We start from the raw sequence: 230,686 nt of genomic DNA, 5'->3' as shown, positions 1-230,686 counted from the left end.
GGTGGATCTGACGGCGCGCGAGTTCGTGCTCCTGGAGATGTTCCTGCGCCACCCCGGCCAGGTGCTGTCGCGCGAACAGATCCTCTCCCATGTGTGGGGGTACGACTTCGATCCCGGATCCAACATCGTGGACGTCTATGTGCGCGCGCTGCGCCGGAAGCTGGGCGCGGAGCGTCTTGAGACGATCCGGGGCATGGGCTACCGCCTGCCCTGAGCCCGGCCCCGGGCACGCCCGGGGAGCGGGGTGGAAGCAGGGTGCGGGCGGGGTGGGAGCGGCTCGGCGCATTCGATGAAAAGGCCTTCATCGGCCGCTCATCGGATACTCACCCCGCCTTCGGAGTCTGTACAGCGTGCCTCTACCACTCCGGCAGACCGTCGGCCTCTGCGCCCTCCTCGGACTCTGCGCTCTCCTCGCCGTCCCCGGCGCCGCCCCCGGCCTCGGCGCCGACGGGCGGCTCTCCCTCGCCGTCTTCGCCCTGGCCACCGCCGCCTGGATCGCCACTCCGGTGGACGACGCCTACATCGCGCTCGGCGCGGGCCTGGCGCTGACGGTCACGGGAGTGATCAGCAGCGAGACCCTGTTCGCCACCCTGGGCGACGAGACGGTGTGGCTGCTGATCTGCGCCTTCGTCCTGGCGGCGGCCGTGACCCGGACCGGTCTGGCCGGCCGGGCCGCCGTCTTCCTGGTCGGCGGGGCCAGGACCGTACGCCAGCTGGTGCACCTGACGACGGCCGGCCTGGTCGTCACCGCGTTCGCCGTACCGGCCACGTCGGGGCGCGCCGCCCTTGCCCTCCCGGTGTTCCTGGCGCTGGCCGCCGCCCTGCGCGAGCGCACCCGGCTGGTCGTGATGCTGGCGCTGCTCTTCCCCACCGTCATCCTGCTGTCGGCCGTCGCGACCCTGATCGGCGCCGGGGCCCACCTGATCACCGTCGGGGTGCTCCTGGAGCAGACCGGGGAGCAGCTGAGCTTCGTGCAGTGGCTCGTCCTCGGGCTGCCGCTGGCCATCGTCTCCTCCCATCTCGCCGCCGAACTGGTGCTGCTGACGACGACCCGGCGGGCGGACCGCAAGGGTCCGGTCACCATCACGGCGGCACAGATCCAGGAGCACTCCGCGACGGCCGTCGAAGGACCGTTCACCCCCGAGGAGTCCCGGTGCCTGCTCCTGCTGGCGACGGTCGTCGTGCTGTGGTGCAGCGAGCCCCTTCACGGGGTGTCGCCCGCCGTGGTCGCGCTCATCGGCGCGCTGGTGGCGACCTCTCCTGCGCTGGGGACCGTGCGTTTCAAGGACGGTCTGCGGACGGTTCCCTGGCCGCTGCTGCTGTTCATGGCCGCCACCATGGCGATGGGCGTCGCCCTCTCCGACTCGGGCGCGGCCGACTGGCTGGTGGGCTGGATACCCCTCGGGGCGTCCACACCCCCCTGGATGTTCCTGACCGGTGTGGTCGTGGTCAGCACGGCCGCCCACCTCGCGCTCCAGTCGCGCTCCGCCCGCTCCTCCGTCCTCGTCCCGCTGGTGGTCGCGGCGGCGGTCGGGGCCGGGGTCAACCCGGTCGCGGCGGCGATGGCCTCCACGGCCGCCGCCGGGTTCTGCCACACCCTGCCCTCCTCGGCCAAGCCGGTCGCGCTCTTCGCGGACGTGCCCGGCACCCCGACCTACACCCCGCGCGACCTGCTGCGGCTGTCCGCGTTCCTCGCGCCCCTCAGCGCGGTCATCGTTCTCGCTTTCGCCCTCGCCGTCTGGCCGTCGCTCGGCGTGCCCGTCACCTTGGAGACCCGTCCATGACCCACCGCATCGCCATCGCCCCCAGCGGCTTCAAGGAGTCCCTCTCGGCCGCCCGGGTGGCCGAGGCCATCGCCGTCGGCGTACGGCGCGTGATCCCCGACGCCGAACTCGACCTCATCCCGCTGGTGGACGGCGGCGAGGGCACGGCCGAGGCGCTGGCCCTGGCGGGCGGGGGCCGGCTGGTCCCGTGCACGGCGACGGGTCCGGTGGGCGAACCGGTCGCCTCGCACTTCGCGCTGCTGGGCGGGCCGGGACCGCTGGCCGCCGTCGTGGAGATGGCCGCCGTCGCGGGCCTCGCCCTGGTGCCGCCGGGCCTGCGCCACCCGGGCGCGACCACCACGTACGGCGTCGGCGAACTGATCCGTGCGGCCCTGGACTCGGGAGCCCGGCGCATCCTCATCGGCTGCGGCGACTCCGGTACGTCGGACGGGGGAGCGGGCGCCCTCCAGGCGCTCGGGGCCCGGCTGGCCGACCGGCACGGCCGTGAACTGCGCCGGGGCGGCGGGGCGTTGCACGAGCTGGAGCGCATCGACGCTTCCGGCCTCGACCCGCGGCTGGCCCGTACGGAACTGCTCGTGGCCTGCAACCCGTACAACGTGCTGTGCGGGAAGCGCGGGGTGGCCCGGGTGTTCGGGCCGCAAAAGGGAGCGACCCCGGCGGAGGTGGAGCTGCTCTCCGCGGGCCTGGAGCGGCTGGCCGATGTCCTCACCCGGGACCTCGCCCCGGCCTTCACCCCGGCGACCGGCGCCCCGGTAGACCTGCGCACGGCTCCCGGCACGGGGGCGTCCGGCGGTCTCGGGGCCGGCCTCGCCGCGGTGGGCGCGCGGTTGCTCCCTCGGTACGACGTCCTGCTCGACGGTCTCGACCTCGACGCGCGCCTCGCCCGCGCCGACTTCGTGATCACGGCGGAGGGGGCGCTCGACAGCCAGACCGTACGCGGGAAGATCCCGGCGGAGGTCGCCCGGCGGGCCCACGCGTGCGGGGTGCCGGTCCTGGTGCTGGCGGGGACGATCGGGCCGGGCGCCCAGGACGTGCGGGCGGTGGGGGTGGATGCGTACAGCTCGATCCTGCCCGCGCCGATGACGCTGGTGGAGGCGATCGGGAGGAGCGGCGAGTTCCTGGCCGACGCCACGGAGCGCGCGATGCGGATCATGGCCCTGGGCACCCGGCTCGCACCGCTGGCCGCCTGACGCGCACGCTGTGCTGCGACGCCGGGGCGTTCACCGTGGCCCGCGTGCGCGGGCGGCGGCTGAGGGGGCTACCTTGCTCGGATGAGCCTTCTCCATGATGTGGCCGAGCGCGACGGCTGGCGCTGCTGGGTGTGCGACGAACCGGTCGACCCCGACAAGTCGGTGAACGACCCGCAGGGGCCCAGCGTCGACAGCCGTACCGCCGACCGGAAGGCCAAGGTCGCCGAGCGGCTCGCGCACCGTGGGTGCAACTCCCGCAAGGGAGCGGTCAAGGTGGTCATCGCCTGGCCGGACAGCCTGTACGTGGTCGAACCCGCGCCGCTGATCGCCGTCGCCTCCCGGCTGGAGCGCAAGGGGGGCCGTGAGATGGTGGGCCGCTGTCCGAGCAGGCAGGATGCCCAGGAGGCGGCGGACTGGCTCGTGGACCGGTTCTCCCGACTGGTGCCGGAACTGCCGGTGACCGCCGATGTCCGAGCGGGCGGCGGCCAGTTCCTCGTCACCCTCACCGCCGGCCGTCGCTGACCGGAAGTCACCGGACCGGCCGGGCGCCGGGCCGGGGCGGTTCGCGGGCACGGTGTCCTTGGTCAGCAGCGTGTCGCCGGACCAGCAGAGCCGGTAGAGGTCGACTTCGTCCAGCAGGTCGCGGCCGGAACGGTAGAACTCGCAACGGGCGCCGGGTGGCCGGGGACCGGAACGGGCGTGGTCGGACGGGTAGGGGTAGGCACGGTCCGGCAGCAGAGGGGCCAGTTCGGCGCGCGGCCGGCCGGTGACCAACTGGTCGAACTGGGACGGAGGCAGCACGCTCGTCGTCAGCTGCCAGGCCAGGTAGACGGCGGACGGTACGAAGAAGAGGGCCGCGACCACGGGTGCCACGAAGGCGACGGCGGAGCGGCGACGGGCATCGCTCCGTACGGTGGCGAGGCGCTGGGCGGACTCCGGTAGGTCGGCGCCCGGGACCAGGTCCGGGGCCGGGTGGGGAGCGGTGCCGGACGGCAGCGCGGGCCCTGGGGGACCGGTCGGCGTTGCGGGTGCCGTCACCGGTCCCGGCGCCGGTATCCCGCTACGGGCGGTTGCCTGGTGCGGGAGGACGGCGGTGACACTGAACCCGTCTTTGTACGGCCCCGTCCGCAAGGAACCACCGAGGACCGTCACGCGCTCCTGAAGTCCTGTCAGTCCCCGGCCGGCGCGGTTCGCTTGCGCCGGGCTGCCGGCCGACGGGACGGCGTTCATGACGCTCACGCGGGTACGGTCCTCCTCGTGGGTGATGCGCACGCTGATCGAGCAGTCCGGCGCGTGCTTCGTCGCGTTGGTGAGAGCCTCCTGCACCACCCGGTACATCCCGCGCTCGACCAGGGAGGACAGAGGAGGCGACACCCCGTGCCGCTCCCAGCGCACCGGCACTCCGGAGGCGACCGCCCGTGAGAGGAGGGCCTCGACGGTGTCGTCGACCGGCAGGCCCGTCCCCGTGTTCCCGCCGGGCGGGTCCCGCAGAACGGCGACGGTCTCCCGCAGTTGCTCCACGGCGTCCGCGATCGTCCCGCGCAGATCGGCGAGGTCCGCGCGGTCGCGGCCGGTGAGGTCGGGCGAGAGCTCCAGGGCCCCGGCGCGCAGGGCGACCAGGCTCAGGGCGTGGCCGAGGGAATCGTGCATGTCGGCGGCGATCTCCGCGCGTTCGGTCAGCCGCGCCCGCTCCGCGACCAGATGTTGCCGCTCCTCCAGGCCGCGGGCCAACCGCCATCCCTCCCGTACGAGTTGGCGTCGGCCACGCCAGTGCCGTCCCGCGAGCCAGGGCAGCAGCAGAGCCGCGGGCAGGACGGTCAACGCGTAGAACCACCACACCGGCTGCGCCCGCAGCGCAGCGCACACCGCGAGATCGACCGCAGCACACCCCGCGAGCACCAGGAGCGGTCGCCGTGCCTCGGCCACCCGGGCGCCGAGCAGACAGCTCATGGCGGCCAGCGACAGGACGTGGGCGTTGCCGGGGGTCGCGGTGTCGGCCAGGCCCCCTGCGCACAGCCCGTTGACCAGGACGACGGCGGCTCCCGGGCGGCGCCGGGACCACGGCACGGCCACCGCCAGGACGGCCAGCGGGAGGAGCAGGTCCAGCGTCAAGGAGGCGGTCGCCGCGTCCCGGAATCCGTAGCCGGTGGAGGCGGCGAGCACGACCCACAGGGCCGCGTCGCCGCACGCCGGCCTGGCCGAGGGAAAGAGCGTACGCAGCATGGTGGGTCGGCTCTCCTTCCGCTGGATGTCTGCCGGATGTCCGCTGGATATCCGCTGGTCGTCCTCGCCTGTCAGGGGAGATTCTGGGGGACGAGCCCGGACCCCCGCCCCCCTCAGGCGTCCCGGCGCCGCAGCACGAAGAGACCGGCCACATGGGCGGCGACCGCCCACACCAGCAGAATCAGCAGACTCACGGCGTCCGGGAACGGCGCCTTCCCGTCACCCAGCATGAGATGGCCACCCACGGTCTGCGGCAGGTAGTCGTTGACGGTCAGCAGCACCGGACCCCCCAGGCCGACCAGCATGCCGGGCAGGGCGGACACCACGAAGAAGACCACGGCCATGGCGCCGGCCGCCGTCCGCAGAGCGAACGACACCCCCACGGTCAGCACGCAGACGAGGGCGCAGTACACGCCCATGGCGACGGTCTGGTAGGCGACCTTCGACAGCTCGAAGCCGGCGTGCCCCTGGAAGGGGCCCCAGGCCAGGGCGATGCCCAGCACGGCCCACACCACCCCGGTGACGAAGCCCACCAGGGCGCTCAGCAGCGCCTTGGCCAGTTGTACGCGGGCTCTGACCGGCACCCACAGCAGCGAGGCGCGCACGCTGCTCGTGGAGTATTCGCTCGTCACCGTCGTCATCGCGAGAATCACCAGGGCGAACTGGGTGAGGATGACCGAGGAGACCGAGGCGTTGCCGACAGGCTGGACCGGCTTGTCGTTGATCCGGGCGATCGACCCGTAGTAGAAGGTGAAGACCGCCGTCACGAGGACACCGGCCAGCAGGCAGACGTACGGCGTGCGAAGGGTCCACAGCTTGGTCCACTCCGAGGTGAACGCGCCGGCGAATCCGCCCCCGTCGGGGTCGGAGTCCACGCGGCCACGGGGGCCGTCGCCCACGTCGGTCGATACGGCGCTCATGCTCATGCCTCCGCCCCCTGCTTCCGCTGATTGTCGATGCCGCCGGACACCGTGGCGCCGGACGCCGCCTCGCCCGTTCCGTACTCCACGCTCTGCGCGGTCAGTTCCATGTAGACCTGTTCCAGCGAGGCGGAGACGGCCCGCAGTTCGTGCAGCCGCACTCCCAGCCGGTGCGCCGCGTCGCCCACCTGCTCGACCGTGCGCCCCTTCACGACGAGCTCGTCGGCCGCGGGCGACTCCACGTTCACGTCGCCGTCCCTCCGGAGATGGCCGATCAGCGTGGGCAGGTCCGCCACGTCCGGCGTTCGCACGCGCACCGACGACAGGGAGCTGCCGGCCAGCAGGTCGGCCATCGGCAGGTCGGCCAGGAGCTTCCCCCGCCCGATGATGACCAACTGGTCGGCGGTCAGCTGCATCTCGCTCATCAGGTGACTCGACAGGAAGACCGTCCGCCCCTCTGCCGCCAGGGACCGCACGAGCTCACGCACCCAGCGGACCCCGTCGGGATCGAGGCCGTTGACCGGCTCGTCGAAGATGAGCACCTGCGGGTCGCCGAGCAACGCACCCGCCACGCCCAGCCGTTGGTACATGCCCAGCGAGAACGCCCCGGCGGAGCGCCGCGCCACCTTCGCCAGGCCGACCATCTCCAGCACCTCGTCCACCCGGCGCAGCGCGATGCCGTCGCTGCGCGCCTGCGCCACCAGGTGGCTGCGTGCGGAGCGGGCCGGGTGCAGGGCCTTGGCGTCCAGAAGCGCGCCGACCTCGCGGATCGGGTGGCGCATCGAGGCGTACGGCCTGCCGCCGATGAGAGCTTCGCCCGCGGAGGGATGGTCCAGGCCGAGGATCATGCGCATCGTGGTGGACTTGCCGGCGCCGTTCGGGCCGAGGAAGCCGGTCACCCGCCCCCCTTTGATGTCCAGGGTCAGACCGTCCACGGCGACGGTCTCGCCGTAGCGCTTGGTCAGTTCTCGAAGGGTGATCACAGAACTCCTCGGTGCCGGTCGCGGAACGCGGAAGTCGCCGGCGCGCCCACCGGCCGGCACAGGGTGCTCAGCTCCGGAGCGGGCCGCCGAGATTTCCGTACGGGAGCGACGCTAGAAGTCCGCGGCCCCGGCGCCCATCGGTCGAACGGCAGCGGCGTCCTGCCCTTCGTCAGGGGTGCACCCCGCCCCGGGGCTGATCCCTGAAGCCCACCCCCGGTACGGCGGTGCCCCCGGCCGTAGGCTCACCACGTGGAAGAGACGACACCGGACAGCCGACCGGTACGGGTGCTGATAGCCGACGACGAAGCGATGATCCGGGCGGGGGTACGGGCCATCCTCGCCCGGGACCCGCACGTCGACGTGGTCGCCGAGGCGGGCGACGGGCACGAGGCCATCGCCCTCAGCCGCAGGCACCGGCCGGACGTGGTCCTGCTGGACATCCAGATGCCCGGCCTGGACGGGCTGACGGCGGCGGCGCGGCTCCACCGGGAATCGGCGGCGGTGGGTGTGATCATGCTGACCACCTTCGGGCAGGACGAGTACGTCACCCGCGCCCTGGAAGAGGGCGCCGACGGCTTCCTGCTGAAGGCCGACGACCCGAGAGAACTCCTCAACGGGGTGCGGGCGGTGGGCGCCGGAGGCGCCTACCTGTCCCCGCGGGTCGCCGGCCGGGTCATCGCCGGGATGCGCGCGCACCGGGCGGCCCACCCGCACCGCTCACTGGAGCGGCTGACGGAACGGGAGCGCGAGGTGCTGGCGGGACTCGGGACGGGCCTGTCCAACGCCGAGATCGCGAGCCGCCTGCACCTCGTGGAGGGCACGGTGAAAGCGCACGTCAGCGCGGTTCTCGCGAAGCTCGGCGCACGCAACCGGGTGGAGGCGGCCATCTCCGCGTACGAGGCCGGCCTGGTCCCACGCTCCCCCCGCTGACCTCATTCCCTCCCCCGGATGGCGAGTGCTACGCCAACGTGTCGAAGGTGTAGAACTTCGTGTGATCCAGCATCTCGGCAGGCGTCACGTCGTTCCACGGGCGCATGACGTCGTTGAGGCTCACGACGTTCCGCGTCGCCCCGGCGGGCAGATAGGCGGAGCGGGGGTGGCGCGCCTGCCACTGCGCCCAGAGCCGGTCGATGAACGCGTGGTGCAGCCAGAAGACCGGGTCGTTGGGTGAGGCGCCGGTGGCCATCTGGCCGCCCACCCACACATGCACGCGGTTGTGGAGATTGACGCCGCGCCAGCCTTCGAGGTGGTTGCGGAAACCGTCCGACGACGCGCTGTTCCAGGGCGCGGTGTCGTACGTGGGCATGGCGAGGACCGAGTCGACCTCGGCGCGGGTCGGCAACTGCGCCACGCCGGACCCGAGGGCGCGGCGCAGGAAGCCGCGCCCGTCGACCGTCACCGTGACCGGCCATCTGCCGCCGCTGACGGCGAACGGCCCCTCGGTGACCTGCCCGTCCCTGCTCCGGCCGGTGCCTCCGAGGAAGCCGGGCGCCCACAGGGACGCCGAGGCGGTGCGGTCCGCCGTCCAGTCCCAGTAGGGGAGGGCGAGAGCGGGGTCGATGGCCTGGAGCGCCTGCTCGAACTGTATGAGGAATCTGCGGTGCCAGGGCAGGAAGGACGGCGACCGGTGACCCACCCGGTCACCGCTGTCGGTGTCGCTCATGATGAAGGCGTTGTGCGTGGTGACGAACGTGTCGTACTGGCCGGTGCGCTTGAGCTCCAGCAGCGCGTCGACGAAGCTGCGCTTCTCGGCGGCGGTGAGGCTCGCCTGGTTCTTGCGTACGGTCATGAGAGTGCTCCCCGGTTCAGGAAAGGGTCAGGTCGGCGGAATCGCGCGGGCGGGGGGTGGATCTAGGCCAGGGGTACGAGTTCGGAGCCCTGGAGCTCGATCACGGCCGCCCGGGCGACCGCGCGCGGGGTGGCGAACGTCTCGTAGTGGTTGATGACGCTGACCCAGGTGCTGTCCGCGTTCTGCATCACGTGCAGTTCCTCGCCGTCGATCTGCACGGCGTAGCCCCCGTGATGCCCCTCCCCGTGCGACGGCGCGCCCTCGATGCGGCGCCCCTGGAAGGTCTCGCTGAACGGCTGCGGGCCTTCGTGCCCCGCGTGTCCCGTGTGTCCGGCGTGCCCGGCGTTGTGCTTGGGGTCGGCGGTCCGAGGTTCGGACGACGCACCTGCCGTCCGGGCGAAGCCGGTCAGGACGAGGCCGGTGAGAACGGTCGCGGTAGCCCCGAGGGCGCGACGACGGGTGAGTTGAGACATGGGAAAGTCCCCCAAGTGTGGCGGTGGTGAGCGGGAATCGAAGGCAGATGCCTCCCGAATCCCCTTGAATGACGGCGCATCACCGGAAGGGCGATCGACTCGGTCAGGGTCGGCGCGTCCGGCATGCCGTTGCGGAATATGCCTACAGCCTCATGCGCGGGAGGCAGTAGTCGCGCCGGGGCGGTTGGCCGCCATACGGACAGGGTGAAGTGAGCGGTGCAGAGTTCAACCAAGTTGATCTTGCTGTTCGGGTGACGAAATGGGATCAGGGCAGAAGTTTTTGAGGATGAAGCGTCAACTTCGTGAAGATTTTCCCGTCAAACGCCGAAAGTCGTGGCCTCACTCACATCCCGAAGCTGTCCGGAAACCCCCGCGTGGTGGTCAGTAGACGTCGCGGACGTAGCGCCGGTCCGAGGCCAGGCGCCGCACATACGCGGACGCCTCATCGGCGTCCATGCCGCCGTGGGTGACGGCGATGTCCCTGAGGGCCTGGTCGACGTCCTTCGCCATCCGGGAGGCGTCACCGCAGACGTAGAAGTGGGCGCCGTCCTGGAGCCACTGCCACAAGCGGGGGCCGTGTTCGCGCATGCGGTCCTGGACTTAGACCTTGTTCCGCTGGTCCCGGGAGAACGCGAGGTCGAGCCGGTCGAGGTGGCCGGACGCCCGGTACGCCTCCAGCTCCTCGCGGTAGTAGAAGTCGGTGGCCCGGCGCTGCTCGCCGAAGAAGAGCCAGTTGGGTCCGGTATGGCCGCGGGCCCGGCGCTCCTCCAGGAAGCCGATGAAGGGCGCCACGCCGGTTCCGGGGCCGACCATGACCATGGGCGTGGCCGGATCGGCAGGCGGGCGGAAGCGCGGTGAGCGCTGTACGAAGACCTGGACCGGGCCGTCGTCGGCGTGGTCGGCCAGGTAGGCCGAGCAGACGCCCGTGCGGTCCCGGCCGAGGTCGCCCGCGTACCGGACGACGGAGACCGTCAGCCGCACCTCGCCGGGGTGGGCGAGCGGGCTGGAGGAGATGGAGTACAGGCGCGGGTGGAGGCGCTTGAGGACGCCCGCCCACTCCGCCGCCGATCCGCGGACGGGGTACGCGGCGACGACATCGGCGGCCTGGCGCCCCCAACTCCATTTCGCCAGCGCGTCCTTGTTGTCGGAGCGCAGCGGCCTCTTCAGCTCGTGGCTGCCGGTCCGCTCTGCCGTGAACCTGAGCAGGTCGGGGGAGATGCGGGCGATGTCCAGGCGGGTGCGCAGCGCCTCTTCGAGGGGGACGGCGGCGCCGTCGCCCAGGTCGACGGGCTCGTCGGGGTCGAGTCCGGTGAGGGCGAGCCATTCGGCGACGAGCGGGGCGCCGTTGGCCGGCCACACACCGAGGGCGTCTCCGGCCTCGTAGGCGAGTTCGCCGCCCCGGGTGTCGAAGGCGAACTGCCGGACCTCCTTCCGCGAACCGGGCAGGCTCAGCAGCCTGTTGCCGACGAGGAGGGTGGCGAAGGGGGATGTCCTGGTGTAGACCGCTGGTGCGCCCCCGACAGTGGGTGTGGGGGCCGACGAGGGCTCGGCGGCGTTGGTCAGGGCGGTGACCACCTGCCCGAGCCACTGCTCGGCCGGCCCCTCGAAGTCGGGCTCGCAGTCGGTACGGGGGACCAGGCGGGTGGCACCGAGGGCGTCGAGCCGTTCGTCGAGGCGTCGGCCGTGGCCGCAGAAGTCGTCGTAGCCGGAGTCGCCGAAGGCGAGGACCGCGTACCGGATCCCGTCCATTCGCCCGGCGTCCAGGGCGCTCAGCGTCTCCCAGAAGCCGGCTCCGTTGTCGGGAGCTTCGCCGTCCCCGAACGTACTGGTGACGAGGAGTACGTCGGTGTCGCCGCCGAGGTCCGCCGGGGACACGTCGGCCATGGGCAGCAGCTCAGGGGTGAGCCCCACCCGGGTGAGCCGGGCGGCGGCGCCCGCGGCGAACTCCTCGGCGGTGCCGGTCTGGGAGGCCCACAGGACGAGCAGGCGGCGGGTGGGCACGGTCGGCCCGGCTGCCTCAACGCCGTTCCGCGCGGGAGCGGGCGCGGGCACGAGGGCGGACGCCGCCCCCGGTGCCGTACGGGAGAACATGCCGGCGAGGACACCGTCCACCCACAGGGCGTGGCCCGGGTCGAAGGGTGCGTCCGGCGGCAGAACGGGCACGCGCCCGTCGGGCGGGTTCGCGGCGAGACCGGAAAGATAGCCGGAGAGGTAGCGGCGTTGCGGCTCCGCCAGCGGTGCGGGGGTGACGTCGGCGATCCCGAAGAGAGCGGCGAGCGCGTGGACGGGCGAGTCGGTGGAGGCTGCTGCGGCGGGCGGCTCCGGCGCAGGGGAGGGGGCGGGGGAGCCGGGAGCGGTCTCCGGCTGGGTGTCCGCGCGGCCGGCCGGAACCGGGGCGACCGTCCTGGCGAGGGTGACGGCGCAGACCTTGAACTCGGGTTGCGTGTTCCCATCCGCCGCTCGGTGGGCGGCCGCGTCAGCGCTCCCGGGGCTGGCTTCCCGGGCGGTCGATGTGCACGTTGGTCGACTTCACCCGGGCCGTCGCCAGGACGCCCACTTCGAGGCCGAGTTCGTCCACGGACTCGCGGCTGATCAAGGACACCAGCCGGTGCGGGCCCGACTGGATCTCCACCTGGGCCACGATGTCGTCCATGGTGACGGCGGTGACGATCCCGGCGAACGCATTCCGTACCGACGTCAGAGCCCCGCCGCCGGGCACCGGATGAAGGCCGGCGGCGCGCTCGGTGGCGAAGGCCGCCAGGCTGACGCCGTCGATCAGCCGGTTCCCCGAGCTGCCGCGGTCCATCGCGAGGTGACCGCCGTCCGCCCATCGGCGGACGGTTTCCGGGCTCACGGCCAGCAGCTCTGCGGCCTGGCCAATGCTGTACGAAGGCACCTCCGCACTCTAGGCCAACGGCGTCGGTGCCGTGGTCACGCCACGTGACGCATAGCTCACCGCCGCTGTCAACAGGGTATTTCAACAACTTGATTGACGGAGCATCAGGTTATCGATATCCGCTTTGCCCTATCGACAGCCTCGTTCCGATTAGCTTAGGCTCACCTAAGTCGGGCTGGGCTGCTCTGTCGGCGTGCCCATCTCGCGTACCTTCCCCGGCGCCTGACAGGCGGCTTTCCCGCACGATGGGAGTGACATGTCACAGGTTCATCCTGGCGACGCACCACTGATCCATGACCTCATCGGAATCGGCTTCGGCCCCTCCAACGTGGCCATGGCGATCGCGCTCAGAGAGCACAACACACGCGTCGGCGGGCAGGAGCCGGTCACCGCTCACTTCTTCGAGCAGCAGCAGAGCTTCGGCTGGCACCGCGGCATGCTGATCGACGACGCCACGATGCAAGTGTCGTTCCTCAAGGACCTGGTGACCCTCCGTAACCCGGCCAGCGAGTACAGCTTCCTCTGCTACCTCCAGAGCAAGAACCGGCTGATCGACTTCATCAACCACAAAAACCTCTTCCCGCTGCGCGTCGAGTTCCACGACTACTTCGAATGGGCGGCGGCCAAGGTCGACGACATGGTCTCCTACGGACACGAGGTCGTCTCCGTGACGCCTTTCGTCCACGACGGCACCGTGGAGTACCTGGATGTCACCGTCCGGTCCGGAGGCGGCCTCGAAGTGCACCGGGCCCGCAACCTCGTCATCGGCACCGGGCTGCGCCCGATCCTGCCGGAAGGCGTGCGGCGCGGTGACCGGGTCTGGCACAACTCGGATCTGCTGCGCAAGGTCGACGGTCTGGAGGGCACCTCGCCCTCGCGGTTCGTCGTCGTGGGAGCCGGGCAGAGCGCCGCCGAGAACGTCGCCTACCTGCACCGCCGCTTCCCCGAGGCCGAGGTCTGCGCGGTCTTCTCCCGCTACGGCTACAGCCCCGCCGACGACAGCAGCTTCGCCAACCGGATCTTCGACCCCGGGGCCGTCGACGAGTACTTCGCCGCACCCGACAGCGTCAAAAGTCAGCTGATGGCCTATCACGGGAACACCAACTACTCCGTGGTGGACATCGACCTGATCGACGACCTGTACCGGCAGATGTACCGCGAGAAGGTCCTCGGCACCGAGCGCCTCCGCTTCCTCAACGTCTCCCGGGTCACCGCCGTCGAGGAGCGGCCCGACAGCGTACGTACCACGGTGAAATCCCTCGTCACCGGCGAGGAGACACCTCTGGACGCCGATATCGTCGTCTTCGCCACCGGCTACAGCCCCGCCGACCCGCTCGGCCTCCTCGGTGAGGTCGCCGACCGCTGCCTGCTGGACGACGAGGGCCGCGTCCGGGTCGAGCGCGACTACCGCATCGCCACCGACCCCGCCCTGAACTGCGGAATCTATCTCCAGGGCGGTACGGAGCACACGCACGGCATCACGACGTCCCTGCTCTCCAACACCGCGATACGCGTCGGGGAGATCCTGGACTCGCTGCTGGACCGGAGCGTCAAATCCACCTCCGACGAGGCCCGCCCGGTCACCGACGGCACCGGCAGCGCCATCGCGTGACAGCCCTGCGGGCGCACCCGGACGCGGGTGCGCCCTCTGTGGCGTACCAGCACGTCCGGTTGATCAGTGGGGATAACGTACGTCCATATGAGCACGACTGCAGTTGAGCGCCCCGTGCCCAGGGGTGCGACAGAGGTCCGCCGCGGGCGGGTTGTGGGGTTGGGCACGCTGGTGGCGTTCCTCGCGCTCGTCGCGGCCCTGTCGCTGGCCGTGGGAGCCCGTGCGCTCAGCCCCGCCGAGGTCTGGCACGGGCTGTTCGCGGCGCCGGACTCCGACCAACGGCTCACCGAGATCCGCCTCATCGTGCAGACCGTCCGGGTGCCCCGGACGGTCCTCGCGTTGGTGGCGGGCATCGCCCTGGGCGTCGGCGGTGCGCTGATCCAGGGGTACACACGTAACCCCATCGCCGACACGGGCCTGTTGGGCGTGAACAGCGGTGCCTCGTTCGCGGTGGTGTCGGCGATCGCCGTGTTCGGCCTCACCAACCCGTTCCACTACGTCTGGTTCGCCTTCGTGGGAGCGGCCGTCGCCGGCGTCGTCGTCTTCGGTCTGGCGAGCATCGGCAGGGGAGCGGGCAACCCGCTGACGCTCGCCCTGGCCGGGCAGGGGATCACGGTCTTCCTCATGGCGATGACCACCGCGGTCGCGCTGACCGACCAGAAATCCCTGAACGCGCTCCGGTTCTGGAACGCGGGCTCCGTGGCCGGGGTGGGATTCGACGTCATCTGGCCGGTGACCGGGTTCATCGGCGTCGGGCTCCTCCTGGCCCTGAGCACCCTGCCCTCCCTCAACCTGCTCAACCTGGGCGACGACGTGGCGCGCGGGCTGGGCGTGAACATCGTGCTGAGCCGGGCCGTCGGCATCGTCGCCATCACCCTGCTGGCGGGCGCGGCCACGGCGGCGTGCGGCCCCATCGCCTTCCTCGGGCTCATGGTCGCCCATGTGGCCCGGTATCTGACGGGGCCCGACTACCGCTGGCTGGTCCCGTACGCGGGCCTGCTCGGGGCCGTCATCCTGCTGGCCTGCGACATCGTGGGGCGCCTGGTGGTGCGGCCCGGTGAGCTGGAGCCGGGCGTCGTGGTCGCCCTCATCGGCGCGCCGTTCTTCGCGGTCCTGGTGTGGCGAGGGAAGTTCAAGAGCGCATGAGGAAAACAGAGATGAACCCTACGGACGCCAAGTCGGCAAGAGTGACGCCGCCCCTGTCGCCGGGTGTGCGGTTCGGTCAGGTGTCGTTCGTCTGGCGGCCCTGGCTCGTCCTGGTCACGCTGGTGCTGGCCGCCTCCGCCTTCCTGGTGTTCTGCCTCTCCATCGCCGTCGGGGACTTCCCCATCGGCCTGTCGCGGGTGATCGCGACGCTGCTGGGCCAGGGCGAACAGGTCGACGAGTTCGTCGTGATGGACCTGCGGATGCCGCGCGCCCTGGCCGGTCTCGTCGTGGGCATCGCCCTGGGGGTGTCCGGGGCGATCACCCAGTCCGTCGCCCGTAATCCGCTCGCCAGCCCCGACATCCTCGGGATCACCAGCGGGGCCAGCGCGGTCGCGGTCTTCCTGGTGACGGTGTCGGGCGGGGCCGCCGCGGCGGTCGTCGGCTCGGTGGGGCTGTCGGCGGCGGCGCTCCTGGGCGGCCTCGGTACGGGGCTGCTGGTCTACTTCCTGGCGTGGCGGCGCGGGATCGACGGCTTCCGGCTCATCCTCATCGGTATCTCGGTGAGCGCCGTGATGCAGGCGCTCACGACCTGGCTGCTGGTGTCCGCCGACATCAGGGACGTGGCCCGGGCCCAGGCGTGGCTGGTCGGCTCGCTGGACGGCCGGTCGTGGGACGAGGTCCACATCGCGTTCTGGGGGGCGCTGGTCCTGCTCGTCGTGGTGGCCGCCGCCGCGTTCTCGTTCAAGGCGATGCACCTCGGTGACGACGTGGCCGCCGGCCTGGGTGTCCGGTACACCAGGGTGCGGGCCGTCCTCCTGCTGTGCGCGGTGCTGCTGGCCGCCGTCGCGGTGAGCGCGGCGGGCCCCGTCCCGTTCGTCGCGCTGGTGGCGCCCCAGGTGGCGATGAGGCTGGCGAGGTTCCCGACGCCGCCGATGGTGGCCTCCGGCCTGCTGGGGGCGCTGCTGCTGACCGGTTCGGACCTCATCGCGCGGACAGCGCTGCCGGTCACCCTGCCGGTCGGCGTGGTCACCGCCGCGATCGGCGGCCCGTTCCTCGTCTACCTGCTGGTACGGGCGAATCTCCGCCGGACCGGACCGTGACGCCCTGAGGCGAACTCCCGCCGTACGTAATAAGGTTAGGCGAGCCTAAACTCAAGGGGTGCTTGTGGTCGCGCAGTTCATCACCGAGACCCGGTCCGAGGCCGAGGCCGAGGACGTCCCACGGCTGGCGGCGAGGGGCGTCACGGTCGGCTACGGCGGCCGGGCGGTCATCGACGACCTGGACGTGGTGATCCCCTCGGGGGTGGTCACCACGATCATCGGCCCCAACGGCTGTGGGAAGTCGACGCTGTTGCGCACCCTGACCCGTCTGCTGAAACCGGCCAGCGGGACGGTGGTGCTGGACGGCGAGGACATCGACAGGCTCAGGACCCGGGACGTGGCGAAGAAGCTCGGCCTGCTGCCGCAGGCGCCCGTTGCGCCCGAGGGCCTGACCGTGGGGGACCTGGTCGCCCGGGGGCGCCATCCGCACCAGAGCTGGCTGCGGCAGTGGTCCTCGGACGACGCCGAGGTCGTGGAGCGCGCCCTGGCCATGACCGGGGTGGCCGACCTGGCCGACCGTCCCGTCGACTCGCTCTCCGGCGGTCAGCGTCAGCGTGTCTGGATCTCGATGACCCTGGCCCAGGGCACCGACCTGCTGCTCCTGGACGAGCCGACCACCTATCTCGACCTCGCGCACGCGATCGACGTGCTCGACCTGGTGGACGACCTGCACGAGTCGGGGTGCACCGTGGTCATGGTGCTGCACGATCTCAACCTCGCCACGCGCTACAGCGACAACCTCATCGTGATGCGGGCGGGCTCGATCCTGGCGCAGGGGCACCCGCGTGACGTGATCACCGCCGAGCTGCTGCACGAGGCCTTCGGGCTGCAGGCCAAGGTGATCGACGATCCGGTGGGCGACCGTCCGCTCATCGTCCCGATCGGACGCACGCACGTCCGGCTCGAACCCGCGAGCGACGTCCGGGTGAAGTGAGCGTCGTCCAGCGGCACTTGGCGGATGTCCCACCGCGATCCGAAACGTGATCCGAACGTGGGAAAGTTCCAAGTAAGGCTAGGCTCGCCTCACTTGGGCGGGATAAGGTTTGCTCGCCCTCATTCACGGGCGCAGTGGACAGCGCGAAAGCAAGGGATTCCGGATGCTTCTCCATCGAACGACGCTTGTGAAGCCGTGGCGGCGGCTGGCCGCGGCACTTTCCGTCGCGACCCTCGGCGTCGGCCTCCTCGCGGGATGCGGTTCCGACACGGAGGCGAAGAAGAACGACGACGCCCCGGCCGCCGAAGCCGGCGCGTTCCCGGTCACGGTGGAGCACGCGTTCGGATCCACGAAGGTCGAGAAGGCCCCGAAGCGGGTCGTCTCCGTGGGCTACACGGACGACCAGGCCATCCTGGCCTTCGGCATCAAGCCGGTCGGCATGGTCGACCAGTACCCGAACCCGGTCGGCCAGACCCCCGACATCAACACCCAGTGGCCCTGGGTGAAGGACCAGTGGGGCGACACCCGTCCCGAGGTCATCATGAACAACGGTGACGCGGGCCCCAACTACGAGAAGATCGCCTCCCTGCGGCCGGACCTGATCATCGCGGTCTACTCCGAGGTCGACCAGGCCGCCTACGACAAGCTCTCCAAGATTGCCCCCACCGTCGGCCGCACCAAGGCCGAAAAGGAGCCCTTCAGCGCTCCATGGCAGGACAACGCGGTCCACATCGCCAAGGCGCTCGGCAAGGAGTCCGAGGGCAAGGAGCTGGTGAAGGGCATCCAGGACAAGCTCGACGCGGCCAAGAAGGACAACCCGGCCTTCGCCGAGCAGAAGGCCGTCGCGCTCTCCTGGTACAAGGGTGCGGTGTACCCCTTCACCTCCACCGATGTGCGCGGGCAGCTGGTCACCGGTTCCGGCTTCGGCTACCAGACCGAGATCGACAAGATCGCCGACGGCAAGTTCTCCACCGAGCTGTCGCCCGAGCGCATCGACCTGATCGACGTCGACCGCATCTTCGTCATCAACGACAAGGCGGACACGGAGGCGCTCAAGAAGTTCAAGCTCTTCGCCAACCTGCCCGCCGTCAAGGACGGCAAGGTCTCCTACCTGCTGGACAGCGAGGGCCCGGCGATCGGTGCCGCCATGTCCCAGGGCACGCTGCTCTCCCTGCCGTACGCGATCGACGAGCTGGTCAAGGCGGCCAAGTAGCGATGACGGCCGAACCGCCCTCCCCCCACCGAGAACTGGCGATTGCGTGACTGTCACCGACACCCCCCCGGCCCCGACGAAGCTGCGTACGGCGACGGGGAGGGAGGCCACCGGGTGGGTGGCGGCACACTGCCGCCGAGCCCCGTGGCTGACCTTCTCCACCGTGCTCACCACCGTGGCCGGAGCGGCCCTCCAAGTGGTCCCCGTGCTCCTGCTGGGCCGGGTGGTCGACGGGGTGGTCGGTGGCGAATCGCGCTCGGTGCTCGTCACGGTCGGGGTGCTGATGGTGGCCGCCGCGCTGTTCGGCGCGGCGGCCACCGCGGCCTCCACGTACCTGATCGGGCGGCTGGGGGCGGAACTGCTGGCGCAGCTGCGCGAGAGCGCCGTACGGGCCGTGCTGGGCATGCCGAGCGCGCGCGTCGAGCAGGTCGGCCGGGGCGATGTGCTCTCCCGCGTCGGTGACGACGTGGCCGTCCTCTCCAAGGGCATCCGGCAGGCCATCCCCACGGTGTTCTCCGCCGGGGTGCTGGTGGCCATCGCCACGCTCGGCATGTTCGGCCTGGACTGGCGCCTCGGCCTGGCCGGTGCCTGCGCCCTGCCGGCGTACGCGCTCGCGCTGCGCTGGTACCTGCCCCGGTCCGCCCCCCTCTACCGCAAGCAGCGCATCGCCCAGGCCGACCGCGCGCAGGCGCTGATCAGCGGCCTCAACGGGATCGACACCGTACGGGCGTACCGCCTGGAGGGCGACGTCCGCGAGAAGGTCACCGCCGAGTCGTGGCGGGTACGGAATCTCGGCGTCGAGGTCTTCCGGTTCTTCGGCCGGTTCGTCGGCCGGGAGAACCGGGCCGAGTTCATCGGCCTCGTCCTGATCCTGGTGGTGGGATACGCCCTGCTGGAGGCCGACGCCGCCACGCTGGGCGAGGTGTCGGCCGCCCCGCTGATGTTCCACCGGCTGTTCACCCCGCTGGGCGCCATCATGTTCACCTTCGACGAGGCGCAGAAGTCCGGCGCCAGCCTGACCCGTCTGGTCGGGGTGCTGGGGGAGCCGGCCGAGGAGCGGCTGGTGGGCGACGCGTCCGTCGCCCGCGCCGAGGCCGTGCCGTACGCGGTGACCGTGGAGGAGCTGACGTTCAGCTACCCGGACACCGAGGAACCTGTCCTGCAGAACGTGAACCTGGCCATCCCGGCCGGCGGCTCGCTGGCGCTGGTGGGCGCGACCGGTGCCGGGAAGTCGACCCTGGCCGCGCTGATCGCCGGCATAGGGACCCCGCAGTCCGGGACCGTACGCATCGGTTCCTGGGACCTCGCCGGGCTCGACGAGGCCGCGGCGCGGTCCCTGGTGAGCATCCTGACCCAGGAGACGCACGTGTTCTCCGGGCCGCTCGCCGACGATCTGCGCCTCGCCGCACCCGAGGCGAGCGACGAGGAGCTGATGGACGCGCTGCGGACCGTCGGCGCCGACGGGTGGGTCGAGCTGCTGCCCGGCGGACTCCACGCCCCGGTCGGCGAGGGCGGTGAGCGCCTGGATGTGACAAAGGTCGCTCAAGTGGCCCTGGCCCGACTGGTGTTGAGCCGCTCCCCGGTGGTGGTCCTCGATGAGTCCACCGCTGAGGCGGGCAGTGAGGGCGCCGCCGAGCTGGAGCGTGCCGTACTGGCCGCCTGCGCGGGCCGCACCACGCTCTTCGTGGCCCACCGGCTGACCCAGGCGATGGCGGCGGACCGGATCGCCGTGCTCGACGCGGGACGCGTGGTGGAGGAGGGGACACACGAGGAACTCGTGGCCCTGGGGGGCATGTACGCACGCCTGTGGCGCGCTTGGCGCGAGGGCAGTTAGGGCAACCTCGGTAAGGTTAGGCTAACTTGATCGCCTTGGAAGGGTGCTGAGTCCTCGATGACGGAACCGACCGCTCCTCATGTACTGCTCTCTCCCGCCCACTTCACCGATGTACGCCGGCGCGTCGGCGACTACGGCGACCGGACCATCGCCGAGGCGTCCGCCATCGGGCTGGCGTACTGGGCGACCGGCGCCGGCCCCGACGGCATCGATCTCACCCCCGGCACCTCCTTCGCCGACGTCCTCGGCTGGGTCGACAACGGCGGTGGCGGAAGCCCGGGCTGGGAGGTCGGCGCGGACGGCCTGAGCATCACGCTCCCCGACGGCGTCCGGCCGGACGAAGCGCAGCTCGCCCTGGACGACCTGGCCGGCTTCCCGGACCGGCCCGTCGGCACCATCGGCCCCTCCAGCGTCGCGGCACGGATCGAGACCCTGGCCCGCTGGAACGACAACCGGGCCGACCGGGTCCGCCCGACCCTCATGGAGCTGTTCCGCGAGCAGGCCCGCGCCCGGCCGGACGCCGTCGCGATCGTCGACGAGCACCGCACCCTGACCTATCGTCAGGCGGCCGCGCGATCGGCCCAGTTGGCCCACCACCTGACCGAGCGCGGCCTCGGTGCCGAGCAGGTCGTCGGGATCTCCCTCGGCCGCTCCGCCGAGATGGTCATCGGCCTTCTCGCCGTACTCCAGGCCGGGTGCGCGTTCGTACCGCTCGATCCGCAGTGGCCCGCCGCCCGCAGGGCCGTCGTCATCGAGGACGCGGGGGTCGTGCTCCAGCTCAACAGCTCGGGCGGGTCCGACGCCGCCGAGCCGGACGCCGTCGCCGTCGACCTCGGCGCCTGGGGGTTCGGTTCCTACCCGGCCGAGCCGCCCGAGGCGGACGTCCACGCCACCTCCCTGGCGTACGTCATCTTCACCTCCGGTTCGACCGGCCGGCCCAAGGGCGCCATGATCCGCCACGAGGCGATCAGCGAGCGCCTGCTGTGGCAGCGGGAGGAGATCCTGCGGTTCGGCCACGACGACGCGTCGCTCTTCAAGGCGCCGCTCTCCTTCGACATCTCCATCAACGAGATCTTCCTGCCGCTGGTCTCCGGCGGCCGGCTGGTGATCCTGCGGCCCGGCGGCGAACGCGACCCGCACCACCTGCTCAGCGTCATCGCCGAGCAGCGCGTCACCTTCACCTACCTGGTCTCCTCCATGCTCGACGTCCTCCTGGAGATCGAGGCCGGCTCCGGCCGGCTCGACAGCCTGCGCCACGTCTGGTGCGGCGGCGAGGTGCTGACCCCGGAGCTGTACGAGCGGTTCCGCACCCGGCTCGACATCCCCATGTACCACGGCTACGGCCCGGCCGAGACGACCATCGGTGTCTCCCACGTCATCTACCGGGGCGAGGCCGAGCGCCTGTCGACCTCGATCGGCCGGGCCAACCCCAACACCCAGCTCTACGTGCTGGACGACGAACTGCGCCCGGTCCCGGTCGGCGTCGGCGGCGAACTGTACGTGGGCGGGCTCCTCCTGGGGCGCGGATACGTCGGGGCCCCCGGCCTCACCGCCTCCCGGTTCGTCGCCAACCCCTTCGCCTCCGACGGCTCCCGGCTGTACCGGACCGGCGACCTGGCCCGTTACGCCCCGGACGGGTCGCTGGACTTCCTCGGCCGGGCGGACAACCAGATCAAGATCCGCGGGATGCGGCTGGAGATCGAGGACGTCGAGGCCTCCCTCGCCGAGCACCCCCGCGTACGGCACAGCTGTGTCGTCGCCCGGAAGAACAGCGCGGGCGGCACCTACCTGGTGGGGTACGTCATCCCCTCGGGCGGCTGCGAAGAGCTGACGGCCGACGAGGTCACGGCCTGGGCCACCGCCCACATGGTCGAGTACATGGTCCCCGCCCACCTCGTCGTCCTGACGGAGTTCCCGCTCACCGCCAACGGCAAGATCGACCGCGCCGCCCTGCCCGAACCCGCCCGGCCCACCGGCGGCCTCGTGGCACCCGCCACCGAGAACGAGCGCCTGGTGTGCGCTGCGGTCGCGGCGGTGCTGCGGCTGGACGAGGTCGGCGTCGACCAGGACTTCTTCCAGCTCGGAGGCGACAGCATCCTGGCGATCTCCCTGCTCAGCGCCCTGCGGGACGCGGGCCTCCATGTGACGGCGCGCCAGATCTTCACCCACAGCACCGTCGGGGCACTGGCGGCGGTGGCGAGCCGCGACGACGTCTCCACCGTGGACCACGCCGACACCCCGACCGGCTCCGTCGTGGGGTCGCCCATCGTGCAGTGGCTCGGCGAGACCACCGACGCGATCGACGGCTTCGTCCAGTCGGTCGTCCTCAACACCCCTCCGGAGCTGACGCCCGACGCGCTCGACACCGTCCTCGCCGCCCTGCTCGACCGCCACGACATGCTCCGCGCCCGGCTGGTGCGCGGCGAGCGCTGGAGCTTCGACATCCCGCCGGCCGGGCAGGCCGTCGTGGGGTGGCAGGAGAGCGACGGGCCGCTGGAGGAGTGCGTCGAACGCGCCACCGAAGGGCTCGACCCGGACAACGGCGTGATGCTCCACGCCGTCTGGCGCCGCGCCGCACACCAACTCGTCCTGGTCGCCCACCATGTGGTGATCGACGGCGTGTCCTGGCGGATCCTCATGGACGACCTGGCCACGGCCTGGCGGCAGCACGCCACCGGAGCCCCTGTCGAACTCCCGCCCGTCGGTACGTCGTTCAGGCGCTGGACGCAGCTGCTCGGGCGCGCTCCCTTCGCCGCGGACCGTACGTACTTCCAGCGCGCCCTGCCCGGCGAGGACGCACCGATCGGCAGGCGCGCCCTCACCGAGGCCGACACCGTGGCCCGGGAGCGGACCCGGACCTTCTCCGCCGGCCCCGAGGAGACGGCCGCCCTGCTCGGGGAGATCCCCGCCAAGTTCCACGCGGGCGTCAACGACGTCCTGCTCACCGCCCTGGCCGTCGCCCTCGCCCGGTGGCGCCGCGACCGGGGTCAGGGGCAGACCTTCGCCCACATCGAGCTGGAAGGGCACGGCCGCGAGGGGCGGTTCGTGGCCGACGCGGCCGGGTTCGAACCCGAACTGTCGCGTACGGTCGGCTGGTTCACCACCCTCTTCCCGGTGACGGTCGACCCCGGCGCCGCCCCCGACCTCACCGATCCCGGCTACCTCGCCGCCGCCCTCAAGGCGGTCAAGGAGGACCTCGCCCGGGTCCCGGGCAACGGCCTGTCCTACGGCGCTCTGCGCTATCTCGGCGACACCGAACTCACCGCGCCCGCACCCCAGGTGCTCTTCAACTACCTGGGCCGCTTCGACGCCGGGGCCGCCGGGCACTGGCAGCTCGCGGGTGCCACCGGGCAGTTGGGTGAGAAGCGCGACCCCAGGATGCGCCTGCCGCGCGCCCTGGAGTTCAACGCGATCGCCGAACCGGGCGCCGACGGCGCGTACGAGCTGGTCACCACCCTCTCCTGGCCCGAGGGCGTGTTCACCGACGAGGACATCGCCACCCTCGGCGCGTACTACGGCTCGGCCCTGTCCGCCCTCGCCGCCCTGGAGGAGGGCGGCCATACCCCCAGCGACTTCCCGCTGGTGCCGCTCACCCAGGCCGACGTCGACGACCTGGACGGCACGGAGCTGCGGGACATCCTGCCGCTGACGCCGTTGCAGGAGGGCCTCTACTTCCACTCGGTCTTCGACGACGACGCCACGGGCAGCTATGTGGAGCAGCAACTGCTCACGCTGGAGGGCGCGGTGGACGCCGCCCGGCTCGCGGCGGCCGCCACCCGGCTGCTCACGCTCTACCCCAACCTGGCCGCCCGCTTCACGGCCCTCGCCGACGGCCGGGTCGTCTCCGTCATCGAGAGCGGCACCCGGGCGCCCTTCACCGCACTGGACCGCCCCGGCATCACCGACGACGAGATCCGCGACCTCGCCGAACGGGACCGCCGCACCGGGTTCGACCTCGCCACCGGCCCCCTGATGCGCTACACCCTCATCCGCGCCGGAGCCGGCCGCACCGTCCTGGTGCAGACCGTGCACCACATCATCGCCGACGGCTGGTCCGTCCCGCCGATGCTCCGCGCCCTGCTGGCCGAGTACCACGCACCGGGCTCCGTCCACCCGCTCGGCGGCTACCGCGACTACGTCCGATGGCTGGCCGAACAGGACCAGGACGAGAGCGACCGGGTGTGGCGCGACGAGCTCGCTGAGCTGCCCGGCCCCTCCCTGGTCGCCGAAGGCCACACCCCCTCCGAGCACTTCGCCGACATCGCGGCCGAGCCCGCCGACGACATCGACATCGCCGCACGGTCGGCCGGCGTCCCCGTGAGCGTGGCCGTGCACAGCGCGTGGGCGGTGACCCTGGGCTCCATCCTGCACGGCCGGGACGTCGTCTTCGGCTCCACCGTCTCCGGGCGCGACGCCGAGGTCCCCGGCATCCGGGACATGGTGGGCCTGTTCATCAACACCATTCCCGTACGGGCCCGCTGGGCCGCCACCGACACCGCGTACGACCTGCTCACAGCGGTGAAGGAGCACCAGAGCGCGGTGCTGGCCCACCAGCACGTCTCGCTGGCCAGGATCGGCCGGCAGGCCGGCGCGGGCTCGCTCTTCGACACCCTGGTGGTGTTCGACGTCGCGACCGACGTGAACGCCCTGCGCGGCCCGGACGACACCCTCGCCATCACCGGCATCGTCAACGAGGGTGCCCCGCACTACCCGTTGACGCTGGTCGTCGAGCGGGCCGACGACGGCCGCCCGCGCTTCAACCTGATCTACGACGGGGAGCTGCTGCGCCAGGAGAGCGCCGAGGCGGTCCTGCACACGTTCACCCGGACCCTCACCGAGCTGCTGAGCCGCCCGGACGCCCGGGTCGACGAGCTGGCCCGTGAAGCGGACCGGGTCCAGGAGCGGGTCGCGCCGACGACCCTGGGCGAGCTGTTCGACGCCGCCGCGCGCCGCGACCCGGCGGCCAGGGCCGTGACCCAGTGCGCCCTGGACAGCGCCGAGCGGTCCCTGACGTACGGCGAACTGGCCGCCGCCAAGGAGGCGTCGGCCGCCGTCCTGCGCGCGGCCGGAGTGCGCCCCGGGCAGCGGGTCGCCGTCGCCGTCCCGCGCTCCCTGGAGCAGGTCGTCGCCCTGGTCGCCGTCGTCACCGCCGGAGGCGCGTACGTACCGCTCGACCTCGCCTACCCGGACGAACGGCTGGAGTACATTCTCGCCGACTCCGCCCCCCAGGTCGTCCTCGTCGACCGGGACCAGCGCGACCGCTTCACCCGGCTGCTGGAGAAGGCGGGCGTGGCGGCGCGGGTCCTCGTCCAGGGGGAGGAGGACCCGCCCGCCGCCGACACCGCCGCACCCGTGGTGAGCCCGCAGGACCCGGCGTACGTCATCTACACCTCCGGCTCCACCGGCCGGCCCAAGGGCGTCGTCGTCCCGCACTCCGCGGTCGCGACGCTCCTCGCCAACACCCGGCCGGACATGTGCTTCGGGCCGCACGACGTCTGGGCCCAGTTCCACTCCTTCTCCTTCGACTTCGCCGTCTGGGAGCTGTGGGGCGCCCTCGCGCACGGCGCCGAACTGCTCGTCCCCGACTACGCGTTGACCCGCTCACCCGTCGACTTCCACCGGCTGGTCCGCGAGCGCGGGGTCACCGTGCTCAACCAGACCCCTTCCGCCTTCCACCAGTTCATCGAGGCCGACCTGCACGCCGGTGAACCGCTCCCGGCGCTGCGCCGCGTCATCTTCGGCGGTGAGGCCCTGGACCTCGGGCGGCTGCGCGGCTGGGTCGAGCGGCACGGCACCGGCTCGCCCGAGCTGGTCAACATGTACGGCATCACCGAGACCACCGTCCATGTCACCCACCGGGTGCTGAGGGATGAGGACTTCGCCCGCTCCACCGACATCAGTCCGATAGGTGGCCCGATTCCCGGTCTGGCCACCTATCTGCTCGACGACCGGCTCCGGCCGGTGCCGCCGGGCCGGGTGGGTGCCATCTATGTCGCGGGCGATCAGGTGTCGCTCGGCTACCTGGGGCGCCCCGGGCTCACCGCGAGCCGCTTCGTGGCGAACCCGTTCGCTGCCGACGGCTCCCGGATGTACCACACGGGGGACCTCGCCCGCCGGACGCTCGACGGCGAGCTGGAGTTCGCGGGCCGCGCCGACGACCAGGTGCAGCTGAAGGGATTTCGGGTCGAGCTCGGCGAAGTCGAGGGAGCCATCGGAGGGTTGGCCGGCGTCGTCGATGTGGCCGTCACCGTGGCGGACAGCGGCGACCACCTCGTCGCGCACATCGTGGGCGAGGTGCCCGCCGACCTCACCGCCCTGCTCTCCGCCAAGCTGCCCGTCCACATGGTCCCGGGCCGCTTCCTGCCGCTCGACGCACTGCCGCTGACGGTCAACGGCAAGCTGGACCGCAAGGCCCTCACCGAGCGCGCGGCCGCCGCCACGCGAGAGGACGGACCGACCGTCCCGAGCGGCTGCCAACTCGCGTCACTGATCGGCATCTTCGCCGAGACGCTGCCCGGCGCCGCCGTGGACGCCGACACCGACTTCTTCGGCGCCGGAGGCGACAGCATCGTCGCCATCACCCTGATCAACCGGGCCCGCGCCCTCGGCCTGCCGATCGCGCCCCGGGACGTCTTCCTGCTCAAGACCCCGCGCGCCCTCGCCGGCCACCTGGCCACCCGCACCCCCCGGACCGCGCCGACCCCGCCCACCCGGCGCGAGGACGGCCCGCTGCCGCTCACGCCGATCATCCTGCGCCAGCGGGAGCTGGGCGGCTCGCTGACCCGGTTCGCCCAGGCCAGGACGCTGGTGGTGGCCGAGGGGACCGGCCTCGCCGACATCCGGCGGGCCGCGAACGCCGTCGTGGCCGCCCACCCGGCCCTCCGGCTGCGGCTGCGCGTCGAGCACGGCGTCTGGGCCCTGCGCACCGAACCCGCCCGCGAGGCCACCGTGGTCACCCCGGACACCGCCGACCCGACGGCCGCCGCGAACGAGGCGGCCGGGCGGCTCGACCCCGAGGCCGGAGACCTCATCGCCTTCTCCTGGCCGGCGGCGAGCCGCACCCTGGTCGTCACCGTGCACCACCTCGCCGTCGACGCGGTGTCCTGGCTGATCCTCCTGGACGACCTGACCACTGCCCTGAGCGGATCCGCCCTCCCGCCGCCGACCACGCCGTACGCCGAGTACGCCGAAGCCCTCGCCGTACGGTCGGCGGAGTCGGCCGACGGTCTCGGACACTGGATCACCACCCTCCAGGCCCCGCCCCTGGTCCCCGCGCCCACGGACACGACCGAGCCCACCACCCTGCGTGAGACCACCGTCGTCCTCCCGCCCGATGTCAGCGACCTCGTGACGCGCACCGCCCCCGCCGCCCTCGGCGTCGGCCTCACCGAGCTGCTCTGCGGCGCCCTGCGCACCGCGCTGACCCACATCCAGCCCACCCCCACCGACCTGGCGATCGACCTGGAGCGCCACGGCCGGGCCCCGGCCCAGGAGCACCACGACTACACCCGCACCGTCGGCTGGTTCACCTCCATCGCCCCCGTACGGCTCACCCCGCACACCGACCCGGTGGCGGCGGCCCGCGAGATCGCCGACCGCCAGCCGGACGAGGAAGGGCACGTCGCGTACGGCAGGCTCCGCTACCTCAACCCGCAGACGGCCCCCCTCCTCACCGCCCGCCCCCAGGTCCTCTTCAACTACCTCGGCCGGGGCGGCGAGTCGCAGGCCCTCCAGGTCACCGGCGGCGAGCAGAGCAGCCCGTACGCCGTCGAGGTCAACGCCTGGACCGACGACGCCACCGGCAGCCTGCACGCCGCCTTCACCCTCGCCGCGGGCATCCCCGACACGCTCACCGATCACTGGCTCGCCGCCCTGACGCAGATCGGGAACGCCTCCGCGACCGCCGAACGCACCGCACCGGTCACCCCCCTCCAGCGCGGCCTCTTCTTCCAGGCCCAGCTGGCGGGCGCGGCCGGACACTACGTCGCGCAGAGCTACTTCACCTTCGACCGGCGCCTGGACCCCGACGCCCTGGCCGAGGCGATGGCGCACGTCATCGGCCGCCACCCGGTCGTCGGCGCGGGCTTCACCACCGACGACGACGGCAACCCGGTCCAGCTCCTCAAGGCGGGCCGCCGGGTCGGCGTCCACACGGTCGAGCTGACCACGGACGCCGAGGTGGACGACCTGTGCACCCGGGACCGCGAGCGCGGCTTCGACCCCGGGGAGCCGCCGCTCATCCGGGTGACCGTCGTGCGCCTGCCGGACGGCCGGGACGGGCTGCTGCTCAGCTACCACCTGCTGCTCTGGGACGGCTGGTCCCGCGAGATCGTGCTGCGCGACCTGTTCGACGCGTACGAGGCCGTCGTCACCGGCGAGCCGCGGGACGCGGCTCCGGCCGTGCCGGGCTTCGAGGAGTACGCCCGGGCGCTCGCCGCCAAGGACCCCGCCGTATCGGAACGCTTCTGGGCGGACCACCTGACCGGTCTGTCCGGGCCGACGCTGCTCGCCGGACCCGCCCCGGACCTCAGCGAGGAGCTGCCCGAGCCGCTCGTGCAGACGCTCTCCGCCGAGCTGACGGAGCTGCTGCGGGAAGCCGCCCGCGTCCACGGCGTCACCCTGAACTCGGTGCTGACCGGCGCCTTCGGCCTCCTCCTCGGCGCCCGCACCGGCCGCGCCGACGCCGTCTTCGGCGTCACCGTCTCGGGCCGGGAGGGCGAAGGGCACGGCGACATCGTCGGCGTCCTGCTGAACACCGTGCCGATGTGGACCCGGGCCCGGCCCGAGGAGACGGTCGGCGCGTACCTGTCGGCCGTGCAGGCGGCCCGGGTGGCGGCGATGGACCACGAGCACCTCGGGCTCGGCGAGATCCAGCGGGCCAGCGGGCACGACACCCTGTTCGACAACCTCTTCGTGCTCCAGAACTTCCTGGACCTGGACGCCTTCGCCGCGATGAACGCCCGCCACGGCATCACCTCCGTCCGGGCGGACGACTCCACGCACTACCCGTACACCTGGGTCGTCACCCCCGGCGACCGGCTCACCGTCAAGCTGGAACACCGCCACGGCGACCCCGACTCCGCCCGCCGTCTGCTGGACGACTACCTGCGGGTGCTGGAGGACGTGGCGCGCTCGACGACGGGGCGGATGGGCGCTCTGCGCGGACTGGGGCCCGACCCCGAACCCGCCGAACGTACGGACATCGGTACGGACACCGTCGTCGACCGCTTCGATCTCGCGGCCGACCGCCACCCCGAGCGGATCGCCCTCGTCGCCGACGGTGCGACCCTGACCTTCGCCCAACTGCGCGACCGCAGCCGGGCCGTGGCGGGCGTGCTCGCCCGGCGGGGCATCGGCCCGGAGACGACCGTGGGGCTGGCGATCCCGCGCTCGCCCGACTGGATCGCGGCACTCTTCGCCGTCCTGCGGGTCGGTGCCGCGTACGTCCCGCTGGAGCTGGACCACCCGGACGAGCGGATCGCGACCATCGTCGAGGACGCGCGGCCCGAGGTGATCCTCACCGTGAGCAGTGTGTCGCCCCGGCTGACCGGCGAGCTGATCGAGCTGGACCGCCCGCTGCCGGCCGCCGAGCCGTACGTGACGTTCGCCCCCGACGATCCGGACCGGCTGCGCCACCCCGCGTACACGATCTACACCTCCGGATCGACCGGGAAGCCGAAGGGCGTGGTGACCGAGTACGCCGGTCTCACCAACATGCTGATCAACCATCAGCGCCGCATCTTCGAGCCGGTCCTCGCCGAGCACGGCCACCGGACCTTCCGGATCGCGCACACCGTGTCGTTCGCCTTCGACATGTCGTGGGAGGAGCTGCTCTGGCTCGCCGACGGCCACGAAGTCCACATCTGCGACGAGGAGTTGCGCCGCGACGCACCCCGGCTCGTCGAATACTGCGGCGAGCACGCGATCGACGTGATCAACGTGACCCCGACCTACGCGCAGCAGCTCATCGCCGAAGGGCTGCTGGACAACCCGCACCAGCGGCCCCCGCTCGTGCTGCTGGGCGGTGAGGCCGTCACCCCGACGCTCTGGCAGCGGCTCGCCGAGACCGAGGGCACGGTCGGCTACAACCTGTACGGTCCCACCGAGTACACCATCAACACTCTCGGCGTCGGCACCTTCGAATGCCTCGACCCGGTGGTGGGCGTGGCCATCGACAACACCGAGGTGTACGTCCTCGACCCCTGGCTGCGGCCGCTGCCCGACGGGGCCCCCGGCGAGCTGTACGTGGCGGGTGTCGGTATCGCCCGCGGCTATCTGGGCCAGAGCGCCCAGACCGCGCACCGCTTCGTCGCCTGCCCGTTCGGCGCACCCGGCGAGCGCATGTACCGGACCGGGGACCTGGTGATCCGCCGGCCCGACGGGAACATCGTCTACCTCGGCCGTACCGACCAGCAGGTCAAGATCCGCGGCCACCGGGTCGAACTGGGAGAGGTGGAGGCCGTGTTCGCCGCTCACCCGGCGGTGCGGTTCGTCGCCGCCGTCGCCCAGCCCGACCCGCAGGTCGACGGCGCCTACCGGCTGGCCGCCTATCTGGTGCTGGAGGGATCCGAGTTGGCGGACGTGGCCGGTGAAGTCAGCGCGGGGCTGCCGGACTTCCTGCGCCCGACCCACTTCGCCCAGGTCGACAGCATCCCGCTGACCGTGAACGGGAAGGCTGACACCAAGGCGCTGCCCGAGGCGCGGCCGCTCGGCGCGCTGACCACGGCGGGGGAGCGCGGACCTTCGAGCGAGACCGAGACCGTGGTCTGCGAGTTCTTCGCCGAGGCACTGGACCTGGACGACGACGAGGTGAGCGCGGTGAGCGACTTCGTGTCCCTCGGAGGGCACTCCATGCTGGCGGTGCGGCTGATCGGGCTGCTCCGCCGCGAGTACGGTCCAGTGATCACGATCCGTGATCTGTTCACCCTGCGAACTCCGGAAGCGATCGCCCGCCATCTTGATGAAACCGACACACCTGATGAAACCGACACACCTGATGAAAACCGACACACCTGATGAGAACTGGCACGCCTGATGGCAACTGACACGCAGCGGCCCCGCCCGGGAGCCGCCATCCTGCGGACCGCTCTGCGTCGCAACATCGGCGCCATGATCGCGGGTACGGTCCTCATGGGCCTGTACCAGGCGGCGGAGACCGCGTTCCCCATCGCGCTCGGGCTGATCGTCGAGCACACGATGCAGGACCGCAGCCTCGGCTCGCTCGGGGTGTCGATCGGCTCGCTCGCCGTGATCATCACGACGGTGTCGCTGTCGTGGCGGTTCGGCATGCGGGTGCTCCAGAAGGCCAACACGACCGAGGCGCACCGCTGGCGGGTCCAGGTGGCCGCCTGCGGGCTCCAGCCGGTGGCCCGGGATGTGGACGGGCTGAAGTCCGGCGAGATCCTCACCATCGCCACCGAGGACGCCGACCAGACCGCCGACATCATCGAGGTGGTGCCGCTGCTGGTCAGCTCCCTGGTCGCGGTGGTCGTCGCCGCGGTCGCGCTGAGCCTGGCCGACATACGGCTCGGCCTGCTGGTGATCGTGGGGACCGTCGGCATCCTGTCGATCCTCGCGGTGATGTCCAAGCGGATCGGCTCCAGCACCCAGGAGCAGCAGGCCAAGGTGGCGCGGGCCGGGGCCAAGGTCGCCGACCTCATCATCGGCCTGCGCCCGCTCCACGGCTTCGGAGGCAACCACGCGGCGTTCGGCTCCTACCGCAGGGTCAGCACCGACGCCAAGCGCCAGGCGATCACCGTCGCCCGCGTGAACGGCGCGTACGCGGGCACCGCGCTGGCCCTCAACGCCGTCCTCGCCGCCGCCGTCTCGCTGACGGCGGGCTGGCTGGCGTTCGAAGGGCGGATCTCCATCGGTGAACTGGTCATGGCCGTGGGCCTCGCGCAGTTCATCATGGAACCGCTGAAGATGTTCTCGGAGATGCCCAAGTACGTGATGATCGCCCGCGCCTCCGCCGAGCGCATGGCGCTGGTGCTCTCCGCCCCGCCCGTGACGGTTCCGGGTCCCGAACGACCGGCCCCGGGAGGCGACCTGGAGGTCGACGGCGTCCGCCACGGCACCCTGCGCGGGGTCAAGTTCACCGTCGCCGCCGGGGAGTTCGTGGCGATCGCCCCCTACCAGCCGCGCGCGGCGGCCGACCTCGTCGCCGTGCTCGCCGTGAACGCCGCCCCACCCGCGTACGAGGGAGTGGTCCGGCTCGGCGGGCAGGAGCTCGCGGACCTGTCGGTCGAGGCGGTCCGCGAGCACATGCTGGTCAACCCGTACGACGCGGAGATCTTCGGCGGCACCCTCCGGACGAACATCGACCCGTCAGGCAGCAGCCGTACGCTCTCCGAGGCCGTCGAGGCGTCCATGCTGACCGATGTCGTCGCCCTCCACTGCGACGGGCTCGACTACGCGGTCCGCGACCGCGGGGCGAACCTGTCCGGCGGGCAGCGCCAACGGCTCTCCCTGGCCCGTGCGCTGGCCGCCGACACCGACGTACTGGTCCTGCACAACCCGACCACCGCCGTCGACGCGGTCACCGAGCAGCTCATCGCCCGCAACATCGCGAAGCTGCGGCGAGGCCGCACCACGGTCGTGATCACCAGCAGCCCGGCGCTCCTGGACGCGGCGGACCGGGTGCTCGTCCTCGACGAGGGCGTCATCACCGCCGAGGACACCCACCGCAACCTGCTCGCGGGCGATGAGGAGTACTGCCTGGCCGTGGCCCGGTGAGCCACCGGCGGGGGCGGATCGCCGCCCCCGCCGGTGCTCAGCCCAGCGCCCAGGCGACATCCCTCAGGAGGGCCTGCCGCCAGCCCGCCCGGTCGTGGTCCGATGCGGACCGCGAGACCCGCACGGTCGCCCCGGCCCGCTCGGTGAGCGACTCGGCCAGCTCGCAGTGGGGCAGCATCCGTGTCTCGTGCTCCCCCACGTCGAACGCGCACCGCAGGGAGGACAAGTCGGGCCCCCGGCGCAGGAGTTCGGCGACGGTCCCGCCGACAGGACCGCCCAGCGGGTCCGCCGCCCCCTCGGCGCCGGGCGCCCACCAGAACGACCCCGACTGGCAGGCGATACGGGAGACGAGCTCCGGGAACTCCAGCGCCGCGTAGAGCGCGCTCAGCCCGCCCAGGCTCTGCCCGGCGACCACCAGCCGGTCCAGGCCGGCCCGTACACCGGATCCGGCCACCAGGGGCAGCAGTTCGTCCCGGACCGCCTCCCACAGCTCGGGGCGGCAGGCGAACTCGGCCTCCCGGTCCTTGGCCGGGAGGAAGACCAGCGTGACGGGTTCCAGCTCGCCGGCGGCCACGGCGGACTCGAACGCGGACATCGCCGGGTGGAGGTACAGCCAGTCGTCCCCGTCGAGCAGCAGGACCACCGGTCCGCCGCCCGCGACCGGGTGGACGCGCACGGTCCGCCGCCCGCCGAGCCGCTCGCTGCTCCAGCGCAGCCGGGTGTCGGGGAGGGACAGGATGGCGTCCGGGCCGAGGGCGGGCCAGTGCGGCTGGGGCGGGGCGTCCGGGGTCGAGGCGATGGAGCGGTCACCGCCCGCCCCGGCCGGGTTGAGGGGATCGGCGTGGCCCTCGCCGTCCACGAGGAACCGGTAGGTCACCCGCAGCCGCGCGGGCATGGGGACCTCGGCGTACCAGCAGTCGGTTGCGGCCCACCGCCGCAGGGGCAGGGGCCCCGACCAGCTCTCGAAGTCGAGGTCGGCCGGAGACCCGCGCCACAGGAACAGCGTCAGCCAGCCGTCGCCGGCGGGGACCGCCAGGGGCGTCCGCGCCGCGGCCCAGAACGCGTCGGTGCCGGGCTTGCCGGGAAGGCCGAAGGCGGCGAAGGGGCTCTCCGCGTCGGCCGCTTCAGCTGCTTCAGCTGCTTCGGCCGCGGGGCCGGGTCCGGGGGCGGTCATGGCTGACCAGGGAGCCGGATGAGCAGGCGCATGAACGTCTCCTGGGGAGAAGGGAGGGGGTTCGCTCTGAGTAAGGCGAGCCTAACCCGGAGATCCTCTCCACTCCAGGGACTCTCCGTTCCTGGGGCGTTCCGCGCTGCGAGCCGCACGGGCTCTCGCTAGCGTGGCCGTGCGGAGCCCCGCCCCCACGAGCAGAAGGGCCTCACGATGGACCGACCACCGCACACGGCGAGAGGCGACATCGGCCGACGTGTCGCGGCGCGTCGCCTCCAGCTCGACCTGTCCCGGCAGGACGTGGCCCTGAGGGCGGGTGCCGCACCCGGCTACATCCAGTACGTGGAGGAGCAGTCCGCGACCCCCGGGATCGGCTTCCTGCTCCGGCTCGCCGACGCCCTGGAGACGACGGTCCAGGAGCTCACCGGCGGGACCGTGGACCTGCCGGGCGGGCTCGGCCGGGCGGCCCGGGGGGCCCGGATGGCCGAACTCGACGAGACCGAATGCCGGGCCCTGCTCGGTGACCACGGGGTGGGGCGGGTGGCGCTGAACGACGGCGACGGGCCGGTCGTCCTGCCGGTGAACTACCAGGTGGTCGACGGCGAGGTCATGTTCAGCACGGGGGAGAGCTCCCCGCTCGCCGGAGCGGCCGGAACGCAGATCGCGTTCGAGACCGACCACATCGACGACGCCTTCAGCAAGGGCTGGAGCGTTCTGCTCGTGGGAACCGTCCGCGTCGTGGAGGACGAGGACGAGGCGCGCCGGCTCAGGGAGACGGCGTACTCGGCCCCCTGGGCGGGGGAGGGGCGTGAGCACGTCATGGTCCTCGTGCCCCGCCGGATCACCGGGCGCAGGATCGTCGTGGACGACGCTCCGGGGGACGCGGGCTGACCCGGGGACACCGGGCGGGGCGGCTGCGGCGGATGGGACGGCGGGCGCGGGTCACTCGAAGGGGACGACGGCGACCGGGGCCGGGCTGTGATGGATCGCGGCGTGCGCGACATGGCCGAGGTGCGGGCCCACCGGGGAGCGCCGGCTGCGCCGCCCCACGACCAGCAGACCGGCGCTCCGGGACGCGTCGACGAGCGCGGCCGCCGCGGGCCCGACCACCGCCTGCTCCGTCACCCGGACGGCCGGGAACTTGGACCGCCAGGGCCGCACCATCTCGGCCAGCCCCTCGGTGGCCTTCCGGCCGAGCCCGCTGCCGACGCCCGGGTCCAGGATGGCGGTGTACCCGTAGGCCGGGGACGGGGACCAGCTGTGGACGATCCGCAGCTCCTCGTCCCTGCGCGCGGCCTCACCGAAGGCGAAGGCGAGCAGCGGGTCGCACGGCTGCTCGATGTCGACGCCCAGGACGATGCCGGAGCCGGCGTCGCCGGAGCCCGCCCCGGACGAGGCCGAACCCGACCGTACGAGCACCACCGGCCGCCGCGCCCGGCCGACGACGGCGAGCGACACCGAGCCGATCAGGAAGCCGACGACACCGCCGAGCCCGCGCGACCCCAGCACGGTCACCTCGGCCTCGTTCGCGGCGGCGGTCAGTTCGGCGGGCGCACGGCCGCGGGCCATCTCGGTGGTCACATCGAGGCCGGGCCGGTCGTCCCTGACCCGGTCGGCCGTGGCGCGCAGCAGGGTCTCGTACCGCTCGACCAGTGATTCGGCGGAGAGCACCGGCACCTCCGCGGTGACGGGCCACTCCTCCACATGGATGAGGTGGAGCGGGACGTCGAGCAGGGAGGCCTCCTCAGCGGCCCACAGCGCGGCCGCCAGGCTCTCGGGGGACTCGTCCATTCCGACGGTGACGTGGGGGGTCATGGCCAGGGCCTCCTCGGTGCGCGGGGCTCCGGGTGCGGAACCCTGCGTCCAGCCTCCCCGCGGCGGCGCCCGCCGGGCGAGGGGCCGAGAGGGCCGGATCGGGGCCGAAGGGCCCATGCACGGGGGCGGCGCTGCGGTGCGACGGTGGAGGAGTAGTCCCGGGCGAACCTGAGCCCTCAGGCCACCCGGAGCGCCCGGCCATCCCGAGCCCCGGGCCACCCCTGAGGAGGAGCCATGACCAGCGACCTTCCCGACCCCGCGGAACTCGGCGCCGTCGTCGTCGGAGTCGACGCGTCCCCGCCGGCCCGGGCAGCCGCCCTCTGGGCCGCCGCCGAGGCGGACCTCCGTGGGCAGCCGCTCACCGTCGTCCACGCCGCCGACATCGAGGGGCGTTCCGTCCTCACGTCGGCCGAGACTCTCCAGGCCCTCTGGGACGCGGCGGGCGACGTGCTGGCCGAGACCGTCGACGCCGTACGGGAGAAGTACCCGGACCTGACCGTGACGAAGGAGCTCAGCCGTGGCGACGCGGTGGCGTCACTGCACGCGGCGGCCGACGACCGGGGCACGATCGTGGTGGGCAGCAGGGGGCTCGGCGGCTTCGCCTCACTGACGCTCGGCTCCGTCGGACTGGGGGTGGCCGCACGCACCGAGGTGCCGGTGATCGTCGTACGGGGCGAGCCCGACCGCGCGGCCACCGGGGTGGTCACGGCGGCCGTGCACGGCACGTCCGACCTCGACTGGCTGCTGATCGCCGCCGCCGAGGCGCACGTCCGCAACGCGTCGCTGCGGCTGCTGAGCGTCAGCAACGTGCTGACGTATGTCGGCCGGTTCACCACCATGCTCGACAGCGTCGGGGAGATCACCGAGGAGAAGGTGCACGAGACGGCCGCCATGGCCGACCGGATACGCAAGAGCTATCCCGGCCTCACCGTCACCCACGACGTCGAGACCGGGACCAGTGTGCCCGGCATCCTGGTCGAGGCCACATCCATCACGGACCTGCTGGTCATGGGCGCCCGGCACCGGGTGATCGGAGGCGGTTCCGCGCTGGGCCGGGTGACCCACGCGCTGCTGCACCACGGGCACTGCCCCGTCCAGATCGTCCCGCCCGGCTACGCGGCGACGGACGACGACGGCAGCTGAACGAAACGCGACCAAGGGCGTCGGTGAGGCCTCATCGACGCCCTCGGTCGGCGCCCTCGGTCGGCGCCCTTGGTCGCATCTCACTCCACGCTCAGCACCTCACCGACCGGCCGTCGCGGCGTGGCCACTCCCCGGGGGCCGTAGCCGAACCGGAACACCATGTGGACGAAGCCGGTCAGGGAGCCGGGCTCGCGGGTCAGCGCGCGGAGCTCGGGCCATTCGAGGGGCTGCGACATCAGCGAGGTCGACAGCCCGTCGAGGGTGGCCTGCAGGAGTACGCGCTCCATGGCCTGCCCCGCCCGCAGCCAGTCGGCCGGGGAGTCGTCCATCGTGCCCAGGAGCGCGATCTGCGGCCGCGTCTCGAAGGAGGCGACGGCCCGGCCGGGCAGGTCGCGCGGTGCGTCGAAGTCCCGGGCGGGGGCGCTCACCCCGTACTGCCGGGGGCCGAGGGCGTACGACGGTATGCCCTCGGTGGCCGGCCCCTCCCCGGGCCTGCCCGTATGGGTCCAGGAGGCGATCTCCTCGCGCAGCGCCGCGTCGGCCGACTCGAAGAGAGCGGCGTCGCGCACCAGGTCCAGGACGGCGTCCGAGTGCCAGGACCCCGGCACGATCAGCCGGCACCCCTCCAGGAGGGAGGCACCGCGGAGCCCGTCGATGATCTCCCCCGGGATCCGCTCGTCGGAGAAGGGGAAGCGGCTGGTGTGCCGCTGCCGCACGGCGGGGTAGAGGTCCGCCGGTCCTGGTCCCGGTTCCGCCGGACCGCGCTCCTGGAGCACGACATCGGCCAGGTGCCAGGGGTCGCGCGGATCGGGGAGCAGCTCGATCGCGGCGTCCCACCCGTGGTGGGCGGCGGACACCCGCAGATTGAACAGGGCGGCCCCGCATCCCAGGTGCAGCCCGCGCCCGTCCGGGTCACCGGCCGGCAGCGCGCGCGACGGGTCGCCGTACAGGGCGATGATCCGGGTGCCCGCCCGATGGACGAACCTCCAGGGCTGGGCGTTGTGCATGGACGGTGCGGTGACGGCGTCCTCGACCAGCGAGGTCACGGTCTCCACGAGATGGTCGGTGGTAGGCATGGCTTCCTCTCCGGTGCTCCCTCGGCTCCAGCTTCCCGCCCGGCACGCCCGGCGCAGCAGGGGCCGAACGGCCCTGCCCACCGTCCGAACGGGGCCCTCTCCGTCCCCGCTCGCTGTGACCACGCGCGGCTCGACATGAGGCGGCGCGGTGCGGCGGCTACGTTGGGAGGACGCGGACGCGAGCGGTCCGCCCCCTCGACGCCGTCGGAGGTATCCATGGGCGGGGAAGGCCGCGAGGCCCCACGGGCCAGGCTCCCGCGCTTGAGACTCGACGAGCTGCTCGATGAGCTCCAGGGCCGTATCGACGAGGCCCGGGGCACCCGCGACCGGCTCAACGGCCTGCTGGAGGCCGTCATGTCCGTGGGCCGGGAACTGGCCCTGCCCCAGGTGCTCCGGGGGATCATCGAGGCGGCGGTCGTGCTCGTCGACGCCGAGTACGGGGCGCTGGGTGTGATCGGCGACGACCAGAAGCTCGCCGAGTTCCTCCCCATCGGCATCAGCGACGAGGTACGGGAACAGATCGGCGGCCTCCCCTCCGGCCACGGGCTCCTCGGCGAGCTGATCCGGCACCCGGAGCCCCTGCGGCTGGCCGAGCTCTCGGCCCACCCGACCTCGTACGGCTTCCCGCCCCACCACCCGCCGATGCACACCTTCCTCGGCGTGCCCATCAGGGTCCGCGAGGAGGTGTTCGGCAACCTCTACCTCACCGAGAAGCGAGGCGGGGCCGACTTCGACGCGGAGGACGAGGCCGTCGTCTCCACCCTGGCGGTCGCGGCGGGCATCGCCATCGAGAACGCCCGCCTCTACGAGGAGGGGCGGCAGCGGGAGCGGTGGCTCGCCGCGAGCTCCGACTTCACCAGCGCGCTGCTCTCCGGCTCGGCGGAGTCGGAGGTCCTGGAGGGCATGCTGGCCCGGGCCGTGGACATCGCCGGCGCCGACCTGGGCGTCTTCCACCTGGTGGAGCCGGACGGCGAACTGAGCGGTTCGATCGCCCACGGGGAGAGGGCCGGGGCCCACCGCGGCCTGGTGCTGCCGACCACCCGGGGCACCCTCGCCGGAGCCACGCTCGCCGCCGACGCGCTCATCACCGTCCCCGATGTGGGGAACGATCCCCGGAGCACCGTACGGCCGGAGCGCTGGGACGGATTCGGTCCCGCGGTGGCCGTCGTCGTGGGGACCAAGGAGAAACTGAGCGGGGTCCTCATCCTCGCCCGGCTCCAGGGCGGTCCGCCGTTCGCCGGACCGGAGATCGCCTCGCTGCCGGGCTTCGCCGGACAGGCCGCGCTGGCGCTCGAACTGGCCGAGCGCCGCCGCGCCGCCGAGCAGGTGAGCCTTCTGGAGGACCGGGACCGGATCGCCCGTGACCTCCACGACCTCGCGATCCAGCGGCTGTTCGCCACCGGGATGACCCTGCAGAGCGCCCGCCCCTTCGTCGAGCACCCGGAAGCGGCCGAGCGGCTCGGCCGTGCCATCGACGACCTCGACACCACTATCAAGATCATCCGCTCCACCATCTTCGGGCTCCGCGAGCACGGGCCGACCGGAGACGCCCCTAAGCTCCGGACCCGGGTCGTCCAGGCGGTGGACAGCGCGGCGCCCGCCCTCGGGTTCACTCCCGCGCTGCGGATGGAGGGGCTGATCGACACCGACGTGCCCCAGGACGTGGCGGACCAGGTGATCGCGGTGATCGTGGAGGCCCTGAGCAACATCGCCCGGCACGCGGGGGCGCGGGCGGCGGAGGTGTCGGTCGTCGCCGAGGGCGGTGCGCTGACGGTGACCGCGACCGACGACGGCACCGGCGTCCCGGAGGGTGCCCGCGGCAGCGGCCTGCGGAACCTGACCGAACGGGCCGAGAGGCTGGGCGGCACCCTGTCCGTCGAGCGGGGCCCGGCCCCGCGCGGCGGCACCGTACTGGAATGGCGGGTCCCGCTGCCGACGGGGCGCGGGGGAGGGGGCGGAGCGTCCCGTACGGCACCGTGACCGCGCCCCCTGCCTCGCCCCCCCGGGGCTCACCCCTCCTGCTGCCCGTGCTCCCGTACCTCCGTCGCGATGACGGCCGCCTGCACCCGCCGCTCCACCCCGAGCTTCCCGAGCAGCCGGGAGATGTGGTTCTTCACGGTCTTCTCGGAGAGGTAGAGCCGCCCGGCGATCTGCCGGTTGGTCAGCCCCTCGCCGATGAGGTCGAGCACGGACCGCTCCCGCTCGGACAGGACCGACAGCCGCTCGTCCTCCACGGGACCGGACGGCTCGGGGGCGCGCAGGGTGCGCATGAGCCGGGCCGTGGTCGCCGGGTCCAGCATCGACTGGCCGGTCGCCACGGTCCGTACGGCCGACACCAGGTCCGACCCGTTGATCTGCTTGAGTACGTAGCCGGCCGCCCCGGCCATGATCGCGTCCAGCAGGGCGTCCTCGTCGTCGAAGGACGTCAGCATCAGGCAGGCCAGCTCCGGCATCCGCGAGCGCAGCTCCCGGCAGACCGTGATGCCGTCCCCGTCGGGCAACCGGACGTCGAGCACCGCCACATCGGGCCGCAGCGCGGGGCCGCGGGCCAGCGCCTGGGCGGCCGTGGACGCCTCCCCGACGACCTCCAGACCCGGCTCGGCCCCCAGCAGGTCGTGCAGCCCCCGGCGTACCACTTCGTGGTCGTCCAGCAGGAAGACCCGGATCGGGGCTCCGGCTGCGGCGGTCGGTGTGCCGGACATGTGCGGCCCCCGGTGGTCGGTCGGCTCTCAGGGCGTTCGGCCAGGGCCCTCGTCGAGGTCGGGCCCCGGTCCCTCGTCCTACCCGCATTGTCCCAGGGGCGGCGCCGAAGGGCCCCCTGGATCCGTTCTCCGCTGGTCAATGCGGGTGGCGGAAGGCGTTGGCGTAGGCTTGCCAGCCTGACTGGACAAGACCTGCCCACCCGTGCGCGCGCCGTTGCGGTGGGGTGACTACGGAGGTTCGCGTACATGCCGAGCAGCAGTCGTACGGCACTGGTCGAGGACCTGATGGGGCGTTTCCCCGAGGTACCCCGGGAAGCCGTCATCAAGGAGGACCTGCTGCGCGGCGGCATGGCCTTCGACGAGTCCGCGCTCAGCGGCTCCATCGGCGGCGCCACCGGTGATGTGAAGCCGAAGTCGTACTTCATCTTCTCCTTCGACCACCGCACGCTGCCCGAGCTCGGCGCCGCCGCGCTCAACCGTCCGCCGGAGGAGGTCGTGCTCACCGGCGGCCCCTACGGCCTGCGCCGCACGGTGGTGTCGGTGCGCGTAAACCCCGACTCCCCGTACGTCGTGCGCGGCGGCGAGGACGGCACGCTCGGCCTCTACCTCGACGGGGCGCGGATCGCGGACGTCGGGCTGCCGCCGATGCCGGAGTACTACCGCCACCAGCTCTCCAACGGCAAGTCCGTCATGGAGGTCGCGCCGACCATCCAGTGGGGCTACCTCATCTACCTGACGGTCTTCCGGGTGTGCCAGTACTTCGGCGCCAAGGAGGAGTGCCAGTTCTGCGACATCAACCACAACTGGCGCCAGCACAAGGCGGCCGGCCGCCCGTACACCGGGGTCAAGCCGGTCGAGGAGGTGCTGGAGGCTCTGGAGATCATCGACCGGTACGACACCGCCGGCGTCTCCCGCGCCTACACCCTCACCGGCGGCTCGATCACCTCCCAGGTCGCCGGCCGCGACGAGGCCGACTTCTACGGGCACTACGCCAAGGCCATCGAGGAGCGCTTCCCCGGCCGCTGGACCGGCAAGGTGGTGGCCCAGGCGCTGCCCCGCGAGGACGTGCAGCGCTTCCACGACTACGGCATCCGCATCTACCACCCCAACTTCGAGGTGTGGGACCGCCGCCTCTTCCAGCTGCACTGCCCCGGCAAGGAGCGGTACGTCGGCCGTGACGAGTGGCACCGCCGGATCCTGGAGTCCGCCGAGGTGTTCGGGCCGCGCAACGTCATCCCCAACTTCGTCGCGGGCATCGAGATGGCCGAGCCCTTCGGCTTCACGAAGGTGAGCGAGGCCATCGACTCGACCACCGAGGGGCTGCGGTTCTTCATGTCGAACGGGGTCGTGCCGCGCTTCACCACGTGGTGCCCCGAGCCGACCACCCCGCTCGGCAAGGCCAACCCGCTGGGCGCGCCGCTGGAGTACCACATCCGCCTGCTCCAGGCCTACCGGGCGACGCTGGAGGAGTTCGGCCTCAACTCCCCGCCCGGCTACGGCCCCGCCGGACCCGGCCGCGCGGTGTTCTCGGTCAGCTCCTTCATGGACAGCCTCGAAGGCCTGGAGGAGGAGCCCGTCTCCTGACGCTCCCCGGGAGAACGGGCACCGTTCCGCGAGATCGGGCACGGATCGGGCGCGTCACCCGGCGGAGCGGACCCCGGGAGCGCCCGGAACGCCCGGTGGTACGGGTGTGACCAGCGGCGGTCCACCGGGGGAAACGGGCAGGAACGGGCAGAGGGAACCCCGCGAAGAGCCTGGTCCGCCGGGGACCCTGCTTGTAAAAACGTCACATGGGCCCGAACGGACCGGGTCGCCGCCTGAACAGCGCCACCGCAAGAGCCAGGGATGTGTGTCGTGGACACCGACGAACGCCGCAGAGGAATTCTCGACACCGCCCGACGGGACGGATCGGTCGAGGTGAACGCCCTGGCGGTGGTGTTCAAGGTGGCCAAGGAGACCGTCCGCCGCGATCTGCACGTACTGGAGGAGCACGGTCTCCTCCGCCGGACCCACGGCGGCGCCTACCCCGTGGAGTCGGCGGGCTACGAGACCACGCTCGCGGTCCGCACCACCCGTAACGTCCCGCAGAAGTCGCGGATCGCGGCCGCCGCCGCCGATCTGCTCGGGGACGCCGAGACCGTCTTCGTCGACGAGGGCTTCACCCCCCAGCTCGTCGCCGAGGCGTTCCCCCGGGACCGTCCGCTGACCGTGGTCACGGCGTCCCTGGCCGTCGCCACCGTCCTCGCGGACGCCGAGAAGATCTCCGTCCTGCTGCTCGGCGGCCGGGTGCGCGGCTCCACGATGGCCACCGTCGACCACTGGGCCTCCAAGATGCTGGCCGGCTTCGTCATCGACCTGGCGTACGTCGGTGCCAACGGCATCTCCCGCGAGTACGGCCTCACCACCCCCGACCCGGCCGTCAGCGAGGTCAAGGCCCAGGCCATGCGCAGCTCCCGGCGCCGGATCTTCGCCGGGATCCACTCCAAGTTCGGCGCGGTGAGCTTCTGCCGGTTCGCCGGTGTCGGCGACTTCGAGGCGATCGTCACCGACGCGGGACTCTCCTCGGCCGAGGCCCAGCGCTACTCCCTCATGGGCCCCCAGGTCATCCGCGTCTGACGCCGCGCGCCCGGTCCCGTCCACCGGCCGCGCCACCCCCGTACCACCGCGCCCCGCCCCCCGTCGGGGCGCGGTCCGCCCTGCTCGCACGACCCGCACCCCCCTCGTACGACCCGACTCGCACGACCCGATCACCGAGCCGCTACGACTGATCAGGAGTCCCCATGCGCCATCACCCCCGCCGACGACACGGACCACGCCGCCGCCTGCCGCGCACGGCAGCCACAGCCGCGGCACTCGCCCTCCTCGCCACCGGCTGCGCCGGGGCCGGCGGGACCTCCTTCGGGGGAGGTGACGCCCTCAACGTCCTGATGGTGAACAACCCGCAGATGGTCGAACTCCAGAAGCTGACCAAGGAGCACTTCACCAAGGAGACCGGCATCACCGTCCACTTCACGGTGCTGCCGGAGAACGACGTCCGCGACAAGATCAGCCAGGACTACTCCAACCAGGCCGGCCAGTACGACATCGCCACCATCTCCAACTTCGAGCTCCCCTTCTTCGCCGAGAACGGCTGGCTGCGCCCGCTGGACGAATACGTCGACGCCGACCCGGACTTCGACCAGCAGGACATCCTCCCGCCGCTGCGCGAGTCGCTGACCCACAAGGACGGCAAGCTCTACGCCCAGCCCTTCTACGGCGAGTCCTCCTTCCTGATGTACCGCAAGGACGTCTTCGAGAAGGAAGGGCTCACCATGCCCGCCAAGCCGACCTGGAAGGAGGTCGCCGAACTCGCCGCGAAGACCGACGGATCGCAGCGCGGGATGAAGGGCATCTGCCTGCGCGGCCTGCCCGGCTGGGGCGAGGTCATCGCCCCGCTCACCACCGTCGTCAACACCATGGGCGGCACCTGGTTCACCGAGGACTGGAAACCCCAGCTCACCTCACCGGAGTTCAAGAAGGCCACCAAGTTCTACGTCGACCTCGTGCGCAAACACGGAGAGCTCGGCGCCCCGCAGTCCGGGTACGCCGAATGCCTCAACAACATGACCCAGGGCAAGACCGCCATGTGGTACGACGCCACCGCCGGCGCCGGTTCGCTGGAGGCCAAGGGCTCCCCGGTGAAGGGCAGGATCGGCTACGTACCGGCCCCCGTCGAGCAGACCAAGAGCTCCGGCTGGCTCTACACCTGGGCCTGGGGGATGCAGAACGCCTCCAAGAAGGCCGACGACGCCTGGAAGTTCATCTCCTGGGCCTCCGGCAAGGAGTACGAGGAACTCGTCGGCGCCACCAGCGGCTGGTCCAACGTCCCCGCCGGGAAACGCGCTTCGACCTACGCCCACCCCGACTACCGCAAGGAAGCAGGGGCGTTCGCCGACGTCACCCAGCAGGCCATCTCCGAGGCCGACCCCAACAACCCCGGCACCCAGCCGCGCCCCACGGCAGGCATCCAGTTCGTCGGCGTACCGGAGTTCACCGACCTGGGCACCAAGGTCGCGCAGGAGATCAGCGCCGCCATCGCGGGCCGCCAGTCGGTGGACGCCGCACTCGCCACCTCCCAGAAGCTGGCCGAGAAGGTAGCGGAGGAGTACCGATGACCACGACCACCGCCGTACGGCCGACCCCACCCCGGCCGGCCCCGCCCGGCAAGCGCCCCACCGGCAGCAGAGCCCGCGCCTGGGCGACCCGGGCGCCCCTGCTACCCGCCCTCGTCTTCCTGATCGTGGTCACCCAACTGCCCTTCGTGGCAACCCTGGTGATCTCCTTCTTCGACTGGAACTCGCTCAAGCCGGACCAGCGCCACTTCACCGGATTCGCCAACTACGGCTCCGTCTTCACCGACCCCGCCCTGCGCGAATCGGTCCTCACCACCGTCCTGCTCACCGCGACGGTCGTGATCGTCAGCGTCGTCCTCGGCCTCGCCTTCGCCCTGCTGCTCGACCGCACCTTCTTCGGCCGGGGCTTCGTCCGCACCCTGCTCATCACCCCGTTCCTGATCGTGCCGGTCTCGGCGGCGCTGCTGTGGAAGCACGCGCTCTACAACCCCGAGTACGGGCTCTTCAACGGTGTGCTGACCTGGTTCGGCAACCTCTTCGGCATCGAGTCCATCGCGCAGCCGGAGTGGACCTCCGAGATGCCGCTGATGGCCGTCGCCGCGGCCCTCGTCTGGCAGTGGACCCCCTTCATGATGCTGATCCTGCTGGCCGGGCTGCAGAGCCGCCCCGCCGAGATGATGGAGGCCGCCCGTCTCGACGGCGCCGGGCCATGGCAGATGTTCCGCTTCCTGACCCTGCCCCACCTGCGCCGCTACCTCGAACTCGGCGTCCTGCTGGGCTCGGTGTACATCGTGCAGAACTTCGACGCCGTGTTCACCATCACCGCGGGCGGCCTCGGCACCGCCAACCTCCCGTACACCGTCTACGAGACCTTCTACCGGGCCCATGAGTACGGACTGGCGTCCGCCGTGGGCGTGGTCGTGGTGATCGGCACCGTGATCATCGCGACCTTCGCGCTCCGGGTGGTCTCCTCCCTCTTCCGTGAGGAGGCGAGCCGCGCATGAGCGCCTCGACCGCAGCACCGAACCGCACCCGCGCCACATCGAAGGCCCCCGCGCCGACGGCCCGCGCCCGCAGGCGCACCACGGTCCTCGGCCTGACCGCCTGGGCCGTCGGCATCGTCTTCTGCCTGCCCGCCCTGTGGATGGTGCTGACCTCCTTCCACTCGGAGGCCGACGCGGCGACCAACCCGCCCTCCCTGGCGGCCTCGCTGACGCTCGACGGCTACCGCACCTTCTTCGGCGGCGGAGGCGGCCCGACCCCCTGGCCCCCACTGGTCAACTCCCTCACCGCGTCGCTGTTCTCCACCCTCCTGGTGCTCCTGCTGGCGCTGCCCGCCGCGTACGCGCTCTCCATCCGGCGGGTGAGCAAGTGGACCGACGTGATGTTCTTCTTCCTCTCCACCAAGATGCTGCCGGTGGTCGCCGGTCTGCTGCCCATCTACCTGTTCGCCAAGAACACCGGGCTCCTGGACAACATCTGGCTGCTCGTCCTGCTCTACACCTCGATGAACCTGCCGATCGCGGTGTGGATGATGCAGTCCTTCCTCGCCGACGTCCCCGTCTCCATCATCGAGGCGGCCCAGGTCGACGGGGCGAAGCTGCCCACCGTGCTGGGCCGGGTCGTCGCCCCCGTGGCCGCCCCCGGCATCGCCGCCACGGCCCTGATCTGCTTCATCTTCAGCTGGAACGAGCTGTTGTTCGCCCGGGTGCTGACCGGCGTGGTCGCCGGGACGGCGCCCGTCCACCTGACTACCTTCGTCACCAGCCAGGGGCTCTTCCTCGCCCAGCTGTGCGCGGCGTCCGTGGTCGTGTCCCTGCCGGTGCTCATCGCCGGCTACGCCGCCCAGGACAAACTCGTCCAGGGCCTTTCACTGGGAGCAGTCAAATGAGGGCAGCCATCGTCGAGGCCCCCGGCAAAGTGTCCGTCACCACGGTCGACGACCCCACGCCCGGCCGGCGTGACGTGGTCGTGAAGGTGGCGTCCTGCGGGCTCTGCGGCACCGATCTGCACATTCTCCAGGGGGAGTTCGCCCCCACCCTGCCGATCGTCCCGGGCCACGAGTTCGCCGGCGAGATCGTCGCCGTCGGCACCGACGTCACCGAACTGGCCGTCGGCGACAAGGTGGCCGTCGACCCCTCGCTGCACTGCCACGAGTGCCGCTACTGCCGCTCCGGCCGCGGCAACCTCTGCGACAACTGGGCCGCGATCGGCGTCACCGTCCCCGGTGGAGCGGCCGAGTTCGCCGTCGCCCCGGTCGCCAACTGCGTGAAACTCCCCGAACACGTCGACGTCACCGACGCGGCCCTGATCGAACCGCTCTCCTGCGCGGTCCGCGGGTACGACGTCCTGAAGGGCAACCTCGGGGCCGAGGTCCTCATCTACGGCTCCGGGACGATGGGCCTGATGATGCTGGAGCTGGCCAAGCGCACCGGCGCCGCCTCGGTGGAAGTCCTGGACATCAACGCGCAGCGCCTGGAGACCGCGAAACTCCTCGGCTGCACGGGAGCGGCCGCCCGCGCCGAGGAGCTCGACCGGCCCGGCGGCTGGGACGTCGTCATCGACGCCACCGGCAACGCGGGAGCCATCCAGGACGGCCTCGGCCGGGTCGCCAAGGGGGGCACCTTCCTCCAGTTCGGCGTGGCCGACTACGCCACCACGGCGGTCATCGAGCCGTACCGGATCTACAACCAGGAGATCACCATCACCGGCTCGATGGCGGTCCTGCACAGCTACGAGCGGGCCGCCGCGCTCTTCGCGAGCGGGGTGCTGGACCCGGCCGTCTTCATCAGCGACCGGCTGCCGCTGGAGCAGTACCCGCAGGCGATCGACCAGTTCAGGGCGGGGGTGGGGCGCAAGATCGTGGTGCAGCCGTAGCCGTAGCCGTAGCCGTAGCTCTAGCCATAGCCGAAGTGCGGCCGCGCGCCTCTGACCTGCGAGAACTTGAGTGGAATCTGAGATTCACATAAGGGGGGTTTCAGTCATTCCGGTTTCGGCGGGCGTCGACACGGGTGGGCTATTGGTGCACCTATGTGCCCCGTTGCGTCTCGCCGGCATTCCGCAACCTCCCCTATGCCCGTTTCGGGCATAGGGGGGTTATCGGCCGAGTGCCGAAAGAGCGCTGGTCCCAGCTTCGAACGCCGGATTACTGTCCGGCTACTCGCGGTCGAGACGCCCGCGGCCCGCGGGTGAGTGGTGACTTGCCCCTATCGATCGGAGAATCCCATGAGACTTCCTCGGACCACCGCCCTGGCCGGTGCCACGTGCCTCCTGCTCGGCACCGTCGGCCTCGCCGGCGCCGGTACCGCCGCCGCCGCGGAGACCCGGGCGGCCACCTGTACCGCGACCGCCGTGCACACGGGCGTCACCGGCACCCTGAAGAAGTGCACCGAGAGCGACGGCCGTGTCAGAGTCACCGGCACCCTGCGGGACAGCGCGCTGAGCAACGGCGCCACCGTTCTGACCGTGCGCATCGGCACCTACAACCGGCAGTGGACCATCTGCGGCACCGACGAGCCGATCGACACCGGCTACCGGCCCGCCGGTGCGGTGGCCCTGGCGTGGGGGTCCGTCAGCGCGGACCGCTGCTGAACCAGCTCCTGACCTCCGACTGACCTACGCCTGACTTCCGAAGGTGAGCCGGTCCGGGCCGCCGGACACCGGACCGGCTCACCGTTCGTACATCGGCGGGATCAGGGGAAGTTGACGACCGTCGAAGGGATCGTCGACGTTCCCGAGGTCGGGGAGCCGATGTTGTTGATCACGTGCTGGTACTGCCCGTTGCCGCCGAGGGAGACGACCAGCAGGTTGTGGAACTTCACGCCCGGCTTGACCGGTGCCTTGAAGCCGTGTTCCTGGATGATCGTCGGATCGACGTTGTAGTAGCAGTAGCTCGTGTTCGACGAACAGCCCGGTCGCCAGCACGTCGTCACCGTTGACGCGGACGCCGTAGTCGGCCCGGTTGGTCTCCCAGCCCCAGCCCTCGCCGTGGTCGGCCCGCCAGATCCAGGTGTGGTCGATGATCACGTCGTCGCTGTTGACCACCAGGCTGGTGGTCGCCTTGCCGGGGCCCGCGCCACCGATGCGGATGAACACGTCCTGCACGGTGGTGGGGTTGACCGAGTGGTCGGCGGAGGCGCCCTGCGGGCCGACCTCCAGCAGCGTGGGCGAGTTGACCGGACCGGCGTCGATGAGGAAGCCGGCCAGCTTCACGCCGTCGACATCGGCGACCTTCATCGCGGTGATGCCGTTGTCCGGGATGATCGTGGCGAGGCCGAGCCCCAGCACGACGGTGTTGGCCCGGTTCACGTCGATGGTCTGGTCGATGTGGTAGACGCCGGGCGTGAACAGCAGGTTGAGGCCCTGGGCGAGCGCCGCGTTGATGGTCGCCGCGGTGGCGCCCTGCTTGACGACGTAGAAGCGGTTCAGCGGGATGGACTCACCCTGCTGGTTCCCGCCCTCCCAGGAGACGCCGCGCGCGTTGACCCGCTTTGCCGGGACGAACACCTTGTACTCGTTGCCGTCGAGGTAGAGGAACGGCTTCTCGCGCGAGATCGGCGTCGTGTCCAGCGTGGTGTACGGCGGGTTCGGGTAGCTGGACGCGGGCGCGCCCTGGACACCGGAGAAGGTCATGTTCCAGACGGCGTTGGTCCAGCCGCCGACCGAGCTGTCGCGGGTGTACCACTGCTGCTGGGAGTACGGGCCCACGGTGCCGTCGATCTTGCTGTCCGCGATGTAGCCGCCGCTGGCCCAGCCGTATCCGTCGGGCGCCAGGTTGAGTCCGCCCTTGACGTGCATCCGGCGGAAGGGCGCGGCCTGGGAGACGGCCCAGCGGTTGGTGCCGTTCACCGGGTTGAGGGTGAGGTTCTCCGCCGAACGCCAGAAGTTCTGGGTGGCGTTCCCGTTGAACCAGCCCGCGTCCACCGTGACATCGCCGTTGAATGTGGTGGAGTTGGGGTTGAGGCCGAGACCGGCGATCTGGGTGTAGAACCCGATCTGCGCGTTGATGTTGTTGTACGTGCCGGGCTTGAAGAGCAGCGCGTGCCGGCCGGAGCCGAACTGCGCGGACTCCTGCTGCCGGAAGATCTCGTCGACCTTGCCCTGGATGTTCGGCGTGGACGGGTCGAAGACATGGACGTTCGGGCCGAGGTCACCGCCGCCGGGAATCTGCGGGCCGCCGCCGCCGTCCCGCGTACCGAAGACCTTGAACTCCCAGAGGGAGTAGCCGTATCCGGTGGCGCGCTGGGTGCCGGTGAGGCGTACGTAACGGGCCTCGCCCGAGACGGTGAGCGTCTCGTTGCCGCCCTGGCCGGTGGTGGTGCTGTACGCGCTGGTCCAGGTGGTGCCGTTGGTGGAGAGCTCGATCCGGTAGCTCTTCGCGTACGCGGCCTCCCAGGCGAGCTCGACCCGGCTGAGGGCGGCCGGGGAGCCGAGGTCGATCCGTATCCACTGCGGGTCGGAGAAAGCACTGGACCAGCGGGTCCCGGAGTTGCCGTCGACCGCGTTGGAGGCGGCGAAGGGGCCTTCGGTGCTGGAGGCGGTCGTCGGGCTGCCCTGGGAGAGCAGGACGGGCGCCGCCTGCGCCGGAGCGGCCTGCACCACTCCGAGCAGGGCCGCGACCAGGGCGGTCACCAGCGCGAAGCCGAGCGCGCGCCATCGGTGGAGTGCGGCCATCGGGGGCCGCGAGGGTCTGACGAGGGCAACAGACATGTCCTGAGCTCCTGAGTGTCATGTGCGCGGGGGTGGAGGCGGGGGGCGGGCGCAGGCTCCCTCAGAGGAGAGAGCGCTCTCTCGGTACGCGAATGATTCTCCCGCGTTTCGGCCACGTCAAGAGTTGTGCACAGGATCGCCGGGATCGGCCTCCCGGGGCGTCTGATGTTTCATCTCCTGAAAGCAGAAGGGCAGTTGGTGGGGGAGTGGGGTGACACGTCCGGCGGGGTTCTGTCGGTGATCGCGTCAACTGCCCCGCGGCCTCTTGACGGTTGGCGTCGCTGCCGCCACGCTCCCCACTGCGGGGGGAGCGCTCTCTCGGCCCGAACCCGCTACAGAGCAAGGAGTTCACATGAATGCCCGTGGAACACCACGGCTTCGAGGCGCCCTGGCCGTCATGGCCGCGGTGGCCCTCCTGTTCACCCTCTCGGTGGCCCTCGCCCCCGAACGGGCCGTCGCCGCGGCCGTCCTCGTCTCCCAGGGGAAACCGGCCACCGCCTCCAGCGCCGAGGGGCCGTTCACCGCTCCCAACGCCGTGGACGGCAACCGCGGTACCCGCTGGTCCAGCGAGTTCACCGACGACCAGTGGATCCGTATCGACCTCGGTACGAACACAGCGGTCGGCCAGGTCGTACTCGACTGGGAGGCCGCGTACGCCAAGGGCTACCGGATCCAGCTCTCCGCCGACGGCCAGCAGTGGACGACGATCCACTCCACCACCACCGGCACCGGAGGCGTCGAGACCCTCACCGTCTCGGGCACCGGCCGCTACATCCGGCTGCTCGGCACCCAGCGCGCCACCCCGTGGGGCTACTCCCTCCACGAGTTCCAGGTCTACTCCACCACCGGCGGCAACGAACCCGGCGGCGACGTCCTGCTCTCCTACGGCAAGCCCGGCTCCGCCTCCACCTCCCAGCACGACGGCACCTGCTGGGAGTGCGGCCCGGACAAGGCCTTCGACCGCGACCCCGCGAGCCGCTGGGCCACCAGCCCCGAGGGAGGCTGGACCGACCCCGGCTGGATCGCGGTCGACCTCGGCGCCCGCGCCGAGATCCACCGGGTGGTCCTCCAGTGGGACCCGGCCTATGCCCGCGCCTACCGCATCGAGGTCTCCGACAACGGAACTGACTGGCGGACGATCCACCAGACCACCACCGGCACCGGCTTCAAGGAGACCCTGAACGTCACCGGCACCGGCCGGCACGTCCGCCTGTACGCCACCCAGCGCAGCGGTGAATACGGCTACTCGCTCTGGGAGTTCCAGGTCTGGGGCACCGGCGGAGCACCGATCCCCGCACCGCCGCTGCCCGCCGACCCCACGTACGACCGGCTGGTCTTCAGCGACGAGTTCAACGGCCCGGCCGGCGCCACCCCCGACCCCGCCAAGTGGGTCCCGGAGACGGGCACCGGCCCCAACAACGAGCTGGAGTACTACACGAACAACAAGAACGCCGCCCAGGACGGCAACGGCAACCTCGTCCTGGAGGCCCGCCGTGAGCCGACCCCCGGCTCGTCCTGCCCGCGCGACCCGCTGAGCGGCAGCACCACCTGCCAGTACACCTCCGCGCGGCTCAACACCTACGGGAAGTTCCAGTTCACCTACGGCCGGGTCGAGGCACGCATCAAGGTCTCCGGCACGCAGGGGCTCTGGCCCGCGTTCTGGATGCTGGGCGCGGACTACTTCGACAAGGGGCGTCCGTGGCCCTACACCGGTGAGATCGACATCATGGAGCACGTCGGCAAGGAGCCGAAGACCGCCTACTCCACCCTGCACGCACCCGCCTACAACGGCGCGGCGGGCTACGGAGGCCCCCACTCCCTGCCCGGGGGCGCGAACTACGCCGACGACTTCCACACCTTCGCCGTGGACTGGAACAGCAAGGGCATGACGTTCCGGGTCGACGGCCAGGTGTCGTTCCGGGTCGACCGGGAGGAACTGGAGCGCACCCGTGGTCCCTGGGTGTTCGACCATGACTTCTTCCTGATCCTCAACAACGCGGTCGGCGGTGACTGGCCGGGCCCGCCGGACAGCACCACCCGCTTCCCGCAGAAGCTGAGCGTCGACTACATCAAGGTCTGGCAGTAGCCCCCACTCCGACGGGGGACGGCCCGTTCCGTCCTCCGTCGGAGTCTCAGCGAGCGTCGTACACGATCCAGAGCGGCCCCTCGGCCAGGTCGATCCGCTCGCCGTCCGGTGTGCTGAACCGGGTGTCGGCGTCCGCGGCGGTCCGCGTCCACCGTGCCTCGTACGCCCTGCCGTCGCGCAGGACGTGCGCGGTGCCCGAGCCCACGGTCTCGGTGAACGGGGTGTTGTTGCCGGACCGGTCGCCGAAGGCCGACGGCCGCACGGTCACGTCCTGCACGATCACCGTGGCGGCCCCCAGCGGCTCCCCCTCGCTCGTCCGGGCGGGGGAGCCGTCCATGGAGACCAGCCACCGCCCGCGCTCGGCGGACCAGGTGAACGTGGTCCGCGCGGACGGGAAGCGGACCGTACGGGTGTCCTCGGCGCTCCCGCCGGGCGGCGCCGGACCGAACCTCAGCCCCAGCGCCTCCACGGCCTCGGTCCCGGAAGCGGTGTACGGGATCCGCTCCGGCCGCAGATAGAGATTGTGCGGGGCCGGCCGCTCCGCACCCCGGAAGTACGCCCGGGGCGTGGCCGACGGCGGTACGGCGTCGAGCGGCGCCCGTTCGATGGCCGGCAGGAGCCTGCTCTGCGCCCCCGAGAAGGCGAGCACCGGCCGGTCGAACTGGCGCAGCAGCTCCAGATCGGTCTCCCGGGCGCTGCGGACCGGGCCGACGACCGGCGGAACGTCGGAGGAGTAGACCGCGAGGAGCCGGCTGAGCCCGGCCTCCACCTGCTCCACGTACACGATGTCCGCCCGCTCCAGCCCGGTCTGCGGCCGGGCCGGCGCCACGTTGTCGATCTTCACGGCGAGCACTTTCGCGTCGGTCGCCGTCCCCGACGGGCTGCTGCTCCGGCTCTCGGGCCCCGAGCCGTCCCCGCCCGTGCATCCGGCCGCGAGGAGAACGAGGAGGAGCGCGGTGAGCAGCGCGACGACGGATGTCTTCGAGCGGGCTGATGCCTTCGATCGGGCTACGGACATGGCGACCGCCCTTCCGGGGCACCGTCCGGGCGGAGCGCCGCCGCGTCGCTGCCCCTTACCCATCATCACGCGTCCGGCCGGTTCGCGGTTGCGTCAGGCGCCGGGGCGGTCGGCGTGTCCCGGCGCGGACGGACCCATTGACGGAGCGAACGGTCACCCCATGTGTGCACGGCGTGACGCGCAGCGGTGACGCGCACGTCGTGACGCGACCCGGCCTCGGCCGACATGGCTGGAACTGCACCGCGCCGCGCCCCCGATTCCGCTTCCGATGGGAGTGTTCGCTCTCTACGGTTGCACCAGTGGCGGGTTACGTGCCCGTTCGGTGACGGGTGAGACAGAGGGGGGCCGATGGAAGCCGAGTTGACGGCACTGGCGGCATCGGGCGCGACGACGTTCGTGGGGCTGATGGCGACCGAGGCCTGGTCTCAGGTGCGCGGGCGGCTGGCCCGGTTCCTGGGGCGGGGCGAGGACAGCGAGGCGATCCACGCCGAGCTGGAGGAGTCCCGCGAGGAACTGGTCGCGGCGCGTCGCAGCGGCGACGAGGGCAGCGCCGAGGACATCGCGGCGGCATGGCGGGTCAGGCTCCGCAGGGCCCTGCGCGACAACCCGGAGGCCGCCGGGGAGCTGAGGGAACTGCTGGACGAGCTGGCCCCGCACCAGGCGCCCGGCCCCACCGTCACGGTCAACAACAGCACCAACGGGGGCACCTATTACGGCCAGGTGATCCAGGGGCACGACATCTCCGGGCTGACCTTCCACAGCGGAGGTACGGCAGCGCCCCGGCCGGAACCGGGCACCGCGTGACCACCCCGGGCGCCGACGGCCACCGGCCCGGGCAGATCGACGCGCGGAACGACCCGTGCCGGGGACGGCCTCGCTCCCGTAGGCCCCCAGCAGGACCGGTTTGCCGAGCGCCGCACCGTACAGGGTCACCGACCCGTGGTCGCCCACGACCACATCCGCCGCGACCAGGGCCGACCGCCACGCGTGGATATGGAGGACGAGCATCAGCCCGGCGTCCAGCGCGGGCGCCAGAAGATCGCGGATCTGCCAGGAACCGTGCTCCGACCAGACATTGGGATGGACGATCGCCGCGACCCGGAACTCGTCGTACGGCAGCGCGGCGAGCACCCGGGCCGCCAGCCCCGGGCCCTGACCGATCAGCGACGTCGGCCCCCACGTCGAGCTGAGCACCACCAGCCGGTGCCGGCCGGGCACGCCGAGCGCCCGGCGGTAGGAGGCCACCCGGTCCGCGCTGCCCAGCAGTTCGTCGTAGCACGGGTCGCCCACCAGCAGGGTGCGCCCGGCCGCCTTCGGATGGGAGGAGAGCAGCTGCTCCTCCTGCCCCGGGTGCGAGATGGCCAGTCAGGCCCTGCCGGATTCCAGCAGGCTGTCCGGCACGACCCCCGACAGCCGGTCACCGGACGCACGGGAGTCCGGCACCTGCTTCTGGAAGCCGATGCCGTGGGGCAGCACGAGGACGGGGCAGTGGCCTTCGGGTACGTCGATGTTCTCGCTGGCGGTGAGGATCAGGTCGGGCTCGGCGTGGCCCACCTGCTCCCAGGGGATGACCCGGCAGCCCGCGTCGTGCAGGAGGTCCAGCACCCCGTCGTTGAACGCGGAGGTGGGGTCATGGGCGAAGACGACGGTGACCCGGCCGTCCCCGCGGAGGAGGGCGGGCAGGCATTCGAGGACCCGGACGGTCGAGGTCACCGTACGGGCCGCTACGACCAGGGTCTTCTCACCGTGAAAGGTGCTCCACCGCCCGGCGCCGGTCCCGACGGGAAGGCGGAGAGGCTGGCTAGCGTGCATGGCCACCCCGAAAGGCTACGGGCACACCGCCCGCTCGCGGCTATTGTCGGCTTATCGCATCTCAAGCTGCGCTGCAACCGTTTCAGGGTCGGGCGGAAAAGTGGCGGTCATATTGTACGGTCATCGTCGCTCACGCCCCCACCGTCAGCTCATCCCGGCAGATCGGGCAGCGGTCCTTGCCGTCCCAGTCGTCCCACCCGAAGGACGCGGGCGAGAACGTCCGGTCCTGCAACTCCTCGCGCACCGCGACCCGGTAAGCCCAGACCCGGTCCAGGTAGGGGTGGTAGGCATCGTGGAAGGCGGCGGACGTGTGCCCGGAGCCCGTGCCCACCACACGCTGGACCGCACGCAGTTGCGCGAACATCGCCTGGCCCGCACCGGCCACGTCGGCCGACGCGTCGATGAAGAACCGCTCCCGCACCTCATGGACGGCCGTCTCGCTCAGGGCCGCACGGGCGGCCCGGTCCGGGTCGGTGGCGGTGTCCTGGTCCTGGGCGATCTGGCGCAGCCGGGAGTGGCAGTCCCCGACGGCCGAGATGAACTCGATGTACACCGCGCGCCGTCGTTCCGCCGCCTCGCGGTCGTTCTCGTGGCGCCGACGCAGATGGTCGGCCAGTACGGTCCCCGAGATGGCGATGAAGCCACCGCTGACCGTCGCGACGAGCGTTCCCCAGTCCACGACTTCCCCCAAAGAAGTGATCCCCGTTCCTGCGGTGTCCCCGAATCTACCGTGGGCCCTCCGCCTTCGGCCCCGCGAACCGCACCGGGACCCGGAAGCGGGCCTTGCGGGCGGCCCGGCGGAACGTGGTGAGGACGGCGGGGCCGGCCAGGGTGATGCAGATGAAGTTCGTGACGGCCCGTCCGGTGTCCCAGCCGAGGGAGGTCGCCACGTCAAAGGCGAGGTAGCGCTGCCACTGTTCGGTGAAGGGCAGGCCGGGGAGATAGGCGATGGAGCTGTTCGGGTCTACCGAGAACGGCCAGAAGGACAGGTTCAGCAGAAAGCCGAAGAGATAGCCGGAGAGCGATCCGTAGACCGCGAGCATCATCACCTCGCGGCGGCCCGTGGCGCGGGGCAGCAGGCCCGCGAGCATGCCGACGAACGCGCAGCCGAACATCTGGTACGGCATCCACGGGCCGACCCCGCCGGTGATCAGGGCCGAGGCGAAGAGGGACGTGCAGCCCAGGGTGAAGCCGAAGCCGGGACCGTAGACACGGCCTGCCAGGACCAGGACGAAGAACACCGTCTCGATGCCCGCCGTACCCGCCCCGAGCGGCCGCAGCGCCGCGTTGACGGCGGAGAGCACCCCGAGCATCGCCAGGGCCTTGGAGTTGATGCCGCCCTCGGCGATCTCGGAGATCACCACACACAGCACGAGGACCAGCAGGACGCCGAAGATCAGGGGCGGGGCGTAGTTGGCCCCCAGGCGCCCCGGGGCGACCAGGAACGGCCAGAAGAAGGCGACCAGGCCGAGGAAGGCGGCCAGGGCGATGACGATTGCGGCGCGCGGGCCGATGCGGATGGCACCGGCCGAGCGGTCGGTGAGGCGGGGAAGTTCTGTCACGCGCCCGCCTCCTCGGCCGGGAGCACGGAGACGACTTGATCGACCGTCAGGTACGGGAGAGGCGAGAGGATCTTCGCCACCTGGGGGGCGAAGACGGGGGAGGCGACGATCACTTCGGTGGTCGGGCCGTCCGCGACGATGTCGCCCTCGGCCATCACGACCACCCGGTCCGCCGCCCGGGCCGCGAACTCGACGTCGTGAGTCGAGATCACCACCGACCGCCCCTCGGCGGCCAGTTCGTCGACCATGGCGATGAGCTGGGTCTTCGCCCGGTAGTCGAGCCCCCGGGTGGGCTCGTCCAGCAGCAGCACCCGGGGCGCCGCCGCCAGCTGGATGGCGAGGACCAGCGCCAGCTTCTGGCCCTCGGACAGGTCGCGCGGGTGTGTGGCGCCGTCGACGCCGGGTGCCAGCCGCTCCAGGATCGCGCGGGCGGAGGACCCGGGGCCCTCCCGTACGGCCGACTCGGTGTCGGCCTGGTCGAGTTCCTGCTCGACACTCTCCAGGTAGAGCAGGTCGGTCGGGGTCTGGGGGACCAGGCCGACGAGTCGTCTCGCCTCGGCTGCGGAGAGGGACTTGGGGTCGCTGTCCTTCGCCGGAGTGCGCGAGCCCTCCGTGGGGCCCCGATCGACGCGTACCGTACCGGACTTGCGCGGCCCCGAGCCCTGGAGCGCCCACAGCAGCGACGACTTGCCCGAGCCGTTGCGGCCCATCAGTGCGGTGATCTCGCCGCCCCGCAGGTCGAGGTCCACCTCGCGGACCGCCGCGACACCCCGGTACGCCACCGTGACCCCGCGCGCCGTGAGCAGGGCGGGGCCCGGCTCCTCCGGCACCGGGCGGACCGGCGGGGGCGGGGTGGCCGCCAGGGCGGTGCGCAGCGGGGCGGCGGCCCGGCGGGCGTCGCGGACCGACAGCGGCAGCGGCGACCAGCGCGCGGCGCGGCCCAGCTCCACGATGGGCGGCGCGATCGACGACGTGGCGAAGATGACGTGCGGCCGCGTTCGCCGGCATAGGCGAGGAAGACGCCCACCTGGCAATTCTCTGTCCGTCCCGCCGTTCCCGAGTATTGGCGCTGGACCCCGGCCGAGCGGACCCCCTTCTTCAGGAAGCCCGTGTCGTCCACGATCAGCACCGCACCGGGGTCACCCAGTTGCTCGACCACATAGTCACGCACGTCGTCCAGGACCTCATCAGCGTCCCAGTCACACCGGTTCAGCAGCCGGTGCATCCGGTCAGGGCTGCCATGCCCAGCCTCCTCCGCGAGCGTCCAGCCGTTCTTCCGCTCCAACGGCGCTATGAGCCCCCGCATATACGCCAGCGCCGACTCCCGCGGCTCCGACCGGGCAAACCGGTGCACGAACCGCTCATGCACCTCACCCAGACCCGCCGCCCACACCCTCACATCACCAAGCACCCCACCCATAACCAGCCCAACGACCAACCTGGCCACCAGTCACGCCAAACGCCGTTGCAGTACTAGCAGCCCCCACCGGGCGCGGGGGCTCCACCGCCCCCGCGCCCGGGGTCCGCCCCCCCCGCCCACGCCCCGCTGAGGAGACCCGCATGACCACCCTTGTCACGACCGGCCGCGTCCAGGTCCTCGGCGTACCGGGCGACCGGCACGAGGAGGTCCTCACCCCCGAGGCCCTCGACTTCATCGCCCGGCTCGACGCGGCCTTCGCTACCCGCCGCTTCGACCTGCTGACCGAGCGCCGCCGCCGCTCCGCCCTGCTGCGCGGCGGCACCCCGCTGGACTTCTCCCGCGCCACCAAGCCGATCCGTAAGGACCCCGACTGGCGCGTCGCCCGCCCCGCACCGGGCCTCACCGACCGGCGGGTGGAGATCACCGGGCCGCCCCAGCGCTCCATGGCGGTCAACGCCCTCAACTCCGGCGCCCAGGTGTGGATGGCGGACTTCGAGGACGCCACCTCGCCCACCTGGGAGAACATCGTCCAGGGCCAGCTGACCCTGATCGACGCCATCGACCGCCGCATCGACTTCACCACCACGAGCGGCAAGGAGTACCGGCTCACCGACCGGCCCGCCACCATCATGGTCCGGCCGCGCGGCTGGCACCTCACCGAGAAGCACCTCGTCATCGACGAGCGGCCCGTGCCCGCCGCCCTGGTCGACTTCGGCCTCTACTTCTTCCACTGCGCCCGGCGGCAGATCGACGCGGGCAGCGGACCGTACTTCTACCTCCCGAAGCTGGAGAACCGGTACGAGGCCCGCCTCTGGAACGACGTCTTCCTCCTGGCCCAGGACCTGCTGGACATCCCCCGGGGCACGATCCGCGCCACCGTCCTCATCGAGACGATCACCGCCGCGTTCGAGATGGAGGAGATCCTCTACGAGCTGCGCGAACACAGCGCCGGCCTCAACGCGGGCCGCTGGGACTACCTCTTCAGCCTGATCAAGAACTTCGCGCACCGCCCCGACTTCGTCCTCCCCGACCGGTCGACCGTCACCATGACCGCCCCCTTCCTGCGCGCCTACACCGAACTCCTCGTCCGCACCTGCCACAAGCGCGGCGCCCACGCCATCGGCGGCATGGCCGCCCAGATCCCCGGAGGCTCCCCGGAGGCCGTGGAAGCGGCGCTGGCCAAGGTCCGGCTCGACAAGGAACGCGAGGCCGAGGACGGCTTCGACGGCTCCTGGGTCGCCCACCCGGGTCTGGTCCCGGTCTGCCGGACCGTCTTCGACGACGTGCTCGGCGACCGGTCGCACCAGCTGGTACGCACCCGCGACGACATCCACGTCACCGCCGAGGAGCTGGTCGCCGTACGACGCACCGCAGGGCGTCCGACCCAGGAGGGCGTACGCGACAACATCGCCGTCACCCTCCGCTACTACGACGCCTGGCTGAACGGCCAGGGAGCCGTCGCCCTCAACGGCCTCATGGAGGACGCGGCGACCGCCGAGATCGCCCGGGTCCAGATCTGGCAGTGGCTCAAGCACCGTACGGTCGACCGCGAAACGGTGGAGCGGCTCTTCGAGGAGGAGCTGGCCACGCTCGGCGCCACCTACCCCTGGGCCCGGCTCGACCAGGTCCGCGACCTCTTCGAACGCACCGCCCTCGCCAAGGAGCTGCCCGCCTTCTTCACGACGGAGGCGTACGCACGCCACCTCGTCGGCCGCCCGGCGGTGCAGGCATGAGCGCGCGCATCACGAAGGTGGGTGTGGTCGGCGGCGGCCAGATGGGCGCCGGGATCGCCGAGGTCTGCGCCCGGGCCGGCGTGCACACCCATCGTCTGCGAGGCGGACGCCACCGCCGCCGACCGGGCCCGCGAACGGGTCGCGGTCTCCCTGGAACGGGCCGTCCAGCGCGGCAAGCTGGACCGCCTCACCGCCGAGGACGCGCTCGGCAGGCTGGTCTTCACCGGCGGCCTCGACGCCCTGGCCGACCGTCAGCTCGTGGTCGAGGCCGTCGTCGAGAACGCCGAGGCCAAGACGGAGGTCTTCACCGCCCTCGACAAGATCGTCGAGGACCCGGGGGCCATTCTGGCCACCAACACCTCCGCCATCCCCGTGATGCGCCTCGGCATGGCCACCCACCGCGCCGACCACGTCCTCGGCCTGCACTTCTTCAACCCGGTGCCCGTGCTGCCGCTGGTGGAGGTCGTCCCCTCCCTGCACACGGCGCCCGCCACGGTCACGGCGGCCGAGGAGTTCGTGACCGACGTGCTCGGCAAGACCGTCGTCCGCTCCCAGGACCGGTCCGGCTTCGTCGTCAACGCGCTGCTCATCCCGTACCTGCTCTCCGCGATCCGGATGGCCGAGTCCGGCTTCGCGACCGCCGCCGACGTCGACGCCGGCATGGAGCTGGGCTGCGCCCACCCGATGGGCCCGCTGAAGCTCGCCGACCTGATCGGCCTGGACACGGTGGCCTCCATCGCCGTTTCGCTCTACGAGGAGTTCAAGGAACCGCTCTACGCCCCGCCGCCGCTGCTCCAGCGCATGGTGGAGGCGGGGCTGCTCGGCCGGAAGGCCGGCCGAGGGTTCCACGCGTACGACCGGGGCTGAGGGGCCCGGGTTGGGGCCGCGGTTGAGGGACCGCGGCCGGTGCCGAGCGGGGTGCGGAGCAGCTGACTGTGCTGCTTCCCACCCCGCCGCGGTGTTTCCGCCACTCCTGCCGACCCTCCGGTGGCTGGTCCAGACCTCTTGACCGAAGGTCTGGACCATTCTACGGTTTTGGCAGGGTCACGACACTGGGCGGGTCGGGGCGAACCCTTCGCACCGTCGGCGGTCGACCCGGGCAGGAAGGACCTACGGACCATGGGCTGTACCTCACGACTGCTGGGCCTCGGCCTGGCAGCGGCGCTCGCCGTACCGATGCTGATCGGAGTCGTACCGCCGAAGGCGGCCGATTCCCTCAGGACCACCGCGGCCGAGACCTGCGCGGTCAAGTCCAAGCCCACCGGCAAGGTGCTCCAGGGCTACTGGGAGAACTGGGACGGCGCCGCCAACGGCGTGCACCCGCCGCTCGGCTGGATCCCGATCACGGACTCCCGTATCACCCAGCACGGCTATAACGTCGTCAACGCCGCCTTCCCCGTCATCCGTTCCGACGGCACCGTGCTGTGGGAGGACGGCATGGACAACACCGTCAAGGTCGCCACCCCGGCGGAGATGTGTCAGGCCAAGGCCTCCGGGCTCACCCTCCTCATGTCCATCGGCGGAGCGACCGCCGGGATCGACCTCAGCTCCAGCACGGTCGCCGACCGGTTCGTCGCGACCGTGGTTCCGATCCTGAAGAAGTACAACTTCGACGGCATCGACATCGACATCGAGACCGGCCTCGTCGGCACCGGCACCATCAGCCAGCTCTCCCCGTCGCAGGCCAACCTCATCCGCATCATCGACGGCGTCCTCGCCGCCATGCCGCCGAACTTCGGCCTCACCATGGCGCCCGAGACGGCGTACGTCACCGGGGGCAGCGTGGTCTACGGCTCGATCTGGGGCGCGTACCTGCCCGTGATCAAGAAGTACGCGGACAACGGCCGGCTCTGGTGGCTGAACATGCAGTACTACAACGGCAGCATGTACGGCTGCTCCGGAGACTCCTACTCCGCCGGTACGGTCGCGGGCTTCACCGCCCAGACGGACTGCCTGAACCGAGGACTCGTCATCCAGGGCACCACCATCAAGGTCCCCTACGACAAGCAGGTCCCGGGCCTGCCCGCCCAGCCCGGCGCGGGCGGCGGCCATATGTCACCCTCGCTCGTCTCGCAGGCCTGGAACCACTACAACGGCTCCCTGAAGGGGCTGATGACCTGGTCCCTGAACTGGGACGGCTCCAAGGGCTGGACCTTCGGCGACAACGTGAAGCGCCTCCAGGGCCGCTGACCTCGGAAGCCCTCGGCCCCCGGACCCACCGCGCCCCCGGTCCCGCCCCGGACCGGGGGCGCGGTGCCGTCCCGGCCGGGCGGGCGGCGCTGCGAGGACGGCGTGAACCCATCACCCACCGATGCGAGGCAAGGGGACAGAATCGGGTACGGATCGGGGTGATCGTCCGCCCCGGGACGGCGGCCCGTTCCCCCGGGCCGGTGATGACGAAGAGGCAAGAGGAGACCCGATGGTGCACGCACGGGCCGGGCAGCCGGCGCAGTCAGCGGACCTGGTCGACGTGGCACGGCTGGTGACGGCCTATTACGCCCTCCACCCCGATCCGGCCGAGCCCGCTCAGCGGGTGGCTTTCGGCACCTCGGGCCACCGCGGCTCCGCCCTCGCGGCCGCGTTCAACGACGACCACATCGCCGCCACCACCCAGGCGATCTGCGACTACCGGGCCCGCCAGGGCACCGACGGGCCGCTCTTCCTGGGCGCCGACACCCACGCCCTCTCCGAACCCGCCCGCGTCACCGCCCTGGAGGTGCTGGCCGCCAACGGCGTCACCGCCCTCATCGACAGCGACGACGGCTACACCCCGACGCCCGCCGTCTCGCACGCCATCCTCACGTACAACCACGGGCGCACCGAGCACCTGGCCGACGGCATCGTGGTCACCCCGTCGCACAACCCGCCCGCCGACGGCGGCTTCAAGTACAACCCGCCCAACGGCGGACCGGCCGCATCCGACGCCACGTCCTGGATCCAAGACCGCGCCAACGCCCTGATCGAGGCGGGTCTCGACGGGGTCCGCCGCATCCCGTACGCCCGCGCGCTGGCCGCCGACACCACGGGCCGGTACGACTTCCTGACCGCGTACGTCGACGACCTGCCCTCCGTCCTGAACCTGGACGCCGTACGGGACGCGGGCATGCGGATCGGCGCCGACCCGCTCGGCGGCGCCTCCGTCGCGTACTGGGGGCGCATCGCGGAACGGCACCGGATCGACCTCACGGTGGTCAACCCGCTCGCCGACCCCACCTGGCGGTTCATGACGCTGGACTGGGACGGCAAGATCCGCATGGACTGCTCGTCCCCGCACGCCATGGCCTCGCTGATCGAACAGCGCGACGCGTACGCCATCGCCACCGGCAACGACGCCGACGCCGACCGGCACGGCATCGTCACCCCCGACGGCGGCCTGATGAACCCCAACCACTACCTGGCCACCGCCATCGACTACCTCTACACCCACCGCGAGGGCTGGCCCGCCGGAACGGGCATCGGCAAGACACTGGTCTCCTCCTCGATGATCGACCGGGTCGCCCAGGACCTCGGCCGCACGCTGGTGGAGGTCCCGGTCGGCTTCAAGTGGTTCGTCGACGGGCTGTACGACGGCAGCCTCGGCTTCGGCGGCGAGGAGTCGGCCGGCGCCTCGTTCCTGCGGCGCGACGGCCGGGTCTGGACCACGGACAAGGACGGCATCCTGCTGGCCCTGCTCGCCTCCGAGATCACCGCCGTCACCGGCTCCACCCCCTCCCAGCGGTACGCCCAGCTCACCGCCCGCTTCGGCGACCCGGCGTACGCCCGCGTGGACGCGCCCGCCACCCGCGAGGAGAAGGCGGTCCTGGCCAGGCTCTCCCCGCAGCAGGTCAAGGCCGACACCCTGGCCGGGGAGCCCATCACCGCCGTCCTCACCGAGGCGCCCGGCAACGGGGCGGCGATCGGCGGCCTCAAGGTCTGCACCGACAGCGCCTGGTTCGCCGCCCGCCCCTCGGGCACGGAGGACGTCTACAAGGTGTACGCGGAGAGCTTCCAGGGGCCCGAACACCTCGGCCAGGTCCAGGAGGAGGCGCGCGCCCTGGTCTCGGAGGCGCTGGGCAGCGCCTGAGACGGCGCCGGAGGTCCGGGGGAGAGGCTGCGGGCCGGGTGACAGCCCTGCCCCCCCGGGCGGCCTGCTCCGCGCGACGCTGGTGCCGCCCTGCCGGGGTGGCACCGGCCCGCCCCGGCCAGGACCTCAGCCCTCGTGGCCCGTTACCCAGGGGATCTCCGTGGAGGGCAGATACGCGAGGCCGCGCTGCTCCCAGAGCCTGCCGTGGTGGGCCAGCCGGGCCCGGTGGCCGGTCCAGTCGGGGGCGCGCCCGGACCAGGCCGCCGCCGCGACGGAGGCCAGGCGGGGCAGCAGCAGGGTCGTCACATCGTCGAGCGACTCCACCGACTCGGCGAAGACCGTCGCCTCCACCCCGGCCACCCGGTCCTCCGGAATCCCGTGGGACGCCGGGTCCCAGGCCGCCGTGTGCTCGATGCCGAGCGGGCGATAGGTCGGGAATCCGAGGCGGGCGGCATCCCCCTCGCGACCGGCCGGGACGATCTCCGGTGCGTAGGCGCGGTCCAGATAGAGATGTGACTGCGGGGAGAGCAGGACACGTCCGCCGGCGTCGAGGATGCGGGCCAGATCCTGATCGGTCGGTGCGAAGAACGACTTCAGGGCCTGGACGAACTCCAGCGTTGTTCCCGCGGCGACGAGTTCGGGGCGGGCGGCGATCTCGTCGGCGGTGTCGGGCAGGTCCATCATCGGGACGTCGACCCAGAACTGGAGGATGTCGTCGGGGTCGACCCCCGCCCGCGACGACTCCTGCCAGCCGAGCGGCCGCTTGCCCGACTTCCTCACCAGCGCCCTGAGTTCGCGGACGGAGTGGGCGAAGCTCTCGTCGGTGGCGCCCACCGCCTCGTCGCCGCCGACATGCACGAAGGGTCCGTCCGTCAGCCGGCACACGTCGGCGAGGATCGCGGCGACGGCCTCCTGGGTCGCCCGGTCGGTGAGGTCCAGCGGTGCGACGAACGGGAAACGGCCCGCCAGCCACTCGGGCACGGGGGCGTCGGGCAGGCCGGGCAGCGCCTCGCGCAGGGTGGCGCAGTGGCCGGGCAGGTCGATCTCGGGCACCACGGTGACGAACCGCTCCGCCGCGTACGCCTGGAGCTCGCGGTAGTCGGAGGTGGTGTAGAAGGCGCGCGGTGTGCCGTCGGGCGCGGGAGCGGTCAGCTCGGGGATGCCGGGGATCTCCAGCCGCCAGCCCTCGTTGTCCGTGAGGTGCAGGTGGAGCACGTTCAGCTTGTAGAGCGCGGCGAGGTCGATCACCTGCCGGACCTCGTCGGGGGTGAGATAGCCGCGCGCCGGGTCCAGGAGCAGGCCGCGCCAGGCGTGGCGGGGGGCGTCGGTCAGCTCCTGGCGGGGGACGCGGTCGCCGGAGGTGGCGAGCAGTTGGAGTGCCGTGGTCGCGGCACGGAACACCCCGGCGGGTGTGGCGGCGCGGCAGAGGATGCCGTCGGCCTCGACCGTCAGGCGGTAGGACTCGTCCACCGGCCGGGCCGCCCCGTCCGGTGCGACGCCGATGGGCGCGGTGGAGCCGTCGGCTCCGTCGCCGAGGGCGAGCGTGAGCGTCGGCACGTCCGGGCGTTGGACGGTGCCCAGCGGCAGCAGGCGGCTCCCGAGGTGGGGCTCCAGCAGGGCCTGGACCGTGGCGGCGACGCCGGTCAGGCCCGGGTCGGCAGGGTGGACGCGCCAGGGCCCGGCGATGCGCGGGCCCGGGTCCTGGCCGGTGGCGGGGGCGGCGGTCCGGGGCTCGGGAATGACGGCGTTCATGGGTCTCCTCCACTGGCAGGGCCGGAACGGGGCCGGGTGTCCGGCTGTGCGCCGGGCCGGTCGGGGGGATGGGGCGGACCGGGAGGCCGGGCATCCGCGTCAGGTCGGGCCGGGCCTCCCGGCGCAGGTGGCTCCCGGTGACCGGGATGGGCTGCGGCTCTTCCTGCCGGGCCGGGTGCGCCTGTACGCTAACACGAAAACCGATCAATGAACGCTTTTCGCGGACGGTGCCGACGCCCCCTCGTCGGCGCGTACTTCGCGATGGAAGGAGCCGCCTCATGGCGCTGCCGAACACCCCCGGACCTGCCCTGCCGGAGGGCTTCCTCATGGGGGCGTCCACCGCCGCCCACCAGGTCGAGGGCAACAACGTGTCCAGCGACTGGTGGGCCGTCGAGAACCGCCCGGGCACCTTCGTCGCGGAACGCAGCGGTGACGCGGTCGACAGCTTCCACCGCTGGCCGGAAGACATGGACCTGCTCAGCGGACTCGGCTTCAACGCCTACCGCTTCTCCATCGAGTGGGCCCGGATCGAACCCGAGCGCGGACACATCTCCCGGGCGGCGATCGCCCACTACCGGGCCATGGTCCTGGGCGCGCTGGAGCGCGGTCTCACCCCGGTGGTGACCCTCCACCACTTCACCTCGCCGCACTGGTTCAGCGCGCTGGGCGGCTGGAGCGCCCCGGAGTCCACCGGCCTCTTCGCCGCCTACGCCGAGACCGCCACGGAGATCCTCGCCGCCGGCGTGCGCCATGTGGCGACCGTCAACGAACCGAACATGGTCGCGCTGATGCACACGATCGTCCGCCGCATGGGGCTCGGACAGGAGGGAGCCCCGGCGCCCGAGGGAACGGAGCGATCCGGTGCGGCCGCCTTCGACCCGGCCACGGTCGACCCCGATGCCGAGGTCACCCAGGCCCTCATCCGCGCCCACCGGGCGGCCCGCGGTGTCCTCAAGGCGGCCGACCCCGGGCTCCAGGTCGGCTGGACGGTCGCCAACCAGGTCTACCAGGCCGAACCCGGAGCGGCCGAGGTCGCCGCCGCGTACGCCTGGCCCCGCGAGGACGTCTTCCTCCACGCCTCCCGCGAGGACGACTGGGTGGGGGTGCAGGCCTACACCCGCCACCGGATCGGCCCGGACGGTCCGCTGCCGGTGGAACCGGGCGTGGAGACGACGCTGACCGGCTGGGAGTTCTACCCCGAGGCCCTCGGCGAGGCGATCCGCCACACCGCCGAGGTGGTCGGCCCGCACGTTCCGGTCCTGGTCACCGAGAACGGCATCGCCACCGACGACGACGAGCGCCGCGTCGCCTACACCACCCGGGCGCTGACCGGGGTGGCGGAGGCGCTGCGGGACGGGATCGACGTACGCGGCTATCTGCACTGGACCGCCCTGGACAACTACGAATGGGGCTCCTACCGGCCCACCTTCGGGCTCATCGCGGTCGACCGGGAGACCTTCGCCCGGACCCCGAAGCCGTCCGCCCACTGGCTCGGCGCCCTGGCCCGCGCCGGACGCCTCCCGGGCCCCGAGCCGGAGCCCGGCCCGGAGCCGGAGCCCGCGGCCGTGCCCGCCGGCGGCCGGCACGCCGGTTAGGCTTCCGGTCATGGCGAAACGGGGCCCGTACGAAAAGGGCGAGGCGAAGCGCACGGAGATCCTGCACGCGGCACTGGAGATCTTCGCCGCCGAGGGCTACCGGGGCACCTCGCTGCGGAAGGTGGCCGCCAGGTGCAACCTCAGCCTGCCCGGACTGATGCACTACTTCAGCTCGAAGGAGGACCTGCTCACCCAGGTCCTGAGGATGCGTGACGAGACCGCCAGGGTGCGCCAGACCGAGCGCCCCGGGGAACCGAGCTACCGCGACATCATCCGCGAGGGGGCGCAGACCCCCGGTCTGGTGGAGCTGTTCGTCTCCATGGCCGCCGCCGCCAGCGACCCGGAGCACCCGGCGCACGCGCACTTCGCCGAGCGCTATCCGGTGCTGCGCGAGCGGGTGGCGGGGTATGTGCGGCAGCGGATGGACGAGGGGCGGCTGACCACCGAGATTCCGCCGGAACGGCTGGCTGTGCTGCTGCTCGCCCTGGCGGACGGCATCCAGTTGCAGTGGCTCATCGACCGTTCGACCGACATGGAGCAGCCGATCGACGACGTCTTCCGGCTGCTGGCCGTGGACCGGGAAGGCGGCCGCGAGGCCTCGGAGGGCGACCGGGAGTGAGAACACGGCGGCGGGCGGGGGACGGCTTCTCGGCCTCCCCGCCCGCCGCCGCGTCTCCGCCGGACGCTGGGGGAGACGCTCCCGGCGGTCCGGGCGTCAGCCGCCGCCGAGCCCCGCCGCCTTCCGTACCGCCTCGGTCCACGGCATCCACCGGGGATCGGGTCCCGCCGACGGCTCCCACGCCATCGCGGTGCACACGTAGCCGACCGCGAGCCCGCTCTCCGGGCGGGCCGTCCCCAGCCTGCCACCCGCGCCCGCATGCCCGAACGACCCCTCGCCCAGCAACGGCGTACCGGGCCGCGGGAGTTCGAAGCCCAGCCCGAAACGTGAGCGGTCGGGCCCGTCCAGCCGGTGCAGAACTGCGGGCTGCGGCAGATGATCGGTGCAGGGGGTCCTCGCCCGGTCCACCGTGGCCGCCGACAGCAGCCGCACGCCGTCCACGGGGCCGACGAGTGCCGCGTACAGCCGGGCGAGGGAACGGGCGTCGCCGATCCCTCCCGCCGCCGGGAACTCCGCCGCCCGGCCCCGGCGGGTGCCGAAGGAGGCGGTGGCGCGGCCGAGTTCGGCGGACGAGGCCCGCAGCGAGGTGGCGAGCCGGTCGCCGGGGGCGAGGCCTGTCCGCTCCACCGCCTGCGCCACCTGCCCGGGCGTCGGGTCGGGGCGCACCGCCCGCTGAGGTACGAAGCGGTGCTCCTCCCGTTCCGGCAGGCCGATCCACAGGTCCAGCCCCAGGGGCCCGGCGACCTCGCGGGCGAAGAACCGCCCGACGCTCTCGCCGGACGCCCGGCGGACGACCTCGCCGACCAGGTCGCCGTAGGTGAGCGCGTGGTAGAGGAACGCCTTCCCCGGGTCCCACACCGGAGACATCGCCGCCAAGGCCCGCACCCGCGCCACCGGGTCCAGCAGAAGTGCCTCCGGGAGGCCCGCCGGGTCGTCGGTGTACGCAGGGAGCCCGGCACGGTGGGCCAGCAGGCCCGCGACCGTGGTCTCCGCCTTCCCGGCGGCGGCGAACTCCGGCCAGTGGCGGGCGACGGGGTCGTCCGGATCCAGGACGCCCCGGTCGATCAGCAGGTGCGCGCAGACGGCCACCAGGGCCTTGGAGACCGACATGAGGACACCCACGGAATCGGCCCGGAACGCCTCGCCTCCGGTCACCCCGGCTCCGTCCGCCCCGCCCGCGCCGTACGCACTGCCCGCGCCGTCCGCCACGTCCGGCGCAGCGCCGTACCCGAACCGGCCCGTGCCCGGCGTCCAGAGGTCCACGACCGTCCGGCCCCCGTGGCGGACGGCCAGTTGCGCGCCACCCGGGTCCTCCGCCTGGCCGCGCGCGAAGGCGTCCCGGACACCTTCCCAGCCCGGCCGCACGGTTCCCGTGACCAGCGGGGCCGGACGGCGTCCGCTCATGCCCGCGGCTCGTCCGCGCCGGGTGCGCCGGGCGTGTCTGCCGCGCCGGGCGAGGCCGCGGCCGCCACCAGAGCGGCCACGCCCTCGGGGCCCACCGGACTCTGCGGGAAGTCGGCGATCACCTCCAGCGGCATCCCGGCGAGGAACCGCCACAGCACCGGGTTCTCCAGCGCGCTCGGCCCCGCCTCGGCCCCTGCTGCGGCCCGGCCCTCGGCGAACCCCTTCATCAGCAGCGGGCCGCCGACGGGGTGCTCCAGCCACTCGGCGAGGGAGTTGCGGCCGGTGAGCACGAGCCGCGAGGGGTCTCCCACCACGGTGACCTCGGCGCTGAGCCGGAGGTCGCGCGAGGACGCGCCCGCCGCGATGACGTAGTCACCGCCCTCGACCCGCCATCCGCCTTCCCGCTCGCTGTAGTACGCGAGGTCCTCGCGGGAGACGCGGACGACCACCTCGCGGCTCTCGCCCGGAGCGAGCGTCACCGAGGCGAAGCCGCGCAGCTCCCTCGGCGGGCGAGCCACGGACGACCCGGCGGGGCCGCCGCTGTACACCTGGACGGTCTCACGCCCGGTGCGCGGCCCGGTGTTGGCGACGGTGACCGCGACCGCGAAACGGCTGCCGTCCCCCTCCGGCGCGACCCGCAGCCCGCTGTACGTGAACGTCGTGTACGACAGCCCGTGGCCGAAGGGGAAGGCCACCTCGCGGTCGGCCGCGTCGTACCCCCGGTAGCCGACGAAGACGCCCTCGCCGTACCGGACATGCCCCTCCTCACCGGGGAAGGAGAGGTGGCTCGGTGCGTGCTCCAGCCGCAGCGGTACGGTCTCCGCCAGCTTGCCGGACGGGTTGACGTCGCCGAACAGGACCCGGGCCAGCGCCCCGCCTCCCGCCTGGCCGAGCAGCCAGCCCTCGACGAGTGCGGGGACCGTGCGGTGCCAGGGGTCGGTGCGGACCACTCCGCCGTTGGAGAGGACGACGACGGTACGCGGGTTGGCGGCCACGACGGCTTCCAGGAGGCGCAGTTGGTCCTCCGGCAGGTCGATGTGGTCCCGGTCGAACCCCTCGGACTCGTCCTGCGCGGAGAGGCCGAGGAACAGCAGAACGGTGTCGGACCCGGCGGCGAGCCGGACCGCCTCCTCCGTGAGCGCGTTCTCGTCGGCCGGGTTCTGTACGGTGCCGGTGCCCGCGAGGGCGTACCCGGGGGCGAACGCGACCCGCGCCCCCTCGGCGCGGTCGCGCAGGGCGTCGAGGGGGACGTCCAGCCGGGTGGGGGTGACCTGGGAGCTGCCGGCCCCCTGGTAGCGGGGGGTGCGGGCCTGCTCACCGATGACGGCGACGCTTCCCGCGTCCGGGCTCAGCGGCAGCAGCCCGTCCTCGTTCTTGAGCAGGACCACGCACCGCTCCGCCGCCTCCCCGGCGAGGCGGTGGTGGTCGTCCACGGTCATCTGCGGCGCGGGGCGCCTGTCGCCGGCCGTGGCGCGCCGGGCGAAGCGGACCAGCCGCACCACGGCGGTGTCCAGCACCGACTCATCCAGGGAGCCGTCCCGCACGGCGGCCACGACCTCGGCGTCGGTGCGCCCCCGGGTGCCGGGCATCTGGAGGTCCAGACCCGCGCGGAGGGCGGCCACCCGGTCGCGTACGGCTCCCCAGTCGGACATGACGATGCCGTCGAACCCCCACTCGGTGCGCAGGATGTCGGTCAGCAGCCGGGTGTTCTCCGAGAGGGTCACCCCGTTGACGCCGTTGTAGGCGGACATCACGGACCAGGGGCGGTCGCGGCGGACGATGCGTTCGAAGGCGCGGAGGTAGATCTCGCGCAGCGGGCGCTCGTCGATGTCGGCGCTGACCCGCATCCGGTCGGTCTCCTGGTTGTTGGCCGCGTAGTGCTTGAGTGCCGCGCCCACACCGGACTCCTGGAGCCCGCGCACCATGGCCCCGCCCAGCTCGGCGGTGAGCAGCGGGTCCTCGGAGAAGTACTCGAAGTTGCGCCCGCAGAGCGGCGAGCGCTTGATGTTGATGCCCGGACCCAGCAGCACCCGGACGCCGTGCGCGGTCGCCTCGTCCGCGAGCGCTCCGGCGACGCGATGGGCGAGCTCCGGGTCCCAGCTGCTGCCGAGTGCCACGGCGGGCGGGTAGCAGGTGGCGGGGGCGGCGCTGTGCAGGTCGAGTTGGCCTCCGTCGCCCGCCTCCTTCGGCAGACGCAGTCCGTGCGGCCCGTCGGAAAGGGTGATGGCCGGGACACCGGCCCGGTCCACGGCCGAGGTGACGAAGTCCCCGCCGCCGCTGGTCAGGGATGCCTTCTCGGCCAGGGTCAGCGGCGTGGCCGAGGTGTCTGCCGCCGGGGTCGAAGCGGTCTGGTCGGTCGTCATACGGCGCACCTGTCGGTTCGAGTGGGGGAGTGGATTGTGGGTTCGGGCGGCGGGGGAGCGGCCGGTTGCCGGCGTCAGGGCCCGCCTCGGGCGGCTCCGGGAGGGGGGCACAAGGTCGCCATCATGCAAAAACCGTAAATTGATCGGTTTTGGGTGTCAAGGGTCCGCGCCGCCCGCTCCCGCGCCCCGCCTCCGGGGGTGCCGACGACGGTGGACCGGTGTCGCGCGCGCCCTTGACGGCCAGAAACCGTTCATCGTACGGTTTTCGCTCTCCGGTCCGTCCGGTCTCCGAGTGACCCTCGTCCGACCCCGCGTCAGCCGGTGCCCACCGCCCCGCACCAGCGTCCGCCTCCGCTTCCACCTTCCGACGGTGCCTCCGCGCCGAAGAGACGAGGAATGGCCATGCACCCTGCCGACAGGCACCCCGCCCCCGCCGCTCACCGCCGCCGCACCGCTGCCACCACCCTGGCCGTCACCGCCGCCACGGCCCTCCTGGCCACGGCCGGTGCCCCGGCCACCGCCGCCCCGGCTGCGCGGACGTCCGATCGCGCCGCACAGGACGCCCCGGTCCACTACGTGGCGCTCGGCGACTCCTTCAGCTCGGGGCCCGGCATCCCCGAGCAGACGGACGCCGCCTGCGGCCGCTCCTCACGCAACTACCCGGCCCTGCTGGCCGCCGGCCTCCCGGTGGCGTCGTTCGCCGATGTCACCTGCGCGGGCGCCGACACCCGTCACATGACCGCCGCGCAGGGATCGGCGCCGCCCCAGCTGGACGCCCTGCGGCCCGACACGACCCTGGTCACCCTCGGCATCGGCGGCAACGACCTCGATCTCCCCGGCGTCCTCACCCGCTGCGTCCTGCTCGGCAAGCTCGCCCCGCTGGGCGCACCGTGCAAGCGGAGCTACACGCTGCTCGGCACCGACGAGATCGGCGCCCGGATCGGCGCCACCGCGCCGAAGGTGGCCGCGGTCCTCGCGGCGATCCAGGCCCGCTCGCCGCAGGCCCGCGTCCTGGTGGTGGGGTATCCGGCGATCGTCCCGGACGACGGCACCTCCTGCCGACCGGTCGTTCCCTTCGCCGACGGGGACTTCGCCTGGTTCCGGGACAAGCAGAAGCAGCTCAACACGATGCTCGCGCAGCAGGCGGCCGGACGGGGCGGGGCCTATGTCGACGCCTACGCGCCCTCGGTCGGACACGACGCGTGCAAGCCGCAGGGCGTGCGCTGGATCGAGCCCGAGGAGACCGCGGAGGCGACCGGGTTCCACCCCAACGCCGCCGGACACCGGAGCACGGCCGATGCGGCCCTCGCGACCCTCAACGGCTGACGCCGCCGGCCTCCGCGCCGTCTCCGGTCTCCGTGCCCGCGCCGTCTCCGGCCTCCAGGCCGTCCGTGGCCTCCGCGCCGTCTGCGGGCAGCAGTCCCAGGCGGTCCAGGAAGTCCCGTACGAGCGCCTCCATCGGTACGGCCTCCGGCTCCAGCAGCCACTGTGTCTGCAAGCCGTCCATCAGGGCCAGCAGCTGACCGGCCACCACGCCCGGGTCCACGGCGTCGCCCGCGCCGGCCGCCCGCTGGAGATCGGCCACGATGCCGGTCAGCTCGGTGCGCAGATACCGGTAGCGCCGGGCGAAGTAGGCGTGCGCGGGGTGGTCCGGATCGGTCGCCTCGGCCGACACCTTCGCGTAGAGGGCGACCAGGCCCGGCGTCCGGCTGTTGCGCGCCACCAGCTCCAGCAGCAGCCGCAGCCGGCGGGCCGGTTCCGGCGCGGGCGAACCCGGCCGCAGCAGGCCGGGGAAGAGTTCGCGGGCGTCGATCAGGTCGCGCCGCTCAAGGACCTCCAGGAGCAGACGGCCCTTGCCCGGGAAGTGGTGCAGCAGCCCGGCATGGGTCAGTCCCGCGTGGGCGGCGATGTCGCGCAGCGAGACCGCGTTGAAGCCGGAACGGGAGAACAGCGCGGCCGCCGCGTCGAGGATGCGGGCGCGGGTGCGTTCCCCCTTCGACGGCCGGGCCCCCTCGGCCGGCGGCCCGTACGGGGCGCGCCCGGTCCCTGTGCTCATCGTGGCGGCCCCCTGTGCTCGTCGGACACGGCGCCGCCGCCCGCTACCCCTGACTTCACCCCACGGAACTTACCAGCTGGTTAATTTCCCGCTCAAAAACCTACCAAGTGGTTAATTCCGCAGGTAGGCTCACCGCCACTCCACCCCGGGACCTCTTTCCCGGGCTCTCCAGACGGAGCGAACCCATGAGCAGAACCACCCGAAACGCGGCCCTGGCCGGTTGCCTGGCGGCCGTCCTCACGCTCACCGGCTGCGCGGGCGGCGGCCCGCAGGGCAGCGCCGGAGCGCAGCTGAACCTCGCCACGCTGACCTCCCCGCAGAGCCTCGACCCCTCCCAGGCGGTCGGCAGCGCTCTGCCGTTCTTCCAGGCCGTCTACGACACCCTGGTCAAGCGCGAGGCCGACGGCGAATTCAGTCCGATGCTCGCCACCGAGTGGACGTACGACGACACCAGGACCGCCCTCACCCTCACCCTGCGCGATGACGTGAAGTTCGCCGACGGCAGCGCCTTCGACGGCGCCGCCGTCAAGGCCAACCTGGAGCGCTTCAAGAAGGGCGGCGGCGCGGCGGCCAAGTGGCTGAAGGACCTCACGTCCGTCGAGGTCACCGACGCCACGCACGTCACCCTGAAGCTCGCCCAGCCCGACCCCGCGATGCTCTTCTACCTCAGCGACGCAGCCGGGCTGATGGCCAACCCCGCGGCCTTCGCCAAGGGCGACGCCCTCAAGACGACCCCCGACGGCACCGGCCCGTACCGCCTGGCAAAGGCGAAGACGACCATCGGCACCAAGTGGGTCTACGAGCGCAACGCCGACTACTGGGGCGAGGAACTCCCCTACAAGGAGCTGGCGATCAGCTTCTTCGACAACGAGACGGCGATCGTCAACGGCCTGCGGACCGGCCAGGTGAACGCGGCCCTGCTCCAGAACGCCGACCAGCAGATCAGCATCGAGTCCGACCCCCGGGTGAAGACCACGGAGCAGGAGTTCGACTTCCAGGGCCTGCTGCTCTTCGACCGGGGCGGCGCCATCACTCCGGCGCTCAAGGACGCCCGCGTGCGCCAGGCGCTCAACCACGCGGTCGACCGGAAGACCATGCTGGCCACCATCCGGCAGAACCGCGGCGCCGCCACCGGCCAGGTCTTCGGCCCGGACACCGCGGGCTACGACAAGGCGCTGGACACGTACTACGCGCACGACCCGGCCAAGGCCAAGTCCCTGCTGAAGTCCGCCGGATACGCCAAGGGGTTCACGCTCAAGCTCCCCCGGATGAGCGCGATCGTCAACGACGCCCTCGCCTCCTCCCTGACCACCGACCTCAAGGCCGTCGGCATCACGCTGAAGTGGGAGGAGCTCGACGGCTCCACCGCACTCCGCAAGATCTTCACCGACCGCGCCTACCCCGGCATGGTCATGAACATGGGCCAGGCCGCCGACGACTGGATCGTCGTCAACGAACTGGTCACCCCGGGCACGTTCAACATGTTCGGCTCCACCGACGCGACGGTCGGCAAGCTCCTGCCGCAGATCCAGAGCGGCGGCGAGAAGCAGAAGGAAGCCGCCCGGCAGCTGAACCGGCACCTGGTCGAGGAGGGCTGGTTCGTGCCCTTCTACCGGATGACGTACCTGCACGTCTCCGACGGCACGGTGAAGATCACCCCGCAGTCCGGCATGGCCGTCCCGTCGATCTACAACTACGCCCCCGCCGGCTGAGACCACGACGGCCTCTCCTGAAGCGCCCGACAGATACCGAGTGCCATGCTGAACTTCATCGCCCGCAGGATCGCGGCGGGAGCCCTGCTCCTCCTCGTCATCTCCTTCCTCTCCTACCTGCTGCTGTCCGTCCCGGACACCGACGTCGGCCGTACGCTGCTCGGCCAGGGCGCCGACCAGGCCGCCGTCGACGCGAAGAACGCCGCGCTCGGTCTCGACCGGCCGGTCCTCACGCAGTACGCCGACTGGCTCACCCACGCGGTCCGCGGTGACCTCGGCACCTCCTGGTTCACCAGCGAGGACGTCACCACCGCGGTCACCGCCCGGCTCCCGGTCACCGCGAGCCTCATGGTAGGGGTGACCCTGGTCGCGACCCTCGTGTCGTTCCTGCTCGGCGTCTGGGCCGGGGTGCGGCGCGGGGCCGCCGACCGCTTCGTCCAGGTGCTGGGCGTGATCGGGTACGCGCTCCCCGGCTTCCTGGTGACCCTGGTGATCGTGCTGGTCTTCGCGGTCAACCTCAACTGGTTCCCGGCGATCGGCTACACGGCGTTCTCCGTGTCGCCGTCGGGCTGGCTCTCCACCATCACGCTGCCCGTCCTCGCGCTGTCGGTCGCCTCCGTGGCCGGCGTCTCCCAGCAGGTGCGGGGCGCGGTCATCGACGTCCTGCGCCAGGACTACATCCGTACGCTGCGCGCCCGCGGGCTGCCCACCTCGCGGATCGTCCTCCGGCACGTCCTGCGCAACGCCTCCGCGCCCGCTCTGTCGGTGCTCGGCATGCAGTTCGTCGGACTGCTGGGCGGCGCGGTCATCGTGGAGCAGATCTTCGGGCTCCCCGGCATCGGCAGCATGACCGTCACCTACACCACCCGCGGCGACATCCCCGTGATCATGGCCCTGGTCATGCTCACGGTCATCGGAGTCGTCCTGATCAACCTCCTGGTCGATGTCATGATCGGCTGGCTCAACCCGAAGGCGAGGGTCGCATGAGCGACAACCTGCCGGCCGACCCGGCGCCCCCGCCCCGCCCGGCACCCGACTCCGCGCCCGCCGCCGACACCCGGGCCGCCGTGCCCGGCGGACTGCTCCGGCGCCTCCTGCGCAACCCGCTCGGCGCCGCCTCCGCCGGAGTCCTGCTGCTCCTGGTCGTCGCGGTGCTCCTGGCGCCGCTCATCGCCCCGCAGGCCCCCGACGCCTCCGCGCTGGGCGCCGCGTTCGAGGGGCCGAGCGCCGCGCACCCGCTCGGTATGGACTCGGCGGGCCGCGACATCCTCTCCCGCCTCCTGTACGGCGGCCGCAACACGCTCGGCGGCGCGCTGATCGCCCTGGGAGTCGCCCTCGCCCTCGGCGTACCCACCGGGCTGTACGCCGGGTACCGCGCCGGCTGGTTCGACTCGGCGGCCAACTGGGCCGTCAACCTCGTCATGGCCCTCCCCGCCATGGTGGTCCTGCTCGCCTCCCGCGCCATCCTCGGCCCCGACGTCTGGGTCCTGATGATCGTGCTCGGCGTGCTCGCCGCCCCCAGCTTCTTCCGCCTGGTGCGCGGCATCGTCGCCAACGTCCGCAAGGAGCTGTACGTGGACGCCGCCAAGGTGTCCGGACTCTCCGACGCCCGCATCGTCGGACGCCACATCCTCATCGTCGTACGCGGCCCCGTCATCATCCAGGTCGCCCTGGTCGCCGGGATCGCCATCGGCCTCCAGGCCGGACTGGAGTTCCTCGGCGTCGGCAGCGGCTCCTCGGCCACCTGGGGCGCGATGCTCAACGAGGCGTTCCAGAACATCCAGCGGGCCCCGCTCCTCATGCTCTGGCCCGGACTCGCCCTCGGCATCACCAACGGCGCCCTGGTCCTCCTCGCCGCCGCCCTGCGCGACGCGCTGGAGGAGCGCGGCGGACCGCCGGACGGCGGGCGCTCCCCGCGACGGGCACGCCCCGCACCGGCCTTCGAGGCCCCGGCGGAGGCAGGACCGCGCAGCCCGCTGCTCTCGGTGCGCGGCCTCACCGTGGTCTACGACCGGCCCGACGGCCCGCCCAAACAGGTCGTGCACGGCGTGGACCTCGATGTCGCACCCGGCGAGATCGTGGGCCTGGTCGGCGAGTCGGGGTCCGGCAAGTCGCAGACGGCGTTCTCGGTCCTCGGCATCCTGCCGGAGGGTGGCAGGATCGGGTCGGGCAGCGTCACCGTCAACGGGCGGGAGACCGTCGGCCTGCCGGAGCGCGAGCACCGCACCCTGCGGGGCGGAACGGTCGCGTACGTCCCCCAGGAGCCGATGAGCAATCTCGACCCGGCCTTCACCATCGGCAGCCAGCTCATGGAGCCGATGCGCCATGTCCTCGGCATCACCCGCAAGGAGGCCGAGACCCGCGCGCTGGACCTGCTGCGGCTGGTGGAGATCCCGTCGCCCGAGCGGACGATGCGGCTGTACCCGCACGAGATCTCCGGCGGCATGGCCCAACGCGTCCTGATCGCCGGGGCGATGTCCTGCGATCCGGAACTCCTCATCGCGGACGAGCCCACCACCGCACTCGACGTCGTGGTCCAGGCGGAGGTCCTGGAGCTGCTGCGCCGCCTCCAGCGGGACCGTGGACTCGGGGTCCTCCTGGTCACCCACAACCTCGGTGTCGTCGCGGACCTCTGCGACCGGGTGGCGGTGATGAGCGCCGGCCGGATCGTGGAGACCGGCACCGCCGAACAGGTCGTCCACGCGCCGCGCGACCTCTACACCCGGTCCCTGCTCGAAGCGGTCCTGGACGACGCGCCGCCACGGGAGCCGTGGCAGCCACGAGAGGCGAGGAGCACCACCGTATGACCAGCGATGCCACCGGCGGGCCCGGCGGGGAGTTCCCGGACGCCCTGCTCTCCCTCCGCGACCTGCGGGTCTCCTACCCCGGCAAGGGCCGCCGCGCACCGCGCGCCCGGATCCTCAAGGGGGTGAGCCTCGGCATCCGGCCCGGGGAGACCCTCGGCCTGGTCGGCGAGTCCGGCTCGGGCAAGACGACGATCGGCCGGGCGGTCCTCGGTCTCGCCCCCGTGGAGTCGGGCACCATCACCTTCGCGGGCAGCCGCATCGAGCGGGCAGGACGGGCGCGCCGACGGGCCCTGGCCCGCGACCTCCAGGTCGTGTTCCAGGACCCGTACACCTCGCTCAACCCCTCCCGTACGGTCGGCGACACCCTCGGCGAGCCCCTGCTCGGCCAGGGCACCGGGACCAAGGAGGCACGGGCCCGGATCGCGGAACTGCTGGAGCGGGTACGCCTGCCCGCCGACGCCGCCGACCGGCTGCCCCGGGAGTTCTCCGGCGGTCAGCGCCAACGGGTCGCCATCGCCCGGGCCCTGGCCCTGCGGCCCCGGCTGGTCATCTGCGACGAACCGGTCTCCGCACTGGACCTGACCACCCAGCGGACGGTCCTCGAACTCCTCCTGGAGATCCAGGAGGAGACCCGGGTCGCCTACCTGTTCGTCACCCACGACCTGGGGGTCGTCCGGTTCATGAGCCACCGGGTGGCGGTCATCCAGGCCGGCGAACTCGTCGAGACCGGTGACGCGGTCCAGGTCACCTCGGAACCCCGCCACCCCTACACCCGGGCACTGATGCTCGCCGCACCGGTCGCCGACGTACGGGAGCAGCGGCGGCGCAGGGAGGCGGCAGCGCTGTCGGCACGGAGCTGAGCGGCATCCTCAGGCGCCCGGCACGGTGGGCTGCACCTGGCGGAGGAACGTGGCGTTGTCCGGGGTGCGGCGGACCTTGTCCAGCAGCGCCTCCAGGGCGCCCTGACCGTCCCGGGCGTGCAGGGCGCGGCGCAGCGCCCGTACGGTGGCCAGCTCGGCGGGGTCCGTCAGCAGCTCCTCGCGGCGGGTGCCGGACCGGGCGATGTCGACGGCCGGGAAGACCCGCCGGTCCGCGAGCGAGCGGTCCAGGCGCAGCTCCATGTTGCCGGTCCCCTTCAGCTCCTCGAAGAAGAACTCGTCGGCGCGGGAGCCCGTCTCGACGAGGGCCGTCGCCAGGATGGTGAGCGAGCCGCCCTCCTCGGCGGAGCGGGCCGCCCCGAACAGCTTCTTGGGGCCGGCCAGGGCCGCCGCGTCGACACCGCCGCTCAGGGTGCGGCCGCCCGATCCGGCCGCGTTGTTGTGGGCGCGGCACAGCCGGGTGAGGGAGTCCAGCAGGATCACCACGTCCTGCCCCTGCTCGACGAGGCGCTTGGCGCGCTCGACGGTCAGGTCGGCGAGGGCGATGTGCTCCTTGGCGGGCCGGTCGAAGGTGGAGGCGTACACCTCGCCGCGCACCGAGCGGCGCATGTCGGTGACCTCCTCGGGGCGTTCGTCCAGGAGGACCACCATCAAGTGGCACTCGGGGTGGTTGGTGGCGACGGCGGCGGCGAACTGCTGGAGCAGGACCGTCTTGCCGGTCCGGGGCGGTGCGACGAGCAGGCCGCGCTGGCCCTTGCCGACGGGGGAGACCAGATCGACGATCCGGGGCGCCGGGCCGCCCTTCTCCGTCTCCAGCCGCAGCCGCTCGGTGGGGTGGACCGGGGTGAGGTTGCGGAAGTGGGCGCGGCCGGCCAGGGACTGCGGCGGGAGGCCGTTGACCCGGTCGACGGTGGCGAGGACGCGCGGCCGCTCGCAGCTCCCCTCGACGGCGTCGCCCTTGCGCAGGCCGTAGCGGCGGATCAGTGCGGGCGACACCTGGATGTCGCCGGGGGAGGGGTGGCCGCCCTGGACACGGAGCAGTCCGTGGCCGCCCGAGACGGTGTCGAGGAGCCCGGCGGCCCGGACGGGGCGCGGCTCACGGATGGCGGGGCGTTCGAGTGTGGTGGTCATGGGAGGGGTCCTTTCGCAGACATGGCGAATGAGGGACCGGCGTACGGAGGGGCGGCATCGTCACACCCGCACCGGGGCACGGAAGCCCGGCAGCCGGAAGGAGAGACAGCGAGAGAGAAACGCTGGGGAAGAATCTGGATCGCCGGTCTACGAGGACGGGCGCAACAGCGATGGAGAGAGAAGCTCAGCACCGGTGCCCGACGAAGGGGCATCCACGGGTGCTCATCGCACTGTAGCACGGTCATCGGGAAAACGGGTCGAGGGTGGTGCGGACCCGGTACTGCCGGGTCCGCACCACCCTCGGAAGGACTGTTCGCCGCCGCCTTCGTCAGCCGGTCACCCCGAGCAGCGGCGCCCAGGCCTCCAGCGCCGGCTTCTCGGCCAGGTCGGCGAAGGCCACCTCGATCCCGTGGTCACGGCGCCAGGCCGCCGCCAGGGACATCAGACGGACGGAGTCGAGTCCGTAGTCCACGAGGTTCTCGTCGAGCGGGATCTCCTCCGGCTCCTCGCCGAGGATGTCGGCGACATCGGCACGCAGCTGCTCCAGCGTCAGGGCCACAGCGGTCACTTCCCTTCGAAGACGGCTCGGGCGGTGGTGACGACGGCACACTTGCCGGCCGCCCAACGCAGCGCCATCGCGTGGTCGTCGGCCGAGAAGTCCGCCACCGCGTCGGCCACCACGAACGCCTGGATGTCCTGCATCCACGCGTCGCACGCCGTCATCAGGACGCCGATGTGGGCGTAGACGCCGGTGAGGACGATCTGGTCGCGGCCCTGCTCACGCAGCCGCTCCAGCAGATCGGTGCGGACGAAACCGCTGTACTTCCACTTGGTGATGACGGTGTCGCCGTCGCCGGGCGCGACCTCCTCCGCGATGGCCGCCGCGTGCTCGTCGGCCGGCAGGCCGGGGCCCCAGAAGTCCTGCTGGAGCCCGCGCTCCTCGGCGCTCTGGCCGCCGGGCTGCGCGGTGTAGAGGACGGGCACGCCCAGACGCGCCGCCTCCTTCTTCAACTCGGCCACATGCGCGAGGAGTTCGGGCACGGGCGCGGCCTGCCGGTCGTACGCCGACAGGAAGTAGTTCTGCAGGTCGTGCACGAGCAGCACGGCGCGCGCCGGGTCGACGGTCCAGTCGACCCGATTGGCGGGCAGCTCGTCGGCGGCCGGCATGGGATAGGGGGTGATGGCGGGCAGAGCCATGGTGGAGAGGGTTCCGTTCGAAAGGTGCGGGGACGTGTGCGGCGGAAACGTCAGAGGGCGGGAGCGGGAGCAGGGGCGGGGTCGGCGGTGCGGGCGGCCGCGTTGCGCAGGTCTTTCTTGGAGACCTTGCCGACCCCGGTCTGCGGGAACGCGTCCACGAACTCGACCCGGTCGGGCACCTTGTAGGCGGCCAGACCCCGTTCCCGTACGAACCGTTTGATGGCCACCGCCTTCAGCGGACCGGCACCCGAGCGCAGGATCACGTACGCGCAGACGCGCTCACCCAGATACGGGTCCGGCTCCGCCACCACGTTGGCGTCGTGCACGGCCGGGTGGGCGAGGATGTGGTTCTCCACCTCCTCGGCGGCGACCTTCTCACCGCCCCGGTTGATCTGGTCCTTGGCGCGCCCCTCCACGACGATGTGCCCGCTCTCCGTGACCCGGACGACATCGCCGGTGCGGTAGAAGCCGTCCTCGGTGAAGGAACGGGCGTTGTGCTCGGGGGCGTTCCAGTAGCCGCGGATCGTGTACGGGCCCCGGGTCAGCAGGTGTCCTGTCCCGCCGGGCGCCACCTCGCGGTCCTCGTCGTCGACGACCAGGATCTCGTCGTCGGGGGAGATGGGGCGGCCCTGGGTGGTGACGATGGTCTCCACCGGGTCGTCCAGGCGCGTGTAGTTGACCAGCCCTTCCGCCATCCCGAACACCTGCTGGAGCGTGCAGCCGAGCGCGGGACGCACCCTGCGGGCCGCCTCCTCGCTGAACTTGGCGCCGCCCACCAGCAGTACGTCAAGGCTGCTGAGGTCATGGGCGCTGCCGGGCGCGGCCTCGGTCCACAGCAGGGCCAGCGGCGGCACCAGGCCGGTGATGGTCACGCCCTCGCGCTCGATCAGCGGGAAGGCCACCTCGGGCGAGGGCTGCGGGCACAGCACCACGCGCCCTCCGGCGTACAGCACACCGAGCGAACCGGGGGAGGAGAGCGGGAAGTTGTGGGCGGCGGGCAGCGCGACCAGGTAGACGCTGTTCTCGTCGACCCCGCAGATCTCGTTGGAGCCCCACAGTGAGTAGATGTAGTCGTCGTGGGTGCGCGGGATCAGTTTCGGTACGCCGGTGCTGCCGCCGGAGAGCTGGAGGAAGGCCAGGTCGTCGGGGCGCGGACCGCCGTAGCCGACCGGCTCCTCGGCCACCTCGGCCAGCGCCTCGAAGTCACCCGGGTCCCCCTGGGCGACGAACACGTGCTTCAGCGTGGGTACTTGAGCGCGGGTCTTCGCCGCAAGCTCTCGGTAGTCGTAGCCGCCGCTCTCGGCCGCGATGACGTAGGCGACGGCCTCGGTGAACTCGCAGAAGTAGGCGATCTCAGTCTCGCGGTGGGCGGGCAGCGCGAAGACGGGCAGCGCGCCGATCCGGAACAGGGCGAAGATCACCTCGAAGAACTCGGCGATGTTGGGGAGTTGGACCACCACCTTGTCGTCCTTGGCGATACCGCGGGCGAGGAAGCCCGCCGCCAGCCGGTCGGCGCGCCGGTCGAGATCGGCGTAGCTCCACCGGCTCCCGGCCACCGGGTCGACGATCGCGATCCGGTCCGGGTGCTCCTCCGCGCGCTGCCGCAGCATCTCTCCGAAGGTCTCCCCGCGCCACCAGCCGGCCGCCCGGTACCTCTCGGCGAACTCGGCGGGCCAGGTGGGAGCGGCTTGCGTACTCACAGCTCGGCTCCCACGGCGCTCAGGAAGGTGCGGAACTTGGCGCCGGTCTCGGCGGTCTCCGCCTCGGGCTCGGAGGCGGAGACGATGCCCGCGCCCGCGTAGAGGCGCAGCGTGCGCTCCTCGGCCTCGGCGCAGCGGATCGTGACGACCCATTCGCCGTCGCCGTCGGCGTTCCCCCAGCCGACGACACCGGTGAAGAAGCCGCGGTCGAACGGCTCGGTCTCCGCGATGACCTGACGGGCCGTCTGCGTCGGCGTCCCGCACACGGCGGGCGTCGGGTGCAGCGCCATCGCCAGGTCCAGCGCCGAGGTGGAGGCGGAGGACAGGGTGCCGGTGACCGTGGTCGACAGGTGCCACATGGTGGCCGTGCGGATCAGCGTCGGCCGGGCCGGGACGGTCATCCCGGTGCAGTGCGGGGCGAGCGCCTGGTGGACGGCGTCCACGACGACGGCGTGCTCGTGGAGGTCCTTGACCGACTCCAGCAGCGTCGCGGCGCGGCGGACGTCCTCGGCGAGGTCGTCGCTGCGCGGGGTGGACCCGGCGAGCGGGTTGGCGACGACATGGTCGCCGTGGCGGGAGACGAGCAGCTCGGGGCTGGCGCCGATCAGGGTGCGGGCGGGGCCGGTCGGCAGGGCGAAGGTGTAGCCGGAGGGGTCGCGGCGGGCCAGCCGCTGGAGCATTGCGGGCAGGTCCAGCGGGGCGCCGGAGGTGAGTTCCAGCGTGCGGGCCAGCACCACCTTGCTGAACTCGCCGCGCCACATACGGGCCACGGCGGCGGCGACGCCCTCGCCGTAGACCTCGGGCACGGGCACCGGGCGGATCTGCCAGTCGGTGGTGGCGGAGGGGCCGACGGGCAGGGCGATCATCGGATCGGAGGCGAGCGGCGGGGCGGTGCGCACCGACGCCGGCACGTGGAGCGCGGCCGGTGCCGTGTGGTCGAACGGGATGGCGCCGATCACCACGGGTGATGCCTGTCCGGCGGCGACTGCCTCGGCCAGGGTGGCGTCCACCCGGTCGGTCAAGGGTCTCTCGTCGTGCGGGACTTCGCGCCCCGGTCCGCGTGCGAGCAGGGTGCGTCCGGGCGTGGCGAGGAAGTGGTCGCCCGGTGTGTAGGCGTCCAGGAGCGACGTGGCCGCTCCTACGGAGGGGTGGGCCGGATCGGCCGGGGGGACGTGCGTGGCGACCTGGGATGCCGTCGACACGGGGACTCCATTCTCGATGGTCCCGTCAGCGGGTGCGGGGGGCTGGTGGGAGGTGAAGTGGTACGGAGGGTCGTGCGGGGGGCCGCCGGTCAGCGCAGGGTCGCGCCGCCGTCGACGTACAGCTCCTGGAGCGTGATGTGGCGGGCGCGGTCCGAGGCGAGGAACGCCACCGCGTCGGCGATGTCGGCGGGTTCGGCGATCCGGCCGAGCGGAATGCCGGTGCGGTACGTCGACGGGTCCCCGTCGATCACCCGCGCCTCGGCGCCCGGGTCGGTCCACAGCGCACGCTGCATGGCGGTGTCGGTGGATCCGGGGGCGACGACGTTGCAGCGCACGCCGCTGCGGGCGAGTTCGAGGCCCAGACACCTGGTGAACATGGCGGCGGCCGCCTTGGAAGCGGCGTAGGCGGCCATACCGGTGCGCGGGATCCCGGCGGCGTTGGAGCCGACGGTGACGATGCAGCCGGACTTCCGGGCCGCCATCAGGGGGGCGACGCTCTGCGAGACATGGAAGACGCCCGTGGTGTTCACCGCGAAGGTGTCCGCCCAGTCCTGCGCCGAGAGCGTGGTCGCCGGGCCGGTGCGCAGGATGCCCGCGACGTTCACCAGGATGTCCACCGGGCCGAGTTCGTCCTCGACGCGGGCCACGGTGTTCTCCACCGCGACCCGGTCCGTGACGTCCATCACATGTGGTTCCAGGCAGCCCGCCGACCGTTCGCCCGCCGGCAGTTTCTCCTGCCGCCGGGGCCAGTCGGCGGCCAGCGCCTCGATGGTGTGCCCGGCCCGGTCGGTGGCCGCCACCTGGGCGCCGAGGTCGGCGAGCAGTTCGGCGACTGCGGCTCCGATGCCCTGTCCGGCGCCGGTCACCAGGGCCGTACGGCCCTCGAACTCGCCACTTCTGCCCGGTATGTGCTCAGGCATGAAACAACCTCCCCCTGGGTGTTAGGTAAGGGTAACCTAAATTGATTCGACCGCCCAGAAGGGTGTCGAGCCGTCGATATATGGTTAGGTTAGCCTCACCTTATGCAAACGCCGCGCACGGGGGCCACGGCCTCGGCCCCCGAACATGACTCCTCGACCGCCCAGTTGGACGGAGGGGAGAGCGAACGGAGGGCCACGACACCGCCCGCCGGAGCGGAGGAACCCGCTCCGCAACCCGGCTCCAGACCCGGTCCCGTACCCGGTACGGAGATATCCCCGGGTACGGAGGCGGCCTCGCGCGTGCCTTCGGCCGGCGGCCGCGCCGTGGCGCTCGCCGTCGCCGGTCTCACGGTGGCCGTCCTGCTGCTCAGCGGCCTCTCCCTCTCCATCGGCGCGGGCGAGGTGGGCGTCGGAGGGGTGCTCGACTATCTGCTGAACCGGGACGGGGCCCGAGACAACGCCCGCCTCTCCCTTGTCGTCGGCGACCTGCGCCTCCCGCGCACCCTCACCGCGCTGCTCGTCGGCGCGGCCCTCGGTGTGGCCGGATGCCTCCTCCAGGCGGTCACCCGTAACCCGCTCGCCGAGACCGGACTGCTCGGCGTCAACGCGGGCGCGTCGCTCGGTGTCGTCGCGGGCATCGCGCTCCTCGGCTTCGATTCCGGTTACGCCTACCTGGTCTGCGCGTTCGTCGGCGCGGTGGTCGCCAGCGGCCTGGTCCTCCTCATCTCCGGACGGCGCGGCGGCGGCTCTCCCATGCGCCTCGTCCTCGCCGGAGCGGCGCTCGGCGCCACCTTCGGCGGACTCACCAGCGTCATCGTCGTCAACTCCGCCGAGACCTACGACCGATTCCGCTTCTGGGTCCTCGGCTCCCTCGCCGGGGTCGAGGGCTTCGGCGAACTCGGCCGCCTGGCCCCGGTCCTCGCCATCGGATTCCTCGTCGCGCTGCTCGTCGCCCGCCCGCTCTCCGCCCTGGCGCTCGGCGACGACCTGGCCCGCAGCCTCGGCCACCGGCCGCCCGTCATCCGCACGGTCGTCGCCGTCGGTGTCACCCTCCTCACCGCCTCCGCCGTCGCGCTGGCCGGGCCCATCTCCTTCCTCGGCCTGCTCGCCGGGTTCCTCGCCCGCGCCATCGCCGGCACCCGGCTGGCCGCCCGCCTGCTGCTCGCCGGACTCATCGGCGCCTGCGTGCTGGCCGTCTCGGATGTCGCCGCCCGTGTGGTCTCCCGGCCCTTCGAGGCCCCCGTCTCCGTGATCGTCGCCCTCATCGGCGCCCCGGTCCTCATCGCCATCGTCCGCTCCAAGCAGCTGGCCTCGATGGGGATGACGGAACCGGCCACCGAGGAGCGCGCCCCGGACCGCCCGCGCCGCTTCAAGCTCGCCCTGCCCCACCCGAAGGGCCGTACGCCCAAGGCCGTTCGCGTGCGCCCGCCGGACACCCTCGTCGTCCGCCGCGGCCCTCTCTCCCTGCTGGTCACCCGGCGCGCGGCCCTCGCCGCCATCGCGCTCGCCGCGGCCCTCCTGCTCGCCGTCGTCCTCTCCGCCTACGCGGGCCAGAGCGACATGGGCGTCGCCCGCACCTTCCGTGCCGTCTTCGGCCAGGGCGACCGCTTCGACGTCCTGCTCGTCCAGAACTTCCGCCTCGGCCGCATCGTCGCCGGACTCACCGCGGGCGCCGCCCTCGGCCTCGCGGGCTGCCTCACCCAGACCCTGGCCCGCAACCGCCTGGCCACCCCCGAACTCCTCGGCGTCAACGACGGGGCCACCGCCGCCGTCCTGCTCTCCGTCACCCTCAGCGCCACCGGAACGTTCGGCGCCTGGTGGGCCGGGCCGATCGGCGCCCTGGTCGCCGTCATCGTCGTCACCACGGTCTCCGGCGGCCTCGGCCAGCGCGGCTACCGCGTCCTCGTCGTCGGCCTCGCCATGTCCGCCCTGGCCTCCGCCATCACCCAGGTCGTCCTCTCCCGCCGGTCCCTCAGCTCCGCCGGCTCGCTGTACGTGTGGACCTCCGGCAGCCTCAACGGGCGCAGCTACTCCGTCGCCGTCCCCGTCCTCATCGGCCTCGCGGTCCTCGTCCCCATCAGCCTCGCCGTCGCCCGCCACCTGGGCGTCCTGCGCTTCGACGACGCCACCGCCTCCTCCCTCGGCTCCGCCCCCGGCCGGGTCCGCGCCCTCGCCCTGCTGCTCGCCGTCGGCCTCGCGGGCCTCGCGGTCGGCATCTGCGGACCGGTCGGCTTCGTGGCCCTCGCCTCACCCGTCATCGCCTCCCGGCTCGCCGGCCCCCTGCGGGTCCCGCTGGTCGGCTCGATGCTCACCGGGGCCGTCCTCGTCGTCGCCGCCGACACCCTCGGCCGGATCGTCTTCGACGGCGTCGAACTCCCCGTCGGCATCGTCACCACCGTCCTCGGCGGCCCGTTCCTGCTCTGGGTCCTCCTCGGCCGCTCCGCCGCCACCCGCGTCTGAAAGGCGGCCCGCACATGACCTACCCACCGCGCCGCAACCCGCCCGCCCCGCCCGTGTCCGCGGGACCGAACCGATCCGAGGTACCCACCGTGCGAAGCCCGCTGCTGCGTACGCTTTTTGAGGACGTACGCGAGGGCAAGCCCGACGCCGAGGAGGCGTTCTGGCGGTACGTCTCCGAGACCGGCGCCCCCCTCGTCGAACCCGACCCCGAGGGCGAGGCCGACCACCGGCTGGTCACCTTCGTCCGCCGCGAGGACCCCGCCCGCCCCGCCACCCACGTCCTGGCCCTGGTCCACACGGTCACCGACAAGGACCGGCACGCCGGCGACCTCGCCCCGCACCTGATGGAACGGGCCGAGGGCACCGGGGTCTGGGCCATCAGTTACCGGCTGCGCACCGACCACCGCGCCTCGTACCAGTTCCACGCCACCTGCGGCACCCGCGAGGACGCCCTGCGCGCCGACCGCCCTTCCTGGCGCCGGGTCCTCGACCAGGCGGAGCCCGACCCGCTCAACACCGGGGCCCCGCTGCCCTCCCGCGACGGCCGTAACCCCGCTTCCGTACTCGAACTCCCCGAAGCGCCCGACCAGTTGCGCGTCCGGCGCCGCGAGGACGTGGACCGGGGCGAGAGCCTCGACACCGAGGTGGACGGCCGCCGGATCACGGTCCACCTCCCGCCCGGACACCGCCCGGACGCAGGCCCCTACGCGCTCGCCGTGCTCCTGGACGGCGAGATGTGGGGGCCGGTGCTCGGCGTCGGCGACATCTTCGACAACCTGCACGCGGACGGTGAAATCCCGTCCACCGTCGCGGTGTTGATCGACACCATGGGCCGCCGCATGGAGGACCTCGCGTGCAGCGCCCCGTTCGTCGACTGGCTCGCGGACACCCTGCTGCCCTGGGTGGAGCAGGAGTACGGGGCCGGGGCGGACGCGGCGCGCACGGTCGTCGCCGGCCAGAGCGCGGGCGGCCTCACCGCCGCCTTCGCCGCGTTCCAGCGGCCCGACCGCTTCGGCCTCGCGCTCTCCCAGTCCGGCTCCTTCTGGTGGCCCGACGACGACCGTGAGGGCGAATGGCTCACCGGCCAGTACGCCTGGGCGGAGCGCAGGCCCGTCACCCTCCATCTGGAGGTCGGCCGCCAGGAGTGGATGCTGCTGGAGGAGAACCGCCGCTTCCGCAACATCCTGCGGGCCCGCGGATACGACGTGCGGTACCGGGAGTTCAACGGCGGCCACGACTACGCGTGCTGGCGCGGCGGCCTCGCGGACGGCCTGGCGGGGCTGCTCGGCCGCCCGTAACCCCTCCCCACCCTCCGCCCGGAACGCCGAAAGGGGCGGGGCGGCATCCCCCTCCGGATGCCGCCCCGCCCCTTCGCCGTACCCGCTCAGGCCCTGAGGGCCTCGCGCTCTCAGCCCTTCACGGCCGGTGCCTCGTCCGCCGCCAGGCCTTCACCCGGCGGCGGTGCGTCCTCGTCGTCGAAGGGCGGTGGCTGCGGGGCCTCGCGCGGTAGCCGCAGCGCGATGAGTGCCCCGACGGCGACGAGCCCCGCCGTCACCCACACCGCCGTACGGTACGGGCCCGGGCCGGCGGCGGCCTCCGTCACATGGCCGCCGCCGATCACCGCCGCACAGGCGGCGATGCCCAACGCACCGCCGAGCGTGCGGACGATCTGGAACAGGCCCATGGCCTGGCCCATGTCGGCGGGCCCGATCGACTCGAACCCGGAGATCTGCACGGTGAGCACCGCCGTCCCGAGCACCAGACCGATCAGGAACATCAGCCCGCGCACGCTCCACGCGTTCTCCGCCACGCCCGGGATCGCGAGCGTCGCGAAGACCGCCGCGGCGACCAGCAGTGCCGGTACGGTCAGCAGCCGGGGGCCGAGCTTCGGCAGCAGCCGGTCCACCACCTGCGAGGCCAGCATCAGCCCCACCGCCTCCGGGAACACGCTCAGCCCCGCATCGAGCGCCGAGGCGCCCAGGCTCGCCTGGTAGAGCAGCGGGAAGACGAACAGCACGCCCATCAGCCCGGCCGCCGTGACCCCGGCCAGCGCCGAGGCCGACCCGTAGACCCGGTCGGCGAGGAGCCGCAGCTTCAACAACGGTGTCTTCGCCCGCACTTGATGCAGGACGGCGGCCACCAGCAGGACGGAGCCCAGCGCCGCGCTGACGGCGACGGCGGGCCGGGTCCAGCCCTGGGACGGGCCGAAGCCGAGCGCGTACGTCAGCAGCCCCAGCGCCGGAGTGGCCAGCCAGAAGCCGACCGTGTCGAACTTCCCCTCCGGTCCCTCGACATGCTCGCGCAGACCGAAGAAGCCCAGCAGCACCGCCGCCGCCCCGATCGGCACGTTCACGAAGAACAGCCAGTGCCAGGAGAGGTGTTCGGTCAGCAGACCACCCAGCGGCGGGCCGAGCGCGGGCATCAGGGCCGTCGGCACGATCAGCACCTTGGCCAGCTTCATCCGCTCGTGCGGCGGGAACGCCCGGAACAGCAGCGTCATCCCGACCGGCGTCAACAGCCCACCGGCCAGGCCCTGTACGGCCCGGGCGACGACGAGCGTGTTGAGGTCGGGCGCCAGACCGCAGACGGCCGAGGCGATCGTGAACGCGGTCAGCGCACCGAGGAACACCCGCTTCGTCCCGAACCGGTCACCCAGCCAACCCGCCACCGGCAGCCCCACCGCGAGCGCGACCAGGAAGGCCGTCTCGACGGTGTTGGCCGCGGACAGGGGGCGGCCGAAGTCGCCCGCGATCGTGTAGAGAGCCGGGTTCACGATCGTCGAGTCCAGGCCGTTCATGCACATCGCGGCCGTGTAGACGAGGACGACGGCGACCCGGGGGCGTATCCGGGGCCGGATCAGCAGCCCGCTCACCGGGCGGTGACGGCGACGGGGCCGGACCAGTGCGCGCTGATCCAGTCCAGCGCCTCCTGGCGGGCGCACGGACCGTGAGCCGTCGACCAGCCGGCGGGCACCGCCGCGAACAGCGGCCACAGCGAGTGCTGGCTCTCTTCGTTGGTCAGGACGAGAAACTCCCCGTCCGCGTCGAAGGGGTTGGCGGATGCGTCACTCATCGGTGTCACTTCTCCAGCTCGGTGAGTCGGTCGGCGACCACGCGGGCGATGTGCGCGATCGGTTCGGGCAGGGTCATGTCCTTGTGCGAGCAGGCGACGTTCGTGTTGTCGATGCGCCCGCTCACGTACGGGGTCCAGGTCTCCGGCGTCAGGGTGTCGTCGATGGTGTCGACCGTGGCCCGGAAGAACAGCACATCGCCCCGGAACACCCGGTGGTCGTAGGCGCGTACGAGGTCGTTGGTGTTGAGGTACACCTCGCCGAGCGCCTCGATCTTCGCGGCGGAGAGCGCGGCCAGCGGGGAGCCCTCGCGGCGCAGCACCTCCACCACGTTCGCCGTCGTCAGCTTCTTGTCGCCGAGGCTCTCGGGGCCGTAACCGCCCATGGTGAGCAGCGATTCGAGCGCCTCGGCCTGGTCGGGCACCGGCAGGCCGCGGAAGCCCTCGGCGGGGTACGCGTCCAGGATCGCCAGCAACTCGACCTCGTGACCCGCCTCTTGGAGCACCGCCGCGATCGCGTGGGCGATGATCCCGCCGGTCGACCAGCCGAGCAGCCGGTAGGGCCCCTCCGGCTGGACCTCGCGGATACGGGACGCGTAGTGGGCGGCCAACTCCTCCAGCGTGGTGGGCAGAGGTTCGTCCGCCGTCGCCTCACCGACGCCCTGGGCCTGGAGCCCGTAGATCGGCACATCGGCCGGGAGATGGCGGATCAGACCTGCGTAGCACCAGCTCAGACCACCCGCCGGGTGCACACAGTGGACGGGGGAGCGGTCGCCGGGACGGGCCGGCCGCAGCGGCAGCAGAACGTCCAGCGGGTCCTCCTCACGCGAGACGTCCAGCGCCGAATCCAGCGCGGCGGGCGTCGGCGCCTGGAAGACCGTGCCGATCGACACCTCGATGCCGAACGCCGACTTGATCCGCCCCGCCAGACGCACCGCGAGCAGCGAATGGCCGCCCAGGTCGAAGAAGTTGTCCTCCACCCCGGCCGACGGCAGCCCCAGCACCTCCGCGAAGGTCGAGCAGAGCTGCTCCTCGCGCACGGTGCGCGGCGCCCGGCCCCCGCCGCTCACCGGCACACCCGGCGCGGGCAGCGCCTTGCGGTCCAGCTTGCCGTTGCCGGTCAGCGGCAGCCGTTCCAGCACCACCACGGCCGAGGGCACCATGTGCACCGGCAGCGTGGCCGCCGCGTGCTCGCGCAGCTCACCCGGGACCGGATCGGTGCCGGGCGTGGGAACCACGTAACCGACGAGCCGCTTGTCGCCCGGCACGTCCTCGCGTACGACGACCGCCACATCGGCGACCTCCGGGTGGGCGGCCAACACGGCCTCGATCTCCCCCAGTTCGATGCGGAACCCGCGGATCTTCACCTGCTGGTCGCCGCGCCCGAAGTATTCGAGAGCTCCGTCGGTACGCCGCCGGGCGAGGTCGCCCGAGCGGTACATCCGGGTCCCGCTCTCCCCGAAGAGATGCGCGAACGGGTCCGCGACGAAACGCCCCGCCGTCAGGTCGGGCCGTCCCAGATAGCCGAGAGCCACACCCTGACCGGCGACGTACATCTCACCGGTGACCCCGGGCGGGACCGGCTGGAGCCGGTCGTCCAGCACATAGACGCGCAGGTCCGGGATGTTGACCCCGATGGTGCTGGAGACGGCGGAGGCGGCCGTCTCCCGGTCGAGCGCCAGGTAGGAGACATGGACCGTGGTCTCGGTGATGCCGTACATGTTGACCAGCGTCGGCGCGTTCTCCTGGTGGCGCGTGTACCAGTCCGCGAGCCGCCCGAGCTCCAGCGCCTCGCCGCCGAACACCACATACCGCAGCGCCAGGTTGTGCCCCGGGGCCTCCCGGTCGGCGGCGGCCAGCTGGTAGAACGCGGACGGCGTCTGGTTGAGAACCGTCACCTGCTCATCGGCCAACAGCCTGAGGAACGCCTGCGGGTCACGGCTCGTCAGATGCGGTACGACGACGACCCGGCCGCCGTAGAGCAGCGCACCCCACAGCTCCCACACCGAGAAGTCGAAGGCGTAGGAGTGGAACAGCGTCCACACGTCGTCCGGACCGAACGCGAACCAGTGCTCGGTCGCCGTCATCAGCCGCGTCACATTGTGCTGCGTGACCACAACTCCCTTGGGGCGCCCGGTGGATCCCGAGGTGTAGATGACGTACGCCGGGTCCTGCGGGCTCAGCGGCCGCGTCCGGTCCGACTGGCTCAGCGGCCCGTCGGGGAAGCCCGCCGCCTCGTCCACCGTGATCAGCGGCAGCTCGTGCGCGGGCAGCCGGTCCGCCGTCGCCGCGTCCGTGATCAGCGCGGCCGGACGGGCGTCCTCCAGCATGTACGCCAGCCGGTCTGCCGGGTAGTCCGGGTCCATCGGCAGATATGCGGCGCCCGACAGCGACACCGCGAGCAGCCCGGCCACCAGGTCCAGCGAGCGCGGCAGCGCGAGGGCCACAATCGAGCCGGGGCCGATGGAGCGGGCCGCGAGCAGCCGCGCCAACGACTGGGCACGGGAGGAGAGTTGCGCGTACGTGAGCGACTCGCCCGCGCAGCTCACGGCCACCCGGTCCGGGTGACGGCGCGCCGCCACCTCGTAGACCTCGGCGAGCGTCAGCGGCACCGGCCGGTCGGCGGGCACGCCGTTGGCCTCGACCAGAGCGCGGTGCACCTCGTCCGCACCGAGCACGGGCAGCAGCCCGACCGGCGTTTCAGGCTCCGTGGCCGCGGCGGTCAGCAGCCGGGCCAGCCGGTCTGCGAGAGCCTGGGCGGTCGTCCGGTCGAAGAGGTCCGTGCGGAACTCCAGGAACCCGGCGATCCCGCCGTCGGCCAGCTCGCCCGCGTTGAGGGTCAGGTCGAACTTGGCGGTGCCCGACGGTACGGCGGCGAGCCGCGCGGTGGCGTCCGGTCCGAAGGCGGCGGGCCCGTCCGCGATCGACTGCCAGGCCAGCATCACCTGGAACAGCGGGTGCCGGGCCAGCGAGCGCGGCGGGTTCAGCGCCTCCACCAGGTGGTCGAAGGGCAGCGCGTCGTGCTCGTACGCGGCGAGCGTCGTCGCCCGCACCCGGTCCAGCAGGGCGCCGAAGCCGGGATCGCCGGAGGTGTCGGTGCGCAGGACCACGGTGTTGGTGAAGAAGCCGACGAGCCCGGCCGTGGTGTCGTCGTCGCGGCCCGCCACGGGGGTGCCGAGCGGGATGTCGGTGCCGCAGCCGTGCCGGGTGAGGAGGGCGGCGAGGCCCGCCTGCACGGTCATGAAGACCGTCGCGCCGTGCGCCCTGGCCAGCCGGCGCAGCGCCTCGTGCGTGGCCGCGTCGAGGGCGAAGGGCACGGTGTCACCGGCCGAGGTGGCGACGGGCGGGCGGGGCCGGTCGGTGGGCAGCTCCAGCTGGTCCGGCAGCCCGGCCAGCGCCTCGCGCCAGTGGGCGAGCTGGGTCTCGGCGAGCGGGGTCGGGTCGGCTGGGGTGCCCAGGAGTTGCTGTAGTCGGGCGGCGTGGTCGACGTACTGGCCGGTCAGCGGCGTGAACTCCGGGGCGGTGCCTGCGACCCGTGCGGTGTAGGCCGTGGCGAGGTCGCGGGCCAGGGGAGTGGTGGACGCGCCGTCGCCCGCGATGTGGTGGAGCAGCAGGAGCAGGGTGTGGTGGTCCGGGGAGTCGCTGAACAGCACCGTGCGCAGGGGTGGCTCGGCGGCCAGGTCGAAGCAGTACCGCACCGCCTCGGTGAGGTCGCTGCCGGGCTCCGCGAGGCGCAGCACAGGACGGGCCGCCTCATGACCCGGCGGAAGAATGACCTGGTGGGGGGCGTCGTCGCCGTCTGCTCCGGGGGCGTTGTCAGTGGGCGGATATACCGTTCTCAGTGTCTCGTGACGGTCCACCAGATCGTGCAGGGCGAGCTGGAGTGCGTCCCGGTCGAGGGGGCCGTGGACGCTGAGGACGAGCGGGATGTTGTAGGTCGGGCTGGGGCCTTCGAGGCGGTGGAGGAACCAGAGCCGCTGCTGGGCCGGAGAGAGAGGGAGGGGACCGGTGCGGGGGAGCGGGGAGAGCGGTACGGAGGCGGTGGCCGCGCCGCTGCGGGTGCGGATCTGGGCGGCGAGGGCGGCCGCGGTGGAGTGGCGGAAGACATCGGCGATGGAGAACGGGACGCCGAAGCGCTCGCGGACGCGGGCGGCCAGCCGGGCGGCGAGCAGGGAGTGCCCGCCTAGGTCGAGGAAGCCCGCCTCGGCGGCCGGGGGCTCCGCGATACCGAGCACGTCGGCGTAAAGCCCCCGCACGATCTCGGTGTGCGGGCCGCTCTCGCCGACGACCTCGGCCCCGATGGCGGGGGCGAGCGGTTCGGGGTCGGGCAGGGCGCGGTGGTCCAGCTTGTCGTTGGCCGTACGGGGGAGGGCGTCCAGCAGCGTCACGGTGGTGGGGACCATGTGCTCGGGCAGGGCGGCGGCCAGGTGGTCGCGGAGAGCGTTCGGGGTGGGGGCCGTCCCGACCTTCTCCGCGACCGCGTAGGCGAGGAGGCGCTTGCCGTGCCCGGTCTCCCGGGCGATGACGGCGGCCGCCGCGACCTGCGGGTGGGTTGCCAGCCGGGCCTGGATCTCGCCGAGTTCGATGCGGAAGCCGCGGATCTTCACCTGGTCGTCGCTGCGGCCCAGGAACTCCAGGGTGTGGTCCTTGCGGCGGCGCACCAGGTCCCCGGTGCGGTACATCCGGCCGCCGGGGGTGCCGTGGAGCGCGCCGAACGGGTCGGCGACGAACCGCTCGGAGGTCAGGTCGGGACGGCCCAGGTAGCCGAGGGCCAGGCAGGGCCCGGCGACGTACAGCTCACCGGTCACCCCGGCGGGCACGGGACGCAGGGAGGAGTCCAGGACATAGACCCGCGATCCCCGCACGGGTCTGCCCTCGGGCCGGTCCGCTGAGGCCCCGGGGAGCCAGTAGTAGGCGTCGACGGTCGTCTCGGTCGGCCCGTAGAGGTTGACCGGGTGCACGGCGTCGGCGGCGGTCAGCCGCTCCCAGAGGGCCGGGGGCACGGCCTCACCGCCGACGACCAGGTGGGCCGGGTGGTGGCGGCCTTCGTCCAGCAGGCCTTCGGCGATGAGCGCTTCGGCGTAGGAAGGGGTGACATCGAGATAGTCGACGCCGTGGGCGGCGACGTACGCGGTGAGGACCGCGGGGTCCCGGTAGGCGGCGTCGTCCAGCAGGTGGAGCTCATGGCCGTGGACCATCCACAGCAGCGGGTCCCAGGATGCGTCGAAGGCGAACGAGGCGCTGTGACCGACCCGGAGCCGCTCCCGGCCGGTGCGGGCGACGGCCGGGGCGATGTGGTCGGTGAGGTGGCCCGCGCCGAGATTGGCCAGCGAGGCGTGGCTGACGAGGACGCCCTTGGGGCGCCCTGTGGAACCGGAGGTGTGGATGAGATAGGCGGGATCACCGAGGGCCGGCCCGGTGGGGAGCGGCCCGGCTGGACAGCCGGCGAGGGCGTCGGCCGTGGCGGGCTCGTCGAGTGCGACGGTGGCGAGGCCGTGCGGCGGGAGCGCGGCCAGCGTCGCGGTGGTGCCGATGACGGCGACAGGCCGGGCGTCCTCCAGGACGGCCAGGGTCCGGGCGGCGGGGTGGCCGAGGTCGAGCGGCTGGCAGACCAGGCCCGCCTTGAGCACGGCGAGCAGGGCCACCACCATGTCGGCGGTCCGGGGCAGGGCCAGCGCCACCGTGGCACCTGCCTGACCCGAGGCCCCGGACCCGGTCTCGGTCCCGCTCCCGGTCCCGGCCAGGAGGTGGGCCAGCCGGTCGGAGGCGGCGTCCAGCTCGGCGAAGGTGAGGGTGGCACCGGCGTCGGCACGCGCACCGGCTGCGCTCTCCGCTGCCTCGGCCCCAGCAGCGCCCTCCGTCCCCCCGGCCCCCCGGAACGTTCCCGCGAGGGTGGAGCGTACGGCTACGGCCTCAGGCGTCAGCGCGGCCTGGGCCGTGAACGCCTGGGGGACGGTCAGGGCGACGGCCGGTTCGGTGCGGCCTGCCGTGGCCTCGCGCACCTGGTCGTCGGTGAGCAGGTCCAGCGCGGCGACGGGCCGGTCCGGGGCGGTGAGCAACAGCTCGGTCAGGCCGTCGAGATAGCGCAGCCAGGTCTCCTCGTGGGCGGCGAGCCCCGCCTCCCCGTACGTGGCGGGGTGGGCGTCCAGCGTGAGCCGCAGGCCGCCGTCGGGCCCCGGCGCCGCGCCGACCGCGAGGCTCTCCACGGGACCGGCGGCGAGGTTGCGCACGGTGCCGGGGAGACCGGCGAAGTCCAGGGCGCTGTCGAAGGCCTTGATGTTGACCATCGGGCCGGTCAGCGGCGCGTCGGCCGACTCCAGGGCCAGATCGCGGCGGAGGTCGGCCTGCGGGTAGCGCTGGTGGCGGCGGACCGCGCGGATCTCCAGCACCACCCGGCGCAGCAGCTCCGCCCCGGTGTCCTGCGGGCGTACGGCGATGCGCAGCGGCAGCACGTTCACCGTCATGGCGGGGGTGCGCAGGGCGGCCGGGCCGCGCCGGTTGGTCAGCGGCAGGCCCAGCACCACGTCCTCGGTGCCGGTGAGCCGGTGCAGATGACCGGCGGTCGCGGCGACCACGAGCTCGGCCCAGGTCGCCTTGGCGGCGCGCGCCGCCCGGGAGAGCCGGTCCAGGCTGCTGGCGGGGAGATCGGTGATCCGGTGCAGGAGGTCGCCACCGGCAGAGGTGTCGGGCATGGCGGGTGCGGCCTCGGGGGCGTACCCGGCCATCCGCTCCGCCCAAAAGGCGCGGTCCTCGGCATACTCCGCACCGGCCAGATACGCCGCCTCGTCATCGGTCAGCTCGCTCAGCGGGGCGAACCGGCCCTCGGGCGCGGGCTCTTCGGCGACGGCGGCCGAGTAGAGCTCCGCGACCCGGCGTCCGATCAGCGAGAGCGCGTAGGCGTCGACGGCTATGTGGTGGATGCGCTGGTACCACCAGTGCCGGACCTCACCGACGCGGATCAGCGCCTGCGTCATCAGCCCGTCGGCGGAGGCGAGGTCCACCGGCCGGGCCAGGTCCTCCCGCATCCACGCCTCGGCCTGCTCCGGCGTCAGTTCCAGCCGTTGGACGGCGAGTTCGGTGTGCGTGACGTGCTGCACCGGTGTGCCGTCGGTCTCGGAGACCCGTACGGCCAGGGTGTCCGCCTCGCCCACGGCTCGCCCGAGCGCTTCGGCGAACAGGTCCCCGTCGAGCGGCCCGTCGATCTCCACACAGTCGGCCGTGTTCAGCTCCGTGCCGGAGGGGGCCAGCTGGTGCGCGTAGTAGATGCCCGACTGGGCGGTCAGGAGGGGCAGCGCTCGGGAAGGAGGGCCGCCGGGGTGCGCTGCCGAAGAGCTGGTCGGGCGGTTCGGACGCTCATGCATGTGTGTGACGACTCCCCTGAAGGACAACGGACACCGGGCCACCAGGCTCCCCGGCACGCACTTAGGTAAGGCTAAGTTAACCTATTTCCGACAGTGCAGGCGACCGTCCCCGGGCGGTCCCGGAACGCCAGGAGAGACCCATGACCGTCCCCGGAACCGAACACGCCGCTGCACAGGACGGCGCGGTGGTCGACGAGCGGCTCGGCGCTCTCAAGGCCGCCGTCCGGAACACGGTCACGATCCACGCGGAAGCCCTGCTCGACCTCAGCCGGCGCATCCACGCCGACCCCGAGACCGCCTTCGAGGAGCACCGCTCCGCCGCCCTCTGCGCCGAACTCCTGGCCGCACACGGCTTTGACGTCACCGCCCCCGCCCACGGCCTGGAGACGGCGTTCCGGGCCACGATCGGCTCGGGACCCGTCACCGTGGCCATCGCCTGCGAGTACGACGCGCTGCCCGGCCTCGGCCACGCCTGCGGCCACAACCTGATCGCCGCCGCCGGGGTCGGCTCGGCGCTCGGCCTCGCCCCGTACGCCGACGAACTCGGCCTGACCGTACGAGTGATCGGCACACCCGCCGAGGAGCGCGGTGCGGGCAAGGCGCTCCTCCTGGAAGCCGGGGCGTTCGACGGGGTGGACGCCGCGATGATGGTCCACCCCTGCCCCTTCGAGCTGGCCGACTTCCGCTCGTTCGCCCTCGGCACCCTCGACGTCACCTACACCGGCCGCTCCGCCCACCCCAGCCTCAACCCGCACGAGGGCCGCAACGCCGCCGACGCGCTCACGGTCGCCCAGGTCGCCCTGGGCCTCCTGCGCCAGCAACTGCCGCCCCAGTGGCGGGTGCACGGCATCACCACGGCGGCCGGGACCTCGCCCAACGCGATACCCGACCGGGCCACCGCCACGTACGAGATCCGCGCGCTCGCCGCCGAGGACCTGCGGGAGCTGCGGCAGCGCGTCGAGGACTGCTTCCGGGCCGGTGCACTCGCCACGGGATGCGAAGTGACCCTGGACCAGCCCGAACCCGACTACCTCGACTTCCGGGGCGACGCGGAGCTGCTCCGGCTCTGGACCGCCAACGCCCGCACGCTCGGCCGCGCCGAGTCGGTGGAGCGCCCGCCCTTCGCCTGTACGGACATGGGCAACGTCTCGCATGTGGTGCCGTCGATCCACCCGGTGCTGGACATCAGCGGGGGTGCCTGCGGCCCGCACGAGCCGGAGTTCGTGGCCGCCGCGGTCTCCCCGGCGGCCGAACAGGCCCTGCTGGACGGTGCGGTGGGCATGGCGTGGACGGCGGCGGACTTCGCGGCGGCTCGTAAGGCAACCGCAGAATCCGCCTGACCCGGCGGAAACCGCTCCGCGGCCCGGCCCGGAGTCTCCGGGCCGGGCCGAACGGCGTTCCGGCGTGCGACTGCGCGACTGCGATGACTACTTGGCGGAGAGCGCCTTGACGTAGTCCTCCATCACGACATCGGCCGCCAGCGGCCCGCCGCGGGTCGACCACACCGAGCCGTCGACCGTCACGACCTGCTTGTTCTTGACGGCGCCGAGCTCCTTGTAGGCCGGCTTGCCCTGGACGTCCTTGAGCGCCTTGGCGCCGTCCGAGGTCAGAGTCGACAGGAACAGCCAGTCGCCGTCGATCTCGTTGATCTTCTCCAGGCTCAGCGACGGCGTGTGCGCGTTGCCGTCCTTGTTCTGGGACTTGGGCCGCTTCAGCCCCATCTCCAGCGCGACACCACTGGCGAACTGCTTGTTCTCCATCCAGCTCGGCCCGTCCGGGTTCCAGCGGACGATGGAGACCTCGGCCCCCTTGTTCTTCCCGAGCTTCTCACCGGCGGCCTTCGCAGCGGCCTCGTGGTCGGTGATGAACTTGTTGGCCGCGTCCAGCTTGTTGACGGCGTTGCCGACACCCCGGAAGAACAGCTTCCAGTCGTCGGTCGGCGCCATCGTCACCAGCGTGGCCGGGGTGATCTCGCGGAGCTGCTTGAGGACCTGCTCGTCCTGCATGTCACCGGCGAGGATCAGGTCGGGCTTGGCGGCGACGACCTTGTCCATGACCGGCTGGAGCAGGTTTCCGACGATGTTGATGCCCTCGACCTTGTCCGCCAGATAGGCCGGCGGCTTGTCCAGGCCCTGCCCGTTGGTGATGCCGACCGGCTTGATGTCCAGCGCGAGGACCGCGTCCAGGTCCTCCTGGGTGAGCGTCACGATGCGCTTCGGCTCGGCGGGTATCTCCACGGCCGTCCCCGTGGCGTCCTTGACGGTCCGCGTCTTGGACGAGGCGGAGTCCGCCTTGGCGGACTTCTCGCCGGACGGCTTGCTCTCGGCCGAGTCGGAGCCCCCTCCGCAGGCCGTCAGGAGCAGGACCGCGGCCCCGAGCGTGGCGACGGCCTGGGCCGCTCTTCGGGAGGCGGTGCGGACGGGGCGGTGGTGCAGGGTCATCAAGGGCTCCGGAATCAACGGGACATGAAGCGACGAGGATCTTTCGGCAGCACGGAGGCTACCGACGCCCTCTCAGCGGGCTAAGGTTAGCCTTACTTTAGTGGTGTCAGGCAAGATGATGCCCTATTTCTTCGGAAAGGCCGGTCCTCGTGGACATCCGTGTTGAACAGCTCACCGCTGGATACGCCGGTCATACCGCCGTGGACCGTGTCGACCTGACCGTCGAATCGGGACAAGTGGTGGCGATCGTCGGCCCCAACGGCTGCGGCAAGTCGACCCTGCTGCGCTGCGTCGCCCGCCTCCACCAGCCGCGCTCGGGCAAGGTGTTCGCCGGCGACGCCGATGTCTGGCAGCTGCGCCAGCGGGACGCCGCCCACCGCATCGCCCTGCTGCCCCAGGCCCCGCAGGCCCCCGAGGCGGTGACCGTCGCCGGACTCGTACGGTACGGACGCCACCCGCACCAGGGGCTGTTCCGCCAGTGGTCGCACGAGGACGAGGAGGCGGTCACCCGCGCCCTGGAGGCGACCGGCACGACGGACCTCGCCGACCGCCGGCTCGACCAGCTCTCCGGCGGTCAGCGCCAGCGGTGCTGGCTCGCCATGGCCCTCGCGCAGGAGACCCCGATCGTCCTGCTCGACGAGCCCACCAGCGCACTCGACATCGGCCACGCGGTGGAGGTCCTGGACCTGGTGCGCGAGGTCGCCGCCCAGGGCCGGACCATCGTCATGGTCGTCCACGACCTGGCCGGGGCCGCCCGGTACGCCGACACCCTGGTCGCCATGCGCGCGGGGCGGATCGTCGCCTCCGGACCGCCGCGCGAGATCGTCGACGCCGACCTGGTACGAGAGTTGTACGGCATCGAGGCCGAGATCCTCACCGCGACCTCCGACGGCGCCCCCGTCGTCGTACCGACCGTGAGCGCGCCACCGGTAGCCGCCTGAGCCTTCATCCGGACGGCAACCCCCTGAAACGCCGATGGGCCCCTCCGTCCAGGGGCCCATCGGTCTGCTCGGATCGAGGTACTGCTCAGGCGGGCTCGTCCCCCCGGAACACGCCGAGGATTTCCTCGGCGGCCAGCGTCGCCGTCAACGTCCCCTCGCGGACCCGCTGTTCGAGCTCCGGCGCCAGCTTCCGTACGGCAGGGTGGTTGCGCAGACTGTCCAGCAGCTCGTCCCGGACCATCGTCCAGGTCCAGTCCACCTGCTGGTCACGCCGCTTGGCCGCCAGCCGCCCGGTGGACTCCAGGACCGTACGGTGCTGCTCCAGCCGCTCCCACAGCGTGTCGAGCCCGGTCGACTCCCGGGCGCTGCACGTGAGGACCGGCGGGGTCCAGGCCGCGTCCACCGGGTGCATCAGCCGCAGTGCGCCCGCCAGTTCGCGTGCCGCCGAGCGGGCGTCGCGCTCGTGCGGGCCGTCGGCCTTGTTCACCGCGATGGCGTCCGCCAGCTCCAGGACACCCTTCTTGATGCCCTGCAACTGGTCACCGGTCCGGGCCAGGGTCAGCAGCAGGAACGTGTCCACCATGTTGGCGACCGCCGTCTCCGACTGCCCGACCCCCACCGTCTCCACGAGCACCACGTCGTACCCGGCCGCCTCCATCACCACGATGGACTCCCGGGTCGCCTTCGCCACCCCGCCCAGCGTGCCCGCCGTGGGGGAGGGGCGCACGAACGCCGCCGGGTCCACCGCGAGCCGCTCCATCCGGGTCTTGTCACCCAGGATGGAACCGCCCGTACGGCTGGACGACGGGTCGACGGCCAGCACCGCCACCCGGTGCCCGAGCCCGGTGAGCATCGTGCCGAGCGCGTCGATGAAGGTGGACTTGCCCACCCCCGGCACCCCGCTGATCCCGATCCGCCGGGCCTTCCCGGCGTGCGGCAGCAACCGGCTCAGCAACTCCTGCGCCAGCACCCGGTGTTCGGCCCGCGTCGACTCGACGAGCGTGATGGCGCGCGCCACGAACGCCCGCTTGCCGTCGAGCACTCCCTGCACATAACTGTCGATGTCGATCTTGGCAGCCATCCGGTCAGCGGCTCACAGCTCGTGGCCGAGCGCGGCTCCGAGCCGCGTCACCAGATCGTGGGCCGCGTCCGGGATCACCGTCCCCGGCGGGAAGACCGAGGCCGCGCCCGCCTCGTGCAGGGCCTCGATGTCCTGCGGCGGAATCACCCCGCCCACCACGATCATGATGTCCTCCCGGCCCTCGGCGGCCAGCTCCTCGCGCAGCGCCGGCACCAGGGTGAGGTGCCCGGCCGCCAGCGAGGAGACGCCCACGATGTGCACGTCGGCCTCCACCGCCTGCCGCGCCACCTCGCCCGGCGTCTGGAACAGCGGGCCGACGTCCACGTCGAAGCCCAGGTCGGCGAAGGCCGTGGCGATCACCTTCTGGCCCCGGTCGTGGCCGTCCTGGCCCATCTTGGCGACCAGGATGCGCGGACGGCGCCCCTCCGCCTCCTCGAACGCGTCGACCAGCGCGCGGGTGCGGTCCACCGAAGGGGAGTCCCCTGCCTCTTTGCGGTACACACCGGAGATCGTACGGATCTGACCGGCGTGCCGCCCATACACCTTCTCCAACGCGTCCGAGATCTCCCCGACCGTGGCCATCGCCCGCGCCGCGTCGACCGCCAGCGCCAGCAGATTGCCTTCAAGGCCGGGGCCCGGCGCACGCTCGGCGGCCGCCGTCAGCGCCCGCAGCGCCTCCTGGCACGCCACCTCGTCGCGCTCCTCACGCAGCCGGCGCAGCTTCTCGATCTGCTGGGTGCGCACCGAGGAGTTGTCGACCTTGAGCACGTCGATCTTCTCGTCGGTCTCCACCCGGTACTTGTTCACCCCGATCACCGGCTGCCGCCCGGAGTCGATCCGCGCCTGCGTACGGGCGGCCGCCTCCTCCACCCGGAGCTTGGGGATGCCCGCGTCGATGGCCTTCGCCATCCCGCCGGCCGCCTCGACCTCCTCGATGTGCTGCCAGGCCCGGTCCGCCAGGTCGCGGGTCAGCTTCTCCACGTACGCGCTGCCGCCCCACGGGTCGATGACCCGGCAGGTCCCGGACTCCTGCTGGAGCAGGAGCTGCGTGTTACGGGCGATTCGCGCCGAGAAGTCGGTGGGCAGCGCCAGCGCCTCGTCCAGCGCGTTGGTGTGCAGCGACTGGGTGTGCCCCTGCGTCGCGGCCATCGCCTCCACACACGTACGCGTCACATTGTTGAAGACGTCCTGCGCGGTCAGCGACCAGCCCGAGGTCTGCGAATGGGTGCGCAGCGAAAGGGACTTGGCGTTCTTCGGGCCGAACTGCTTGACCAGGCGCGCCCAGAGCAGCCGGGCCGCCCGCAGTTTGGCGACCTCCATGAAGAAGTTCATCCCGATCGCCCAGAAGAACGACAGCCGGGGCGCGAACGCGTCGACGTCCAGGCCGGCTTCCTGCCCGGCGCGCAGATACTCCACGCCGTCGGCCAGCGTGTACGCCAGCTCCAGATCGGCCGTCGCCCCGGCCTCCTGGATGTGATACCCGGAGATCGAGATGGAGTTGTAACGCGGCATCTTCTGCGAGGTGAACGCGAAGATGTCGGAGATGATCCGCATCGACGGGGTCGGCGGATAGATGTAGGTGTTACGGACCATGAATTCCTTCAGAATGTCGTTCTGAATGGTCCCGGCCAGCTTCTCGGGCGGTACGCCCTGCTCCTCGGCGGCCACGATGTACAGCGCCAGCACGGGGAGCACCGCGCCGTTCATCGTCATCGACACCGACATCCGGTCCAGCGGAATGCCGTCGAACAGCTGGCGCATGTCGTAGATCGAGTCGATCGCCACCCCGGCCATACCGACATCGCCGGTCACCCGGGGGTGGTCGCTGTCGTACCCCCGGTGGGTCGGCAGGTCGAAGGCGACCGACAGACCCTTCTGCCCGGCCGCGAGGTTGCGCCGGTAGAAGGCGTTGGACTCCTCGGCCGTGGAGAAACCGGCGTACTGACGGATCGTCCAGGGCTGGTTGACGTACATCGTCGGGTAAGGCCCGCGCAGATACGGGGCGATGCCCGGGTAGCTGTGCAGCGCGTCCAGGCCCTCCAGGTCCTCGCCCGTGTAGAGCGGCTTGACCGTGATGCCCTCCGGGGTCTCCCAGAGCGGTGCCTCGGAGCCGTCGGCCTCCTTGGCCACGGCCGCCTGCCACTCCTCGGCGGAGGCGGCCGGGGGAGCGGGGGACTCCAGCGCGACCTCGGAGAAGTCGGGAACGGAGGATTTCCCGGTGGAGTCCCCGGAGGATTTCTGTTCCGTGGGCGATGTCTGCATCACGCCACTCCCATGCGGTCGAGTACGGAGGTGAGAACGGCGACCGTGTCGCAGCCCGCGAAGACGTAGGAGTCGACATCGGCGTACTCGCCGGGGCGCCCCGCGAGGAACACCTGGGCCGCGCCCGCCGACTTCAGCGCCCCGGCCACCTCGGCCGCCTGCTCGGCGTACAGGGCATCCGAGGAACAGAGACAGGCCACGCTCGCACCGGATGCGGTCAGAGCCTCGCCCGCCGTCGCCACGTCCACCGACACCGGCCGGTGCACCGCCTCGATCCCGCCCGCCCCGAAGAGGTTGACGGCGAAGGAGACCCGCGCGGTGTGCGCGGCGGCCGGTCCCAGCGCGGCGATGAACACCTTGGGCCGCTCGCCGGTCGCCGCGAGGTGCGCGTCCGACCGGGCCCGCAGCGCCTCGAACGCCTCGTCGCGCCGGACCCGGGGCAGCCCGCCCGGGCCACCCGCGTACGGATCGGGCGCGGGTTCGCGCTCCACCGGCCGCTCGGAGGGCATCGGGAACTCACTGACCCCGGTGATCGGCTCCTTGCGGCGGGCCAGCTTCGCGCTGCGCGCCGCCCAGGTGGCGGCGAGCCGCTCCGCGACCATCCCCGAGCGCAGGGCCGCGGGCAGTCCGCCCGCCCGCTCGGTCTCCTGGAAGAACGCCCAGGCGGCCGCCGCGAGTTCGTCGGTGAGCCGCTCCACGTACCAGGAGCCGCCCGCCGGGTCGATGACCCGGGCCAGATGCGACTCCTCCATCAGGATCGTGGAGGTGTTACGGGCGATGCGCCGGGCGAACGCGTCGGGCAGCCCCAGCGCGTGATCGAACGGCAGGACGGTGACGGAGTCGGCGCCGCCGACCCCCGCGCCCAGCGTGGCGAGGGTGGTGCGCAGCATGTTCACCCACGGGTCGCGGCGCGTCATCATCACCGGCGACGTCACGGCGTGCTGGCGCTGGCCGCCCGCCCCGGGCGCCCCCGACACCTCGGCGACCCGCGCCCACAGCCGGCGCGCGGCCCGCAGCTTCGCGATCGTCAGGAACTGGTCGGCGGTGGCCGCGTAACGGAACTCCAGCTGCGCGCAGGCCTCCTCCACACCGAGACCGGCCGCCGTCAGCGCCCGCAGATAGGCGACACCGGTCGCCAGGGAGAGCCCCAGCTCCTCGGCGGCCGAACCGCCGGCCTCGTGGTACGGGAGCGCGTCCACGACGATCGCCCGCAGCCCCGGGTACTCCGCGCCGCAGACCTTCGCCCAGTGGACGGCGGCGGTGAGGTCCGCCTCGATGCCGGCCCGGGCCTCGTGGCCGAGGGGATCGGCGCCCAGGGTGCCGCGCGCCTCGCTCTTGGCGACGCTCCGCTCCTCGTACAGCCGCAGCAGCGCGGTGGCGGCGGCGTCCAGGTCGGCCGGGGCGTCGAGGACGATGGGCGCCAGGTCGAGGTAGACGCCGTCCAGCGAGCGGGCCAGCGACTCCACGGGGACGCCCGCGGGGCCGCCCACGGTGAGCCAGAGCGAGGTGACCCCGTTCTCCAGATCACCGAGCACCGCCTCGTTGAGCCGGGCGGGGTCGCTCAGGGCGTGGCGTTGGCGCACGTCCCAGCCGCCCGCCGCGTTCCCCTCGGCCCTGCTGCCCCGGGTGAAGGGCGCGAAGCCGGGGAAACCGGTGTCCGGCGAGGTGTCGTGCGCGGTGTAGAGGGGCCGGGTGGTGAGCCCGTCCTCCAATGTGGTGGACAGCGCTTCCTCGGCGGCCGAGCCCGAGACTTCCTTGCCCGACTTGCGCAGAACGCCTTCGACGAGGCTCTGCCACTGGTCATGGGAGGGGTCGGGGAACGCGGCGGCCGGAGAGAGCCCGTCAGCAGGCTGGACCGTCATGCTCAGATGCTAGGCCAGCGCGGGGAACGAGCAGCAGGGGCACGTGCTGTGACCTTGCCCTCTCCGGTCCGCACTTGATCCTTTACATACCGTCGCGTTACCGGCACCACGGCTCCGGGCAGCGGGGGAGCCGGAACGGGACGGGCGCAACACGGCCATGCTCGACAAAGGGGGGAATGGGATGGTTGATGCATATTATGTGCGAAGTTTTCCGGTTTCTTCTGGTTTCTTATGTCATCCCTTGCATGCCCGTATCCACCCCGGAGCCCTCGCGGCCGCCGGGATGCGGAGAGGACGCGACCGTGGCCGTCGGACCTGTGGAACACCTCGTCATCGCCTTCCCCGGCAGCGGCTTCACCGGGGCCGTCGTGCCCGTCCTCGCCGATGCCGTGGCGTCCGGTGCCGTGCGCGCCGGAGATCTGGCCTTCGTCCGTCGCGCCGAAGGCGGTGCGCTGACCCCGGTGGAGCTGGCGGAGCTCGACCCGGAGGGGACGGTTCCGGCCGACGGGGAGGAGAGAGGGGCGGCCGTGGCGCTGAGCGCCGGGAACGTGGAGGTGCTGGAGCGGAGTGTGCCGGAAGGCGAGACGGTCGCCCTCGTCGTCCGGGAGGACCTGTGGACCTCGCAGCTCGCCCGCACCTTCCGGGAGGCGGGCGGCGCGTTCGTCGCCCATGAGCGCTTCGGTGCGACCGGGTCGGACGCCGACGCGGAGGAAGCGGCGGAGGGGGACGACATCATCACCCGGCTGGAGCGGCTCGCCGAGCTGTGGGGGCGGGACGTGCTCACGGACGCCGAGTTCGCGGAGCAGAAGGCCGATCTGCTGGCGGACTGAGTTCCGGCCGGTGGGCCGGTGGGTCGTTGGGCCGATGGAGCCCCATGCGTTCTCATCAGGGAAAGAGGCAGTTCATCGTGCAGACCGCCCGGACCGTTCCGGCCGCCACCGTTGTCAATCTGCGCGACCTGGGGGGCATCGCCCTGGGCCGTGACCGCCGGGTGCGGCAAGGTGTCCTGTTCCGCTCGGGACAGCTGAGCGACCTGGATCCGGGCCGCGACCGGGCGGTGGCCGCTCTCGGCATCCGTACGGTCGTCGACCTGCGCACCGCCGACGAACGGCAGTGGTCCCCGGACCGCCTCCCGGACCGGGCCCGGCTCTTCGTCGCCGACGTCCTCGGCGACCACCCGGGCGTGGCGCCGGCCCGGCTCAAGGCGCTGCTCACCGACCCGGCCGAGGCGGAACGCGCGCTGGGCGGCGGCCGGGCCGAGGAGCTGTTCGCCGAGACCTACCGCAAGATGGTGCTCTCGCCCGGCGCGGCGGCCGCCTACCGGGCCTTCCTGGAGACCGCCGCGGATCCCGCCGCACGGCCGGTGCTCTTCCACTGCACGGCCGGCAAGGACCGCACCGGCTGGGCGGCGGCCGTCCTGCTGATGATCCTGGGGGCCTCCCGGGAGACCGTGCGGCAGGACTTCCTGGCGGTGAACCCCGCCGTACGGGCCGCGTTCGCTCCGTACGTCCAGAAGTTCCTGGACGGCGGCGGCGATCCGGCCGTCGCGGCGGCGATCGTCGAGGTGCGCCCCCGCTATCTGGAGACGGCGCTCGACGCGATGGACGAGCGGTGGGGCGGTCTCGGCGGGTACGTACGCACCGGCCTGCGCATCCCCGAACCGGTGCTGGAGCGGCTGCGCGAGGGGCTGGTGATCGCCGGCTGAGCTCCGGTGCGGACGGGTCCTCGGCGTGACAGTGATACCCCTAGGGGGTATGTTGGCGCTGTCGGAAAACGTCGTCGTCCGCTGGGGGACAGCCATGAACACCGGACTGAGGATCGCGGCCTTCGTCGCCGCGGTCGCCGCCGTCTTCGCCATCGCCTTCGGTGTCGGCAGGGTCGCGGGGCCGGACCAGGAGCCCACTCCCGGGCCCTCCTCCCATCAGCCCGCCACCCATCAGCCCTCTGTCCATCAGGAGGAGAGCCACGGAGAGGGAGCGCCGTGAGAGCGGGGCAGCACGACGCGAGGGCCGGTCCCCCCGAAACAGATCGGGTGGGACCGGCCCTCGCGTGGTGGTGACGCCGTACGGCCGCCGCTCAGAGGCGGACGAGGCGTTCCGTCAGGTCGCGGTACTGCTGGAGGGCGATACGCAGATCCTCCGTACCGGCCTCGGACCGCTCGCCGTCGCGGTCGGTGCGCAGCAGCCGGGACCGCTCGGCCAAGGCCTGCGTGAGCTCGGTGACGACCTCGTCGAAGGCCGCGTCGGCCTCCTGCACCGCCTGACGCGGGTTCTCCACGAAGCCGGCCACGGCCTGATGGATACGGGCGTCGAACTTCTCCCGCGTCTCGGCCGCGAACAGCGGGCGGCCGTTGTCCTTCGCCGTGTCCGTGCCGTGGGAGCGGGAGTGGCCTTCGGGGGAAGCCGTCGTCCGGCCGGTCTCCCGGGCCTTGTCCGTACGGGCGGAGTCGGCGTGCGTCTTGTCGGCGTGCGTCCGGTCGGTGGCCGGGGCGGACGTACTGTCCGTGCGGGTGGCCGTGGGCGGGGAACCGGAGGGTTTGGCGGCCGCCGGCGGCACGGGCGTACCGAGCGCGTTGCCGGGAGGTGTGACCGGCGGGACGCGCTCGGCCCCGGTTGACGGAGTGGGCCTGTCGGGCGTGTTGCCGGTGTTGCCGGTCTCGTTCGGGGTCTGCGTCATGAGGTGCCTCGTTCCTTCGTGAGCTGTCGGTTGCTGTGGTCGCGGTTCGCCGGGCCGTCCTCGATGAGGGCGTCGAAAAGGCCGCGGGCCTCGACGAACGCCTCGCGCATCTCCTCGGTGCCGGTGCCGTCGTTGCGCGCGGCGTGCACCCTGCGGTAGCCGTCGACATGGTGGGCGTGGTGGACGGAGAGCGCGGCTGTGCGGTCCTCGAAGCTCTCACCGGCCGGGAAGCCCCGGTCGCGGGAGAGGTCGGCCAGCAGCGCGTCGGCCTCGTTGAGGGCCTGCTGCGGCGACTCGACGAACTGCTCCTGGGTGCGGGCCCAGCGGGCGGTGTAGTCCGCGCGGGCCGCCTCGGTCAGCGGCCGCTTCTCCAGGTCGCCGTGGAGCTTCACCCGCTCACCGAGCTCCTGCTCGGCCGCCTTGGTGTCGCCGCCGTGCCGGGCGACCACCCGGTCGTACTCGGGGCCGAACCGGCTGCGCAGGCTCCGGCCTCCGCCGACGGAACCTCCGCGTACCAGGAAGAAGTAGACGGCGGCGGCCACCACGAGGGCCACGGCGATGATGATGATCACTGTTGTCACGGTTACCGCCCCCACCGCTCATCGGCCGGTACGCAGCGTCGTTGTCGCACAGTGGTCAACCCCTTTCGGTCCGGGCCCGGCGGAGCAACCACCGGGCGGCGTGCAGGAGTCCGTGTACCCACGAACGGCCGTTCATGCGTTCGAGGCCTGCCGGAGTGCTCGGTGTGTGGTGCACGTATCGGCGTACGTAATACTCGACGCATGAGATCAGGAGTTACGCACTCCGGGCGAGGTCCGCACCGCCCGGACCCCGTGATCCGCCGGGCCACGGCGCGGGACGCCCGCCGGCTCACCCGGCTGGTCCGGACGTCACGCGCCTACGAGGGCCCGTACGCCCCGATGGTCGCCGGATACCGCGTGGGACCGGACTACATCGAGGCGCACCGGGTCTTCGTCGCCGCCGACCGCGCCGACGACCGGGTCCTCGGCTTCTACGCGCTGCTCCTCCAGCCGCCCGAGCTCGACCTGATGTTCGTCGCCGACGAGGCGCAGGGGCTCGGCATCGGGCGGCTGCTCATCGGCCATCTGCGCGAGGAGGCACGGCGGGCGGGCCTCACCGGAGTCCGGATCGTGTCCCACCCGCCCGCCGAGGGCTTCTACTGCGGTGTGGGCGCCGAGCGCGTCGGCACCGTCCGGGCGAACCCGCCCGCGGTGATGTGGGACCGCCCCGAACTCCTGCTCCCCGTGGGGCGCTGAAGGCCCGCGCTCAGCCGCCGTAGGGGCGGGTGATGAGCTCCAGGCCGTGACCGCTCGGATCGGGGAAGTAGACACCCCGGCCGCCGTCGTTGTGGTTGATCTCGCCCGGGAACCTCAGATGCGGATCGGCGTAGTACGCGATCCCCAGCTCCTGGATCCGGCCGAACGCCGCGTCGAACTCCGCCTCCGAGATGAGGAAGGCGTAGTGCTGCGGGGTGATGGACGCCTCGGGGATCGTCGCGAAATCCAGGGTGACGCCGTTTGCGAGGACGACGGGGACGAACGGGCCCCATTCCTCTCCGACTTCCAGGCCCAGCAGATCCGCCAGGAATGCGGCGGACTCGCGGTTGTCGCGGGAATGAATGATGGTGTGGTTCAACTCGACCGACACGGTGGAATGCCTCCAACGGGCATCTCACGGGCTACCTCCACGCCTCACCCGGACGGTGACCGACGCGCGATGCCGTGGCAGAGATCTTAAGGGGATGGCGCGACCGGGTCGAGTGGGAATCGGGCGCCGATCCCGGTGGATTGGTTCTGTGCGGCCGGGGCACCTGTAGTCCCGGATCGAACGGGTGTGTCAGCACCCGGTCATGTCGAACAGAGGGGGTCCCTGTGTCGGAGGCCAATGGCAGAGGCCGCGAGGAGACCGAGGACGAGAGAGCGGACCGGCAGTGGTCCGAACTGCTCCAGGAACTGCGTGTCGCCCAGACCGGGGTGCAGATCCTCTTCGGTTTTCTCCTCGCCGTGGTGTTCCAGCCGAGGTTCGGCGACCTCTCGGAGCTGGACCGCGACATCTACGTCGTCACGGTGGTGCTCGGCTCGGCGACCGTCGCCGCGCTCATCGGCCCCGTCACCTACCACCGGCTGCTCACCGGCCGCCGGATGAAGCCGGAGACGGTCATCTGGGCGTCACGCATGACCGTCCTCGGTCTCGTGCTGCTCTTCTTCACGATGTGCTCGACCCTGCTGCTGATCATGCGGGTCGCGCTTCACAACACTTTCGCGCTCTGGCTGGTCGGCGGGATAGCGCTGTGGTTCCTGGCCTGCTGGTTCATCTTCCCCGTCTGGGCCCTGGCCCGCGGCCGCTCCGGACCGCGCGAGGACGAGCCGTTCACCAAGGGCTCGTCCGCCGGCAAGAAGGACTGAACCGCTCAGCTCTCCGGACCCACCGGACCACGCAGGTCGGTGACCGTGAACAGCGCGCCGTCAGGGTCCCGCAGGGTGGCCTCCCTGCCGCCGAGGGCAGACCGCTCCTCGACCAGGGAGCCGCCCTGCCGTTCGGCCGCCGCGACCGTCACGGGCACGTCGGCCACCGGGAACTGCACCAGCCAGTGCGGGCGCACCAGCGGATCGACGGCGGCCTCCACCGCCCCGGAGCTGATCCGGGCCAGCGGCCGCCCCTCGCACCGCACGATGACCTCGTCACCCTCGTACGCGACGTCGCAGCATCCGGGACGCCCGCTCGCCCAGTCGAGTACCTCGCCGTAGAAGATCGCCGCGTCGAAGGCGTTGCGGGTCCGCAGCCGCAGCCAGGCGTGCGCGTGGCCGTCGGGGGCCGGCGGGGAGGCGGAGGGCTCGGTGCGCTCCCAGAGGCCGAACGCGGCACCGTCCCGGTCCGAGGCCAGGACGCCGCGCCCCTTGCCGAGAGTCAGCGGCCCCACCGCCACCGTGCCGCTGCGCTCCCGGACCCGGGCGGCGGCCACATCGGCGTCCGCCACCGCGAAGTACGGCGTCCACGCCACCGCGACCTGGTACGCGGTCGACACGGCGAAGATGCCCGCCACCGGGATGTCGCCGCGCCGGGCCACGGAGAACTCCGCGCCGAGCTGCCCCGGGCGGAACGACCAGCCCAGCACTTCGGCGTAGAACCGCTGGGCGGATGGAAGGTCCCGCGTCATCAGGGTGACCCAGCACGGCGCGGCGGGGCCCGTCAGGGGCGCTGCCGAGGGGGCCGTACGGGGGTCGCTTCCGGTCATGGTCCACTGCCTTCTCACGGGTGTGCGGCGCGGGGGCGGCCGCTTGCGGTCCAGCACCCACCCTCGGACGGCCGGTGCGGCGGCGCAACGCGGGCCGCGCTCAGAGCCCGATGCGCGGCGGGGCGTTCGTGATGTCCAGGAAGACCTGGTCCGCCTGCGGCCACCGCTCGCCCATCGCGTGCCGGATGCGCATCGAGACCTCCTCCACCCGCTCGCTGTCGATGCCGGGGGCCAGGTCGATGCGGGCCGCCACCAGGACGGAGTGCATGCCCAGGCGCATGGTGAGAAGCTCGGCCACGGACTCGCCGATCAGCTGGTCCCGGGCGTTCCGGCCGAGCCGGAAGGCGACGTCGACGAGGAGCAGTCCGATGCCCAGGGAGGCCGCCGCCTCCCAGACCACGCTTCCGGTGGCCAGGTGCAGGGACATCCCGGCGATGGCCAGGCTGACGCCGAGCACCGCCGTGCTGTCCTCCGCGATGACGGTCCGCAGCGCCGGGTCGATGGCCGCGCCCTTCTTGCCGCGCGCCTGGTGCAGGGCGCGGGTCAGGGAGGTGCTCTCGGCGACGAAGGCGACGCCGAGCACGATCAGCCCGGCGGTGTAGCCGGTGGGGGACTCGTCGTCGTCGCGCCGCAGGGCGTGGAGCCCCTGGTAGAACGAGAAACAGCCGCCCATCACGAAGATGCCGACCGCGGCGAGGAGCGCCCAGAAGTAGCGTTCCTTGCCGTAGCCGAACGGGTGATGGGCGCCGGCGGGGCGGCGACTGCGCCGGAGGGCGGCGAGCAGGAAGATCTCGTTGAGGCTGTCGGCGACCGAGTGAGCCGCCTCGGACAGCAGCGTGGGCGAGCCGGAAACCAGCCCGCCCACGGTTTTGGCTGCCGCGATCACCAGGTTGGCCGCGAGCGCGACCAGAACGGTGAGGCGGGTCTGTCGGTCGGCGGCCGACCGGCTCATCACCACCTCCGGTGACGAGGGGGCCGACGGACCCGCCCCCTGCGGGGGGACGGGTCAGCTGCGCGGAGGATCCGTATCGGTGCGCGGGTCGTCCTGGTGGGGCGGGAGCGGCGCGTTGCCGTGGTCGTCGAGCTGGTGCGGGTTGAGGGCGCTGCCGTCGGCGGGGAAGCGGTCGGAGGCGTGCGGGTCGTGCGCGTCGATGTGCGTGCGCCCCTCCGGCTTCACGGGCTGCTCGTGGGGGAGCGGCGGCGGCAGTTCGGTGTCCTTCTTCCGCTTGCCGAGCAGGAAACCGCCGATCAGCAGACCCACCACGGCGAGCGCGGCGATGGGGAAGAGGACGGCCGCCAGCGCGCCCGTCCCGTCGGCGAGTGTGGCGGCCAGTGACTGCGTGGCTCCGTTCGATACGTCCATGGTTGCCGCATACCCCGGGAGGAGGGTGTCAGTCGGCCGTTCACATCAATTCATGTTTTATGAGTATCTCAGGGGAAAAGCGTTTCGCATGGTGCGAATCGGCTACACGATGATGACGGAACAGACCGGACCCCGAGAGCTCGTACGGGACGTGGTGGCCGCGGAGAAGGCCGGATTCGACTTCTCCGTCACCTCCGACCACTACTTCCCCTGGCTCCAGGAACAGGGCCACGCCCCGTACGCGTGGGCGGTCCTCGGCGCGGCCGCGCAGGCCACCGAGCGCATCGGCCTGATGACGTACGTGACCTGTCCGACCACCCGCTACCACCCGGCCGTCGTCGCCCAGAAGGCCGCGACGCTGCAGATCCTCGCCGAGGGCCGCTTCCGGCTGGGCCTCGGCTCCGGCGAGAACCTCAACGAACACGTCGTCGGCGGGGGATGGCCCGCCGCCCATGTGCGGCTGGAGATGCTCGAAGAGGCCGTGGAGATCATCGGCACTCTCTTCGACGGCGGGAACGTCAACCACCACGGCACCCACTTCGACGTGGAGAACGCTCAGCTGTGGGACCTGCCCGAGGCCCGGGTGCCGATCGGCGTCGCGGTCTCCGGCCCGGCCTCCTGCGCCCTCGCGGGCCGCAGCGCCGACCTGGTGATCGCGACCGAGGCGAAGAGCGGCCTGCTGGACGATTTCGACCGGCACGGAGGCACCGGGAAGCCCCGGGTGGGCCAGCTGCCCGTCTGCTACGACCCCGACCGCGACGCCGCCGTCGCCCGCGCTCACGAACAGTTCCGCTGGTCGGTCGGCGGCTGGAAGGTCAACTCCGAACTCCCCGGACCGGCGAGTTTCGCCCAGGCGACCGAACTCGTCCGCAAGGAGGACATCGCGTCCGCCATCCCGTGCGGACCGGACGTCGACACGTTCGTCGACGCGGTGCGCGCCTACAGCGACGCGGGATTCACCGAGATCGCACTGGTCCAGGTGGGCGGGGAACACCAGCAGTCCTTCATCTCGTGGGCGGAGAAGTCCCTCCTGCCCGCTCTGCGGGAGCTGTAGCCCTCTTCGGCCCTCCCGTGTCGCCGTCGGCCCGGCGCGGGGTGAGCCTGGAGTGGACCCGAGGCCGGCACCCGATGGAAGGAACCTTCGTGAACAGCACCCCCGAACGAAGCGGCGACGACTCCACGGCCGGTCAGGAGGTGCTGGTGTCGCTGAGCCGGTGCGACCTCGCGGACGCGCGGAGCGTGTTCGGCGTGCTTGGCAGCGCCTTCGACTCCGACCGGGACGCGGGCGACGAACCCGAGGCGACGAGCGGCCCTTGCCCGACCGTCTGGGTCACCACCGTCGACGTGTCCGAGCCGAAGGCCGCCGCCCACCCCGTGACGCTGACCGCCCCGGTCACGGTGGACGCCCAGGGCGGCTACCGGGCCGTCGACCGGCTCCGCGAGCACCTCACCGGCGCGTTCGCGGTACGCGTCGTCGGTACGGCGGCGGGGGACCAGGAGCAGGAGGTACGGCTGCGCCTGGAGAACCGCTGACGCGCCCGCGTCGCCCCGACAGCAGCCCGAAGTGAAAGGTGTTCGAGCATGGATTCCCTCGCCCTGGAAGCGGTCACCGCACCGGAGCCGGTCACCGTCGAACGGTCCACCGTGACCCTGTACATCAACGGGGAGGAGACCGAGGTGACACTCGACCACCGCACCACGGTCCTGGACCTGCTGCGGGAACAGCTCGGCCTGACCGGCGCCAAGAAGGGCTGCGACCACGGCCAGTGCGGAGCCTGCACGGTCCTCGTGGACGGCCGCCGCGCCAACAGCTGCCTGCTGCTCGCCGTCGCCCAGGACGGTGCGGCGATCACCACGGTGGAGGGTCTCGCCGACGGCGACACCCTCCACCCCTTGCAGCAGGCGTTCGTCGAGCGCGACGCCCTCCAGTGCGGCTACTGCACCCCCGGGCAGATCTGTTCGGCCGTCGGCATGCTCCAGGAGGCCGCCGACGGCCACCCGTCGCACGCGACCCCGCCGGACGCCCTGACCGCCGACCCCGCCCCTCTCGACGCGGAGGAGATCCGCGAGCGGATGAGCGGCAACCTGTGCCGGTGCGGGGCCTACCCCCGGATCGTCGAAGCCATCGAGGACGTGACCCCGTGAAACCGTTCGGCTACCAGCGACCCACCACCACCGCCGAGGCCGTACGGCTCTGCGCGGAAGGGACCGGAGCCCGGTTCCTGGGCGGCGGCACCAACCTCGTCGACCTGATGAAACTCGGGGTCGAGGAACCCGGCCTCCTCATCGACGTCACCAAGCTCCCGCTGGACCGGGTGGCCCCGGCCCCCGACGGCGGCCTGCGGATCGGCGCCACCGTCCGCAACAGCGACCTCGCCGCCCACCCCGACGTACGCCGCGACTACCCGGTGCTCACCCAGGCGCTGCTCGCCGGGGCCTCGGGGCAGCTCCGCAACACCGCCACCACCGGCGGCAACCTCCTCCAGCGCACCCGCTGCTCGTACTTCCAGGACGTCTCCAAGCCCTGCAACAAGCGGCTCCCCGGCTCCGGCTGTCCCGCCCGCGAAGGATCCCACCGCGACCTCGCGATCCTCGGGCACTCGGCCGAGTGCGTGGCCACCAACCCCTCCGACATGGCCGTGGCCCTCGCCGCGCTCGACGCGACCGTGGTGCTGCTGGGTCCCGAGGGCGAACGGACCGTCCCCGTCACCGAGTTCCACCGGCTGCCGGGGGAGAACCCCGACCAGGACACCGTGATCAGGCCCGGCGAGCTGATCACCGAGGTGGTCCTCCCGCCGCCCGCCCCCGGCACGGTCTCCCGCTACCGCAAGGCCCGCGACCGGGCGTCGTACGCCTTCGCACTGGTCTCCGTTGCAGCCACCCTCCAGGTGGCGGGCGGCCGCGTCGAACGGGCCACGCTCGCGTTCGGCGGTGTCGCCCACCGCCCGTGGCGCGCCCGCCGGGCCGAGGCCGAACTGCTCGGCGCCCCCGCCACCCCCGCAGCCTTCCAGCACGCCCTGATCGCCGAACTGGCCGAGGCGCAGCCCTTGCGCGACAACGCCTTCAAGGTGGACCTCGTCCGCCGCGTCGCCCAGGACGTCCTCGGCGAACTCAGCGACCCGCACGGTCCCGAGGCCGGCCCGACCATCTGACACCCCACCGACCGGAGGCCCCGCCGCCATGTCCCACGCCCCGCAGCTCACCGGTGCGCCCGTCGTCCGCAGGGAGGCCCGGGACAAGGTCACCGGCACCGCCCGGTACGCGGCCGAGCACACCCCGCCCGGCACCCTGTACGCCTGGCCGGTCCCGGCCACCATCGCCGCCGGCCGGGTCACCGCCGTACGGGCGGTCGACGCGCTCGCCGTCCCCGGCGTCCACACCGTCCTCACCCACGACAACGCGCCGTCCCTCGCCGAACCCGACGACCCGATCCTCGCCGTCCTCCAGAGCGACCGGGTCCCGCACCACGGCTGGCCGATCGCCCTCGTCGTCGCGGACTCCCCGGAAGCCGCCCGGACGGGCGCGGGGCGGCTGCTCGTCGAGTACGAGAGCGACGAGCACGACGTGACCCTCACCGAGGACCACCCGGGCCTCTACACGCCCGAGGAGGCCAACGGCGGCTTCCCCGCCGTCCGCAGGCGCGGCGACTTCGAGCGGTCCTTCGCCGCCGCCCCCGTCCAGGTCGACGCCACCTACCGCCTCCTCTCGCTGCACAACCACCCCATGGAGCCGCACGCCGCCACCGCGTGGTGGGAGGACGGGCACCTCACCGTCCACGACTCCAGCCAGGGCTCCAACGCCGTACGCAAGAGCCTCGCCCGGGTCTTCGACCTGGATCCCGCACACATCACCGTCGTCTCCGAGCACGTCGGCGGCGGCTTCGGCTCCAAGGGCACCACCCGCCCGCAGGCGATCCTCGCCGCCATGGCCGCCCGGCACACCGGCCACCCGGTGAAGCTGGTCTTCCCCCGCGCCCAGCTCGCGGAGGTCGTGGGCCACCGGGCCCCCACGATCCAGCGGGTGCGCCTCGGCGCCGATCTCGACGGCGCCCTCCAGGCCCTCTCCCAGGAGGTCGTCACCCAGACCTCCACCATCAAGGAGTTCGTGGAGCAGGCCGCCGTGCCCGCCCGCACGATGTACGGATCCCCGGACAGCACGACCACCCACCGGGTGACCGCCCTCGACGTCCCCAGCCCCTCCTGGATGCGCGCCCCCGGCGAAGCCTCGGGGATGTACGCGCTGGAGTCGGCCATGGACGAACTGGCCTCGGCGCTCGGCATGGACCCGGTCGAGCTGCGGCTGCGCAACGACCCGGCCACCGAACCGGACAGCGACCGCCCCTTCAGCAGCCGGGGCCTGGCCGCCTGCCTGCGCGAGGGCGCCCAGCGGTTCGGCTGGCACGGCCGCGACCCGCGCCCCGCCGCCCGCCAGGAGGGCCGCTGGCTGCTCGGTACGGGCGTGGCCTCGGCGACCTACCCCGTCCTCGTCTCCCGGTCCTCCGCACGCGCCCACGCGGCGGCCGACGGCACCTTCCGGATCGAGGTCAACGCCACCGACATCGGCACCGGCGCCCGGACCGTCCTCGCCCAGATCGCCGCGTCGGCCCTCGCCACCGACGTGGAGAGCGTCGACGTGCGGATCGGCTCCACCGACCTGCCCACCGCCCCGCTCGCCGGCGGCTCCTCCGGCACCGCCTCCTGGGGGTGGGCCGTGCACAAGGCAGCCACCGCCCTGGCCGGCCACCTCGCCGACCACCGGGGCCTGCTGCCCGCCGAGGGGTTCACCGCCACCGGCGACACCGAGGAGGAGACCGCCGCCGAATCCCCGTACGCCCGGCACGCCTTCGGCGCCCACTTCGCCGAGACGGCCGTCGACTCCGTCACCGGCGAGGTCCGGGTCCGCCGGCTCCTCGGCGTGTATGCCGCCGGGAAGATCCTCAACGACCGCACCGCACGCTCCCAGTTCATCGGCGGCATGGTCATGGGCATCGGCATGGCGCTGACCGAGGGCTCCGCCATCGACCCGGTCTTCGGCGACTTCACGGCCAAGGACCTCGCCGCCTACCACGTGCCCGTCCACGCCGACGCCCTCGACATCCAGGCGCACTGGATCGACGAGGACGACCGCCACCTCAACCCCATGGGCTCCAAGGGCATCGGTGAGATCGGCATCGTCGGCACCGCCGCCGCCATCGGGAACGCCGTCCGCCACGCCACCGGTGCCCGGCTGCGCGAACTGCCGCTCACCCCGGACCGGCTGCTGCCGTACCTGGTCTAGCGACCGGCCGGACGCCCCTTACCAGGGCCGACAGCTCATCTGTTGCGGGGACGGCACACCCGAGTCACCCTGTTGAGTGACCCAGAAGTGATTGGTGCTCACGCTTCGTGTTCGGGGGTCGTCGGTACGACGGGGTGAAGCATGTGGGCCTCGCGGTGAGGAGCCTCGACGATGACCGTTCCACTCGACCGGCACTATTCGGTCGAACTGCAGGTGTCGGCAGAGCGCGTTTCCCAGGTGCGGCGCATCGTCGCCGCGCACCTTCGTCACTGGAGTCTCGAACTCCAGGTCCGGCCGGTGTGCCGGGCCATGGACGAACTCCTGACCAATGTCCACCGGCATGTCGGCGACGCCAACACGTGCGTCCTCGAACTCCGCTGGACCGGCCGGCACGTCACCGTGTCGGTCGCCGACAACAGTGCCCGGATGCCACGGCTGCTGCCGTCCGGCGGCGGACTGAGCCGGGTGATGGCCCTCAGCGACAGCTGGGGCACCTGCCGGACCACGGACGGCAAAGTGGTCTGGTTCACCCGCTACGCCCAGGCGCCGCAGGCCGCGCGACTGCTGCCGTCCCCGCCGCTGCCCGGCGCGGGCGAGTCGCGCCGAGCCCCGCTCGCGGCACTCGTGTAGATCTCCGACAGCTCGCACACCCCGGCCGACGCGGAACGTGCCCCACCCGGCACGCATGATCCGCGTCGGCCGGGTACGTGCGGAAGGGGCCGCGTTGCGCCCGACCACGTGGCGCGGCACCGTCGAAGTACCGATGCAAGGAGGCCACTGCCATGCCCATCGCGACGGTCAACCCCGCGAACGGCGAACTGATCAGGTCCTACGACGCCCTCGGCGAGGAGGAGACCGAGCGCAGGATCGCCGCCGCCCACACCACCTTCCAGCAGTACCGCACCACCCCCTTCGAGCAGCGCGCCGCCTGGCTGAACCGGGCCGCCGACCTGCTGGACGAGGACCGCGACGCCATCGCCCGCACGATGACCCTCGAAATGGGCAAGCCGGTCACGGCGGCCCGCGCCGAGGCGGCCAAGTGCGCCAAGGCGATGCGCTGGTACGCGGCCAACGCCGGGCGCCTGCTCGCCGACGAGCACCCGGACCCCGCCGACGTGACGGACTCCGGTGCCTCGCGCGCCCTGGTCCGCTACCGGCCGCTGGGTGTCGTCCTCGCCGTGATGCCGTGGAACTTCCCCCTCTGGCAGGTGATCCGCTTCGCCGCTCCCGCGTTGATGGCGGGCAACGTCGGCCTCCTCAAGCACGCCTCGAACGTGCCGCAGACCGCGCTGTACCTGGAGGACCTCTTCCACCGGGCCGGATTCCCGGCGGGCTGCTTCCGTACGCTGCTGATCGGCTCGGGCGCCGTCGACGCCGTCCTGCGTGACCCCCGGGTCGCGGCGGCCACCCTCACCGGCAGCGAACCGGCGGGCCGCGCCGTCGCCTCCACCGCCGGTGACGAGGTCAAGAAGACCGTGCTGGAGCTGGGCGGCAGCGACCCGTTTGTCGTGCTGCCCTCGGCCGACGTCGAGAAGGCCGCGGCCACGGCGGTGACGGCGCGCGTCCAGAACAACGGCCAGTCCTGTATCGCGGCCAAGCGGTTCATCGTCCACGCCGATGTGTACGACACGTTCGCCGAGCACTTCACCGCGGGGATGCGGGCCCTCACCGTCGGCGACCCGCTGGAGGAGTCCACCGACATCGGGCCCCTCTCCAGCGAACAGGGCCGCACGGACCTGGAGGAGCTGGTCGACGACGCCGTGGAGCGCGGCGCCACCGTCCTGTGCGGCGGCGGCCGGCCCGACAAGCTCGGCGGCGGCCTGGAGAACGGCTGGTTCTACAGCCCGACCGTGCTCGCCGGGATCACCCCCGCCATGCGCATCCACCGCGAGGAGACCTTCGGCCCGGTCGCCACCCTCTACCGGGTCGCCGACCTCGACGAGGCCGTCCACCTGGCCAACGACACGCCGTTCGGGCTGAGTTCCAACGTGTGGACGCGGGATGCGGGGGAGCAGGAGCGGTGCGCCCGCGACCTGGAGGCGGGCGGGGTCTTCTTCAACGGGATGACCGCCTCGCACCCGGCCCTCCCCTTCGGCGGGATCAAGCGCTCCGGTTACGGGCGGGAGCTGGCCGGGCACGGCATCCGCGAGTTCTGCAACGCGACCACGCTCTGGTACGGCCCCGAGAAGTCCTGACGCGGCCCCTCCCTGTTTCTCCCACTCCACGAGGAGACCCGCTCCGTGAGCGACACCCACACTCCGTCCGCACTCTCCGACGAGGAACTTGCCGCGCTCGACGCGCACTGGCGCGCCGCCAACTACCTCGCCGTCGGCCAGATCTACCTGATGGCCAACCCCCTCCTCACCCGGCCGCTCACCCCCGAGGACATCAAGCCGCGGCTGCTCGGCCACTGGGGCACCTCACCAGGGCTCAACCTCGTCCACACCCACCTCAACCGCGTCGTCAAGGACCGGGGTATCGAGGCGCTCTGCGTCTGGGGCCCCGGCCACGGCGGTCCGGCCGTCCTCGCCAACGCCTGGCTGGAGGGGAGCTACTCCGAGACCTATCCCGACGTGCCCCGCACCACCGAGGGCATGGGCCGGCTCTTCAAGCAGTTCTCCTTCCCCGGCGGGGTGCCGAGCCACGTCGCGCCGGAGACGCCCGGCTCCATCCACGAGGGCGGCGAACTGGGCTACGCCCTCACCCACGCCTACGGGGCCGCGTTCGACCACCCGAATCTGCTGGTCACCTGCGTGATCGGCGACGGCGAGGCGGAGACCGGACCGCTCGCCGCCTCCTGGCACGCCAACAAGTTCCTCGACCCGGTCCACGACGGGGCCGTCCTGCCGGTCCTCCACCTCAACGGCTACAAGATCGCCAACCCCACCGTCCTGGCCCGGCTCCCCGAGGACGAGCTCGACCAGCTCCTGCGCGGCTACGGCCACGACCCGCTGTACGTCACCGGCGACGACCCGGCCACCGTCCACCGGGCGATGGCCGCCGCGATGGACACCGCCGTGGAGCGGATCGCCGCTCACCAGCGCGCGGCCCGCGAGGAGGGGGCGGCCGAGCGCCCCCTCTGGCCCATGATCGTGCTGCGCACCCCCAAGGGCTGGACCGGGCCGAAGGAGGTCGACGGCCTGCCCGTCGAGAACACCTGGCGCTCCCACCAGGTCCCGCTCTCCGGAGTCCGGGACAACCCGGAGCACCTGCGGCAGCTGGAGGCCTGGCTGCGCTCCTACCGCCCCGAGGAACTGTTCGACGCCGACGGCCGCCCCACCGAGCAGGTCCTCGCCTGCGTCCCCGAGGGGACGGCTCGGCTCGGCTCGACCCCGTACGCCAACGGCGGCCTGCTCCTGCGTGACCTGCCGGTCCCCGCCCTGGAGGACCACGCCGTACGCGTCGACAAGCCGGGCTCCGCCGCCCACTCGCCGACCCAGGTGCTCGGCGGACTCCTGGCCGACATCATGGCCGCGACGGCCGAGCGCCGGGACTTCCGGGTGGTCGGCCCCGACGAGACCGCCTCCAACCGGCTCCAGGACCTCTACCGCTCCACCGGCAAGGCCTGGCAGGCGCGGACCCTGCCCACCGACGAGCACCTCGCCCGCGACGGCCGGGTGATGGAGGTGCTCTCCGAGCACCTCTGCCAGGGCTGGCTGGAGGGGTACCTCCTCACCGGCCGGCACGGGCTCTTCTCCAGCTACGAGGCGTTCGCCCACATCGTCGACTCGATGGTCAACCAGCACATCAAGTGGCTGCGCACCTCGCGCCGGCTGCCCTGGCGGCGCCCCATCGCCTCCCTCAACTACCTGCTCACCTCGCACGTCTGGCGCCAGGACCACAACGGCTTCTCGCACCAGGACCCCGGGTTCGTCGACCACATCCTGAACAAGAGCCCCGAGGTCGTCCGGGTCTATCTGCCGCCGGACGCCAACACCCTGCTCTCCGTGGCCGACCACGCGCTGCGCAGCCGGGACTACGTCAACGTCATCGTGGCGGGCAAGCAGCCGACGTTCGACTGGCTCACGATGGAGGAGGCCCGCGCCCACTGCGCCCGCGGGGCCGGGGCGTGGGAGTGGGCCGGGACCGAGGACGGCAGTCGCGAGCCGGACGTGGTGCTCGGCTGCGCGGGGGACGTCCCCACCCAGGAGGTGCTGGCCGCTGCCGACCTGCTCCGCCGCCATCTGCCGGAGCTGGCCGTACGGGTGGTCAACGTCGTCGACATCGCCCGCATGCTGCCGCACGGGGAGCATCCGCACGGGATGACGGACGCCGAGTACGATGCCCTGTTCACCCGCGACAAGCCGGTGATCTTCGCGTACCACGGCTATCCCTGGCTGATCCACCGGCTCGCCTACCGCCGGACCGGCCACGCCAACCTGCATGTGCGCGGCTACAAGGAGGAGGGCACCACGACCACGCCGTTCGACATGGTGGTCCGCAACGACCTGGACCGCTACCGGCTGGTCATGGACGTCATCGACCGGGTGCCGGGGCTCGGCGTCCGCGCGGTCGCCGTACGCCAGGCGATGGCCGATGTCCGCACCCGCCACCACGCCTGGATCCGCGAGCACGGCGTCGACCTGCCCGAGGTGGAGGAGTGGAGCTGGGGCGGCTGAGGCGGTCGAGGCAGTCGGGGTGATCATGGGGGTGTCCGCCTGACCCCGTCCCGCCGGAGACCCCCATGAAGCTGCGTTGCGCCGTGATCGAGGACTTCCAGTCCGCCGCCACCACCGTCGCCGACTGGTCGTCCGTCACCGCCGACGTGGACGTCGTCACCTTCACCGAACACCTGGGCAGTACAGAGGAAGTCGCCGCCGCCCTAGCGGAGTTCGACATCGTCGTCACCCTGCGGGAACGGGTCCCGTTCCCGGCGGAGGTGTTCGCGCGCCTGCCCCAGCTCCGGCTGCTGATCGCCTCCGGCATGCGCAACTCCGTGATCGACTTCGCCGCCGCCGAGCAGCACGGCGTCATCGTCTGCGGCACCGCCAGCTCCTCCACCCCGCCGGTCGAACTCACCTGGGCCCTGCTGCTGGGCCTGGCCCGCTCCATCGTCCCCGAGGCCAACGGCCTCCGCGCGGAAGGGCCTTGGCAGTCCACCCTGGGAGCCGACCTGCACGGCCGGACGCTCGGCCTGCTGGGCCTGGGCAAGATCGGCAGCCGGGTCGCCCAGGTGGGCCGGGCCTTCGGCATGGAGGTGGTGGCCTGGAGCCAGAACCTCACGGAGGACCGGACGAAGGAGGTCGGCACCGCGCTCGCCGCGTCCAGGGAAGAGCTGCTGGAGGCCGCCGACTTCGTCTCCGTACACCTGGCGTTGAGCGAGCGCACCCGGGGGCTCATCGGCGCCGCCGAGCTGGCCCGGATGCGCCCCACCGCCTACCTGGTCAACACCAGCCGGGCCGCCATCGTCGACCAGGACGCCCTGCTCGCCGCCCTGCACGCCGGGACCATCGCGGGCGCCGGGATCGACGTGTTCGACACCGAACCCCTCCCGGCCGGCCACCCGATGCGCACCGCCCCGCGGCTGCTGGCCACCCCGCACCTGGGGTACGTCTCGCGTGCCAACTACGCGACGTACTACGGCCAGGCGGTCGAGAACATCCGGGCGTTCCTCGACGGGGAGCCGGTCCGCCGCATCGGGTGAGGGGCCCGCTGAGGTGGCTCCGGCCGGCCGCCCTCGCCCGCGCACAGAGACTCAGAACCGCAGCGCCGCCGCGATCCGCCCGTGCCCGGCCAGCGAGTCGTCCTCGACGAACACCACATCGGCCCCGCCGTCCAGCGCCGCCTCGATCAGCTCGTCCACGATGTCCTCGCGGACCTCCGGGTCGTCCGACTGCGTGGTCCCCTCGGGGACCGGCTCCAAGTGCCCGTCGGTCACCCGGACGGTGGTCTGGAAGTGCTCCTCCACCGCGACCAGCCCCACCCGGCCCTCCCGGACGGCGGCCCACACCTCGTCGAGCCCGGCGGCGAACGCGTGGGCGCTGCGCGCGTTGTCGAGGCGCCGCTCCACGTCGGCCGTGGCCTGCCGGGCCCCTTCCTCCAGCGCGGGCCGCAGCTCCTTGAGGACCTCGGCGGGCGGCAGGTCGGCCGGCGCGCCCTTGGCGACGCGTCCGACGGCCGCCTTCGATCCCTCACCGACCTCGTCCAGCAGGGAGAGGGCGGGCGGCAGCCCCATCACGTACAGCGGACGCGGGTCGGTGGCCAGCACGGCGCGCAGCTTCTGGTCGACGGTACGGAAGAAGTTCCGCGTGTCCTCGTAGGCGAACGTGCTCGGGGTGTCCCCGATCCGCTCCTCACGCTGCGGGTTGGGCGCCTCCTTCGGCGCGGTCAGGGGGAACCCGCCGGTCTCCCGCACCTCGATGCCGCCGTCCGTGCCGTTCCACAGGGTGGCGTGGTCGGCGGCGACGGTGAGCGCCCAGTACGGACGGGCCTGGGCCTTAGCGGCGACCAGGTTGCGGGTGAGGTAGCTGTCGCTGAGCACCACCCGTTCGGGTGCGGTGCGCGGTAGCTGCCAGATCTGGTGCTCGTCCGCCGTGGCCAGGACGACCAGCGAGTCCAGGGCCCGGCGCGGGTCCACCTCGTCGGCCGCCCGCTCCAGTTCGGCCCTGATGGCGGCGGCCGTCTCCCGGCTCACCCGCGGATCGGCGTCCAGGCGGTTGCCCGCCTCCGCCACCAGGTTGCGCAGCCGCACAGGGTCCTGGTTGTTGTCCGGGGCCGTCCGGTGGGTCGGCATGGTCAGGGACAGGGCCGGATAGGGCCGGGTCGCCCGCAGCTCCCGCAACAGGCCGGCGGTCAGGGCGTCCGTGTCCATCGTTCCCTCCCAGGGCTCGAACCCGCTCCCGTATGAAGCGGATGCTTCGACGAGTCAATTCATACCGTTTGATTCTAATATGGGCGAGTTGGTGATCATTCTTCTCGTGGTCTTCGTCTTCTTGCCTCCCGATTGGACGGAATGTCCGTGAAAGCGCATCCCTTCCCGCGCGGAGCCCGCGTTCTGGTCCCCGCCGTGGCCGCCGCCCTCCTGCTCGCCACCACCGCGGCCTGCGACTCCGACACCACGAGCGAGGGCACCTCAAGCAGCGTGCGGACGCTCACGCCGGACCATTCCGAGCACGAGGAATCGCCGTCCCAGGAGCAGAGCCCAGGCACCCAGCAGAGCCCGGACGCCCAGCAGAGTCCGCGCACCCAGCAGAGCTTCGCCGCCTCCGTCTCCGCCGAGACCGAACGCCTCCGGCAGGAGGCCGCCAAGCGGCTCGAAGGCGTCGAGGGCCGGGGCGACGCGGTCGCCGAAGTCTCGGTGAGCGGGCTGCCCGTCGCCGCGTCGGAGGAGGTCCGCAGCGCGCGCGTCCGGGTCACCAACCCCACGGACGAACCCGCCTTCTACGCGGTGAAGGTGGAGTTCGTCGACGCGGAGGACAAGGTCCTCGACACGGTGGTCGTCGGGGTGGAGGACGCCCCGCCGGGCCGTACGGTCGACGCCCAGGCCAACAGCCGCAAGGCCGCCGGGGTGAAGACCTTCCCCCGGGTCGCCCAGGCCGAGCGCGGCTGAGGGGCGCGGCGATGAGTGCTTCCGACGCGGTGACCGACTCGCTCAAGAGGATGCGCGCCGAATTCGGCGACCTGCCCGGCGGCCGGCCGGCCGACTACATCCCGCAGCTGGGCCTCGCCGACCCGGACGCCTTCGGGCTGGCCCTGGTCAGCATGGACGGGCACCGCTACAGCGCGGGCGAGGCCGAGGTCCCCTTCACCCTCCAGTCCGTCTCCAAACCGTTCATCTACGCCCTCGCGCTCTCCCTCCTCGGCCTCGACGAGGTGAGCCGGTGGGTGGGCGCCGAGCCGAGCGGCGACGCGTTCAACGCCATCAGCCTGGAACCCGACACCGGGCGGCCCGCCAACGCCATGGTCAACGCCGGTGCCATCGTCACCACCGCCCTGATCCCCGACACCCCCGGCGAACCCGCCTTCGAACGCATCCTGCACTGCCTCGGCCGCTTCGCCGGGCGTGAGCTGGACGTGGACGAGGAGGTGTTCGCCTCGGAGTCCATGACCGGTGACCGCAACCGGGCGCTCGCGTACCTGATCCGCTCCACCGGCACCCTGCCCGTCGACCCGGTCCTGGCGGTCGACCGGTACTTCCGCCAGTGCGCGGTACGCGTCACCGCCGTCGACCTCGCGACGATGGCCGCGACACTCGCGTACGGCGGGGTCAACCCGGTCACCCGCGACCAGGTCGTCTCCGCGGAGGTCGCCGCGCGCGTGCTCGCCGTCATGGCCACCTGCGGGATGTACGACGGCTCGGGGGAGTGGCTGCTGCGGATCGGGCTGCCCGCCAAGAGCGGGGTCTCCGGCGGGCTCATCGCGGTCGGCCCCGCCCGCTTCGGCGTCGCCACCTACAGCCCGCCGCTGGACACCACCGGTACGTCGGTACGCGGCCACGCCGCACTCGGCGCGCTCTCGGAGCGGTACGGACTCCACCTGATGCTCAACCCCGCGCTCCCCGGCTCCACCGTCAGCCTCGTCACCACCGCCGACGACCTGCCGACAGCCCCTTCGGCCGACCACGAGAGAGCCCTTCACGAGAAGGTCGGCGTGGTCGTGGCGCAGGGGGCCATCGACTTCACGGCGGCCGAACGCGTGCTGTACGCGCTGGACGAGTCGGGGCCCGAGCAGAGCGGCTCCGTCGTCCTGGACCTGCACGACGTGACCGCCATCGACTCGGTCGCCCTGTCGATGCTGCACACCGGTCTCGCCCGGCTCTCCACCGACGGCAGGCGCGCGGCGGTCGTCGACCCGCGCGACCTGCTGGGCCCGCCGGACGTCGTACGGGAGGGCATCGGCCAGGACCTGCCGCGCTACGCGACCCGCGAGGCCGCGGTGGAGGGCACGGCGAAGGCCCTGGCCGGGGAGGGCTGATCTCTTCCGGGCCCGGGACTACCAGATCGCCCCGACCCACTCGGGGTGGTCGATGAACGGGTTCCGGTTGTGCTGGAACTGCTCGAATATCACGTCGTTACGGCGCTTCTCGAAGGCGTCCGGCGGGTCCTCCTGGCTCCACTGCTTCAGCACGGACAGCTTGCCCATCTTCGGGGCGGAGCCGTTGTTCACCTGGTCGTTGGGTTCGAGGTCGGCGAAGGAGTCGTTGCCCTCGTAGCGCACGGCCATGTAGAGGATCATGCGGGCGACGTCGCCCTTGACCGCGTCGCGCGGTTCGAAGGAGTCGCCGTCGGTGTAGTTGCCGGGCGCCTCGCCCAGTTGGCTGCCGCCGTTGTCGAAGTCCTTGTTGCCGCGGGCGGAGTTGACCGAGACGTCCTCGGGGCGCAGATGGTGGATGTCGGTGCCCGGGCCCGTGGCCGTACCGAAGTCGCCGTGCGACTTGGCCCAGACGTGCTCGCGGTTCCACTGGTCGGCGTTGCCGCCGTTGTCGTTCTTGGACTGGGAGCGCCCGGTGTAGAGGAGGATCACGTTGGAGGAGTTGGCGGGGTCCTCGTCGGTGGCCTTGAGCGCGTCCCACACCTGGCTGTAGGAGAGCTTGGTCTGGTCGCTGATGATCGTGTGCAGCGCGGCCTTGAGCTCGGTGCCGGTCTTGCCGAGGGCGTCCTGGTAGTACGTGTCGTCGAGCGCCGCGGCGAGGGTGGCGGGACGGTCGGGCGGGGTGTCGGCGGGCGCGGCTGCCGCGGTGCCCGCGAGGACGGCGACGGCGGCCGCGGTGGCCAGCAGCGGACGCGCGTAGAACTGATGACGACGGGACATGTGGGGTGTCCTCTCGGAACGCGGGCACCACGACTCCGGCCCTGGGTGGGGGCGCTTGCCGTAGCGGCCGTGCGATGTGTGGTACGCGGGAGCCTTCCACACGCACCGTGGCCCGCGTGTGAACGCTGTGTACCTATCATGTGCAGGTCAAGATTGAGCCTGGTCGGGCCCCTGGAGCGGGAACGCTCCGGGAGCCCGGAAGGCTGTTACCCGGCGGCGGCCCAGTCGCGCAGGGCCCGGACCGAGTCGAAGTCGGCGACGTTCTTGTCCAGGGGGTCGTCGGTGTACTGATGGATCCGCCAGGACGCCTCGATCCTGGGCTTGCCGGCGGAGACGTAGTCGGCGATCCACAGCCCGTCGCCCGCGTAGTCGCTGGTGTCGTGGGTGCGCCAGAAGGCCCGGTTGCAGTAGAGCAGCACCCGGTGGCCGGGCCGCTCCCGCTTCACCTCACGGATGAAGCGGTCCTTCTCCGCGCTGCTCGCGCGCGTCCCGCCGCCGGTCTGCTCCCAGTCGACGGCGAGCAGATCGCCCTCCTTCTCCGGTGTCTTGCTCAGGAAGTACGCCACCTGGTCCTTGATGTCCCCCGGCCAGAGGAAGTGGTAGAAGCCGACGACGCACTCGGCGTCCCGGGCCCGCTTCACCTGGGCGTCGAGACGTGGATTGACATAGGTGCGGCCCTCGGTGGATTTGATGAAGACGAAATCGAGGCCGTCCGTGTCGTAGGAGGGCTGGTAGGCGCTGACGTCGACGCCGTGGAGCATGGGCACCGCCTCAAGAGGTGAGAACCGACATTCCGGTTCTGCCCACTCCTCGTACGGCCCAATGACCGGTTCACTCTCCCGGGTGGCCCACCGGGCCTGGCCCTCTCGGATGCGGCCCGGCCCGCGCGGCGCGAGAATTGCCGCAAGGACGAGGAGGAGGCGGCATGAGCGAAGACCCCGAATCCGTATCCGCGGCCGTGCCCGAGGCGTCGGGTGTCACCCCCGACCGGCTTCTGCACACGGGCGCGAGCGACACGCCGAGCGCGGAGGACGTGGTGCTCGCCTCCGGGCGGGACCTGACCCCCGAAACCCTGGAGTGGGCGCGGCGCAAGCTGGCCGACGAGGGGCGCTCCGCCCTCGACAGACAGCTGCCCTGACGGAGCCCCCGGCTGCGCCCGCAGGCCGGGCGGGGCCGCCCGGTGGGCCGGGCGGCCAGGGCGATACGACCGAGGGGCCGGGGAGCGTGTGGGGCGCCCCCGGTTCCTCGGTTAGCCTGAGTGACATATGAACCGTTTGACGACCTCACAGGGCACTTTCGAGCTTGCCCGCTTCCCCGAGCACCCCAGCGACCCCCTCCGGGCCTGGGACGCCGCCGACGAATACCTGCTCCGCCAGCTGACGGATCCCGAGACGGGCCCTGTCGACCTCTCGGGCACGGTCGCCGTCGTGGGGGACCGGTGGGGTGCCCTGGCCACCGCGCTGGCCGCCCACCGGCCCGTCCAGATCAGCGACTCCTACCTGGCCCGGCGTGCCACCCAGGCCAATCTGGACCGCAACGGCCTGGACCCGGACGCCGTGACGCTGCTGTCCTCGCGCGACACCCCGCCGGGCCGCATCGATGTGCTGCTGGTCCGGGTGCCGAAGTCCCTGGCGTTCCTGGAGGACCAGCTGCACCGGATCGCCCCGGCCCTGCACGCGGGCACGGTGGTCATCGGCACCGGCATGGTCAAGGAGATCCACACCTCGACCCTCAAGCTCTTCGAGCGGATCGTCGGCCCGACCCGCACCTCCCTCGCGGTGCGCAAGGCGCGGCTCATCTTCAGCACCCCGGACCCCGAGCTCACCCGCACGCCGAGCCCGTGGCCGTACCGCTACGAACTGTCCGGCGATGTCGGCCCCGTCTCCGGCCGTACCGCCGTCAACCACGCCGGGATCTTCTGCGCCGAGCGCCTGGACGTCGGCACCCGCTTCTTCCTGAAGCACCTGCCCACCCGCGGCGGATCCGTCAAGATCGCCGACCTGGGCTGCGGCAACGGTGTCCTCGGCCTCTCCGCGGCGCTCGCCAACCCCGACGCGCACGTCACGTTCGTCGACGAGTCGTACGGGGCGGTTGCCTCCGCCGAAGAGACGTTCCGCCTGGGTGCGCCGGAGGGCGCGAAGGCGGACTTCCTGGTGGGCGACGGCCTCACGGACCTCGCCCCCGGCAGCCTGGACCTGGTGCTCAACAACCCGCCGTTCCACTCCCACACGGCGACCACCGACGCCACCGCCCGCACGATGTTCGTCGGCGCGCGCACCGCGCTGCGACAGGGCGGCGAACTCTGGGTGGTGGGCAACCGGCACCTCTCGTACCACACGCACCTGCGCCGGATCTTCGGCAACTGCACCACGGTGGCGGGCGACCCGAAGTTCGTGGTCCTGCGCGCCGTCAAGCGCTGACGGCGGAGATCAGGGTCCCCGGCCCTTCCAGATTCTTGCAACACGTTCTACTGTGTGCGCCGCCGCACACGGGCGACGCAGACGCGAGACTCTGGAGGGGCCGTGCACCTCGAATACACGCCTGAGCAAGAGCAGTTGCGCACCGAACTCCGTACCTACTTCGCCGCCCTGGTCCCCGACAACGCCTACGCCCGCTACGCGGAACCCGCCGCCCAGAAGCGCTTCTACCGCGAGACGGTCCGCCGGCTCGGCGCCGACGGCTGGCTGGGCGTGGGCTGGCCGAAGGAGTACGGCGGCCGGGGGCTCACCCCGATCGAGCAGTTCATCTTCTTCGACGAGGCGGCCCAGGCGGGCGTGCCGCTGCCGCTGATGGCGCTGAACACCGTCGGGCCCACGATCATGCAGTTCGGCTCCGACGAGCAGAAGACGTACTTCCTGCCGAAGATCCTCGCCGGGGAGATCGACTTCGCGATCGGCTACAGCGAGCCGGACGCCGGCACGGACCTCGCCGCCCTCAAGACCCGCGCGGTCCGCGACGGGGACGCGTACATCGTGAACGGCCAGAAGATCTGGACCACCAATGGCGACACCGCCGACTGGGTCTGGCTCGCCGTCCGCACCGACCCCGAGGCCCCGCCGCACAAGGGCATCACCATGCTCCTGGTCCCCACGAGCGATCCCGGCTACTCCTGCACCCTGATCAACACGCTCGCCTCGCACGACACCACGGCCAGCTACTACGAGAACGTGCGCGTCCCCCTCACCCACCGCGTGGGCGAGGAGAACAAGGGCTGGCGGCTCATCACCAACCAGCTCAACCACGAACGTGTCACCCTCGCCGCCCACGGCACCATGGCGGTCCGCGCCCTGCACAACGTCCAGCGCTGGGCCGCCGACACCAAGCTCACCGACGGCCGCCGCGTCATCGACCTCCCCTGGGTCCGCACCCGCCTCGCCCGCACCCACACCCGCCTGGACGCCATGAAACTGCTCAACTGGCAGATGGTCTCCGCCCTCCAGAACGCCACCCTCACCCCCCAGGACGCCTCAGCGGTCAAGGTCTACGGCTCCGAGGCCCGCCGCGACGCCTACGCCTGGCTGATGGAGATCGTCGGCTCGTCGGGCCCCCTGAAGGAGGGCTCCGCCGGCGCGGTCCTCCACGGCGAACTGGAACGCGGCTACCGGTCGGCGGTCATCTTCACCTTCGGCGGCGGCAACAACGAGATCCAGCGCGAGATCATCTCCTGGATCGGGCTGGGGATGCCTCGGGTGCGGCGGTGAGGCGCTGGCTCGCGGTGGCGCGACGCGTCACGTATTCCACGCCGGCCGAAACGTAGGAGTGATGTACCCCACAGCAGAACAAACGTGTGAACACGCAACGGTCCGCGGGCCATACTGATTGTCATGACACCGACTGGGGCCGCGTGTTCGCCCGGATCCGCGCCCGCCCCGACTCGTGTCCTCACTGCGGCACCCCGGTGTGCCCCGCCGATGTCGGGTCGGTCCGCAATTGCGCCTGTACCCGCCACGGTCGGTCCTACGACCTGGCCGACGCGCTGGTGAGCGCGGCGAAGCGGTCGGACCATCCCGAATCGTTCGGTGGCGTGGCAGGAAGGGGTCCGTCATGAGCCTTCGCGCGCTCGCCCGCATGTATGCGGACGGCGAGGTGTCGACGACGGGGGTACTGGCCGAGCTCGGCCGACGCGTGGACACTCCACTGTCCGAGGGGCAGCGCGGCCTGTGGGCACTGGCCAAGATGGAGCCGGAGACGTACGCCTACAACGTTCCCCTGTGCTTTTCGTGCGCGGACCCGGATACCGCGGCGCTTCAGGCCGCATTCCGCGACACGCTGTCACGGCATCCGCTTCTCTCGGCCACGGTGCGCGAGACGGGTGACGGGCCGCGTCTGTCCCACGGAGACGCGGACGGTTTCTCCGTCGAGGACGTGGACATCTCCGATGTGCCGTCCGGCCGGGTGCTGGACCTTTTGAAGGAAAGGGCCAGGCGGCCGTTCGACCTGGCCGGTGGTCCCTTGGCCAGGCTGGCCGTCCTGCGTCGCTCCGCGTCCGAGGCGTACGTGCTGCTGGTCGTTCATCACCTCGTGATCGACGGGGTGTCGGGGCGTCTCGTCATCGACACGCTGTTCAGCTCGTACCGGGCGCGGGTCGAGGGGCGGGACGTGCCGATCGAGGTGGGCTCCGCCTCATTCGGTGAGTTCGTCGCGTGGGAGCGGGACGCACTCGCAGACGAACGTGCCGAGGAGGACCGCGAGTTCTGGGTGCGGGAGCTCGCCGGCGCGGACATCCTCACAGGGTTGCCCTCGCAGACGGCTCTGCCGCCGGACGCTCCTCATGTGGGCGAGGTGCACACCAGCCGGTTACCGGAAGAGCGGGCCGCCGCCATCGCGGCTTTCACCGCTTCCCATGAGATCAGCCCGGGGATCTTCTTCCTGGCGGCCTTCCTGACACTGCTGCACCGGTACACCGGAAACGAGGACCTCGTCATCGGGATGCCGGTGGCCGGGCGCCCGACGGAACACTTCGACCCGATCGTCGGCTGCTTCGTCAACACGCTGCCCGTCCGGAGCAGGCCGGACGCCTCCGAGGAGTTCACGTCGTTCGCCCGGCGCGTGCGGTCCACGGTGCTCGACGTACTCGAGCACGGGACCTACCCGTTCCACCGGATCGTGGGCGATCTCGGTGCCCGGGGCGTGAATCCGCGGTTGCCTCTGTACCAGATCGTGTACAACTACCAGGATTCCGCTCTCTCCGGATACCTGGGCGAGCGGGCCCGCACCACCGGTGAGAGCGACTTCGAGCTCGTGGACGGGCTGTACCAGCTGGGTGAGTACGACCTCACGGTGGACGTGGCTCCCGGTGACGGGTTCCTGGTGAACTGGAAGTACCATCCCGACGCCTTCTCGGCCCACGCCGTCGCGGCCATGGCAGGACACTTCGCCACCCTCGTGGACAGCATCCTCGAATCGGACGGGCAGTCGCCGACAGGCAGGCTGAACCTGCTCGACGACGAGGAACGGCGCCTCGTCATCGAGGCATGGAACCGCACTGAGACCGACTTCCCCGCGCACCGGACGTGCTGGGACCTCTTCGCGGAGCAGGCGGAGACGCACCCGGACGCCCCGGCGGTCTCCTGCGGGGAGCGGACCCTCTCCTATCGTGAACTCGCGGACCGCAGCTCGGCACTGGCACAGGCGCTGACGCGCCAAGGCGTCGGCCCCGGGGACGTCGTCGGGGTCTGCTACGAACGGTCGCCCGACCTTGTCGTGGCCCTCCTCGCCGTCATGAGGCTCGGCGCGGTGTACCTGCCCCTGGACAGCCGGCTGCCGGCCGAACGCCTCTCCTACATGGTCGAGGACAGCGGCGCGCAGCTCGTCATCTGCCATGAGGCGGTGATGGACAGGCTGGCCGCCGTGGGGACACCGAGGACGAGGCTGTACGTGACCGACCGCCAGGACGATCAGGCCGCCGAGGCAAGGGCAGCGGCGGCGGGGGAGAGGACCGCCGATGTGCCGGACCCGGGAGCTACGACACCTCCTGCCGCCTACATCATCTACACCTCGGGCAGCACGGGGCAGCCCAAGGGCGTCGTCGTCCCGCACACGGCGCTGACCAATTTCCTGCTGGCCATGGCCGACACGCTGCACGTGACGTCCGACGACCGGCTGTTGGCCCTCACCACACACAGCTTCGACATCGCCGCCCTGGAGCTCTACCTCCCGCTGATCACCGGCGGGCAGGTCCATATCGCCGATTCGGCCACGGCCGCAGATGCCACGTTGCTGGCCGAGAAGGTCGCCGACTGGCGGCCCACCATCATGCAGGCCACGCCGGCGACCTGGGCCATGCTGATGCGCGTCGGGTGGCAGAACACCGAGGGCGTCAAGGTGTTGTGCGGCGGCGAGGCGTTACCCGACGGCCTGAAGGACCAACTCGTGGCGCGCGGCGAGGCCTGGAACCTGTACGGGCCCACGGAGACGACCATCTGGTCGGCGGCCAAGCGGCTGCGCCGTGAGGAGCCGGTGACCATCGGCAGCCCCATCGCCAACACCCAGCTGTACGTCCTCGACCAGCACTTGAGCCCCCTGCCGGTCGGCGTGACCGGCGAGCTGCACATCGCGGGCGACGGGGTCGCCCTGGGCTACCACCGGAAGCCGGAGCTGACGGCCGAGCGCTTCCTGGACAACCCGTTCGCGCCCGGACGGCTGTACCGGACCGGTGACCGCGCGCGCCGGCTGCCGAACGGCGAGATCGTCGTCCTGGGCCGGATGGACAACCAGGTCAAACTGCGCGGCCACCGCATCGAACCCGGTGAGATCGAGGTGGTGCTCGATGCCCACCCGGAGATCGGCCGGAGCGTCGTCCTGCTCGAACAGGGCGGCCTGTCCGACCGGCTCACGGCCTACTACACCGGGAACGGGGACGCGCCGGTCGACGCCGCGCTGCTGCGCGCGGAACTCGCCAAGACCCTCCCCGCCTACATGCTCCCCGCCGCATTCGTGGCCCTGGACGCCTTCCCGCTCACGGCGCACGGCAAGGTCGACCGGGCGAAGCTCACCGAGGCCGCCCGGACGGTGCCGCTCCGGGCCGCCGGTAGTCCGGTGGCCGACAGCCCGGCCGACGGCAGCCCGGTGGCCGCGCTCGACATCGAGCGGACCGTGCGCGGGATCTTCGAAGAGGTGCTCGGCTCGCGTGACATCGACCGTGGCGCGGGCTTCTTCGACATCGGCGGAGACTCGTTCGCGGCCATCGAAGCGGTGGAGCGGATCAACCGCGATTTCGGCTGCTCGTTGCGGCCCACCAGCGTTTTCGCGCACCCGTCCGTCGCGGCGATGACCCGGCACCTGACGGGGCTGCTGCCTGCCGGGGAGGCACCTGCCGGGCAGGCATCTGCGGCGCAGCCGGTCGAGGCCGGGCCCGAGCGGCAACCTGATCCGCGCCCGGCCGCTCCGGCGGCCGACGCCGCCGCACCCGATGACGCGATCGCGGTGATCGGCATCTCCTGCCGGTTCCCCGGAGCCATGGACCACCGCGCCTTCTGGTCCGCGCTCGTGGAAGGACGCAGCGGCTCCACGTCCTGGTCGGCCGAGGAACTGCGCGCGCTCGGAGTGCCGGAGGAGCTGATCACCCGGCCCGGATACGTGCCGCAGCGGTCGGTCGTGGACGGCAGGGCGGAGTTCGACGCGGCGTTCTTCGACATCTCCCCCCGCGACGCCGAGTTCATGGACCCGCAGGCGCGCCTGCTGCTGCAGCACGCGTGGCAGGCGCTGGAGGACGCCGGTTACCGCCCGGAGGATGTCCCCGGGACCAGCGTCACCACGTCCACGAGCACCAACTTCTACCAGGCCCTGCTCCCGGCCCTGATGGCGAACGCGTCGGGCCCACGGGTGCTGGCGAGCTCCGAGACGTACGCCGCATGGCTGTTCGCCCAAGGCGGCACGGTGCCCACCATGATCTCCACAAAGCTGGGCCTGCGTGGCCCCAGCATGGCGGTGAACACCAACTGCTCCTCCGCTCTGAGCGCGGTGCACGTCGCCTGTCAGGGACTCCTGGCCGGTGACGTGGACCAGGCGATCGTCGGCGCGGCCAGCCTGTTCTCCGCCGGGGAACTGGGATATGTGCACCAGCCGGGCCTGAACTTCTCGAGCGACGGGCGCAGCCGCGCGTTCGCCGACGGCGCCGACGGCATGTCCGGCGGTGAAGGTGTCGGCGTGGTCGTCCTCAAGCGCGCCGGTGAGGCGATCGCCGCCGGCGATCACATCTACTGCCTGATCCGCGGCATCGCGGTGAACAACGACGGCGGCGACAAAGCGGGGTTCTACGCGCCAAGTGTGCGCGGTCAGGCGGAGGTGATCCGCAAGGCGCTGGACAAGGCGGGCACGGACCCGTCGACGATCAGCTACGTCGAAGCGCACGGCACGGGCACGAGGCTCGGCGATCCCATCGAAGTCGCGGCGCTGACCGAGGCGTACCGCCACTCCACGGCACGCAGCCAGTACTGCGGCATCGGCTCGGTCAAGAGCAACATCGGCCACCTGGACGCGGCCGCGGGCATCGCCGGCCTCATCAAGGTGGCCCTGTCCTTGCAGCACGGAGAGGTGCCGCGGACCCTGCACAGCGACGTGCCGAGCCCGGAGATCGACTGGGACGAGTCACCGTTCTTCGTGGCCGACCGGAATCTGCCGCTGGACGGCGACGGGCCCGCGCGGGCGGGACTGAGCTCCTTCGGGATCGGCGGCACCAATGTGCACGCGGTACTGGAACAGGCACCGGCCGGTGCGCGGGCCGCCGTACGCCCCGGCCCCCAGGCGGTGGTCCTCTCGGCCCGCGACGGGGAGCGGCTCGGCGTCCTCGCGCGGCAGCTTCTGGAGTTCCTGCCGGGATACCGGGACGCGCACGGCGACCTGGCGTCGCTCGCGTACACGCTCCAGGTCGGACGGCGGGCGATGGCCGAACGCGTGCTCTTCGTCGTCAACGACGTCGACGGGCTGATCGCCACCCTTCAGGACTACGTCGGGCGCGGGACGCGCGGAACGGTGTTCGAAGGGACGGCCCGACGGCCTGAGGACCAGCTGCTCGGCCTCTTCGACCGCCCCGGCGAGCTCCGGGACCTGGTCGCCGGGTGGCTCGAACGCGGGGAGTGGGAGAAGATCGCGCCCCTGTGGGTCAACGGCATCGACGTCGACTGGCACGCCTGCCACGGCGGGCGTCCGCCGGTGCGGGTGAGCCTGCCGGCGTATCCGTTCGCCGCGAAACGGTACTGGCCGGCTGCCGAGGCGGTGCCGGTGCCTCGGGCCACCGACCCGCTCGACGCGGAAGCGTTGCTCGTGGCGGCGGCCCGGCCTGCGAGCGTCGAGACGTTCCTGTCCGGTCGCATGTCCGCCACGGACGAGCTGGACAGCCTCTCGCGCCCGCTCGTGCTCGCACAGCTCGTGGCGGCGGGACTCTTCGACGCGCCCGTCCGTCGCGACCTGATCGGGCAGCGGATCACGCCGTCCTTCGCCCAGTGGCTCGACCATACGGTGACCGTGCTGCTGAGCCACGGGGAGCTCGTGCGTGAGGGTGCCTTCGTGGCGCCCAGGAAAGGTGCGCCGGGCCTCGAACAGGCGTGGCGCGCCTGGCGTGCGTGGAAGGGCCCCCGTGCCGGAGATCCGGAGCTGGCGGCCAAGACCGGCCTGACCGAGCGCATGATCGAGGCCTTGCCCGCGATCCTTGCCGGGCGGACGAAGGCCACGGCGGTCATGTTCCCGGGCGGCTCGTTCGAGCTGGTCGAACCGGCGTACCGGGGGAACGCGACGGCCGACTACTTCAACGACGTGACGGCCGGCGCGGTGCGCGCGGAGGTGGACGCCCGCCGCGACGGGGTCCGGCTGCTGGAGATCGGAGCGGGCACCGGCAGCACCAGCGAGCGCGTTTTCGCCCGGCTGACGGGCCGCGACCTCGCCGAGTACCGCTATACGGACATCTCGAAGGCGTTCCTGATCGACGCGGAGCGGCGGTTCGCCGGCCACGTGCCGTACGTGTCCTTCTCGACCTTCGACGTGGAGCGGGAGCCCGGCGCACAGGGACTCGTCCCGGGACACTACGACATCGTCATCGCCAACAACGTCCTGCACGCCACCCAGGACATCGTGCGGGCGGTACGTCATGCCCGAGCCCTGCTGCGGCCCGGCGGAGTCCTCGTACTCAACGAGCTGGCCCGGAACGACTGGTGGTCGCACCTCACCTTCGGGCTCCTCGAAGGGTGGTGGCGGTTCACGGACGGAAGGCGTATGGAGGGTGGACCGGCGCTGTCCTCGGACGCGTGGCGCGACGTGCTGCGGGAGTGCGGGTTCGACACGGTCGAGCTCCTGGCGGAGCCCGCCCGGGACCTGGGCCAGCAGATACTGCTGGCGCGCGCCGGCTCGCCCGTCCCGCGCCGGGATCCGCGGCCTGCCGCGACCGGATCGCTCGGTTCGCCCGGTTCGATCGAGGAGCACGTCCGCGCGACCGTCGAGCGGATCCTCGCCGAAACGCTGAAGCTGACCGCGGATGAGCTCGCGGCCGACAAGCCCTTCGCCGACTACGGACTGGACTCGCTCACCGGCGTCTCCCTGGTGCAGCGGCTCAACGAGTCGCTGAGCACCGACCTCGATCCGAGCGTGCTGTTCGAGAACCCGTCGATCAGGCGGCTGACGCGTTTCATCGTCGACGAGGAAGGCGCCGCCATCACGGTCGCCGTACCCGGGCCGTTCGAGGTGCTCGAGGCGTCCGCCGTAACCGTGCCGTCAGCGGTACGCGAGGTGTCTGCTGTAACCGTGCCGTCAGCGGTACGTGAGGTATCTGCCGTATCCGAGGCGTCCGCCGTACCTGAGCCGTCCGGCGTGACCAGGCCGTCCGCCGTACCCGGGCCGTCGGGCGGTGGGCGGGAGCCCGTCGCGATCGTCGGGATGAGCGGCCGGTTCCCGGGCGCCCGGGACACCGACGAGTTCTGGGACCTGCTGGCCTCCGGCCGGGACGCCGTCTCGAAGGTGGACCGCTGGGACCTCGCGTCGCTGGGCAGCGCCTGCCTGGACGGCGGTCTCCTGGACGGCGTCGACGAGTTCGACCCGCTCTTCTTCGGGATCTCCGGTGCGGAGGCCCTCTACATGGAGCCGCAGCAGCGGCTGTTCCTCCAGGAAGCGTGGCGGGCGCTCGAGGACGCGGGCCACGCGGGCGAGTCGCTCGACCGCGACCGGTGCGGCATCTACGTGGGCTGCGCCGCGGGCGACTACCTGGATCTGACAAGGCCGTCCGACTACCCGGGCCAGGCGCTGTGGGGCAACATGAACTCGCTCGTGCCGTCCCGGATCGCGTACTACCTGGACCTGCACGGGCCGGCGATCGCGGTCGACACCGCCTGCTCCAGCTCGTTGGTCTCCCTCTACCTGGCGTGTCAGGCGCTCTGGGCGGGCGAGGTCACCACGGCGATCGCGGGCGGGGTCTACGTCCAGAACTCGCCGCGGCTGTATCTGGCGGCGTCGCGGGCCGGGATGCTCTCCCCGACGGGCCGGTGCCGTGCGTTCGACCAGGCGGCCGACGGTTTCGTGCCCGCCGAGGGGGTCGGTGCGCTGATCCTCAAACGGCTCTCGGACGCCGAGGCGGACGGCGACCACATCCACGGCGTGATCCGTGGAATCGGGATCAACCACAACGGCACGACGAACGGGATCGCCGCGCCGAACGGGACCTCGCAGGAACGGCTGATCCGCCAGATCTACCAGGACTTCGCCATCGACCCCGCGGGGATCGGGCTGGTCGAGGCACACGGCACCGGGACCAAGCTCGGTGATCCGGTGGAATTCCGGGCACTCGATCGCGCGTTCCGCGGCTTCACGGACGCCGAGGGGTTCTGCTCGCTCGGCTCGACCAAGGCCTCCATCGGTCACGCGCAGGCCGCGGCCGGCGTGATCGGCGTCATCAAGACACTGCTGGCGATGAGGCACGAGGTGATCCCCGGTCTGCCCCACCACACCACGACGAACTCCAGTGTCACGCTGGCCGGCAGCCCGTTCTTCGTCCACACGGAGCCGAGGCGGTGGGCCGTGCCCGAAGGCGGCAAGCGGCGCGCCGCGGTCACGTCGCTCGGCGCGAGCGGAACCAACGCCCACGCTGTCATCGAGCAGCCGTCCAAGCCGCCCACGCCGCCGCGGAGCGGGCAGGACGGGGCGGCCCGGTTGATCGCGCTGTCGGCGGCGACGGAGCACGCCCTGCGTGAACAGGTGGCCCGGCTCGCGCGCCACTGCCGCGAGCACCCGGCCCTCGATGCCGGCGACGTGAGCCACACCCTTCTGCTCGGCCGCAGACACCTGCGGCACCGATGGGCGACGGTGGTCCGGGACATCGCGGAACTGGAGAGCCGGTGCGCCACCTGGCTCTCCGGGCAGGACATTCCGCAGCGGAGCGCGGACTCCAGGTCGCAGGCACTCGCCCAGCAGTTCCTCGATGGTGAGGCACCGGATTTCACCGAGCTGTTCCGCGACAGCCGCTACCGCCGTGTTCCGCTGCCCGGCTACCCCTTCGAGGGGGAGCGCTATGCGCTGCCGGTCCGCCCGGCGGCGGACGACGGCCCGCGGCGCGATGGGGGAGTCCTCACCGGCGACGAGTTCTACCTGCGGGAACATCAGGTGCAGGGCGCCGGGATCGTCCCGGGGGCCATGTATCTGCAGTGGGCCGCGGCAGCGGCGAGGCGGACCGCGAGCGACGCGGTCCGCCTGCACGACATCGTCTTCCTGCGGCCCCTGTCGGTGTCGGGGGCGCCGCGCGCACTGCGGGTGGATCTCCGCGCGGACGGCGACCTCACCCGGTTCACGGTGTCCTCCACGGAGTCCGCCGGAGCCGAGCCCGTACTCCACTGCCAAGGCGAGGTCTCCGCCACGGAGCCGACGGCCGCGCGGGCGCTCGATCTGCCCGCGCTGCTCCGGGATTTCCGGCCCACCGCGTTCGATCCCCAGCGGTTCTACGCCGAGTGGCGGGATCGCGGCATCGCCTACGGCCCCACGTTCCAGGGGGTCGTGGCGGTGCATCGTAGCGACGACGCGGTACTCGCCGAACTGCGGCTGCCCGGCACGGCGTCGGGAACCATGGACGGGCCCGCCCCGCACCCGGCGCTGGTGGACTCCGCGATGCAGTGCATGCGACTGCTCGACGGCGACGGCGACGATCGGGTCGGGCTGGTGTTCAGCATCAAGTCGGCCGAAGTCCTCGCCCCCGGCGCGACCGCCATGTGGGCCCTTGTACGCCGCGTCGAAGACGCGCGCGGCGCGGACCGGATTGACATCGACCTCGCGACCGACGACGGCACGGTGTGCCTGCGGCTGCGAGGCATCGCGGGCCGTCGGACCGAGCGGACGCCGGACCCGACGGACGGCGTCGCCACGCTGGTGCCGGTGTGGGATCCCCTTCAGCAGATGGACTCCGCTCAGCATTCGGAATCCGCTCAGCGGACGGAATCCGCGACGTGGCCGCAGACTTCCGCATCCGTGGGCATCATCGCGCCCCCAGGGCAGGCGCGGGACGTTCTCACCGCGCGCTTTCCCGGTGCGCACGTGGTCGCGGACCCGTCGCGGAGTACGTACGACGACCTGGAGGCGTCCCTCCGGTCGGTCCCGGAGCTCGACCATCTGGTCTGGGTGGCGCCCAGCGCTGTGGACGACGAGTCAGGTGCGAGCGTCGTCGAGGGCCAGGCCGGCGGTTCGCTGCACGCCTTCCGTACGGTGAAAGCCCTTCTGGCCGCAGGGTACGGCGCTCGTTCCTTGGGCCTGACCCTGATCACCGAGCGGGCGCACGCCGTCCATGAGGCCGAGGTCGTCGACCCGGCGCACGCCGGTGTCGCCGGTCTGGCGGGGTCGGCTGCGAAGGAGTACCCGAACTGGCGGGTGCGGGTGGCGGACGTCGAGGACTACGACGCGCCTTCCCTCGCCGCGGTGCTCGATCTGGCTGCCGACCCGGACGGCGACCTGCGTATCCACCGCGACGGCCGGTGGCACGGGCAGCGGCTGATGACGGTTCAGCCGGCCTCGCCGGCGTCGTCCCGGCTGCGGCAGGGCGGAACGTACGTCATCATCGGCGGGGCCGGCGCCCTCGGCACGGTCATCAGCGAGTACCTGATCCGCCGGTACCACGCCCAGGTGGTGTGGCTCGGACGCAGGCGGCAGGACGCGCGAGTCGAATCCGCCATCGCTCAGGCGACCGGCGCGGACGGGCCCGCGCCGCTGTACCTGCGGTGCGACGCCACCGACCTGGCGTCCCTGCGCGCGGCGAAGGACGAGATCGTACGACGGTTCGGCGCGGTGCACGGTGTCATCCACTCGGGCCTCGTGTTCTCGGGGGCGAGCCTGGACCGGATGAGCGAGGCACAGTTCGAGGACGTGCTGCGCTCCAAGGTCGACGCGAGCGTGCGGTGCATGCAGGTGTTCGGCGGTGACTCGCTCGATTTCGCCCTGTTCCTGTCCTCGATCAACTCCTACCTCAAGGCCATCAAGCAGGCGAACTACGCGGCCGCCTGCACGTTCCTCGACTCGTTCGCACTGACGGTGCAACGCCGGTACGGCGCTGCCGGCAAGGTCCTGAACCTGGGCTACTGCTTCAACAACGCACCCGCCGAGGGAGAGCGGGGCGCGGTGGTCGGAGCGCAGGCGCCGCTCATCCAGCCGGACGAGCTGACGGCGGCGATCGAACGGCTGTGCGCAGCGCCGGTCAGCAGGCTGACGCTGATGAAGTTCAGTCCCGCGCTCAACAACCGGGGCATCGTTCTGGGCGACGACGACGTCATCCTCCCCACGGCCGTGGAGCCGGAGGCTGTGCACGCCGAGGTCCAGGAACCGCCGACGGCGCCGGGCGGCGAACTGGAGCGGCTACGCGTCCGCATCGCCGAGCTGACCGCGCTCGCGATCTGATCGCGGCCTTCGAAGGGACGGAACATGAAACAGCTGCTGCTCGACTTCCTCTGGTCCCATCTGCGCACGCTCGGCGCGTTCCGTGAATCCGGGCAGACCCCGGAGGCCGCACGGGAGTCGGCAGGCCTCGCGCCGGGGTACGGCGCCTGGTTCGGCGAGTGCCTGCGCGTCTTGGAGGGGGCCGGCCACATCGAGCGGCGGGACGGCAGGATCCTGCTCGACGATGCGAGGACGCACCGGCCGATCGAGCAGCTGTGGCGCGAGTGGGAGACGGCAGAGCCCGCGTGGCAGGAGAACCCCGATCTCGCGGCCACCCACCTCCTGGTGGAGACCACCTTGCGTGCCTTCCCCGACATTCTCACCGGACGGCGACCGGCCACCGAGGTCATGTTTCCCGGCGGATCGCTGGAGCTGGTGCAGAACGCCTACGCGACCAACCCGGCGTCGGCGTTCTTCAACCAGGTGCTGGCCGCCGACCTGGTGGCGCGGTTGCGACGGCGGGCACGGGACCGTACGGCGGATGCGGCGCGGATCCTGGAGATCGGCGCCGGTACGGGTGCCACGAGCGCCGTCGTCCTGGAGGCGCTGCGGTCCGCGCGGCTGGACGTGCGCGAGTACTGCTACACCGACGTATCGAGGGCCTTCCTCCATCACGCGGAGCGTTCGTTCGGTGCGGAGAACCCGTCGTTGACCTGTGGAATCCTGGACATCGAGCGTCCGGTGGCGGATCAGGGCCTCACCCTCGGCGGGTACGACGCCGTGGTCGCCGCCAACGTCCTGCACGCCACCCGGGACATCCGCCACACCCTGCGCAACGCCAAGGCGCTTCTCCGGCCCGGCGGACTGCTGGTCCTGAACGAGCTGACCGCGAACAACCTGCTCAGCCAGTTCTCGTTCGGCCTCCTCGACGGATGGTGGCGCTACGAGGACCCGCACCTGCGCATCCAGGGCAGCCCGCTGCTCTCCGCGGCCAACTGGCGGCACGTCCTGACGCAGGAGGGGTTCCGCGCGATCGCGCTGCCCGCCCAGGACGCCGAGGACCTGGGACAGCAGATCATCGTGGCCGAGAGCGACGGCGTCATACGACAGGCGACGGCCGTACCACGCCCGTCCGCGCCGCGCGTGGCGCCGGTGCCCGAGAGCCCGGCGCGGGCCGTGGCCGGTCCCAGCGCCGGGAGCGAGCCCGGAGACCGGCTGCGGGCCCGCATCGAGGCCGTCGCGCTCGATGTGCTGGCGGAGGCGCTGGACATCCCGCGGACGAGGATCGGGCGGGACGAGCCCTTCTCGAACTACGGGCTCGATTCGATCTTCGCGGTGAACGTGGCCCGGACCCTCGGCGGGACGCTCGGTATCGACCTCGACATCACGGTGCTGTTCGAGCACAACACCCTGGCCGAGCTGGGCGAGTTCATCGTCGCCGAATACGCCGATGAGCTGCGGGAGGTGCCTCCGCCGGAGCCCGCACCGCCGGACCGGGCGCCCGACCCGGTGCAGCCTCAACCTCAACCTCAACCTCGACCTCAGCCTGAGCCTGAGTTCGACGAGGCCGCGCTCGACGGCATGGCGATCGTCGGCATGTCCGCGCGCTTCCCCGGGGCCGACGACATCGACGCGTTCTGGCGGATCGTCGAGCAGGGCGGGCGGTGCATCACCGCACCGCCGGAGAAGCGTGCGGACTGGGCGGGCTACGGCGAGGAGGCAGCCGCGCTGCGGGGCGGATTCCTCGACGGGGTGCATGAATTCGACCCACTCTTCTTCCGTATGTCGATGACCGAGGCGCGCCAGGTGACGCCGGAGCTGCGCCTGCTGCTGATGACGTCGTGGAACGCCGTCGAGGACGCGGGTTATCGGCCGGCCGAGCTGCGCAACCGGCCCACGGGCCTGTTCGTCGCCACGACGCAGAGCGAATACCGGCCCGCGGCCACGGACCTGATGAGCCTGCCGTCGCCCGCGATGGTGCCCAACCGGATCTCGTACCTGCTCGACCTCAACGGCCCCAGCGAGCAGTGCGACACGACGTGTTCGTCCTCGTTCGTGGCTCTGCACCGGGCGATCCGGTCCATCCGCGACGGCGAGTGCGAGCAGGCGCTGGTCGGCGGGGTGAACCTGGTGATGTCGCCCGCGGGTTTCGGCGGGATGCGGGCCGCGGGCATGCTCAGCCCGAGCGGCGACGTCCGGCCGTTCCAGGAGGGCGCCGACGGTACGGCGCGCAGCGAGGGCGTCGCCGCCGTACTGATCAAACCACTGCGCCGGGCCATGGAGGACGGGGACTTCGTCCACTGCGTCGTACGCGGCACCGGCGTGGCCCACGGCGGCAGGGGGGTGTCCTTCACGGCACCGAACATCAGGGGCATGAAGACGGCCGTCGCGCACGCCTACGCCGACGCCGCGATCGATCCGGCCGCCGTGGACTACATCGAGACCCACGGCATGAGCTCGATACTGGCGGACAGCGCGGAGCTGGCGGCGCTCGGCGCCGGAATCCGCGGCGAGGACGACAGCGATGACGTGACGTATCTGGGCAATGTGAAGCCCTGCATCGGCCACACGGAGGTGGTCTCCGGCCTGGCCGCGCTGGTGAAGACCGCGCAGGCGATGCGGCACGGCGTGATCCCGGCGCTCCCGGGCTTCGGGCGGCTGCACCGCGACCTCTCCCTCAAGGGGACGCGACTGCGCATCGCCGAGCGGAACCTGCCCTGGCCGGAGCGCACCGACGACGCCGGCCGGCCGCTGCCGCGCCGCGCGGGCCTGCACAGCTTCGGGATCGGCGGTGTGAACGCGCATGTCGTCCTGGAGCAGCACACCGCCTCCGAGAACCTCGTCTCCGAGAACCTCGTCTCCGAGAACCTCGTCTCCGAGAACCTCGTCTCCGAGAACCTCGCCTCCGCGGACCTGGACGACGACCCGGGTGCGCAGGTCCTGGTGCTCTCTGCGCGGAGCGTCGACGCTCTGCGCGAGCGGGCGCGCCGGCTGATCCATCGGCTCGCCGAAGTGGACCCGCGCTCCTGGGCGGACATCGCGTACACGTTGCAGGTCGGCCGGGAAGCGATGAGCTGCCGGCTGGCGTTCGTGGCGCGGAGCACCGGTGAGGCCGCTCGCCTGCTGGGCGGTTGGCTGGACGGCGACCCGGACACGCTCGCCCGCGTGGTGTTCGCCGACGGTGTCGATCCCGCTGCCGGCGCCGCGTACGACGGGATGCCGGCGCAGCTCGACCATCTGGCGGAACAGTGGGTCGCGGGCACGGTCGTGGAGTGGGAGCTGATGCATCGCGGCGTCCGACGTCGGCGGATCGCCCTGCCCGGGTACCCCTTCGCACGGCTGACGTGTTTCGCCGAGCAGGCGCCGCGGCCGGATCAGGCCTCGTACACAGGCCCTCCGGACGGCGAGGGCGGCGAGGGCCGCGAAGCCTTCGTCGCCGACCTCGTCGCCTCGGTGCTGGGCCTGCCGCGCCACGAGATCGACCCCACGAGGTCGCTCGCCGACTACGGTCTCAACTCCCTGCTCCTGGTTGGGATGCTGGGCCGGATCAGCCACGCCTTCCCGGGTTTCCGGCCTGAATGGTGGCAGCCGCACGACACGTTGAACGACGTGGTCGCGAGACTGTCCGAGGCGCAGGCCGGCTCCCCGCGCGCATCCGCCCCGGAGCTGGTGCGCCTCAACGGCGCGACCGAGGGCAGGCCGGTCTTCTGGATCCACGGGGCCCTCGCCGGCGTCGAGTCCTACCGGACGATCGCCGAGCGGATCGACCGCCCGTTCTACGGCATCCAGGCCCGTGGCCTGCTGACCGAGGACGAGCCGATCGAGGGCATCACGGCCATGGCCGAGTACTACACCGAGGTCATCCGCTCGGTGCAGCCCGAGGGGCCGTACGATGTCGGCGGATTCTGCCTCGGCGGCATCGTCGCCTACGAGGTCACCCGGCGGCTGCAGGCGCAGGGCCAGGACGTGGCCTCGCTGACGATGGTGGACTCGCCGGACGAGACCGGCCTGGCGAAGTCGAACGCGAACGGGTTCCAGTCGGCGCGGAGCGCGGCTCTCCAGGTCGTCAACTCCCTGCTCTGGCCTGCAGGGGAGAAGGACCCGGCGGCCTTACGCGCCCGTCTCGTGCACCGGGACGAGATCGCGGACGACCTGGACGAGGACGCGTTCGTTCTGCGGCTCGCGGAGCTGGCGGCCGAGCGCGGGCTCGCCATGAGACCTGACCGGACCGCGCGGTTCGTCAGACGCAACATGGCGATCCAGCTCGCCTACCGGCTCGGCGAACACACCATCAGGCCTCTGCCGCGGCCGGAAGCCGTGGTGTGCACCTACTTCCGCAACCGGCGCGGGCTCTTCCTGGGCGAGGTCGAACCCTACTTCCAGGTCACCGGCGAGACCTTCTCCCTCGACCACGTGAACTACCGGCAGGACTGGGGGCGCGAGATGCCCGGCCTTCGCCTGGTGGAGATCGACGCCGCGAACCACATGACCATCCTGAACGACGCGGAGCCGCTCGCCGCGATCGAGGAGACCTGCCTGGCGCTCTACGCGCCCGACGAGATCGGGGCTACCCGTGTCTGACCTGACCGCCGCGCGGACGTACGGCCGCCACGAGCCGGTGGCGATCGTCGGCATCGGCTGCCGACTGCCGGCACGGATCGAGGACCCGGCCGCACTCTGGCAGGCGCTGCTCGACGGTGTCGACGCGGTGCGCCAGGTGCCGGACGACCGGTGGAACGCCGCCGCGTGGGCCGCCGCGGAGGCCTCCGGCGGGGCGGCGAACCGCCGCGGCGGATTCCTCGACGACGTCACGGGATTCGACGCGGAGCACTTCTCCATCCCACCGGCCGAGGCACGGCAGATGGACCCGCAGCAGCGGATCGCCCTGGAGGTGGCGTGCGCCGCCGTCGAGGACGCGCGGCGTTCCCCGGCGAGCCTCACGGGCACCCGCACCGGCGTCTTCATGGGCGCGATGTGGCAGGAGTACCCGCTGTTCACGCAGGGCGCCGCCGAGGCCATCCACGCCCACTCCGCCATCGGCTGGGACAACTCGGTGATCCCGTCCCGCATCGCCTACGCGCTGGGGCTGCGCGGCCCCGCGATGGGCGTGGCGACCGCCTCCAGCTCCTCCCTGGTCGCGGTGCACCTCGCCGTGCAGAGCCTGCGCTCCGGCGAGTCGGACTTCGCACTCGCCGGCGGGGTCAACCTGATGCTGCACCCGAACACCTCGGTGGCCCTGACGAGACTCGGCACGCAGAGCCCGGCCGGACTGTCCCGGGCCTTCGACGGCGACGGCGACGGCTATGCCCGGGGCGAGGGCTGTGCGGTGGTCGTGCTGCGTCGGCTCTCCGACGCGCTTGCCGACGGCGACCGCGTCTACGCCCTGGTCCACGGCAGCGCCGTCAACAACGACGGCGCGACGGACGGACTGACCGCCCCCGGCCACGAGGCGCAGACGGAGGTGCTGCGGTCGGCGTGGGAGAACGCCGGCGTCGCGCCGAGCGCGGTGTCCTACGTCGAGGCGCACGGCACGGGCACGCCCCTGGGCGACGTGACGGAGGCGGGCGCGCTCGGCACCGTGTTCGGGCCCGACCGGCCCGCACCGCTGCGCATCGGCTCGGCGAAGACGAACTTCGGCCACCTCGAACCGGCGGCCGGCGTGCTCGGGCTCGTCAAGGCCGCGCTGGCGGTGCACCACGGCGTCATCCCGCCCAGCCTGCACTTCCGCACACCGAACCCGCGTATCGACTTCTCCGCCGAACGTCTGGACGTGGTCACCGAGGCAGCCGCGTGGCCGGCCGGGCCGCGGTTCGCGGGGGTGAGCAGCTTCGGATACGGCGGCACCAACGCGCACATCGCCCTCGGCGAGGCACCTGAGGGCGCCCCCGTACAGGCCGCACCGGATGCGGGCGGCCCGGTCTGCCTGGCGGTGTCCGGCACGAGCCCGCACGCGCTCGCCCGTAACGCCGCACGGCTGGCGGACCACCTCGGCCGGTCGCCCGGTACGAGGCTGTCCGACGTCGCCTACTCGCTGGCGACCACCCGCACGCACCACCCCACGCGTGGCGTGGTGATCGCCGGCACGACGGACGATGCGGCGGCCGGTCTGCGGGCGCTCGCCGCGGACGAGAGCCACGACACGGTGGTAACGGGCGCGGCTGCCGAGCGCGGGCGCGTCGCGTTCGTCTTCCCCGGCCAGGGCGCCCAGTGGTGGGGGATGGGCCGGGCGCTGTGGGAGCAGAACGAGGCGTTCCGCGAGGCCGTGACGGCCTGCGACGAGGCCCTCGCCCCGTACACCGGGTTCTCGGTCGCCGCGATCGTGCGCGGGCAGGACGGTGTCGCGCCGCCCTTCACACGCACGGACGTGGTGCAGCCGGCGTTGTTCGCGATGTACGTCGGCCTCGCCGCGATGTGGCGCGCCTGGGGCGTAGAGCCCTCGGCGGTCGTCGGCCACAGCCAGGGCGAGGTGGCCGCGGCGGTCGTCAGCGGGGCGTTGAGCCTGGCGGACGGCGCTCGCATCGTGGCGTTGCGCGCTCGGGCCGTGCACGACCATGCGCCGGCCGGGGCGATGGGACTCGTGGAGCGCCCGGTGGGCGAAGTCGTCGAGCAGCTGGCGGACTTCGGCGATGCGCTGTCCGTCGCGGTGGTGAACACCGCGCGGTCGACCGTCGTGGCCGGAGACGCCGAGGCGCTGGACCGCTTCCTCGCACAGATGGAGGCCACCGGCGCGTACTGCCAGCGCGTGGACGTGGACTACGCGTCGCACAGCCCGCACATGGATGTGCTGCTGCCCGCCCTGCGCGAGCAGCTCACCGGCCTCACCCCAGCGGAGGCGGGGATCGCCTTCTATTCGAGCGTGACGGGGGAGCGGGCAGCCGGGCCGGAGCTCGACGCGGACTACTGGTGCCGCAACCTGCGCGAGCCCGTGCGCTTCGATCGCGCGCTGGAACGCCTGCGAGCGGACGGGGTCGGGGTCTTCGTCGAGGTGAGTCCGCATCCGGTGCTCCAGATAGCCCTGGCGCAGGGAACCGAAGCCGACGGGACGGCCGTCGTGGTGGGCAGCCTGCGCCGCGAGCACGGCGGGATCGAACAGGCGCTGCGGGGGCTGGCGGAGCTGCACACCCAAGGGGTCCCGATCCCATGGCAGCGGGTGTTCCCGGCCTCGGGCACGCGCAGGGCGGACCTTCCGACGTACGCGTTCCAACGCCGCAGCTACTGGCTGGACGAACACGACGACGCGATCCCGGTCGCCGCCAGTGCTTCGTGGCGCGAGGACGTGATGGCACTGCCCGAACCCGAGCGTCCGGGATCAGTGGTCGCACTCGTCACGGAGGAGGCCGCGGCCCTGCTCGGCCGGCCCGCGGACGGCGTGCGCCCCGGCATGACGCTGCGCGAACAGGGTTTCGACTCCCTCATGGTGGTCGAGCTGCGCAACCGGCTCAGCGCACGGACACGGATCCCGCTGCCCACCGTGCTCGCCTTCGACTACCCCACACCGCAAGCGATCGCGACACTGCTGCTGACGCACGCCGGTGCAGAGCACACGCAGCACACGCAGCACACGCAGCACACGCAGCACACGCAGGACACGCAGGACGACGCCCCGGAAGCCTCGCCCGCCGTCGCCGCGGCGCCCCTGCGGCCCGACGATGACGACCCCGTCGTGATCGTGTCCATGGCCTGCCGACTTCCGGACGGAATCGACACGCCCGAAGGGTTCTGGGACCTGCTCGCCGACGGCCGCGAAGCCTCCTCCCCGTTCCCGCAGCGCTGGGACGGGTGGGATCTCGGCACGATCGAGGAGGCGGAGCGCGCCGCCACCGGCAGGCGCTTCGAGCGCAAGGGCGGCTTCGTACGCGACGTCGAGGACTTCGACGCGGCGTTCTTCGGACTCAGCCCGCGTGAGGCGCTCTCCCTGGACCCGCAGCAGCGGCTTGTCCTGGAAGTCGTATGGGAGGCACTCGAGCGGGCCAATCTGCGCACCGCGTCCCTCGAAGGCAGCAACACGGGCGTCTACCTCGGCGCGATGAGTTCGGACTACGACATCGCCCGGCGCTGGGACGTCGGGAGCAGCGACGGCTACAAGATCACGGGCAACGGGTCGAGCTTGATCTCCGGGCGGGTGGCCTACACACTCGGCCTGTCCGGGCCGGCCCTCACGATCGACACCGCGTGCAGCTCGTCGCTCGTGGCCCTGCGCCTGGCGTGCGAGGCGCTGCGCAGCGGCCAATGCGACCTGGCGCTCGCCGGCGGAGTGACCGTGATGAGCACCCCGCAGATCTTCGTCGAGTTCAGCCGCCTCAACGGGCTCGCGGCCGACGGCCGCTGCAAGAGCTTCGCCGACGACGCCGACGGGACGAGCTGGGCGGAGGGCTGCGGCGTCCTGGTGCTCAAGCGGCTCTCGGACGCGAGGCGCGACGGTGACCGGGTGCTGGCCGTCGTACGGGGCACCGCCATGAACCAGGACGGCCGAAGCCAGGGACTCACCGCGCCGAACGGCCTCGCGCAGCAGCGCCTGCTCCGCAGTGCCCTGGCCGACGGGGGACTGACCCCGTCCGACATCGACGCCGTCGAAGCGCACGCCACGGGCACCGTGCTGGGCGACCCCATCGAGGCCGGCGCCCTTGCCGCGGTGTTCTCGGGTCGCGTACGACCGGTGCACCTGGGATCGGCCAAGTCCAACATCGGCCACGCCCAGGCGGCGTCCGGCGTCATCGGCGTCATCAAGATGGTGCTGGCGCTCCAGCACGAGTGGCTGCCCAGCACGCTCCACGCGGAGAAGCCGAACACCCGGATCGACTGGACCGGCGGCGAACTGGAGCTCCTGCGGCAGCCGAGGAAGTGGCCGCGGACCCGGCGGGTGCGTCGCGCCGGCATCAGCTCCTTCGGTATCAGCGGCACGAACACGCACGTCATCATCGAAGAAGCACCAGAGACCGTCGTCGCGGACCGGCCCGGCGACGACGGTCTCGTCCACCCGCTGGTGGTATCGGGCACCGACGCGGCCGCCCTGCGTGCGCAGGCCCGGCACTGGGCCGAGTGGCTCGACGCGCGGCCCGCCGCGTCGATGCGGGACATCGCCTACACCTCCGCCGTCGGCCGTACGCACTTCGACGCGCGCGCCGTGGTCTTCGCGGGGAACGCCGTCGCTGCCGCCGAAGCCCTGCGGGCGGTCGAGCCCGGCTCCTCCGGCACGGCGCCGGGGGAGATCGCCTTCGTATTCGGCGGCCAGGACGTGCAGTTGCCGGGGATGAACAGTCAACTGCTCGAGCAGAGTGCGGTGTTCCGCGACACCGTGGCGGAGTGTGACGCGGTCCTCACGCCGTTGACCGGCTGGTCCGTGCTGAAGGTGCTGCGCGGCGAGGAGGACGTGAACGGTCCGGATGTGCTGCCGTGCACGCTGTTCGCGACCTACCTCGGATGTGCGGCGCTGTGGCGCAGTTGGGGTGTGGAGCCGGCGGCGGTGGTGGGCGACGCGCAGGGCGAGGTCGCCGCCGCCGTGGTGAGCGGGGCGTTGAGTTTGGAGGACGGTGCCCGGGTCGTCGCCCTTCGGGCTCGCGCGCGCTCGGGGGACGCGGTCGGCGGTGCGCTTCCAGGGATCGTCCCTGCCCGCACTTCCCTCCCCTTCCGTTCGTGCCTGACGGGCGAGGTCGTGCCGGGCCCGGAGCTCGGCGGCGATCACTGGTTCCGCGACCTGCCGGAGCCGGAGCCCGCTGGACTCGACCGCGCGTTGGAGCGGTTGCGTGGCGAGGGCTTCGGAGTGTTCCTGGAGGTCGGCCCGCCCTCCGAAGGCGGATCGGGCGGTGTGGACCAGCTCTGGCGAACGGCCGCCACGTTGTTCGAGCGGGGCTTCCCCCTGGACTGGGAGCGCGTCCTCGGGTCCCGCGGAGCGGGCAAGGTCGACATCCCGACGTACGCGTTCCAGCGCCAGCGCTTCTGGCTCGGCGATCCTCCGGCCGGGCCCGCCGCGGTGACGGCCGGTCGGTCCGCGGACGGCCACCCGTGGTTCGAGGCGATCACGGCGCTCGCCGGCGGCGGCGGTCACCTGTTCACCGGCCGGCTGTCGCTCGACGACGGCCCGTGGCTGGCCGATCACACCGTCGGCGGGCAGGTCTACGTGCCGGGCGCGGGCTTGATCGACGCCACGCTGTCCGCCGCCCGGACCGCGGGCGCCGACGCCGTGGCGGACCTGACGCTGCTGGAGCCGGTCGTCCTCCTTCCGGGCCGCGTGCTGCGGATCCAGGCCACCGTCGGTGACCCGGACGCACACGGACGACGCCCCTTCGCGTTCCACAGCCAGCCCGAGGACACGGATGAGCCGCTGATCTGGCAGCAGCACGTGACCGGAGAGTGCGTGACCCGCGCGCACGTCGGCGGCGCGTTGCCGCCGGATATCGACCCGGATATCGACGACTGGCCGGGACCCGATGCCCGGGTTCTCGACATCGAAGCCTTCTACGGACGCGCCCTCGCCAACGGGCTCGACTACGGCCCGGCTTTCCGGGGACTGCGCCAACTCGCCTGCCGTGACGGCATCTACTACGCGCGGGTGTCCCTGCCGGACGCGCTGGATCCGGATGGCCACGGCCTGCATCCGGCGCTGTTCGACGCGGCACTGCAGGTCGTCGTCGCCGGTCTGATGGAGGCGGGTGCGGCTCCCGGGCCACTCGTCCCGTTCATCTGGTCGGACGTCGAGTTGTTCCGTGCCGCAGGCAGAGAGCTGACCGTGCGCGTGTCGTACGAGTCCGGCGGAGACGAGGGCCTCGCACCGGCCACCGTGTGGCTGGCCGACCCGGCCGGCCACCTGGTGGCTCGGATCGGCAGGCTGAAGTTCCAGCGCGGCCGACGTCGCGGACACCCGTTCGCCGAGCACCTCTACCGCGTCGGCTTCGAACGCGTACACCCCCAGGCCGAAACCCCCGACCCCGCCGGCACCCTCGTGGTCGGTGATGCGGAGCTGGGCGCCGGGCTCGGCGCCGATGCCGTACCCGACCTGGACGCCCTCGTGCAGCGGCTCGATGTCCGGGCGGAGGCGCCGCGGCGACTGCTGTTCGCGCTGCCTGACCGTGCGTCCGCTCAGGGGGACGACGCGGAACGGAGCGCCGCCGAAGCGCTGCGGGCGCTTCAGGTGTGCTTCGGCGATGCCCGGCTCCAGAGCACGGAGCTTGTCTGGATCACGCGTGACGCGGTGTCGTCGAGCCCTGACGACCAGGCGGGGAACTGGGCCCATGCCGCGGTGTGGGGCATGGTGCGCACGGCCCGTACGGAACAACCTGAGCGCGTCCTGCGCCTGGTCGACCTCGATCCCGGCACCCCGGACTTCTCGCTGCTGGCGCGCGTGATCGGGACCGGCGGCGAGCCGGAGTACGTGCTGCGCGGCGGGAGAGCCCACGTGCCGCGAGCAAGGCCGACCGTCGAGAAGGTCGACGCGCTCGTCCTGCCGGACGAAGGCGGCTGGCACGTGCACCGGCGGGAAGACGACCAGCTGGACGTCATCGCCGCCCCGCACGACGAGGGTGCGTCGGACCCGCTCGCGCCGTCGGAGGTCCGCGTCGAGGTACGGGCCGCCGGGATGAGCCCGGAGCACACACGGGGCCTGGAGTTCGCGGGGATCGTCATGGAGGTCGGCAGCGACGTCACCTCCGTACACGCCGGTGACCGGGTCGTGGGCGGTGCGGCAGCCGCGCTCGGCGACCAGCTCCGCGTGGACGGCGCCGCCCTCAGGCCGATGCCCGCGAACCTCACCTTCGCGCGGGCGGCCGCTGACCTGTCCGTCCCCGACGCGAGGCAGGACAAGGGGTCGTTCACCGCCTTCGACGTACGCGACGCGCCGTACGCACTGCGCCACGCGCGGCAGAACGCCGAGCACAGGACCGTACTGACCCTGCCACGCGCCCTCGACCCGGACGGCACCGTGCTGATCACCGGCGGTCTCGGCGAGCTCGGCAGCGCGCTCGCCGCACACCTGGTCCGCGCGCACGGAGCGCGGCGGCTCGTGCTGCTGTCGCGGCGCGGTGGCAACGCCCCCGAAGCCGGCTCGTTCGTACGGGAGCTCGAAGCCGCGGGCGCCGAGCGGGTGGACCTGGTCGCCGGCGACGTCGCGGACCGGGACGCGGTGGCCGCGGTACTGGAAGGGATCCACCCGGGCCATCCCCTCACGGCCGTGTTCCACCTCGCCGGCGTGCTCGACGACGGCCTGGTGGAGGGCTTCACCGCGGAGCGGCTGCACCGGGTGATGGCACCCAAGGTCCAGGGCGCGCGCCTGCTGGACGAGTTGACCGAGCGGCTGGACCTGGCCGCGTTCGTCCTCTTCTCCTCGGCGGCCGGAACGCTGGGCACGGCAGGACAGAGCGGGTACGCCGCGGCGAACGCGACGCTGGACGCCCTGGCGGCGAACCGGCGCAAGCGGGGCCTGGCAGGGCTCAGCCTCGCCTTCGGGCTCTGGGAGCAGGCCGGAGTGGGCATGACCGCCCACCTCGGCAAGGCCGAGCTGGGACGCCTGCGACGCCAGGGGATCGGTGCCCTGACCTTGACCGAGGGCCTGAACGCCCTGGACGTCGCACTTGCGCGGCCCGAGACCCAGCTGATGCCCGTACGCCTGGAACTGGCATCGTTGCGACACGCGCTGGGTGATGCGGAAGCGCCTCCCTTGCTGCGCGACCTGCTGCGGCGCACAACGGAAGGGCGCGGGGCCGAAGCCTCCGAGCCCGCGCAGTCGCTCGACACACGGCTGGCGGACGCCTCCGAAGCCGAACGGCCGGCGGTGCTGCTGGACCTCGTCCGCAGCGAGGTCGCCGACGTGCTCGGCCTGCCCGGACCCGACAGCGTGCCGGCCGACAGGGCACTGCGGTCCCTCGGGATCGACTCGCTCACCATGGTCCAGCTGCGCAAGCGCCTCGCCAAGCGGCTGAACACCACGCTGCCCGCCACGCTGGTGTTCGACTACCCGACCGCCGAGGCCATCGCCGGGCTCCTGCTCCACGACGCCACCACCCTGAGAGGGAACGAGAAGTGAAGACAGAGGCCCTGTTCATCGCGGGTACCGCGACCTACCTGCCCCCGGCGACCAAGGTCGAACAAGCCGTCGCCGACGGCCGGTTCGACGCCCAGGACGCCGAGGACACGCAGCTCGAGTCGGTCTGCGAGGCCACGGACGAGGCTCCGCCCGAGATGGCGGTGGCCGCTGCCAGAGACGCCCTGGAGAGGTCGGGTCACCAGGCCGAGGACATCGCGCTGCTGCTGCACGCCTGCGTGTACTTCCAAGGGCTCGAGCTCTACCCGATCGCTTCCTACATCCACCGCGAAGTGCTCGGGGACCACTCGGCGCTCGCCTTCGAGGTCAAGAACGCCTCCAACGGCTGCATGACCGCGCTGGACATCGCCGCGCGTTCCCTCGCGGCCACCGACGACGAGGCGGCGCTGGTGACCACCGCCGACAAGGTCAGCCGGCCGGCGATCGACCGCTGGAACAGCGACATCGGCATCGTCCCCGGCGACGGCGCCTCGGCGATGGTGCTCAGCAAGAGGTCCGGCTTCGCCCAGGTGCTGAGCACCTCCACGGTGTCGGATCCCACCCTGGAGCGCCTGCACCGGGGCGACGCGCCCTTCACGCCTCACCACGACCCCACGCTCCCCATCGACCTGCGTCTGCGCAAACTGCAGTACCTGGGAGACGTGGAACTCGACGAGTTCACCCGCCGGTTCCGGGCCGGCCTCGGCGACTGCGTCGACCGGGCCCTGCGCGACGCGGACATCGGTCTGGGCGACGTCGCGCGGTTCGTCGTTCCGCACTTCGGGCGCACTGTGCTGCAGCGCGAGGTCCTCGCCGCACTCGACATCGACCTCGATCGCACGACCTGGTTCTGGGGCCGCACCGTCGGCCACCTCGGCGCGGGCGACCAGATCGCCGGACTCGACCACCTCGTGCGGGAGCGCGCCGTGGACGTCGGCGACCTCTGCATGCTGCTCGGCGTCGGGGCCGGCTTCACCTGGACGTGCGCCGTGGTCCGGATCACCGAGCTTCCCCAGTGGCCGACGGCGCCGGCCGGATCCGGCCTCGGGGGCGGGCGGCTCTGATGCGCTGCTACGTGTTCCCGGGACAGGGCACCCAGAAGAAGGGGATGGGACGAAGCCTGTTCGGAAGGTTCCCCGACCTCCGTCGCCGCGCCGACCGGGTGCTCGGCTACCCCATCGAAGAGCTCTGTCTGGAGAACCCGCAACGACGGCTGTCCGAGACCGTGTACGCGCAGCCCGCGATCTACGTCGTCAACGCGCTGCACTGGTCAGCGGCGCAGGAGGACCTGCCACCCGCGGATTTCCTCGCGGGCCACAGCCTCGGCGAGTACAGCGCACTGCTCGCGGCCGGCGCCTTCGACTTCGAAACCGGCCTGACGCTGGTGCGACGCCGCGCGGAACTGATGGGCCAGGTCAGCGGCGGTGCGATGGCCGCAGTCGTCGGTGTCTCCGAGCAGATCGTCGAGGAGACCCTGAAGCAGCACGATGCCACCGGCGTCGTCATCGCCAACTACAACGCGCCCGAGCAGTTCGTGCTCTCCGGCAGCCACGAGGAACTGGCCCGGATCAAACCGGTCTTCGAGAAGGTGGAGGGCGTCCGGGCCTTCGTCCCGGTCCGCGTCAGCGGCCCCTTCCACGCGCCGGCGATGGCCCCGGCCGCCGAGCGCTTCCGCTCCGTGCTGGCCTCGGTCGACGTGGGCGGACTGCGGACACCGGTCATCTCCAACGTGACCGGCCGGCCGTTCGGCCCCGATGCGCAGGAAGTCCGCGCACTGCTCGCCGAGCAGATCGCCCGGCCCGTCCGCTGGACCGACGGCATCCGGTATCTGCGGGACGCGGGCGTGTCGGTCTTCACGGAACTGGGCGAATCGAAGGTGCTCACCTCACTCATCGACCGGATCACCACCGCGCAAGAGCCCGCGCCCGCGCAGGAGCCCGCGCCCGACCCACGCCGGGACCTGATCGAGCGCATCAGGCGCGAGATCCTCCAGCCGGAGATCGGCGACGAGGCGCTCGGCTTCGACGAGGACGCGTCGTTCCGGCAGCTCGGCCTGAACTCCATCATCTACGTGCGCCTGGCCCGCCGGGCCGGGACGGTCCTCGGCATTCCGGTCAAGCCGGACGTCATTTTCCAGCACCGTTCCTGCGCGGCCCTGGCGGACTACCTCCTGACCCGCGACGACATCGCTCCGGCCACCGCCTCAGCTACCGCTCCAGCCATTGCCCCGGCCACCGCCCCAGCCCTTGCCCCCGCCGCAGCGCCCGAGGCACCACCCGCGCCTCTCCGTGATCACCAGGACGAACGGGTGACGGCCCTGCTGCACGACTGCGCGAACGGGACCCTCAGCGTGGACCGCACCATCGAGGCGATCCGCGCCCTGGCCTGACGAGTGCCGAATGCGCCGTCACGTCGTTCTGCCGTACGGGGAGCGCACGCGCACCGGGCCGCCGCCCTCCTGATCCACCCGTGGGACAATGACCCCGTGACGCTGGAGGACCTCGTCCGGCTGCGCCGGGCCCGTGACCGGATGGACCGTGACTACGCGGAGCCGCTGGACGTGCCGGCGCTGGCGCGCGGCGCGCTCATGTCGCCGGGGCATTTCTCCCGCAGCTTCCGTGCCGCGTACGGCGAGACCCCGTACAGCTACCTCATGACGCGCCGGATCGAGCGGGCCAAGGCGCTGCTGCGCCGTGGGGACCTGTCGGTGACGGAGGTCTGCTTCGCCGTCGGGTGTACGTCGCTGGGGTCGTTCAGCTCCCGCTTCACCGAGCTGGTCGGCGAGAGCCCCAGCGTCTACCGGGCCCGCCCCCATGAGGAGGGTGCCGCCATTCCGGCGTGTGTCGCCAAGATCCACACGCGACCGGTCAGGAATGGAGAAGCGAAAGCCCCGCCCCGTCCGTAGCGTGAACCACATGGAAATCAAGCTCGCACAGACCTTCATCGCCGTCGACGACCACGACAAGGCGCTCACCTTCTACCGGGACGTTCTCGGTCTTGAGGTACGCAACGACGTCGGGTTCGAGGGGATGCGCTGGGTGACGGTCGGCTCCCCGGCACAGCCGGACGTGGAGATCGTCCTCGAACCGCCGCTCGCCGACCCCAACGCCCCCGCCGCCGACAAGCAGGCCATGGCCGAGCTGCTCGCCAAGGGCCTGCTGCGCGGCGTCATCTTCTCCACCGACGACGTCGACGCCACCTTCGAACGCATCCGCGCCGCGGGCGGCGAGGTGCTCCAGGAGCCGATCGACCAGCCGTACGGTGTCCGCGACTGCGCCTTCCGCGACCCGGCCGGCAACATGCTGCGCTTCAACCAGCCGCGCAAGGGCTGAAGCCGGCCGATGTACCGGTTCCGCTGCCGTGCGGAGCCGGAGCGGCAAGAATAGAACGCGCTGTTCGAATATGGTGAGACCGGGCCGGGGCCGCAGCAGGCGTGTGCGGAGCGGCGGCCCCGCGCAACAGATGGAGAGACGATGAGCAAGGCCGAGAGAACCGGATCGCGGTCGCCCGCGCAGCCGGTCGCCGACAGCCACGAAGTGATCCGTGTGCACGGGGCACGCGAGAACAACCTCAAGGATGTCGACATCGAGATCCCGAAGCGCCGGCTGACGGTGTTCACCGGGGTCTCCGGCTCCGGCAAGAGTTCTCTGGTGTTCAACACGATCGCCGCGGAGTCGCAGCGGCTGATCAACGAGACCTACAGCGCCTTCGTCCAGGGCTTCATGCCGACGCAGGCGCGGCCCGAGGTCGACGTACTCGAAGGGCTGACCACGGCGATCATCGTCGACCAGCAGCGGCTGGGCGCCGACCCCCGCTCCACCGTCGGCACCGCCACCGACGCCAACGCGATGCTGCGCATCCTCTTCAGCCGGCTCGGCAAGCCCCACATCGGCTCACCCAACGCGTTCTCCTTCAACGTCGCCTCGGTCACGGCCCGCGGCGCGATCACCGTCGAGCGGGGCGCCGCCACGAAGACGGAGAAGCAGACCTACACCCGTACCGGCGGCATGTGCGTCCGCTGCGAGGGCCGGGGCACGGTCACCGACATCGACCTCACCCAGCTGTACGACGACACCAAGTCGATCGCCGAGGGCGCCTTCACCATCCCCGGCTGGAAGTCGGACAGCTGGTGGACCGTGCGGACCTACGCCGAGTCGGGCTTCCTCGACCCGGACAAGCCGATCCGCAGGTACACCAAGAAGGAGATGCAGGACTTCCTCTACCGGGAGCCGACCAAGGTGAAGGTCGAGGGCGTCAACCTCACCTTCGAAGGGCTGATCCCCAAGATCCAGAAGTCCTTCCTCTCCAAGGACAAGGAGGCGATGCAGCCGCACATCCGCGCCTTCGTGGAACGCGCGGTCACCTTCACCACCTGTCCGGAGTGCGAGGGCTCCCGGCTCAGCGAGAGCGCCCGGTCCTCGAAGATCAAGAAGATCTCCATCGCCGACGCCTGCGCGATGCAGATCAGCGACCTGGCCGACTGGGTGCGCAAGCTGGACGAGCCGTCGGTGGCGCCGCTGCTCACCGCACTGCTGGGGACCCTCGAATCGTTCGTGGAGATCGGCCTCGGCTACCTCTCGCTCGACCGGCCCTCGGGCACCCTGTCGGGCGGTGAGGCGCAGCGCGTCAAGATGATCCGCCACCTCGGGTCCAGCCTGACGGATGTGACGTACGTCTTCGACGAGCCGACCATCGGGCTGCACCCGCACGACATCCAGCGGATGAACGACCTGCTGCTGCGGCTGCGGGACAAGGGCAACACCGTGCTCGTCGTGGAGCACAAGCCGGAGGCCATCGCCATCGCCGACCATGTCGTCGACCTCGGCCCCGGGGCCGGCAGCGCGGGCGGGACCGTCTGCTTCGAGGGCACCGTGGAAGGGCTGCGGGCCGGCGGGACCCTCACCGGCCGCCACCTGGACGACCGGGCCGTCCTGAAGGAGCAGGTCCGCACGCCCTCCGGCACGCTGGAGATCCGCGGCGCCTCCGCGCACAACCTGAGGGACGTCGATGTCGACATCCCGCTCGGTGTGCTCTGCGTGGTCACCGGGGTCGCCGGCTCCGGCAAGAGCTCCCTCATCCACGGGTCGATCCCGGCCGGGGAGGACGTGGTCTCGATCGACCAGACCGCGATCCGCGGTTCGCGCCGCAGCAACCCGGCCACGTACACCGGACTGCTCGACCCGATCCGCAAGGCCTTCGCCAAGGCGAACGGGGTGAAACCCGCCCTGTTCAGCGCCAACTCCGAGGGTGCCTGCCCCACCTGCAAGGGTGCCGGTGTCATCTACACCGACCTGGCGATGATGGCGGGCATCGCCACCGTCTGCGAGGAGTGCGAGGGCAAGCGGTTCGAGGCCTCGGTGCTCGACCACCACCTCGGCGGCCGCGACATCAGCGAGGTGCTCGCGATGTCGGTGGACGAGGCGGAGACGTTCTTCGCCGAGGGGGACGCCCGCACCCCCGCCGCGCACAAGATCCTCGCCCGGCTCTCGGACGTCGGGCTCGGCTACCTCAGCCTCGGCCAGCCGCTCACCACGCTCTCCGGCGGCGAGCGTCAGCGGCTGAAGCTCGCCACCCACATGGGCGAGAAGGTCGGTGTGTACGTCCTCGACGAGCCGACCACCGGTCTGCACCTGGCCGATGTGGAGCAGCTGCTCGGGCTGCTGGACCGGCTGGTGGAGTCGGGCAAGTCGGTGATCGTCATCGAGCACCACCAGGCGGTCATGGCACACGCCGACTGGATCATCGACCTGGGCCCCGGCGCCGGGCACGACGGCGGCCGGATCGTCTTCGAGGGCACCCCGGCCGATCTGGTCGCCGACCGCTCCACCCTCACGGGCGAGCACCTCGCGGCGTACGTGGGGGGCTGACGGGGAGCGTCTCGTACGGCGTACGGCATGCGTCGTACGTCGGTCGTTACGGGGCCGGGGGAGCGGGGTTCCCCCGGCCCCGGCCCCGTGGCGTCACATCACCGTCCCGGGGTGCCGGGTCACCCCCGCGCCAGCACCCCCGCCAGCAGCACCTGCAGCATCTCGCGCAGCGTGGCGGTGAAGTCCAGCCGCAGCGCCGCCAGTTCCGGGTCGGCCTCATAGGCGGCCAGCATCGCCGCCGACGGCTGTGCATGGGTCCAGATCGCCCCCGTCACCAGCAGGGTTCCTGCAGCCACCCGGCCCGCGTGGTGGGTGTCCAGCTCGGGTACGCGCTCCTCGATGAGGCGCCCCAGCTCCATCACGTTCGCGATGGCCGCGCGCTTGTACTGGGCCGCGACCTCCGCCGACACGTTCCGCTCCAGCACCGCGGCCTGGGCGCTGATGAGGTCGCAGAGCACTGGCCGGGCGGCGAGCGAGCCGGCCAGGACGGCGGCCACCCGGTCCGCGCGCTCGGCGACCGTAGCCCCGTCGTCCACCTCGGCCGCGAACTCCTCCTCCAGGCCCGCCAGCCAGTCGCGCTGCGCACTGCCCAGCAGCTCCAGCAGGACGGCCTCGCGCGATTCGAAGTAACGCAGCACGTTCGACTTCGCCAGCCCCACGCGGCGGCTCAGTTCGTTCAGGCTCACCTGCGCCACGGGCAGCTCGGTGAGCATCGTCGCCGCGGTGTCGAGGATCGCCTGCCGGCGTACGGCGCGCTGCTCCTCGCTGCGGGCGCGCCGGAAGGGCGTCTCTGTCATGGCACCACCCTACAGACCCTCGGTCTGTTGTTATCGGACCGGTGGTCTGCTAGCTTCGGAGGAGCAAGAGACCGCCGGTCCTTTACGAGTGGTCCGGCCTGCCGTCGAAGGAGCCCGCCATGTACACCGTGCCCGATCTGACCGGGAAGTTCGCCGTTGTCACCGGCGCCAACAGCGGCACCGGCAAGGAGGCCGCCCGCCGCCTCGCCGGGGCCGGCGCCCACGTCGTCCTGGCCGTCCGCACCCCCGCCAAGGGCGAGCAGGCGCGCACCGAGATCCTGGCCGACCACCCCGGCGCCCGCGTCGAGGTCCGCCGCGTCGACCTCGCGGACCTGGCCTCCGTCGAGGCGTTCGCGGACGGGCTCATCACCGACGGCACCCCGCTCGACCTGCTGCTCAACAACGCCGGAGTGATGGCCCCGCCCACCCGGATGGCCACCGCCGACGGCTTCGAGCTCCAGTTCGGCAGCAACTTCCTCGGGCCGTTCGCCCTCACCGTCCGCCTGCTCCCGCTGCTCCTGGCCGCCCCCGCGCCCCGGGTCGCCACCATGAGCAGCGGCACCGCGAACTACGGCCGGATCCACTTCGACGACCTCCAGTGGGAGCACCGCCGCTACAGCCCCAACCTCAGCTACGCCCAGTCCAAGCTGGCCGACCTCATGCTGACCCGGCAGCTGGCGGACATCGCCGCCGAGCGCGGCTGGAACCTGCTCAGCACCGGCGCCCACCCCGGCTACACCCGCACCAATCTCCAGACGGCGGGCGCGAGTCTGGGGCGCGACAAGCCCAAGCGCTCCCTGCTCAACTCGTTCACCGTGCTGCCCTCCCAGCTCCCCGAGCAGGGCGCGGAACCGCTGCTGTACGCGGCGGCCGACCCGGGGGCCGTCCCCGGCGGCTACTACGGACCGGGCGGCCGTTTCGGACTCGTCGGCCCGACCGCTCCGGCCCGCATCACCCGCCGTGCCCTCGACCCCGCCGCGAACGCCCGGCTCTGGGCCACCGCCGAACGGCTGACGGGGGTCTCCCTGCCCGCCACCGTGTCCTGACCGGCGTCGCGGAACCCGCTCAGGACGGCGGCCGGTCCCGGTTGAGCCACGACGGGACCTCGGGAACATCCGCGTCCCACGCCCGCTCCGGCTCGGGCTCCGGCCGAGGCCGCACAGGGCGGCGCCGCACGGGAGGAGACGGCTGCACCGGTTCCGGTTCCGGCTCGGGGGCGGTCTGCGGTTCGGGCTCGGGCTCGGGCTCCGGCGCGGCGCTGTCGTAGAGCTCCTCCATCACCGTGAACCGGCAGTGGAAGCTCTGCCACGCCCCGTCCAGGACCAGCACGAACCCGTCGCGCTCCCGGTAGAGCCTCCGGCGCTTCGGACTGGCCGGATGCAGCGGCTTGTACACCTCGGCCCGCTGCCGCAGCGCTTCCAGCGCCTCCTCGCGCGTACCGTCCACATGGTCCATGACGCCGGCCGACCAGACGCGGCGCTGGCCGCCGAGGCCGAGGTTCTGCTCCACCAGCAGCCCCCATCTGGGCATGAGTTCCCCCGTTCGTCGATCGCCTCACCGTGCCGCGACAGCCCCCTGCCACGGAAGGGCCCCGCGTCGCAGCATTGTTCCTGATCTTGTTACGCCGCCCGTACGCCGCCCGTACGCCGCCCGTACGCCCCCGCCTTGTCAAGCGGTGCCGTCGAGCCGCGTGCCGACTCCGCCGGGAGGCCGCCATACTGGACGGGCCGGGGAGGGCGCAGCGGTAGCGGCGGGGAACGACGGGGGCGGGAAACGGCAGATGGCGGACACCAGGCTGATCCAGAGCCGGTACCGGCTGCTCGATCTGATCGGGCGCGGCGGCATGGGCGAGGTGTGGCGGGCGCGCGACGAGTCGCTGGGCCGCCTGGTCGCCGTCAAATGCCTCAAGCCCATGGTCCCCCAGCACGACCAGGCATCCACCCGCATCCTGCGCGAACGCTTCCGCCGCGAGGCCCGGGTCGCCGCCTCACTCCAGCACCGGGGCGTCACCGTCGTCCACGACTTCGGCGAACACGAAGGCGTCCTCTACCTCGTCATGGAGCTGCTGGAGGGGCACAACCTGAGCCAGCTCCTGGAGGAGAACCAGCAACGCCCGCTCCCCGTCGACCATGTCGTCGACATCGCCGAACAGGTCGCCGACGCGCTCGGCTACACCCACCGGCAGGGCATCGTCCACCGTGACCTGAAGCCCGCCAACATCATGCGGCTGACCGACGGCACGGTGAAGATCTGCGACTTCGGCATAGCGCGCCTCGGCCACGACATCAACGTCACCTCCCGCCTCACCACCACCGGCATCGCCATGGGCACCCCGCACTACATGTCGCCCGAGCAGATCGGCGGGAAGGAGGTCGACCACCGCAGCGACCTCTACTCGCTGGGCTGTGTGCTGTACGAGATCGCCACCGGCGTACCGCCGTTCGACCTGGACGACGCCTGGGCCGTACTCGTCGGGCACCGCGACACCCAGCCCGAACCGCTGCGCACCCACCGCGCCGAACTCCCCGGCTTCTTCGACCGCGTCGTCCTCGACCTGCTGGCCAAGGCCCCCGACGAGCGGCCCGCCGACGCGAGCGACCTGCGCCGCCGCATCACGCTCGGCCGCAGCGGCGAGCACGAGACGCTGGGGCCCGCCCCGTCGCCGCCGGCCCTCTCCGGCACGTACCGGACACCGGAACCCGCCGTCCGCCGCCCGGCCCCCGAACTGCCCGCCTGGACGCGGAACATGACGCCCGGGCACCCCGCCGCCGGCTCCCTGAAGAGGGGGCCCGCCCTCCCCGACCCCGCCGCGGGGCTCACCGGCCGGTGGACCACCGCGCGTGCCACCACCCCCACGCCCCCCGGCACCTACAGCTCCACCACCGCCACGCCCCCCGGCACCGACAGGTCCACCGGTGTGCCGCCCGCCCGCCCCGCCCCCACGCCCGAGCTGCTCGCCGCGCTCGCCGGCCGCCACAGCTCGGGCATCGACCTGGGCCGCCTGGGCCGCTGGGAGGAGGCGGGCGACGTGCACCGCGCGGTCGCCGCCCAGCGCGAGAGCGTCCTCGGCCCGGACCACCCGGACACCCTCGCCAGCCGTCACGAGATCGGCCTCACCCTCAGCCGCACCGGCCGGGCCGCCGACGCGCTGCGCGAGTTCGGCCAGGTCGCCGCGGGCCGCGAACGCGCCCTGGGCCCCGACCACCCGCAGACCCTCGCCGCCCGGCAGGAGACCGCCCACGTGCTCGGGCAGCTCGGCCGCCACTTCGAGAGCCATCAGGTGTACGCGGCGGTCCTCGCCGCCCGTGAGCGGTCCATGGGCCCCGACCACCCGGAGACCCTGCGCTGCCGCCACCACCTCGCCCTCAACCTCGGCCGCCTCGGCCGGCCCGAGGAGTCGTGGCAGCTGGCCCGCCAGGTGGCCGACGACCGGGCCCGGCTGCTCGGCGCGACCCACCCCGACACGCTCGCCACCCGGTACGAGGTCGCCTACACCCTTGGCCGGCTGGGGCGCTGGGCGGAGGCCCTGGAGAGCTACCAGGACGTCGCCCGGGCCCGCGCCGCCACCCTCGGCCCCGACCACCCCGGCACCCTCGCCGCCCGCTACGAGGCGGGCATCAGCCTCGGCCGGCTCGGCCGCAGCGCGGAGGCCCTGGAGCTCTTCCGGGCCCTGGTCGCCGACCGTACGCGGGTGGGCGGCCCGTCCGACGCCGAGACGCTGCGCGCCCGCCACGGTCTGGGCGTCAACCTGGGCCGGCTGGGCCACTGGGAGGAGGCGGTCACCGAGGCGCGCGAGGTGTGCGCGATCCGCGAGAGCACCCTCGGCCCCGACCACCCCGACACCGTGCTCAGCCGCCGCGAGGTCGCCGTCGCCCTGGGCTGGCTCGGCCGGTGGGCCGAGGCCCTCGTGGCGTACCGGGAGGTCGCCGAGGCGCGCGGCCGGGGCCTCGGCCCCGACCACCCGGAGACCCTGGCCGCCCGCCACGACGAGGCGCACTGCCTGGACCGGCTCGGGCGGAAGAAGGAGTCCGCCGAGCTGTTCCGCACCCTCGCCGCCCACCGGGCCCAGAACGCGCTGCCGCCGGCCTGACCACGGCCCCGACCAGCCTGACCACGGCCCCGACCTGCCTGCCTGACCACGGCCCCGGCCTGCGGCGACGGGCCCGGGACCCCGGCCGGGCGCGGCCGTGCGGTCCCTCTGGCCGGGACGCGGCTCCCCGTGTTACGAAGATGCATGCCCGCACCTGAGCCGTCCTCCGTACCTCAGCCGTCCGCCCACCACCAGCCGTCCGCGCCCGCCCGGGACCGCTACGACGCCGTGATCGTGGGCGGCGGCCACAACGGTCTGGTCGCCGCCGCCTACCTCGCCCGCGCCGGACAGTCCGTCCTCGTCCTGGAACGTCTGGACACCACCGGGGGAGCGGCCGTCTCGACCCGGCCCTTCGCGGGTGTCGACGCCCGCCTCTCGCGCTACTCCTACCTGGTGTCGCTGCTGCCGCAGAAGATCGCCCGCGATCTCGGCCTCGACTTCGCCGTACGCAAGCGGACCGTGTCCTCGTACACCCCGGCGGTGCGCGACGGCCGCCCCACCGGACTCCTCGTCGGCGGCGACCGGACGCGGGAGTCGTTCGCCGCGCTGACCGGGGGAGAGCGGGAGTACGAGGCGTGGCAGCGCTTCTACGCCATGACGCAGCGCGTCGCCGAACGGGTCTTCCCCACCCTCACCGAACCGCTGCCCGCACGGGAAGCGCTGCGGGCCCGGATCGACGACGCCGAGGCCTGGCGCACCCTGTTCGAGGAGCCCATCGGGGTGGCCGTCGAGCGGAACTTCACCGACGACCTGGTACGCGGCGTGGTGCTGACCGACGCCCTGATCGGCACCTTCGCGGACGCCCACGACCCCTCACTGATCCAGAACCGGTGCTTCCTCTACCACGTGATCGGCGGGGGAACCGGCGACTGGGACGTCCCCGTCGGCGGCATGGGCGCCCTCACCGACGCCCTCGCCCGTGCCGCCCGTGCGGCGGGCGCCGAGATCCGCGTACGGCACGAGGCGACCCGGATCGAGACCGACGGCACCCACGCCGAGGTCACCGTCCACACCCCCGACGGCGAACAGGTGATCGCCGCCCGCCGGGTTCTGGTCAACGCCTCCCCGCAGGCGCTCGCCGCCCTCCTCGGACAGACCCCGCCGGAGCCCGCCGAGGGCGCCCAGCTCAAGGTGAACATGCTGCTCACCCGGCTCCCTCGCCTCCGCGACCGGTCAGTGGACCCCCGGCAGGCCTTCGCCGGTACGTTCCATATCGCCGAGGGGTACGGGCAGTTGGCCGACGCCTACCGGGACGCGGCGGCCGGACGGCTGCCCGCCGCACCGCCGTCCGAGATCTACTGCCACTCGCTGACCGACCCCTCGATCCTCGGCCCCGACCTCGCCGCGCGCGGCTACCAGACCCTCACCCTCTTCGGCCTGCACGCCCCGGCCCGGCTCTTCGCCGCCGACAACGACGCCGCCCGCGCCGCCCTGCTGAAGGCCACCCTCGCCGAGCTGGACGCCCACCTGGAGGAGCCGATCACCGACTGCCTGGCCCTCGACGGGAACGGGGAACCCTGTATCGAGGCCAAGACCCCTCTCGACCTCGAACGCGATCTGCGGCTGCCCGGCGGCCACATCTTCCACCGCGACCTCTCCTTCCCGTACGAGAGCGGGACCACCGGGCGGTGGGGCGTGGAGACGGCCCACGCCAACGTCCTGCTCTGCGGGGCGGGCGCGGTGCGCGGCGGCGGGGTCAGCGGGGTTCCCGGCCACAACGCGGCGATGGCGGCGCTGAGTTAGCCCTTACCGCAGGTGCCGGCGTTCGACGGCGGCGGCGATGGCCGTGTGCCCCGCGGGCCCGGGGTGCAGGCCGTCGCCGCTGTCGTACGCCGACAGCAGCCGGGAGGGACGGTCCGGGTCGCGGAGCGCGGCGTCGACGTCGACGACGGCGTCGAAGATCCGCCCGGTGCGCACGGCCTCGTTGACCTGCCGGCGTACCGCGTCCTGCTCCGGCGTCCAGCGCGTCCACCCCTCGAACGGGGCGATGGTGGCGCCCACCACCCGCAGCCCGGCGGACCGGGCGCGCAGGGCCAGTTGGCGGTAGGCGGCCACCAGCCGCGACGGGTCGCGCTCGGCGGGCACATGGAAGAGGTCGTTGACGCCCAGGTGGACCAGGACCGTCCGCAAGCCCGGCAGCGACAGCACGTCCCGGTCGAAGCGGGCCTGGCCGCCGGGCCCGTACTGGTCGCTGTCGAGCAGCAGCCGGTTGCCGCTGATCCCGAGGTTGGCTACGGCGGAGCCGGGCAGCCTGCGGGCCAGCTGGTCGGGCCAGCGGAGGTCCGCGTCGTCGGGTGTGCCGGAGCCCTCCGCGATGGAGTCGCCCAGCACGGCGAGGACCGGGCCGCGCGCCCCGGTCGTCTCGACCCCGGTCAGGAGGAGGACGGACCGGGTCCGGATGCCGTCGACGCTGTGCCAGGCGTGGGTGTTGCGGTGGAAGGAGAGAGGGCCGGTGGGGCCGGGGAGCCGCGTCTCGACGGTCAGCAGGGAGCCGTCCTCCACCCGGAGGCCTTCCACCCGGTCGCTGGTGAGGGTCGCACCGGCCGCCAGCCACCCTTGCGGCCGCCCGCCGAAGGTGACCGGCCGGCCGTCGGCGGTCACCGGGCCCACCAGCACCGGCGCGGTCCCGAAGGCGTGTGCGTACCGCAGCCGGACCTGCCCGCCTGCCGAGAGCCGCAGCCGCGCGGTGCAGAGCCCGTCGGTGAGACCGGCGGCCGGGAGCGGGTCGGCCGCCGTGGGCGCGGTCTGCGCGGTGGCCCAGGAGGTGGTCCACGGGGTGGCCGAGGGGGCGCGGCCGGGGGTGGCCGCCCGGGCGTCCGGGGCGGTGAGGGCCGTGGTGACCCCGGCCGCCGCCGCGTACAGCAGACCCCGTCGCGCCGGTACGGGAACCCGGCCGTTCACCGGGAGGCCGGCCGGGGAGCGGGGGCGGTGCCCGCCGGAATGCTGCTCATGGGGTGTGCCTCCTGAGGTCGGCCCTGGGGGGCGCGCGCGTCGGGCGGCATTTGGGCCGCGCTCCGGACGGGGCCCGGCGACGTCCAACAACCCCTGGGCGGAACGGTGCTGCCATTCTGTCGGCAGCCGGCGGCGCGCAACAGCCCACCACGCGCACCGCCGCCCCGCCCGCCGCTCAGTCGGCCGACAGCACCCAGCCCGCCGCCGCGATCCGCCCCGCGTCCCGGGGCCGGCCGGAGTCGAAGACCGTGGCGGAGCCGTCCCGCACCCGCAGGGAGTCCACATACGCGCCGCGCCCCACGTACAGCTGGTCCGTGGTGTACCGCCACCGCAGCTGGACGCCCTTGCCGCGCCAGGCCGACAGATCCGCCTCCAGCTTGTGCCACGCCCGCCCCGACCAGCCGGAGACCCAGCCCTCCGGGTGCGGGCGCGGGTCCGGGCGGTGGTGGCCGGGGCCCGGGCCCACGGTGGTGAACGGCACCGGCTGCCACTGCCCGCCCGCCGACACCTCCAGCACCAGCCGGTCGGCGCCGGGTTCGGTGTCCCACCACAGGGCGCACTCCAGCCGGGAGCGTGCGGAGGCCAGGCGCAGGACCGGCAGGGTGAGCGTGGCGGTCGACGCGCTCGCCATCCCGGAGAACCAGGCGGTCCGCCCCCGCTCCGGCCGGACCGGGACGGCCCGGGCCAGCTGGTTGGCGGTCGCCACCCGGGGCGCGCTGCCCGAGCGCCAGCTCCGTACCGGATGGACCGAGTTGCCCAGCACGATCAGGAACGTGTCGGTCGACGGGTCGAGCACCAGGCTGGTCCCGGTGAACCCGGTGTGGCCCGCCGAGCGCGGGGTGGCCATCGCGCCCATGTACCAGTGCTGGTAGAGCTCGAAGCCGAGGCCGTGCTCGTCGCCGGGGAACGCGGTGTTGAAGTCGGTGAAGAGGAGGTCGACGGAGTCCTCGGAGAGGATGCGGGAGCGGCCGTAGACCCCGCCGTTGAGCAGCGTGCGGGCGAGGACCGCCAGGTCCCAGGTGCAGGAGAACACCCCGGCGTGACCGGCCACCCCGTCGAAGCTGTAGGCGTTCTCGTCGTGCACCTCGCCCCAGACCAGGCCGCGTTCCAGGCCGGACCACGGCAGCCGGGCGTCCTCGGTGGCCGCGATCTTCGGCTTCCAGGAGGCGGGCGGGTTGTAGCGCGTGCGGTGCATCCCGAGTGGAGCGGTGATCTCGTCGCGGAGCAGGGCATCCAGAGTGCGGCCGGTGATCTCCTCCAGGATCAGTTGCAGCGAGATCAGATTGAGGTCGGAGTAGAGGTAGGCGCTGCCGGGGGCGGACGCCGGGACCTCGTTCCAGAGCATCCGGAGCTTCCCCTCCCGGGTCGGCTCCTGGTAGAGCGGGATCCAGGACCGGAAACCCGAGGTGTGGGTGAGCAGCTGACGGACCGTGACGGCCTGCTTGCCGCCGCCCGCGAAGTCCGGGAGGTACGAGGCCACGGTGGCCTCCAGCTCCAGCGCGCCGCGCTCGATCTGCTGCACCGCCAGGATCGAGGTGAACAGCTTGGAGATCGAGGCCAGGTCGAAGACGGTGTCCTCGGCCATCGCGATCTGCTGCTCCGCCGGGAACTCCACCCCGGTGTCCGTGCTCTCGTCGTACGCCGCGTAGCGCACCGCCTGGCCGATCGGCCGGTGCAGCGCCACCGTGCCGCCCCGCCCGGCGAGCAGCACCGCCCCCGCGTACCAGGGGTGCTTGGGGGAGTCGGCGAGGTACGCCTCCGCCTCCCGGACCAGCTGGTCCAGCGGCCCCTGGAGCAGCCCCGCGCGGGCGGCGGTGCCCCGCCGCAACGTGGGCCGCCGCTCGGGCCGCGCCCTTGATCCCATGCTCGCTCCCGCGTCCGCCGTCACCGGGCCGCTGCCCGGCGCGCCCCGTTCGGCCGCCCCGGCCAGGGGGATCGGCGCCAGGGCGAGTGCGCCGCCCAGCGCCAGTATCCCGCCGCCGAGGCGCCGGCGGCCGATGCCGCTCCCGGTGCCCTGCGGGAGCCCGCCTGCCGCCTTGTCCCCGTTCTCCGCCGCGTACCCGGTCATCCGCAACCCCTTCCCGTGCCCGGAGCCGCCCCGAGGGCTGAGCCCGCGAGCGCCCCGGCGCGAAAGTAACTTCCGAAATCTCGCCGAGCAGTGAAAGTTCCTGCCGCCGCAGAGATTACTGTCGCCCCCGCCGTCCCGTACGCCTCCGGGCCCGCAAAGAATCTGACACTGCATCAGAAAATCTCTTCCCTCGTCCGTCCGGCTGCGGCATCCTGCCGCCCATGGAGACGGAGCTGAGCAGAGAACTGGGCATCGAGCACGCCATCTTCGGCTTCACGCCGTTCCCCGCCGTCGCGGCCGCCATCAGCAGAGCCGGCGGCTTCGGCGTGCTCGGCGCGGTCCGTTACACCGACCCGCAAGAGCTGGCCCGGGACCTGGACCGGCTGGACAAGCTCGCCGACGGCAAGCCGTACGGCCTCGATGTCGTCATGCCGGCCAAGAAGGTGGAAGGCGTCACCGAGGCCGACGTCGAGGGGATGATCCCGGACACGCACCGGGGGTTCGTCCAGGAAGTCCTCACCCGCTACGGCGTGCCCGAACTCGCCGAGGGGGAGGCGTCCGGCTGGCGCATCACCGGCTGGATGGAGGAGGTCGCCCGCAACCAGTTGGACGTGGCCTTCGACTATCCGATCAAGCTCCTCGCCAACGCTCTCGGCTCCCCGCCCGCCGACGTCATCGAGCGCGCCCACGCCCACGGGGTCCCCGTCGCCGCCCTCGCCGGAAGCGCCGAACACGCCCGCCGACACGCGGCGGCAGGCATCGACGTCGTCGTCGCCCAGGGGTACGAGGCGGGCGGCCACACCGGCGAGATCGGCTCCATGGTGCTCGTCCCCGAAGTCGTGGAGGCCGTCGCCCCGCTGCCCGTGCTGGCCGCCGGAGGCATCGGCAGCGGCGAACAGGCCGCCGCCGGGCTCGCCCTCGGTGCCCAGGGCGTCTGGCTCGGCTCCCTCTGGCTCACCACCGAGGAGGCCGAACTCCACTCGGCCGCCCTCACCCGCAAACTCCTCGCCGCCGGATCCGGCGACACCGTCCGCTCCCGCGCCCTGACGGGCAAGCCCGCACGCCAGCTCCGTACCGCATGGACCGACGCCTGGGACGACCCGGCCGGACCCGGCACCCTGCCCATGCCGCTCCAGGGGCTGCTGGTCGCGGAAGCCGTCTCCCGGATCCAGAAGTACGAGGTCGGGGAGCTGCTCGGCACCCCCGTCGGGCAGATCGTCGGCCGGATGACCAGTGAACGCAGCGTCCAGGCGGTCGTCGAGGACCTGACGCGCGGCTTCGAACGGGCCGTCACCCGCATCAACCGCATCGCCGGAAGGAGCGCCACGTGAACCAGCCGCCCAACGGCTTCTGGGCCCAGGCCGCCGCCGACCCCCACCGGACCGTGCTCGTCGCGCCCGGCGGCGAGGAGTGGAGCGCGGGGAGGCTGCACGCCGACGTCAACCGCATGGTCCACGGGCTGCGCGCGGCCGGGATGAGCGAAGGGGACGCGTTCGCCGTCGTCCTGCCCAACGGCACCGAGCTGCTCACCGCCCACCTCGCCGCCTCCCAGGCCGGCTTCTACCTGGTGCCGGTCAACCACCACCTCGTCGGCCCCGAGATCGCCTGGATCGTCGCCGACTCGGGCGCCCGCGTCCTCATCACCCACGAACGCTTCGCCGCCGCCGCGACGGCAGCCGCCGACGAGGCAGGGCTCCCGGAGAGCCACCGCTACACCGTGGGCACCGTCCCCGGCTGCCGCCCGTACGCCGACCTGCTCGACGGCCACCCCGCCACCCCGCCCGAGGACCGCACCCTCGGCTGGGTCATGAACTACACCTCGGGCACCACCGGCCGCCCGCGCGGCATCCGGCGCCCCCTGCCCGGCAAGCTCCCGGAGGAGACGTACCTCGGCGGCTTCCTCGGCATCTTCGGCATCCGGCCGTTCGACGACAACGTCCACCTGGTCTGCTCGCCGCTCTACCACACGGCAGTGCTCCAATTCGCGAGCGCCGCCCTCCACATAGGACACCCGCTCGTCCTGATGGACGGCTGGTCGCCCGACGAGATGCTCCGCCTCATCGACACCCACCGCTGCACCCACACGCACATGGTCCCGACCCAGTTCCACCGGCTGCTCGCGCTGCCCGACGAGGTGAAGGCCCGTTACGACGTCTCCTCCATGCGCCATGCGATCCACGGGGCCGCGCCCTGCCCCGACCACGTGAAACGCGCCATGATCGACTGGTGGGGGAGCTGCGTCGAGGAGTACTACGCGGCCAGCGAGGGCGGCGGCGCCTTCGCCACCGCCGAGGAGTGGCTGAAGAAGCCCGGCACCGTGGGCAAGGCCTGGCCGATCAGCGAACTCGCCGTCTTCGACGACGACGGAAACCGGCTGCCGGCGGGTCAACTCGGCACGGTCTACATGAAGATGAGCACCGGTGGCTTCAGCTACCACAAGGACGAGACCAAGACCCGCACGAACCGCATCGGCGACTTCTTCACCGTTGGCGACCTCGGTGTCCTGGACGCGGACGGCTATCTCTTTCTCCGCGACCGCAAGATCGACATGATCATCGCGGGTGGCGTGAACATCTACCCCGCCGAGATCGAGTCCGCTCTCCTCACCCACCCCGCCGTCGCGGACGCCGCCGCCTTCGGCATCCCGCACGCCGACCGGGGCGAGGAGGTCAAGGCCGTCGTCGAACCGGCCGAGGGGTACGAGGCCGGGGACGCGCTCGCCGCCGAGATCCTCGCCCACTGCGAGGAGCGGCTCGCCGGCTACAAACGCCCCCGCAGTATCGACTTCATCGCCGCGATGCCCCGCGATCCCAACGGCAAGCTCTACAAACGGCGGCTGCGCGAACCGTACTGGGAGGGGCACTCACGCCCCCTGTAGAGCGCCGCCGCTCCACGTCAAACATCTTGATCGTCTTCCGGGCGGCGCCTAGGCTCCCATGCCCATGGACACGGGGGAGCCGGACCGCGGTCGCAGACCGTGGCGCGACCGGCCGGCCAGGCATCACGCGCTCGCGGCCCTGCTCGCCGGCACAGCGGCGGCGGCCGTCCTCGGCGCGGTGCTCGTCGCCCTGCCGGGCGTGGTGGTCGACCACGACCTCGCCGGGGCGAGCGTCGCCGCGCAGGACCGGCTGAAGGCGGTGAACGACGTCCGCACGACCCTGCTTCAGGCCGTGGGCGGCATGGTCGTGCTGTTCGGCGCGTACGCCACCTGGAGGCAACTGCGGGTCAGCCAGGACGGCTTGCGCGCCACCCAGGAGGGCTACGTCACCGACCGGTTCAGCAGGGCCGTCGATCAGCTCGGCAGCGACAAGCTGGAAACACGCATCGGCGGTCTCCACGCGCTGTGGCGCATCGCGGAGCACTCCGCCCGGGACCGCGAGGCCGTCATCTCCATCCAGGCCGCCTACCTGCGTACGCACCTGCCCTGGCCGCCCGCCGGACGGCAAGCCCCGGCGAGGGACGCGCCCATCAACGACGTCGTCCCGCTGGAGGTCCGTGCCGCCGACGCCCAGGTGGCGCTGACCGGGCTGGGCGTGCTGTTGCAGCAACCCCGCAAGCAGTCCTGGGTGAACCTCGGTGTCACGGACCTGCGCCGGGCCGACTGCGACGGGCTGTGGCTGCTGGAGGTCAACCTCGACGGGTCCTGCATGGAGGCGGCGGGCCTGTACCACGCCAACCTGACACAGGCGTCCCTCGTCTCGGTCAACCTGCGCCACGCCGACCTCAAGACGGCGATCCTGCGCCGGGCACGCTGCGTCCTGGCCGACCTGCGGGGCGCGCGGCTGGTCGAAACCGACCTGCGTGACGCGGACTTCACCGAGGCCGACCTCCGCGAGGCGAACCTGCGCAAGGCCGACGCGGGCGGCGCCGTCCTCCGCCGCGCCGACCTGCGCCTGGCCGATCTGCGGGGCTCCGACCTGAGCACGGCCGACCTTCGCCAGGCACGGCTGACCGGCGCGGTGGCCAGCGAGCACACGCACTGGCCGTCCGGCTTCGACCACGCGGCCGCCGGTGTCGTGATCGCCGAGGATCCCGGCCCCGAACCTCCGCCACTGCTCCAGCCCTCAGGGATGACGACGCGGCACCCGCCTCTGCGGTCCATGCCGTGACCGGGGCATCCGGCACCGGGTCCGCGAGCGACACCCCCTCGCGGACCCGGCTCCCACCGTCACCTACCGCCGCTCGTGCACCCGCACCACCCGCAGCTGCGGCGAACGGGCGATGTCCTTCTCGCAGAACCGGGACGTCACCCAGCGCTCACCCGAGAACAGCCGCGTCTGGTCGCTGTAGTGCGGCGACTTGGGGTTCGACGACTGGGAGTACGTGAGCAGCGTCCGGGCCACCGGGCACCGGCTGCTGTCCCAGCCGACCGCCTGGATGTAGCTGGAGCCGGCCGACACCTCGGTGTAGCCGCCCGCCGCCGGGTTCCACACCGGCTCGATCTTGTTCCAGATGCCGAGCGACTCGGTTCCTCCGCCGACCGGGATGCGCTTCCCGTTCCGTACGACGAACTGGTGCTCACCCAAAGGCGCGTCGAGCGCGATGCCCGCCGCCTTCAGCTCCGTCACCGTGTCGGCCAGCGCCCTGCCCACACCGGGCGCGGCGGTGTTCAGGCCGCGCGGGGTGCGTACCGGATCGGCCGCGTCGAACGGCACCTTCCAGAGCTCGGCCGCGGGCACTGCCGCCGCCTTGCGCCAGAACCGGTCGAAGAGCAGCGCGCCCCGGCTGTCGCTGTCCACGCTCCGGTCCCACCGGCGCACCACCGGGCAGGCCTCCGAGACGTCGACCGCCGAACCGTTGCTGCCCACGGCGGTCCCGCCGGGCAGGGCGGCGCACCACTTCGCCACGTCGACCGCGACCAGATCCCCGGTCGGCGCCCGGTTGGCGAGCTGCTGGCGCTCCAGGTCCGTGACGCGCAGCCGCCCGCGCTCCGCCATCGCCGCGACATCCTCGATCGCGCCCCGGGTCCGGATGGACCGCTGGGTGGCGATGGTGCCGAAGACCCGCTCGTAACCGGTCAGCGGCTGCTCGGCGTTGGTCAGCCAGGCGCTGTCGTTGGAGTTCTCGACGTACGGGGTGTTCTTCAGCGTCGGCATCCGGCCCGGCCCGAAGATCCCCGGCTGCACCGCGTCCCGGTCGCTGCCGAGCGCGCACGCCTGCTTCGACCCGTCCAGCACCGCGAGCCCGGCCGACGGGTAGGTGGCCCGGCCCAGCGGGGTCGAGCAGCGTGCCGCCAGCTCGTCCGTGATCCTCGGGAGAACCTGCGACTGGGAGAAGAAGGAGTTCCCCGACCGGTCGGCGGCGATCGTGTTCACCCAGGGCAGCCCTTGGGAACGGTGGAGCGCCCGCTCGATCCCGGCGGTGGAGCGCGCCTTGCTGAAGCCGAGCGAGGTGTCGGCGCTGCGCAGGTTCACCGCGTTCGGGTCGTTGAGCGCGTACGCGGTGCTCGCCGTCCAGGGCAGCGGCAGCGCCGCCCCCAGCGAGGTGACCACCGGGCCGTACCGGGTCCACCACTGGGTCCGGGCCACCGGGGCGGCGTCCTTCACCGGCACGGTGACCGTGCGCTGCGTCATCCGCTGCGGCTTCCCGTCCACCAGGTAGACCGTGGGGTCGGCCGGATCCAGGGTCAGCTGGTGCAGATTCAGCGTGACGCCGGTCGCCACCGTGTGGCTCCACGCCACGTCCGCGTTGTGCCCGATCGAGACCGTCGTCGAGCCGAGCAGGGATCCGCCCGCCACGTTCAGCTCGCCCGGGATCGTCTGCTGCGACTGCCAGAAGCGGCGGCCGCCGTCCCACGGATAGTGCGGGTTGCCGAGGAGCAGCCCGCGCCCGTTCGCCGTGGTGGACCCCCGGAAGGCGACCGCGTTGGAGCCCATGTCGGCGTGTCGAGTCGAGAGGAGCCGCTGGGCCGCCGCTGCCGCCTCCTTCGGGGTGACCCCGGCGGCGGGCGGTGCGGCCGTCGGGGGCTGGGCGGCGGTGATGCCGTCGATGCCGCGCCCCTGGCCGCCGAGCACGGCCAGGGCGAAGCCCCGTACCGCCACGTCCAGCGCGGTGACCGGCCGCACCCAGGAGGCGCCCCGGCAGGCGGGGTCGGTGATGCGGTCGCGGTTCTGCCTGAGCCAGGCGTTGTACCCGGCGGCGAATCCGCGCATCGACTCCTTGGCGTCCCGGCTCGGACCCGCAGGGGCCGGGACCTTCAGCAGCTTCTCCACCGTGCCGCTGTCCCGGACGCCCCGGAAGTACAGATCGCTGGAGAGGTTCTTCGCCGCCGAGGAGAGGGAGAAGTCCGGAGCCGCGTCCGGGCCGAAGAACTTCGACCGCTCGCCGCGTACCGTGACGAACCCGTCCGCCAGCGTGCACACCTGGTCGGCGGCCTGCGCCCAGCCGGTGCCGAAGCCCAGATTCGCGTAGTCCTTCGCCACGATGTGCGGAATGCCGAACTCCGTGTACCGGACGGTGGCGGAGAGGCCGCCGCCCGACGGATGCCGGGCCTCCGGCGCTCCGGAGGCGGCGGCCGGCGGCAGCGACGCCGACACGGTGAACAGGGCGAGACCGGAGACCGCGAACAGTCTGAGGCGGTTACGGAAGGTCAAGGGTGTTCCTCCCAACAAGGCGGGTGACGAAGGAGGTTGCCCGAAACCCGCCGGGCAGCCACGCGCCACTCAGCCAGGGCGCCGCGCCCCGTGTCAACCGTCTGGTCGGTATCCAGCCGCGACCCGACACCCCCGGCACGCCCCGACACCCCCCACCGGCCCCTTGACCCGCCGGGCCCGGCCGCACAGGATCACGCCATGACCGGTGTACGCAGCAGCACAGTCGACGGCGTCCTCACCCGCAGCGCCCGCCGCACCCCGGAACGGACCGCCGTGCGGTACGGCGACCGGGCCTGGACCTACGGTTCGCTCGACGCGGCGGTCTCCACCGCGGCGGCCGTGCTGACCGGTGAACACGCGCTGCACCCCGGCGACCGGGTGGCCTCGTACGCCCACAACTCCGACGTCTACCTGATCGCCTTCCTCGCCTGCGCCCGGGCCGGGCTCGTCCACGTCCCCGTCAACCAGAACCTGACCGGCGACGACCTGGCGTACCTCCTGGACCAGTCCGGTTCCGCCCTCGTCCTCACCGACCCGGACCTCGCGGACCGCATCCCCGCGGGCCGTCCCGTACGCGCCCTGCGCGACGCGCCGGGCTCGCTCCTCGACGCCCTGGACACCGAGCGGCCCTTCACCCCGGAGCGCGCCCCCGGCTCCGGCGACCTGGTGCAGCTCCTCTACACCTCCGGCACCACGGCCCTTCCCAAGGCGGCGATGATGACGCACGGGGCCCTGGTCCACGAGTACGTCAGCGCGATCACCGCCCTCGGCCTGGCGGCCGGCGACCGGCCCGTGCACTCGCTGCCGCTCTACCACTCCGCCCAGATGCATGTGTTCCTGCTGCCGTATCTGGCGGTCGGCGCGGAGAACATCATCCTGGACGGGCCGGACGCCGACCGGATCTTCGACCTGGTCGAAGCGGGCCTGGCCGACAGCCTGTTCGCCCCGCCCACGGTCTGGATCGGTCTCGCCAACCACCCGGATTTCCCTTCCCGCGACCTCTCCGCCCTCCGCAAGGCGTACTACGGGGCGTCGATCATGCCGGTACCCGTCCTGGAACGGCTGCGCGCCCGCCTGCCGCGCCTGGCCTTCTACAACTGCTTCGGCCAGAGCGAGATCGGCCCGCTCGCCACCGTCCTCGGCCCCGACGAGCACGAGGGCCGGATGGAGTCCTGCGGCCGGCCCGTCCTCTTCGTGGAGGCCCGCGTCGTCGACGAGGAGGGCCGCGAGGTCCCGGACGGCACCCCGGGCGAGGTGGTCTACCGCTCGCCCCAACTCTGCACCGGCTACTGGGACAAGCCCGAGGAGACGGCGGACGCCTTCCGCGACGGCTGGTTCCGCTCCGGCGACCTCGCGGTCCGCGACACCGAGGGCTACTTCACCGTCGTCGACCGGGTGAAGGACGTCATCAATTCCGGCGGTGTCCTGGTCGCCTCCCGCCAGGTGGAGGACGCCCTCTACACCCACCCCGCCGTCGCCGAGACCGCGGTCATCGGGCTGCCCGACGAGCGCTGGATCGAGGCCGTCACCGCCGTCGTGGTCCTGCGCGGCGAGGCGAGCGACACCGAACTGATCGGCCACGCCCGCGAGAAGCTGGCCCACTTCAAGGCGCCCAAGCGGGTCGTCTTCGTGGACGAACTCCCGCGCAACGCCAGCGGGAAGATCCTCAAGCGGCAGCTGCGGGACCGGCTGGCCTGACGGGCCGCTTGACCGGACGCGCTCACCCGGTCCTCGGAACAGACGTCGAGCCCGCCCTCCCCGCGTACGGGGGAGGGCGGGCTCAGTGTCGTACCGGTGCCTACTTGAGACCGTTGCTGATCGCGCTCACGAGTTCACCGTTGGCGGTGTCGCCGTTGAACTCCCAGAAGAAGGCGCCGCCCAGGCCCTGGCTCTTCGCCCAGGCCATCTTGGTGCCGACGGTCGCCGGGGTGTCGTAGCTCCACCAGTCGTTGCCGCAGTGGGCGTACGCCGTGCCCCCGACCGTGCCGGTGGCCGGGCAGGTGGTCTTCAGGACCTTGTAGTACTGGTTACCCGGCTCGACGCCGGCCGCCGGGCCGGTGGCGGTGCCGCCGGGGGCGGACTGGGTGACGCCGGTCCAGCCGCGGCCGTAGAAGCCGATGCCGAGGAGCAGCTTGGAGGCCGGGACGCCCTTGGCCTTCAGCTTGGCGATCGCGTCCGCCGAGTTGAAGCCCTGGGCGGGGATGCCGGGGTACGAGGTCAGCGGGGAGTGCGGGGCCGTCGGACCCTGCGCGGACCAGCTGCCGAAGTAGTCGTACGTCATCACGTCGTACCAGTCGATGTACTGCGCGGCGCCGCCGTAGTCGGCCGCGTCGAGCTTGCCGCCGTTGGAGCCGTCCGCGGTGATGGCCGCGGTGAGCAGGTTGTTCGGGCCGAACTTGGCCCGCATGGCCTGCATCATGTTCTTGATCGACGCCGGACCGCTGCTGTCACAGGTCAGACCGCAGGCGTTGGGGTACTCCCAGTCCAGGTCGATGCCGTCGAAGACATCGGCCCAGCGCGGGTCCTCGACCAGGTCGTAGCAGGACTGCGCGAACGCGGTCGGGTTCTGGACGGCCTGGCCGAAGCCGCCGGACCAGGTCCAGCCGCCGAAGGACCAGAGGATCTTGATGTGCGGGTACTGGGCCTTCAGCTTGCGGAGCTGGTTGAAGTGACCGCGCAGCGGCTGGTCCCAGACGTCGGCCTTGCCGTCGACGGAGTTGGCGGCGGTGTAGGACTTCTCGTAGTCCTCGTACGCATCGCCGATGGTGCACTTGCCGTTCTGCACGTTGCCGAAGGCGTAGTTGATGTGCGTGATCTTCTCGGCGGAGCCGGAGGTCACGAGGTTCTTCACCGTGTAGGAGCCCCAGTTGGTGAAGTAGCCCAGGTTGATCTTGCCGCCGCCGGGGTTCTCGCCGCCACCGCCGCCGGTGGTGCGGACCGTGGTGGCGGGGGAGGCCGGACCGGTCTGGTCGGCGGTGTCACGGGCGACCACGGTGTAGCTGTAGTCGGTGCCGGCGGTCAGACCGGTGTTGGTGTACGTGGTGCCGGTGACCGTGGCGACGGTGGCGCCGTCGCGCTTGACGTCGTAGTTCTTGATGCCCTTGTCGTCCGTGGCGGCCGCCCAGGAAAGCTTCACCGAGGTGTTGGTGATGTCGCTCGCGGTGGGCTTGCCCGGGGCGGAGGGGGCGTTGTCACCGGGGACGGTGGGGCCGCCGTCACAGGGGTTGCCGTTGAGCTTGCAGCCGGTGGGTGCGCCGGTGCCGGAGCCGTTGAAGCCGAAGGAGGCGGAGGCGCCGGGGGCCAGGGTGCCGTTCCAGCCGAGGTTCTTCGCGGTCCAGTGGTTCGCGGAGTTGGTGACGGTCGCGTCCCAGGCGGAGGTGACCTTGGTGTTCGCGGGGAAGTCCCACTCGACGGTCCAGGAGGTGAGCGTGGTGGTGCCGGTGTTCTTCACCGTCCACCTGCCCTCGAAGCCGGAGCCCCAGTCGGAGGCCTTCGTGTAGGTGGCGGTGGCGGAGGCCGCGGCCTCGGCGGGGCTGGCGAGTCCGACCATGGCGGCCAGCGGGAGGAGCAGGGCGGTGGCGCCGGCGAGGACCTTGGACCGCTTGTTCGGGGTGATGCTCCGCGTCGATCTGGTGCGGTGCCATCGTGGTTCAGTGCGCAAGGGGGCTCCTCGGGGGGACGTCCGGAGGGCAGGGGTGGGTCCCTGGCCTGACAAGAAAACCCTGCGCGGCCTTGAGCACGTGGTGTCTCTCCTGGGGGCTCCCGCAGTGTCACCGCGACACTAAGAAGGCCTAGACCAATCGTCAAGAGGTCTGGACCAAAAGATCGTTGAGGGGATCCCGCCCTTCTCGTCCGGCACGGGCCCCGGCCCGGCAGCGAACAGAGACTGGAGAGAGCGACATGACGGACCCGGTCGATCAGGCGCCCGGCAGCGGTCACCCCACGGACGAACCGTCCGGGACCGAACTGGCCGGCGGCGGCACGACCGTCGTCGTCCGAATCGGCGACACCGTCCGGCGTCCGGTCCGTTCCTGGAGCGCGAGCGTCCACATCCTCCTGGACAGGGTGCGGACCGCCGGATTCACCGGCGCACCTCGCTTCCTGGGCTTCGACGGGAGGGGCCGGGAGATCCTGGACCACCTGGACGGTCGTGTCGGCAACTACCCGCTCAGCGACGATGTGCGCAGTGAGCACGCCCTGTCGTCGGCGGGCCGTCTCCTGCGCGCCTATCACGACGCGACCACCGAGCTGGCGGCCGAGAACCTGCCGGGCTGGCAGTTCGCTGCCCTGGACCCGGTGGAGGTCATCTGCCACGGCGACTTCGCGCCCTACAACTGCGTGTTCACCGGTGGGACCGCCACCGGAATCATCGACTTCGACGGTGCACGGCCCGGGCCGCGGGCCTGGGACCTCGCCTACGCCCTCTACCGGTTCGCGCCGCTCACCCACCCGGCCAACACCGACGGCTTCGGAAAAGCGGAGGAACAGGCACGCCGCGCACGCCTGTTCCTCGACGCCTACGGCTGCACCCGGAACCAGCGCATCGCCGCCATGGACACCGTCGCCGTCCGCCTGCAGTCCTTGGTCGCATTCATGCGCCGGTCCGCCGCCGACGGCGACGCGAACTCCGCCCGTCACATCGCCGACGGCCACGCCGACCTCTACCTCCGCGACATCGACCACATCAAGGCCGACACCGCCACCTGGCGGAAGTACATCGCCAACCACTGACCCTTTGAGGGTGGGGGTGGTGGTTCGACCGGGTCCGTCCAACGACCTTTCACCGCCTGCGCGTCGGCCCCTGCGGGGAGACCCGATGTCAGGTCGGCCGTCAGGTGGTGCGGGCGGTCTCCAGGGTCGGGTAGATCCGCAGGTAGGTGTCGACACCCGCGAGGTCGAACAGCCGGGCCACCCGCCTGGAGGGGGCCGCGATGCGCAGATCGGTGCGCTGGTGGGTGCTGAGGATCATCCGCAGGAAGGAGGAGTCGGCGAACGTGATGCTGCTGGCGTCCAGCACCACTCCGCCGTGGACGGCGGCCATCGTCTCGATCTCCGCTCCGAGCGAGGTGGTGTTGTCCATGTCGAACTCTCCGCGCGGGGAGATCACGGGCAGCGGCGAGGGTCTGGAGCCCTCCGGGTCTGGAATCGTCACCGGGTGATGCTATCGCCAGGCGTCCGGCGTACCGAGGGCGTGGTGCCCGCCACCGGGCGCAGTGCTCCTCACAGCCGCCCCGCCTCCACGATCCGCCGCAGGAACCTCTGCGTACGCTCCTCCCTGGGCGCACCGAACACCTCTGCCGGTGTGCCGCGTTCCAGCACCACCCCGTCCAGGAAGCAGACCTGGTCGGCGACCTCGCGGGCGAAGGCCATCTCGTGGGTCGCGATCACCATCGTCATGCCCTCGTCCTTCACCTCGCGGACCAGGCCGAGCACCTCGCCCACCAGCTCCGGGTCCAGGGCGGCGGTGATCTCGTCCAGGAGCAGCAGCCGGGGCCGTACCGCCAGCGCCCGGACGATCGCCGTACGCTGCTGCTGGCCGCCGCTGAGCCGGTCCGGGTACTCGTCCGCCTTCGCGCCGAGCCCGAGCCGCTCCAGCAGCTCGCGGGCCTGTCCCTCGGCCTCGGCACGGGAGAGGCCGTGGACGCGCTGCGGGGCGAGGGTGATGTTCTGGAGGACGGTGAGGTGCGGGAAGAGGTTGTACGCCTGGAAGACCACCCCGATCCGTCGGCGCACCGCGTCCGCGTCGGTCCGGGGGTCGGTGATCTCCTCGCCCTCCAGCCAGATCGCCCCGTCGTCGATCTCCTCCAGGAGGTTGGCGCACCGCAGGAGCGTCGATTTCCCGGACCCCGAGGCGCCGATCAGCGCGGTCACGGTGTGCGGGGCGACCTCCAGGTCCACGTCCCGCAGCACCAGCGACGTACCGAACGACTTGCGGACCGCCTCCATCCGCAGCACGGGCGCTGTGCTCATACCAGTCCTCCCTGGGCCCGTCGCCGGTCCATCCGGGCCGTCACCCAGTCGGTGAGCCGGGTCATCGGGATGGTCAGCGCGACGAAGACCAGGCCCGCCACGACGTACGGTGTGTAGTTGAAGTCCTTGCTGGCGATGATCTGCGCCGCGTACACGGCGTCGACCGCCCCGGCGATCGAGACGAGCCCGGTGTCCTTCTGGAGGGAGACCAGGTCGTTGAGGAGCGGCGGCACCACCCGGCGTACCGCCTGGGGCAGGACGACGAAGCGCAGCGTCTTGCCGCTGCTGAGCCCCAGCGACCGGGCGGCGGCCCGCTGCGAGGGGTGCACGGACTCGATGCCCGCCCGGAAGACCTCCGCGACGTACGCCGAGTACGTCAGCACCAGGGCGGCGCCGCCCAGCAGGACCGGATCGTTGGTCACGCCCTCCAGGCGCAGCGCCGGCACCCCGAAGACCACCATCAACAGGCAGATGATCAGCGGCAGTCCGCGGAAGAAGTCCGTGTACGCGGTGGCCAGCGCCCGGATCGGGAAGAACACCGGCCCGCGCAGCGTACGCGCCACCGCCAGCAGCAGGCCGAACGTCAGCACGGCGCTGCCGCACACCGCCAGCAGCCGCAGGTTCAGCCACAGGCCCTCCAGGACCTGGGGCAGCGCGATGCGCGCGTAGTGCGGGCTGAAGAACGTCTCCTGTGTACGGTCCCAGCCGGGCGAGCCCGTGATCAGCAGGAACAGCACCACACCCACCACCAGCGTGCTGGTCGCGGCGATCGCCGTCGCCCGCCGGGTCCGGGCCCGCCGGTGGCGTTCGCGGGCGATCCGGCGCTCGGAGGGGACGTAGGTGTCCTCCCCGGGCAGCGTCTTGTGCAGCGTCACTTGAGCACCGGCGCGTCGACGGCGTCGGAGAGCCACTCCTTCTCCAGGGCGGCGAGCGTGCCGTCCTTCCGCAGGGCGTCCACGGCACCGCTCACGCAGGAGGTGAGCGTGGACTCCTTGTCGAGAACCAGACCGAACTGCTCCGGCTTGTCGGTGGAGTTGGGGAACTGGCCGACGACCTTCGCCTCCGGCACCTCGGCCCCGGTGATGTAGAAGGCGGTGGGAAGGTCCACCACGATGGCGTCCACCTGGCCGGTCTTCAGCGCCGACTTGGCGAAGTCGTTGCGCTGGTAGACGGCGGGCTTCGTGTCCGGCTTCACCAGGTCGTTGATGAACTCCAGGCTGGTGGTGCCCACTTGGGCGCCCAGCTTGACGTCCTTCAGATCGGCCACACTCCTCGCCCCGGCCGCCTTGGACGACTTGAGCGCGACGACCGCCTGGCGTACGTCGTAGTAACCGGAGGAGAACGCCACGGCCTTCTTCCGGGACTCGCTGATGGAGACCTGATTGATGTCGAAGTCGAACTTCTTGGCGCCGGGCGCGAACGCGCTGTTGAACGGCACGTGCTGCCAGAGGACCGCATCGCGGCCGTAACCGAGCTGCTTCGCCACTGCGTACGCCACCGCCGACTCGAACCCCTTGCCGTTGGACGGCTCGTCGTCGGAGAACCAGGGGGCGTACGCGGGCTTGTCCGTGCCGACGGTCAGCTTGCCCTCGACCTCGGTGGCGAGCCCGCCCGGCGCGCACGCTCCGGTCGTCGCGCCGGCCTGGCCCGAGGCGCCCGAGGCCTTCGGCTTCTCCTCCGCTTGCGGGGCGCAGCCGGTCAGGGCGGCGCAGAGGACGACGGCGGAGCAGACGGCGGTGACCGTGGTGACCAGGGAACGGTTGGCGAGATGCATAGCGGGAGACTGGCAGTGCCCAGGCCTCTCTGTCGAGATTTTCGAGCAGGTGTCCGCATAGTGGGAACGGGTGTTGCGGTGGTGTGAACGTGCCGGTCACGCGTGCTGTTCGCACCACCGGGACCACCCGGTCACCGGGGCTGTTCACCCCGTGCCGGACTCCCGCAGATCCACGATCCGCCGGATCTTGCCCACCGAGCGCTCCAGCGACTCCGGGTCCACGATCTCGACCCCCACCGACACCCCGACCCCCTCCTTCACCGCAGCCGCGATCGCGGCCGCCGCCTTCTCCCGGTCCGCCACCGTCGCGTCCGCCCGCGCCTCCGCCCGTACCGTCAGCGCGTCCAATCGGCCCTGCCGGGTCAGGAGGAGCTGGAAGTGCGGGGCGACGGCGGGCGTACGCAGCACGATCTCCTCGATCTGCGTCGGGAACAGGTTCACCCCGCGCAGGATCACCATGTCGTCGCTGCGCCCGGTCACCTTCTCCATCCGTCGGAAGTTCCGGGCCGTCCCCGGCAGCAGCCGCGTCAGGTCCCGGGTGCGGTAGCGGATCACCGGCATCGCCTCCTTGGTGAGCGAGGTGAAGACCAGCTCGCCCTCCTCCCCGTCCGGCAGCACCTCACCGGTGAACGGATCCACGACCTCCGGATAGAAGTGGTCCTCCCAGATGTGCAGCCCGTCCTTCGTCTCCACGCACTCCTGCGCCACCCCGGGGCCCATGACCTCGGAGAGCCCGTATATGTCGACGGCGTCGATGGCGAACCGGTCCTCGATCTCCCGGCGCATCGCCTCGGTCCACGGCTCCGCGCCGAAGATTCCCACCTTGAGGGAGGTCGTGCGCGGGTCGACGCCCTGCCGCTCGAACTCGTCCAGCAGCGTCAGCATGTAGGAGGGCGTGATCATGATGATCTCGGGCCGGAAGTCCTGGATCAGCTGCACCTGGCGCGCCGTCATCCCGCCCGACGCCGGGATCACCGTGCAGCCGAGCCGCTCGGCCCCGTAGTGCGCGCCGAGCCCGCCGGTGAACAGCCCGTACCCGTACGCCACATGGACCTTGTGGCCGGGCCGGCCGCCCGCCGCGCGGATCGACCGGGCGACCACGTCCGCCCAGGTGTCCAGGTCCCGTTCGGTGTAGCCGACGACGGTCGGGCGGCCGGTCGTGCCGCTGGAGGCGTGGATGCGCCGGACGTCCGCCTCCGGCACGGCGAACATCCCGAAGGGGTAGTTGTCGCGCAGGTCGGCCTTGGCGGTGAACGGGAAGCGGGCGAGGTCGGCGAGCGTACGGCAGTCCTCGGGCCGCAGCCCGGCCGCGTCGAACGCCGCCCGGTAGAACGGCACGTTCTCGTAGGCGTGGCGCAGGGTCGTGCGGAGCCGTTCGAGCTGGAGGGCTTCCAGATCGGCGCGGCTCAGCTGTTCCGCCGCGTCCAGCATGGCTGTCATCAGGGCCCTTCCTCTACCGAACCGGGCGACCGATCATTCGGTCGATCTTCCTGGGAGCAGTAATTCAGGAGGCCGGGGGCGCTGGCAAGAGGGGCGCACGGACCCGTTCCCGATCGGCGCGCAGCGCATTCCGGATCGGCTCGCAGCGCAGCCCCGATCGGCTTGGAGCGAAGCCCGGTGCGTTCGTCCACGTGTTCCTGTTTGGATGGACGGCATGCCGACCTTCTCCGCGTACGACACCACCCCGCTCGCCTACCACCTGGTGGGGGAGGGCGAGCCGCTGATCTGCCTGCCCGGCGGACCGATGCGGGCGAGCGCGTACCTCGGCGACCTCGGCGGGCTCTCCGCCGTACGGCAGCTGGTCCTGCTCGACCTGCGCGGAACGGGGGAGTCCGCCGCACCCGAGGACCCCTCGACCTACCGCTGCGACCGGCTCGTGGCCGACGTGGAGGCGCTGCGCGAGCACCTCGGCCTGGACCGGATCGACCTGCTGGCCCACTCGGCGGGCGCGAACCTGGCCCTGCTGTACGCCGCCCGGCACCCGGAGCGGCTGCGCAGCCTGACCCTCATCACCCCTTCCACCCGGGCCGCCGGCATCGAGGTGACCGACCAGGATGTGCGCGAGGCCGCCGAGCTGCGCAGCGGCGAATCCTGGTACGCCGAGGCCCGGGCCGCGCAGGAGGCGCTGCTCGCCGGCGGGCCCTTCGCCGCGCTGTGGCCCGCCGTCCGCCCGCTCACCTACGGCCGCTGGGACGACACGGCCCGGGCCCACGCGGCCGCCTCCGCCGGCCAGACCAACCCCGAGGCGCGCGGCCGCTACGACGAGGGCGCGTACGACCCCGCCGCCCTGCTCCCCGCCCTGCGCGAGCTGGCCGTGCCGGTGCTCGTCCTGGCCGGTGAGTACGACGGCCACCCGAGCCCGGACCGGGCGACGGAGCTGGCCGCGCTCTTCCCGTACGGCGAGTTCACCGTCCAGCGGGGCGCGGGGCACTTCCCGTGGCTCGACGACCCGGGCGGCTTCTCCCGTACGGTGGCGGCCTTCCTCGCTCCGGAGGTCCTCACCGTGCACGCGGGCGGCGTCCGGCTGGCGTACCGGGTATGGGGCGAACCCTCCGCACCGCCCGTCGTCCTCCTCCACGGCCGGGCCGGCTCCTCCCTCACCTGGACCCGCGTCGCCGGGGAGCTCGCCGCCGGACACCGCGTGTACGCCCCCGACTTCCGGGGCCACGGGCTGAGCGACTGGCCCGGCCGCTACTCCTTCGAGCTCTTCCGCGACGACCTGCACGCCTTCCTGGAGGCCCGCAACCTGGCCGGTGCCACCGTGATCGGCCACTCCATGGGCGGCGTGGCCGCCTACCTCCTGGCCCAGCGCGAGCCCGGGCTGATCGGGCGACTGGTCATCGAGGACGCCCCGCCGCTCCTCCCTCTCGACCCGCCCCGGCCGCAGGCCGAACGTCCGGAAGTCGAGCTGGACTTCGACTGGTCCGTCGTCCCGGACATCGACGCCCAGCTGAACGACCCCGACCCGACGAGCCGCGAACGGCTGGCGGAGATCACCGCTCCTACCCTGATCATCGGCGGTGGCGCGACGAGCCACATCGACCAGGAGCAGCTGGCCGGCATGGCGAGGATCATCCCCGGCGCCGTGTTCGCCACCATCGAGGCGGGCCACCTCGTCCACACCACCCGGCCGGAGGAGTTCCTCGCGGCGCTCAGGTCGTTCGGCCTGGTGTGACCGGTGAGCCTCACATCCCGGTGCCGGCGGCCGCCGCCACGGCCTTCGCCCACCGGTAGTCCGCCTTGCCGCTCGGCGAGCGCTGGATCCGGTCGGTGAGGACCAGGGCGCGCGGGATCTTGTACCCGGCGAGCCGGGTCCGGCAGTGGGCCTGCACCGCGTCGAGGTCCAACGCCGGTGCTCCCTCGCGCAGTTCGAGGACGGCTGCGACCCTGCTGCCCCAGCGCTCGTCGGGGACGCCCGCGACGAGCGCGTCGTACACGTCCGGGTGCGACTTGAGCGCCTGCTCCACCTCTTCCGGATAGACCTTCTCCCCACCGGTGTTGATGCACTGCGAGCCCCGGCCGAGCACGGTGACGATGCCCTCCGCGTCGACGGTCGCCATGTCACCCAGCAGCACCCACCGCTCATCGCCCTTGCGGAAGAAGGTGTCGGCGGTCTTGGCCGGGTCGTTGTAGTAGCCGAGCGGCACATGGCCGCGCTGGGCGATGCGGCCCACCTCGCCGGGGGCCACCGGCTCGTACGTCGCCGGATCGACCACGGCCGTACGGGCGTTGACCTGGACCCGGAAGCCGCGCTCGGGACCCGAATCGGCGGTGGCCGTGCCGTTGAAGCCGGACTCGGAGGAGCCGAAGTTGTTGAGCAGCATCACGGTCGGTACGAGCGCCTGGAACTCCGCCCGCACCGAATCCGACATGATCGCCCCGGAGCTGGAGACGGAGAACAGCGACGAACAGTCCGTCCCGCGCAGCGGCCCGTTGAGGGCGTCGATCAGCGGGCGCAGCATCGCGTCACCCACCAGCGACACGCTGGTGACCTTCTCCTTCTCGATCGTCCGCAGCACCTCCTCAGGGGCGAACTTGCGGTGCACGACGACCCGTTGACCGAAGTTGAACCCGATGAACGCGGTCAGCGTGGAGGTGCCGTGCATCAGTGGGGGAGTGGGGAAGAAGGTGATGCCGTCTCCGCCTGCCGCCACCCGCTCCGCAAGCTCCTGCGGGCTCTTCACCGGCTCACCGGTCGGGGCGCCGCCGCCGAGACCGGAGAAGAACAGGTCCTCCTGACGCCACATCACCCCCTTCGGCATGCCGGTGGTGCCGCCGGTGTAGATGATGAACTGGTCGTCGGCGGAACGTGGTTCGAAGCCGCGCGAGGAAGAGCCGGACGCCTCGGCCTCGGTGAAGGGGACGGCCTCCAGGCCCGGGGGTGCGGGTGCGGACCCCACCCGGACCAGGTGGCGCAGCGCCGGAGCCTGTGCGGAGGCCGCCGCGACCCGCTCGTCGAACTCGCCGTCGAAGACCAGCGCCGCCAGATCCGCGTCCCGGTAGAGGTAGACCAGCTCCTCTTCGACATAGCGGTAGTTGACGTTCACCGGGACCAGGCGCGCCTTCAGCGCTCCCAGGACCGTCTGGAGGTACTCGATGCCGTTGTAGAGATGCAGCCCCAGGTGTTCGCCCGGGCGGAGCCCCGCACCGATGAGGTGGTGGGCCATCCGGTTGGCGGCGGCGTCCAGCTCGGCGTAGGTGAGGCGCCGCTCGGCACCCGTACCGGGATGGTCCACGTACAGGAGCGCCTCACGGTCGGGGACCACGTCCACGACCGACTCGAACAGGTCGGCAAGGTTGTACTCCACCGTTCCTCCTGACCCCGGGTGACTGGCGACTCGGCCGTCATTAGAGCGCCGGGCGGCACAAGTGGGAAGGGGTGGCGTCGAAAGAATCTGACGAGCTGTCAGAAAACTATTGAACTGCGCCCCCGCCTACTGCAACCTGTTCCAGGTCTGCAGACGGGAGTTCGTCATGGGCGGTACGGAAGACCTCGGTACGGAACACCTCACCGTGGAGCGCCAGGGCGCCACGCTGGTGCTCACCTTGAACAGACCACAGGCCAGGAACGCGCTGTCGCTGCCGATGCTCGTCGGCCTGTACGACGGATGGCTCGCGGCCGACGCCGACGACGAGGTGCGCTCGGTCGTCCTGACCGGGGCGGGCGGCGCGTTCTGCTCCGGCATGGACCTCAAGGCGCTCGCGGGCGGCGGGATGGAGGGCGAGGAGTACCGGGAGCGGATGACCGCCGACCCGGACCTCCACTGGAAGGCGATGCTGCGCCACCACCGCCCGCGCAAACCGGTCATCGCCGCCGTGGAAGGGCCCTGTGTCGCCGGCGGCACCGAGATCCTCCAGGGGACGGACATCCGCATCGCCGGGGCGGGCGCCACCTTCGGGCTCTTCGAGGTCCGGCGTGGCCTGTTCCCGATCGGCGGCTCCACCGTCCGGCTGCCCCGCCAGATCCCCCGTACCCACGCCCTCGAAATGCTCCTCACCGGCCGCCCCTACACCGCCGACGAGGCTGCCGCCATCGGGCTCATCGGCCGCGTCGTGCCGGACGGAACCGCCCTGGAGGAGGCCCTCGCCGTCGCCGAGCGGATCAACGCCTGCGGGCCGCTCGCCGTCGAGGCGGTCAAGGCCTCGGTCTACGAGGGCGCCGAGCTGACCGAGAGCGAGGCACTGGCCGCCGAACTCAAGCGCGGCTGGCCTGTGTTCGCCACCGAGGACGCCAAGGAGGGCGCCCGTGCCTTCGCCGAGAAGCGCCCGCCCGCCTACCGGCGCGCCTGAGCCTGGGCCCCCGGAGCCCCGAGTCCTGAGCCTTTGGAGAGTGCCATGACCGACGTCCTCAGCGCCCCGCTGGTGGTCGAATTCCCCTTCACCCGATCTCTCGGCCCCGTCCAGAGCGCCTTCCTCACCGGCCTGCGCGAACGCACCGTCCTGGGCGTCCGCGCCGACGACGGCACGGTCCTCGTGCCGCCCGTCGAGTACGACCCCGTCACCGCGAACGAGCTCCGCGAACTCGTGGAGGTCGCCACCACCGGCACCGTCACCACCTGGGCCTGGAACCCGTTCCCGCGCCGCGACCAGCCGCTGGGAACCCCGTTCGCCTGGGTTCTCGTCCGCCTCGACGGCGCCGCCACCGCGCTCCTGCACGCCCTGGACGCCCCCGGACCCGACGCCGTACACACCGGCATGCGGGTCCGGATCCGCTGGGCGGCCACCCGCACCGGCGCCATCACCGACATCGCCTGCTTCGAGCCGTACGAGGGTGAGGCAGGGCCCGACGAACCCACGCACCACGACGGGGAGTTCACCGACCCCGTCACCGGCATCGTCGCCCCGGCCCGCCTCGACTACGTCCACACCGCGGGCCGCGCCCAGAGCGCCTACCTCAAGGCGCTCGCAGGCCACCGCACCGTCGGCGAACGCTGCCCCGCCTGTCGCAAGGTCTACGTACCGCCGCGCGGAGCCTGCCCCACCTGCGGCATCGCCACCGCCGAACAGGTGGAGGTCGGCCCGCGCGGGACCGTCACCACCTTCTGCATCGTCAACATCAAAGCGAAGAACCTGGACATCGAAGTCCCGTACGTCTACGCCCACATCGCCCTCGACGGCGCCGACCTCGCCCTCCACGGCCGCATCGCCGGCATCCCGTACGACCAGGTCCGCATGGGCCTGCGCGTCGAGCCCGTCTGGGCCGAGGGCGCCGCGCACCCCGACCACTACCGGCCCACCGGGGAGCCCGACGCCGACTACGACACGTACAAGGAGCTGGTGTAGATGCGAGACGTGGCGATCGTCGCCTTCGCCCAGACCGCGCACCGGCGGCGTACCGACGAACTCTCCGAGGTCGACCTGCTGATGCCCGTCCTCCACGAGGTCCTCGGGGCGACGGGGCTGAAGGCGAACGAGATCGGGTTCACCTGCTCCGGCTCCGCCGACTACCTCGCCGGACGCGCCTTCTCCTTCACCATGGCCCTCGACGGCGTCGGCGCCCACCCGCCCATCTCCGAGTCGCATGTCGAGATGGACGGCGCCTGGGCGCTGTACGAGGCCTGGGTGAAGATCATGACCGGCGAGGCGGACACCGCGCTCGTCTACTCCTACGGCAAGTCCTCGCCCGGCGAGGTCCGCGACGTCCTCACCCGCCAGCTGGATCCGTACTATCTGGCACCCCTCTGGCCGGACTCCGTCTCCCTCGCCGCCCTCCAGGCCCAGGCCCTCATCGACGCGGGCGACACCGACGAGGCGGCCCTCGCCTCCATCGCCGCCCGCAGCCGCACCGACGCCACCACCAACCCGTACGCCCAGCTCACCGGCGACGTCCCCGCGGGCGACCACCTCGTGCACCCGCTGCGCACCGGCGACTGCCCGCCCATCGGCGACGGCGCCGCAGCCGTGGTCCTCGCCGCCGGAGACACCGCCCGCGCCCTGTGCGCACGGCCCGCCTGGATCCGGGGCATCGACCACCGCATCGAGGCCCACAGCCTCGGCGTCCGCGACCTCACCGACTCACCCTCCACCCGGCTCGCCGCCCAGCACGCCGGAGCCTTCGAACGGCCCGTGGACACCGCCGAGTTGCACGCCCCGTTCACCTCGCAGGAGGTCGTCCTGCGCAAGGCCCTCGGGCTCGGCGGCGACACCCGGATCAACCCGTCCGGAGGCGCGCTCGCCGCCAACCCGATCATGGCGGCGGGCCTCATCCGGCTCGGCGAGGCCGCAGCCCGCATCCACCGCGGCGAGTCCGACCGGGCCCTCGCCCACGCCACCTCCGGGCCCTGCCTCCAGCAGAACCTGGTCGCCGTCCTGGAAGGGGAGAGCGCTCATGCCTAAGGAGCCCGTCGCCGTCGTCGGCATCGGCCAGACCAAACACGTCGCCGCCCGGCACGACGTCTCCATCGCCGGACTGGTCCGCGAGGCGGCGGTCCGCGCCCTGGAGGATGCCGGACTGACCTGGAGCGACATCGACGCCGTCGTCATCGGCAAAGCCCCCGACTTCTTCGAGGGCGTCATGATGCCGGAGCTGTATCTCGCCGACGCGCTCGGAGCCGTCGGCAAGCCGATGCTCCGCGTCCACACGGCGGGCTCGGTCGGCGGATCGACCGCGCTCGTCGCCGCGGGCCTCGTCGCCGCCCGTGTCCACCGGACCGTCCTGACCCTCGCCTTCGAGAAACAGTCCGAGTCCAACGCCATGTGGGGCCTCTCCCTGCCCGTTCCCTTCCAGCAACCCCTGCTGGCCGGGGCCGGCGGCTTCTTCGCCCCGCACGTGCGCGCGTACATGCGCCGTACGGGAGCCCCCGACACCGTCGGCTCCCTCGTCGCGTACAAGGACCGCCGCAACGCGCTCAAGAACCCCTACGCGCACATCCACGACGCTGACATCACCCTGGAGAAGGTCCAGGCGTCGCCCATGCTCTGGGACCCGATCCGCTACTCCGAGACCTGCCCCTCGTCCGACGGGGCCTGCGCGATGATCCTCACCGACCGCGAGGGCGCGAGCAGGGCCCCCCACCCGCCCGCCTGGGTGCACGGCGGCGCCATGCGCAGCGAACCGACGCTCTTCGCCGGCAAGGACTTCGTCTCCCCGCAGGCCGGCAAGGACTGTGCCGCCGACGTCTACCGGCAGGCTCGGATCACTGACCCGCGCCGGGAGATCGACGCCGTCGAGATGTACGTCCCGTTCTCCTGGTACGAGCCGATGTGGCTGGAGAACCTCGGCTTCGCCGGTGAGGGCGAGGGCTGGAAGCTCACCGAGGCGGGCGTCACCGAACTCGACGGCGACCTCCCGGTCAACCCCTCGGGCGGAGTGCTCTCGACCAACCCCATCGGCGCGTCCGGCATGATCCGCTTCGCCGAGGCCGCCCTCCAGGTACGAGGGCGGGCCGGGGAGCACCAGATCGACGGGGCCACCAGGGCGGTCGGCCACGCCTACGGAGGCGGGGCGCAGTTCTTCGCCATGTGGCTCGTCGGATCCCAGCCCCCGCCGGGCTGACACACCTGAGAGGGTGTGTCCTCAGGGCAGCGGGCAGCTGACCTGAAGCACCCGCTCGGCCAGCCGGCCCGTGAGGCGGCCGTCGGTGACGGCGGCCTCCTCCAGCCAGTCCGCCACCGTCAACTGCTCCACCAGCGACTCCAGCTCGTCGGGCTCGACGGCGCACCAGGAGGTGAGGACCTCCACGTCGACGCCCTCGCCCTCGGGCCCCAGCCGGCCGTCGGTCGTGGTCCGGACGGCCAGGGCCAGGGCGAGGAGCCGGGTGGCGGCGCCGGTCTTCTTCTTGCGGAGCTTCTTGTCCCCGACGACCCGCTGCGCCCATCCACTCAGCTTGGGACGCGTCTTGCGGCCGAAGTCGAACGGGCCCTGTCCGTCGTCGTCGGGCATCAGGGACGGGATGGTGATCGGCGTGGGGCTCTCCGGGCGGGAGGCGAGCAGATCCTCGGCCGTGCCGGGGATGGACAGCCAGCCGGAGTCCACGAGCCGCCCGATCAGCTCCTCGGGCTCGGTCAGGGGCAAGCCCCTGACGTCCTGCCCCACCAGGTTGCCGGTGCCGGTGAGCGCCGAGCGCAGGGTCAGCATCACCGCCATCAGACGGGCCTCCGGACCGGGCAGCGGGGTGTGCTCGGCGACGTGGGCGAGGACCGTCCGCGCGTGCTCCCACTGCGTGAGACCGGGCAGCAGGCGGTTGGTGACCTCTCCCTCGCCGACCGGGCTCTGGCCGGTGCGCTGCTGGTGCTGGAGGAGGGCGGCGGCGGCCGCCTGCTCGGCGCGTTCCGCGTCCAGCCGCAGCTCGGTCTCCCCGGTGACCTCCGCCCAGGTGCGGAAGGCCTTCGCCTTGCGGGAGTGGAGTTCGGCGAGCTGCTCCAGGTCCGGTTCAGGGCGCTCCTGATAGGCGCGGAAGAGGTTGCCCAGCTCGATCAGCTCGTCGCGCAGGGCGATCGGGTGCAGGTCGTGCGGCACGAACCGCTGGGCGATCTTCCCGGTGCGGCGGTTGCGCCGGGGCTTCGTGCGAGGGGCGTGCGCAGCCCGGGGGACGGGCACGGGCACAGGGGCGGGGGACGAGGCGGCGTGGGAGAAGTGCGGACCGACCGGGGCGGGCGGCGGGCCCGCGGCTCCACGCGCTCCTGCCGCGGGGGCCGGTCCGGCGGCCCGGGCGGGGGCGGCCGGGGCGGTGGCGACGATCTTCGCCGAGGGGTGGGCGGCCGCACAGCGTGCGCAGCACTCCAGCGCCTGCCACCAGCGGCCCTGCCGGTCGTTGATGACCGCGAGGACGACCGGACCTCCGCAGCGCAGGGCCGGGGCGCGGTCGCGTGGGCCGTCGGCCCGGACGTGCGTGTGGCACTCCTCGGCCCGGCAGGCGCAGGACGCCTCGGGCCGGGGCCCCGGGGCAGCCCGCAGATGCGTCGCGAGGTGCGCGACGGCGGCCGTGCGGCCGACGGCGGCGGAGGGCAGAACCTGGGGGGCGCAGGCCGGACGGCCGCACGAGACGCGTACCGCCGCACCTCCCCGGTCGGCCGGGTCCAGGCGCACCATCCACGCGCGCCCCACCACCCGCTCTTCCAGCCCGCTCACTGTGCCCTCCACCGTCATCCTGTCCTCTCTCCCGGCGTATCGCCGTACCCGTGCTGTCCGGCGTATCGCCGTTCCCGTACGCGCCGCTGCCGCGACGGACGGGGCACGGCGGTGATCCAACGGTATGCGGCATGGGGCCTCGTCGCGGGCGAACTTGCTCCGATTCCACGCGGAAGAGTCTGCGCCGGGGTGCCGCTCGTGCTTCCCGCCGGCGGGCGGAGGGCCGATGCGGCGGGGCGGTGTTCCGTCCCGGGCCCGGCTCCGCAACGTGAGCCGGGCCACGTAACATGGCAGCATGTCCTTCCTCCGCCGCCGTAGCGCCGCAACACCCGCGGGCCCGGACTTCGATGTCCTGGCCATGGACCCGGGGGACTGGCCCGGCAACCTCGGCGCCGGTCTGCTCCCCGCCCCCGACGGCAGCTGTCAGGGCGTCTTCCTCCGGTACGACCTGTACGGCGGCCGTGGCCCGGCCATGATCATCGGTAATCTCCCGGCCGGTTCGCCCGCCCGCGAGACCGAGGACGGCCAGGTTCCCTTCGAGGTCGCGCAGCTGCTGCTGGCCCTGGAGAACGACGAGCCGATCGAGGTCGTCAGCAGCGAGGACGTCCCCGTGATGCAGGGCGACAACCTGCTGATCGTCCGCCGGGTGAAGCTCTCGGAGAGCCGGATCTCCTGCGTCCAGTTCGACCGCAGCGACGGAGTGCTCGTGACCATCGCCAGCTGGGACCGGCCCATCACCGACGACCTGTACACCCTCCTCAAGCCCCTTCCGGCAGAGCTGTTCCAGCAGGGCTGAAACGTCACTGCATAGGCCTCCCGCATATGCGGGAGGCCTATCGTGTGCATCCGGCCCGGGCCCCTGTGCATCCGGCCTCAGCGCATCCGGCCCCGGCCCGTCGTGAGGTTCACGCGACGGGCCGGGGCCGGATGCTGCGGCGGCGGGGCTACACCTTGCTGCCCGCCAGCTCGGCCATCAGCCGTGTCACCTGCGCCGCCGAGGTGCCGAGCCCCGTAGGACCGCCGAGGTGCCAGGGAGCGCCGTGCCCGCGCCGCAGGTCCTCCTCGCGGTACCGGCGGCAGCCCCGGTGCCAGATCAGGATGCCCGCGATCCAGTGCTTGAGCTCCAGCACATAGCCCGCCAGCACCTCCCGCGCCTCGGCGTCCAGGCCGAAGTCGTCGTACAGCACAGGAAGTTCGACCTCCGCCACATGCAGGAACTGCCGCAGTCGCGACTTCATCAGGTCGTGCACGATCGCCACGCCCGTCGGATAGTCGACCCCGAAGAAGTTCTGCACGACCAGGACGCCGTTGTGCACCTCCCCCTCGTACTCGATCTCCTTCTGGTACGAGAACAGGTCGTTCAGCAGGCACGCGTAGTCCGCCGCGGCGTTCTCCAGCGACTGCATCGGGCCGCTGCGGTAGACCGCCTCCGGCACCGTCCTGCCGTGCCCGAGCCGGCACAAGCTCATCGTCAGGTTCGAGCCGAAGGTGTCCCTGCGCATCTCGACGTAGTCGACCGGATCAGGGATACGGTTCTGCGCCTGGTTGGCCAGCTCCCACAGCCAGCTCTCGGTCATCGACTCGATCGCGGTCCGGAAGGTGCGCCGTGCGCTCAGGTCCATGGGTTCCGCGGTCCTGCGCCACAGGTCGCCCAGCGACCGCTCCAGCGCGTTCACCGGCTCCGGGACGGCCTCACCGTCCAGCGGCATGAAGAGCGAGAGCCGCTCATTGGCCAGCCGCGCCCCCGCCAGGTCCCTGGACCGCCCGTGCACCACGGGGAACCAGTCGTCACCGTACGTACCCCAGGCCAGCCATGCCGAGGAGATGTCCAGCTCCTCCGGTGAGGCGTCCGGATGGATGCCCGCCGCGCACAGGGGAAGGTCGATCGCGATGATCCGTTCCTCGTCCCAGATGTGCGAGCCCGGAACCCCCGGCTGCGCCTCCAGGATGCCCATCCGGCGCGCCCAGTCGACGAGCCGTACCCGGGCACCCTCCAGGTGCGGGCTCAGCGTCGTCCCGAACGGCAGCTTCAGCTCGGGGATCAGGGAGGGGCCCACGTGCTGGTACGGCAGATGGCTGTGGCTGCGGGCCCGCGCCGTCTCCGAACGCAGCGTGAACTTGATCGAGGCGGCGGACATGCCGAAGCCCGCCACCGCCTCGCCGGCCCCGCCCCCGTTCATGTACCGGCTGGAGCGCATGTGCCACTCGTGGCCGCCGGACTGCCAGTCCTGGAGCCCCTTGACGTACGCGAGGACGGACGCGGTCTGCGCCGGGTCGAGGCCCTTCTCCGCGCAGAGCGGGCCCAGTTCGGTGAGGACGGTGTTCTCGAACTGCTGGAGCCGTGAGGTCAGCAGGTCGTTGACGGCCTCGGCGGCCTCCTGTGTGGAGCAGCCGAGGAACTTCTCCAGGACGAGGACCCCGTTGCTGTTCTCGCCCTCGTCCTCGACCTCGCGCTGGTACGAGAAGAGGTCGTTGCGCAGGTGCACCCCGTCGGAGAAGGCGTCGCGCAGGACGCGCAGGGGCCGTGCGTCGGCTACCTGGGCGGGCACCTCCGCGCCGGCCGCGTACTCCACCAGCCCGGCCGACCAGGGGGCGCCGCCGACCTTGCGGCGCATCTCGATGTACTCGACGGGGTTGGCGATGCGGCCCTCGTTGATGTTGGAGAGTTCCCACATCGACTCGTTGAGCAGGTTCTCCGTCGACTCAGCGAACCGGGCCCGCCAGGCGTCCGACATCGCGGGGACCGTACGCGTCCACAGATCGGCGAGGCCCGCCTCGACGGGGTTCTCCGGCTCGGGGGTCGCGGCCCCGCGCTCCATCGGCATGAAGGCGGGCAGCCGGTCCAGATACCGCTTGGCGCCCTCACGGTCGGGGGTGCGCTTGAACAGCTCCAGGAAGTGGTCGTCGAAGAAGAAGACCCAGACATACCAGTCGGTGACCAGGGACAGTGCCTCGGCCGAGCAGTCGGGGTGGGTGTAGGCGCAGAGCAGGGCGTAGTCGTGCGCCTCCAGGTCCTTCTCCTCCCAGATGCCGGATCCCTCCAGCATCCCCATGGAGCGCGCCCACTGACGCGTGTGCGTCCGTGCCGCCTCGACATGAGGGTTGAGCCGCGCCGGATACGGAACATAGAAGTCCGGCAGTGAGAAGGGCTGTGCCATGTGCGTCAGGCCTTTCCGAAGCCTCCGCGCGGCGAGCGCGCGGACCAGTAGTGGTGTCCGCGCCAGCTCTACCCTTCGGCCAACCGGGGCACGCACCAGGGCGATTAGTCGGATAATCGCGGTCTGATCTGTGCCCGCTCGGTGGCGGTCCGCTCGGTCGGCGGACTCGACTCGGTACGCCGGGCCTCAGCGCGGCGCCTCAGTACGCCAGGTCTCCGTACGCCAGGTCTCAGTACGCGGAGTCGACGTTGTCGATCGAGCCGTACTTGTCCGCGGCGTAGTTGGCGGCGGCGGTGATGTTGGCGACCGGGTCGGTGAGCTTCTTCGGGGTGCCGTTGACGTGGTAGGCGTCGAAGGTCGGCTGGATCACCTGGAGCAGGCCCTTGGAGGGAATGCCGTTCTGCGCGTTGACGTCCCAGTCGTTGATGGCGTTCGGGTTGCCGCTGGACTCACGCATGATGTTGCGGTGCAGCCCCTCGTAGGAGCCGGGGATGTTCTTCTTCTTCATGATGTCGAGCGACTCGCGTATCCAGCCGTCGAGGTTGTTCTTGTACTGCTTGGGTGCGGCGACGGCCTTGCGCTCGGTGGAGCGGTTGGCCGCCTGCTTCTCGGAGCGCGCCTTCTCGGCGGACTTCTTCGCCTCGGCCTTACGGTCGGCCACAGCCTTCTCCGCGGTGGCCTTGCGCTCCGCCACGGCCTTCTTCGCGGCGGCCGCGTCGGCGGCGGCCTTCTTCGCGGCGGTCTCCTGGGCGGCCTTCTTGGCCACGGCTTCCTTCGCCGTGGAGACACCGGCGACCTTCTCCGCGGCGATGGAGGTCCTGGCCGCGGCGGGCTGTGCGTCGCTCTGCCCGCCGGTCGCGGCGATGGCCGTGACGGAACCGGCCGCGACGAGCACGGCGGTGGCGAGCTTGTGGGAGCGGGTGATGCGGATGGTGCGGGGCATGCGTGAGCTCTTCCTTTTGGGGACGGGGTCTGCGGCCGGTGGCCGCGTGAGCAGAGACCGAGGGGGATCGGCTGCCGACCGCCGGGGGCGCTCGTCGCAGGCTCGGTCTCGGTGCTTGCCGGGATCCATGGTTAACGGCCACCTGGACAGGAGGCAATGACCCTATTTACTACCCCTCGTAGTAGAATGAGGGGAATACCCGTTTCAGGTGTTTCGCGACGCCGTGGGGGAGGGCTCGCACCCACTATCGCGGTTCGTAGGTGACGTGGGTCTCGTGGCGCGCCTCACCCGGGGCGGGCATCGAGATGCCGCAGAGTCAGTGCCCTGTCACGCAGGGCGGAACGCGGAAAAGCGCGCTGCGGGACCGGTGTGTCGGCACCGGTCGCGCAGCGCGCTCCCTTTACACAGTGGTTTCTTCGTCGTGGGTCTTCGGGGGAAGGCGGCCCACCCGCCTTCCCCCGAAGACCCACGCGGCCGCGTCGGCAGCGCTGATCACGCGTGCGCGATCAGCGCGTCCCGACCGCCGCCCGCACCGCCCGCCGCGCCATCGCGCAGTCGTCGTGCAGCCTGCGCAGCAGCAGCCGCTGCTCCTCGCCCGAGGAGAGCGCCCCCGGCCGGTCCTGGCCCGCGCCCGCGGGGGGCGCCTCGCGCATGGTGCGCTGCACGGCCGTCTCGTAGTTACGGATCTCCCGGGTCAGGACGAGCATCAGGTTCACCAGGAACGCGTCCCGCGCGGCCGGCCCCCTGGCCTGCGCCAGCTGGCTGATCTGGCGTCGCGCCACCGGGGCGTCACCGAGCACCGCCCACAGGGTCGCCAGGTCGTAGCCCGGCAGATACCAGCCCGCGTGCTCCCAGTCGACCAGCACCGGCCCGGTCGGGGACAGCAGGATGTTGGAGAGCAGCGCGTCCCCGTGGCAGAACTGGCCCATGCCCTGGCGGCCGCCCGCCTGGGCCAGACCGTGCAGCAGCTTCTGCAGGTCACCCAGGTCACGGTCGGTGAACAGGCCGAGCTCGTGGTAGCGGGAGATGCGCGAGGCGTAGTCCAGCGGCGCCTCGAACAGCCCGGGCGGCGGCCGCCAGGCGTTCACCCGGGCGATCGCACCGAGCGCCGCACGGATGTCGGCCCGCGGCGGCGCCTCCGCCGGGTGTCGGGTCAACGCGGCCACCCGGCCGGGCATCCGCTCGATCACCAGCGTGCAGTTCTCCGGGTCCGCCGCGATCAGCCGGGGCACCCGAACCGGGGGCCGGTGCCGGACGAACGCGCGGTACGCCGCTATTTCGTGCTGGAACCGCTCGGTCCAGGCGGGGGAGTGGTCCAGTAAACACTTCGCCACGGCGGTGGCCCGCCCGGTGGTGCCCACGATCAGGACCGAACGGCCGCTGCGCCGCAGCACCTGGACCGGGTTGAACTCGGGGCAGATGCGCTGCACGGAGGCGATGGCCATCCGCACCTGCGCGCCCTGCGGCCCGGAGAGGTCGATGCGTCCGCTGAGAGGTCCGGCACCCGGTCCCGCCGCCCGCCGGGTCCGGCCCAGACCCTGCGCCGGCGCACCGGCGTGGGGGGCGAGATACGGCCCGCCGCCCGTCCCCATGGGACGGAGCGGCCGGGGCGGGGCGGACACGGAGGACGATGCTGTGTACATGGGCGAGACAGATCCCTTCGTGCGCCGACAAGTTACGTGCGCCAACCCGGCCGACGGCCGTTCGGCACCCTGGGGAGTACCTGGGCTGCCGGGCGGGGTGGCGCTTTCCTACCTGACACCGGGTCACGGGTGGCAGACCATCTGGCGGACCCTGGCGAACCCTGGCGAATAGTCACAGCGCATCTGACAGGGGGTTAGTGTCAAGTCAGCCGAGAACCTGGGGGCTTGACGTGACCGGAGAACCCAACACCCGCCTTTCTGACCTGTTCGGCCTGGCCGGCTGGTCCAAGGGCGAACTCGCGAGAATGGTGAACCGGCAGGCGGCGGCCATGGGCCACCCGCAGCTGGCCACCGACACCTCGCGGGTCAGGCGCTGGATCGACATGGGGGAGTCCCCCCGTGATCCCGTGCCCGAAGTGCTGGCAGCCCTGTTCACCGAGCGGCTCGGCCGTGTCGTGACCATCGAGGACCTCGGGTTCGGCCGGCGCGGGCGTGTGGGGAAACGGCGTGACGCGGGGAAGGAACACGACCCCGATCAACTGCCGTGGGCGCCCGAACGGACGGCAGCGGTCCTCACCGAATTCACGGGAATGGACCTCATGCTCAACCGACGCGGCATGGTGGGCGCGGGCGCCGCGCTCGCCGCCGGCTCAACCATCGCCGGCCCCATGTACGACTGGCTGCGCAGCAGCCCCGCTTCCGCGGCCGACGCGCCACGCGCCAACGATCCCCAGCACGCCGACCCCGCCGGTTTCGACCGGTACGAGGCCGCGCCCGTGGGCTCCGAGGAGATCGAGGCCCTGGAGCACTCGGTCGAGGTGTTCCGCGCCTGGGACGCCTCCCGTGGCGGCGGCCTCCAGCGCAAGGCCGTCGTGGGCCAGCTCAACGAGGTGGGCGGCATGCTCGCCTACCGCCACCCCGACCATCTCCAGCGCCGCCTGTGGGGCGTCGCCGCCAACCTCGCCGTACTCGCGGGGTGGATGTCCCACGACGTCGGCCTCGAACCCACCGCCCAGAAGTACTTCGTCATCGCCGCCCACGCGGCCAGGGAGAGCGGCGACCGGCCGCGCGCCGGTGAGGCGCTCTCCCGCGCCGCACGCCAGATGGTCCACCTGGGCCGCCCCGACGACGCCCTCGACCTGATGAAGCTGGCGAAATCCGGCTCGGGCGACGAGACCCTGCCCCGTACGCAGGCGATGCTGCGCACCATCGAGGCCTGGGCACAGGCGGCGATGGGCAAGGGTCAGGCCATGCGGCGCACCCTCGGCGAGGCGGAGGAGCTCTTCGTCTCGGACAAGGGCGACGTACCGGCGCCGAGCTGGATGCAGATGTTCGACGAGGCCGACCTGCACGGCATGCAGGCCCTGGCGTTCCGCACCCTGGCCGAGCACGACCCGGCCGCCGCGTCGATCGCCCAGCGCCACGCCAAACAGGCCCTGGATCTGCGGGTCAACGGGCGGCAGCGCTCGAAGATCTTCGACTACATCTCGCTCGCCTCGGCCCTCTTCATCGCCAACGATCCCGAACAGGCCGACCGGTACGCCCGGCTCGCCCTGGTGTCGATGGGGGAGACTTCCTCGCACCGCACCTGGGACCGGCTGCGCGAAATGTACCGCCTCACCGGTCAGTTCGCGGGATACGCCAAGATCCAGGACCTCCGCGAGCAGATCGAGCTCTCGTTGCCGCAGAGCCCGGTCGCCCACAAGTCCAGGGGTACGCAGGCCTGATCCCCGTACGTGCCCGCCGGCGGAGGCCGTAACCGCCGCGCGCGCCCACCGTCATGACGCCCCGGCAGTCCTGAACACCGGTCCCGCGCTCCCTCACGCCCCGATCCGGGCGACCAGCACACACGCGTCGTCCAGGCGCTCGGTCCCGCCGAACTCCTCGACCATGCCCCGCACGCACTCCTGTGCGTCACGGGCCTGGGCGAACCGGGGGGCGAGGGCGAGCAGCCGCTCCGGGCCCGCACCCCGGTCGCTGCGCCGCGTCAGGCCGTCCGTGTGCAGCACGAGTACGTCGCCGGGGAGCAGACGCACCTCGTCCTGCTCGTAGGCGATCCGGGATGCGGCACCGAGCAACGCCCCCTCGGGGGGCGGCAGTCGGCGCCCCGTTCCGCCGCGGAAGAGCAGGGGCGCGGGGTGTCCCGCCTGTGCCCAGGAGAGGAGGCCGGTCGCCGGGTCGAAGCGGCAGCACAGCGCGCTGCCCAGGGCGGGCCGCACCGATGTTTCGAGGAGGTGGTCGAGGTGGCCCATCAGGGCGCCCGGCTCGATACCGGCGACGGCCATGCCGCGCAGCGCGCCGAGCATCATGGCCAGGGCCGAGGTGGCGGGAAGGCCGTGCCCGGACAGGTCGCCGACGCTCAGCAGGGTCCGGCCGTCCGGCAGCTCCATCGCGTCGTACCAGTCGCCGCCGATGAGGCCGCCGGCTGCGGAGGGGAGGTGGTGGGCGGCGATGTCGAGGGCGCCGGGCCCCCCGGCCGGAAGGAGGAGCGAACCGCGCCACGGGGGCAGCACGGTCTCCTGGACATCCACGGCCGTCCGGTGCCGCGGGCGCTCGACGGGCTCGTCGCGCCGGGCCGAGTCCTGGTTCCGGCTGACGGTCTCCTCGCCGCGGCGCAGCTCGCCGATGTCCCGGAGCACGGCCCACATGGAGGCGGTGCAGCCCTCGGAGTCGAGGACCGGTTCGCCCGTCATGTGCAGCGTGCGCACCTGGCCGTCGGGGCGCACGATCCGGAACTCCCCGTCCATCGGCTGCCCGTCCACCAGGCAGCCCGTCACCATGGAGGTCAGCTTCGGCTGGTCGTCGGGGAACAGCACGGACGGCAGGTCGTCCAGGGAGAGGGGAGGTGAACCGGGAGGCCGGCCGAAGATCTCGTACAACTCCTCCGACCAGCTGACCTCGTCGGTGAGGAGGTTCCATTCGGCGCTGCCCACCCGGTTCGCCGAGGAGCCCGCCGATGCGCCGTCCGCGCTCACGCTGTCGTCCTGGTCCGCCGAACGCCGGCCCGGCGGGCCTGCCTTGAGCTGACCCAGATGCTGGTCGAGGTTGTCGAGATGCTGGACGGCCAGGTCGCACAGGGCGCGCTGCCAGCGTGCCTGGGGGTCGTCCTCGTCGCTCACCGCCGTGTTCCGCCCCACGGCTTCCACATCTCCGCGCAGTCGGCGCGCACGGTGGATCAAGGCGTCGACGGCATCATGCGCGGGGGGCTGTGGTGCGGGGCGGTCCGCGAACAGATGGGACGGCATCTCGTACTCCGATACAGGCGCGGTGCGGCCGGGTCTCAGGGGGCGGCCGCTCTCGACTGTCGCACAGGCTGCGGCGGCCCGTAAGGGATTCGACCACACTCGATGCGTTGTTGCTTCTGGCATATGCCACCGGCTGCACGGGGCGGGCGAGCCTCCGAACGGGCGTACGGTTGAGGGGTGTTGGCCCTTCCCCGTGGCATAGGCGGACGCGGTGAACGGGCTGAGGGGGAATGCGCGTGCGCGCGGCCGGGCCGCCCGGCAGGATGCCTCGCATGCCCGAGCAGCCGAGTGCCATCCTTCCCCCGCGGTCCGTCCTCGACGCCTTCGGTGTGCGCGGCATCCCCGAGCCGCTGACCGGCGGGCAGGGGCGCAGCGTGCGGGTCGGCGGGGCCGTCCTGAAACCCGCGGAGGGAACCGAGGGTGAGTCGGAGTGGGCCGCGTCCGTCTTCGAGCGGCTGCCCCGGGGTGCCGGCTTCCGTGTGCCGCGGCCGCTGCGGTCGGCCGGAGGGGACGCCGTGGTCGAGGGCTGGACGGCCGCCGAGTTCACCGACGGCCGCCCCGGCCCCAGCAGGCGGTGGCCCGGGGTCGTCGCCACCGGCCGTGCCTTCCACGCCGCCCTGCGCGAGCTGCCCCGCCCCGCCTTCCTCGACCGCCGGACCCACCCGTGGGCGGTGGCCGACCGGGTCGCCTGGGGTGAGGAGGAAGCCGTCGTGGTCCCGGAGCTCGCCGGGCCCTTCGCGCGCCTGCTGTCCCTGCGGCGGCCCGTGGAGGCGACGGCGCAGATCGTCCACGGCGATCTCACCGGCAATGTGCTCTTCGCGCCGGGTCAGGACCCCGTCGTCATCGACTTCTCCCCCTACTGGCGGCCACCCCTCTACGCGGAGGCCGTGATCATCGGCGACGGCCTGCTCTGGTACGAGCCCGCCCCCGGCCTCCTCGTCGGCGGGGGAGGCGACCCCCGCTGGCGCCAGATGCTGATCCGAGCCCTGATCTTCCGGCTCGTCGCACGGAGCGGGCTGGTCGGCCCGTCCTGGCGCGCCGGGGAGAAGGAGGCGGCTCGCTTCCTTGCGGCCACGGAGGCCGTGGAGCACGGAGCGTACAAGGGCCCGGCGCGGCCCTGAGGACTGCTGGAAACAGGGCGATCCGGCCCGGGAATGCCGACGGGGTGGGCTGCGTTACCCCATCAGAACGAAAACGAATCCCATTCCCGTTACGGGAGTGGAGTCGTCGAGCACCACGGGAGGCGCCCATGGCACGCAACGACCTCAGGCCCGTCGTGACCCTCCGGTCCACCGCCGGAACGGGGAGCAGCTACGTGACCCGCAAGAACCGCCGCAACACCCCCGACCGGCTGGAACTGCGCAAGTTCGACGCCGCCGCCGGGCAGCACGTCCTCTTCCGCGAAGCCCGCTGACCGGATCGCGCGGAGGAGACCCGTACGCCACCGCCACCGCCACCGCACCTGTCACCGCCACCGCACCTGTCACAGCCGACACCATCGGCGAGCAAGGAACGCATCCATGAAGTCCCGCATCCACCCCGTCTCCCGCCCCGTGGTCTTCCGCGACCGTGCGGCGGACGTCGCCTTCCTGACCCGCTCGACCGCCGACTCCGGCGCGCGCGTGACCTGGGAGGACGGCAACACCTACCCCGTCATCGACGTGGAGACCTCGTCCGCGAGCCATCCGTTCTACACCGGGGGCCGTCAGGTGCTCGACACGGCCGGCCGCGTGGAGCGGTTCCAGCGCCGTTACGGCACCGACGAGGCGTCCCGGAGCTGACCGTCGCCGGCCCCGGCCGACGACGGAACCGGGGATTCCGTGCCGTGGATCACATCCACGGGGGCGGGTTCCCGGGAACAGTCCGAGATGGTTTATCGTTCATCTATACGTGGGTGTGAGGGGGACAGTGTCCCCGGGCCTCACCACAGCCCATGGGGGAAGTTCGCACAGCCGAAGCCCCCTGGAGCCCCTCGCCGAGAGGCGACCGCCCTTCACGCCCGCACTCAAGCCGCCCCGGCTGGATTCCCCCGATCCGGCCGGGGCTTCCCCGTGTTCCGGCCCCCGCGCCACCCGGTCTCGAGAACCGCCGCCCCCGCCACCAGGACCGCCGCCCCCACCGCGGCCCCGGGGCTCCACCACCGCTCCGTCAGCGCCGCGAGGGCCGCCCCGGCCACCACCGCCCCCAGCCGGCCCAGCACCCAGCCGTCCCCCGGCTCCAGCCGGCGCGCCGCCGCACGGCCGGCGAGCGAGGTGAGGGTCCCGGTGAAATAGTTCGTCGGCGTCACCCGGACCCGCCCCTGGACGCCCATCGCCAGCGACACGAGGGCCAGCAGTCCGAGCCGGTCACCGTACGACGCGACCAGCCCGAACCCCCACAGCGCGGCCGCCACCCCGAGCAGGACCGACTCGGCCAGCAGCGTCAGACCCAGGGGGAGCCCGGCCATCAGCGTCCCGGCCGCCACCCCGCACGCGTACGCAGCCAATGCGGTGACCACTCGCAGCGCCACACCGTCCTCGCCCGCCCCGGCCGCCGAACCACCCAGCAGGACCAGATTCCCGGTCATCACCCCCGCGAAGACCTGGCCCACGCAGAGGAAGGCGAACGCGTCCGCCGCCCCGGAGGCCGCGGACAGGAGCAGCAGCGCCCACGCGCCGCGCCGGGAGGGGACGTCGGCCCATGACGCGAGGGAAGAGGGGGACGGGGGCGGGGGAGGGGAGTGCACGCGAGCATTCTCGGTACGCACGCGCTCCGGTGCCGCGCGCCGCGCTGGACGCGGCGCGCCGTTGCCCGGCGCCTGCCCCCGGTGCTCCGGTTGGGGTGGGCCGGAGCACCGGTCACATCGTCTCGTGGAGGTCCTTGGCGTAGTGCTCGATGGCCGGCCGGTACTGCTGGACGTGCCGGTCCTCACTGGTCGACGCCACCACCCGCAGCAGCAGTTGCATCGCCTCGTGGTGCTCCTCCGTGTTGAACAGCGCCATCGCCAGGAACGTCTGGAGCGCCCCGTCGTCCGGGAACTCCTCGACGCCCCGGCGCAGCGTCTCCACGGCCTGCCCGTACCGCCCCAGCACCCGATAGGTACTGCCGAGGCCCAGCAGCGCCCCCCGCCGGTCCTCCGCGCCGAGCCCCGTTCCCGCCACGCTGCGCTCGTAGTACGCCACCGCCTCGGTCTCCAGGCCCAGGACGTCGTGGACCCACGCGGTCCGGTAGGCCACCTCCGCGTCGTCGGGGAACTCGGCGGTCAGGGCGAGCAGCCGCTCGCGCGCCTCCCCGGCCCGGCCCTCCTCACGCAGCCGGTCGGTCTCGGCCAGCAGGTCCTTCTTCTCACGTGCGCTCATGAGGTCCATCGTCGCAGGCGGCACCGGGCGGCCGGGCGATTTTCAGGCCCGGACGCCCACCCGGGTGTTTTCCGCCCCGGCGGGGGCATCTGTCCGCCATGACTGCAGAGACGAAACCCCGTACGCGACAGGGGACATGGGCACGCGTGCTGCTGAGGGTGACCGTCCTGACCGTGGTGCTGCTGGGGCTGGTGGCGTTCTCCATCCTCCTGGCAAAGGTGACACTCACCCCCTCGCCGGCCTCCGAGGACATCGTCACGTCGAATCTCCGGCCGGGCCGATCGCTGCGCCAGTACGCCGAGGACTACACGTTCCTCGCCGCGTGCAAGCAGGCCGGCGGCAATGTGCTGCTCGGTGTGCCCTTCGGACTGCTGCTCCCGTTCCTCGTGCCGCGCCGCCTGCGGATGATCAGCATGACGCTGCTGACCGCCGCCGTCATGGTCCTCGTGGAACTGGTCCAGGGTGCCCTGGTCACCGGCCGCGCCTTCGACATCGACGACGTCATCCTCAACACGTCGGGCGCCCTGCTCGGCTACTTCCTGCTGGGCCGCCGGATCAGCCACAGCTACCACGCGCACGCGCACACTCCGCGGGCCGAGGCGGTCGAGCCGGAGGCGGAGCCGAAGGCCGCGGAGAGGAAGACGCCCTACCGGACCAAGACGAAGACGGGGACGACGAAGACCGGCACGACGAAGGCCGGGACGCCTGCCCGGGGCACGACCAAGGCGAAGGAGCCGGTCGAGACCGGGGCGCGGACCGGCTCCACGCGCCTGCCGAAGGCCAGGGGTTCGAGCGGCCGTCCCACCGCCGGCGTCGGACAGCCCGGCTCCGGCCGCGCCCTGCTGGACCGCCTCCGCAGGCGCTGACCGTAGCGGGGCACAGGCACAGGCAGAGGGGTACAGGTAGGGCACGGGCATGGGCTGCCTGTGCCCCTGCCCGCTCCACCCGTTCGGGCCGCGGCCGTTTGCGGGCCGTCCCGCGCGGCCGCAGCGTGGGGGCATGTCCTGCGCGCGGCTGCCGCACGGACCCCCTGCCGAGGAGGAGCGACATGGCCGACGGCCGGTGGAGCCCGGGCCGCAAGGAGACCGACGCCGACGAGTTCCGGCCCGTCCTCGACATCATCGAGCCCGGCCGCCAGCGCCGGCTGACCGTCTTCTTCCGGCTGCTGCTCCTGATTCCCCATTTCATCGTGCTGTTCTTCCTGCACATCGCGGCCTTCTTCACCGTCATCGTGGGCTGGTTCGCCGCTCTGGTGCTGGGACGGCTGCCCGATCCCGTCTTCCGCTTCCTCGCCCGGTTCCTCGGGTACGACATGCGCGTGTCGGCCAGTCAGATGCTGCTGATCGACCGCTACCCGCCCTTTGCCCTGACCCCGCCGCCGGACTATCCGGTCCAGATCGACGTACGGCCCACCACCCTCAACCGGCTCGCCGTCCTTTTCCGGATCTTCCTGATGATCCCGGCGGCGATCGTGCAGAGCCTCGCCGTCTACGGCTGGTGGGCCCTGTGCTTCGTCTGGTGGGTCATCACGCTGGTCCTCGGACGGATGCCGCGCCCCCTGTTCGAGGCGACCGCGGCCACCCTGCGCTACCGGATGCGGTTCTCCGCGTACGCCATGATGCTCACCCCGGCCTACCCCAAGGGCCTCTTCGGCGACGACGACCTCGCCGTGGCAGCGGAACACTCCCGCTCCGCCACCCGGCCGCTGGTCATGAGCAGCGCCGGGAAGTGGCTCGTGGTGCTCTTCCTGGTGCTTGGCCTCGCCGGCAATGTCACCACATCGGTGACCACCACGACGACCTCCGACGACACCACGGAGCTGACCGGCCGCCCCTAGGGGATCAAGGCCTGAGGTCCGTCGTCTGCATCCGTCTACCCGAACTGGCTGATTCCGCACGGGAGATGGGTTGAAAACGCGCCTGGGGGTCACATGCAGTCCATGACGTCCAGCGACGCAACCACGGATACCGCCCCGCAGAGCGGGAAGACGCCCACGCCCCGTCCCGGGCGGGGCCTGCTGAAGGCCGTCGGCGTCTGCGCCGCCGTCCTGGCCCTGATCTTCGCCGCCGGCAAGCTCAGCCTGCTGCCGGGCCTCGACAGCCTCTTCGGCGAGGAGACCCACGACCGGTCCGGCCCCGCGGTCCTCAAGTCGATCCAGGACATGAGCGCGTACGAGGCGGCCTCGGGCAACTTCCAGGTCGTCGTCGACCTGGAGAAGGACGCCAAGTTCCTGCCCGACGCGGTACGCGGCACCCGCACCCTGTTCGTCGGCGCGGGCACCGTCGGCGCCTCCGTCGACCTCGGGAAGGTCACCGAGGACGGGGTCGTCATCAACGAGGACCGCACCACCGCCGAGATCCGGCTGCCGCACGCGGTGCTGGGCAAGCCGGCCCTGGACCCGGACCGCTCCTACGCCGTCTCCAAGCAGCGCGGAATCCTGGACCGGCTCGGCGACCTCTTCTCCGACAACCCGAGCAGCGAGCAGGCGGTCAACCAGCTGGCCGTCCGGCACATCGGGGAGGCGGCGAAGGAGAGCGGACTGACCGCCCGCGCCGAGAAGAACACAGCGGACATGCTGAAGGGGCTGCTCGGCTCCCTCGGCTTCGAGCGCGTCACCGTCCGCTACGGCGACGACCAGGGCTGATGCGCTCCGGCGACCCGACGCGGTGACCGACCGTCACGGCCCGCGCCCGGTCGCCGTCCCACCCGCCCCTTGTACAGCCACTCGTACCGCTCCCTTGACGCGTCCGCGACGGTGAGTATGGTCTAGGCCAAGTGCAAGGCCTTTCCGGCACCGGTCATCAGGCCTGTCCGGCAAGGGACTTGCAGCCCTTCGCGCCTCGTAGGCCCCACACTCGCGAGGCCTCGCCGCCGAAGCCGGGCCCCCCACGGCCCGCCACCGCGCGGTGCGGTCTCAAGTGAAGGAGAACCATGCACACGAAGAGGAAGACCGCACTCGCCGTCGGCGCCGTTCTCGCCCCGGTCCTCGCCCTGAGCCTCCCGGCGAGCTCCGCCAACGCCCACGGCTACATCTCCAACCCGCCCAGCAGGCAGGCCCAGTGCGCCGCCGGTACGGTCAGCTGCGGCTCGATCAGCTACGAACCGCAGAGCGTCGAGGGCCCCAAGGGCCTCACCAGCTGCAGCGGCGGCAACAGCGGATTCGCCGAGCTCGACGACGACTCCAAGGGCTGGGCGGTCACCCCGGTGAACCGCTCGCAGCAGTTCGAGTGGAAGCTCACCGCCCGCCACTCGACCAGCACCTGGCAGTACTTCGTCGGCGGCGAGAAGATCGCCGAGTTCGACGACGGCGGCGCGCAGCCCGGCGCCACCGTCACCCATCAGGTCGACTTCGGCAACAAGACCGGTCAGCAGAAGGTGCTCGCGGTCTGGAACATCGCGGACACCGTCAACGCCTTCTACGCCTGCATCGACGTCAACGTCAGCTAGCGGCAGGCCCTGTCCCCCCCCACGCGCCCCGGCCGGGCTCCAGCTCCACCCGGCCGGGGCGCGGCGCTGTCCCCGCAAGGACCGGCAGCACGGTCCGTCCTGGCCGGAAAGCGGCATGGCGCCGATGCTCCAGGTAGCCGAGCGGTTACCCTTCGTCAGCTGTCTGATTGATCATCAGTGCTCGAGGGGACCCCTGAATGAACCGCATGCGTACCGTACTTGCCGCGCTCGGCATCACCGCCGGACTGATCACCGCCCCCGCCGCCAACGCAGCCCCGCAGCCGGACGCCCCGGCCGCCGCCGAGCGGCACGAACCCTGCACCGGCGAATACCGCGGCGACGCCCGGCTCGGCCCGAAGTGGCTGCCGAACAACCGCCTCGCCCCGGTCGGCCCGCTGCTGAAGGGCTACCAGCGCACCGGCGACCTCTCCCCGCAGGCCTTCCTCAAGAAGTACTGGGAGGGGCCCGCGGACACCGGAAGCTGGAAGTACCCGCCCAACGACGGCTTCGGCGAGGTCAACGGCGAGATCGACAAGGAGCCCGCCAAGCTCCGCCCCGGCCAGCGCCTGGACCGCTTCGGCTCGGAGTACGGCGGCTACCTGGCCCCGGCCGGTGACGCCTACGCCGAGCGCGCCCTGCCCCCGCAGAACCTCAACACCCGGGAGGCGGCGACCCCCTGCGACTACCGCGTCTACAAGGTGGCCAAGCCCTTCTGGGTCTGGCAGGGCAGCATCGCCCCGTGGTTCGAGCAGCCCGGCGGCGGCCAGCAGATCAAGCTCGACCCGGTCTTCCTGAACCCGGGCGAGGGGCAGCGGCTCAACGTGAAGTGGCTGCTGGACCACGGCTACCTCACCTCGGCCGCGTAACACCTCATGAACCGCCAGGCGTTGCACGCCGCACTCATGGAGGCCTCGATCCCCGGCGGCTACTACCGGATCGAAGGCGTCCACGAGCCGGTCCCCACCCCGCCCGACTTCCTCTTCGTCCGACGGGCGGCGGACGGCGGCTGGGAGACCGGAGCGTACGAACGCGGCCGGGACGAGATCCTCGCCCGCCACCCGGACGAGGCCACCGCCTGCGCGCACCTGCTGCGGCTGCTCGTCTGACCGCGCCTCGCGCCCCCTTTGCCGTTACGGCAAAGATCCTTGTGCGGGCGGCGGACGCCCCCGAATGATCGTGACCGGGCGGCCGGACTCCGGCCCGGCCGCCCGACCGCCCTGTCACGACCGCCCCGCACCCCCGGGGCGCCCGAGGAGGAACCGTGCCGCAGCCCCCGACGGACCCCGCCACCCCGCCCGGCGCGGTCCACCGCCTGGTGGACACCCCCGGCGGCCGCATCCACCTGGTCGAGCAGGGCACCGGCCCCCTCGTCCTCCTCGTCCACGGCTTCCCCGAGTCCTGGTACTCCTGGCGCCACCAGCTCCCCGCGCTCGCCGCCGCCGGATACCGGGCCGCCGCCATCGACGTACGCGGGTACGGGCGTTCCGCCAAGCCCGCCGCCACCGACGCGTACCGGATGCTCGCCCACGTCGCCGACAACACCGCCGTCGTCCACGCCCTCGGCGAGGAGACCGCCACCGTCATCGGCCACGACTGGGGCTCGCCCATCGCGGCGAACAGCGCCCTGCTGCGGCCGGACGTCTTCACCGCCGTGGGCCTGCTCAGCGTCCCCTACGCGCCCCGCGGTGGGAACCGTCCCACCGACGGCTTCGCCCGGATCGGCGGGGACGAGGAGTTCTACGTCAGCTACTTCCAGACCCCCGGCCGGGCCGAGGCGGAGATCGAACGGGATGTACGCGGCTGGCTCACCGGCTTCTACACCGGGCTGACCGGCGGAGCCCTCACCCCCGAGGAGCACGGCAAGCTCTTCTTCGTACCCCCGGGAGCGCACCTCGCCGACCGGTTCCCCACCGGCCCGCTGCCCGCCTGGCTCACCGAGGCCGACCTCGACGTCTACAGCGGGGAGTTCGAACGCTCAGGCCTCACCGGCGCCCTCAACCGCTACCGCAACGTCGGCCGGGACTGGGAGGACCTCGCCGCCTGGCACGGAGCGCCCATCACCCAGCCCTCCCTCTTCATCGGCGGCGCCCTCGACGCCTCCACCACGTGGATGGCCGACGCCATCGACGCCTACCCGGCAACCCTCCCCGGCCTGTCCGTCGCGCACATCCTCGAAGGCTGCGGCCACTGGATCCAGCAGGAGCGCCCCGATGAGGTCAACCGGCTGCTGACGCAATGGCTGGACGGGCTGCGGTAGGGCGTACTCAGCAGGCGGGGCCGGGGGTCGCCGCCGTCGCCCGCAGCAGATCCCGTACGAGTGTGAAGTCGATCTTCTCCGGCGTACGGAAGCGGAGGCACCCCTTGCCCATGTCGTGGCCGGCCAGCCGGTCCGCGAACGCTTCCCGGACATCGGTGCGCAGGAGATAGACCGAGACGTACTGCTTCTGGCTGGCGAAGGCGACCTCGCCGGTCCCGTCCCGCTGGTAGACGGGCATGCCGTACGCCATCACCTCCCGGAACCCCGTCAGCTCCGCGCGGCACAGCGCACGCAGCTCGGTGAGCGCGCCCCGGCGGGCCTCCGGGAGCTCGGCGAGGTACTGGTCGACGTCTTCCGCGCTGCTCTGCACCATGAGCCGATCCTAAGCGGGCGGCGGGCGTGTGTCGGAGCGTGGTTCGCGCGGGCCAGGAGGCGAAGGTGAACGGATGAACAGTGCGAACATGCTGGCCGAGGCGTTCGACCGGGTCGCGGAAGCGGTCCACGCGGCGGCCGAAGGGCTCTCGGCCGACGACCTCAATGCCAGGATCGACGACGGAGCCAACTCGATCTCCTGGCTGATCTGGCACCTCACCCGGGTCCAGGACGACCACATCGCCGACGCCGCGGGCACCGGCCAGGTCTGGCTCACCAAGGGCTGGGCCGAGCGCTTCGGGCTCCCCTTCGACGAGGAGGCCACCGGATACGGGCACAGCAGCGACGAGGTCGCCGCGGTCCGCGTCGACTCCGCCGACCTGCTCCTCGGCTACTACGACGCCGTCCACGAACAGACCCTCGGGTTCGTCCGCGGACTGGACGGCCGCGCCCTCGACCGCATCGTCGACGAGGCCTGGTCACCCCCGGTCACCCTGGGCGTCCGGCTGATCAGCGTCATCGCCGAGGACCTCCAGCACGCGGGCCAGGCCGCATTCGTCCGGGGCGTACGGGAACGCACGTGAGACGGGGTTGCGGAGGAAGCACCTCCGCAACCCGTGCACCCTCCAGGCAGCGGTGCCATACTCGAAAAGCAGTCCGCCGCAGAGGCTTGTCATCGTCCGAAAGGCGACATGTCATGAGCTGGGCATCGTGGACGACCAGCGGTGTCTTCGCGGGAACAGGCGGAGTCCGCACCGAAGAAGCCGGCATCCTGAGCGGAGACCTCACGGTGCACACGACGTGGTCCGACGGCCAGGCGTCGGTGGCCGTGCAGTACAGCGGCTCGTCCGACTGGTTCACCCTGACGGGCAGCCCCGTGCCGTGCGCCTCCGAGGAGGAGAGCCGGGCCTTCCACCAGAGCGTCGTCGAAGCCGTGCGCGCCGGTGACGGGGCCACGGTCCCGCCGGACGGCACCGCCCCCGCCGCACCGCCCGCCCCCGCCTCCTAACGTTCCGCCCCCGCCTCCCGGCCCCGGGCCCGGAGGCGCGACCCGCCGCGTCCGCCACGCCCCATAGAGTGACCCGACAAGATCCGTTCCCCACCGGGGCGGGTGAGCGGGACACGGGGCGAGGAGCGGCGTAATGGTGCGTGCGGGTGCACGGCGGGCGGGGACGAGACGAAACCGGCCGTTCTGGGTGGAGCTCCCGCTCCTCGTCGGGATCGCCCTGATCCTGGCCCTGCTCATCAAGACCTTCCTCGTCCAGGCCTTCTCCATCCCGTCGGAGTCCATGCAGAACACCCTGCAGAAGGGCGACCGGGTCCTCGTCGACAAGCTGACCCCGTGGTTCGGATCCGAGCCGGAACGGGGCGAGGTGGTCGTCTTCCACGACCCGGACGGCTGGCTCGACGACGTGGCCGTCGACCCGCCCAACAGCGTGCAGAAGGTGCTGAGTTTCATCGGCGTGATGCCGTCCGCCGAGGAGAAGGACCTCATCAAGCGGGTGATCGGCGTCGCCGGTGACACCGTGGAGTGTGTGGGCGACGGACCGGTGAAGGTCAACGGCAAGGCCCTGGACGAGCCCTATGTGTTCCCCGGGAACACCCCGTGCAGCAACGACGACAAGGGCACCTTCAAGGTCACCGTCCCGCCGGGCAAGCTCTGGGTGATGGGTGACCACCGCCAGGCGTCGGCGGACTCCCGCTACCACAGCGACGACCGCAACAAGGGCATGGTCCCGGTCGACGAGGTCGTCGGCCGGGCCGTCGTCGTCGCCTGGCCGGCCGGCCGCTGGGACACCTTGCCCGTCCCCGCCACCTTCTCCACGGACTGACGGCGGGGACCTGTCCGGGGCTACCCGGGCCGGCCGAACCTGCGTACGTAGCGCCGCTGCCACGGGGTCTCCACCGCGCGCGCGTGATACCCGCGGCGGACGAACGCCACCGCCTCAGCGGCGGGGACCCCGTCCAGCACGGCCAGGCAGGCCAGCGCCGTCCCGGTCCGCCCCATCCCGCCCCCGCAGGCGACCTCCACCCGCTCGCCGGGGGCCCGCCGCCACACCTCCTCCAGCAGCTCCCGGGCCTGGTGCGGGTCGGCCGGAAGCCGGAAGTCCGGCCACCGCAGCCACCGCGACTCCCAGCCGGCCTCGGGAGGCGTACGCCCCAGCAGATATACGGCGAACTCCGGCTCGGGCCCGTCGGGCAGGGGGTTGCGCAGCCCACGGCCGCGTATCAGGCGCCCGGAGGGCAGTGTCAGTACGGCCCGGTCGGCCGCGTCCCAGCTGTCGGTCATGCCGTCGAATCTAGCGGCGGGAAGCGGGCCGGGAGCATGGAATGTGGCACAAGATCAGAGATCTTGTGCCACATTCCATGAGCGCGACGGGTCAGGCGGTCGCACCCACCCGGGCGTCGGCGGCCGTGGCCCCCGCCTCGTCGGCGAGCACCGGGACCGTCCGGCGGGCGCCCTTGAGCAGGACGACCAGCGCGGTCGCCACGAGGGTTCCGGCGGCGATCGCCAGCAGGTACAGGAACGGTTCACCGATCAGCGGGACGACGAAGATCCCGCCGTGCGGAGCGCGCAGGGTGCACCCGAAGGCCATCGACAGCGCACCGGTGACCGCGCCGCCCGCCATCACCGACGGGATCACCCGCAGCGGGTCGGCGGCGGCGAACGGGATCGCGCCCTCGGTGATGAACGAGGCGCCCAGCACCCAGGCCGCCCGCCCGTTCTCCCGCTCGGTCTTCGTGAACAGCTTCTTCCGTACGGTGGTGGCGAGCGCCATCGCCAGCGGCGGGACCATACCGGCCGCCATGACCGCCGCCATCACCTTGAGGCTGCCGTCGGTCGGATCGGCGAGACCGCCGACCGCGAACGCGTACGCGACCTTGTTCAGCGGGCCGCCCATGTCGAAGCACATCATCAGGCCGAGGACGACACCGAGGATGACGGCGTTGGAGCCGGACAGGCCGTTGAGCCAGTCCGTGAGGGCGCTCTGCAGCGCGGCGATCGGCTTGCCGACCACGATGAACATCAGGAACCCGACGACCGCCGACGCGATCAGCGGGATCACCAGTACCGGCATGATCCCGCGCAGCGTGGCATGGACCGGGACCCGCTGGATGGCCATCACCACCGCACCGGCCAGCAGACCCGCGACCAGACCGCCGAGGAACCCGGCGTCGACGGTGAGCGCGATCGCCCCGCCGACGAAGCCGGGCACCAGCGCGGGCCGGTCGGCCATCCCGTACGCGATGTACCCGGCGAGCACCGGCACCAGGAAGCCGAAGGCGGCGGAGCCGATCTGGTTGAGCAGCGCGGCCCAGCTGTCCGCCTGGCCCCAGACGAAGTGGTCGGCGACCGACTTGGCGTCCGCGATCTCGTAGCCGCCGATGGCGAACGACAGGGCGATCAGCAGACCGCCCGCCGCGACGAACGGCACCATGTAGCTCACGCCGGACATCAGATACGTACGCAGCCGGACCCCGAAGTGGGCACTGTCCGCACCCGATCCGCCGTCCGCACCGTCCGCCGGCCCGTCCCCGCCCTGCGGTACGGCGGCGATCTCACCGCTCTCCGCCTTGCGGCGGGCCTCCGCGATCAGCTCGGCGGGCCGGTTGATGCCCGCCTTCACCCCGACGTCCACGAGCGGCTTGCCCCGGAAGCGGGCCTTCTCCCGCACCTCGACGTCATGCGCCCAGATGACCGCGTCGGCCCGGGCGATGACGGCGGGGTCCAGCTTGCTGAAGCCGGCCGACCCCTGGGTCTCCACCGTCACCTCGACGCCCTCGGCGAGCCCGGCCGCCGTCAGGGACTCGGCGGCCATGTAGGTGTGGGCGATGCCGGTGGGGCAGGAGGTGACGGCGACGATCCGGAAGGGGGCGTCGTCCTCGGCGGGAGCGGCCTCTTCGGCCGACGCTATCGGCGTCGTGGCTTCGGGCTCGGGCGCCGGCTCCTCGCCCCGGATCAGTGCCGCGACGGCGGCCGGGTCGTCCCCGGCGCGCAGGGCGGCGGTGAACTCCGGGTCCATCAGCCTGCGGGCAAGACCCGACAGGATCGTCAGATGGTCGTCGTCCGCCCCGGCCGGAGCGGCGATGAGGAAGACGAGGTCCGCCGGGCCGTCGGCCGCGCCGAAGTCGATGCCCCGGGCGCTGCGCCCGAAGGCCAGCGTCGGGGCGCTCACATGCTCGCTCCGGCAGTGCGGGATGCCGATCCCGCCGTCGAGGCCCGTCGGCATCTGCGCCTCGCGGGCGGCGACATCGGCGAGGAAGCCCTCGAGGTCGGTGACGCGGTGCGCGGCCACCATCCGCTCGGCGAGCGACCTCGCGGCGGCGTCCTTCGTCATGGCGGACAGATCGAGGTCGACCAGTTCCGCGGTGATCAGCTCACTCATCGCGGTGCTCCTTGCTCGGGGACCGCCGGGCGGCGGCTCGGGGGGATGGAAGGCGTCGGGCTCGTACGGGGGAGTGCGGGGGTCATGGGGCGGGCTCCGTCAGCGGGCGGTCCACGGGGACGTCGGTGCTCAGCGCGACCGCCGAGGGGTCGAGGTCGGCCGGGGTGGGCATGAGGCTCCCGGCCAGCTGCACCGCCGCCGCCCCATGGGCGACGGCCGAGACGAGGGCCCCGGGCCCCTGGCCGCCCGCCGTCAGGAAGCCGGCGAGGGAGGCGTCCCCGGCGCCGACGTTGCTGCGTACGGTCGCCACGCGGGCCGTCGCGAAGTACGCCCCCGACGCCTCGGCCAGCAGCTGCCCGTCGGCCCCCAGACTGGCCAGCACCGCCCCGGCCCCCCGCTCACGCAGTTCCTCGGCCGCCTTGAGCGCGTCGCCCACCGTGGCGAGCGGACGGCCGACGGCCTCGGCGAGCTCCTGGGCGTTGGGCTTGATCACGTCGGGCCCCTCCCGCAGCGCGGCGGTCAGCGCCGCACCGGAGGTGTCCAGCGCGATCCGCGCCCCGGCCCGGTGGCTCCGCGCGACCAGCTCCGCGTACCACTGCGGCGGCAGTCCGCGCGGCAGGCTTCCGCAGCAGGCGATCCAGTCGGCGGACGCGGAACGCGCGCGGACCGCCTCCAGGACGTCCTCCGCCTCGGCGGCGCTGAGCTCGGGCCCGGTGGCGTTGATCTTGGTGAGGGTGCCGTCGGGTTCGACGAGCGTGACGTTGATCCGGGTGGAGCCGGTGACCGGGACCCCGGCGGCCTCGATGCCGTGCTTGCCGAGCAGCCGGGCGAGCAGCGCGCCCTCCGGCCCGCCCATCGGGGCGACGGCGACGGTGCGGTGGCCGGCCGCCGCGACCGCGCGGGAGACGTTGACGCCCTTGCCGCCCGGGTCGACGCGGTCGGCCGTGGCCCGCAGGACGGTGCCGCGGACCAGGTCCGGCAGCTCGTAGGTCCGGTCCAGGCTGGGGTTGGGGGTGACGGTGAGGATCATGCGCGTACTACTTCCGTGCCCCGGCTCTCGATGGAGCGGGCGTCGTCGGGGCTGAGGCCCGTGTCGGTGATGAGGAGGTCCACGTCGGTGAGGTCACCGAAGCGGGCGAAGTGCCGCTGCCCGAACTTGCCCGAGTCGGCGAGCAGGACGACCCGGCGGGCGGCCTTGACCACCGCGCGCTTCACGGCGGCCTCGGCGAGGTCGGGGGTGGTGAGGCCGCTGTCGGGCGAGAAGCCGTTGGTGGCGAGGAAGACGACATCGGCGCTGATCTCGGCGTACGCGCCGAGCGCCCAGGCGTCGACCGCCGCCCGCGTCCGGTGCCGGACCCGCCCGCCGACCAGGTGCAGCGCGATGCCCGGGTGGTCGGCGAGGCGGGCGGCGACCGGCAGGGCGTGCGTCACCACGGTCAGTGCGGCGTCGACGGGGACGGCCGCGGCGAGCCGGGCCGTCGTGGTCCCGGCGTCGATGATCACGTTGCCGTCCGCCGGCAGCTCGGCGAGCGCCGCCTGCGCGATGCGGTCCTTCTCGTCGGCGGCCACGGCATCGCGCTCGGCGAGGTCGGGCTCGAAGTCGAGCCGCCCGACCGGGATGGCACCGCCGTGCACCCGGCGCAGCAGTCCCGCCCGGTCCAGCGCCTTGAGATCCCGCCGGACGGTCTCGGCGGTCACCTGGAACTCCTCGGCCAGGGAGAGCACGTCGACCCGGCCGCTCTCCTGGGCGAGGCGGAGGATCTCCTGCTGACGCTCCGGTGCGTACATGTGGTTTCGTATCCGTTTCATGCCCGAGTCTGTGGTTTCGCGCTCAGGTTACGTCCGAGGTTCGGGAAAGTAAACACATTCGGGCGAGAAGTGGGCATGGGTGGGCGCGAGGTGCGCACCGACGGACGCACAGCTCGGCGGGGCGCACCGCTTCACCGGTACGCCCCGCCTGTGATCTGCGATCCGTCTGCTCAGCGCCTCCCGGGAACCCCTTCGACGAGTGGCCGCGCGAGCAGCGGGGTGCCGGGGACCTGGTGTCCTCCGCTGGCGAGCATCCGCACCTCGCCCCGGTCGCTGATCTCGGCACGGACGATCCCGGTCTCGTCCTCGTACACGGGAGATCCGCCCGCTCCGGTCCGGTCGGTGAGCCGGACGGTGACCACGTCGTCCTCGGCGCCGGACATCTGGAAGATGAGTTCGTAACGCTCCGTGTGCTCCATGACGGCCTCCCGGCGGGGCCATGACGACAGCCGGCCCCGCCCCCCATTGTTTCGCACCCGGGTGCGTCCCGCCCGGGGAGCGGCGCGCGGCTACGCGACGGCCAACGGGCGGAGGTGTCCGGTCGATCGGGTGACTCCGACCGGCAGGACAACATGACTGATCGCAGGGAGGGCTAGGCATGCGTACATGAGACTTGAGCCCCGACGAAACAACCGTCTTTCCCTACGCTCCCGCAACCTCAGGGCGACCGGTGCCGCCGCCTGCCTGGCGGCCGCCGCTCTCCTGCTGACGTCATGCGGTCAGAGCTCGGACAGTGCGACGTCCGCGGCCACCGAAGCCGCGAAGGTCCTCCCGCAGAGGACGACGGCGTCCCCGTCGGCCACCGCCGACCTGACCGAGGACCAGCAGGAACGCAAGAGCGTGCTGGACGCCACCAAGGTCACCTTCGACGACGCGGCGACGACCGCGGTCGGTGAAGTGGCGGGCGGCAAGCTCGTCGACCTCGACCTGGAAGGTGTGGACGACGACGACCGCGACGAGAGCCCCAGCCCGACCGGTAGTCCGACCGGCAGCCCCACGGGCAGCCCCAGCCCCACCGGTAGCCCGAGCCCGACCGGCAGTCCCACCGCCACCGGTTCGCCGAGCGCGAGCCCGGGTGCCGACGGCCCCGTCTGGGTCGCGGAGGTCGCCGAGAAGGACGGCACGGTCCACACCGTGCGGATCAACGCGGTCGACGGCAAGGTGATCGAGGCCCGCGTCGACGCGGACCAGGACGCCGAGGACAAGAAGCAGACGGCCGACCGGCTCGCCCAGGCCACGCAGACGCCCGAGCAGGCGGCCAAGGTCGCCACGGAGAAGAAGAAGGGCACCGTCACCTCCGTCAGCCTGGACGAGGCCGACGGCAACGACGGCAACAGCGTCGTCTGGTCGGTCGACGTGGTCGGGTCCGACTGGAAGAAGACCACGTTCGACGTGGACGCCAAGAACGACACCATCGTCCGCGAGGAGACCGACAACGACTGACCGTCCCCCGACGGGTCACCGATACGTGAGGAAGGGGTACGCCGGACACCCGGCGTACCCCTTCTCCTATGCCCCGTGCGGCGTGCGCCGCTCCAGCAGCCGGCAGACGAAGTCCTCCTGGAGGGTGCGGAGGGTGGCCAGCAGCCGCGGGTTCGTCACGCTGTTGACCTGCGAGGTGAGCGAGACGGTCAGCGACCGCTTGCCGTCCTTGGTGGCCGCCGCCAGCTGGGTGTAGCCGGGGAAGTTGCCGGTGTGGCCGTACACCGTGCCGCACTTCGTCCGGTACGCGAAGAGCGCGAGCCCGGCCTCGTTGCGCCCGGGGCCCGCCGGTTCGGAAGCACCCGCGACGAACGTGAGCTGCTTACGGCGGATCTGCGGGCTCAGGTCCCGGCCGCCGGCCCAGGCGCGGATGAAGGTGCCGAGGTTCTCGGGCGTGGAGACGATGCCGCCGGACGCCCACACCCCGGAGGCGCTGATCGCCGTGGAGAGGTCCTCCGGCGGGTTCGGCGGGTCCACGTCGTACCCGTGCAGATACGGCTTCGGCAGCCGGTACCCCTGGGGGAGCGAGGTGGCGCGCAGCCCCAGCGGCCGGTAGACGATCTCGGCCAGCAGCTGCTCGTAGCGGGTGCCCGTCGCGGCCTCGGCGATCAGGGCCACGGCGATGTTGTCGGAATTGGAGTAGCGGTACGCCGAGCCCGGCCGGAACCGCAGCGGTTCCCCGGCGACGTACCGCAGCAGCTTGCGCGAGTCGAAGTGGCGGCGCGGATCGGCCGCGAACTCGGCGATGAACGTGGGGGCCTCGGTGTAGTCCGGCAGCCCACTGGTGTGGTTCAGGAGCTGGGCGACCGTCACCCGGTGCCAGGCGGCGGGGAGACGGGGCAGCCACCGGCCGAGGGTGTCGTCGAGCGAGAGGCGCCCCCGGTCCGCCAGGTGCAGCGCGACCGAGCCGCTGAAGGCCTTCGCCACACTGGCGATCCGCATGTGGTCGGAGGGCTGCGGCGGGCGGCCGGTGCCCACCTCCGACGTACCGGCCCGGTACACCTCGCTGCGGCCGCCGGCCGTCAGCACGGCGATGGCGCCGGGCGGTCCGCCCGGGGTGTCGACGAGCGCCTGGAGCCTGCGCTGCAGCTCGCGGTCGGCCGGACGGTGCGGTCCGTGCGGGCCGTCACCCCCGTCACCGCCCGCCCGGGCCGGGCCGGTCATGAGCCCGGCGAGCGAGGCGGCGGCCAGCACGGCCACGACGGCTCTTCGCCGCAACGGTCGGGAAGGGGCGCGCAGAAGGGGACGAGTGGGCACGGGCTACCTCCTGAAGGTGGGTCGGAACGGGCGGGCCGGGCCTCAGGAGGAGCGGGGAGGGGCGGGGCGGATCGGGCCGGACATCCCTGGACGTCCTGGGCCTGATGCCTCGACGGCCCCGGGGTGTCCTGGGCCTGCTTCCCCGACGACCCCTGGGCGTCCTGGGCCTGACTCCACGACAGCCCCTGGCCGGCGGCTGCCGCGAGCCCAGCATCGGGCGGCCGGGCGGAGCCCGCCCCCGGAGTGGACCATCCGGCCGTCCCCCTTTACCCCCCGGCGTCTCTCAGGAGTGCCGCTCACCGGGCCGGGCAAGCGTCCCCGCGCAGATCGAGGACGTACCGTCGCCCCGGCCGGGCGCCGAACATGACGTCCTCCACCGGCTCGAACCCCGTACGGGTCAGCACCGCACGGGAACCCGCGTTGTCGAGCGTCGTCTCCGCCCGCAGCGCGGTGAGCCCGTACTCCGCGACCGCCACCCCGCAGATCTGCCGGACCGCCCAGGTCGCCAGCCCGCGCCCCGCGGCCTTCTCGGCGATCCGGTAGCCGAGCTCGGCCGAACCGTCCGCCACCCCCACGAGGTTGATCCGGCCCAGCACGGTGCCGTCGGCCTCCTCGATGAGGTGGAAGTGGTGCAGCCCGGCGTCCTGCTCGGCGAGCAGGACGCGGTGGCGTGCGGCGAAGCCGGTGAAGTAGTCGTCGCCCCGGTCGGGCACGGAGGCCGAGAAGTACGCGCGGTTCTCCCGCTCGAACGCGAGCAGTGCCTCGGCATGACCGGGCCGGAGCCGGCTGATGATCGTCATACCAGGATGCTAATGAGCCGCTCCGGCGGGCGGAGCCCCGGTGCCGTTACGGCAGACGGGCCCGGTCACGAGGGGAGCTGCCGCTCCAGGGCATGGGCCAGGCCGCGCTCGGCGTCGTCGGCCGAGGCCCGGCGGTAGGCCCGTTCGTACGCCGTGTTCCCGGCCGCCTGCCGGGCCTGGAGCTCCCACTGCTCCCGGATCGCCCCGAGCTCGGGGGTGCCGCGGTGCGGGTGGCCGATGATCCGCCAGTACGTGTGCCCGGTGCCGGAGGTACGGGCCGCCGCCACCCCGTCCCCCTGGGCGGCGATGGCTCCGGCGAGCAGGTCGAGGCCCAGGGCGATACCGAGGCTGTCGTGGAGCTCGTGCTTGCTCGCCAGCATCGCGCGGGCGTGGCTCTCCGCGTGGCGGGGGCGGCCCTGGAGAAGGTGGATGAGGGCGAGCTGGTGGTCGGCGTAGGCCCGCGCCCAGTGCTCGCCGAAGCGCAGGCTTATCCGCTGGAGCCGGGTCGCCTCCTCGTACGCCTCGTCCAGGCGGCCCAGCGCGGACAGCGCGAAGAGGCGTATCACCCGGCAGCGCATCTGGGAGGGGGCGTCGGCGGGGTCTCCGGGGTGGAGGCGCAGGGCATGGTCGCTGACCAGGTGCGCGGTCTGCGGGCGGCCCATCATCAGATAGGTGAAGCTCATGGAGTGGGCCGCCGAGAGCGCCCCTTCGGCGTCCTGACCGAGACGGGCCGCCTCCTCGCACTCCGTACCCACGCGGCGGGCCGCCTCATGGTCCCCCTGCAGGGTCAGCGTAATGCCGAGGGCCCAGAGCGCGCGGGTGCGGTGCGGACCGGCCGAGAGGGGCAGGGCCAGCACCCGCTCCAGATAGGTCCGGGCCTGGTGGAGGTGGCCGCAGCAGCTCCAGAACAGACCGGCGCACCCGGCCATCTCCATCGCCCGCTCGGGGTCCTCGGCCAGCAGATGCTCCAGGGCCGCACAGAGATCCGCGTGCGTGGAGGCGACCCTGCGGTACCACTCGACCTGCTGGGGGCCCAGCCAGCCGGCGTGCGCCTGCACGGCCGCCTGCGCGAAGTGCCGGGCGTGCCGGTCCGCCAGGAGCGCGTCCTCGCCCAGTTCGGCCAGCCACATCGCCCCGTACTCGCGCAGCGTGTCCAGCATGCGGTAGCCGTCACCGGTCCGCCGGAGCACGGACTGCTCGGCGAGGCTCTCCAGCGCGGGGCCGATCGCCTCGGCGCCGAGGGGCCCGCCCGCGCACACCGCCTCGGCGTCGGCCGCCATGATGACGCCCCGGAAGACCGAGAGCCGCGCCCAGAGCAGGCGCTCCAGCGGGGCGCAGAGCTCGTGGCTCCAGCCGATGGTGGTACGCAGGGCGCGGTGGCGGCGGGGCCAGAGCGTGTCGTCGCTGAGGGCGTCCAGCCGGGAGGCCAGCCGTCCGGTGATCTCCTGCGCGCTGCTCTCGCGGAGCTGCGCGCAGGCCAGCTCGACGGCGAGCGGTATCCCTTCGAGGCGGCGGCAGATCTCCGTCACGGCGGCCGTGTCGCCGGGAGAGTCGAGCACCAGCCCGGGGACGACGGCGGCGGCCCGGTCGTGGAAGAGCCGGACGGCCTCGTCGCCGTCCTCGCCCGCGGAGAGCGGGTGAACCTCCAGCGCGTGCTCGCCCTCCGCGCCGAGCGGCTGCCGGCTGGTGGCCAGGACGGTCAGCCCCGGGGCGGCGGCGAGCAGCTCGGTGACGAGCTGCCGGCAGGAGTCGACGACCCGCTCGCAGCAGTCGAGGACGAGCAGCAGATGCCGGTCCGAGAGCCATTCGCAGAGCGCGGCCACCGGGCGGCGGGAGCTGTGGTCCAGCAGTCCGACACCGTCGCACACCGTCGTGCTGAGCAGCTGGTCGTCGTCCAGATGGGAGAGGTCGGCCCACCACACGCCGTCCGGGTACCGGTCCCGGACGTGCCCGGCGGTCTGCAGGGCCAGCCGGCTCTTGCCGACCCCGCCGCTCCCGCTGAGAGTGACCAGCCGGTGATCGCGAAGTGCCCGGTCGATACTGTCCAGTTCGCTGTCGCGGCCGACGAAGCTGGTCGTCACGACAGGGAGGTTGCCCATCACGCCTGCCATCCTGCCTCGCCGAGCCCCGCGGCCTCCGTTCATAGCGAAAAGCAGTCAAGAACGGCTGACAATGCCCCCTGCCCGATCAGAAGTTGACACATGCGGAAGGCGGGATCCGTAACCGTCCGGAGGGCGGGGCCCGAGCCGTCAGACCACGCCGGCCAGCGACTCCAAGGCCCCGAGGGGGTCCGGTCCGACCGGGGCGAGGACGGCGTCGGTGACGCCCGCCGCCCCGAGTTCGCCGAGGCGGGCGCGGGCCGCCTCCGGCGTTCCCGTCACCGCGAGCCGCGCGACCCAGGCATCGGGCAGGCGGCGGACGAACTCCTCCCGGGTCGCGCACGCGGCCCGCAGCTCCACCAGCTCCGCGGCGAACGGGAGCGGCGCGATGTGGGCGTGCCACTCCGGCTCGCCGATCCATTCCAGCCCCGGCCGCGCCGCGGCGAGGGCCGCCGCGGGATCGGGGTCGACGGAGCCGATGTTGTACGCGACCAGCCGGTGCGGGCGGGTGGCGGCGATCTGCCCGAGGGCGGCCCGTACGTACTCGGGGGCGACGGGCTCGGCGAGGATCGTCCCGTCGGCCACCTCACCGGAGACGGCGAGGGACTTGGGGCCCCGGACGCCCGCCAGGATGTCGGGCACCACGTCGGGCAGCGCGCCGCGCTCCAGCCGGACGCCGTCGAGGTGCACGTACCGCCCCCGGACCTCCGGAGCCTCGCCGCGCAGCAGTGCGCGCAGGGCGTCGATGTACTCGTGGAGGAAGGTGAGCGGGCTCCCCGGCCACTGGCCGACGCTCCGCATCCAGCCGGGCATGCCGTGTCCCACGCCGATGTCGATCCGGCCGGGGAAGAGCTGGGCCAGGGAGGCGATCTCCATCGCCGCGAACGCCACGTTGCGGGCACCGGCGGGCAGCAGCCCGATGCCCACCCTGATCCGGGGCGTGGAGGCCAGGACAGCGGCCGCCTGGGTGATCCCGCCGCGGAAGCCGAGATCCTCCACCACCCACACCGAACCGAACCCCAGCTCCTCGGCCCGGCGGCCGAACGGCAGGATCAGATCCGTGGGCAGATCGCGCGGCAGCAGGACGCCCACGGCGGGGGAGGGGGTGAGGGTGGGGGAAGGCACAGCTGTTCTCCTCGGGTTCTCGGTGTACGGAGAACCTAGCGAACGCGGCCCCGCAGGAGCCGAAGGGCACTGTCGGACCCCTGCGTTACGTTGCTGCCATGACGAACTTCGTACTCGTGGCAGGTGCCTGGCTCGGCTCGTGGGCGTGGAGCGATGTGCTGCCCGGCCTCCGCGCGGCCGGGCACACGGCCCATCCGCTGACGTTGTCGGGCCTCGCCGACCGGCAGGGCGTGCAGGCAGGACAGCAGACCCACGTCGACGACATCGTGAGCCATGTCGAGCGCCTGGACCTGCGGGACGTCGTCCTGGTCGGGCACAGCTACGCGGGCATCCCGGTCGGACAGGCGGCGCAGCGGATCGGTGACCGGCTGGCCCGGGCGGTCTTCGTCGACTCCAGCGTTCCGGCCGACGGCGAGTCCTTCGTGTCGGGCTGGCCGGAGGGCCGGGCGCAGGTCGAGGCGGCGATCGCCGCGAACGGCGGCTTCTGGCCCGTGCTGACGGCCGACGACTGCGCGGGCCAGGAGCTCGGCGACGAGGAGACCGCCCGGATCGTGGCGGGAGCCACACCCCACCCGGGCGCCACCCTCACCGAGCCCGCCGTCCTGCGGGGCTCCCTCGGCGAGCTTTCCGCGACGTACGTCAAGTGCCTGCTCGACGGCCCCGAGCCGGGCCCCGACGTGGCCGCGCTCCTGAAGGGCGAGCGGTGGGAGCTGGTCACCATGGAGACCGGCCACTGGCCGATGTTCTCCCGGCCGGACGAGCTCGCCCGCGTCCTCCTGGACGCCGCCGGAACCGGGCGATGACGGAACACCCGGAGATCACCTACATCGGATGCGCCCGGTGCGGCACCCAGATCGCCGGGCTCGACGGCCGGTACGCCTGCTCGGGCTGCGGCTGGGTGAACGAGTGGACCGAGGGGCACCGGCCCCTGCCCGGGAGCCGTTCCGGCAGGTCCGGGGACGTCTCGGTCCCCGGACCGGGAATCGCGGCGCCCGCCGCCCACCACGTACACTCGCCCCCGCTCCGCCGACCGGCGGGGCTTTCCGCACCAGACCAGACGGGGAAATCCGCATGAGTTCCGCAGACAGCACCGAAGCACCGATCTACGCCGGCCTCGTGGAGGAGCAGGGAGACGTGCTCGCCGAGGTACGGCGCGTGGCCGAGGAGGTCCTGCGCGACGCGGACCGCGCGATCGACTTCGGCGCCGTACGGTCGTCCGCCGCCTACCGCTAGGACGCCGGGGCGCAGGGCGCCACGGCGCCAGGGCAAGCCGCCCAGGGATGGACATGTCCATCACGAGACGATAAACGTCGTGCAACTATTGCCATATTCTTGCGTATCCGAGGCGACGGCTTACTGAAGAAGCGTCGTCGGCGAGAGTGGGTGGGGCCGCGGTCCGGCCGAGTGCCCGA

The 230,686-nt window shown here is 72.2% G+C and carries 164 protein-coding genes and 7 pseudogenes (1 of these 171 running past the window's edge); 98 read left to right on the top strand and 73 right to left on the bottom strand.

Annotation, left to right across the window (positions count from 1 at the left end):
* The 4 genes from IF17_RS0115740 to IF17_RS1000000139790 all read left to right on the top strand — a co-directional run.
* On the top strand, positions 1-214 hold the end of the coding sequence (locus IF17_RS0115740; protein ID WP_018514968.1) for a response regulator transcription factor. Its footprint begins 446 nt before the window's first position; the window shows 214 of its 660 coding nt (coding positions 447-660); its start codon lies off the left edge, out of view; the stop codon is at positions 212-214.
* Positions 215-350: 136 nt separating this feature from the next.
* Positions 351-1,784: an SLC13 family permease gene (locus IF17_RS0115735; RefSeq protein ID WP_030566337.1), complete on the top strand. Its 1,434-nt coding sequence runs from the start codon at positions 351-353 to the stop codon at positions 1,782-1,784.
* Entirely contained in the window at positions 1,781-2,974 is a 1,194-nt protein-coding gene (locus tag IF17_RS0115730) for a glycerate kinase family protein (RefSeq protein WP_030566335.1), read from the top strand. The genes IF17_RS0115735 and IF17_RS0115730 overlap by 4 nt, the downstream gene beginning before the upstream one ends.
* A gap of 81 nt (positions 2,975-3,055) precedes the next feature.
* Positions 3,056-3,496: a hypothetical protein gene (locus IF17_RS1000000139790; protein WP_076967035.1), complete on the top strand. Its 441-nt coding sequence runs from the start codon at positions 3,056-3,058 to the stop codon at positions 3,494-3,496.
* 33 nt (positions 3,497-3,529) lie between these two features.
* On the opposite strand, the pseudogene IF17_RS0115725 reads toward IF17_RS1000000139790, so the two are convergent.
* From IF17_RS0115725 to IF17_RS0115715, 3 genes and pseudogenes are all read right to left on the bottom strand, one after another.
* Positions 3,530-5,197, bottom strand: a pseudogene (locus IF17_RS0115725) (sensor histidine kinase); the annotation flags it as partial.
* 113 nt (positions 5,198-5,310) lie between these two features.
* Entirely contained in the window at positions 5,311-6,117 is an 807-nt protein-coding gene (locus tag IF17_RS0115720; protein WP_030566331.1) for an ABC transporter permease, read from the bottom strand.
* Between the two features lie 2 nt (positions 6,118-6,119).
* Entirely contained in the window at positions 6,120-7,100 is a 981-nt protein-coding gene (locus tag IF17_RS0115715) for an ABC transporter ATP-binding protein (RefSeq protein ID WP_030566328.1), read from the bottom strand.
* A 249-nt stretch (positions 7,101-7,349) separates the two neighbouring features.
* On the opposite strand from IF17_RS0115715, the gene IF17_RS0115710 reads away from it, so the two are divergent.
* Entirely contained in the window at positions 7,350-8,030 is a 681-nt protein-coding gene (locus tag IF17_RS0115710) for a response regulator (RefSeq protein ID WP_032771985.1), read from the top strand.
* Between the two features lie 28 nt (positions 8,031-8,058).
* On the opposite strand, the gene melC2 is transcribed toward IF17_RS0115710, so the two are convergent.
* From melC2 to IF17_RS0115690, 4 genes and pseudogenes are all read right to left on the bottom strand, one after another.
* A complete protein-coding gene (gene melC2 / locus IF17_RS0115705; RefSeq protein ID WP_030566324.1) occupies positions 8,059-8,889 on the bottom strand; it encodes a tyrosinase MelC2 in 831 nt (276 codons plus the stop codon).
* Positions 8,890-8,951: 62 nt separating this feature from the next.
* Positions 8,952-9,362 carry an apotyrosinase chaperone MelC1 gene (gene melC1 / locus IF17_RS0115700; protein ID WP_030566322.1) on the bottom strand — a complete coding sequence of 137 codons (411 nt, stop codon included), beginning with the start codon at positions 9,360-9,362 and terminating at the stop codon, positions 8,952-8,954.
* A gap of 381 nt (positions 9,363-9,743) precedes the next feature.
* Positions 9,744-11,846 (bottom strand): annotated as a pseudogene (locus IF17_RS01000000136485) (diflavin oxidoreductase); the annotation flags it as partial.
* A complete protein-coding gene (locus IF17_RS0115690) occupies positions 11,839-12,258 on the bottom strand; it encodes a TOBE domain-containing protein (protein WP_030566320.1) in 420 nt (139 codons plus the stop codon). The pseudogene IF17_RS01000000136485 and the gene IF17_RS0115690, both read right to left, overlap by 8 nt.
* 256 nt (positions 12,259-12,514) lie before the next feature.
* Here IF17_RS0115690 and IF17_RS0115685 point away from each other — a divergent pair, with 256 nt between their 5' ends.
* From IF17_RS0115685 to IF17_RS0115650, 8 genes are all read left to right on the top strand, one after another.
* Entirely contained in the window at positions 12,515-13,870 is a 1,356-nt protein-coding gene (locus IF17_RS0115685; RefSeq protein WP_030566318.1) for a lysine N(6)-hydroxylase/L-ornithine N(5)-oxygenase family protein, read from the top strand.
* Between the two features lie 87 nt (positions 13,871-13,957).
* Entirely contained in the window at positions 13,958-15,016 is a 1,059-nt protein-coding gene (locus tag IF17_RS0115680; protein WP_106980191.1) for a FecCD family ABC transporter permease, read from the top strand.
* Between the two features lie 11 nt (positions 15,017-15,027).
* Positions 15,028-16,116, top strand: coding sequence for a FecCD family ABC transporter permease (locus tag IF17_RS0115675; protein WP_051884014.1), 1,089 nt, complete (start codon positions 15,028-15,030; stop codon positions 16,114-16,116).
* A 64-nt stretch (positions 16,117-16,180) separates the two neighbouring features.
* Positions 16,181-17,050, top strand: coding sequence for an ABC transporter ATP-binding protein (locus tag IF17_RS0115670; protein WP_030566312.1), 870 nt, complete (start codon positions 16,181-16,183; stop codon positions 17,048-17,050).
* 163 nt (positions 17,051-17,213) lie between these two features.
* Positions 17,214-18,263 (top strand): ABC transporter substrate-binding protein, encoded by a 1,050-nt coding sequence (locus tag IF17_RS0115665; protein WP_030566310.1) that lies wholly within the window; start codon positions 17,214-17,216, stop codon positions 18,261-18,263.
* A gap of 46 nt (positions 18,264-18,309) precedes the next feature.
* Positions 18,310-20,097 (top strand): ABC transporter ATP-binding protein, encoded by a 1,788-nt coding sequence (locus IF17_RS0115660; RefSeq protein ID WP_030566308.1) that lies wholly within the window; start codon positions 18,310-18,312, stop codon positions 20,095-20,097.
* Positions 20,098-20,154: 57 nt separating this feature from the next.
* Positions 20,155-31,113 (top strand): non-ribosomal peptide synthetase, encoded by a 10,959-nt coding sequence (locus IF17_RS0115655; RefSeq protein ID WP_051884013.1) that lies wholly within the window; start codon positions 20,155-20,157, stop codon positions 31,111-31,113.
* 18 nt (positions 31,114-31,131) lie between these two features.
* Positions 31,132-32,832 (top strand): ABC transporter ATP-binding protein, encoded by a 1,701-nt coding sequence (locus tag IF17_RS0115650; protein WP_030566304.1) that lies wholly within the window; start codon positions 31,132-31,134, stop codon positions 32,830-32,832.
* A gap of 37 nt (positions 32,833-32,869) precedes the next feature.
* Here the strand turns inward: IF17_RS0115650 and IF17_RS0115645 are convergent, their stop codons facing one another.
* Complete coding sequence (locus tag IF17_RS0115645) at positions 32,870-34,006, bottom strand: alpha/beta hydrolase-fold protein (protein WP_051884012.1); 1,137 nt, start codon at positions 34,004-34,006, stop codon at positions 32,870-32,872.
* 207 nt (positions 34,007-34,213) lie between these two features.
* On the opposite strand from IF17_RS0115645, the gene IF17_RS0115640 reads away from it, so the two are divergent.
* Positions 34,214-34,891, top strand: a complete 678-nt coding sequence (locus IF17_RS0115640; RefSeq protein ID WP_030566300.1) for a helix-turn-helix domain-containing protein — start codon at positions 34,214-34,216, stop codon at positions 34,889-34,891.
* Positions 34,892-34,942: 51 nt separating this feature from the next.
* Here the strand turns inward: IF17_RS0115640 and IF17_RS0115635 are convergent, their stop codons facing one another.
* Entirely contained in the window at positions 34,943-35,815 is an 873-nt protein-coding gene (locus IF17_RS0115635; protein WP_030566298.1) for a universal stress protein, read from the bottom strand.
* 234 nt (positions 35,816-36,049) lie between these two features.
* Here IF17_RS0115635 and IF17_RS0115630 point away from each other — a divergent pair, with 234 nt between their 5' ends.
* Positions 36,050-36,958 (top strand): universal stress protein, encoded by a 909-nt coding sequence (locus IF17_RS0115630; RefSeq protein WP_030566296.1) that lies wholly within the window; start codon positions 36,050-36,052, stop codon positions 36,956-36,958.
* An 80-nt stretch (positions 36,959-37,038) separates the two neighbouring features.
* Here IF17_RS0115630 and IF17_RS0115625 read toward each other — a convergent pair whose 3' ends face one another.
* Positions 37,039-38,034 (bottom strand): Acg family FMN-binding oxidoreductase, encoded by a 996-nt coding sequence (locus IF17_RS0115625; RefSeq protein ID WP_030566293.1) that lies wholly within the window; start codon positions 38,032-38,034, stop codon positions 37,039-37,041.
* A 216-nt stretch (positions 38,035-38,250) separates the two neighbouring features.
* Here IF17_RS0115625 and IF17_RS0115620 point away from each other — a divergent pair, with 216 nt between their 5' ends.
* Entirely contained in the window at positions 38,251-40,014 is a 1,764-nt protein-coding gene (locus IF17_RS0115620; RefSeq protein WP_030566291.1) for a sensor histidine kinase, read from the top strand.
* A gap of 29 nt (positions 40,015-40,043) precedes the next feature.
* Here the strand turns inward: IF17_RS0115620 and IF17_RS0115615 are convergent, their stop codons facing one another.
* Positions 40,044-40,736 (bottom strand): response regulator, encoded by a 693-nt coding sequence (locus IF17_RS0115615; protein WP_030566288.1) that lies wholly within the window; start codon positions 40,734-40,736, stop codon positions 40,044-40,046.
* Positions 40,737-40,982: 246 nt separating this feature from the next.
* On the opposite strand from IF17_RS0115615, the gene IF17_RS0115610 reads away from it, so the two are divergent.
* The 7 genes from IF17_RS0115610 (at position 40,983) to IF17_RS0115580 (ending at position 48,439) form a co-directional block, all read left to right on the top strand.
* A complete protein-coding gene (locus tag IF17_RS0115610) occupies positions 40,983-42,320 on the top strand; it encodes a radical SAM protein (protein WP_030566286.1) in 1,338 nt (445 codons plus the stop codon).
* A 270-nt stretch (positions 42,321-42,590) separates the two neighbouring features.
* The gene (locus IF17_RS0115605) at positions 42,591-43,352 is read left to right on the top strand and encodes a DeoR/GlpR family DNA-binding transcription regulator (RefSeq protein WP_030566284.1); all 762 of its coding nucleotides are present in this window, start codon (positions 42,591-42,593) and stop codon (positions 43,350-43,352) included.
* A 164-nt stretch (positions 43,353-43,516) separates the two neighbouring features.
* Positions 43,517-44,890, top strand: coding sequence for an ABC transporter substrate-binding protein (locus IF17_RS0115600; protein WP_030566282.1), 1,374 nt, complete (start codon positions 43,517-43,519; stop codon positions 44,888-44,890).
* Positions 44,887-45,852, top strand: a complete 966-nt coding sequence (locus tag IF17_RS0115595) for a carbohydrate ABC transporter permease (RefSeq protein ID WP_030566280.1) — start codon at positions 44,887-44,889, stop codon at positions 45,850-45,852. Before IF17_RS0115600 ends, IF17_RS0115595 begins: the two co-directional genes overlap by 4 nt.
* The gene (locus IF17_RS0115590; RefSeq protein WP_030566278.1) at positions 45,849-46,739 is read left to right on the top strand and encodes a carbohydrate ABC transporter permease; all 891 of its coding nucleotides are present in this window, start codon (positions 45,849-45,851) and stop codon (positions 46,737-46,739) included. Before IF17_RS0115595 ends, IF17_RS0115590 begins: the two co-directional genes overlap by 4 nt.
* Complete coding sequence (locus IF17_RS0115585; protein WP_030566276.1) at positions 46,736-47,725, top strand: zinc-dependent alcohol dehydrogenase family protein; 990 nt, start codon at positions 46,736-46,738, stop codon at positions 47,723-47,725. Before IF17_RS0115590 ends, IF17_RS0115585 begins: the two co-directional genes overlap by 4 nt.
* Positions 47,726-48,073: 348 nt before the next feature.
* Complete coding sequence (locus tag IF17_RS0115580) at positions 48,074-48,439, top strand: hypothetical protein (RefSeq protein ID WP_030566274.1); 366 nt, start codon at positions 48,074-48,076, stop codon at positions 48,437-48,439.
* 101 nt (positions 48,440-48,540) lie between these two features.
* Here the strand turns inward: IF17_RS0115580 and IF17_RS01000000136480 are convergent.
* Positions 48,541-50,557, bottom strand: a pseudogene (locus IF17_RS01000000136480) (discoidin domain-containing protein).
* 352 nt (positions 50,558-50,909) lie between these two features.
* On the opposite strand from IF17_RS01000000136480, the gene IF17_RS0115570 reads away from it, so the two are divergent.
* Positions 50,910-52,643 (top strand): discoidin domain-containing protein, encoded by a 1,734-nt coding sequence (locus IF17_RS0115570; protein WP_030566272.1) that lies wholly within the window; start codon positions 50,910-50,912, stop codon positions 52,641-52,643.
* Positions 52,644-52,689: 46 nt separating this feature from the next.
* On the opposite strand, the gene IF17_RS0115565 is transcribed toward IF17_RS0115570, so the two are convergent.
* Positions 52,690-53,661, bottom strand: a complete 972-nt coding sequence (locus IF17_RS0115565; protein WP_030566270.1) for a DUF3048 domain-containing protein — start codon at positions 53,659-53,661, stop codon at positions 52,690-52,692.
* Positions 53,662-54,009: 348 nt separating this feature from the next.
* Between IF17_RS0115565 and IF17_RS0115560 the strand changes: the two genes are divergently transcribed.
* A complete protein-coding gene (locus tag IF17_RS0115560; protein ID WP_030566556.1) occupies positions 54,010-54,465 on the top strand; it encodes a hypothetical protein in 456 nt (151 codons plus the stop codon).
* 24 nt (positions 54,466-54,489) lie between these two features.
* Here IF17_RS0115560 and IF17_RS01000000136475 read toward each other — a convergent pair.
* From IF17_RS01000000136475 to IF17_RS1000000139785, 5 genes and pseudogenes are all read right to left on the bottom strand, one after another.
* A pseudogene (locus tag IF17_RS01000000136475) lies at positions 54,490-55,473 on the bottom strand (hypothetical protein); the annotation flags it as partial.
* Between the two features lie 130 nt (positions 55,474-55,603).
* Positions 55,604-56,152, bottom strand: coding sequence for a hypothetical protein (locus IF17_RS0115550; protein ID WP_030566268.1), 549 nt, complete (start codon positions 56,150-56,152; stop codon positions 55,604-55,606).
* Between the two features lie 46 nt (positions 56,153-56,198).
* Positions 56,199-57,035, bottom strand: a complete 837-nt coding sequence (locus tag IF17_RS0115545) for an ECF transporter S component family protein (RefSeq protein WP_030566266.1) — start codon at positions 57,033-57,035, stop codon at positions 56,199-56,201.
* Positions 57,032-58,027, bottom strand: a pseudogene (locus IF17_RS0115540) (ATP-binding cassette domain-containing protein); the annotation flags it as partial. The gene IF17_RS0115545 and the pseudogene IF17_RS0115540, both read right to left, overlap by 4 nt.
* Positions 57,934-58,455, bottom strand: a pseudogene (locus IF17_RS1000000139785) (IS701 family transposase); the annotation flags it as partial. The pseudogenes IF17_RS1000000139785 and IF17_RS0115540, both read right to left, overlap by 94 nt.
* 140 nt (positions 58,456-58,595) lie before the next feature.
* Here IF17_RS1000000139785 and aceB point away from each other — a divergent pair.
* From aceB to pgm, 4 genes and pseudogenes are all read left to right on the top strand, one after another.
* Positions 58,596-60,188, top strand: coding sequence for a malate synthase A (gene aceB / locus IF17_RS0115535; RefSeq protein ID WP_030566262.1), 1,593 nt, complete (start codon positions 58,596-58,598; stop codon positions 60,186-60,188).
* Positions 60,185-61,055, top strand: a pseudogene (locus IF17_RS01000000136470) (3-hydroxybutyryl-CoA dehydrogenase). The gene aceB and the pseudogene IF17_RS01000000136470 overlap by 4 nt, the downstream one beginning before the upstream one ends.
* Positions 61,056-61,307: 252 nt before the next feature.
* Positions 61,308-62,378, top strand: coding sequence for a chitinase (locus IF17_RS0115525; protein WP_030566260.1), 1,071 nt, complete (start codon positions 61,308-61,310; stop codon positions 62,376-62,378).
* Between the two features lie 229 nt (positions 62,379-62,607).
* Positions 62,608-64,251: a phosphoglucomutase (alpha-D-glucose-1,6-bisphosphate-dependent) gene (pgm, locus tag IF17_RS0115520; RefSeq protein WP_030566258.1), complete on the top strand. Its 1,644-nt coding sequence runs from the start codon at positions 62,608-62,610 to the stop codon at positions 64,249-64,251.
* A 126-nt stretch (positions 64,252-64,377) separates the two neighbouring features.
* Here pgm and IF17_RS0115515 read toward each other — a convergent pair whose 3' ends face one another.
* Positions 64,378-66,003: a family 20 glycosylhydrolase gene (locus tag IF17_RS0115515; protein WP_030566256.1), complete on the bottom strand. Its 1,626-nt coding sequence runs from the start codon at positions 66,001-66,003 to the stop codon at positions 64,378-64,380.
* Between the two features lie 278 nt (positions 66,004-66,281).
* Between IF17_RS0115515 and IF17_RS0115510 the strand changes: the two genes are divergently transcribed.
* Together IF17_RS0115510 and IF17_RS0115505 are read left to right on the top strand one after the other, a co-directional pair.
* A complete protein-coding gene (locus tag IF17_RS0115510) occupies positions 66,282-67,598 on the top strand; it encodes a glycoside hydrolase family 1 protein (protein ID WP_030566254.1) in 1,317 nt (438 codons plus the stop codon).
* A 10-nt stretch (positions 67,599-67,608) separates the two neighbouring features.
* Positions 67,609-68,217, top strand: a complete 609-nt coding sequence (locus IF17_RS0115505; protein WP_030566252.1) for a TetR/AcrR family transcriptional regulator — start codon at positions 67,609-67,611, stop codon at positions 68,215-68,217.
* Between the two features lie 96 nt (positions 68,218-68,313).
* On the opposite strand, the gene IF17_RS0115500 is transcribed toward IF17_RS0115505, so the two are convergent.
* A complete protein-coding gene (locus IF17_RS0115500) occupies positions 68,314-69,621 on the bottom strand; it encodes a serine hydrolase domain-containing protein (protein WP_032771977.1) in 1,308 nt (435 codons plus the stop codon).
* Positions 69,618-71,984, bottom strand: coding sequence for a glycoside hydrolase family 3 C-terminal domain-containing protein (locus tag IF17_RS0115495; RefSeq protein WP_030566248.1), 2,367 nt, complete (start codon positions 71,982-71,984; stop codon positions 69,618-69,620). The genes IF17_RS0115500 and IF17_RS0115495 overlap by 4 nt, the downstream gene beginning before the upstream one ends.
* Before the next feature lie 402 nt (positions 71,985-72,386).
* Between IF17_RS0115495 and IF17_RS0115490 the strand changes: the two genes are divergently transcribed.
* Complete coding sequence (locus IF17_RS0115490) at positions 72,387-73,310, top strand: SGNH/GDSL hydrolase family protein (protein WP_106980189.1); 924 nt, start codon at positions 72,387-72,389, stop codon at positions 73,308-73,310.
* On the opposite strand, the gene IF17_RS01000000136465 is transcribed toward IF17_RS0115490, so the two are convergent.
* On the bottom strand, positions 73,300-74,040 hold the full coding sequence (locus IF17_RS01000000136465; protein ID WP_051884011.1) for a TetR/AcrR family transcriptional regulator: 741 nt from the start codon (positions 74,038-74,040) through the stop codon (positions 73,300-73,302). The genes IF17_RS0115490 and IF17_RS01000000136465 overlap by 11 nt on opposite strands.
* Before the next feature lie 185 nt (positions 74,041-74,225).
* Between IF17_RS01000000136465 and IF17_RS0115480 the strand changes: the two genes are divergently transcribed.
* The 4 genes from IF17_RS0115480 to IF17_RS01000000136460 are packed head-to-tail and all read left to right on the top strand — an operon-like array spanning position 74,226 to position 79,419.
* Positions 74,226-75,752, top strand: coding sequence for an ABC transporter substrate-binding protein (locus IF17_RS0115480; RefSeq protein WP_030566242.1), 1,527 nt, complete (start codon positions 74,226-74,228; stop codon positions 75,750-75,752).
* Positions 75,753-75,797: 45 nt separating this feature from the next.
* Positions 75,798-76,739 (top strand): ABC transporter permease, encoded by a 942-nt coding sequence (locus IF17_RS0115475; RefSeq protein ID WP_030566240.1) that lies wholly within the window; start codon positions 75,798-75,800, stop codon positions 76,737-76,739.
* Positions 76,736-78,559: a dipeptide/oligopeptide/nickel ABC transporter permease/ATP-binding protein gene (locus IF17_RS1000000137140; protein WP_244890495.1), complete on the top strand. Its 1,824-nt coding sequence runs from the start codon at positions 76,736-76,738 to the stop codon at positions 78,557-78,559. Before IF17_RS0115475 ends, IF17_RS1000000137140 begins: the two co-directional genes overlap by 4 nt.
* Positions 78,556-79,419: an ABC transporter ATP-binding protein gene (locus IF17_RS01000000136460; RefSeq protein WP_051884010.1), complete on the top strand. Its 864-nt coding sequence runs from the start codon at positions 78,556-78,558 to the stop codon at positions 79,417-79,419. The genes IF17_RS1000000137140 and IF17_RS01000000136460 overlap by 4 nt, the downstream gene beginning before the upstream one ends.
* A gap of 9 nt (positions 79,420-79,428) precedes the next feature.
* Here the strand turns inward: IF17_RS01000000136460 and rho are convergent, their stop codons facing one another.
* The 6 genes from rho to IF17_RS0115435 all read right to left on the bottom strand — a co-directional run bounded on the left by rho (position 79,429) and on the right by IF17_RS0115435 (position 85,587).
* Positions 79,429-80,568: a transcription termination factor Rho gene (gene rho / locus IF17_RS0115460; protein ID WP_030566234.1), complete on the bottom strand. Its 1,140-nt coding sequence runs from the start codon at positions 80,566-80,568 to the stop codon at positions 79,429-79,431.
* 328 nt (positions 80,569-80,896) lie between these two features.
* Positions 80,897-81,127, bottom strand: a complete 231-nt coding sequence (locus IF17_RS0115455) for a phosphopantetheine-binding protein (RefSeq protein ID WP_030566232.1) — start codon at positions 81,125-81,127, stop codon at positions 80,897-80,899.
* Positions 81,128-81,132: 5 nt separating this feature from the next.
* Positions 81,133-81,765, bottom strand: a complete 633-nt coding sequence (locus tag IF17_RS0115450) for an isochorismatase family protein (protein ID WP_030566230.1) — start codon at positions 81,763-81,765, stop codon at positions 81,133-81,135.
* Between the two features lie 50 nt (positions 81,766-81,815).
* A complete protein-coding gene (locus IF17_RS0115445; protein WP_030566228.1) occupies positions 81,816-83,465 on the bottom strand; it encodes a (2,3-dihydroxybenzoyl)adenylate synthase in 1,650 nt (549 codons plus the stop codon).
* A complete protein-coding gene (gene dhbC, locus IF17_RS0115440; RefSeq protein ID WP_030566226.1) occupies positions 83,462-84,667 on the bottom strand; it encodes an isochorismate synthase DhbC in 1,206 nt (401 codons plus the stop codon). The genes IF17_RS0115445 and dhbC overlap by 4 nt, the downstream gene beginning before the upstream one ends.
* 89 nt (positions 84,668-84,756) lie before the next feature.
* Positions 84,757-85,587, bottom strand: coding sequence for a 2,3-dihydro-2,3-dihydroxybenzoate dehydrogenase (locus IF17_RS0115435; RefSeq protein WP_030566224.1), 831 nt, complete (start codon positions 85,585-85,587; stop codon positions 84,757-84,759).
* 102 nt (positions 85,588-85,689) lie between these two features.
* Here IF17_RS0115435 and fhuB point away from each other — a divergent pair, with 102 nt between their 5' ends.
* Both fhuB and fes read left to right on the top strand, forming a co-directional pair.
* Positions 85,690-88,047: a Fe(3+)-hydroxamate ABC transporter permease FhuB gene (fhuB, locus tag IF17_RS0115430; protein WP_030566222.1), complete on the top strand. Its 2,358-nt coding sequence runs from the start codon at positions 85,690-85,692 to the stop codon at positions 88,045-88,047.
* A gap of 14 nt (positions 88,048-88,061) precedes the next feature.
* Positions 88,062-89,345, top strand: coding sequence for an enterochelin esterase (fes, locus tag IF17_RS0115425; RefSeq protein WP_030566220.1), 1,284 nt, complete (start codon positions 88,062-88,064; stop codon positions 89,343-89,345).
* A 110-nt stretch (positions 89,346-89,455) separates the two neighbouring features.
* Here the strand turns inward: fes and IF17_RS0115420 are convergent, their stop codons facing one another.
* From IF17_RS0115420 to IF17_RS0115410, 3 genes are read right to left on the bottom strand one after another with little or no spacing between them, the layout of a single operon-like run.
* Positions 89,456-90,919: a DHA2 family efflux MFS transporter permease subunit gene (locus IF17_RS0115420; RefSeq protein WP_030566218.1), complete on the bottom strand. Its 1,464-nt coding sequence runs from the start codon at positions 90,917-90,919 to the stop codon at positions 89,456-89,458.
* Positions 90,916-91,119 (bottom strand): MbtH family protein, encoded by a 204-nt coding sequence (locus IF17_RS0115415; RefSeq protein ID WP_030566216.1) that lies wholly within the window; start codon positions 91,117-91,119, stop codon positions 90,916-90,918. Before IF17_RS0115415 ends, IF17_RS0115420 begins: the two co-directional genes overlap by 4 nt.
* Positions 91,120-91,124: 5 nt before the next feature.
* The gene (locus IF17_RS0115410) at positions 91,125-98,477 is read right to left on the bottom strand and encodes an amino acid adenylation domain-containing protein (protein WP_030566214.1); all 7,353 of its coding nucleotides are present in this window, start codon (positions 98,475-98,477) and stop codon (positions 91,125-91,127) included.
* 140 nt (positions 98,478-98,617) lie between these two features.
* Between IF17_RS0115410 and IF17_RS0115405 the strand changes: the two genes are divergently transcribed.
* Positions 98,618-99,817 (top strand): M20 family metallopeptidase, encoded by a 1,200-nt coding sequence (locus IF17_RS0115405; RefSeq protein ID WP_030566212.1) that lies wholly within the window; start codon positions 98,618-98,620, stop codon positions 99,815-99,817.
* Positions 99,818-99,904: 87 nt separating this feature from the next.
* On the opposite strand, the gene IF17_RS0115400 is transcribed toward IF17_RS0115405, so the two are convergent.
* Complete coding sequence (locus IF17_RS0115400) at positions 99,905-100,918, bottom strand: ABC transporter substrate-binding protein (RefSeq protein WP_030566210.1); 1,014 nt, start codon at positions 100,916-100,918, stop codon at positions 99,905-99,907.
* A 149-nt stretch (positions 100,919-101,067) separates the two neighbouring features.
* Between IF17_RS0115400 and IF17_RS0115395 the strand changes: the two genes are divergently transcribed.
* Positions 101,068-101,859 carry an ABC transporter ATP-binding protein gene (locus tag IF17_RS0115395; protein ID WP_030566207.1) on the top strand — a complete coding sequence of 264 codons (792 nt, stop codon included), beginning with the start codon at positions 101,068-101,070 and terminating at the stop codon, positions 101,857-101,859.
* A gap of 85 nt (positions 101,860-101,944) precedes the next feature.
* Here IF17_RS0115395 and meaB read toward each other — a convergent pair whose 3' ends face one another.
* From meaB to mutA, 3 genes are read right to left on the bottom strand one after another with little or no spacing between them, the layout of a single operon-like run.
* Positions 101,945-102,940, bottom strand: a complete 996-nt coding sequence (gene meaB, locus IF17_RS0115390; RefSeq protein WP_030566206.1) for a methylmalonyl Co-A mutase-associated GTPase MeaB — start codon at positions 102,938-102,940, stop codon at positions 101,945-101,947.
* Positions 102,941-102,952: 12 nt separating this feature from the next.
* Positions 102,953-105,202 (bottom strand): methylmalonyl-CoA mutase, encoded by a 2,250-nt coding sequence (gene scpA, locus IF17_RS0115385; protein WP_030566204.1) that lies wholly within the window; start codon positions 105,200-105,202, stop codon positions 102,953-102,955.
* Entirely contained in the window at positions 105,202-107,064 is a 1,863-nt protein-coding gene (gene mutA / locus IF17_RS0115380) for a methylmalonyl-CoA mutase small subunit (RefSeq protein WP_030566202.1), read from the bottom strand. The genes scpA and mutA overlap by 1 nt, the downstream gene beginning before the upstream one ends.
* A gap of 302 nt (positions 107,065-107,366) precedes the next feature.
* On the opposite strand from mutA, the gene IF17_RS0115375 reads away from it, so the two are divergent.
* The 3 genes from IF17_RS0115375 to IF17_RS0115365 all read left to right on the top strand — a co-directional run bounded on the left by IF17_RS0115375 (position 107,367) and on the right by IF17_RS0115365 (position 109,049).
* A complete protein-coding gene (locus IF17_RS0115375) occupies positions 107,367-107,894 on the top strand; it encodes an SHOCT domain-containing protein (protein WP_030566200.1) in 528 nt (175 codons plus the stop codon).
* A gap of 77 nt (positions 107,895-107,971) precedes the next feature.
* Positions 107,972-108,769, top strand: coding sequence for a tyrosine-protein phosphatase (locus IF17_RS0115370; protein ID WP_030566198.1), 798 nt, complete (start codon positions 107,972-107,974; stop codon positions 108,767-108,769).
* Positions 108,770-108,863: 94 nt separating this feature from the next.
* Positions 108,864-109,049 carry a hypothetical protein gene (locus IF17_RS0115365; protein ID WP_030566196.1) on the top strand — a complete coding sequence of 62 codons (186 nt, stop codon included), beginning with the start codon at positions 108,864-108,866 and terminating at the stop codon, positions 109,047-109,049.
* A gap of 91 nt (positions 109,050-109,140) precedes the next feature.
* Here IF17_RS0115365 and IF17_RS0115360 read toward each other — a convergent pair whose 3' ends face one another.
* Both IF17_RS0115360 and IF17_RS0115355 read right to left on the bottom strand, forming a co-directional pair.
* Positions 109,141-109,740 (bottom strand): hypothetical protein, encoded by a 600-nt coding sequence (locus IF17_RS0115360; protein WP_030566194.1) that lies wholly within the window; start codon positions 109,738-109,740, stop codon positions 109,141-109,143.
* On the bottom strand, positions 109,737-110,321 hold the full coding sequence (locus tag IF17_RS0115355; RefSeq protein ID WP_030566192.1) for a hypothetical protein: 585 nt from the start codon (positions 110,319-110,321) through the stop codon (positions 109,737-109,739). The genes IF17_RS0115360 and IF17_RS0115355 overlap by 4 nt, the downstream gene beginning before the upstream one ends.
* 201 nt (positions 110,322-110,522) lie before the next feature.
* Here IF17_RS0115355 and IF17_RS0115350 point away from each other — a divergent pair, with 201 nt between their 5' ends.
* A complete protein-coding gene (locus tag IF17_RS0115350; RefSeq protein WP_030566190.1) occupies positions 110,523-111,017 on the top strand; it encodes a GNAT family N-acetyltransferase in 495 nt (164 codons plus the stop codon).
* Positions 111,018-111,027: 10 nt separating this feature from the next.
* Here the strand turns inward: IF17_RS0115350 and IF17_RS0115345 are convergent, their stop codons facing one another.
* The gene (locus IF17_RS0115345; RefSeq protein WP_030566188.1) at positions 111,028-111,408 is read right to left on the bottom strand and encodes a VOC family protein; all 381 of its coding nucleotides are present in this window, start codon (positions 111,406-111,408) and stop codon (positions 111,028-111,030) included.
* Positions 111,409-111,632: 224 nt separating this feature from the next.
* On the opposite strand from IF17_RS0115345, the gene IF17_RS0115340 reads away from it, so the two are divergent.
* A complete protein-coding gene (locus tag IF17_RS0115340) occupies positions 111,633-112,166 on the top strand; it encodes a DUF6328 family protein (protein WP_030566186.1) in 534 nt (177 codons plus the stop codon).
* A gap of 5 nt (positions 112,167-112,171) precedes the next feature.
* Here the strand turns inward: IF17_RS0115340 and IF17_RS0115335 are convergent, their stop codons facing one another.
* The 3 genes from IF17_RS0115335 to IF17_RS0115325 form a co-directional block, all read right to left on the bottom strand.
* Positions 112,172-112,996 carry a VOC family protein gene (locus IF17_RS0115335; RefSeq protein WP_030566184.1) on the bottom strand — a complete coding sequence of 275 codons (825 nt, stop codon included), beginning with the start codon at positions 112,994-112,996 and terminating at the stop codon, positions 112,172-112,174.
* Positions 112,997-113,096: 100 nt separating this feature from the next.
* The gene (locus tag IF17_RS0115330) at positions 113,097-113,948 is read right to left on the bottom strand and encodes a cation diffusion facilitator family transporter (protein ID WP_030566182.1); all 852 of its coding nucleotides are present in this window, start codon (positions 113,946-113,948) and stop codon (positions 113,097-113,099) included.
* A 54-nt stretch (positions 113,949-114,002) separates the two neighbouring features.
* Positions 114,003-114,359: a DUF6479 family protein gene (locus IF17_RS0115325; RefSeq protein ID WP_030566180.1), complete on the bottom strand. Its 357-nt coding sequence runs from the start codon at positions 114,357-114,359 to the stop codon at positions 114,003-114,005.
* 88 nt (positions 114,360-114,447) lie between these two features.
* On the opposite strand from IF17_RS0115325, the gene IF17_RS0115320 reads away from it, so the two are divergent.
* The 9 genes from IF17_RS0115320 (at position 114,448) to IF17_RS0115280 (ending at position 125,280) form a co-directional block, all read left to right on the top strand.
* Entirely contained in the window at positions 114,448-115,413 is a 966-nt protein-coding gene (locus tag IF17_RS0115320; RefSeq protein ID WP_030566179.1) for an LLM class F420-dependent oxidoreductase, read from the top strand.
* A gap of 89 nt (positions 115,414-115,502) precedes the next feature.
* On the top strand, positions 115,503-115,892 hold the full coding sequence (locus IF17_RS0115315; protein WP_030566177.1) for a hypothetical protein: 390 nt from the start codon (positions 115,503-115,505) through the stop codon (positions 115,890-115,892).
* Positions 115,893-115,940: 48 nt separating this feature from the next.
* Positions 115,941-116,504: a (2Fe-2S)-binding protein gene (locus IF17_RS0115310; protein WP_030566174.1), complete on the top strand. Its 564-nt coding sequence runs from the start codon at positions 115,941-115,943 to the stop codon at positions 116,502-116,504.
* Positions 116,501-117,511, top strand: a complete 1,011-nt coding sequence (locus IF17_RS0115305; RefSeq protein WP_030566172.1) for an FAD binding domain-containing protein — start codon at positions 116,501-116,503, stop codon at positions 117,509-117,511. Before IF17_RS0115310 ends, IF17_RS0115305 begins: the two co-directional genes overlap by 4 nt.
* A gap of 28 nt (positions 117,512-117,539) precedes the next feature.
* Positions 117,540-119,636, top strand: coding sequence for a xanthine dehydrogenase family protein molybdopterin-binding subunit (locus IF17_RS0115300; RefSeq protein WP_030566171.1), 2,097 nt, complete (start codon positions 117,540-117,542; stop codon positions 119,634-119,636).
* A 171-nt stretch (positions 119,637-119,807) separates the two neighbouring features.
* The gene (locus tag IF17_RS0115295) at positions 119,808-120,266 is read left to right on the top strand and encodes an ATP-binding protein (RefSeq protein ID WP_030566170.1); all 459 of its coding nucleotides are present in this window, start codon (positions 119,808-119,810) and stop codon (positions 120,264-120,266) included.
* 152 nt (positions 120,267-120,418) lie between these two features.
* Positions 120,419-121,831, top strand: a complete 1,413-nt coding sequence (locus tag IF17_RS0115290) for an NADP-dependent succinic semialdehyde dehydrogenase (protein ID WP_030566169.1) — start codon at positions 120,419-120,421, stop codon at positions 121,829-121,831.
* Positions 121,832-121,876: 45 nt separating this feature from the next.
* The gene (locus tag IF17_RS0115285) at positions 121,877-124,255 is read left to right on the top strand and encodes a phosphoketolase family protein (RefSeq protein ID WP_030566168.1); all 2,379 of its coding nucleotides are present in this window, start codon (positions 121,877-121,879) and stop codon (positions 124,253-124,255) included.
* 65 nt (positions 124,256-124,320) lie between these two features.
* Positions 124,321-125,280 carry a D-2-hydroxyacid dehydrogenase family protein gene (locus IF17_RS0115280; RefSeq protein WP_030566166.1) on the top strand — a complete coding sequence of 320 codons (960 nt, stop codon included), beginning with the start codon at positions 124,321-124,323 and terminating at the stop codon, positions 125,278-125,280.
* Positions 125,281-125,331: 51 nt separating this feature from the next.
* Here IF17_RS0115280 and IF17_RS0115275 read toward each other — a convergent pair whose 3' ends face one another.
* Positions 125,332-126,447 carry a baeRF3 domain-containing protein gene (locus IF17_RS0115275; RefSeq protein ID WP_030566164.1) on the bottom strand — a complete coding sequence of 372 codons (1,116 nt, stop codon included), beginning with the start codon at positions 126,445-126,447 and terminating at the stop codon, positions 125,332-125,334.
* A gap of 147 nt (positions 126,448-126,594) precedes the next feature.
* Here IF17_RS0115275 and IF17_RS0115270 point away from each other — a divergent pair, with 147 nt between their 5' ends.
* A complete protein-coding gene (locus IF17_RS0115270; protein ID WP_030566162.1) occupies positions 126,595-127,185 on the top strand; it encodes a hypothetical protein in 591 nt (196 codons plus the stop codon).
* 11 nt (positions 127,186-127,196) lie between these two features.
* Positions 127,197-128,549: a glutaminase A gene (gene glsA / locus IF17_RS0115265; protein WP_030566159.1), complete on the top strand. Its 1,353-nt coding sequence runs from the start codon at positions 127,197-127,199 to the stop codon at positions 128,547-128,549.
* A gap of 18 nt (positions 128,550-128,567) precedes the next feature.
* On the opposite strand, the gene IF17_RS0115260 is transcribed toward glsA, so the two are convergent.
* Together IF17_RS0115260 and IF17_RS0115255 are read right to left on the bottom strand one after the other, a co-directional pair.
* A complete protein-coding gene (locus IF17_RS0115260) occupies positions 128,568-129,386 on the bottom strand; it encodes an endonuclease I family protein (RefSeq protein ID WP_030566157.1) in 819 nt (272 codons plus the stop codon).
* Positions 129,387-129,592: 206 nt separating this feature from the next.
* Positions 129,593-130,147 carry a GH25 family lysozyme gene (locus tag IF17_RS0115255; protein WP_030566155.1) on the bottom strand — a complete coding sequence of 185 codons (555 nt, stop codon included), beginning with the start codon at positions 130,145-130,147 and terminating at the stop codon, positions 129,593-129,595.
* A 164-nt stretch (positions 130,148-130,311) separates the two neighbouring features.
* Here IF17_RS0115255 and IF17_RS0115250 point away from each other — a divergent pair, with 164 nt between their 5' ends.
* The 11 genes from IF17_RS0115250 to IF17_RS0115200 all read left to right on the top strand — a co-directional run bounded on the left by IF17_RS0115250 (position 130,312) and on the right by IF17_RS0115200 (position 163,097).
* The gene (locus tag IF17_RS0115250; RefSeq protein WP_030566153.1) at positions 130,312-130,524 is read left to right on the top strand and encodes a hypothetical protein; all 213 of its coding nucleotides are present in this window, start codon (positions 130,312-130,314) and stop codon (positions 130,522-130,524) included.
* A gap of 127 nt (positions 130,525-130,651) precedes the next feature.
* On the top strand, positions 130,652-131,806 hold the full coding sequence (locus tag IF17_RS0115245) for a methyltransferase (RefSeq protein ID WP_030566151.1): 1,155 nt from the start codon (positions 130,652-130,654) through the stop codon (positions 131,804-131,806).
* A 102-nt stretch (positions 131,807-131,908) separates the two neighbouring features.
* Entirely contained in the window at positions 131,909-133,087 is a 1,179-nt protein-coding gene (locus tag IF17_RS0115240) for an acyl-CoA dehydrogenase family protein (RefSeq protein ID WP_030566149.1), read from the top strand.
* Positions 133,088-133,430: 343 nt separating this feature from the next.
* Positions 133,431-144,239, top strand: a complete 10,809-nt coding sequence (locus tag IF17_RS0115235; RefSeq protein WP_030566147.1) for a non-ribosomal peptide synthetase — start codon at positions 133,431-133,433, stop codon at positions 144,237-144,239.
* 24 nt (positions 144,240-144,263) lie between these two features.
* Positions 144,264-148,799, top strand: coding sequence for a beta-ketoacyl synthase N-terminal-like domain-containing protein (locus IF17_RS0115230; protein WP_030566145.1), 4,536 nt, complete (start codon positions 144,264-144,266; stop codon positions 148,797-148,799).
* Positions 148,792-157,233 (top strand): type I polyketide synthase, encoded by an 8,442-nt coding sequence (locus IF17_RS0115225; RefSeq protein WP_030566143.1) that lies wholly within the window; start codon positions 148,792-148,794, stop codon positions 157,231-157,233. Before IF17_RS0115230 ends, IF17_RS0115225 begins: the two co-directional genes overlap by 8 nt.
* Positions 157,230-158,294: a ketoacyl-ACP synthase III family protein gene (locus tag IF17_RS0115220; protein ID WP_030566141.1), complete on the top strand. Its 1,065-nt coding sequence runs from the start codon at positions 157,230-157,232 to the stop codon at positions 158,292-158,294. The genes IF17_RS0115225 and IF17_RS0115220 overlap by 4 nt, the downstream gene beginning before the upstream one ends.
* Positions 158,294-159,619 (top strand): ACP S-malonyltransferase, encoded by a 1,326-nt coding sequence (gene fabD, locus IF17_RS0115215; RefSeq protein ID WP_030566139.1) that lies wholly within the window; start codon positions 158,294-158,296, stop codon positions 159,617-159,619. The genes IF17_RS0115220 and fabD overlap by 1 nt, the downstream gene beginning before the upstream one ends.
* 96 nt (positions 159,620-159,715) lie before the next feature.
* Positions 159,716-160,135 carry a helix-turn-helix transcriptional regulator gene (locus IF17_RS0115210; RefSeq protein WP_030566137.1) on the top strand — a complete coding sequence of 140 codons (420 nt, stop codon included), beginning with the start codon at positions 159,716-159,718 and terminating at the stop codon, positions 160,133-160,135.
* A 10-nt stretch (positions 160,136-160,145) separates the two neighbouring features.
* Complete coding sequence (locus IF17_RS0115205) at positions 160,146-160,562, top strand: VOC family protein (protein ID WP_028417068.1); 417 nt, start codon at positions 160,146-160,148, stop codon at positions 160,560-160,562.
* 141 nt (positions 160,563-160,703) lie between these two features.
* The gene (locus tag IF17_RS0115200) at positions 160,704-163,097 is read left to right on the top strand and encodes an ATP-binding cassette domain-containing protein (protein WP_030566134.1); all 2,394 of its coding nucleotides are present in this window, start codon (positions 160,704-160,706) and stop codon (positions 163,095-163,097) included.
* Positions 163,098-163,216: 119 nt separating this feature from the next.
* Here the strand turns inward: IF17_RS0115200 and IF17_RS0115195 are convergent, their stop codons facing one another.
* Entirely contained in the window at positions 163,217-163,894 is a 678-nt protein-coding gene (locus IF17_RS0115195) for a TetR/AcrR family transcriptional regulator (RefSeq protein WP_030566132.1), read from the bottom strand.
* A 119-nt stretch (positions 163,895-164,013) separates the two neighbouring features.
* On the opposite strand from IF17_RS0115195, the gene IF17_RS0115190 reads away from it, so the two are divergent.
* Positions 164,014-164,940, top strand: coding sequence for an SDR family oxidoreductase (locus tag IF17_RS0115190; protein ID WP_030566130.1), 927 nt, complete (start codon positions 164,014-164,016; stop codon positions 164,938-164,940).
* A 19-nt stretch (positions 164,941-164,959) separates the two neighbouring features.
* Here IF17_RS0115190 and IF17_RS0115185 read toward each other — a convergent pair whose 3' ends face one another.
* Positions 164,960-165,424, bottom strand: a complete 465-nt coding sequence (locus IF17_RS0115185; RefSeq protein ID WP_030566128.1) for a hypothetical protein — start codon at positions 165,422-165,424, stop codon at positions 164,960-164,962.
* A gap of 250 nt (positions 165,425-165,674) precedes the next feature.
* On the opposite strand from IF17_RS0115185, the gene IF17_RS0115180 reads away from it, so the two are divergent.
* Complete coding sequence (locus tag IF17_RS0115180) at positions 165,675-167,984, top strand: serine/threonine-protein kinase (RefSeq protein WP_030566126.1); 2,310 nt, start codon at positions 165,675-165,677, stop codon at positions 167,982-167,984.
* Between the two features lie 144 nt (positions 167,985-168,128).
* Entirely contained in the window at positions 168,129-169,727 is a 1,599-nt protein-coding gene (locus IF17_RS0115175; RefSeq protein WP_051884009.1) for a phytoene desaturase family protein, read from the top strand.
* Between the two features lie 3 nt (positions 169,728-169,730).
* Here the strand turns inward: IF17_RS0115175 and IF17_RS0115170 are convergent, their stop codons facing one another.
* Entirely contained in the window at positions 169,731-170,885 is a 1,155-nt protein-coding gene (locus IF17_RS0115170; protein WP_030566122.1) for an SGNH/GDSL hydrolase family protein, read from the bottom strand.
* Positions 170,886-171,111: 226 nt separating this feature from the next.
* The gene (locus IF17_RS0115165) at positions 171,112-173,004 is read right to left on the bottom strand and encodes a serine hydrolase domain-containing protein (RefSeq protein ID WP_030566120.1); all 1,893 of its coding nucleotides are present in this window, start codon (positions 173,002-173,004) and stop codon (positions 171,112-171,114) included.
* Positions 173,005-173,225: 221 nt separating this feature from the next.
* On the opposite strand from IF17_RS0115165, the gene IF17_RS0115160 reads away from it, so the two are divergent.
* The 3 genes from IF17_RS0115160 (at position 173,226) to IF17_RS0115150 (ending at position 177,113) form a co-directional block, all read left to right on the top strand.
* Complete coding sequence (locus IF17_RS0115160) at positions 173,226-174,335, top strand: NAD(P)H-dependent flavin oxidoreductase (RefSeq protein WP_030566118.1); 1,110 nt, start codon at positions 173,226-173,228, stop codon at positions 174,333-174,335.
* The gene (locus tag IF17_RS0115155; protein ID WP_030566116.1) at positions 174,332-175,882 is read left to right on the top strand and encodes an acyl-CoA synthetase; all 1,551 of its coding nucleotides are present in this window, start codon (positions 174,332-174,334) and stop codon (positions 175,880-175,882) included. The genes IF17_RS0115160 and IF17_RS0115155 overlap by 4 nt, the downstream gene beginning before the upstream one ends.
* Before the next feature lie 64 nt (positions 175,883-175,946).
* Positions 175,947-177,113 carry a pentapeptide repeat-containing protein gene (locus tag IF17_RS0115150; protein WP_030566114.1) on the top strand — a complete coding sequence of 389 codons (1,167 nt, stop codon included), beginning with the start codon at positions 175,947-175,949 and terminating at the stop codon, positions 177,111-177,113.
* A 63-nt stretch (positions 177,114-177,176) separates the two neighbouring features.
* On the opposite strand, the gene IF17_RS0115145 is transcribed toward IF17_RS0115150, so the two are convergent.
* Positions 177,177-179,597 (bottom strand): penicillin acylase family protein, encoded by a 2,421-nt coding sequence (locus IF17_RS0115145; protein ID WP_030566112.1) that lies wholly within the window; start codon positions 179,595-179,597, stop codon positions 177,177-177,179.
* A gap of 198 nt (positions 179,598-179,795) precedes the next feature.
* Between IF17_RS0115145 and IF17_RS0115140 the strand changes: the two genes are divergently transcribed.
* Positions 179,796-181,295 carry an acyl-CoA synthetase gene (locus tag IF17_RS0115140; protein WP_030566110.1) on the top strand — a complete coding sequence of 500 codons (1,500 nt, stop codon included), beginning with the start codon at positions 179,796-179,798 and terminating at the stop codon, positions 181,293-181,295.
* A 100-nt stretch (positions 181,296-181,395) separates the two neighbouring features.
* Here the strand turns inward: IF17_RS0115140 and IF17_RS0115135 are convergent, their stop codons facing one another.
* Positions 181,396-183,258, bottom strand: coding sequence for a glycoside hydrolase family 18 chitinase (locus IF17_RS0115135; RefSeq protein WP_030566107.1), 1,863 nt, complete (start codon positions 183,256-183,258; stop codon positions 181,396-181,398).
* 239 nt (positions 183,259-183,497) lie between these two features.
* Here IF17_RS0115135 and IF17_RS0115130 point away from each other — a divergent pair, with 239 nt between their 5' ends.
* Entirely contained in the window at positions 183,498-184,328 is an 831-nt protein-coding gene (locus tag IF17_RS0115130) for a phosphotransferase (RefSeq protein ID WP_078615906.1), read from the top strand.
* 100 nt (positions 184,329-184,428) lie between these two features.
* Here the strand turns inward: IF17_RS0115130 and IF17_RS0115125 are convergent, their stop codons facing one another.
* From IF17_RS0115125 to paaK, 5 genes are all read right to left on the bottom strand, one after another.
* Complete coding sequence (locus IF17_RS0115125) at positions 184,429-184,749, bottom strand: STAS domain-containing protein (RefSeq protein WP_234338086.1); 321 nt, start codon at positions 184,747-184,749, stop codon at positions 184,429-184,431.
* Between the two features lie 68 nt (positions 184,750-184,817).
* Positions 184,818-185,567: an amino acid ABC transporter ATP-binding protein gene (locus IF17_RS0115120; protein WP_030566101.1), complete on the bottom strand. Its 750-nt coding sequence runs from the start codon at positions 185,565-185,567 to the stop codon at positions 184,818-184,820.
* Complete coding sequence (locus tag IF17_RS0115115) at positions 185,564-186,442, bottom strand: amino acid ABC transporter permease (protein WP_030566099.1); 879 nt, start codon at positions 186,440-186,442, stop codon at positions 185,564-185,566. The genes IF17_RS0115120 and IF17_RS0115115 overlap by 4 nt, the downstream gene beginning before the upstream one ends.
* Entirely contained in the window at positions 186,439-187,341 is a 903-nt protein-coding gene (locus IF17_RS0115110) for an ABC transporter substrate-binding protein (RefSeq protein ID WP_030566097.1), read from the bottom strand. Before IF17_RS0115110 ends, IF17_RS0115115 begins: the two co-directional genes overlap by 4 nt.
* Before the next feature lie 144 nt (positions 187,342-187,485).
* On the bottom strand, positions 187,486-188,781 hold the full coding sequence (gene paaK / locus IF17_RS0115105) for a phenylacetate--CoA ligase PaaK (protein WP_030566095.1): 1,296 nt from the start codon (positions 188,779-188,781) through the stop codon (positions 187,486-187,488).
* 214 nt (positions 188,782-188,995) lie between these two features.
* Between paaK and IF17_RS0115100 the strand changes: the two genes are divergently transcribed.
* The gene (locus IF17_RS0115100; RefSeq protein ID WP_030566093.1) at positions 188,996-190,516 is read left to right on the top strand and encodes an alpha/beta fold hydrolase; all 1,521 of its coding nucleotides are present in this window, start codon (positions 188,996-188,998) and stop codon (positions 190,514-190,516) included.
* Between the two features lie 10 nt (positions 190,517-190,526).
* On the opposite strand, the gene IF17_RS0115095 is transcribed toward IF17_RS0115100, so the two are convergent.
* Positions 190,527-192,149 carry an acyl-CoA synthetase gene (locus IF17_RS0115095; protein ID WP_030566091.1) on the bottom strand — a complete coding sequence of 541 codons (1,623 nt, stop codon included), beginning with the start codon at positions 192,147-192,149 and terminating at the stop codon, positions 190,527-190,529.
* Positions 192,150-192,315: 166 nt separating this feature from the next.
* Between IF17_RS0115095 and IF17_RS0115090 the strand changes: the two genes are divergently transcribed.
* Genes IF17_RS0115090 through IF17_RS0115075 form a run of 4 tightly spaced genes read left to right on the top strand, consistent with a single transcriptional unit; the run spans position 192,316 to position 196,336 of the window.
* Positions 192,316-193,131, top strand: a complete 816-nt coding sequence (locus IF17_RS0115090; RefSeq protein ID WP_030566089.1) for a crotonase/enoyl-CoA hydratase family protein — start codon at positions 192,316-192,318, stop codon at positions 193,129-193,131.
* 45 nt (positions 193,132-193,176) lie between these two features.
* Positions 193,177-194,124: a Zn-ribbon domain-containing OB-fold protein gene (locus IF17_RS0115085; RefSeq protein WP_030566087.1), complete on the top strand. Its 948-nt coding sequence runs from the start codon at positions 193,177-193,179 to the stop codon at positions 194,122-194,124.
* On the top strand, positions 194,125-195,177 hold the full coding sequence (locus tag IF17_RS0115080) for a thiolase domain-containing protein (RefSeq protein ID WP_030566085.1): 1,053 nt from the start codon (positions 194,125-194,127) through the stop codon (positions 195,175-195,177). It begins immediately after the preceding gene.
* Positions 195,170-196,336: a thiolase domain-containing protein gene (locus IF17_RS0115075; protein ID WP_030566083.1), complete on the top strand. Its 1,167-nt coding sequence runs from the start codon at positions 195,170-195,172 to the stop codon at positions 196,334-196,336. Before IF17_RS0115080 ends, IF17_RS0115075 begins: the two co-directional genes overlap by 8 nt.
* 21 nt (positions 196,337-196,357) lie before the next feature.
* Here IF17_RS0115075 and IF17_RS0115070 read toward each other — a convergent pair whose 3' ends face one another.
* Complete coding sequence (locus tag IF17_RS0115070) at positions 196,358-197,929, bottom strand: hypothetical protein (protein WP_030566081.1); 1,572 nt, start codon at positions 197,927-197,929, stop codon at positions 196,358-196,360.
* 277 nt (positions 197,930-198,206) lie between these two features.
* On the opposite strand from IF17_RS0115070, the gene IF17_RS0115065 reads away from it, so the two are divergent.
* Positions 198,207-198,707 carry a hypothetical protein gene (locus IF17_RS0115065; RefSeq protein ID WP_030566079.1) on the top strand — a complete coding sequence of 167 codons (501 nt, stop codon included), beginning with the start codon at positions 198,207-198,209 and terminating at the stop codon, positions 198,705-198,707.
* 148 nt (positions 198,708-198,855) lie between these two features.
* Here the strand turns inward: IF17_RS0115065 and IF17_RS0115060 are convergent, their stop codons facing one another.
* The 3 genes from IF17_RS0115060 to IF17_RS0115050 form a co-directional block, all read right to left on the bottom strand.
* Positions 198,856-201,069, bottom strand: coding sequence for a terpene synthase family protein (locus tag IF17_RS0115060; protein ID WP_030566077.1), 2,214 nt, complete (start codon positions 201,067-201,069; stop codon positions 198,856-198,858).
* Positions 201,070-201,298: 229 nt separating this feature from the next.
* On the bottom strand, positions 201,299-202,012 hold the full coding sequence (locus IF17_RS0115055) for a transglycosylase SLT domain-containing protein (protein ID WP_030566075.1): 714 nt from the start codon (positions 202,010-202,012) through the stop codon (positions 201,299-201,301).
* A 506-nt stretch (positions 202,013-202,518) separates the two neighbouring features.
* Positions 202,519-203,655 carry an aminoglycoside phosphotransferase family protein gene (locus IF17_RS0115050; RefSeq protein WP_030566073.1) on the bottom strand — a complete coding sequence of 379 codons (1,137 nt, stop codon included), beginning with the start codon at positions 203,653-203,655 and terminating at the stop codon, positions 202,519-202,521.
* 230 nt (positions 203,656-203,885) lie between these two features.
* Between IF17_RS0115050 and IF17_RS0115045 the strand changes: the two genes are divergently transcribed.
* Positions 203,886-205,382 carry a DNA-binding protein NsdB gene (locus IF17_RS0115045; protein ID WP_030566071.1) on the top strand — a complete coding sequence of 499 codons (1,497 nt, stop codon included), beginning with the start codon at positions 203,886-203,888 and terminating at the stop codon, positions 205,380-205,382.
* Between the two features lie 93 nt (positions 205,383-205,475).
* On the opposite strand, the gene IF17_RS0115040 is transcribed toward IF17_RS0115045, so the two are convergent.
* Positions 205,476-206,900: a PP2C family protein-serine/threonine phosphatase gene (locus IF17_RS0115040; RefSeq protein ID WP_030566068.1), complete on the bottom strand. Its 1,425-nt coding sequence runs from the start codon at positions 206,898-206,900 to the stop codon at positions 205,476-205,478.
* 272 nt (positions 206,901-207,172) lie between these two features.
* On the opposite strand from IF17_RS0115040, the gene IF17_RS0115035 reads away from it, so the two are divergent.
* From IF17_RS0115035 to IF17_RS0115025, 3 genes are all read left to right on the top strand, one after another.
* A complete protein-coding gene (locus IF17_RS0115035) occupies positions 207,173-208,021 on the top strand; it encodes an aminoglycoside phosphotransferase (protein WP_030566066.1) in 849 nt (282 codons plus the stop codon).
* A gap of 128 nt (positions 208,022-208,149) precedes the next feature.
* The gene (rpmG, locus tag IF17_RS0115030; RefSeq protein ID WP_030566064.1) at positions 208,150-208,314 is read left to right on the top strand and encodes a 50S ribosomal protein L33; all 165 of its coding nucleotides are present in this window, start codon (positions 208,150-208,152) and stop codon (positions 208,312-208,314) included.
* Between the two features lie 106 nt (positions 208,315-208,420).
* Positions 208,421-208,681 (top strand): type B 50S ribosomal protein L31, encoded by a 261-nt coding sequence (locus tag IF17_RS0115025; RefSeq protein ID WP_030566062.1) that lies wholly within the window; start codon positions 208,421-208,423, stop codon positions 208,679-208,681.
* 224 nt (positions 208,682-208,905) lie between these two features.
* Here the strand turns inward: IF17_RS0115025 and IF17_RS0115020 are convergent, their stop codons facing one another.
* On the bottom strand, positions 208,906-209,541 hold the full coding sequence (locus IF17_RS0115020; RefSeq protein WP_030566060.1) for a YoaK family protein: 636 nt from the start codon (positions 209,539-209,541) through the stop codon (positions 208,906-208,908).
* 196 nt (positions 209,542-209,737) lie between these two features.
* Positions 209,738-210,238, bottom strand: coding sequence for a tetratricopeptide repeat protein (locus IF17_RS0115015; RefSeq protein WP_030566058.1), 501 nt, complete (start codon positions 210,236-210,238; stop codon positions 209,738-209,740).
* A 146-nt stretch (positions 210,239-210,384) separates the two neighbouring features.
* On the opposite strand from IF17_RS0115015, the gene IF17_RS0115010 reads away from it, so the two are divergent.
* From IF17_RS0115010 to IF17_RS0114980, 7 genes are all read left to right on the top strand, one after another.
* Positions 210,385-211,104, top strand: coding sequence for a VanZ family protein (locus IF17_RS0115010; protein WP_030566057.1), 720 nt, complete (start codon positions 210,385-210,387; stop codon positions 211,102-211,104).
* A gap of 182 nt (positions 211,105-211,286) precedes the next feature.
* Positions 211,287-212,075 (top strand): DUF4389 domain-containing protein, encoded by a 789-nt coding sequence (locus IF17_RS0115005; RefSeq protein ID WP_030566055.1) that lies wholly within the window; start codon positions 211,287-211,289, stop codon positions 212,073-212,075.
* Positions 212,076-212,177: 102 nt separating this feature from the next.
* A complete protein-coding gene (locus IF17_RS0115000) occupies positions 212,178-212,882 on the top strand; it encodes a DUF4230 domain-containing protein (protein WP_030566053.1) in 705 nt (234 codons plus the stop codon).
* A 287-nt stretch (positions 212,883-213,169) separates the two neighbouring features.
* Positions 213,170-213,685, top strand: coding sequence for a lytic polysaccharide monooxygenase auxiliary activity family 9 protein (locus tag IF17_RS0114995; protein ID WP_030566051.1), 516 nt, complete (start codon positions 213,170-213,172; stop codon positions 213,683-213,685).
* Positions 213,686-213,882: 197 nt separating this feature from the next.
* Entirely contained in the window at positions 213,883-214,551 is a 669-nt protein-coding gene (locus IF17_RS0114990) for a TNT domain-containing protein (protein ID WP_030566049.1), read from the top strand.
* A 6-nt stretch (positions 214,552-214,557) separates the two neighbouring features.
* Positions 214,558-214,791, top strand: coding sequence for a hypothetical protein (locus IF17_RS0114985; RefSeq protein WP_030566047.1), 234 nt, complete (start codon positions 214,558-214,560; stop codon positions 214,789-214,791).
* 155 nt (positions 214,792-214,946) lie between these two features.
* Entirely contained in the window at positions 214,947-215,942 is a 996-nt protein-coding gene (locus IF17_RS0114980; RefSeq protein ID WP_030566045.1) for an alpha/beta fold hydrolase, read from the top strand.
* 7 nt (positions 215,943-215,949) lie between these two features.
* On the opposite strand, the gene IF17_RS0114975 is transcribed toward IF17_RS0114980, so the two are convergent.
* Positions 215,950-216,315, bottom strand: coding sequence for an iron chaperone (locus IF17_RS0114975; RefSeq protein ID WP_030566043.1), 366 nt, complete (start codon positions 216,313-216,315; stop codon positions 215,950-215,952).
* A gap of 73 nt (positions 216,316-216,388) precedes the next feature.
* Here IF17_RS0114975 and IF17_RS0114970 point away from each other — a divergent pair, with 73 nt between their 5' ends.
* The 3 genes from IF17_RS0114970 to lepB all read left to right on the top strand — a co-directional run bounded on the left by IF17_RS0114970 (position 216,389) and on the right by lepB (position 218,146).
* A complete protein-coding gene (locus tag IF17_RS0114970) occupies positions 216,389-216,898 on the top strand; it encodes a mycothiol transferase (protein ID WP_030566041.1) in 510 nt (169 codons plus the stop codon).
* A gap of 113 nt (positions 216,899-217,011) precedes the next feature.
* Entirely contained in the window at positions 217,012-217,323 is a 312-nt protein-coding gene (locus IF17_RS0114965) for a hypothetical protein (RefSeq protein WP_018515128.1), read from the top strand.
* Positions 217,324-217,456: 133 nt separating this feature from the next.
* On the top strand, positions 217,457-218,146 hold the full coding sequence (lepB, locus tag IF17_RS0114960) for a signal peptidase I (protein WP_030566039.1): 690 nt from the start codon (positions 217,457-217,459) through the stop codon (positions 218,144-218,146).
* Positions 218,147-218,166: 20 nt separating this feature from the next.
* Here lepB and IF17_RS0114955 read toward each other — a convergent pair whose 3' ends face one another.
* The 5 genes from IF17_RS0114955 to IF17_RS0114935 all read right to left on the bottom strand — a co-directional run bounded on the left by IF17_RS0114955 (position 218,167) and on the right by IF17_RS0114935 (position 222,930).
* Positions 218,167-218,604 carry a protein-tyrosine phosphatase family protein gene (locus IF17_RS0114955; RefSeq protein WP_030566037.1) on the bottom strand — a complete coding sequence of 146 codons (438 nt, stop codon included), beginning with the start codon at positions 218,602-218,604 and terminating at the stop codon, positions 218,167-218,169.
* Positions 218,605-218,695: 91 nt separating this feature from the next.
* Complete coding sequence (locus tag IF17_RS0114950; RefSeq protein ID WP_030566035.1) at positions 218,696-220,702, bottom strand: PTS fructose transporter subunit IIABC; 2,007 nt, start codon at positions 220,700-220,702, stop codon at positions 218,696-218,698.
* A gap of 82 nt (positions 220,703-220,784) precedes the next feature.
* The gene (gene pfkB, locus IF17_RS0114945) at positions 220,785-221,732 is read right to left on the bottom strand and encodes a 1-phosphofructokinase (RefSeq protein WP_030566033.1); all 948 of its coding nucleotides are present in this window, start codon (positions 221,730-221,732) and stop codon (positions 220,785-220,787) included.
* Positions 221,729-222,490, bottom strand: a complete 762-nt coding sequence (locus tag IF17_RS0114940) for a DeoR/GlpR family DNA-binding transcription regulator (protein WP_030566030.1) — start codon at positions 222,488-222,490, stop codon at positions 221,729-221,731. Before IF17_RS0114940 ends, pfkB begins: the two co-directional genes overlap by 4 nt.
* Positions 222,491-222,681: 191 nt before the next feature.
* Positions 222,682-222,930, bottom strand: a complete 249-nt coding sequence (locus IF17_RS0114935) for a DUF6296 family protein (RefSeq protein WP_030566028.1) — start codon at positions 222,928-222,930, stop codon at positions 222,682-222,684.
* Between the two features lie 187 nt (positions 222,931-223,117).
* Here IF17_RS0114935 and IF17_RS0114930 point away from each other — a divergent pair, with 187 nt between their 5' ends.
* A complete protein-coding gene (locus IF17_RS0114930; RefSeq protein ID WP_030566026.1) occupies positions 223,118-223,954 on the top strand; it encodes a PepSY domain-containing protein in 837 nt (278 codons plus the stop codon).
* Between the two features lie 66 nt (positions 223,955-224,020).
* Here the strand turns inward: IF17_RS0114930 and IF17_RS0114925 are convergent, their stop codons facing one another.
* From IF17_RS0114925 to IF17_RS0114910, 4 genes are all read right to left on the bottom strand, one after another.
* Positions 224,021-225,250, bottom strand: a complete 1,230-nt coding sequence (locus IF17_RS0114925; RefSeq protein ID WP_030566024.1) for a serine hydrolase domain-containing protein — start codon at positions 225,248-225,250, stop codon at positions 224,021-224,023.
* Between the two features lie 296 nt (positions 225,251-225,546).
* Positions 225,547-226,050, bottom strand: a complete 504-nt coding sequence (locus IF17_RS0114920) for a GNAT family N-acetyltransferase (protein ID WP_030566021.1) — start codon at positions 226,048-226,050, stop codon at positions 225,547-225,549.
* A gap of 65 nt (positions 226,051-226,115) precedes the next feature.
* On the bottom strand, positions 226,116-228,149 hold the full coding sequence (locus tag IF17_RS0114915; protein WP_030566020.1) for an ATP-binding protein: 2,034 nt from the start codon (positions 228,147-228,149) through the stop codon (positions 226,116-226,118).
* Between the two features lie 150 nt (positions 228,150-228,299).
* Entirely contained in the window at positions 228,300-229,274 is a 975-nt protein-coding gene (locus IF17_RS0114910; protein ID WP_030566018.1) for an LLM class flavin-dependent oxidoreductase, read from the bottom strand.
* 98 nt (positions 229,275-229,372) lie between these two features.
* Here IF17_RS0114910 and IF17_RS0114905 point away from each other — a divergent pair, with 98 nt between their 5' ends.
* Positions 229,373-230,077: an alpha/beta fold hydrolase gene (locus tag IF17_RS0114905; protein WP_030566017.1), complete on the top strand. Its 705-nt coding sequence runs from the start codon at positions 229,373-229,375 to the stop codon at positions 230,075-230,077.
* Between the two features lie 268 nt (positions 230,078-230,345).
* Positions 230,346-230,507, top strand: a complete 162-nt coding sequence (locus IF17_RS1000000139275) for a hypothetical protein (RefSeq protein ID WP_018515143.1) — start codon at positions 230,346-230,348, stop codon at positions 230,505-230,507.
* Positions 230,508-230,686 lie beyond the last annotated feature (179 nt).

Origin of the sequence: Streptomyces cyaneofuscatus (assembly GCF_000718135.1) — a bacterium.
Classification (GTDB): Bacteria; Actinomycetota; Actinomycetes; order Streptomycetales; family Streptomycetaceae; genus Streptomyces; species Streptomyces cyaneofuscatus.
The sequence above is the reverse complement of the archived record's forward strand: the minus strand, read 5'-3'. Positions and strand labels throughout refer to the sequence as shown.

Coding starts and splice junctions, on each gene's coding strand:
- IF17_RS0115730 (WP_030566335.1), top strand. CDS start 1,781: ATGACCCACCGCATCGCCATCGCCCCCAGCGGCTTCAAGGAGTCCCTC.
- IF17_RS1000000139790 (WP_076967035.1), top strand. CDS start 3,056: ATGAGCCTTCTCCATGATGTGGCCGAGCGCGACGGCTGGCGCTGCTGG.
- IF17_RS0115720 (WP_030566331.1), bottom strand. CDS start 6,117: ATGAGCGCCGTATCGACCGACGTGGGCGACGGCCCCCGTGGCCGCGTG.
- melC2 (WP_030566324.1), bottom strand. CDS start 8,889: ATGACCGTACGCAAGAACCAGGCGAGCCTCACCGCCGCCGAGAAGCGC.
- melC1 (WP_030566322.1), bottom strand. CDS start 9,362: ATGTCTCAACTCACCCGTCGTCGCGCCCTCGGGGCTACCGCGACCGTT.
- IF17_RS0115685 (WP_030566318.1), top strand. CDS start 12,515: ATGTCACAGGTTCATCCTGGCGACGCACCACTGATCCATGACCTCATC.
- IF17_RS0115680 (WP_106980191.1), top strand. CDS start 13,958: ATGAGCACGACTGCAGTTGAGCGCCCCGTGCCCAGGGGTGCGACAGAG.
- IF17_RS0115675 (WP_051884014.1), top strand. CDS start 15,028: ATGAACCCTACGGACGCCAAGTCGGCAAGAGTGACGCCGCCCCTGTCG.
- IF17_RS0115665 (WP_030566310.1), top strand. CDS start 17,214: ATGCTTCTCCATCGAACGACGCTTGTGAAGCCGTGGCGGCGGCTGGCC.
- IF17_RS0115655 (WP_051884013.1), top strand. CDS start 20,155: ATGACGGAACCGACCGCTCCTCATGTACTGCTCTCTCCCGCCCACTTC.
- IF17_RS0115650 (WP_030566304.1), top strand. CDS start 31,132: ATGGCAACTGACACGCAGCGGCCCCGCCCGGGAGCCGCCATCCTGCGG.
- IF17_RS0115645 (WP_051884012.1), bottom strand. CDS start 34,006: ATGACCGCCCCCGGACCCGGCCCCGCGGCCGAAGCAGCTGAAGCAGCT.
- IF17_RS0115640 (WP_030566300.1), top strand. CDS start 34,214: ATGGACCGACCACCGCACACGGCGAGAGGCGACATCGGCCGACGTGTC.
- IF17_RS0115635 (WP_030566298.1), bottom strand. CDS start 35,815: ATGACCCCCCACGTCACCGTCGGAATGGACGAGTCCCCCGAGAGCCTG.
- IF17_RS0115630 (WP_030566296.1), top strand. CDS start 36,050: ATGACCAGCGACCTTCCCGACCCCGCGGAACTCGGCGCCGTCGTCGTC.
- IF17_RS0115625 (WP_030566293.1), bottom strand. CDS start 38,034: ATGCCTACCACCGACCATCTCGTGGAGACCGTGACCTCGCTGGTCGAG.
- IF17_RS0115620 (WP_030566291.1), top strand. CDS start 38,251: ATGGGCGGGGAAGGCCGCGAGGCCCCACGGGCCAGGCTCCCGCGCTTG.
- IF17_RS0115615 (WP_030566288.1), bottom strand. CDS start 40,736: ATGTCCGGCACACCGACCGCCGCAGCCGGAGCCCCGATCCGGGTCTTC.
- IF17_RS0115610 (WP_030566286.1), top strand. CDS start 40,983: ATGCCGAGCAGCAGTCGTACGGCACTGGTCGAGGACCTGATGGGGCGT.
- IF17_RS0115600 (WP_030566282.1), top strand. CDS start 43,517: ATGCGCCATCACCCCCGCCGACGACACGGACCACGCCGCCGCCTGCCG.
- IF17_RS0115595 (WP_030566280.1), top strand. CDS start 44,887: ATGACCACGACCACCGCCGTACGGCCGACCCCACCCCGGCCGGCCCCG.
- IF17_RS0115590 (WP_030566278.1), top strand. CDS start 45,849: ATGAGCGCCTCGACCGCAGCACCGAACCGCACCCGCGCCACATCGAAG.
- IF17_RS0115585 (WP_030566276.1), top strand. CDS start 46,736: ATGAGGGCAGCCATCGTCGAGGCCCCCGGCAAAGTGTCCGTCACCACG.
- IF17_RS0115580 (WP_030566274.1), top strand. CDS start 48,074: ATGAGACTTCCTCGGACCACCGCCCTGGCCGGTGCCACGTGCCTCCTG.
- IF17_RS0115570 (WP_030566272.1), top strand. CDS start 50,910: ATGAATGCCCGTGGAACACCACGGCTTCGAGGCGCCCTGGCCGTCATG.
- IF17_RS0115565 (WP_030566270.1), bottom strand. CDS start 53,661: ATGTCCGTAGCCCGATCGAAGGCATCAGCCCGCTCGAAGACATCCGTC.
- IF17_RS0115560 (WP_030566556.1), top strand. CDS start 54,010: ATGGAAGCCGAGTTGACGGCACTGGCGGCATCGGGCGCGACGACGTTC.
- aceB (WP_030566262.1), top strand. CDS start 58,596: ATGACCACCCTTGTCACGACCGGCCGCGTCCAGGTCCTCGGCGTACCG.
- IF17_RS0115525 (WP_030566260.1), top strand. CDS start 61,308: ATGGGCTGTACCTCACGACTGCTGGGCCTCGGCCTGGCAGCGGCGCTC.
- pgm (WP_030566258.1), top strand. CDS start 62,608: ATGGTGCACGCACGGGCCGGGCAGCCGGCGCAGTCAGCGGACCTGGTC.
- IF17_RS0115515 (WP_030566256.1), bottom strand. CDS start 66,003: ATGAACGCCGTCATTCCCGAGCCCCGGACCGCCGCCCCCGCCACCGGC.
- IF17_RS0115510 (WP_030566254.1), top strand. CDS start 66,282: ATGGCGCTGCCGAACACCCCCGGACCTGCCCTGCCGGAGGGCTTCCTC.
- IF17_RS0115505 (WP_030566252.1), top strand. CDS start 67,609: ATGGCGAAACGGGGCCCGTACGAAAAGGGCGAGGCGAAGCGCACGGAG.
- IF17_RS0115500 (WP_032771977.1), bottom strand. CDS start 69,621: ATGAGCGGACGCCGTCCGGCCCCGCTGGTCACGGGAACCGTGCGGCCG.
- IF17_RS0115495 (WP_030566248.1), bottom strand. CDS start 71,984: ATGACGACCGACCAGACCGCTTCGACCCCGGCGGCAGACACCTCGGCC.
- IF17_RS0115490 (WP_106980189.1), top strand. CDS start 72,387: ATGCACCCTGCCGACAGGCACCCCGCCCCCGCCGCTCACCGCCGCCGC.
- IF17_RS01000000136465 (WP_051884011.1), bottom strand. CDS start 74,040: ATGAGCACAGGGACCGGGCGCGCCCCGTACGGGCCGCCGGCCGAGGGG.
- IF17_RS0115480 (WP_030566242.1), top strand. CDS start 74,226: ATGAGCAGAACCACCCGAAACGCGGCCCTGGCCGGTTGCCTGGCGGCC.
- IF17_RS0115475 (WP_030566240.1), top strand. CDS start 75,798: ATGCTGAACTTCATCGCCCGCAGGATCGCGGCGGGAGCCCTGCTCCTC.
- IF17_RS1000000137140 (WP_244890495.1), top strand. CDS start 76,736: ATGAGCGACAACCTGCCGGCCGACCCGGCGCCCCCGCCCCGCCCGGCA.
- IF17_RS01000000136460 (WP_051884010.1), top strand. CDS start 78,556: ATGACCAGCGATGCCACCGGCGGGCCCGGCGGGGAGTTCCCGGACGCC.
- rho (WP_030566234.1), bottom strand. CDS start 80,568: ATGACCACCACACTCGAACGCCCCGCCATCCGTGAGCCGCGCCCCGTC.
- IF17_RS0115450 (WP_030566230.1), bottom strand. CDS start 81,765: ATGGCTCTGCCCGCCATCACCCCCTATCCCATGCCGGCCGCCGACGAG.
- IF17_RS0115435 (WP_030566224.1), bottom strand. CDS start 85,587: ATGCCTGAGCACATACCGGGCAGAAGTGGCGAGTTCGAGGGCCGTACG.
- fhuB (WP_030566222.1), top strand. CDS start 85,690: ATGCAAACGCCGCGCACGGGGGCCACGGCCTCGGCCCCCGAACATGAC.
- fes (WP_030566220.1), top strand. CDS start 88,062: ATGACCTACCCACCGCGCCGCAACCCGCCCGCCCCGCCCGTGTCCGCG.
- IF17_RS0115415 (WP_030566216.1), bottom strand. CDS start 91,119: ATGAGTGACGCATCCGCCAACCCCTTCGACGCGGACGGGGAGTTTCTC.
- IF17_RS0115410 (WP_030566214.1), bottom strand. CDS start 98,477: ATGCATGAGCGTCCGAACCGCCCGACCAGCTCTTCGGCAGCGCACCCC.
- IF17_RS0115405 (WP_030566212.1), top strand. CDS start 98,618: ATGACCGTCCCCGGAACCGAACACGCCGCTGCACAGGACGGCGCGGTG.
- IF17_RS0115400 (WP_030566210.1), bottom strand. CDS start 100,918: ATGACCCTGCACCACCGCCCCGTCCGCACCGCCTCCCGAAGAGCGGCC.
- meaB (WP_030566206.1), bottom strand. CDS start 102,940: ATGGCTGCCAAGATCGACATCGACAGTTATGTGCAGGGAGTGCTCGAC.
- scpA (WP_030566204.1), bottom strand. CDS start 105,202: ATGCAGACATCGCCCACGGAACAGAAATCCTCCGGGGACTCCACCGGG.
- mutA (WP_030566202.1), bottom strand. CDS start 107,064: ATGACGGTCCAGCCTGCTGACGGGCTCTCTCCGGCCGCCGCGTTCCCC.
- IF17_RS0115365 (WP_030566196.1), top strand. CDS start 108,864: ATGAACACCGGACTGAGGATCGCGGCCTTCGTCGCCGCGGTCGCCGCC.
- IF17_RS0115360 (WP_030566194.1), bottom strand. CDS start 109,740: ATGACGCAGACCCCGAACGAGACCGGCAACACCGGCAACACGCCCGAC.
- IF17_RS0115350 (WP_030566190.1), top strand. CDS start 110,523: ATGAGATCAGGAGTTACGCACTCCGGGCGAGGTCCGCACCGCCCGGAC.
- IF17_RS0115335 (WP_030566184.1), bottom strand. CDS start 112,996: ATGACCGGAAGCGACCCCCGTACGGCCCCCTCGGCAGCGCCCCTGACG.
- IF17_RS0115330 (WP_030566182.1), bottom strand. CDS start 113,948: ATGAGCCGGTCGGCCGCCGACCGACAGACCCGCCTCACCGTTCTGGTC.
- IF17_RS0115325 (WP_030566180.1), bottom strand. CDS start 114,359: ATGGACGTATCGAACGGAGCCACGCAGTCACTGGCCGCCACACTCGCC.
- IF17_RS0115320 (WP_030566179.1), top strand. CDS start 114,448: ATGGTGCGAATCGGCTACACGATGATGACGGAACAGACCGGACCCCGA.
- IF17_RS0115310 (WP_030566174.1), top strand. CDS start 115,941: ATGGATTCCCTCGCCCTGGAAGCGGTCACCGCACCGGAGCCGGTCACC.
- IF17_RS0115300 (WP_030566171.1), top strand. CDS start 117,540: ATGTCCCACGCCCCGCAGCTCACCGGTGCGCCCGTCGTCCGCAGGGAG.
- IF17_RS0115295 (WP_030566170.1), top strand. CDS start 119,808: ATGACCGTTCCACTCGACCGGCACTATTCGGTCGAACTGCAGGTGTCG.
- IF17_RS0115290 (WP_030566169.1), top strand. CDS start 120,419: ATGCCCATCGCGACGGTCAACCCCGCGAACGGCGAACTGATCAGGTCC.
- IF17_RS0115280 (WP_030566166.1), top strand. CDS start 124,321: ATGAAGCTGCGTTGCGCCGTGATCGAGGACTTCCAGTCCGCCGCCACC.
- IF17_RS0115275 (WP_030566164.1), bottom strand. CDS start 126,447: ATGGACACGGACGCCCTGACCGCCGGCCTGTTGCGGGAGCTGCGGGCG.
- glsA (WP_030566159.1), top strand. CDS start 127,197: ATGAGTGCTTCCGACGCGGTGACCGACTCGCTCAAGAGGATGCGCGCC.
- IF17_RS0115260 (WP_030566157.1), bottom strand. CDS start 129,386: ATGTCCCGTCGTCATCAGTTCTACGCGCGTCCGCTGCTGGCCACCGCG.
- IF17_RS0115255 (WP_030566155.1), bottom strand. CDS start 130,147: ATGCTCCACGGCGTCGACGTCAGCGCCTACCAGCCCTCCTACGACACG.
- IF17_RS0115250 (WP_030566153.1), top strand. CDS start 130,312: ATGAGCGAAGACCCCGAATCCGTATCCGCGGCCGTGCCCGAGGCGTCG.
- IF17_RS0115245 (WP_030566151.1), top strand. CDS start 130,652: ATGAACCGTTTGACGACCTCACAGGGCACTTTCGAGCTTGCCCGCTTC.
- IF17_RS0115235 (WP_030566147.1), top strand. CDS start 133,431: ATGAGCCTTCGCGCGCTCGCCCGCATGTATGCGGACGGCGAGGTGTCG.
- IF17_RS0115230 (WP_030566145.1), top strand. CDS start 144,264: ATGAAACAGCTGCTGCTCGACTTCCTCTGGTCCCATCTGCGCACGCTC.
- fabD (WP_030566139.1), top strand. CDS start 158,294: ATGCGCTGCTACGTGTTCCCGGGACAGGGCACCCAGAAGAAGGGGATG.
- IF17_RS0115205 (WP_028417068.1), top strand. CDS start 160,146: ATGGAAATCAAGCTCGCACAGACCTTCATCGCCGTCGACGACCACGAC.
- IF17_RS0115200 (WP_030566134.1), top strand. CDS start 160,704: ATGAGCAAGGCCGAGAGAACCGGATCGCGGTCGCCCGCGCAGCCGGTC.
- IF17_RS0115195 (WP_030566132.1), bottom strand. CDS start 163,894: ATGACAGAGACGCCCTTCCGGCGCGCCCGCAGCGAGGAGCAGCGCGCC.
- IF17_RS0115190 (WP_030566130.1), top strand. CDS start 164,014: ATGTACACCGTGCCCGATCTGACCGGGAAGTTCGCCGTTGTCACCGGC.
- IF17_RS0115185 (WP_030566128.1), bottom strand. CDS start 165,424: ATGCCCAGATGGGGGCTGCTGGTGGAGCAGAACCTCGGCCTCGGCGGC.
- IF17_RS0115180 (WP_030566126.1), top strand. CDS start 165,675: ATGGCGGACACCAGGCTGATCCAGAGCCGGTACCGGCTGCTCGATCTG.
- IF17_RS0115175 (WP_051884009.1), top strand. CDS start 168,129: ATGCCCGCACCTGAGCCGTCCTCCGTACCTCAGCCGTCCGCCCACCAC.
- IF17_RS0115165 (WP_030566120.1), bottom strand. CDS start 173,004: ATGACCGGGTACGCGGCGGAGAACGGGGACAAGGCGGCAGGCGGGCTC.
- IF17_RS0115160 (WP_030566118.1), top strand. CDS start 173,226: ATGGAGACGGAGCTGAGCAGAGAACTGGGCATCGAGCACGCCATCTTC.
- IF17_RS0115150 (WP_030566114.1), top strand. CDS start 175,947: ATGGACACGGGGGAGCCGGACCGCGGTCGCAGACCGTGGCGCGACCGG.
- IF17_RS0115140 (WP_030566110.1), top strand. CDS start 179,796: ATGACCGGTGTACGCAGCAGCACAGTCGACGGCGTCCTCACCCGCAGC.
- IF17_RS0115130 (WP_078615906.1), top strand. CDS start 183,498: ATGACGGACCCGGTCGATCAGGCGCCCGGCAGCGGTCACCCCACGGAC.
- IF17_RS0115120 (WP_030566101.1), bottom strand. CDS start 185,567: ATGAGCACAGCGCCCGTGCTGCGGATGGAGGCGGTCCGCAAGTCGTTC.
- IF17_RS0115110 (WP_030566097.1), bottom strand. CDS start 187,341: ATGCATCTCGCCAACCGTTCCCTGGTCACCACGGTCACCGCCGTCTGC.
- paaK (WP_030566095.1), bottom strand. CDS start 188,781: ATGACAGCCATGCTGGACGCGGCGGAACAGCTGAGCCGCGCCGATCTG.
- IF17_RS0115100 (WP_030566093.1), top strand. CDS start 188,996: ATGCCGACCTTCTCCGCGTACGACACCACCCCGCTCGCCTACCACCTG.
- IF17_RS0115090 (WP_030566089.1), top strand. CDS start 192,316: ATGGGCGGTACGGAAGACCTCGGTACGGAACACCTCACCGTGGAGCGC.
- IF17_RS0115085 (WP_030566087.1), top strand. CDS start 193,177: ATGACCGACGTCCTCAGCGCCCCGCTGGTGGTCGAATTCCCCTTCACC.
- IF17_RS0115080 (WP_030566085.1), top strand. CDS start 194,125: ATGCGAGACGTGGCGATCGTCGCCTTCGCCCAGACCGCGCACCGGCGG.
- IF17_RS0115075 (WP_030566083.1), top strand. CDS start 195,170: ATGCCTAAGGAGCCCGTCGCCGTCGTCGGCATCGGCCAGACCAAACAC.
- IF17_RS0115070 (WP_030566081.1), bottom strand. CDS start 197,929: ATGACGGTGGAGGGCACAGTGAGCGGGCTGGAAGAGCGGGTGGTGGGG.
- IF17_RS0115065 (WP_030566079.1), top strand. CDS start 198,207: ATGTCCTTCCTCCGCCGCCGTAGCGCCGCAACACCCGCGGGCCCGGAC.
- IF17_RS0115060 (WP_030566077.1), bottom strand. CDS start 201,069: ATGGCACAGCCCTTCTCACTGCCGGACTTCTATGTTCCGTATCCGGCG.
- IF17_RS0115055 (WP_030566075.1), bottom strand. CDS start 202,012: ATGCCCCGCACCATCCGCATCACCCGCTCCCACAAGCTCGCCACCGCC.
- IF17_RS0115050 (WP_030566073.1), bottom strand. CDS start 203,655: ATGTACACAGCATCGTCCTCCGTGTCCGCCCCGCCCCGGCCGCTCCGT.
- IF17_RS0115040 (WP_030566068.1), bottom strand. CDS start 206,900: ATGCCGTCCCATCTGTTCGCGGACCGCCCCGCACCACAGCCCCCCGCG.
- IF17_RS0115035 (WP_030566066.1), top strand. CDS start 207,173: ATGCCCGAGCAGCCGAGTGCCATCCTTCCCCCGCGGTCCGTCCTCGAC.
- rpmG (WP_030566064.1), top strand. CDS start 208,150: ATGGCACGCAACGACCTCAGGCCCGTCGTGACCCTCCGGTCCACCGCC.
- IF17_RS0115025 (WP_030566062.1), top strand. CDS start 208,421: ATGAAGTCCCGCATCCACCCCGTCTCCCGCCCCGTGGTCTTCCGCGAC.
- IF17_RS0115015 (WP_030566058.1), bottom strand. CDS start 210,238: ATGAGCGCACGTGAGAAGAAGGACCTGCTGGCCGAGACCGACCGGCTG.
- IF17_RS0115005 (WP_030566055.1), top strand. CDS start 211,287: ATGGCCGACGGCCGGTGGAGCCCGGGCCGCAAGGAGACCGACGCCGAC.
- IF17_RS0115000 (WP_030566053.1), top strand. CDS start 212,178: ATGACGTCCAGCGACGCAACCACGGATACCGCCCCGCAGAGCGGGAAG.
- IF17_RS0114995 (WP_030566051.1), top strand. CDS start 213,170: ATGCACACGAAGAGGAAGACCGCACTCGCCGTCGGCGCCGTTCTCGCC.
- IF17_RS0114990 (WP_030566049.1), top strand. CDS start 213,883: ATGAACCGCATGCGTACCGTACTTGCCGCGCTCGGCATCACCGCCGGA.
- IF17_RS0114985 (WP_030566047.1), top strand. CDS start 214,558: ATGAACCGCCAGGCGTTGCACGCCGCACTCATGGAGGCCTCGATCCCC.
- IF17_RS0114975 (WP_030566043.1), bottom strand. CDS start 216,315: ATGGTGCAGAGCAGCGCGGAAGACGTCGACCAGTACCTCGCCGAGCTC.
- IF17_RS0114970 (WP_030566041.1), top strand. CDS start 216,389: ATGAACAGTGCGAACATGCTGGCCGAGGCGTTCGACCGGGTCGCGGAA.
- IF17_RS0114965 (WP_018515128.1), top strand. CDS start 217,012: ATGAGCTGGGCATCGTGGACGACCAGCGGTGTCTTCGCGGGAACAGGC.
- lepB (WP_030566039.1), top strand. CDS start 217,457: ATGGTGCGTGCGGGTGCACGGCGGGCGGGGACGAGACGAAACCGGCCG.
- IF17_RS0114955 (WP_030566037.1), bottom strand. CDS start 218,604: ATGACCGACAGCTGGGACGCGGCCGACCGGGCCGTACTGACACTGCCC.
- IF17_RS0114950 (WP_030566035.1), bottom strand. CDS start 220,702: ATGAGTGAGCTGATCACCGCGGAACTGGTCGACCTCGATCTGTCCGCC.
- pfkB (WP_030566033.1), bottom strand. CDS start 221,732: ATGATCCTCACCGTCACCCCCAACCCCAGCCTGGACCGGACCTACGAG.
- IF17_RS0114940 (WP_030566030.1), bottom strand. CDS start 222,490: ATGTACGCACCGGAGCGTCAGCAGGAGATCCTCCGCCTCGCCCAGGAG.
- IF17_RS0114935 (WP_030566028.1), bottom strand. CDS start 222,930: ATGGAGCACACGGAGCGTTACGAACTCATCTTCCAGATGTCCGGCGCC.
- IF17_RS0114930 (WP_030566026.1), top strand. CDS start 223,118: ATGAGACTTGAGCCCCGACGAAACAACCGTCTTTCCCTACGCTCCCGC.
- IF17_RS0114920 (WP_030566021.1), bottom strand. CDS start 226,050: ATGACGATCATCAGCCGGCTCCGGCCCGGTCATGCCGAGGCACTGCTC.
- IF17_RS0114915 (WP_030566020.1), bottom strand. CDS start 228,149: ATGGGCAACCTCCCTGTCGTGACGACCAGCTTCGTCGGCCGCGACAGC.
- IF17_RS0114905 (WP_030566017.1), top strand. CDS start 229,373: ATGACGAACTTCGTACTCGTGGCAGGTGCCTGGCTCGGCTCGTGGGCG.
- IF17_RS1000000139275 (WP_018515143.1), top strand. CDS start 230,346: ATGAGTTCCGCAGACAGCACCGAAGCACCGATCTACGCCGGCCTCGTG.